Annotated in this window: 139 protein-coding genes and 1 pseudogene; 70 read left to right on the top strand and 70 right to left on the bottom strand. The window is 71.3% G+C overall.

The window, feature by feature from the left end; genetic code table 11:
• Positions 1–167: 167 nt before the first annotated feature.
• Together ACWC2B_RS02260 and ACWC2B_RS02255 are read right to left on the bottom strand one after the other, a co-directional pair.
• Positions 168–1,727, bottom strand: coding sequence for a ferredoxin (locus ACWC2B_RS02260; RefSeq protein WP_450714523.1), 1,560 nt, complete (start codon positions 1,725–1,727; stop codon positions 168–170).
• A 28-nt stretch (positions 1,728–1,755) separates the two neighbouring features.
• Positions 1,756–2,934 (bottom strand): hypothetical protein, encoded by a 1,179-nt coding sequence (locus tag ACWC2B_RS02255; protein WP_450714522.1) that lies wholly within the window; start codon positions 2,932–2,934, stop codon positions 1,756–1,758.
• A gap of 395 nt (positions 2,935–3,329) precedes the next feature.
• Here ACWC2B_RS02255 and leuS point away from each other — a divergent pair, with 395 nt between their 5' ends.
• The 6 genes from leuS (at position 3,330) to ACWC2B_RS02225 (ending at position 13,579) form a co-directional block, all read left to right on the top strand.
• Entirely contained in the window at positions 3,330–6,203 is a 2,874-nt protein-coding gene (leuS, locus tag ACWC2B_RS02250; protein WP_450714521.1) for a leucine--tRNA ligase, read from the top strand.
• Between the two features lie 121 nt (positions 6,204–6,324).
• A complete protein-coding gene (locus ACWC2B_RS02245) occupies positions 6,325–7,119 on the top strand; it encodes a hypothetical protein (RefSeq protein ID WP_450714520.1) in 795 nt (264 codons plus the stop codon).
• A gap of 114 nt (positions 7,120–7,233) precedes the next feature.
• Positions 7,234–8,079 (top strand): DegV family protein, encoded by an 846-nt coding sequence (locus ACWC2B_RS02240; RefSeq protein ID WP_450714519.1) that lies wholly within the window; start codon positions 7,234–7,236, stop codon positions 8,077–8,079.
• A gap of 786 nt (positions 8,080–8,865) precedes the next feature.
• Positions 8,866–9,582 carry a helix-hairpin-helix domain-containing protein gene (locus ACWC2B_RS02235; protein ID WP_450714518.1) on the top strand — a complete coding sequence of 239 codons (717 nt, stop codon included), beginning with the start codon at positions 8,866–8,868 and terminating at the stop codon, positions 9,580–9,582.
• A 539-nt stretch (positions 9,583–10,121) separates the two neighbouring features.
• A complete protein-coding gene (locus ACWC2B_RS02230) occupies positions 10,122–12,278 on the top strand; it encodes a ComEC/Rec2 family competence protein (protein WP_450714517.1) in 2,157 nt (718 codons plus the stop codon).
• Positions 12,279–12,691: 413 nt separating this feature from the next.
• The gene (locus ACWC2B_RS02225) at positions 12,692–13,579 is read left to right on the top strand and encodes a YceI family protein (RefSeq protein WP_450714516.1); all 888 of its coding nucleotides are present in this window, start codon (positions 12,692–12,694) and stop codon (positions 13,577–13,579) included.
• Between the two features lie 63 nt (positions 13,580–13,642).
• On the opposite strand, the gene ACWC2B_RS02220 is transcribed toward ACWC2B_RS02225, so the two are convergent.
• Positions 13,643–13,891, bottom strand: a complete 249-nt coding sequence (locus ACWC2B_RS02220; protein WP_450714515.1) for a hypothetical protein — start codon at positions 13,889–13,891, stop codon at positions 13,643–13,645.
• Positions 13,892–13,982: 91 nt separating this feature from the next.
• Here ACWC2B_RS02220 and holA point away from each other — a divergent pair, with 91 nt between their 5' ends.
• A complete protein-coding gene (holA, locus tag ACWC2B_RS02215; protein ID WP_450714514.1) occupies positions 13,983–14,969 on the top strand; it encodes a DNA polymerase III subunit delta in 987 nt (328 codons plus the stop codon).
• A 252-nt stretch (positions 14,970–15,221) separates the two neighbouring features.
• Here holA and ACWC2B_RS02210 read toward each other — a convergent pair whose 3' ends face one another.
• The 6 genes from ACWC2B_RS02210 to ACWC2B_RS02185 all read right to left on the bottom strand — a co-directional run bounded on the left by ACWC2B_RS02210 (position 15,222) and on the right by ACWC2B_RS02185 (position 22,029).
• Positions 15,222–15,434, bottom strand: coding sequence for an acyl-CoA carboxylase subunit epsilon (locus tag ACWC2B_RS02210; RefSeq protein WP_450714513.1), 213 nt, complete (start codon positions 15,432–15,434; stop codon positions 15,222–15,224).
• A gap of 9 nt (positions 15,435–15,443) precedes the next feature.
• Positions 15,444–17,024 (bottom strand): acyl-CoA carboxylase subunit beta, encoded by a 1,581-nt coding sequence (locus ACWC2B_RS02205; RefSeq protein ID WP_450714512.1) that lies wholly within the window; start codon positions 17,022–17,024, stop codon positions 15,444–15,446.
• Between the two features lie 111 nt (positions 17,025–17,135).
• Positions 17,136–18,122 carry a Gfo/Idh/MocA family protein gene (locus ACWC2B_RS02200; RefSeq protein WP_450714511.1) on the bottom strand — a complete coding sequence of 329 codons (987 nt, stop codon included), beginning with the start codon at positions 18,120–18,122 and terminating at the stop codon, positions 17,136–17,138.
• On the bottom strand, positions 18,115–19,572 hold the full coding sequence (locus ACWC2B_RS02195) for an NDP-hexose 2,3-dehydratase family protein (RefSeq protein WP_450714510.1): 1,458 nt from the start codon (positions 19,570–19,572) through the stop codon (positions 18,115–18,117). Before ACWC2B_RS02195 ends, ACWC2B_RS02200 begins: the two co-directional genes overlap by 8 nt.
• Positions 19,573–19,623: 51 nt before the next feature.
• Positions 19,624–20,925 (bottom strand): lipopolysaccharide biosynthesis protein RfbH, encoded by a 1,302-nt coding sequence (gene rfbH / locus ACWC2B_RS02190; RefSeq protein WP_450714509.1) that lies wholly within the window; start codon positions 20,923–20,925, stop codon positions 19,624–19,626.
• A gap of 39 nt (positions 20,926–20,964) precedes the next feature.
• Positions 20,965–22,029 (bottom strand): NAD-dependent epimerase/dehydratase family protein, encoded by a 1,065-nt coding sequence (locus ACWC2B_RS02185; protein ID WP_450714508.1) that lies wholly within the window; start codon positions 22,027–22,029, stop codon positions 20,965–20,967.
• Between the two features lie 139 nt (positions 22,030–22,168).
• On the opposite strand from ACWC2B_RS02185, the gene ACWC2B_RS02180 reads away from it, so the two are divergent.
• Positions 22,169–22,792: a dTDP-4-dehydrorhamnose 3,5-epimerase family protein gene (locus tag ACWC2B_RS02180; protein WP_450714507.1), complete on the top strand. Its 624-nt coding sequence runs from the start codon at positions 22,169–22,171 to the stop codon at positions 22,790–22,792.
• Between the two features lie 212 nt (positions 22,793–23,004).
• On the opposite strand, the gene ACWC2B_RS02175 is transcribed toward ACWC2B_RS02180, so the two are convergent.
• The 5 genes from ACWC2B_RS02175 to ACWC2B_RS02155 form a co-directional block, all read right to left on the bottom strand.
• A complete protein-coding gene (locus ACWC2B_RS02175) occupies positions 23,005–24,609 on the bottom strand; it encodes an FAD-dependent oxidoreductase (RefSeq protein ID WP_450714506.1) in 1,605 nt (534 codons plus the stop codon).
• Positions 24,606–25,634 (bottom strand): dTDP-glucose 4,6-dehydratase, encoded by a 1,029-nt coding sequence (gene rfbB, locus ACWC2B_RS02170; RefSeq protein ID WP_450714505.1) that lies wholly within the window; start codon positions 25,632–25,634, stop codon positions 24,606–24,608. Before rfbB ends, ACWC2B_RS02175 begins: the two co-directional genes overlap by 4 nt.
• Positions 25,631–26,698, bottom strand: coding sequence for a glucose-1-phosphate thymidylyltransferase (locus ACWC2B_RS02165; RefSeq protein WP_450714504.1), 1,068 nt, complete (start codon positions 26,696–26,698; stop codon positions 25,631–25,633). Before ACWC2B_RS02165 ends, rfbB begins: the two co-directional genes overlap by 4 nt.
• A gap of 125 nt (positions 26,699–26,823) precedes the next feature.
• Positions 26,824–27,399: an NADPH-dependent FMN reductase gene (gene ssuE, locus ACWC2B_RS02160; RefSeq protein ID WP_450714503.1), complete on the bottom strand. Its 576-nt coding sequence runs from the start codon at positions 27,397–27,399 to the stop codon at positions 26,824–26,826.
• Positions 27,400–27,496: 97 nt separating this feature from the next.
• Positions 27,497–28,639 (bottom strand): MupA/Atu3671 family FMN-dependent luciferase-like monooxygenase, encoded by a 1,143-nt coding sequence (locus ACWC2B_RS02155; protein WP_450714502.1) that lies wholly within the window; start codon positions 28,637–28,639, stop codon positions 27,497–27,499.
• Between the two features lie 386 nt (positions 28,640–29,025).
• Between ACWC2B_RS02155 and ACWC2B_RS02150 the strand changes: the two genes are divergently transcribed.
• Together ACWC2B_RS02150 and ACWC2B_RS02145 are read left to right on the top strand one after the other, a co-directional pair.
• A complete protein-coding gene (locus ACWC2B_RS02150) occupies positions 29,026–30,549 on the top strand; it encodes a class I adenylate-forming enzyme family protein (RefSeq protein WP_450714501.1) in 1,524 nt (507 codons plus the stop codon).
• 48 nt (positions 30,550–30,597) lie between these two features.
• Positions 30,598–30,861, top strand: a complete 264-nt coding sequence (locus tag ACWC2B_RS02145; protein WP_450714500.1) for a phosphopantetheine-binding protein — start codon at positions 30,598–30,600, stop codon at positions 30,859–30,861.
• 366 nt (positions 30,862–31,227) lie between these two features.
• Here ACWC2B_RS02145 and ACWC2B_RS02140 read toward each other — a convergent pair whose 3' ends face one another.
• The 10 genes from ACWC2B_RS02140 to ACWC2B_RS02095 all read right to left on the bottom strand — a co-directional run bounded on the left by ACWC2B_RS02140 (position 31,228) and on the right by ACWC2B_RS02095 (position 44,850).
• Positions 31,228–32,394: a nucleotide disphospho-sugar-binding domain-containing protein gene (locus ACWC2B_RS02140; protein WP_450714499.1), complete on the bottom strand. Its 1,167-nt coding sequence runs from the start codon at positions 32,392–32,394 to the stop codon at positions 31,228–31,230.
• On the bottom strand, positions 32,282–34,003 hold the full coding sequence (locus ACWC2B_RS02135) for an MFS transporter (RefSeq protein ID WP_450714498.1): 1,722 nt from the start codon (positions 34,001–34,003) through the stop codon (positions 32,282–32,284). Before ACWC2B_RS02135 ends, ACWC2B_RS02140 begins: the two co-directional genes overlap by 113 nt.
• Complete coding sequence (locus ACWC2B_RS02130; protein ID WP_450714497.1) at positions 34,000–35,169, bottom strand: glycosyltransferase; 1,170 nt, start codon at positions 35,167–35,169, stop codon at positions 34,000–34,002. Before ACWC2B_RS02130 ends, ACWC2B_RS02135 begins: the two co-directional genes overlap by 4 nt.
• Positions 35,157–36,323 (bottom strand): nucleotide disphospho-sugar-binding domain-containing protein, encoded by a 1,167-nt coding sequence (locus tag ACWC2B_RS02125; protein WP_450714496.1) that lies wholly within the window; start codon positions 36,321–36,323, stop codon positions 35,157–35,159. The genes ACWC2B_RS02130 and ACWC2B_RS02125 overlap by 13 nt, the downstream gene beginning before the upstream one ends.
• Entirely contained in the window at positions 36,311–39,469 is a 3,159-nt protein-coding gene (locus ACWC2B_RS02120) for an AMP-binding protein (protein ID WP_450714495.1), read from the bottom strand. Before ACWC2B_RS02120 ends, ACWC2B_RS02125 begins: the two co-directional genes overlap by 13 nt.
• A complete protein-coding gene (locus ACWC2B_RS02115) occupies positions 39,466–40,668 on the bottom strand; it encodes a nucleotide disphospho-sugar-binding domain-containing protein (RefSeq protein ID WP_450714494.1) in 1,203 nt (400 codons plus the stop codon). Before ACWC2B_RS02115 ends, ACWC2B_RS02120 begins: the two co-directional genes overlap by 4 nt.
• 139 nt (positions 40,669–40,807) lie before the next feature.
• Positions 40,808–41,521: an ABC transporter permease gene (locus ACWC2B_RS02110; protein ID WP_161254873.1), complete on the bottom strand. Its 714-nt coding sequence runs from the start codon at positions 41,519–41,521 to the stop codon at positions 40,808–40,810.
• Positions 41,521–42,450 (bottom strand): ABC transporter ATP-binding protein, encoded by a 930-nt coding sequence (locus ACWC2B_RS02105; protein ID WP_450714493.1) that lies wholly within the window; start codon positions 42,448–42,450, stop codon positions 41,521–41,523. Before ACWC2B_RS02105 ends, ACWC2B_RS02110 begins: the two co-directional genes overlap by 1 nt.
• Before the next feature lie 43 nt (positions 42,451–42,493).
• Positions 42,494–43,660: a nucleotide disphospho-sugar-binding domain-containing protein gene (locus tag ACWC2B_RS02100; protein ID WP_450714492.1), complete on the bottom strand. Its 1,167-nt coding sequence runs from the start codon at positions 43,658–43,660 to the stop codon at positions 42,494–42,496.
• Complete coding sequence (locus tag ACWC2B_RS02095; RefSeq protein WP_450714491.1) at positions 43,648–44,850, bottom strand: glycosyltransferase; 1,203 nt, start codon at positions 44,848–44,850, stop codon at positions 43,648–43,650. The genes ACWC2B_RS02100 and ACWC2B_RS02095 overlap by 13 nt, the downstream gene beginning before the upstream one ends.
• A 216-nt stretch (positions 44,851–45,066) precedes the next feature.
• Between ACWC2B_RS02095 and ACWC2B_RS02090 the strand changes: the two genes are divergently transcribed.
• Genes ACWC2B_RS02090 through ACWC2B_RS02080 form a run of 3 tightly spaced genes read left to right on the top strand, consistent with a single transcriptional unit; the run spans position 45,067 to position 47,632 of the window.
• Positions 45,067–46,131 (top strand): ketoacyl-ACP synthase III family protein, encoded by a 1,065-nt coding sequence (locus tag ACWC2B_RS02090; RefSeq protein WP_450714490.1) that lies wholly within the window; start codon positions 45,067–45,069, stop codon positions 46,129–46,131.
• A gap of 33 nt (positions 46,132–46,164) precedes the next feature.
• Entirely contained in the window at positions 46,165–46,926 is a 762-nt protein-coding gene (locus ACWC2B_RS02085; protein WP_450714489.1) for an NAD-dependent epimerase/dehydratase family protein, read from the top strand.
• Between the two features lie 34 nt (positions 46,927–46,960).
• Positions 46,961–47,632: an antibiotic biosynthesis monooxygenase gene (locus ACWC2B_RS02080; RefSeq protein ID WP_450714488.1), complete on the top strand. Its 672-nt coding sequence runs from the start codon at positions 46,961–46,963 to the stop codon at positions 47,630–47,632.
• Positions 47,633–47,706: 74 nt separating this feature from the next.
• On the opposite strand, the gene ACWC2B_RS02075 is transcribed toward ACWC2B_RS02080, so the two are convergent.
• The 6 genes from ACWC2B_RS02075 to fabG all read right to left on the bottom strand — a co-directional run bounded on the left by ACWC2B_RS02075 (position 47,707) and on the right by fabG (position 54,255).
• On the bottom strand, positions 47,707–48,966 hold the full coding sequence (locus ACWC2B_RS02075; protein WP_450714487.1) for an FAD-dependent monooxygenase: 1,260 nt from the start codon (positions 48,964–48,966) through the stop codon (positions 47,707–47,709).
• A complete protein-coding gene (locus ACWC2B_RS02070; protein WP_450714486.1) occupies positions 48,963–49,793 on the bottom strand; it encodes an SRPBCC family protein in 831 nt (276 codons plus the stop codon). The genes ACWC2B_RS02075 and ACWC2B_RS02070 overlap by 4 nt, the downstream gene beginning before the upstream one ends.
• Before the next feature lie 11 nt (positions 49,794–49,804).
• A complete protein-coding gene (locus tag ACWC2B_RS02065) occupies positions 49,805–50,836 on the bottom strand; it encodes an aldo/keto reductase (protein WP_450714485.1) in 1,032 nt (343 codons plus the stop codon).
• Between the two features lie 57 nt (positions 50,837–50,893).
• Positions 50,894–52,447, bottom strand: coding sequence for an AMP-binding protein (locus tag ACWC2B_RS02060; RefSeq protein WP_450714484.1), 1,554 nt, complete (start codon positions 52,445–52,447; stop codon positions 50,894–50,896).
• Positions 52,440–53,390, bottom strand: coding sequence for an aromatase/cyclase (locus ACWC2B_RS02055; RefSeq protein WP_450714483.1), 951 nt, complete (start codon positions 53,388–53,390; stop codon positions 52,440–52,442). The genes ACWC2B_RS02060 and ACWC2B_RS02055 overlap by 8 nt, the downstream gene beginning before the upstream one ends.
• A 67-nt stretch (positions 53,391–53,457) precedes the next feature.
• The gene (gene fabG / locus ACWC2B_RS02050) at positions 53,458–54,255 is read right to left on the bottom strand and encodes a 3-oxoacyl-ACP reductase FabG (RefSeq protein ID WP_450714482.1); all 798 of its coding nucleotides are present in this window, start codon (positions 54,253–54,255) and stop codon (positions 53,458–53,460) included.
• A 459-nt stretch (positions 54,256–54,714) separates the two neighbouring features.
• Between fabG and ACWC2B_RS02045 the strand changes: the two genes are divergently transcribed.
• Complete coding sequence (locus ACWC2B_RS02045) at positions 54,715–55,158, top strand: nuclear transport factor 2 family protein (RefSeq protein ID WP_450714481.1); 444 nt, start codon at positions 54,715–54,717, stop codon at positions 55,156–55,158.
• Between the two features lie 622 nt (positions 55,159–55,780).
• On the opposite strand, the gene ACWC2B_RS02040 is transcribed toward ACWC2B_RS02045, so the two are convergent.
• The 6 genes from ACWC2B_RS02040 to ACWC2B_RS02015 all read right to left on the bottom strand — a co-directional run bounded on the left by ACWC2B_RS02040 (position 55,781) and on the right by ACWC2B_RS02015 (position 61,247).
• Entirely contained in the window at positions 55,781–56,038 is a 258-nt protein-coding gene (locus tag ACWC2B_RS02040) for an acyl carrier protein (RefSeq protein WP_450714480.1), read from the bottom strand.
• A 49-nt stretch (positions 56,039–56,087) separates the two neighbouring features.
• A complete protein-coding gene (locus tag ACWC2B_RS02035; protein WP_450714479.1) occupies positions 56,088–57,335 on the bottom strand; it encodes a ketosynthase chain-length factor in 1,248 nt (415 codons plus the stop codon).
• Positions 57,332–58,603, bottom strand: a complete 1,272-nt coding sequence (locus tag ACWC2B_RS02030; protein WP_450714478.1) for a beta-ketoacyl-[acyl-carrier-protein] synthase family protein — start codon at positions 58,601–58,603, stop codon at positions 57,332–57,334. The genes ACWC2B_RS02035 and ACWC2B_RS02030 overlap by 4 nt, the downstream gene beginning before the upstream one ends.
• 60 nt (positions 58,604–58,663) lie before the next feature.
• Positions 58,664–59,503 (bottom strand): thioesterase II family protein, encoded by an 840-nt coding sequence (locus tag ACWC2B_RS02025; RefSeq protein ID WP_450714477.1) that lies wholly within the window; start codon positions 59,501–59,503, stop codon positions 58,664–58,666.
• The gene (locus ACWC2B_RS02020) at positions 59,500–60,270 is read right to left on the bottom strand and encodes a cyclase family protein (protein WP_161244449.1); all 771 of its coding nucleotides are present in this window, start codon (positions 60,268–60,270) and stop codon (positions 59,500–59,502) included. The genes ACWC2B_RS02025 and ACWC2B_RS02020 overlap by 4 nt, the downstream gene beginning before the upstream one ends.
• 158 nt (positions 60,271–60,428) lie before the next feature.
• Entirely contained in the window at positions 60,429–61,247 is an 819-nt protein-coding gene (locus tag ACWC2B_RS02015; RefSeq protein WP_053726113.1) for an AfsR/SARP family transcriptional regulator, read from the bottom strand.
• Between the two features lie 298 nt (positions 61,248–61,545).
• On the opposite strand from ACWC2B_RS02015, the gene ACWC2B_RS02010 reads away from it, so the two are divergent.
• The 5 genes from ACWC2B_RS02010 to ACWC2B_RS01990 all read left to right on the top strand — a co-directional run bounded on the left by ACWC2B_RS02010 (position 61,546) and on the right by ACWC2B_RS01990 (position 69,639).
• Complete coding sequence (locus ACWC2B_RS02010; protein ID WP_450714476.1) at positions 61,546–61,710, top strand: hypothetical protein; 165 nt, start codon at positions 61,546–61,548, stop codon at positions 61,708–61,710.
• A complete protein-coding gene (locus tag ACWC2B_RS02005) occupies positions 61,710–63,992 on the top strand; it encodes a TOMM precursor leader peptide-binding protein (protein ID WP_450714475.1) in 2,283 nt (760 codons plus the stop codon). Before ACWC2B_RS02010 ends, ACWC2B_RS02005 begins: the two co-directional genes overlap by 1 nt.
• 53 nt (positions 63,993–64,045) lie before the next feature.
• Positions 64,046–64,690 (top strand): hypothetical protein, encoded by a 645-nt coding sequence (locus ACWC2B_RS02000; protein WP_450714474.1) that lies wholly within the window; start codon positions 64,046–64,048, stop codon positions 64,688–64,690.
• A gap of 208 nt (positions 64,691–64,898) precedes the next feature.
• Complete coding sequence (locus tag ACWC2B_RS01995; protein ID WP_450714473.1) at positions 64,899–67,148, top strand: sensor histidine kinase; 2,250 nt, start codon at positions 64,899–64,901, stop codon at positions 67,146–67,148.
• 136 nt (positions 67,149–67,284) lie between these two features.
• Positions 67,285–69,639 carry a sensor histidine kinase gene (locus tag ACWC2B_RS01990; protein ID WP_450714472.1) on the top strand — a complete coding sequence of 785 codons (2,355 nt, stop codon included), beginning with the start codon at positions 67,285–67,287 and terminating at the stop codon, positions 69,637–69,639.
• Positions 69,640–69,722: 83 nt separating this feature from the next.
• On the opposite strand, the gene ACWC2B_RS01985 is transcribed toward ACWC2B_RS01990, so the two are convergent.
• Entirely contained in the window at positions 69,723–70,337 is a 615-nt protein-coding gene (locus ACWC2B_RS01985) for a response regulator transcription factor (protein ID WP_406508694.1), read from the bottom strand.
• Positions 70,338–70,710: 373 nt separating this feature from the next.
• On the opposite strand from ACWC2B_RS01985, the gene ACWC2B_RS01980 reads away from it, so the two are divergent.
• The 4 genes from ACWC2B_RS01980 to ACWC2B_RS01965 all read left to right on the top strand — a co-directional run bounded on the left by ACWC2B_RS01980 (position 70,711) and on the right by ACWC2B_RS01965 (position 75,441).
• The gene (locus ACWC2B_RS01980; protein ID WP_450714471.1) at positions 70,711–71,049 is read left to right on the top strand and encodes a DUF6059 family protein; all 339 of its coding nucleotides are present in this window, start codon (positions 70,711–70,713) and stop codon (positions 71,047–71,049) included.
• Between the two features lie 102 nt (positions 71,050–71,151).
• Positions 71,152–72,867 carry a fatty acyl-AMP ligase gene (locus ACWC2B_RS01975; RefSeq protein WP_450714470.1) on the top strand — a complete coding sequence of 572 codons (1,716 nt, stop codon included), beginning with the start codon at positions 71,152–71,154 and terminating at the stop codon, positions 72,865–72,867.
• A gap of 4 nt (positions 72,868–72,871) precedes the next feature.
• A complete protein-coding gene (locus tag ACWC2B_RS01970) occupies positions 72,872–74,608 on the top strand; it encodes an acyl-CoA dehydrogenase (protein WP_450714469.1) in 1,737 nt (578 codons plus the stop codon).
• The gene (locus ACWC2B_RS01965; protein ID WP_450714468.1) at positions 74,605–75,441 is read left to right on the top strand and encodes a 4'-phosphopantetheinyl transferase family protein; all 837 of its coding nucleotides are present in this window, start codon (positions 74,605–74,607) and stop codon (positions 75,439–75,441) included. Before ACWC2B_RS01970 ends, ACWC2B_RS01965 begins: the two co-directional genes overlap by 4 nt.
• A gap of 189 nt (positions 75,442–75,630) precedes the next feature.
• Here ACWC2B_RS01965 and rpsT read toward each other — a convergent pair whose 3' ends face one another.
• Positions 75,631–75,897 carry a 30S ribosomal protein S20 gene (rpsT, locus tag ACWC2B_RS01960; protein ID WP_450714467.1) on the bottom strand — a complete coding sequence of 89 codons (267 nt, stop codon included), beginning with the start codon at positions 75,895–75,897 and terminating at the stop codon, positions 75,631–75,633.
• Between the two features lie 226 nt (positions 75,898–76,123).
• Here rpsT and lepA point away from each other — a divergent pair, with 226 nt between their 5' ends.
• Positions 76,124–77,989: a translation elongation factor 4 gene (gene lepA / locus ACWC2B_RS01955; protein WP_450714466.1), complete on the top strand. Its 1,866-nt coding sequence runs from the start codon at positions 76,124–76,126 to the stop codon at positions 77,987–77,989.
• Between the two features lie 235 nt (positions 77,990–78,224).
• Positions 78,225–80,108, top strand: a complete 1,884-nt coding sequence (locus ACWC2B_RS01950) for an AMP-dependent synthetase/ligase (protein WP_450714465.1) — start codon at positions 78,225–78,227, stop codon at positions 80,106–80,108.
• 6 nt (positions 80,109–80,114) lie between these two features.
• Here ACWC2B_RS01950 and ACWC2B_RS01945 read toward each other — a convergent pair whose 3' ends face one another.
• Together ACWC2B_RS01945 and ACWC2B_RS01940 are read right to left on the bottom strand one after the other, a co-directional pair.
• Positions 80,115–80,699 carry a response regulator gene (locus ACWC2B_RS01945; protein WP_450714464.1) on the bottom strand — a complete coding sequence of 195 codons (585 nt, stop codon included), beginning with the start codon at positions 80,697–80,699 and terminating at the stop codon, positions 80,115–80,117.
• An 11-nt stretch (positions 80,700–80,710) separates the two neighbouring features.
• Complete coding sequence (locus ACWC2B_RS01940; RefSeq protein WP_450714546.1) at positions 80,711–84,787, bottom strand: HAMP domain-containing protein; 4,077 nt, start codon at positions 84,785–84,787, stop codon at positions 80,711–80,713.
• Positions 84,788–84,967: 180 nt separating this feature from the next.
• Here ACWC2B_RS01940 and ACWC2B_RS01935 point away from each other — a divergent pair, with 180 nt between their 5' ends.
• Entirely contained in the window at positions 84,968–86,938 is a 1,971-nt protein-coding gene (locus ACWC2B_RS01935; RefSeq protein WP_450714463.1) for a SpoIIE family protein phosphatase, read from the top strand.
• 57 nt (positions 86,939–86,995) lie between these two features.
• Positions 86,996–88,228, top strand: a complete 1,233-nt coding sequence (hemW, locus tag ACWC2B_RS01930) for a radical SAM family heme chaperone HemW (RefSeq protein WP_450714462.1) — start codon at positions 86,996–86,998, stop codon at positions 88,226–88,228.
• Between the two features lie 320 nt (positions 88,229–88,548).
• Here hemW and ACWC2B_RS01925 read toward each other — a convergent pair whose 3' ends face one another.
• Both ACWC2B_RS01925 and ACWC2B_RS01920 read right to left on the bottom strand, forming a co-directional pair.
• Positions 88,549–89,367, bottom strand: coding sequence for a DUF3097 domain-containing protein (locus ACWC2B_RS01925; protein WP_450714461.1), 819 nt, complete (start codon positions 89,365–89,367; stop codon positions 88,549–88,551).
• An 85-nt stretch (positions 89,368–89,452) separates the two neighbouring features.
• On the bottom strand, positions 89,453–90,175 hold the full coding sequence (locus ACWC2B_RS01920) for an MBL fold metallo-hydrolase (RefSeq protein ID WP_450714460.1): 723 nt from the start codon (positions 90,173–90,175) through the stop codon (positions 89,453–89,455).
• A gap of 155 nt (positions 90,176–90,330) precedes the next feature.
• Between ACWC2B_RS01920 and hrcA the strand changes: the two genes are divergently transcribed.
• From hrcA to ACWC2B_RS01880, 8 genes are all read left to right on the top strand, one after another.
• The gene (hrcA, locus tag ACWC2B_RS01915) at positions 90,331–91,350 is read left to right on the top strand and encodes a heat-inducible transcriptional repressor HrcA (RefSeq protein ID WP_053726096.1); all 1,020 of its coding nucleotides are present in this window, start codon (positions 90,331–90,333) and stop codon (positions 91,348–91,350) included.
• Positions 91,351–92,490 (top strand): molecular chaperone DnaJ, encoded by a 1,140-nt coding sequence (gene dnaJ, locus ACWC2B_RS01910; protein ID WP_450714459.1) that lies wholly within the window; start codon positions 91,351–91,353, stop codon positions 92,488–92,490.
• Between the two features lie 131 nt (positions 92,491–92,621).
• Positions 92,622–93,713: a nitronate monooxygenase gene (locus tag ACWC2B_RS01905; protein WP_450714458.1), complete on the top strand. Its 1,092-nt coding sequence runs from the start codon at positions 92,622–92,624 to the stop codon at positions 93,711–93,713.
• Positions 93,710–94,453, top strand: coding sequence for a 16S rRNA (uracil(1498)-N(3))-methyltransferase (locus ACWC2B_RS01900; protein ID WP_450714457.1), 744 nt, complete (start codon positions 93,710–93,712; stop codon positions 94,451–94,453). Before ACWC2B_RS01905 ends, ACWC2B_RS01900 begins: the two co-directional genes overlap by 4 nt.
• Positions 94,454–94,567: 114 nt before the next feature.
• Positions 94,568–95,107, top strand: coding sequence for a hypothetical protein (locus ACWC2B_RS01895; protein WP_450714456.1), 540 nt, complete (start codon positions 94,568–94,570; stop codon positions 95,105–95,107).
• A 114-nt stretch (positions 95,108–95,221) separates the two neighbouring features.
• Positions 95,222–95,581 (top strand): histidine triad nucleotide-binding protein, encoded by a 360-nt coding sequence (locus tag ACWC2B_RS01890; RefSeq protein WP_450714455.1) that lies wholly within the window; start codon positions 95,222–95,224, stop codon positions 95,579–95,581.
• Positions 95,582–95,643: 62 nt separating this feature from the next.
• Positions 95,644–96,555, top strand: coding sequence for a ribonuclease Z (locus ACWC2B_RS01885; protein ID WP_450714454.1), 912 nt, complete (start codon positions 95,644–95,646; stop codon positions 96,553–96,555).
• Positions 96,556–96,643: 88 nt separating this feature from the next.
• Positions 96,644–97,648 carry an adenosine deaminase gene (locus ACWC2B_RS01880; RefSeq protein WP_450714453.1) on the top strand — a complete coding sequence of 335 codons (1,005 nt, stop codon included), beginning with the start codon at positions 96,644–96,646 and terminating at the stop codon, positions 97,646–97,648.
• Positions 97,649–97,711: 63 nt separating this feature from the next.
• On the opposite strand, the gene ACWC2B_RS01875 is transcribed toward ACWC2B_RS01880, so the two are convergent.
• The gene (locus tag ACWC2B_RS01875) at positions 97,712–99,019 is read right to left on the bottom strand and encodes an MFS transporter (protein WP_450714452.1); all 1,308 of its coding nucleotides are present in this window, start codon (positions 99,017–99,019) and stop codon (positions 97,712–97,714) included.
• A gap of 320 nt (positions 99,020–99,339) precedes the next feature.
• Here ACWC2B_RS01875 and ACWC2B_RS01870 point away from each other — a divergent pair, with 320 nt between their 5' ends.
• The 6 genes from ACWC2B_RS01870 to ACWC2B_RS01845 all read left to right on the top strand — a co-directional run bounded on the left by ACWC2B_RS01870 (position 99,340) and on the right by ACWC2B_RS01845 (position 106,350).
• A complete protein-coding gene (locus tag ACWC2B_RS01870; RefSeq protein ID WP_450714451.1) occupies positions 99,340–100,635 on the top strand; it encodes a glucarate dehydratase family protein in 1,296 nt (431 codons plus the stop codon).
• Positions 100,636–100,887: 252 nt separating this feature from the next.
• Positions 100,888–101,937, top strand: coding sequence for a carbohydrate kinase family protein (locus ACWC2B_RS01865; protein ID WP_450714545.1), 1,050 nt, complete (start codon positions 100,888–100,890; stop codon positions 101,935–101,937).
• Positions 101,938–102,067: 130 nt separating this feature from the next.
• Positions 102,068–104,188, top strand: a complete 2,121-nt coding sequence (locus tag ACWC2B_RS01860; protein WP_450714450.1) for a PhoH family protein — start codon at positions 102,068–102,070, stop codon at positions 104,186–104,188.
• Positions 104,189–104,201: 13 nt separating this feature from the next.
• The gene (gene ybeY, locus ACWC2B_RS01855) at positions 104,202–104,705 is read left to right on the top strand and encodes an rRNA maturation RNase YbeY (RefSeq protein WP_189964126.1); all 504 of its coding nucleotides are present in this window, start codon (positions 104,202–104,204) and stop codon (positions 104,703–104,705) included.
• Positions 104,702–106,000, top strand: coding sequence for a hemolysin family protein (locus tag ACWC2B_RS01850; protein WP_450714449.1), 1,299 nt, complete (start codon positions 104,702–104,704; stop codon positions 105,998–106,000). Before ybeY ends, ACWC2B_RS01850 begins: the two co-directional genes overlap by 4 nt.
• Entirely contained in the window at positions 105,997–106,350 is a 354-nt protein-coding gene (locus ACWC2B_RS01845) for an MmcQ/YjbR family DNA-binding protein (RefSeq protein ID WP_450714448.1), read from the top strand. Before ACWC2B_RS01850 ends, ACWC2B_RS01845 begins: the two co-directional genes overlap by 4 nt.
• A gap of 4 nt (positions 106,351–106,354) precedes the next feature.
• On the opposite strand, the gene ACWC2B_RS01840 is transcribed toward ACWC2B_RS01845, so the two are convergent.
• Positions 106,355–107,770, bottom strand: coding sequence for an MFS transporter (locus ACWC2B_RS01840; RefSeq protein WP_450714447.1), 1,416 nt, complete (start codon positions 107,768–107,770; stop codon positions 106,355–106,357).
• A 140-nt stretch (positions 107,771–107,910) separates the two neighbouring features.
• On the opposite strand from ACWC2B_RS01840, the gene ACWC2B_RS01835 reads away from it, so the two are divergent.
• From ACWC2B_RS01835 to era, 8 genes are all read left to right on the top strand, one after another.
• On the top strand, positions 107,911–108,732 hold the full coding sequence (locus ACWC2B_RS01835) for a helix-turn-helix transcriptional regulator (RefSeq protein ID WP_450714544.1): 822 nt from the start codon (positions 107,911–107,913) through the stop codon (positions 108,730–108,732).
• Positions 108,733–108,814: 82 nt separating this feature from the next.
• Positions 108,815–109,534, top strand: a complete 720-nt coding sequence (locus ACWC2B_RS01830; RefSeq protein ID WP_450714446.1) for a hypothetical protein — start codon at positions 108,815–108,817, stop codon at positions 109,532–109,534.
• 42 nt (positions 109,535–109,576) lie between these two features.
• On the top strand, positions 109,577–109,921 hold the full coding sequence (locus tag ACWC2B_RS01825) for a cytidine deaminase (protein WP_344377341.1): 345 nt from the start codon (positions 109,577–109,579) through the stop codon (positions 109,919–109,921).
• Positions 109,922–110,481: 560 nt separating this feature from the next.
• Entirely contained in the window at positions 110,482–110,964 is a 483-nt protein-coding gene (locus tag ACWC2B_RS01820) for a hypothetical protein (RefSeq protein WP_450714445.1), read from the top strand.
• 247 nt (positions 110,965–111,211) lie between these two features.
• Positions 111,212–112,531, top strand: a complete 1,320-nt coding sequence (locus tag ACWC2B_RS01815) for a beta-xylosidase (RefSeq protein ID WP_450714444.1) — start codon at positions 111,212–111,214, stop codon at positions 112,529–112,531.
• A 235-nt stretch (positions 112,532–112,766) separates the two neighbouring features.
• A complete protein-coding gene (locus ACWC2B_RS01810) occupies positions 112,767–113,714 on the top strand; it encodes a WxL protein peptidoglycan domain-containing protein (RefSeq protein WP_450714443.1) in 948 nt (315 codons plus the stop codon).
• Between the two features lie 28 nt (positions 113,715–113,742).
• Entirely contained in the window at positions 113,743–114,528 is a 786-nt protein-coding gene (locus ACWC2B_RS01805) for a hypothetical protein (protein ID WP_450714442.1), read from the top strand.
• Positions 114,529–114,623: 95 nt separating this feature from the next.
• Entirely contained in the window at positions 114,624–115,577 is a 954-nt protein-coding gene (era, locus tag ACWC2B_RS01800) for a GTPase Era (RefSeq protein WP_450714441.1), read from the top strand.
• Between the two features lie 70 nt (positions 115,578–115,647).
• On the opposite strand, the gene ACWC2B_RS01795 is transcribed toward era, so the two are convergent.
• The 4 genes from ACWC2B_RS01795 to ACWC2B_RS01780 form a co-directional block, all read right to left on the bottom strand.
• Entirely contained in the window at positions 115,648–117,102 is a 1,455-nt protein-coding gene (locus ACWC2B_RS01795; RefSeq protein ID WP_450714440.1) for a serine hydrolase domain-containing protein, read from the bottom strand.
• Between the two features lie 379 nt (positions 117,103–117,481).
• Positions 117,482–118,300, bottom strand: coding sequence for a GNAT family N-acetyltransferase (locus ACWC2B_RS01790; protein ID WP_450714439.1), 819 nt, complete (start codon positions 118,298–118,300; stop codon positions 117,482–117,484).
• Between the two features lie 53 nt (positions 118,301–118,353).
• Entirely contained in the window at positions 118,354–118,620 is a 267-nt protein-coding gene (locus ACWC2B_RS01785) for a protealysin inhibitor emfourin (RefSeq protein ID WP_450714438.1), read from the bottom strand.
• Positions 118,621–118,665: 45 nt separating this feature from the next.
• A complete protein-coding gene (locus tag ACWC2B_RS01780) occupies positions 118,666–119,727 on the bottom strand; it encodes a M4 family metallopeptidase (protein WP_450714437.1) in 1,062 nt (353 codons plus the stop codon).
• 350 nt (positions 119,728–120,077) lie between these two features.
• Here ACWC2B_RS01780 and leuA point away from each other — a divergent pair, with 350 nt between their 5' ends.
• From leuA to ACWC2B_RS01750, 6 genes are all read left to right on the top strand, one after another.
• Positions 120,078–121,835 (top strand): 2-isopropylmalate synthase, encoded by a 1,758-nt coding sequence (leuA, locus tag ACWC2B_RS01775; protein ID WP_450714436.1) that lies wholly within the window; start codon positions 120,078–120,080, stop codon positions 121,833–121,835.
• A 617-nt stretch (positions 121,836–122,452) separates the two neighbouring features.
• Positions 122,453–123,187, top strand: a complete 735-nt coding sequence (locus tag ACWC2B_RS01770; RefSeq protein WP_450714435.1) for a TerB family tellurite resistance protein — start codon at positions 122,453–122,455, stop codon at positions 123,185–123,187.
• 643 nt (positions 123,188–123,830) lie between these two features.
• Positions 123,831–124,052 (top strand): hypothetical protein, encoded by a 222-nt coding sequence (locus ACWC2B_RS01765; protein ID WP_450714434.1) that lies wholly within the window; start codon positions 123,831–123,833, stop codon positions 124,050–124,052.
• A 181-nt stretch (positions 124,053–124,233) separates the two neighbouring features.
• On the top strand, positions 124,234–126,429 hold the full coding sequence (locus tag ACWC2B_RS01760) for an MMPL family transporter (protein WP_450714433.1): 2,196 nt from the start codon (positions 124,234–124,236) through the stop codon (positions 126,427–126,429).
• 25 nt (positions 126,430–126,454) lie between these two features.
• Complete coding sequence (locus ACWC2B_RS01755; RefSeq protein ID WP_450714432.1) at positions 126,455–127,627, top strand: sensor histidine kinase; 1,173 nt, start codon at positions 126,455–126,457, stop codon at positions 127,625–127,627.
• A gap of 67 nt (positions 127,628–127,694) precedes the next feature.
• Entirely contained in the window at positions 127,695–128,381 is a 687-nt protein-coding gene (locus ACWC2B_RS01750; RefSeq protein ID WP_450714431.1) for a response regulator, read from the top strand.
• 51 nt (positions 128,382–128,432) lie between these two features.
• On the opposite strand, the gene ACWC2B_RS01745 is transcribed toward ACWC2B_RS01750, so the two are convergent.
• The gene (locus ACWC2B_RS01745) at positions 128,433–129,140 is read right to left on the bottom strand and encodes a hypothetical protein (protein WP_450714430.1); all 708 of its coding nucleotides are present in this window, start codon (positions 129,138–129,140) and stop codon (positions 128,433–128,435) included.
• A 297-nt stretch (positions 129,141–129,437) separates the two neighbouring features.
• Here ACWC2B_RS01745 and recO point away from each other — a divergent pair, with 297 nt between their 5' ends.
• Positions 129,438–130,187, top strand: a complete 750-nt coding sequence (gene recO, locus ACWC2B_RS01740; protein WP_450714429.1) for a DNA repair protein RecO — start codon at positions 129,438–129,440, stop codon at positions 130,185–130,187.
• A 43-nt stretch (positions 130,188–130,230) separates the two neighbouring features.
• Positions 130,231–131,079 (top strand): isoprenyl transferase, encoded by an 849-nt coding sequence (locus tag ACWC2B_RS01735; protein WP_450714428.1) that lies wholly within the window; start codon positions 130,231–130,233, stop codon positions 131,077–131,079.
• 512 nt (positions 131,080–131,591) lie between these two features.
• Here the strand turns inward: ACWC2B_RS01735 and ACWC2B_RS01730 are convergent.
• Genes ACWC2B_RS01730 through ACWC2B_RS01715 form a run of 4 tightly spaced genes read right to left on the bottom strand, consistent with a single transcriptional unit; the run spans position 131,592 to position 134,786 of the window.
• Positions 131,592–132,029, bottom strand: a complete 438-nt coding sequence (locus ACWC2B_RS01730) for a Fur family transcriptional regulator (protein ID WP_450714427.1) — start codon at positions 132,027–132,029, stop codon at positions 131,592–131,594.
• Positions 132,030–132,088: 59 nt separating this feature from the next.
• Positions 132,089–132,991: a metal ABC transporter permease gene (locus ACWC2B_RS01725; RefSeq protein ID WP_450714543.1), complete on the bottom strand. Its 903-nt coding sequence runs from the start codon at positions 132,989–132,991 to the stop codon at positions 132,089–132,091.
• A 5-nt stretch (positions 132,992–132,996) separates the two neighbouring features.
• A complete protein-coding gene (locus tag ACWC2B_RS01720) occupies positions 132,997–133,755 on the bottom strand; it encodes a metal ABC transporter ATP-binding protein (RefSeq protein ID WP_450714426.1) in 759 nt (252 codons plus the stop codon).
• A gap of 32 nt (positions 133,756–133,787) precedes the next feature.
• Positions 133,788–134,786, bottom strand: a complete 999-nt coding sequence (locus ACWC2B_RS01715; RefSeq protein WP_450714425.1) for a metal ABC transporter substrate-binding protein — start codon at positions 134,784–134,786, stop codon at positions 133,788–133,790.
• A gap of 177 nt (positions 134,787–134,963) precedes the next feature.
• Between ACWC2B_RS01715 and ACWC2B_RS01710 the strand changes: the two genes are divergently transcribed.
• Positions 134,964–136,346 carry a glycine--tRNA ligase gene (locus ACWC2B_RS01710; protein WP_450714424.1) on the top strand — a complete coding sequence of 461 codons (1,383 nt, stop codon included), beginning with the start codon at positions 134,964–134,966 and terminating at the stop codon, positions 136,344–136,346.
• 161 nt (positions 136,347–136,507) lie between these two features.
• Here the strand turns inward: ACWC2B_RS01710 and ACWC2B_RS01705 are convergent, their stop codons facing one another.
• Entirely contained in the window at positions 136,508–136,939 is a 432-nt protein-coding gene (locus tag ACWC2B_RS01705) for a hypothetical protein (protein WP_450714423.1), read from the bottom strand.
• 177 nt (positions 136,940–137,116) lie between these two features.
• Here ACWC2B_RS01705 and ACWC2B_RS01700 point away from each other — a divergent pair, with 177 nt between their 5' ends.
• From ACWC2B_RS01700 to ACWC2B_RS01690, 3 genes are read left to right on the top strand one after another with little or no spacing between them, the layout of a single operon-like run.
• Positions 137,117–138,364, top strand: coding sequence for a histidine kinase (locus ACWC2B_RS01700; RefSeq protein WP_450714422.1), 1,248 nt, complete (start codon positions 137,117–137,119; stop codon positions 138,362–138,364).
• Positions 138,352–139,008, top strand: coding sequence for a response regulator (locus tag ACWC2B_RS01695; RefSeq protein ID WP_450714421.1), 657 nt, complete (start codon positions 138,352–138,354; stop codon positions 139,006–139,008). The genes ACWC2B_RS01700 and ACWC2B_RS01695 overlap by 13 nt, the downstream gene beginning before the upstream one ends.
• Positions 139,005–139,838: a DUF4097 family beta strand repeat-containing protein gene (locus tag ACWC2B_RS01690; RefSeq protein ID WP_450714420.1), complete on the top strand. Its 834-nt coding sequence runs from the start codon at positions 139,005–139,007 to the stop codon at positions 139,836–139,838. The genes ACWC2B_RS01695 and ACWC2B_RS01690 overlap by 4 nt, the downstream gene beginning before the upstream one ends.
• Positions 139,839–139,906: 68 nt before the next feature.
• On the opposite strand, the gene ACWC2B_RS01685 is transcribed toward ACWC2B_RS01690, so the two are convergent.
• Positions 139,907–140,503: a TetR family transcriptional regulator gene (locus ACWC2B_RS01685; protein ID WP_450714419.1), complete on the bottom strand. Its 597-nt coding sequence runs from the start codon at positions 140,501–140,503 to the stop codon at positions 139,907–139,909.
• 160 nt (positions 140,504–140,663) lie between these two features.
• On the bottom strand, positions 140,664–141,680 hold the full coding sequence (locus tag ACWC2B_RS01680) for an aldo/keto reductase (protein ID WP_450714418.1): 1,017 nt from the start codon (positions 141,678–141,680) through the stop codon (positions 140,664–140,666).
• A gap of 245 nt (positions 141,681–141,925) precedes the next feature.
• Here ACWC2B_RS01680 and ACWC2B_RS01675 point away from each other — a divergent pair, with 245 nt between their 5' ends.
• Positions 141,926–142,114 (top strand): DUF6243 family protein, encoded by a 189-nt coding sequence (locus ACWC2B_RS01675; protein ID WP_053727546.1) that lies wholly within the window; start codon positions 141,926–141,928, stop codon positions 142,112–142,114.
• 168 nt (positions 142,115–142,282) lie between these two features.
• Here ACWC2B_RS01675 and ACWC2B_RS01670 read toward each other — a convergent pair whose 3' ends face one another.
• Complete coding sequence (locus tag ACWC2B_RS01670; RefSeq protein WP_450714417.1) at positions 142,283–143,746, bottom strand: MFS transporter; 1,464 nt, start codon at positions 143,744–143,746, stop codon at positions 142,283–142,285.
• Positions 143,747–143,857: 111 nt separating this feature from the next.
• On the opposite strand from ACWC2B_RS01670, the gene ACWC2B_RS01665 reads away from it, so the two are divergent.
• Positions 143,858–144,733 (top strand): MmyB family transcriptional regulator, encoded by an 876-nt coding sequence (locus ACWC2B_RS01665; protein ID WP_450714416.1) that lies wholly within the window; start codon positions 143,858–143,860, stop codon positions 144,731–144,733.
• On the opposite strand, the gene ACWC2B_RS01660 is transcribed toward ACWC2B_RS01665, so the two are convergent.
• The gene (locus ACWC2B_RS01660) at positions 144,706–146,166 is read right to left on the bottom strand and encodes an MFS transporter (protein WP_450714415.1); all 1,461 of its coding nucleotides are present in this window, start codon (positions 146,164–146,166) and stop codon (positions 144,706–144,708) included. The two genes, ACWC2B_RS01665 and ACWC2B_RS01660, sit on opposite strands and share 28 nt — an antisense overlap.
• A 154-nt stretch (positions 146,167–146,320) precedes the next feature.
• On the opposite strand from ACWC2B_RS01660, the gene dusB reads away from it, so the two are divergent.
• The 3 genes from dusB to ACWC2B_RS01645 all read left to right on the top strand — a co-directional run bounded on the left by dusB (position 146,321) and on the right by ACWC2B_RS01645 (position 152,208).
• A complete protein-coding gene (gene dusB, locus ACWC2B_RS01655) occupies positions 146,321–147,466 on the top strand; it encodes a tRNA dihydrouridine synthase DusB (RefSeq protein ID WP_450714414.1) in 1,146 nt (381 codons plus the stop codon).
• Between the two features lie 430 nt (positions 147,467–147,896).
• A complete protein-coding gene (gene ppdK / locus ACWC2B_RS01650; protein WP_450714413.1) occupies positions 147,897–150,620 on the top strand; it encodes a pyruvate, phosphate dikinase in 2,724 nt (907 codons plus the stop codon).
• A gap of 556 nt (positions 150,621–151,176) precedes the next feature.
• The gene (locus ACWC2B_RS01645) at positions 151,177–152,208 is read left to right on the top strand and encodes an ArsR/SmtB family transcription factor (RefSeq protein ID WP_450714412.1); all 1,032 of its coding nucleotides are present in this window, start codon (positions 151,177–151,179) and stop codon (positions 152,206–152,208) included.
• Here the strand turns inward: ACWC2B_RS01645 and ACWC2B_RS01640 are convergent.
• The 4 genes from ACWC2B_RS01640 to ACWC2B_RS01625 all read right to left on the bottom strand — a co-directional run bounded on the left by ACWC2B_RS01640 (position 152,166) and on the right by ACWC2B_RS01625 (position 157,289).
• Positions 152,166–153,044 (bottom strand): carbohydrate ABC transporter permease, encoded by an 879-nt coding sequence (locus tag ACWC2B_RS01640; RefSeq protein WP_450714411.1) that lies wholly within the window; start codon positions 153,042–153,044, stop codon positions 152,166–152,168. The genes ACWC2B_RS01645 and ACWC2B_RS01640 overlap by 43 nt on opposite strands.
• Positions 153,044–153,952: a carbohydrate ABC transporter permease gene (locus ACWC2B_RS01635; protein ID WP_450714410.1), complete on the bottom strand. Its 909-nt coding sequence runs from the start codon at positions 153,950–153,952 to the stop codon at positions 153,044–153,046. Before ACWC2B_RS01635 ends, ACWC2B_RS01640 begins: the two co-directional genes overlap by 1 nt.
• Before the next feature lie 37 nt (positions 153,953–153,989).
• Positions 153,990–155,243: an ABC transporter substrate-binding protein gene (locus tag ACWC2B_RS01630; RefSeq protein ID WP_450714409.1), complete on the bottom strand. Its 1,254-nt coding sequence runs from the start codon at positions 155,241–155,243 to the stop codon at positions 153,990–153,992.
• Between the two features lie 180 nt (positions 155,244–155,423).
• Positions 155,424–157,289 carry an APC family permease gene (locus ACWC2B_RS01625; protein WP_450714408.1) on the bottom strand — a complete coding sequence of 622 codons (1,866 nt, stop codon included), beginning with the start codon at positions 157,287–157,289 and terminating at the stop codon, positions 155,424–155,426.
• Between the two features lie 247 nt (positions 157,290–157,536).
• Between ACWC2B_RS01625 and ACWC2B_RS01620 the strand changes: the two genes are divergently transcribed.
• Positions 157,537–157,941, top strand: a complete 405-nt coding sequence (locus ACWC2B_RS01620; RefSeq protein ID WP_053727554.1) for a VOC family protein — start codon at positions 157,537–157,539, stop codon at positions 157,939–157,941.
• Positions 157,942–157,962: 21 nt separating this feature from the next.
• On the opposite strand, the gene ACWC2B_RS01615 is transcribed toward ACWC2B_RS01620, so the two are convergent.
• The 6 genes from ACWC2B_RS01615 to ACWC2B_RS01590 all read right to left on the bottom strand — a co-directional run bounded on the left by ACWC2B_RS01615 (position 157,963) and on the right by ACWC2B_RS01590 (position 164,490).
• Entirely contained in the window at positions 157,963–158,886 is a 924-nt protein-coding gene (locus ACWC2B_RS01615) for an oxidoreductase (RefSeq protein ID WP_450714407.1), read from the bottom strand.
• 60 nt (positions 158,887–158,946) lie between these two features.
• Positions 158,947–159,711 (bottom strand): SDR family NAD(P)-dependent oxidoreductase, encoded by a 765-nt coding sequence (locus ACWC2B_RS01610; protein WP_450714406.1) that lies wholly within the window; start codon positions 159,709–159,711, stop codon positions 158,947–158,949.
• A 162-nt stretch (positions 159,712–159,873) separates the two neighbouring features.
• Complete coding sequence (locus ACWC2B_RS01605) at positions 159,874–160,458, bottom strand: TetR/AcrR family transcriptional regulator (protein ID WP_450714405.1); 585 nt, start codon at positions 160,456–160,458, stop codon at positions 159,874–159,876.
• Between the two features lie 15 nt (positions 160,459–160,473).
• Complete coding sequence (gene nirD, locus ACWC2B_RS01600) at positions 160,474–160,806, bottom strand: nitrite reductase small subunit NirD (protein ID WP_450714404.1); 333 nt, start codon at positions 160,804–160,806, stop codon at positions 160,474–160,476.
• Positions 160,803–163,271 (bottom strand): nitrite reductase large subunit NirB, encoded by a 2,469-nt coding sequence (gene nirB, locus ACWC2B_RS01595; RefSeq protein WP_450714542.1) that lies wholly within the window; start codon positions 163,269–163,271, stop codon positions 160,803–160,805. The genes nirD and nirB overlap by 4 nt, the downstream gene beginning before the upstream one ends.
• A gap of 46 nt (positions 163,272–163,317) precedes the next feature.
• Positions 163,318–164,490 carry an NAD(P)/FAD-dependent oxidoreductase gene (locus ACWC2B_RS01590; RefSeq protein WP_450714403.1) on the bottom strand — a complete coding sequence of 391 codons (1,173 nt, stop codon included), beginning with the start codon at positions 164,488–164,490 and terminating at the stop codon, positions 163,318–163,320.
• Positions 164,491–164,785: 295 nt separating this feature from the next.
• On the opposite strand from ACWC2B_RS01590, the gene ACWC2B_RS01585 reads away from it, so the two are divergent.
• From ACWC2B_RS01585 to ACWC2B_RS01575, 3 genes are all read left to right on the top strand, one after another.
• Positions 164,786–166,084, top strand: coding sequence for a sensor histidine kinase (locus tag ACWC2B_RS01585; RefSeq protein ID WP_450714402.1), 1,299 nt, complete (start codon positions 164,786–164,788; stop codon positions 166,082–166,084).
• 109 nt (positions 166,085–166,193) lie between these two features.
• Complete coding sequence (locus ACWC2B_RS01580; RefSeq protein WP_450714401.1) at positions 166,194–166,847, top strand: response regulator; 654 nt, start codon at positions 166,194–166,196, stop codon at positions 166,845–166,847.
• Between the two features lie 296 nt (positions 166,848–167,143).
• Positions 167,144–167,923: a sulfite exporter TauE/SafE family protein gene (locus ACWC2B_RS01575; protein WP_450714400.1), complete on the top strand. Its 780-nt coding sequence runs from the start codon at positions 167,144–167,146 to the stop codon at positions 167,921–167,923.
• 272 nt (positions 167,924–168,195) lie between these two features.
• On the opposite strand, the gene ACWC2B_RS01570 is transcribed toward ACWC2B_RS01575, so the two are convergent.
• Together ACWC2B_RS01570 and ACWC2B_RS01565 are read right to left on the bottom strand one after the other, a co-directional pair.
• Positions 168,196–168,864 (bottom strand): class F sortase, encoded by a 669-nt coding sequence (locus tag ACWC2B_RS01570; protein WP_450714541.1) that lies wholly within the window; start codon positions 168,862–168,864, stop codon positions 168,196–168,198.
• A 45-nt stretch (positions 168,865–168,909) separates the two neighbouring features.
• Positions 168,910–169,134 (bottom strand): annotated as a pseudogene (locus tag ACWC2B_RS01565) (hypothetical protein); the annotation flags it as partial.

The raw sequence follows: 169,134 nt of genomic DNA, 5'->3' as shown, positions 1-169,134 counted from the left end.
ATGTTGTTTGAGCGCTTGATTGCCATGATGGAGGACTGGATTAAAATACTCCTTAGCTCCACAGTAAAGAAGGCGGGCCATCCGAATCGGATGGCCCGCCTTCTTGTTGTGTCCCCTGCCTGATCGTTACGCCACCCCGTAGGGGGCGACGTAACGATCAGAAACGCTCAACTCCGTCCGCTGCCCAGGGCCTTGCGGGGGATCTGAGGGAGTGGGGCCGGGGCCTGCTCGATCCGGAGCGCGAGTGCCGGGCAGCGGCGCACGGCCCGTTGGGCGCGCCCCCGCAGATGCATCGGCACGGTGGCGTCGGCGACGAGCGGGTAGCCGTCGGGGCCCAGCCGGATCAACTCCGGCACGATGTCCGCGCAGAGCCCGTGGCCCTCGCACAGCGTCCAGTCGACCAGCACCTTCTCGCCGCTCGGCACGCCCTCCTCCTGATAGCCGGGAGAGGGCAGCGGCAGCACGCCTACCGTCGGCCGGCCGCAGCCCCCGGCCAGCACATGGGCCGCCAGGTCGTCCGTGAACGCCGCGAGCGTCGAGGCGAGGAAGCGGGCCGAGCCGTCCGGATGCTTGCAGGCGCCACGGCCCTTCACGGCCCCCGTCACCTCGCGCAGCGCCTCCAGGGCGGCCGGGCCGCCACCGTTCAGCACATCGGCGAGACCTCCCGCGGCGGCCGGCAGGCCCAGCCTGCACGGGCCGCACTGGCCCGCCGTCTCGGCCGCCAGCCAGTTGACGACCCGCAGCGCCTCGCCGAGCGCACAGGTCTCCGCGCCGATCGGCAGGATCGCGCCCGCCCCCAGAGCGCCGCCGAGCGCCGAGAGCGAGGCCCGCGAGACGGCCGCGTCATGGGCGGCCACCGAGTTCAGCCAACTGCCGTGATAGCCGCCGGTCAGTACCCCCTGGGGAAGCGAGGGCGCCCCGGCCAACTGGAGGACGTAGCGCAGCGGCACCCCGGTGGGGACCTCGACGACCATCGGGCGGGCGACCGCCCCGGACAGCGTGAGTAGGACGGTGCCGGGCTCGGTCGGCTCCCCGGTGTTGCAGAAGCGGCGCGGGCCGAGCCGGGCGGCCACCGCGAGCTGGGCGTACGTCTCCGCGTTGGACAGCAGCGTCGGGGCGCCGCCCACGCCCGATTCGGCGGCCCGCTCGCGGCGGCCCGGCGGCAGGGCGGGCCCGCCGTCCACCGCCCGGATCACCGCGGAGGCCTCGCCGGACACCATGCGCTCGGGGGTGCGGACCACCCGGGCGCGCAAGGGAGAGCTGCGCTTGTCGGCGAGGCCGCGCTCGGCGAGGGCGGCGCGCACGGAGGCCTCCGTGGAATCGCGCGTCACGGCGACGACCAGGGTGCGTGCACCGAGCGCCTCCGCGGCCAGCAGGGCGCCGTCCAGGACGAGATGGGGAGCCCGGCACACCAGGACGGTGTCCTTGCGGCAGGCGGGCTCGCCCTCGCTCGCGTTGACGACGACGACCGGGCGTATCCCGCGCCGGATCGCGGCGGAGGCGACCGCGCGGAGTTTGCGGCCGAAGGGGAAGCCCGCGCCGCCGCGGCCGTTGAGGGCGATGTCGTCGGCGAGTTGGGCCAGGCGCTCGCCGTCGACCGGCTTCAGCGGGCCGTGCACCTTGAGGTGCATCGGCAGGGCGAGGCGCTCGACGAGATCGAAACCCGCGGTCAGATGGGGCAGGCCAACGACGCGGACCTCGGGAACATCGGGGAGAGGGGTGTTCATGGTCGTACTCCTGCTGTTGCGGGCACCGTCACGGGCGTTCTCCAGAGGCGGAGCCCGGCTGGGAGTGCCAGGGCTCGCCGGCGGCCGGCGGCTGATAGGGCGTGGACGGTGCGGGGGCGGGCAGCGGCTCGGGAGGGCGCGGCGAGGGCGCAGGCCAGCGGGCGGCCGGGGGAGCGGACGGAGCCAGGGAGACCGCGCGGTAGGCCGCGGAGATGCCCGTCCCGGCATCGCCGCGGACCTCCTGCCCGGCGGCGGGACGGAAGCGGGGCAGCGCCTCGTACAGGGCGTGCGCCTCCTGGAACCGCGGTGCCTCCTCAAGGGCTTCGTGCGGAGGCTGCGCTCCACGTAGTGGTCGCGTCGGCTGCGCCTCATAAGAGGTCTCGTAAGAGGTCTCATAGGAGGGCGGCTCATTCGGCGGCGTCTCGTAGGCCTCATAAGAGGGCGGTGCGGAAGGCCGAGGGGGTACGGCCGGTTCGGGGGGCTCGCTCTCCGGGCGAGGCCGGAAGGGGGCGAGCCGGTCGGCGATCCGGCGCTTCACCGGGCGGGGAAGCGCGCGTACGGCCAGCGCGCTCGCCACTCCCGCCAGGGACAGGCCGTACATCACGACCACCCAGGAGGCCGGCGGGCGTCCCGCGTACAGGCCGTGCACCAGGGCGAAGCACCACGCCGGATAGGCCAGCATGTGCACCGCGCGCCAACGGGCCGCGATGCGCCCCGGGGTGGCGAAGGCGCTGCGCATGGCGCCCGTGACGGCCGTGAGGACCATCAGGATCCCGGCGAGTGATCCGAAGCCGATCAGGCCCGACGCGCCGGTGATGCCGAGCCCGAACGGGACCACCGCGCCGAGCAGCCCGACATGGCTGAGCGCGATCTTGACGGTGACGTGCAGCAGGAGAAAGCCGATGGAGGCGACGGCGGTCGCCCGGTGGACGGCCTGCGCCATGAGGCGGTCACGTGGAGTGAGGAGCAGCCGGTCGGTGGCGAGCAGCCCCCAGGCGACGGAGGCGGTCAGCGAGACCAGCGACAGGACGCCGGCGGTGAAGTCCAGGGCGGCGCGCAGTCCGTCCGATGAGAACAGGGCCAGCGGCGGTATGAGCAGGGCTACGACGCCCAGTGCGGCCGCGGAAAGCCCGCCCCTGCGGGCCGGGCGGCCCCGTGCGGGGTTCTGGCGCGGGCGGTGCGGGTCGAGCGGATTGCGAGGTTTCATGGTGGGGCGACTCCGAATGGTTCGGCAAAGCGGTCCCGTGGCGGCATGCTAGGTCGCCCCATACCGGCCGGTACGGGGTTTGTGCGGTTGCCCCAGAAGAGGGCGGTACGCGGAGTAACCTCGCCCCTCGGCACCCCCCAGGGGTAACTCCGGGCACCCCCCACGGGTACTCCGTGCGGGGCTTGCGGGGCCTGCGGTACCCTGACGCCATGCGTGCCGTACGCCTTCTGCTTAGCGAGCCGCGCTGAACACTCCCGACCGATGAAGAGATCCGGTCGGACTCGGCGCGGCGCCCCCTCCTGTGCGAGGGGTTTTTTCGTTTGGCGATTCGATGGCGGATCGTCGGACGAACGCTCGTAACCGCTGGCAGAGACGATCGATGGAGCTTTGAGGACATGAGCGAGACGAACACCGCTGCCGCCGCAGAGACGGCCGCGCCGCACCGCTACACGGCAGCCATGGCTGCCGACATCGAGGCACGCTGGCAGGACTTCTGGGACGCCGAGGGCACCTACGCGGCGCCGAACCCGACCGGCGACCTCGCCGGGGACCCGGCGGTCGTCGCCCGGCCCAAGAAGTTCATCATGGACATGTTCCCGTACCCCTCGGGCACGGGCCTGCACGTCGGCCACCCGCTGGGCTACATCGCCACCGACGTCTACGCCCGCCACCAGCGCATGACCGGCCACAACGTCCTGCACACGCTGGGCTTCGACGCCTTCGGCCTGCCCGCCGAGCAGCACGCGGTCGCCACCGGCACGCACCCCCGGGTCTCCACCGAGGCCGCTATGGACAACATGAAGCGGCAGCTGCGCCGGCTGGGTCTGGGCCACGACAAGCGCCGGTCGATCGCGACGATCGACCCGGAGTACTACAAGTGGACCCAGTGGATCTTCCTGCAGATCTTCAACTCCTGGTACGACGCCGACGCGAAGCGGGCCCGTCCGATCGCCGAGCTGGTCGCCGCGTTCGAGAACGGCACCCGCGAGGTCCCCGGAGGCCGTGACTGGGCCGCGCTGAGCGCCGCCGAGCGCTCCGACGTCCTGGGCGAGTACCGCCTGGCGTACGCCTCCGACGCGCCCGTCAACTGGTGCCCCGGCCTGGGCACCGTCCTGGCCAACGAGGAAGTCACCGCCGACGGCCGTTCCGAGCGCGGCAACTTCCCCGTCTTCAAGTCCAAGCTGCGCCAGTGGAACATGCGCATCACCGCCTACGCGGACCGCCTGATCGACGACCTGGACGCGCTGGACTGGCCTGAGGCCATCAAGCTGCAGCAGCGCAACTGGATCGGCCGCTCCGAGGGCGCCCGCGTCGACTTCAAGGTCACCGACACCGACGCGATCACCGTCTTCACGACTCGCCAGGACACCCTGTTCGGCGCCACCTACATGGTGCTGGCCCCCGAGCACGAGCTGGTTGACACCATCGTCCCGGCCGCCTGGCCCGAGGGCACCCACGACGTGTGGACCGGCGGCCATGCGAGCCCGGCCGAGGCCGTCGCCAAGTACCGTGCGTTCGCCGCCTCCAAGTCGGACGTGGAGCGCCAGGCCGACGCCAAGGAGAAGACCGGCGTCTTCACCGGCGCGTTCGCCGTCAATCCCGTCAGCGGCGAAAAAGTTCCCGTCTTCATCGCCGACTATGTGCTGATGGGCTACGGCACCGGCGCGATCATGGCCGTACCGGCGCACGACACCCGCGACTTCGCCTTCGCGCGCGCCTTCGAGCTGCCCATGCGCTGCGTCGTGCAGCCTTCCGACGACCGTGGCACGGACGCCTCGACGTGGGACGACGCGTTCGCCTCTTATGAGGCGAAGCTGGTCAACTCCGCCAACGACGAGATCTCCCTGGACGGCCTGGGCGTCGTCGAAGCCAAGGCCAAGATGACCGACTGGCTGTCCGAGCGCGGCATCGGCGAGGGCACCGTCAACTTCCGGCTGCGCGACTGGCTGTTCAGCCGCCAGCGCTACTGGGGCGAGCCCTTCCCGATCGTCTACGACGAGGACGGCGTCGCCCACCCGCTGCCCGAGTCGATGCTCCCCCTGGAGCTGCCGGAGGTCGACGACTACTCGCCGCGCACCTTCGACGCGGACGACGCCGACACCTCTCCGGAGACCCCGCTGTCCCGCAACGAGGACTGGGTCAACGTCGAGCTGGACCTGGGCGACGGCGTGAAGAAGTACCGCCGCGAGACCAACACCATGCCCAACTGGGCCGGTTCCTGCTGGTACGAGCTGCGCTACCTGGACCCGCACAACAGCGACCAGCTGGTCGACCCGGCCATCGAGCAGTACTGGATGGGCCCCCGCGAGGGCATGCCGACCGGCGGCGTCGACCTGTACGTCGGCGGCGCCGAGCACGCCGTGCTGCACCTGCTGTACGCGCGCTTCTGGTCCAAGGTGCTGTTCGACCTGGGCCACATCTCCTCGGCCGAGCCGTTCCACAAGCTGTACAACCAGGGCATGATCCAGGCGTACGTCTACCGGGACGGCCGCGGCTTCCCGGTGCCGGCCGCCGAGGTCGAGGAGCGCGACGGCAAGTTCTTCTTCGAGGGCGAGCCGGTCAAGCGCGAGCTGGGCAAGATGGGCAAGTCCCTGAAGAACGCGGTCACTCCGGACGAGATCTGCACCGAGTACGGCGCCGACACCCTGCGCCTGTACGAGATGGCGATGGGTCCGCTGGACGTCTCGCGGCCCTGGGACACCCGCGCCGTGGTCGGCCAGTACCGGCTGCTGCAGCGGCTGTGGCGCAACATCGTCGACGAGACGACCGGTGAGGTCACCGTCACCGACGCCGAGCCCGACGAGGCGACGCTGCGCGCCCTGCACAAGGCGATCGACGGCGCCGGCGGCGACCTGGCGGGGCTGCGCTTCAACACCGCCATCGCCAAGATCACCGAGCTGAACAACCACCTGACGAAGGCGGGCGGCCCGCTGGCGCGGCCGGTCGCCGAGCAGCTGGTGCTGCTGATCGCGCCGCTGGCCCCGCACATCGCCGAGGAGCTGTGGCGCAAGCTGGGCCACACCGACTCCGTGGTCCACCGCGACTTCCCGGTCGCGGACCCGGCGTACGTCGTGGACGAGGCCGTGACCTGCGTCGTGCAGATCAAGGGCAAGGTCAAGGCACGCCTGGAAGTACCGCCGGCGATCTCCGACGACGAGCTGGAGAAGCTGGCGCTGGCCGATGAGGCCGTCGTCGCGGCACTGGCCGGCGCGGGCATCCGCAAGGTCATCGTGCGTGCGCCGAAGCTGGTGAACATCGTCCCCGCGTAAGGGCCGGAGCGGTACTGGGGGCTTTCCCCTACGGGCAGGTTGGGGGTTCCACGGGAACCCACGGCCTGCCCGTTCCGTTTACGGTGGAGGGGACGATGCCGACCGACCGAGGGGGACGTTCATGGAAGCCGCGATCCTGATCCTGGCGCTGCTGTTCGTCGCCTTCGTGGCGCTCGGCGTGTATGTGACGGTCAAGGTGGTCGGCGCCGCCAAGCGCGGAGTGGAGCGTACGGTCACGCAGGCCCGCAGGACCGTCGAGGACACCACGCTGCGCGCGAAGAGCGTGGGCCAGCCGGGCGTCGCGGGCCAGCTCGCCCAACTGCGCCTCTCGCTGCGAACGTCGATGCGGGCGACGCAGGAAGCGCTGCACGCGCGCCTCGCCGAGGACGAGTCCCTCAAGGAGTCCCTTGCCCTGTTCGAGCGGCTCAGCGGGCACGGCCACGAACTGGACGACGAGCTCAGGCGCCTGGAGCGGGAGCCGGACAAGCGCAACATAGCGGCCCGAATGCCGGAGCTCCGCGAGCGCACCGAGCGGATCACGCACTCCGCGGACTCGCTGCGCTGGGCCGCGCTGGACCGGGCCCGGCAGTTCGCCGACGACGACCTCGCCTCGCTCAGCGACCAGATCGAGATGGAGTCGGGGGCGCTGCGGGACTGGTCGACCAAGGGCCCGACGACGGGCGAGTCCGCTTCCTGGAGCGGCCTTTCGGACAACCCCGCGCCTGCGCAGAGTGCGCCGTCGCAGAGTGCGCCATCACAGAGTGACCCGTCACAGAGCGAGCCGTCGCCGTCGCCGGAGCGGGGCGCAGGGGCCCGGCCGAAGTCATCGGCCCAGGCTCCTCAGGCGATAGGCGCCGCCGAGCCGCCGGTGGCGTACCCGTGGCAGAAGGCCCCTCGCCCCGAAACCACGAGCTGAGTCGGCGAACACCAGGTCAAGGCGCTGGAACAAGACGCCCGACGCTGACCCGAACTGATCATTCCATCGGGGCCGGACTGCCGCCGGGCGCCCTCGGCGGGTAACCTCCCGCTCATGTCCCGCCATGTCGCTATCGTCACCGATTCAACGGCCTATCTGCCGCCGCAGACGATGGAGCGGCACAGCATCACCGCAGTGCCGCTGACCGTTGTCCTGGGGGACCAGGCGCTGGAGGAGGGCACCGAGATCTCGGCCCGCTCGCTGGCCCTCGCCCTGCAGAAACGACGTCCCGTCACCACTTCCCGGCCCAGCCCCGAGGTATTCGCGGCCACCTACCGCAAGGTCGCCGAAGCCGGGGCGAGCGGAATCGTCTCGCTGCACCTCTCGGCCGAGTTCTCCGGCACCTACGACGCTGCCGTGCTCGCCGCCAAGGACGCCCCGGTGCCGGTGCGGGTGGTCGACACCGGGATGGTCGCGATGGCGCTCGGCTTCTGCGCGCTGGCCTCTGCCCAGGTCGCGGATGCGGGCGGCACACTGGACGAGGCGGTGGCCGCCGCGGAGAAGCGTGCCGGTGAGACCTCCGCGTTCTTCTACGTCGACACCCTGGACTATCTGCGCCGCGGCGGCCGCATCGGAGCCGCGCAGGCGCTGCTCGGCTCGGCCTTGGCAGTCAAGCCACTGCTCCAGCTCGACGGCGGCCGGATCGACATGCTGGAGAAGGTACGCACCGCCTCCAAGGCCATTGCCCGGCTGGAGGAGATCGTGGTCGACCGGGCAGGGAGCAGCCCGGTCGACATCGCGGTGCACCATCTCGCGGCACCGGAACGCGCCGCCGCCCTCGCCGACCGGCTACGGGCGCGGGTGCCGGGCCTGGTCGACCTGTACACGAGCGAAGTCGGAGCGGTGATCGGCGCGCACACGGGGCCGGGGCTGCTGGGGGCGATCGTCTCGCCGCGCTGAAGCGGACGGGGGTCGGCGGTGCGGGGGCATCGGGCCGACCGTGCTGAGGGGCGCGTCGGCCTGCTGTGGCCCGACCTGGTGAGCGGTCTGGCCCGCCCTGGTGAGCGGCCTGACTCGGCCTGGTGAGCAGCCTGGCCCGGCTGGACTCCCTCGTAAGGGTGGCCGAGTTATCCACAACTGGCTTGTTGTCCACCGGAATTGGGCCTGCTCAGCGGGTTCGGGCTCAGGTGCCTAACGTCTCGTGACATGGCACTCCGATCACCACGCACCGCCACGAGCGGACCGGGCCGGGCCCCCGGCTCGGACGGCCGGGCCCGCCCGGGCCACGGCCGCCGAAGCCGCGCCGTCCACGCCGACGTCTCTGCCCTGACCGCACGCAGGCGCGCGGACGCGCTGTTCCTCCCACCTCCACCGGGCACGGGGGCTCCGCCGCACGAACCCGCTGCCCCGACCGCGCGCACCCTCGGGGAGTCGACGCTGGCGCCTCCGCCCGTACCTGAGCAGGAAGCTTGGCGCGGGGGCGCTCGGCAGAGGGAAGACGCGACGCCCTCTGCTCGCGTCACGCCAGCCGTTCCGGTCACGCCAGCCGTTCCGGTCACGCCAGCCGTTCCGGTCACGCCAGCTGTTCCGGTCGCGCAGGCCGTGCCGGTTACGCAGGCCGTTCCGGTCACGCCGGCCGGTCCTGCCAGGCAGGCCGTTCCTGGTGCATCGGTTGCTCCTCCCACATTGATCGATTCGGCCCCACAGGCCGACCCCGCTGGCCCCGGTGTACGGGAGCGGGTCTGGGTGGCGGTGCGGGAAAGGCTGCCGGTGTGGGCCCAGTTGAGGTTCGGTCTCGCGCCGCGCAGCCTGGCCGCGCTTTCCGTGGTCCTGGTGATCGCGGCGGGATTCGCCGTGCACCACTTCTGGGCCGGGCGACCACAGTCCGTACGTGCCCCGGACGTGGTCGACGGGCCGGCGCCGACGCCGCCCGGGGCGAAGAGTGCGTCCGGCAGCGGATCGGAACGGGGTGCGAGCGCCCAGGCCACCACGCCCCGGCCGGTCGCCAACGCGGTGCCGTCGCCCGCCGGAGTGCTCGTGGTGGACGTCGCTGGAAAAGTGCTGCGGCCGGGGATCTACCGGCTGCCCATCGGATCGCGGGTCGCCGATGCGCTGACCGCCGCGGGCGGGTCGCGGGAAGGCGCGGATCTGACCGGCCTCAACCGGGCGCGGCTGCTCACGGACGGCGAGCAGGTGCTGGCCGGGGTGCCGGGCGCGGCGCCCGCCGGGCCAGGTGCCGGTACCAGCGGTGGCGCCGGCAGCGGATCGAGCGGGCCGGTCAGTCTCAACTCCGCCTCGGTGGAGCAGTTGGACGGGCTGCCCGGAGTCGGTCCGGTACTCGCGCAGCACATCGTGGACTACCGCGCCCAGCACGGTGGCTTCCGCTCGGTCGACGAACTGCGGGAGGTCAACGGGATCGGCGAGCGCAGGTTCAACGACCTGCAACCCCTGGTGCGGCTGTGAACCGCCTGGCTGCCCACGGCGGACCAAGCCACCGCCTGGGTGCCCATGCCGAGTCGGGCCGCCGCCTGGGTGTCCAGGCCGAGTCGGGCCGCCGCTTGGATGCCCAAGCCCGGTCGGGCCGCCGCCCGGATGCCCACGCCGAGCCAGACCACCGCCTCGATGTCCACGGCGACTCGGGCCACCGCCTGGGCGCCGCCAATCCGTACCGGGAAGGGCCGGCGGACCTGCGTCTGATCGGCCCGGCGTTGGGGGCTTGGGGTGGAGTGGCTGTCGCGATCAACTCGTCGTCTACTGCGGCGAGTTGGGGTGTGATCGTGTGTCTCGCCGTGGCGGGGGCGCTCGTGGCGCCGGTCGTTCGGCGGGCCCTGCCGGGGTGGGTCTCGGGCGCAGGGGTACGGGGACACCGCGAGCGGGGTCGGGAGGAGGGGGGCCATCGCGGCAGTGTCGTAGGCAAGCGTGATGAGGCAACGGGGGCCAGCGGGGTTTGGAGGTACAGGGGCGCCGTCGCAGGGGTGTTGGTCTGTGCGGCGGCCGGGATCGTGGCCGGCGGACTGCACGCCGCCGAGGCGCGGAGGGGGCCGCTGCCAGGGCTGGCGCGGGAGTTCCGGCAGGCCACCGTGGAGTTGGTGGTCCGGGCGGACCCGAGACCGACCCGGTCCGCGGGGTGGGGCGGCGCCTCGGTCGCGGTGGATGCCGAGGTGGAGCGGGTCCTCGGGCCGGGCGGCAGGGCCGAGCGGGTCCGTACGCCGGTCCTCGTGATCGCACCCGCGAGCTGGCAGGGGCTGCTGCCGTCCACCCGGGTGGGGGTGACCGCGCGGCTCGCGCCGGGCGACGGGAAGATCGCCGCCCTGCTCAAGGCTCCGAACGGGCCGCCCCGCATCACCGGACCGCCAACTGCCATGCAGCGCCTGGCCGGTGGGCTGCGGGACGGGCTGCGCGAGGCGGCCGACGGACTTGCGCCGGATGCGCGGGCGCTGCTGCCCGGCCTGGTCGTCGGCGACACCTCCCGGGTCACACCCGAGCTGCGCGCCGCCTTCGAGTCGACCGATCTCATGCACGTCATGGCGGTATCCGGAAGCAACTTCGCGATCATGCTTGCCCTGTTGATCGGATCGCCGGGGAAAGCCCTGCTGGCCGAGCGGGGAGGCCTCGCGCCGCGGCTCGGGATCTCCTTGCGGGTGACCGCGCTACTGGGTGGGGCGCTCACGCTCGTCTTCGTCGTGGTGTGCCGGCCGGAGCCGAGCGTGCTGCGAGCCGCCGCCTGCGGCCTGGTCACGCTGCTGGCCATCGGGACGGGCCGGCGCAGATCGCTGATCCCCGCGCTGGCCGCCGCCGTCCTGCTCCTGGTGCTGTACGCGCCCGAACTGGCCCGGAGCTACGGGTTTCTGCTTTCGGTGCTCGCGACCGGGGCGCTGCTCACCATCGCGCCGGGATGGGGTGCGGCGCTGCGGCGGCGCGGGGTGCCGCCCCGGCTCGCCGAGGTGCTGGGCGCGGCGGCCGCGGCGCAGGCGGTGTGTGCTCCGGTGGTGGCCGTGTTCGCGGCGCGGGTCAGCCTGGTCGCGGTGCCCTGCAATCTGCTGGCCGAGCCGGCGGTGGCGCTGGCGACGGTCGCCGGATTCGCCGCACTCGCCGCCGCGCCGATCGCGATGCCGGTCGCCAAATGCCTTGCCTGGTGCGCGGGTTGGCCCACGGGCTGGATCGCGTCGGTGGCCCGCACCGGAGCGGCCCTGCCCGGCGCGGAGTCGGGGTGGCCGGGTGGCTGGCGCGGGGGAGCGCTGCTCGCCGTCGCCACCGGGGCGGCGGTACTCGTGGTGCGGCGGCTGCCCCGATACCCCTGGGCGGCCGCGGCGCTGGCGCTCATCCTGCTCCTCGCCGTGGTACGGCCCGCCCCGCTGACCAGGATCGTCACCGGCTGGCCGCCGCCCGGCTGGTCGTACGCCATGTGCGATGTGGGGCAGGGCGATGCCACCGTGCTGGCCGCCGGGGCAGGGACGGCGGTGGTGATCGACACCGGGCCCGAGGCCCTGCCGGTCGACCGCTGTCTGCACGAGCTCGGGGTGAACCGCATTCCGCTGCTCCTGCTCACCCACTTCCACGCCGACCATGTGGGCGGCCTGGCCGGGGTGTTGCGGGGCCGGTCCGTCGGGCTGATCGAGACGACGGGGTTCGCGGAGCCGCCCGACCAGGCTGCGTTCGTGCGGCGCACCGCCGCCGCTGAGGGAGTGCCGCTGGCGTCGGCCGCGTACGGAGAACGGCGGGCGTTGGGCGGGCTGTCCTGGGAGGTGCTGTGGCCACCGCCCGAGCCCGGGTCGGTGCCTGACGGGCCGAACGACGCCAGTGTCACCCTGCTCGTCCGCACCGCCGCCGGGCTGACCCTGCTGCTGCCCGGGGACCTCGAACCCCCTTCCCAGCGAGGGTTGTTGAGGCTGAACCCGGGGCTCGCGCGGGTGGACGTCCTCAAGGTCGCCCACCACGGCTCGGCCCACCAGGACCCCGCGCTGCTCGGAGCCGTACGCCCGAGGCTGGCACTGATCTCCGTCGGCCGGGGCAACCGGTACGGCCACCCCGCGCCCGGCACCGTCGCCGTACTGCGCGCGTGGGGCGCCGCCGTGCTGCGCACGGACACGGACGGGGCGATCGCGGTCACGGGGGTGGGCGACGGGCTGCGGGCCGTACCTCGGGGGCGCGATCCGTGACGGGGCTCATGACGCGGCTCGTGACGGTGGGGCCCCCGGTGGACGCGGTGGTCGGCCAGGAACTTGCGCTGTTCGTGGCCGCGCGCCGACTCGCGTGTCGTCATGTCCCGTTACATCAGCGGGAGTTGGGGCCTGAGGGTCTCGGGCGCCGGGCCCAGGGCCGGCGGCGAAGAGCGAGGCGCGGAGCGGGTGGGGCGGGGCCCGTTCGGCCCGGGCAAGCGGAATGGCCAATTCGGGCCTCTGGTGACAGGTGCCTCAACAGTGCGCAGGCGCCGCGTTTGCCTCGAACGGCACAACAGTGATCGAATGCATCTTCGTCAAGGGGCCGCAGTCCTGCTGTGGCGAGGATGGACGAGGATGTCCGCCCCCTGCGCGGCCCGGCAGATACTTCTTCGCACGGGGGTGCGTGCACAGTGTTCAGCCGCTGGTTCGGCAAGAGCTCGACCAGTTCTCCGCTCCGTACCGGGCCTCTGGCAGGCCTGGCCGTCCCGTCGACCGCGGGCGTGCTCAGCTGTCGGGTGCTCGATCCGGTCAGCGAGCCGGTGCAGCGGGCCGAGTTCGTGGTCAGCGACGCGTCGGGCCGCAGGGTCGTGGGTGGGGAGACCGACCCGTTCGGGACGGTGGTCACGACGGTTCCGGCGGGTGAGTACCGGCTGGCCGTCACGGCCGAGGGCTATACGCCCTTCCACGGCAACGCCACCGTCGCCGCCGGCGGGCACGCCGCGCTCGGCGACGTCACGCTCCAGGTCGCCGCCCCTCCCTCGCTGCCCGACCCCGGCGAGTGGGAGCTCGACCCGACGCACTCCCAGATCGGCTTCACCGCGAGCCATATCGGCCTTGCCCGCATACACGGCCGGTTCAACACCTTCGCCGGGGCCATCCGGATCGGGGAGCGCATGGAGGGGTCCGCCATGCACGTCATCATCGACACCGCCTCCATAGACACGGGCGTCAAGATGCGCGACGACCACCTGCGGTCGGGCGACTTCCTGGACGTCGGGAGCTATCCGACGATGGAGTTCTACAGCGACCGGTTCGTGCACCGGGGCGGCGGCAGGTGGGCGATCATCGGCGGGCTCACGCTGCACGGCGTGAGCCGGACGGTGACACTCGACACGCAGTACCTCGGGCTCGGCACCGGGCTCGGCGGCGAGACCCGGGGCGCCTGCCGGGCCAGCACCGAACTGCACCGGGAGGACTTCACGCTCACCTGGCAGACCATGCTGGCGCGGGGCATCGCGGCGATCGGGTCCTCGATCACGGTCGACCTCGACATCCAGGTCGTACCGAAGACGGGCTGACCCGGCCGGGGGAGGCCGTACCGGGTGCGGCCCCTCGGCCTCGTGCCGGAACGGCCGGGCGGGTCAGGGGGATTCGAGCCAGCCGTCGTGTTCGGCGGCCAGGGTGTCCAGGGCCTTCGGGTCCAGGCGGGCGCCGGGGTCCTCCACGACGACGAGCCACTGGGCGTCCTCGGCGTCGTCCTCGCCGGCCAGGGCGTCGCGGACGAGCTGGGGTTCCTCGGCGAGGCCGAAGCGGTCGGTCAGCTCGGTGGCCACGTCCTCGGCGGCGTCGCGGTCCGGGAGCACCAGTACGTGTCGGGTCACATCGTTCACCTGGCCATTCTCCGGTATGGGGGCGGCGGGGAAAGGAGCGGGCCGGGGAGCGGGCCGGGACTGTCAGTGGCCCGTGGGATGCTGGAAGGCGATGGCCACCAGGAAGAACTCCACCGACGATCCGCTCGCCCCCGTCACGCTCGCCGTGGGCCAGGAGGACCTGCTGCTCGACCGCGCCGTGCAGCAGGTGGTGGCGGCCGCCCGGGCCGCCGACTCCGACACCGATGTGCGTGACCTGACCTCCGACCAGTTGCAGCCCGGCACGCTGGCCGAGCTGACCAGCCCGTCGCTCTTCGCCGAGCGGAAGGTCGTGGTCGTACGCAACGCGCAGGACCTGTCCGCGGACACGGTCAAGGACGTGAAGGCGTACCTCGACGCGCCCGCCGAAGAGATCACCCTGGTGCTCCTTCACGCGGGCGGAGCCAAGGGCAAGGGGCTGCTCGACGCGGCCCGCAAGGCGGGAGCGCGGGAGGTCGCGTGCCCCAAGACCACGAAGCCGGCCGAGCGGCTGACGTTCGTACGGCAGGAGTTCCGGGCACTGGGGCGTTCGGCCACGCCCGAGGCCTGCCAGGCGCTGGTCGACTCCATCGGCAGCGATCTGCGCGAGCTGGCCTCCGCGGTGTCGCAGCTCTGCGCGGACGTCGAGGGGACCATCGACGAGGAGGTCGTCGGGCGCTACTACACGGGGCGGGCCGAGGCCTCCAGCTTCACCGTCGCCGACCGGGCGGTGGAGGGGCGGGCGGCGGAGGCGCTCGAAGCGCTGCGCTGGTCGCTGTCCACCGGGGTCGCGCCGGTGATGATCACCAGTGCGCTCGCACAGGGGGTGCGGGCCATCGGGAAGCTGTCCTCCGCGCGGGGGGGCCGGCCGGCGGATCTTGCGCGGGAGTTGGGCATGCCGCCCTGGAAGATCGACCGGGTGCGGCAGCAGATGCGGGGGTGGACGCCGGAGGGGGTTTCCGTGGCCCTGCGGGCCGTGGCTGAGGCGGATGCGGGGGTCAAGGGCGGGGGAGATGATCCTGAGTACGCCCTGGAGAAGGCCGTCGTCACGATTGCCCGGGCGGCGCGGTCGGGGCGGTAGCACCCTGGGCTGCACCCTGGCCCGCCCCGGGCCCCGCTCTTCGTCGGGTGCGGGCCGTCTTTGGCTGGTCGCGCCCGCGCGGCGGAGCCGCATGAGTGTCACAGCCCTGTGCCCCTGGTGGGCCTGGGCTGTGCCCGGCCCTCAACCTCCGTACCCGTGCCCCTGATGGGCCGGGGTTGCCCCCGGCCCGGCCTCCGGGCCCCGCGCCGAGGTGGCCAGGGCCGGGGCGCGGGGGGTTTGGTGGAGGTGGGGTTATGCCGCCCTTCGCCAGCTGACCGGCGGCTCGTACGGCTGGCGGCGCCAGGCGGCCAGGGGGATTACCGGGGCCAGGGTCGGCTCGGGGTCTCCGGTCAGGGAGAGGAGGACCACCGTCAGTGCGGCCAGTTCGGCTTCCGTCGGGGTGCCTCTCAGTACCCGGAACAGGGGGTCGGCCGGCTCGGTCGGTGCATTCGAATCGTTGGGCACGCTCACTCCTTACTGCGGGGGATTTCCGTGCTTACGGGACGGCAGGTCTGCGTGCTTCGTGCGGAGCATCGCCAGGGCGGCGGCCAGGACCTTCCTTGTTTCGGCGGGGTCGATCACGTCGTCCACCAGGCCCCGCTCGGCCGCGTAGTACGGGTGCATCAGTTCTGATTTGTACGCCGCGATCTTCGAGGCGCGGACCGCCTCGGGGTCGTCCGAACTCGCGATCTCCCGGCGGAAGATGACGTTGGCAGCGCCCTCCGCGCCCATCACCGCGATCTCGTTGGTGGGCCAGGCGTAGGTCAGGTCGGCGCCGATGGACTGCGAGTCCATCACGATGTACGCGCCGCCGTACGCCTTGCGCAGGATCAGGGAGATGCGGGGGACCGTCGCGTTGCAGTACGCGTACAGGAGCTTCGCGCCGTGGCGGATGATCCCGCCGTGCTCCTGCGAGACGCCCGGCAGGAACCCCGGTACGTCGACCATGGTCAGCAGTGGGATGTTGAACGCGTCGCAGAGCTGGACGAAGCGGGCCGCCTTCTCCGACGCCTCGATGTCCAGGACACCCGCCAGGAACTGCGGCTGGTTCGCCAGGATGCCCACCACGCGGCCGTCGATCCGGGCCAGCGCGCAGATGATGTTGCGGGCCCAGTGTTCGTGGACCTCAAGCAGGTCGCCGTGGTCGACGATCTCCTCCAGGACCTTGCGCATGTCGTACGGGCGGTTGCCGTCCGAGGGCACCAGGTCGAGCAGCACGTCGTTGCGGCGGTCCGCCGGGTCGTCGCCCGGGGGCAGGGGAGGGGGCATCTCCCTGTTGTTCGACGGCAGCAGAGAGATCAGGTACCGGACCTCGGCCAGGCACGTCTCCTCGTCGTCGTGGACGAAGTGGGCCACGCCCGAGACCCCGGCGTGCACGTCCGCGCCGCCGAGGCCGTTCTGGGTGATCTCCTCGCCGGTCACCGCCTGCACCACGTCCGGGCCGGTGATGAACATCTGCGACGTCTCTCGGACCATGAAGACGAAGTCGGTCAGGGCGGGCGAGTAGGCGGCGCCGCCGGCGCACGGGCCCAGCATCACCGAGATTTGCGGGATCACCCCCGACGCCTTCGTGTTCCGCTGGAAGATCCCGCCGTACCCGGCCAGGGCGGAGACGCCCTCCTGGATGCGGGCTCCCGCGCCGTCGTTCAGCGAGACCAGCGGAGCACCCGCCGCGATCGCCATGTCCATGATCTTGTGGATCTTCGTGGCGTGGGCCTCTCCCAGGGCGCCGCCGAAGATCCGGAAGTCATGGGCGTACACGAACACCGTGCGGCCCTCCACCGTCCCCCACCCGGTGACCACACCGTCGGTGTACGGCTTCTTCGCCTCCAGGCCGAAACCGACCGCACGGTGTCGGCGCAGCTGCTCGACCTCCTGGAAGCTGCCCGGGTCCAGGAGCAGGTCGATGCGCTCGCGCGCGGTCAGCTTTCCCTTGGCACGCTGGGCCTCGGTCGCCTTCTCGCTGGGGCCGAGCCTGGCCTGCTCGCGCAGGACGTGCAGTTCGGCGACCCGCACGGACGCGGTCTGCGGCGGCGGCTGATCAGTCACGGTCATGTTCGGTCCCCCTCTTGTCGCGCGTTCCCTTGGTACGCGTTCTCTTGTTACGCGTTGTCATCGTGAGTCGCCTGTTGTGCGTTGTGATCGTGAGTGATCGCGAGTCGCCCGTTACGCGTTGTCATGGTGCGTCGCCCGCACCCGGACCGCGTCCAGCAGGATCGCCTGCTCCAGGCACTCCCCGGCGTCCGGCGACTCGACGGCGCCGGAGCGCACCGCGCGCACGAACGCCCTTACGGTGGCGGCGACTTGGTCGTGCGGGGCCAGGGTCAACTCGCGCGGGCCGTGCGCGTCGGTGATCCACACCGTCGGCTTGTGGTCGGCGGGCGGAGTGAACGCCGGCTCGACGCGAATCCGCCCCTCGCTGCCCCACAGCTCGTACGCCGAGCGGTACGCGTGCTCCATGCCGAAGGCCAGCTGCCCGAGCACCCCGGAAGGGGAGCGCACGAGCACCGCGCCCGAGGTCTCCACCGCCGAGCCGCCCCCGTGCTCAAGGGCGGCGCCGACGATCTCCAGGCCCGCGCCGAGGAAGTACAGCGCGGCCCGCACCGGGTAGTAGCCGACGTCGAGCAGGGCGCCGCCGCCGAGTTCCGGGCGGTGCCTGATGTTCCCGGCGGGCAGCGCCGGGATCGCGAACGCGGCGCTGAACGCCCGGAGTTGACCGATCGCGCCGCTCGTCACCAGCTCCCGAACGACCGAGTGCTGGGGATGCTGGACGAACATGACGTTCTCCATGAGCACCAGGCCCGAGGCGCGCGCGAGATCGAGCAGCGCCTCGGTGGTCGGCCGATCGGCGGTGAGCGGCTTCTCCGCCAGGACGTGCTTGCCCGCGCGCAGCGCCCGGCCCGCCCACTCGGCGTGCAGCGAGATGGGCAGCGGCACGTACACGGCGTCCACGTCGTCCCGGGTGAGGACCGCGTCGTACGACTCGACCGGGGCGCAGCCGAACTGGTCCGCGACCTCCTTGGCGCGCCCGCCGTCCCGGCTCGCCACCGCGGTCAGCTCCACCTCCGGGTCCGCCGCCATGGCGGGCAGCACCCGGCGGCGGGCGATGTCTGCGGTGCCGAGGACGGCGATGCGCAGGGGTCGATCAGTCATCCGTCAGATGTCCCATGGCGTTGAGGCAGGCGAGGAGCGTCCTGGCCTGCACATTGACGTAGTGTCCGTGCTTGATCAGCGCTGTCAGCTGACCGATCGTCACCCACTGATAGCCGGCCGGTGGCTCGATAGGGGCGTCCTGCTCGTCGGCCTCGATGACCAGGTAGCGGTTCTCCGCGTACAGGAACCGGCCGCCCTCCTCCGAGTGGATGGCGTCGTAGCGGATGCGTTCGGGCGCCGCTTCCAGGACGAGATCCAGGAACGGCGGGCGGACCTGGAGGCCCTCGAAGTTGTCCGGCGAGCACTGCACGGTGGGGGCGAGTTCGACCGTGTCGAGGAAGCCGCCCTCGACCTTGGCGTTGGCCAGGACGTGCAGCACGCCGTCGAACGAACGGGCCAGGAAGGCCGCGATACCGCGGCTGCACGGCTCGATCAGGGGCTGCGTCCAGCTCGTCACCTCGCGGTTGCCGGCCTGCACCTCGACCGCGACGACGTTGAACCAGCGGCCGTCGTCCTTGCCGATGCGCGCCTCGTCCCGGGTCCAGCCCGGCACGTCGTCCAGCGGGATCCGCTCGGCCTGCACGTCGTAGCGCGAACGCTCCGAGGTGAACCACGAAAGGAGGTCGACGTCCGTGAGCAGCGCGCCCGCCCGGGGGTCGCGCGAGCGGGCCAGGGACTGGCTGAAAGCGTCCCCCCGCACGGCGCCCGCGCGGTGGGCGGGCAGGCAGGCGAGGACGGTGCGCGAGTCCATGTTCACCAGGTTGTCCTGGTGCAGGAGTTCGGAGATCTGACCCAGCGTCAGCCAGCAGAAGTCCTCGTCGAGCGGGACGTCGCCGTCCACCTCGACGATCATGTTGCGGTTGCTCTTGTGGTAGAACCACGAGCCGTGCTCGGACTGGAGCACGTCGGCGAGGATGCGGCCCCGCCCGCTGCCCGTGAAGTACTCGATGTACTTCACGTCCGTGCCCTGGTGGACCTTGGTGTAGTTGCTGCGGGTGGCCTGCACGGTCGGGGAGAGCTGGAGCAGATTGCGGTTGCCCGGCTCCATCTTGGCCTGCATCAGGAAGTGCAGGACGCCGTCGAACTCCTTCACCAGGATGCCGAGGATGCCGACCTCGGGCTGCTTGATGATCGGCTGGTACCACTCCTTGTGGGGGCCGTCGTCGGTCGTGACGTGCAGCCCTTCCACGCTGAAGAAACGGCCGCTGGAGTGCACCAGGTTCCCGGTGTCCGGCTCGAAGGACCAGCCGCGCAGCTTGGAGAACGGGATGCGCTCGATGTGGAAGCGGCCCGCCTTCCTGCGCTCGGCGAACCAGTGGTGGAACTCCCCGGTGGTCAGGAGTCCGCCGGTGGTGGCCGCGGACGCCGCGATCCGGTCGGCGACCGACACCGGCTCACGGGGCTGGACCACCGGCTGAAGCTCAGTCAGCTCCGCAAGTGTCGACGACATGTACGCTCTCTCCTCGTCAAGGGTGCTGGGGTGGAGGGGTGTCGGGGGCCGTCACCAGCCGGCGACGAAGTCCCGGATCGAGGACGTCATGAAGTCGGTGTGCTCGTCGGTGAGCCCCGGATAGACGCCGATCCAGAAGGTCTGCTCGGTGATGATGTCGGAGTTGGTGAGGTCGCCCACGATCCGGTGCGGGGCGTCCACATAGGCGGGCTGGCGGGTCAGGTTGCCGGCGAACAGGTTGCGGGTGCCGATCTTCCGCTCTTCGAGGAAGTTCACCAACTCCTTGCGCTTGAACGGCGCGTCGGGGTCGACGGTGATGACGAAACCGAACCAGCTGGGCTCACTGCCGAGCGTCGCCTCGGGCAGGATCAGGTGCGGTACACCCTCCAGGCCCTCGCGCAGGCGCTGCCAGTTGCGGCGGCGGGCGGCGGTGAAGTCGTCCACCTTGTCGAGCTGGGTCAGACCGAGCGCGGCCTGCAGGTCGGTGGCCTTCAGGTTGTAGCCGATGTGCGAGTAGATGTACTTGTGGTCGTACCCGGCCGGCAGGGTGCCCAGCTGGTATTGGAAGCGCTTGAAGCAGCGGTCGCTCTCGCCCGGCTCGCACCAGCAGTCCCGGCCCCAGTCGCGCAGCGACTCCACGATGCGGGCAAGAGCCAGGTTCGAGGTCAGCACACAGCCGCCCTCGCCCATCGTCAGGTGGTGCGCCGGGTAGAAGCTGACCGTCGTCAAGTCGCCGAAGGTGCCGGTGAGTTGACCGTTGTAGAGGGAGCCCACCGCGTCGCAGTTGTCCTCGATGAGGAAGAGGTCGTTCTCCTCGGCGATCTGCGCGACCTCGGCGACCTCGAACGGGTTGCCAAGGGCGTGCGCGACCATGATGGCCCGCGTCTTGGGACCGACGGCGGCCTTGATGCGCTCGGCGGTCGTGTTGTACGTCTTCAGCTCGACGTCCACGAAGACCGGGATGAGACCGTTCTGCAGGATCGGGTTGACGGTGGTCGGGAAGCCCGCGGCCACCGTGATGACCTCGTCGCCCGGCTTGAGCGCGCGGTCCTCCAGGTGCGGCGAGGTGAGCGCCGACATGGCGAGCAGGTTGGCCGAGGAGCCGGAGTTCACCAGGTGGGCCTTGCGTCGCTTCATGTAACGGGCGAACCGGGACTCGAACTTGCGCGAGCTGGTGCCGGCGGCTATCCGCATGTCGAGCGCCGCCTCCACCAGCGCCACTCTGTCCGCCGGCTCCAGGACCGCACCGGACGGCCAGATCTCGCTGACTCCCGGCACGAACTCGCGGGACGGCTCCTTCTCCAGGTGGTACTCCCGCACCTGATCGAGAATCCGTGCCTTGGTGTCACTCATTTTGGCTGCCTCCATGGTCGTCAGTTCGGCACGAAGCCCTCAGCGGTGATCCGACAGGGCCATCGTCGAGGGGGCGACTTGAAGGGCACTGGACAACGACTCGCGATGGGCGGCGGCCCCGGAGCTCGGGGCACCCGGCGGCGGCTCGGAGCCGACGGCGGCGCGGGCGTGGGCCAGCAGATCGCGCAGCGAATCGTCCAGGCCGCGCCGCGGTGACCAGCCCAGAAGCCGCTTCGCGCGCCCGATGTCCATGCGCTGCCACTCGGCCTCGGGCGGCCGTCCGCCCGCGCTCGGCGCCTCGACGATCTCGGCGGCCTCACCGGCGAGCTCCGTCAGCCTCGCCACCAGGCTGCGCACCGAAGTAGCTTGCCCGCCACCGATGTTGAGGACCTGCCCGGTCGCCTCGGAGCAGGCTGCGGCAAGGGCCGCATCCGCCACATCCCGTACGTCCACGAAGTCGCGGTGGGCGAGCAGCGGGGCGAGGCGCAGCGGTTCGGGGGCGGACGTCGCGAGATGGTGCGCCACCATGCCGAGAAGGCTCGCCCGGTGGGTGCCGGGACCCGACACGTTCGACACGCGAAGCACCAGGCCCTCCGCCTCGCCCGACGCCGTCGCCTCAAGCAGCGCGCGGGCACCCGCCAGCTTGGAGCGGCCGTACGGGGTGACCGGCACGGTCGGGGTGTCCTCCGTGATCCCCGTACGCGGCACCGGCCCGTACTCGTGCACCGAGCCCAGCTGGATCAGCCGGGGCCGGCCTTCGAGCCGGGCGGTCGCGGCCACCAGGTGCTCCACCAGCGCGGCGTTGGCCCGGGTCATGTCGTCCTCGGTGGCCTGCCACACCGCGCCGGCCGCGTTCACCACCGCCCCCGCGCCACGCTCGGCGAGCAGCCCGGCGATACGTCCCGGCGCCGCGCCCACCACGTCAAGTGGAAGGATTTCATAGGGAGTTGACGCGTTCCGTACGTCGCGGGCGATGCCCGTCACCGTCCAGCCCGCCGCACCGAACACCTCGCAGATGTGCCGGCCCACGAACCCCGTGGCGCCGAGCACCACCACCGATCCGGCTTCGCCGCCACCCCTGCCGCCTGCTCTTCGGTCGCTCACCGACACCGTGCTACCTCCTGTAAGCGCTCCTGTATGCGCGGTTTGAGCGGCACTGTGGCGCGTCGCGCTCGGGGACCGCTGGACAGGTGGTCATGCGGCGCTACCGGAACTTGAGTCGGGGCGCCTACCGTCCGGGACCATGAGGATCGAAGAGACCGCCGTACCGGACGCGTACCGCATCATGCCGCAGCTGCTGACGGACCCCCGCGGCAGTTTCCACGAGTCGTACAGATACGACCTGCTCGCCGCCGAGACCGGGCACGAGTTCGTGCCGCGCCAGGTCAACTACTCGGCGTCCTCCCGCAATACGGTGCGCGGGCTGCACGGCGTGGCCATCCCGCCGGGCCAGGCGAAACTGGTGAGCTGCGTGCGCGGGGCGCTGCTCGACGTGGTCGTGGACGTACGCGTGGGGTCCCCCACCTTCGGCGAGCACGTGACCACGGTGCTCGACGCGCGGGACGGGCGGGGCATGTTCGTGGCGGAGGGGCTCGCGCACGGGTTCGTGGCGCTGACCGACGACACGTGCATCAGCTATCTCTGCTCCACGGAGTACGTGCCGGGTACGCAGCTCGACCTGCGGGCGTTCGACCCGGAGCTGGGGCTTCCGTGGGCCCGGTGGCTCACGGGGGACCCCGTACTGTCCGAGAAGGACGCGGGGGCTCCTACCGTCGCGGAGGCCTTGGAGCTCGGGTTGCTTCCTACGTATGCGCAGTGTGTCTCCCTGTACGGGAGGAGTTCCGAGCGCTCGCGGCACGCTGCCTAGGCGCTCCGCTGGTATCGCGTTCGGCTGCGGGCAGTCCCTGGCTGGGCGCGCAGTTCCCCGCGCCCCTGTAGGCGGACCGGAACCTCGCCGTCGCGCCCGTCGTGGCGGAGCCGCGCAATGGCACAGCCCCGCGCCCCTTCGGGCGCTCCCCGCACACCACATTGGGCCCGCCCCCCGGATGCTGCTTCCGGTGGCGGGCCCAATCAGCTTGGTCAGCTGGCCAGTTGATGGGATTCGACGGGGTGGATTCCCAAAGAGGTCAGTGCGGTCGACGGGGACTCCTTTGCTGTGCCTCTCGCGGCCAGATAGCCGTCGGGGCGGATCAGGAGCCAGGTGCCCTCCGGGGCGCCCAAGGCCGTGGACAGATGGCCGGCCGGGTCGGACAGGGTGTCCGGGCCGGGGGTGTTCACCGTGCGGATGCGTACCGACGGGCCGTAGCGGTCCTCGGGGGCCTCGCCGAAGGTGAGCAACAGCCATTGCGGGTGCTGGAGTTCGGCGATCACCTCTTGCCAGCCCGGGCTGGTGGCGAGGTCGGGTGTCGTGACGCGGGCGACCCTTTCGCCGGGGCGGACGCCTTCCGAAGGCGCCGACGGGTGGGCCAGGGGGCCCGCCGCGTAGCCGAGGCCCAGGGCCGACATGCCGCCCATGATCTTGCGCTGGATGCGGCCCTTGACGGGCGGCAGCGAGCGCAGCACCGTGAACGCGGCGCGCAGCGCGGCCGCCGCCTTGCGGCTCTTGAGCTGCACCAGCATCGTCGCCATCTTGGTGGTGCGCAGCAACTCCGCGCCCACCGGGACGCGTTCGTCGCTGTAGCTGTCCAGGAGCGATTCCGGGGCCTCGCCGCGCAGGACCGTGGCGAGCTTCCAGGACAGGTTGACCGCGTCCTGGACACCGGTGTTCATGCCCTGCCCGGAGGCCGGGCTGTGGACGTGCGCCGCGTCACCGGCGAGCAGTACCCGGCCGTTGCGCATCTGGCCGATCATGCGCTGCTGGATGGTGAACACCGAGACCCAGGACGGCGATTCGACCACCGCGGGCTTGCCCGTGCCGGTGCTGATCTTCGCCGAGAAGCGCCGGGCCACCATCGCGTCGTCGCCGCCGTAGGACGTCTCCGCGGTGTCGAGCAGGCGCCACTTGCCGGGCTCGGGGAACGGCACCATCATCACGGTGCCGGTGGGCGTGCGCATCCAGTGGATGCTGTCCTTGGGCAGGTCGCAGTGGACGGTCGCGTCCGCGATGAGCCAGGTCTCGCTCGACTCGCCTTCGAGTTTGAGGCCGAGCTGCTTGCGGATGGTGCTGTGGCCGCCGTCCGTGCCGACCAGCCAGTCGGCTGCGACGGTTTCCGTGCGGCCGTCGGTGTGGACGAGGTGGGCCCGTACGCCCTCGGCGCCCAGGTCCTCGAACTCCGTGAGGCGTACGCCCCACTCGACCTCGACGCCCCGGCGGGCGGTCGCGGTGCGCAGCACCTCCTCGGTGATGACCTGGTCGACCATCAGCGTGAACGGGAAGCGGGTGGGAAGCCGGCTGTAGTCCGTGTCGAAGCGGATCAGGCGGCGGCCGTTCTGGTGCAGCGTGAAGTGCTCCACCCGCTGGCCGCGCGGAAGCAGCTCGTCCAGGATGCCCATCTGGTCGTACGTCTCAAGGGTGCGGGCGTGGGTGGCGAGCGCCCGGCTGGTGGTGGCCGGGCCGGCCGCCGCGTCCACGAGCCGGACCCGCACGCCGTGCCGGGCCAGCTCGTGGGCGGCGCTCAGCCCGACCGGCCCGGCGCCCACGACAAGCACCTGGGGTGCGGGCGCCGTATCGTTGAGCAGCGTCACTTCTGGCCCTCCTGCGGCGCGTGCTTGACCGCCTTCCACCAGCCCGGGTTGTCGCGGTACCAGGCGGCGGTCTCGGCGAGGCCGTCCTCGAAGGAGATGCGCGGCGTGTAGCCGAGCTCCTCGGCGATCTTCGCCTCGCTGAGCGAGTAGCGCAGGTCGTGGCCCTTGCGGTCGGCGACCCGGACCACCTTCGACCAGTCGTTGCCGGTCAACTCCAGGAGGCGCTCGGTGATCTGACGGTTCGTCTGCTCGTTGCCGCCGCCCACGTTGTAGATCTCGCCGGCCCGGCCCCTGGTGAGGACGAGCTGGATCGCGCGGCAGTGGTCGTCGACGTGCAGCCACTCGCGGATGTTGGCGCCCTCGCCGTACAGCGGGACCGTCTCGCCTTCGAGCAGGTTGGTGACGAAGCGCGGGATCAGCTTCTCGGGGTGCTGGTAGGGCCCGTAGTTGTTGGAGCAGCGGGTGATCGACACGTTCAGGCCGTGGGTGCGCCAGTAGGCGCGGGTGATGAGGTCCGAGCCCGCCTTGGAGGCGGCGTACGGGGAGTTGGGCAGGAGCGGCCACTCCTCGGTCCAGGAGCCCTCGTCGATGGAGCCGTACACCTCGTCGGTGGAGACGTGCACGACACGCTGGACGCCGGCGCGCAGCGCGGCCTCCATGACGTTCTGGGTGCCGCCGACGTTGGTCGCGATGAACTCGGCGGCCGACTCCAGGGAGCGGTCCACGTGGGACTCGGCCGCGAAGTGGACGACCGCGTCATGTCCGGGGAACAGCTCCAGGAGCAGCGGCAGGTCGCAGATGTCGCCCTCGACGAAGGTCAGGCGGGGGTGCTCGGCGGGCAGGTTCTCGCGGTTGCCCGCGTAGGTGAGCTTGTCGAGGACGGTGACCTCGGCGTTCTCGTACCCTTCGTAGCCGCCCTCCAGGAGCGTGCGCACGTAGTGCGAGCCGATGAAGCCCGCGCCGCCGGTGACCAGGATCTTGTTCATGCCGCTCTTCTCCGCGCTCTCCGTGTCCGTGTTCGTCATGCCGCGACCTCCACGCGGGTGTGGTCGCCGACCACCAGGCGGTGGTGGCGGCTTGCCAGGTCGATGCCCGTGACCGCGGCGGACCTGCCGAGCAGGGAGCCGTGCAGGCCCCGCACCGCGGAGATCGTCGCGCCGTCCAGGGCGATCGAGTAGTCGAGATGGGTGCCGGACAGGACGCAGTCCCGGCCGATGGACGTGTGCGGTCCGACGTGGCTGTCCTCCAGGACCGTGCCCGCGCCGATCACGACGGGGCCCTCCACGAAGGAGCGGGTGATCTTCGCGCCGGGCTCGACGACCACGGCACCGATCAGCACGCTCTGGTCGTCGACCTCGCCCTCCACACGGCGCTCGATGCCGTCGAGGAGCATCTGGTTGCACTCCAGGACGTCCTCGACGCGGCCGGTGTCCTTCCAGTACCCGCGGTACTCCTGGGCCCGGACGGTCTGGCCGTTGGTCACCAGCCACTGGATGGCGTCGGTGATCTCCAGCTCGCCGCGCGCGCTCGGCACGATCGAGTCGACGGCCTCGTGGATGGCCGGGGTGAAGAAGTACACGCCGATGAGCGCCAGGTTGGAGCGCGGCACCGGGGGCTTCTCGACGAGCCGCTCCACGACGCCGGTCGCGTCCACTTCGGCCACACCGAACGCGCGCGGGTCCTCGACCTGGGCGACGAGCACCTGGGCGGCCGGGCGCAGCGCGTGGAACTCGGCGGCGGCCTCGGTGATGCCCTCGGGGAGCATGTTGTCGCCGAGGTACATCACGAAGTCGTCGTCGCCGAGGAAGTCCTGGGCGAGCTGCACGCACTGGGCGAGGCCCTTGGGGCTCTCCTGCGGGATGTACGTGATCTCGACGCCGAGCCGGGACCCGTCGCCGAGCGCCTCGGCTATCTCCTCGACGTGGTTGCCGACGATGATCCCGATCTCGGTGACACCGAGGTCGCGGATGTTGTCGAGCACCCGCTCAAGGACGGGCTTGTTGGCGATCGGGATGAGCTGCTTGGGCATGGAGTAGCTGAACGGGCGCAGTCGGCTTCCCGTACCGCCGCTCAGAACCAGAGCCTTCATGGAGTCCTCTTCTGTCGTGGTTGCGTCGTGGTCGACACATCAACAGGCACATGAATGGGGTGAGTTGCACAGCGATTCTTGGCACAGCGATTCGTTGTACGGCGATGGGCCGTACGGCGATTCGGTCAGGCGGCGGGCACCAGCCGGACGGTCGGGGTGGCGGCCTCGGTGAGGCTCTCCACCAGGTCGGCGAACTTGTCGGTGGCCTCGTGCAGCAGGGTCTCGGTGTCGGGCTCAAGGCCCGCGAAGCCGCCCGGGCCCTTGCGGATGCCGCCGGCGTGCACGAAGAAGCTCTCCGAGACCGCTCGCGGCTTCATCGACATCAGCACGGGGCGCAGCCCGTAATCGAGGGCGAGCACATGGGCGAGCGAGCCGCCGGTGGCCAGCGGCAGCACGACCTTGCCTTCGAGGGCGAACTGCGGCAGTACGTCCAGGAAGGACTTGAGCAGTCCCGAGTAGCCCGCCTTGTACACCGGGGTGGCCAGGACGACGGCGTCGGCCCTCGCGAACTGCTCGGCCGCGTCGGCGAGTTGGGGATGGTTCACCTCGGCCCGCAGGAGTTCGGCCGCGGGCAGGGTGCGCACGGCGAGCGGCTCCACCCGGTGCCCGCGGCGGGCCAGCCGGTCCGCCGCGAGGGTGAGTACCTGGTGGGTGCTGGAGACCGGCGACGGACTGCCGGAGACGGCGAGGATCGTCGGCATGGACAACCTCCTGATAACGGATCCTGGTCAAGGATGAGGAGAGGCTCTTGCGTGGGTCGGGGGCGGGCGCGCCGCCCGGGGATCGGGTGGCCGGGGTTCAGGCAGCCAGGACCGGCTCGGCGGGGGCGGCGGCCTCGCGGCGGACCGCGGCGACGCGCTCCAGGGAGGCGAGCACGAGTCCCGGGTCGGCGACGAAGTCCACCAGGCAGGCGATCTCGTCGACGCCGGCCGCGCGCACCCGGCGGGCGGTCCCGGCGCACTCCTCGACCGAGCCGATCAGCGAGTTCCCGGACAGATAGCGGTTGACGCCGAGCTCGGCGAGCTTGCGCTGGGCCTTCACGGCGGACAGCACCTCGCGGCCCTGCTTGTTGCCGCTCATCCGGCCGCCGGCCTCGACCGCGAGGGCCTCCAGGTCGATGGCGGAGAGCAGGTAGTCGCGCAGGGCCCCACCGCCCACCCGGCGGGCCTCGTCCGCGTCGTCGGCGACATAGGTGTGCATCATGACGGTGACCTTGCCCGGGCCCTCCCAGCCCGCCTCCGCGCGAGCCGTCCGGTACAGGGCGATCTTGTCGGAGAGCGACTCGACGTCCTGGTTCTCCAGGTGGGTCAGGATGTTGCAGCCGAGCCGCCCCGCCTCGCGGAACGTGCCCTCGCTGCGCGACGCCGTCACCCACACCGACAGGTCGTCCTGCACCGGGCGCGGGAAGACGGGCAGCGTGGTCTCGGCGCCCAGCGGGTTGGGGCCGGTCCAGTGACCGGTGCGCCAGGCGGTCCTGATGTCCGTGACATCCTTGATCATCTGCTCGCGCCGGGTCTCGTACTTCTCCGGCGCGATCACGAAATCGTTGACGTTCCAGCCGGAACCCACCGAGATCGCGACCCGGCCGCCCGAGATGCCGTCCACCATCGCGAAGTCCTCGACGATGCGGGCGGCCGGGTGCAGCGGCGTCACGACGCTGCCGGCCCGGATCTGGATCCGGCTGGTCACCGCGGCGATGGCCGCCGAGGTCACCGCCGGGTTGGGGAAGGCACCGCCGAACCGGTGGAAGTGCCGCTCGGGCGTCGATACGAAACCGAAGCCCAGCTCGTCGGCGCGGCGGGCCGCGTCCAGCATCAGACGGTAGGTCTCCTCAGCCCGGTCGCCGACCGCGGCGAAGAAGAAGACACCGAAGTCCAGCGGCCGCTCACCTGCCGAGCCGTCCGCACCCTGGCTGCCGGTCTGCCGGGAATCCGCGTTCATTTAGCGCTGCCTCCTTCCCCGTCGGACGTCGTCGCGGCGGGGTCGTCACCATGGGGGCTTGCTGCCCGGCGACACCATGGGGCGGCCTCCTCGCACCGGACTTGAGTCCCGGGCAGGCCCCGATCGCTCCAGCGCGGCTCAAGTGCAGTGCGAGCTAGGCCAGTTGTGATGGATTCGAGCAAGATCCGAGGGAGGCTAGATGAACCCCCCTAGGGGCGCGGGGAACTGCGCGACCAGCCACGAAGGAGCCGCACCCAAAGAACGACCCGCAGGGTGCAGGGCGCCGGCCCGCAGGGCCAGGGTCCACCGCCGCTCGACCCGGGGGCGAGGCACCCCCCTCACGCTCGGGTGACCAACAAACGTTCCGATGACCACGAGGTTGCTGGATGACGACTCAGACGCTGGTTGCCGCGGACACCGGCACCGATACCGTCCACGGACTGCTCGCGGCGGCCGTGGCCGCCCGGCCCGACGCCCCCGCGGTGCGCGACGCCTCGGGTGTGTGGACCTATGCGGAACTGGACGCCTGGTCACGGGCGTACGCCGACTGGCTCACCGCCCAGGGTGTGGGACACGTGGACCGGATCCTGGTCCGCGTCGGCAACACCCGCGAATTCACCGCCCTGATGTTCGGCGCGCTGCGCCGCGGCATCGCCTTCGTCCCGGTCAACCCGGCGATGAAGCGCTTCCACCTGAACACCGTGGTGCCGGACTGCGACCCGGTCCTGGTCATCGGCCAGGACGCCCAGGACACCGCGATCCTGCGGGAGTTGACGGAGCGTCCGGTCTTCGAACTCGACGAGGTGCGGCGCGGTGCCGAGGCGCTGTACGACGCCGTGCCCGCCGCTGTCGACGAGTCGCCGGTCGCCCCGGACGACCTGGGCCTGCTCATCTACACCTCCGGCTCCACCTCGGCGCCCAAGGCCGTGGTGAGCACGCACGCCCCGATCGTCTTCGCCGCCCGCGCCATCCAGGCCCGGCTGAACTACCGCGAGGACGACGTCGTCCTGGTCGCGGTGCCGGTCTCCTTCGACTACGGGCTCTACCAGATCCTGCTTTCCGTGATCGCGGGCGCCCAGGTGGTGCTCACCTCGCCGGACCGCCACGTACGGCTGCTCGGCACCCTGCACGAGCACGGGGTCACCGTCGTTCCGCTGGTGCCCTCGCTCGGCGAGATGCTGCTCACGCTGTCCAGGCGGGACCGCCGCGAGGCGCCCCCGGTACGGCTGTTCACCAACACCGGGGCCGCGCTCACCGGGCCCGTCATCGCGCAGCTGCGTGCCGCGTTCCCGGGGGCCCAGGTGTCGCCGATGTTCGGCACCACCGAGTGCAAGCGCATCACCGTCCTCGAACCGGACGGCGACCTCGAACGCCCCGGCTCGGTCGGCCGCGCCCTGGACGGCACCGAGGTGCTGATCCTGGACGACGACGGCCGGCTCCTGCCGCCCGGCACGGTCGGCGAGATCTGCGTACGCGGACCGCACATCATGACCGGCTACTGGCAGGCCCCGGAGCAGACCGCGCTGCGGTTCCGCCCCGACCCGGTGACCGGCGAGGTCACCCTGCACACCGGCGACTACGGCCACCTCGACGAGGACGGCCACCTCTACTTCGAGGGCCGCCGCGACGACCTCTTCAAGCGCAAGGGCGTCCGCATGGGCACCCTGGAGATCGAGACGGCCGCCCTGGACATCGAGGGCGTCACGGCCGCCGCCGCCCTGGCCCCGGCCGAGGGCCACGACCTCACGCTGTACGCCGTCACCGAGCTGACGGCCGACGAGGTGCTCGCCGAGCTGACGGAGCGCCTGGAGGCCGCCAAGGTCCCGGCCGCCTGCCACCTGCTCGACGAGCTCCCGCTCACCCCGAACGGCAAGACCGACAAGCAGCGGCTGCGCCGCGAACAGAAGTGACCGACTCCCCGAGTCCCCATCCCCGTAATCCCGTAAGGAGATTGAGCCATGACCACCACTGACGTCTCGTGGGACGCCGGCTTCGAGCAGCTGCTGACCTCGGTCCTGCCGCGTGTCACGGGCCCGCTGGACCCCGCGCTCGACCTCAAGGCCGTCGGCCTCGACTCGATGGCCACCATCGAGCTCCTGGTCCGCCTGGAGAACCAGTACGACGTGGAGATCCCCGAGGACAAGCTCACGGCCGCGACCTTCGCGACCCCGGGCGCGCTGTGGGCGGTCCTCAGCGCCCAGCGCACCGCCGCGCACGCCTGACCGGCACCACGAGTTTCCGCCGCACCATCCAACCCCCCACCCGCAACCGTCCTTTGGAGGACACCATGAGCCACCTCATCATCGGCCTCGCCGTCACCGTCGTCGTCTGCCTCGTCGTCAAGTTCGGCGGCGACGCCCTCAAGAAGCGCCGCGGCTGAGCCGTACGGACGCCGGGACCCGAAGGGGCCCTCCGACCACTCCGGTCGGCGGGCCCTTTCCGCATGCGCGGGGCTGGTGGGGGCGCTCGTCCTCAATCGCCGGACGGGCTGAAGATGCCGATGCGGGCCCGCACTGGCCCGGCGCACGCCGAGGGGCCCTTACCCGGAGTGCTCCGGGCAAGGGCCCCTCTACGCCAGGAAGTTGAGGTCAGGCGGCGGCCAGGCGCTCCAGGTCCTCCACCACCCGGGCCGGGCTCGGCATGTCGGTCATGTCGGCGCGCAGCTCCTGGGCGCACTTGAGGTAACGGGGGTCGTCAAGGACGTCCCGGATCGCCTCGCGGATCTGGCCGGGGTCGTTCTGCGGGGCCGCCTCGCCGAGTACCCGGGCGGCGTCGGCCGCGGCGAGCAGCTCGGCCGAGGCGAACTGGTCGACGATCTGGGGGAGTACGACCTGGGGGAGGCCGAACGAGCAGGAGGTGAGCGTGGTGTTCGCGCCGCCGTGGTGGATCACGGCGGCGCAGTCGCGCAGGAAGAGGTTGAGCGGGACCGGCTCGACGACCTTCACGTTGTCCGGCACCGCGCCGAAGCCCTCGTGGAAGGCGGCGTCCGCCGTCACCACCGCCTCGACGTTCTCCAGGCCCTCGAACGCCGCGATGATCGAGCGGTACAGGCCGGTGCCGTTGAGCACCAGCGTCTGGCGGCCCAGGCACACCACGACGCGGCGCACCCCGTCGGCGGCAGGCCGGTGCAGCCAGTCCGGCACGGTGCCGGTCCCGTTGAACGGCACGTAGCCGATCGGCGCGCCCGGCGCCGCGCTCGGGTGGCGCAGCGCGGGCGGGCACGGGTCGAGCAGCAGGGTCGGGTCGGGCAGGCCGTCCAGGCCGAGCCGCTCGGCGGTCCCGTACAGGAAGTTGCGGGCCGAGGCGCGCGAGGGGCCGCTCAGCGGGTCCACGCCCCAGCGGTGCTGCACGCTCGGGATGCCGAGCGCGCCCGCGACGAGCTGGCCGGCCAGCTCCATCTGCTCCGAGACGATCAGGTCGGGCCCCCACTCCCGGGCGAACTCCAGGTAGGAGCTCAGCAGATAGCGGGCGTGGGTCTCCCACAGCTTGGTCGTGCCCGCCATCTTCTCCGGCGGGGTCGGGCCCATCAGCTCCAACGGGCGTACGCCGTCCGGGAGATGGCGCTGCAGGACGTCGAGGCCGTGGAAGCGGTCGCCGATGTCGACGGCCGAGATCCCGGCGGCGCGGGCCGCGTCGGTGACGTCAGGCTGCGCGGCGACGATCACCTCGTGGCCCGCTCCCATCAGTGCCCAGGCCAGCGGCACCATGGGGGTGAAGTGGGTGGGGAAGGGGGTGCTCAGCATCAGTACGCGCATCTTCGTCGTCCTCCTCGGACAGTCGGGCGGCCTCTTCGGCGGGTTCTTGGGTGGCGGTGTCGGAGGGTGCCTCCGCGGACGTGTCCGCCACCGTGTTCACGTCGACGTCCGTCATGAGCAGCGCGGTCACGAGCGCGAGCAGCAGCAGCCCGGCCGCGGTCAGGAGCAGGGTGCCGGTGGCGTGCGCGAAGGCGTCCGTCACCAGGTGGCGGCGGGCCGGGTCGAGCCCGGCGAGCTGGGCGGCCGCGGCGTCGGGGTCCTTGATGCCCGAGGCTCCGGCGGCCGAGGCGAAGCGGTCGCTCAGGACCGCGCCGAGCACGGTGCCGCCGATGGTGGTGCCCATCATGGTGGCGAACCGCGAGGTGGTGGTGACCACGCCCAACTGGTCGGCGGGGGCGGCCGACTGGGTCATGAAGAGCGCGATCTGGGTCACGCCGCCCAGGCCCACGCCGAGCAGCAGGAGCAGGACGTCGAACTCCCAGACCGGGCCGTCGGCCACGGTGAGGCCGAGGCCGGCGACCGAGACGGTCGCCGTCGCCGTGGTGGCGACCAGGACGGCCTTGCACTTGCCGGTCCGGGCGATGATCTTGCCCCATCCGATGAACACCAGGGTCACGCCGACCGCGAGCGGGATCAGGTGCAGCCCGACCGCGTCCAGGCTCACGCCCCGCACGATGTTCAGGTAGTTGATGAGGAACACCGGCAGCGAGAGCAGTGCGAAGCCGCCCGCGAACTGGAGGATCGCGGCGGGCCGGAACACCTTGTCCTTGAACAGGGCGAGCGGCATCAAAGGGTCGGTCGCCTTCAGCTGGCGGGCCACGAAGGCACCGGCCATCAGGAAGCCGCCGTAGAAGTAGGGCAGCACCGGGCCCGAGAAAGAGTTCTGGTCGCCGTACTCCTTCACACCGAGCAGCAGCGCGCAGGTGGCCGCCGCGATCAGGACCGAGCCGAGGATGTCGACCTTCTGCCGCGTGCCCTTCACGGGCAGCCGCAGCGCCCAGGCCACCCCGGCGAGGGCGAGTCCGGCGAGCGGCACGTTGAGCAGGAAGATCCAGCGCCACGACAGGTTCTCGCTGAGCGGGCCGCCGATCATGGGCCCGGCGATCAGGCCGGCGGCGATGAGGGCGCCGCCCGCATTCGAGCGACCGGCCCGGGACTTGGGCGGGTACAGGGTGGCGATCACGATCAGCGTCATGCTCATCAGGCCGCCGCCGCCGAGCCCCTGGACCGCGCGGAAGACGATCAGCTGGGTGAGCGACTGCGCGGTGGCGCACAGGGCCGAGCCGGCCAGGAACGCCGCCAGCGCGCCGAGGTAGACCCGGCGCGGCCCGTAGCTGTCGCTGAGCCTGCCGTACAGCGGCTGCGCGGCCGTGGCGGCAAGCAGGTACGCGGTGATCAGCCAGGGGAAGCGGTCGATGCCGTGGGCCGGGTCGAGGTCGCGCACGATGGGCAGGACGGCCGAGGAGATGATCGAGCCGTCGAGCAGGGCCAGCACCATGGTGGCCATCGCGCAGACGATGAACACCAGGACCTGGATGTCGGTCATCCCGTGCGGATTGGGCTTCTTCTCTTCCTTCGCGGCTTCGGCCACGGTTGTCTGTGCACTCACGCGGACACCCCCTGACGCAGCGTCAACTGTTCTAGATGAAGGGCGACTTCACTCGCCGCCGGCATGGCTTCGATCTGTTTCCGCACCAGCGCGGCGCCCGCGCGGTACTCCGGCTCCACCAGGAGCGCCCGGACGGCCGAGATGAGACGGGCCGGGTCGTTCTGCCGCTCCGCCGTGTCCAGCGTGATTCCGGCGCCCGCCGTGGCGACCTTGTCGCCCGCGAGGAACGTCTCGTCGAGCTGGGGGAGTACGAGCTGGGGTATGCCGAGCGCGGCCGCGGCGAGCGTGGAGCCGGGCCCGCCGTGGTGGACCACGAGGTCGGCGCCGGGGAAGAGCAGGCCGGGGGCGGTCTCGTCGGAGTACGCCATGCCTTCGGGCAGGGTGCCGATCGCGGCCCGGTGTTCGGGTGCCGCGGAGACGACCGCCTCCACACCGCCCGCCGAGGCCAGCGCGTCGACGATCCGGCGCACCAGCGGGGCGCCGTCGAGGTCGAGGGTGTAGCCGCCGAGCGCCACCGCGACCCGGCGTCCGGGCGGGGCCGCGTACCTCCAGGGCGTGCCGTCGCCGGTGTGCGGCACGGGGCGGATCGGCCGGGCGGCCGGGGCTTCGGTGCTCGCGAGCGCGGGCGGCGCCGGGTCCAGGATCAGGTCCGGCTCCGGGACGGAGTCGAGGCCGAGCCGCTCGCACAGCGGGCCGAGCCACATCCGGGTCTGGCCGAGCATGAACGCGGTGGTGGGGGCCACCCCCCAGCGGTGCCAGACGCTCGGGACGCCGAGCACCTTGGCGACGACCGGGCCCGCGAACTCCATGTGGTCGCAGATCACCAGGTCGGCCCGCCACTCGCGGGCGAGCTCCAGGTAGTCGTACAGGAAGTACGGGGCGTGGTTGCGCCACATCTGGGCGGCGCCGTCGATCTGCTGGGCCGGCGGGCGGCCCACCACCTCGATGGGGCGCAGGCCCTCGGGCCGCCTGCCCCGGCGCAGGTCCTTGTAGTGGAAGGCCTCGCCGAACGTGGCGGTGGCCAGGCCCGCGGCCTCGGCGGGCCCGGTGATGTCGGGCTGCCCCGTGACGAGCACCTCGTGGCCCGCCTCCGTGAGCGCCCGGATCAGCGGCAGCATGGGCAGGAAGTGCGTGTCGACGGGGGTGCTGATGATCAGTGCGCGCATCGGAGGTTCTCCAGGTCACGGACGACGGCGGCGGGGCTGGGCATGTCGGCCATGGTCTCGGCGAGGACGGTCGAGCCCTTGGCGATCCGCTCCGAGGCCAGCAGGGTGCGCACGGCCTCGGCCACCTGGGCCGGGTCGTTCTGCGCCTCGGCCGTGCGCAGGGTCATGCCCGCGTCGGCGGCGGCCAGCAGATCGCCGCCCTCGAACTGGTCGACCAGCTGCGGCATGATCAGCTGCGGGACGCCGAAACTGGCCACGGCGAGCAGGGTGTTGGCGCCGCCGTGGGTGACGACCGCGTCCGTCGTGTCGAGGAAGCCGTTGAGCGGCGTCGGCGGGACGATGGTGACGTTGGACGGGATGGTGCCGAGCTCGTCGACGAACTCCTCCTGCACCGTCATCACCGCGTCGGTCTCCGGCAGGTCGCCGAAGGCCTGGACGATGCCGCGGAACATCGGGAGCCCGCCGAGCGAGATGGTCTGGCGGCCCATGGTCACGCAGACCCGGGGCTTGTCGCCCCGCCGGCGCAGCCAACTCGGCACATGGCCCGTGCCGTTGAACGGGATGTGCCGGATCGGCGCGCCGGCCGGTGCGCCCTCCACCAGGAGCTGCGGCGGTGCCGGGTCGAGCAGCAGGTCGGGCTTCGGGAGGCCGCCCTCGATGCCGAGGCGCTCGCAGGTGCCCTGGAGCAGGTCCTCGGCGGTGGCCCGCATCAGGTGGCTCATCGGGTCGACACCCCAGCGGTGCGTGACCACCGGGATCTTGTGTACGCCGCCGATCAGACAGGCGACCCAGTCGAAGATCTCCGAGATCACCAGGTCCGGCTTGAACGCCTCGGCGACCTCCAGGTACTTGGGCGCCATGTAGCGGGTGTGCAGCACCCACACCCGGGAGCCGATCATGGTCATCTTCGGGGTGAGCGGCCCGACGATCTCGATGGGCCGCTTGTTCGGCGGCAGCGGCGGGCTGAGCAGGTCCTTGCCGTAGAACTGCCGCCCCACGGTGACCGTGTTGAGGCCCGCCGAACGGGCCATCGGGATGATGTCGGGCTGCCCGGCGACCAGGACCTCGTGCCCGGCGCCGCGCAGCGCCCAGGCCAGCGGCACCATGCAGGTGAAGTGGGTGGACTCGGGGCTGCTCAGGATCAGTACACGCATGAGGTGTCCTCGGATGTGATGGGAGCGGCAGGGGCTTCGGCCCGTGCGTCGGGGCCGCGGCGCAGGCCCTCGGTGTACGCGGTCACCACCCGGTCCGCGATCTCGGCCGGGATGCGGTCGGTGCGTACCGAGGCGGTGATCAGGGCGCCGTCCGGGGTGGTGCGGACGTCCAGCTCCAGCTCGGTGAACATGGTGGGCGCGCCGATGCGGGACAACTCGGCGGTGCAGTCGGCGAATTCGAGCCTGGGATCCGGGTCGTCCTGCATCAGGAAGCTCGGCATCGGGCGGAGCGACTCGCCGCCGCCGGTCAGGACCACGGTGCGGGCCAGCTGGGCGCCGCCGGTCTCCTGGGCGGCAAGCGCCTCGTCGACATGGGTCACCGCCTGCTCCAGAAGCCCGGAGCCGTCGCCCTTGTGCGGCGGCCAGAAGCGCAGGAACAGCAGGTCGACCCGGCAGCTGACGGCGGAGGCGAGGACCTCGCTGCCCCGCCGGGCCACCGGCACCTTGACCGCGATGTCCGCCTGACCGGTCAACTCCCGCAGGACCAGGCCGAATTGGGCCGCCAGCATCGCGAAGCGGGTGGTCCCGAGGGCGCGGGCCCGCTCGTCCCAGCGGGCGAGCTCGGCGTTGGTCACGGTGCGCGAGGGGGAGTGGCCGGGCCCGGCGTTGAGGTCGTTGTCGACCCGGCCGGGCAGCTCCAGGGGCTCCTGGAGCTCCAGGTGGTCCTCCCAGTACTCCGCCTGCGCCGCCAGATCCACCCGGGAGATCACCCTGCGGTGGTCGGCGGACACCTCGGCAAGGGTCGCGGCCGGCGCGGGGAAGGCGGGGGCGCGGCCCGCGAGCCGGGCGGCGTAGGCCAGCGACAGGTCGGCGGCGAGCACTGTCTCGGAGGCCCCGTCGAACGCCACATGGTGGGCGACCAGGCCGAACAGGGTGCGTGCGGTGTCCTCGGCGCGTACGACCGCGCACCGCCACACCTTCGCCTCCCGCACGGCGAGCGGGGTGAGCGCGGCGGCCAGCCACGCGGCGGCGGCGGCCTCCTCGTCGGCGGCGTCGGGCAGCCGGATCACCTCGGCGTCGGCCGGGATCTCCGGCACCACCGCGTACCCGATCTCGTTGTTGCGGATCAAGTACCGGGCGTGCAGGGCCTGGTGGCGCAGATGGACATCGCCGACGGCGGCCGTGAGGGCGTCGACGTCGACCGGTCCCTCGATCCACCAGGTCATCCGGCACAGACCGCCGAGGCCGTCCTTGTCGTGGGCGGCGGCGAACAGGAAGCCGGACTGCTCGGGCGGCAGCGGGATCTCGCCGGGCTCCAGGCCCGGCACCGGGGCGTCGGCGGCCTCGGCGGAGCGCGCGGTGGCGTCCAGCCAGGCCGCGAGCCGGCGCACGGTCGGCGTGCGGAAGATCTGCGAGGGCTGGACGGCCGCGCCGAGCACCACGTCGAGGTGCTGGCACAGCCCCGCCGCTTCGAGCGAGCTGCCGCCGAGCTCGAAGAACGAGACGTCGCCCGGCACCCGCTCCGTGCCGAGGACCGACCGGAACCCGTCGGCGACCAGCGCCGCCGTGCCCTCGAACGACTCGGCGGGCGGCTCGGCGCGCTCCTGGTCGGGGCGGACCCGTGCGGCCAGCTCACGCCGGTCGATCTTTCCGTTAGCCAACTGGGGGAACTGGTCGAGGAGTTGGACGCGGCGCGGCACCAGGTACTCGGGCAGCAGCTCGGCGAGCCGTTCGCGCAGCTCCTCCGGTCCCGTCCCGCCCTCGCCGCGCGTGTAGAACAGGGCGAGCCCGTGGTAGGAGCCGTCGGGCTTGGGCATCGGCACCACCGCGGCGCCGGTCACCGTGGCCACCCGCTCCACGGTGCGCTCCACCTCGGCGGGCTCGATCCGGTGGCCCCGGATCTTGATCTGCCGGTCGCCGCGGCCGGTGTAGTGGAACACGCCCTCGGCCGACCGGTTCCCCAAGTCGCCCGTGCGGTAGAGGCGTTGGATCCGCCCGCCGATCTCGGCCTCGACGAAGACCGCCCCGGTCAGCTCGGGGTTGCCGAGGTAGCCGAGGGCCAGGCCCGGGCCGCCCAGGCACAGCTCGCCGGTCTCGCCCGGCGCGCACACCCGGGTGCCGTCCAGGACGTACACGTCGGTGTGCGCCAGCGCGCGGCCGAGCGGGATGCCGGCCGGGTCGTCGCAGTCCTCGGGCCGCACCTCGTGCCCGGTGACGACGGCCCCGCACTCCACGGGCCCGTACACATTGAGCAGCCGGATGCCGGGGTGCTCGGCCAGGAAGGCGCGCACCCGGGTCGGGGCGGCCCGCTCGCCGCCGATCGAGAGCCACTTCATCCCGGCGAAGGCGCCCACATCGGTGGTGACCAGCATGTTGAACAACTGCGTCGTCATGAACGCGGCGTTCACGCCCTCCTCGGCGATCAGCGCGCGCAGGGTGCGCGGCACCAGGACCGTCTCGTCGAGCAGGACGGTCTTGCCGCCGGTGAGCAGCATGCTCCAGCAGTCCAGGGTGAAGCCGTCCCAGGTCGGGGGAGCGGTCTGCGGCATCACGGTGCCGGGGCCGAGCTCGGCGTAGAAGTCGCCGTCGAACAGGCGCACCGCGTTCTCGTGGCTGGACACCACGCCCTTGGGGGTGCCGGTCGAGCCGGAGGTGAAGAACACCGAGCAGGCGTCGGTGCCGGTCACCGCGACCGGCGCGGGGGTCAGCCCGCGCGCCGCGGTGAGGGCCAGGTCCTCGGCCGGCGGCGCCCAGGTGGGCACGGACCAGTCGCCCCGCACGGTGGTCACCAGGAGCGGCGCGCCCAGCTGGTCGATCACTCCTTCGAGCCGGTCGACGGGCCACCGGGCGTCCAGGACCGAATAGGCGGCCCCGCACTTGAACAGCGCGAGCAGCACCGCGATCAGCGGGGTGCCGCGCTCCATGAGCACCGGCACCAGGTGCCCGCGGCGCACGCCGTGGGCCTGCAGCAGTGCCGCGTACCCGTCGGATGCGGCGTCGAGGTCGCGGTAGGAGATGCCAACTCCCCGATGGGAGACGGCGGTTGCCCCGGGGAAGCGGCGGGCCGCGTCCTGGAACAGGCCGTGCATCGTGACGCCCCGCACGAAGCGGTTCGTGCCCGTCGTGGGCTCAAGGAGTACGGTCATCGTCTTCCTGTCTCCTCAGGTGTGGGAACGTCCGTGTGACCGGCTCTGACGCACTCCTCCAGGAAGCCCACGAGCTGGTCGGGGGTGGGCATCCGGTCGGTCTCGGCCCGCAGCGCCTTCGACCGCTCCCGGTACGAGGGCCGCTTCAGGAGGTCCTGGACGGCCGCGCCGACCGCGCCCTCCTCGGCGTCCGCGGGCAGCGCGGTGCCCGCGCCGGACGCGCGCACCAGATGGGACCAGTGCTCCTGGAAGGCGTTGCGCGGAAGGAGCAGCTGGGGCAGTCCGTGGGTTATGGCGATGAGACCGCTGCCGACGCCGCCGTGGTGGACGAGCGCGTCGCAGTGCGCGAGCAGCACGTCGAGCGGAAACGACTGCACCATCCGTACGCCGTCCGGGAGTTGGCCGGAATCGGCCGCCTGTTCGGGGGTGACCGCGAGGACGACGTCGGTGTCCAGGTCGAGGAGGGAGCGGACCACGTGGTCGCGGACCTCGTCCAGGGCGGTGGTGGTGACGCCCCCGGTGGCGCACACCAGCGGCCGGCCCGAGGGGCGCTCGGAGCGCAGCCACGCGGGCAGCGCGGCCGGGCCCGCGAACGGGATGTAGCGCATGTTGGCGCGGCGTACCCCGTGCGGCGGGCGCAGGCCCGGCGGGCACGGGTCGATCCACACCGAGGTGCCGACCACCGGGTCCACGCCGAAGCGCTCGAAGAGCCTCGCGTACGAGGGCCGCAGCTCCGCCTCGCTCTCGCAGTGCACGCCGAGCGAGACACCCCAGGTGTGGCCGACCGCCGGAACCTTGATTGCGGCGGCGGCCACCAGGCCCGCGGCCGCCGCTGTGTCGTGCACCACGATGTCCGGGCGCCAGAAGCGGGCGAAGTCCACGAGGTCGTCGGTGAGGGTGTCGGCGACGGCGATCATCTTCTCGACGAGCGCCTCGCTCAGATCGGCGTCGAGCACGGCCACCGACTCGGCGGCCGCCTTCAACCGCCCCGGCCCCAGGCCGAGTTGCTTCGCCGCGGCGGCGCCCGCCACGGCTTCGTCGCCGATGGGCACGGCCACCAGACCGGCCCGGGTGACGGGGGCCACGCACTGGGGTCGCACCGCCACCCGCACCTCGTGGCCCGCAAGGCGGCAGGCCCAGGCGAGCGGGATGATCCAGGGGACATGGGCCGGGCCGTGCCCCACGAACAACACGCGCATTCAGTTGCCTCACTCCATCGCGTACGGTCAGTGGCAGGGCAAGGGTGGGGGCACCCGCTCGAATGCGACTCGCGTCCGGTACGAACACGAAAGTGCCCGCAGGGAGTCGACCCCGCGGGCACTTCGGTGGCGGTACGGATCAGGCGCGGCGGCCGCCCCTGCGGTAGGCGAAGGCGGCGAAGGCCGCGAGCAGCGCCGTCCACAGGGCGAGCACACCGAGCCCGGTGCCGCTCGGCGCGGAATTGGCGGCCGCGTCCCAGGAGAGCTGGGCGTAGCGGTAGACCGGAGTCTCCTTCGACAGCGGCTGCAGCCAGCTGGGCAGGGTGTCGGTCGGCATCATCAAGCCGCCGAGCAGCGTGAGCGTCAGGTACGAGACGGTGCCGGCGATCTGCGCGAGCTGCGCCTTGAAGAGGTAGCCGATGCCGATGCCGAGCATCGCGAGCGGGGCGATGCCGACCCAGAGCAGCAGGAAGATCTCCAGCCAGGTGCCGGGCGAGAGGTCGACACCCCGGTAGAACTTGCCGATCAGTCCGATGACCACGATCGGCAGGATGCCGAGGCAGGTGGCGACGGCGCCGCGGGCGATGACGACCTGGACCGGCGAGAGCGGGGTGAGCCGCAGCTGGCGCAGCCAGCCGAGCGCCCGGTCCTCGGCGATGCCGGTGCCGTTGGTGATGACCACGCCGAGCGCGCCGAACGCCGCCGCGCCGACCATGGCCCGCACCAGGGACTCCTGGTCGGGGCCGCCGCCCGCGAGGGTGACGTACAGGCCGACCGGCATGATGAGGCTCATCATGAGGTAGCCGCCGTTGCGGACGAGCCGCAGGATTTCGAGGCGGATGTAACCGAGCATCAGTTGGTCCGTCCTTCCGGAGCGGCGGCCGCGTGGCGGGACTGGTGGGTGAGCGCGATGAAGGCCTCCTCCAGGCCCACGCCCGAGACCTCCAGGTCGGTGAAGGCGTCGGCGCGCGACAGTGCGTGCACCGTCGAGTCGGAGTCGCTGGTGCGCAGGTGGACGCGGCCGCCGCGGAACTCCACGGAGCTGACGCCCGGCAGCAGGTCGAAGCCGTTCTGGGCGCCGCGCGGCACGAAGCTGACCGTGCGGCCCTCGATCATGGACTTGATCTGCGAGGTGGTGCCGTCGGCGACGACGCGGCCCGAGGCGATGACGATGACACGGTCGGCGCTGTCGTCGGCCTCTTCGAGGTAGTGCGTCGAGAAGAGGACGGTGTTGCCGCGCTCGGCGTACCGCTGCATCGCGGCCCACAGCTCGCGCCGCGACTCCACGTCGAGGGCGGCGGTCGGCTCGTCGAGGACGACCAGGTCCGGGTCGCCGGCCAGGGCGAGCGCGAACCGCACCCGCTGGGCCTGGCCGCCGGAGAGCCGGTCCACGTTACGGTTCGCGATCTTGGTGAGCTCGGCGAGCTCCAGGACCTCCTGGAGCGGCAGCGGCTTGCGGTAGGTCTGGCGCACGAAGTCGACCAGCTCGCGCACCGAGACCCGGGGAATCATCTTCCCCTCCTGGAGCATGGCCCCCAAGTGCCCGGCGCGCATGGCGAGTTCGGGCTTCTTGCCGAAGACCTCGATGGTGCCCTGGTCCGGCGGGAAGAGCCCGAGGAGCATGTTGATGGTGGTGGACTTGCCGGCGCCGTTGGGGCCGAGGAGGGCGACCGTCTCTCCGCGGCTGATCGTCAGATCGATCCCGTCGACGGCGCGGACGCTGCCGTACTCCTTGACGACACCCTTGAAGACGACCGCGGGCGGGCCGTGCTGTTCTGCCATGGGGGGTGGCACCTGTTCCCTTTCCTGTGTGAGTGAGCGCATGTCAGATCAGCCCTTCCAAGGTGTGGACCAGTTCCGTGGGGCCTGGCAGGCATTCGATCTCCGCGCGTACGTCGAGCGCGGCCTTGCGGTGACGCTCGTCCTCAAGCAGGCCCGCGAGGGCCTCCCGGACGAGATGCGGGTCGTGCTGCTCGGCCTCGGTGGTGAGGCTGAGCCCGGATCCGGACTCCTGGACGAGCCGGCCGGTGGTCTGGAGGAACGGCTTGTCGCCGGGCAGCACCAGCTGCGGGACGGCCGAGGCGAACGACGTCATGCTGGTCCCGCTGCCGCCGTGGTGGACGGCGAGCGCCGTGTGGCGCATCACCGGCCCGATCGGGAAGCGGTCGACGACCTTGACGGAGGACGGGATCCCGGCGAGCGCCGCGTGGTACTGGGCGTCGATCGGGAACAGCACGTCCAGGCCCTGCTCGGTGCAGGCGTCCAGGACGTGCCGGAAGCCCAGCGGCAGTTCGCCCGTCTCGGCGAGCACCCGGCCGTGCCACATGCCCAGGCACAGCAGGGCTCTGGGCCGCTCCGGCCGCTGGACCGCCCAGTCGGGCAGTTCGGCGGTGCCGCAGTACGGGACGTACCGCGAGAGCAGGCCCGGGGTGTTGTCGCCCTCGGGGAGCAGCGAGGCCGGGCTCGGGTCGATGATGAGGGCCGGGTCGGGGAAGCCGTCGGCCCCGAACTCGGCGCACAGGTCGTGGAGTTGGACCTTGGCCTGGCGAAGCAGCGGGCTGGTGAAGTCGTCGGGGCCCCAGCGGTGGATGACGCCGGGCACGCCGAGGGCGGCCGCGACGACGAGCCCGCCGAACTCCACCGGGTCGGTCACCACCAGGTCGGGCTCCCAGGCCCGGCCGAGGGTGACCAGGTCGTCGACGTAGCCGCCGAGCCGGGTGCGCCAGCGTTCGCCGACCGCGTCCCACTCGGAGTCCGCGCGGCGGTCCATGCCCGCGCGGTCGGGCATCGCCACGGCGCCGGGCCGGGTCAGGCGCTGGCGGGTCTCGCCGCCGCCGACCAGGCGGGTGTCGAGGCCGGCCGCGGACGCGAACTTCACGAGCTCGGCGTCGCCCGCCACCAGCACCTGGTGTCCGGCCGCCCGCAGCGCCCAGGTCAGCGGCACCATCGGCACGATGTGGCTGGGCACCAGGGCGGTCACTAGGACGCGCATGTCTCCTCCTGGGCCGCGTACGCGGCGACGAGTTCTTCGAGGTCGGTGACCAACTGCTCCACCGGCGGGCAGGCGAGGATCGAGCGCCGGACGGCGGCCGCCCTGCGCCGGAAGGAGGGCTCGGTGAGCAGCCGGCCGAGGGCTTCGCCGACCGTCTCGCCGGTCGCCCAGTAGGCGGGCAGGCTGATGCCGCTGCCGACCTCGGCGACGTGCTCGGCCGAGTTGGGCTGGTCGTCGTACATCGGCGTGACGAGCATCGGCGTACCGCTGCGCAGGCCCTCGCGGATGCTGCTGTGGCCGCCGTGCGTGATGAACACGTCCGCGGCCTCCAGGAGCACGTCCTGCGGAACCCACTCGGTGATCAGCCGCACATGCTCCGGCACCTCGCCGAACTCCTCGGGGTCGCGGCCCACGCCTATCGAGACGAGCGCCGTGCAGTCCAGGTCCGAGACCGCCTCGATCACCGCGTGCAGTACTTCGTCGGACTTCCACGGCATGTTCGGAGCCATGGTCCCGATCGACGCGTACACCACCGGCCTGTCCTCGGGCAGTTCGGCGAGCCAGGGCAGGGCCTTGTCGTCGCTGCGGTAGGGGGCGGTCTGGCGGTAGTGGCGCAGGGTGCGCGGGTCCAGGTCGTCGCCGGTGCACTCGGCCGGCAGCCAGCTGACCAGCAGGTGCCGGTAGGCGGAGTTGTCCTCGGGGGCGGTGGGCAGGCCGAGTTCGGCCCGCAGCCTGTTCAGCGGTTCGTGCGTGACCGCGGGAAGCAGCAGGTGGGTCGAGCCGCCGGCCACCGCGATGTGCGGGATGCCGAGCGCCTCGGCGGCGAGCAGGCCGCCCATCTCCTCGCCCTCGCGGACGATCAGGTCGGGCTTCCAGTCGGCGGCGACGGCCAGGATGTCGCGGGCCGCGGCCAGGGCGGGCGGCCCGAGCACACACTCCACGAGCCCCTCCTCGTACGCCTCCTGGTCGGCCCGGAACAGCGGAAGCGCGATCGCCTCGATGCAGAAGGGGTCCTTGGCCCAGTCGAACCCGGCCGGGAAGAAGTCGAGCCCGTAGCTCTCGCTCTCCTCGCGCATGGACTCGTCGTCGGCCACGGCGACGGTGTGTCCGGCCCGGACGGCGGCCTGGGCCAGAGGGATCAGCAGGCGCAGATGCGACTTGCCCGCATGGGCGGTGAACAGGATGCGCACGGCGGGTCTCCGATTGGGGGGTGGGGGCGGCCCTTCAGGGCCGTCCGTCGGTCATGCCCAGGAGCGTGACCGAGCCCACTCGAATGGGACTTGAGCGCCCCTCGGCCCGGCTCTCCCCTGCCGTACTCAAGTCCGATTCGAGAGGCGGTGGCGACCTTGGGCGCATGCCGTATGCCCGAAGGAATCGACCGAACCGCCGAACAGGGGAGTAGCTGGATGCGTTGGAACGAGATCTATGTCGCCTCGCTCGGCAGCTGGCTGCCCGAGCCCGTCCCGGTGGCCGAGGCCGTCGCGGCCGGGGAGTGCGGCCAGGAGTGGATCGACGACTTCGGGTACGAGTCGGTGCGGATCGCCCGCGAGAGCGAGGAGGAGGGCTGGACGGCTCCGCCGGACATGGCCGTCGCCGCCGGCCGCACCGCGCACGAGCGCTCAGGACTGAACAAGTCCGCGTACTCCCTGCTCCTGCACGGCAGCACCTGGTTCCAGGGCCTGGACATCTGGCCGGCCGCGTCCTACATCGCCAAGCGGACCGTCGGCTCAGCCGTGCCCGGCCTCGACGTGCAGCAGCGCTGCAACATCGGCATCAGCGGGCTCGACCTGGCCGCCGCCCACCTCAAGGCCGGCTACGGCAAGGGCAGCGCCGTCATGCTCACCACCGCCGACCGCTTCGGCGGCCCCGGCGCCAACCGCTGGCAGCTGCGGCACGGCAACGCCTACGCCGACGGCGCGACCGCGACGATCCTGTCCACCGAGGGCGGATTCGCGCGCCTGGTGGCCACGGCGACGGTCGCCGACAACTCCCTGGAGCCGATGGCCCGCGGCGACGAGGAGTTCGGGCCGGTCTCGCGGGCTGCCGAGCGGCAGATCGACCTCACCGCACGCGGCGACGCCCAGAAGGCCGTCAGCGACGAGACGATGACCAACATCCGCTTCGGCAAGGTGATGCAGGAGGCCAAGCAGGCCGTCCTCGACGACGCCGGAATCGAGATGGACGACATCGCGTACGTCATCATCCCCTCCACCGGCCGGATCAAGGGCCCCTTCCAGATCCACCACCTCCTCGGCGTCGACGAGTCCGAGACCACCTGGGAGTTCGCCCGCAGGAGCGGCCACATCGGCGCCGGCGACTGGGCCGCGGGCCTCGAAGACCTGCTGCTCACCGGCCAGTTGAAGCCCGGCGACCACGTGATGCTCTACGGCGGCGGAGCGGGCTACACCATCACCACCGCCGTGCTCGAAATCCTGGAGATCCCGGCCTGGGCCGAACCCGCAGCGGCCTGAACAAGCCCTCACCACAAGGAGTTGGCACACCCCATGGAGATAGTCGGCAGGGGCTTCCTGGCCGGACACCTGGCAGGCATCGCCGGACACCACCCCGACGTGGTGGCGCTGGCCGCCGGGGTCTCGGCCGCGGGCGACATCCCGCCCGAGCAGTACACCCGGGAGTCCAAGCGCCTGTACGAGGTGCTGCGGCACTGCGAGAAGACCGGCAAACGCCTGGTGTTCTTCTCCACGGCGTCCGCCGGGATGTACTCGGTGCCCGACGCCTCGCCCGGCCGCGAGGACGGCCCCGTCTACCCGGCGACCCCGTACGGACGCCACAAGCTCTCCCTCGAAGCGGTCGTCAAGTCCTCGGACGTCGAGTACCTGATCCTGCGCCTGTCGCACGTCGTCGGCTTCAACCAGCCCGCCCACCAGCTACTGCCCGCCCTTGTGCGGCAGTTGGTGAGCGGCGAGATCCAGGTCTACCGCGGCGCGCAGCGCGACCTGATCGACGTCGAGGACGTCATCAAGATCGTGCACACGCTGCTCGTCGACGGCCGCACCCGTGACGTCGTCAACGTCGCCTCGGGCCACGCCCCGCACATCGAGGACGTCGTCACGCACATGGAGCACCTGCTCGGCACCAGCGCCGAGAAGACCTACGTCGAGGCGTCGGGCGCCCAGCCGGTCTCCATCGACAAGCTCTGCCGTCTCGTGCCGCCGGTGTACGGGCTCGGCTTCGGGCCCGACTACTACCGGGGCGTCCTCGACAAGTACGTCCACGCCTATGCGCACCAGCCGGTCACCGCGTAACCCCATCCACCCGAAAATTCGGAAGGTCCACACCATGAGCGAGAACAGCCCCGTCGTCGCGGTCGCCCACTTCGTCCTCAAGGAGAAGCACAAGGCGAAGGGCGCCGAGTTCGAGAAGGCCTACCTCAAGTACAAGGAGGCCGTCGCCGCCAAGGACGGTCTGCTGCGCACCGCGCTGCTGCGCGGCATCAAGGAGCCCGACAACTTCGTCATCCTCACCTGGTGGCGGGACGCCGACGCGCACCGCACGGTCGTCGGCGACTGGCAGTTCTTCACCGCCGTCAGCAGCCGCTTCGTCTACCTCGCCGCCATCACCAGCGTGCACGGCCCGGTCCTGGCCGGCCAGAGCGCGGCCGACGGCCTCGGCGAGCTCGCGGTGCCGTCCGCGGACGCGGCGGTCGCGCTGACCACGTTCACCCTGCGCGAGGGCGCCGACCAGCAGGCCTTCGAGGGCTCGTTCCTCGGCCACCTGTCGTTCGTCAAGAGCCACGAGGGCTTCCTCGGCCACCAGCTGGTGCACTCCAACCGCGAGACCGGTGCCTACGTCAACATCGGCTGGTGGAGCGGCCCGCAGGCCTACCTGCCGGTCCTGCAGAGCCCGGAGATGGCCGCCGACGCCAAGACGATGGCCGTGCACGCCGAGGTCAAGGGCGGCCTGTACAAGGCGGTCGTCGACTCGGCCCGCACCGAGGTCGCCAGCGTCTGAGCACGCTGAACCACCGCACACAGAAAGGCGGGCCGGGTCTTCAAGACCCGGCCCGCCTTTCGCGTCACCGGTGATCAGTGGCTGAACAGCCCCTCGGCCACCTCGATCGACGGGTTGCCGAACGCGATCGTGCGCAGCACCTTGCGGTAGATCGGGGTGTGCTTGACGACGGCCGCCAGCTTCGGACGCACCCGCGTCGCGAACGTGCCCGTCGACAGCATCGCCTTGGACTGCATGCCCTGGAGCCGCATCATCGTCGCGATGTCGGGCGCCCGGCGCTCCTCGAAGCGCGACAGGAACGCGGCGCTCGCATCACCCCGGCCCACCGACTCGACGAGCAGCGGGTGCAGGACCACCGCGTCCTGCACCGACAGGTTGATGCCCTGCGCGCCGATCGGGCTGTGGGTGTGCGCGGCATCTCCCATCAGGACCAGGCCGTCGGTCGCCCAGCGCTCGGCGCGCCCGGAGAACACGTCGAGGAGGCTGAGGTCGCGCAGCGAGGTGATCTGCTCGGCGATCAGGTCCGCGTACGCCGGCACCGCCTTCGACAGCTGCGCCTTGACGTGGTCGAGGCCCTCGGCGACGACGTTCTTGTAGCCGCCGTGCGGCAGCGTCCAGCCGACCTGGACGCGGTCGGGCCAGGAGCCGTACGCGAGCACCGGGCTGGTGCCCGCGCTCCGGAACACCCGCACGTCATGGCCGGCTTCGGGCTCGTTCTTCGTCAGCTTGAACCACAGCACGTCCTGGTCGAAGGCCTCGCTGCGGCCCGCCTCGATGCCGGCGAGGCGGCGCACCTTGGAGAACCGCCCGTCGGCGCCGACCACGACCTTGCTGTGGAAGACGTGCCCGTCGGCGGCGGCCCCGGTGATCCGGCCCCGCTCGTCGCGCAGGAGCGCGTTGACGCGGCAGCCGTCCACGTACTCGAAATCCGTGAACTCGGCGCAGTGCAGCAGGAGTTCGGTCAGCAGGTGGGACTGCGGGATGGACAGCAGGTGGTCGTACGGGGCCGGAAGGGCGCGGTAGTCGATGTCGAGCAGGACCCGGTCCTGCTCCACCAGGCGGAAGCGGTCGTGCTCGTGGCAGCCGCGCTCGCGGGCCCCGGCGAGCACGCCGAGCCGGTCAAGGACCGTCATCGCGCCGGGCTGGAGGATCTCGCCGCGGAACTCCCGCTGGTGCGAGCGCGAACGCTCCACCACGGTCACCCGCACCCCGGACTTCAGCAGCAGCAGTGCGAGGGTCAGACCGGCGGGGCCCGCCCCGACGATGCACACGTCACTGCGGTGCTCCTCGTCGGTGCGGGCCCCCGCGCGGACCTCCTCGGCGGCCGCGGTCATCGCTGCCCGGCCAGCGCGAGCGCGGAGCGTACGTCGGTGGTGGCCATCTCAAGCACCCGGTCGCGGCCGGCCGAGGCCACCGCGAGCACGTCCGCCGTCACCAGGACCCCGCCGGGCGCCTCCACCAGACGCCAGCGCCGCCGGTAGAGCTCGGCCGGCGCGGGCGGCGTGAGCAGCTTCTGTACGAGGGTGTGGCCGCCGTGCTCGATCTGCACGGTCGGCACGTCGTCCTGGGTGCCGAACCAGGCGCTCTCGTCGCCGTCCCGCCACGGCAGCGCGTCCAGGAGGCGGGCGTGCACCGAGGCGACCGAGCCGGACAGGACCGCGCGGTCCTCGACCCGGATCACGTCCGACGTCAGCGAACTCGGCTGCTCCGTCTTGGACTTGAGGGTGCGCATCTGGAGCCCGCCGTGCCGGTCGAGCTCGCCCGCCGTCTCCTCGGGGTCCGCGTCCGTGGTGAACCAGTGCCCGGACACCACCCGGCAGCCGCCGTCGGGGCGGGGCAGGAAGTCCCAGGTGCCGCCGAGCTCCTTGATCGGGCCCACCGAGCCCTGCTGCGCGAAGTCCATGCGCAGCGCCACCGGGTCCAGGGTGCGCCTGGAGGTCCAGATGCGCAGGCCGCCCTCGGGGCCCGGGCGCACCGCCCAGAACTTCACCTCGTCGTCCTGGCCCTGTTGGCTCAGGGTCTCGGTGTGCGCGATCCAGGGGTAGAGCAGCGGCCAGTCGGCCACATCGGTCAGCGCCCGGTAGACGGTGTCCGCCGAGGCGTCGATCTCGATGCCGGCACGCGTCCGGTGGATCTCCCTGTCGGTCGTGGAAGTGCTCATCGCAGTACCTCTCAGAGGGTGGCGGGGGAGGGGGTGGCGGCGGTCTTCGCCCGGAGCATGCGGCTCAGGGTCAACCCGGGGTCGGTGACCACGACGGGCCCCAGGGCCGCGTCGATGCGGCCGAGCAGCTCCGGGTCGAGCACGGCCTCGGCGGCCGCCAGGTTGCGGCCGATCTGCTCGGGCGCGGAGGCGCCGATGACGGCCGTGGCGACCTGGGCGTTCCGCAGCACCCAGGCCAGGGCGAGTTGAGGCATCGTCAGATTCGTGTCCTCGGCCAGCTCGGCCACGCGGGCCACGGCGGTGAGGACCTCGTCCGACAGGAAGCGGTAGCGCTGGATGGAGACGTCGCCGCCCTTGGCGGCCACCGCCCGGGAACCCGCGGGCGCCTGCTGCCCCGGCTTGTACTTTCCGGTCAGTACGCCGCCGGCCAGCGGCGACCAGACCATCTGCCCGATGCCGAGCGGCGCGCACGCCGGGACGACCTCGGCCTCGATGACCCGCCACAGCATCGAGTACTGCGGCTGGTTCGAGACCAGCTCGATGCCCAGCTCGCGGGCGAGTTCCGCGGCCCGCTCGATCTCGTCGGCGGCCCACTCCGAGACGCCGACGTAACGGATCTTGCCCGCGGCCACGGCGTCCGCGAAGGCGCCCATCGTCTCTTCCAGCGGCGTCGAGTCGTCGTACAGGTGCGCCTGGTACAGGTCGATGTGCCCGGTGCCGAGGCGGCGCAGCGAGGCGTCCAGGCTCTCGGCGACACGGGCCCGCGACAGTGCGCCGGGACCGGGCCCGCCGCCCCTGCCGACCTTGGTGCAGATCACGACGGTGTCCCGGTCGACGCCCGCGAGGGCCCGGCCGAGGTGTTCCTCGGCCCGGCCCTCGGCGTACGCGTCGGCGGTGTCGAACGTGGTGATCCCCGCATCCAGCGCGGCCCGCACACAGGCGGAGGCGGCCCGGTCGTCCAACTGGTTGCCCGCGGTCAGCGAGTTCCCGAACGCGACCCGGCTGACCACCGGTCCCGAGGCACCGAGACGGCGGTACTCCATGGTGAATCCCTTCTGTTTCTGGGCGCTCTTTCCGGGCGGGGCCCGCCTTCCGAGCCGTCAGGCCCCGGCTCGGGCGAGCTCGGCGCGGTCGCCGGAGACGGGCTGACGGCTCGTCAACTGCTCTGCCAGAACCCGACGTTGGATCTTTCCGTTGCCCGAGCGCGGGATCGCGTCGAGCGTCATGGCGTCGCGTACGTGCTGGTAGTACGGCAGGGTGTCGTTGGCCTGCGCGATGACATCGGCGAGGTCGTCCGGGTGAGCGCCGGCGAGCACCACGAGGGCGCCCGCGACCGCGCCGTGCTCGGCATCGGCCAGCTCGACCACGACGACGTCGGCGACCCGCGGATCGCGGCGCAGCACGCGCTCCACGTCCGAGGGCGCGACCAGGAAGTTGTCGCACTTGAAGACGTCTTTCAGCCGGTCCACCAGGAACAGCCGGCCGTCCTCGTCGACGCGGCCGACGTCGCCGGTGCTCAGCCAGCCGTCCGGATCGAGGCCGGTGCCGTCGGGCCCGCCCGCGTACCCCTGCATCACCTGCGGGCCGCGCAGCTGCACCTCGCCGACGCCGCCCGGCGCGAGCACCGCTCGCGAGTCGATGTCGACGACGCGGCACTCGGTCCCGGCGACCGGGGTGCCGACCGAGCCGTGCACCGGGTGGTCCGGGTCGTCGCTGTGGGTCAGCGGGGAGGTCTCGGCGAGCCCGTACCCCTGGAAGACCGGGACGCCGAACCGCTTGGACAGGCGGCGCGCGGCGGGCACCGGGAGGCCGGAGCCGCCGGACGCGATCCGCCGCACCGACGTCATCGAGACGGAGTCGAGGTCCGGGTCGGCCGCGAGCCGGGCGAGCCGCACCGGCAGGCTGTACAGGATCGTCGCCCGGTGCCGGTTCGCCGTCATCAGCGCGGCGTACGGCTCCGGCGAGGCGCACAGGACCTGCGTCGCACCCGCGGCGATCGCCGAGTTGAGGTGCATCGGGTGATAGGTCGGCAGATGGTTCAGGCTGACGGTGTCGCCGTCGAGCCGGTGCGCCTGTGCGATCTGCGCCGCGTTGACGGTCACGTTGCGGTGGCTGAGCCGAACGGCCTTGGGGCGCCCGGTGGTTCCGCTGGTGAACTGGAGGGCGGCGGTGTCCGCGGGCCCCTTGGCGTGGGCGGCGAGCGGCTGGTCGGAGGCGAGCGCGTCGAGACCATCCGTACCGGCGCCGATCAGCACCACCTCGCGCAGCTCGGGCAGCCGGTCGCGGACCTGCTCCAGGCGCGCGGCCAGACCGGTGTCGAGCAGGGCCACGCGGGCCCCGCCGAGGCCGAGCACATGGAGCAGGTCGTCCTCGCGAAGCAGCGGGTTGACCACGGCCACGGTGTGCCCGGCCCGCACGGCCGCGTAGTACGCGACGGCGACGTCCGGGTGAAGCACGGTGCCCACCGCCACGACCGTGGGCTCGGGCGCCAGCGCCTGGAGCCCGGCGGCGACCGCGGTGACCTTGGCGTCGAAGGCGGCGTAGTCCATCTCGAAGTCGTCGGTGACGACGGCGCGCCGCGCGGGGTGCGCGGCGGCGGCCCGCGAAAGCAACTGGTCGAGCCGGTCCGGCACCTCGGGCAGGGTGTCAGCCACGGAGCGCCTCCGCGTAAGTGCGCGCCAGCTTCAGGGTGTTGGTGGAGTTGGTGGACAGCGCGCGGTGCACATAGGCACGGGCGTCGGCGACGGTCTTGCCCTCGCCGAGGTACTTCTCGATGGTGTCGGTCCGCAGCGTGACGGTGTGCCGGGACGTGACATCGATACCGTCCGCCGTCTCGACGATCGTCCAGCGGCCGGTGTGGGCGGTCATCAGGCCGGGCACGGTGGTCTGCTTGTAGACGATGCGGTCCGGCGCGAAGACGACACGGATCGACTCGGTGGTGTGCACCGAACCGTCGGCGGTGCTGGTGTCCATCGCCATGACCTGCACACCCGGCTCGTCCTCGGTCAGGTCGAGACGCGCGACGTGCGGCAGGCGCTCGGGCCACAGGTCGGCCCGGTTCAGGAAGTCGAAGACGTCAGAGGCTTCCGCGTCCATGTGGACGGTGTCGTCGAAGGTGAAGACAAGCTCGTCCAACTGGGCGTGCTGCTCCGCGAGTTCCTTGATGTTGTTCAGTTCGGCCGCGCTGTTGCGGTCCACCGCCGAGTTGATCCACTCCACGGCGTCCGGGGCGTCGTCGACGGCCTCGAAGTCGTGGTGGAGTTCGAGCAGTGACGTCTCGCCGTCCACGGGCGAGACCACCCAGGCGCCGCCCATGCCGGCCACCGGCGGCGTCGAGACCTCCTGGCGGAAGTCGACCCGCAGACGCTCGGGGTCGAAGGTGCGGCGCGAGATCCAGTTCTTGACGGCGCCGTTGGCGGTCGCCCAGATGTGGATGCGCTCGGAGCGGTCGTCCTGCTCCAGGTGCTCGACGTGCACGTTGGGGCCGAAGTACTGCGGCCACTTGGTGACATCGGCGACGATCCCGTACACGACCTCGGCGGGGGCGGCGACGGCGACGCTGTGGAGGGTGTGGTGCTTCGTTCCGGTCACGGACACGGGAAATTCCTTCTGTGGTCGGGGAGTTGAGGGAGCCGTCGGGCTCGCCGGATTCATCGGCTCGGGGTCAGAAGTTGCCGAGGCCGCCGCAGACGTTGAGGGCCTGCGCGGTGATGGAGGCGGCGGTGTCGGTGGCCAGGTAGCCGACCAGGCCGGCGACCTCCTCCGGCGTGGAGTAGCGGCCGAGCGGGATCTTCGAGGTGAACTTGGCGAGGATCGCGTCCTCGGAGGTGTCGTACGCCTCGGCGTAGCCCTGCCGCACGCGCTGCGCCATCGGCGTCTCGACGTAGCCGGGGCAGACCGCGTTGACGGTGATGCCGGTCGGGGCGAGCTCGTTGCCGAGCGCCTTGGTGAAGCCGACCACGCCGTGCTTGGACGCGGAGTACGGGGCGCCGAGCACCACACCCTGCTTGCCGGCGGTGGAGGCGATGTTGATGATCCGGCCCCAGCCGCGCTCGCGCATGCCGCCGGCGTTGAGCACCTCGCGGGTCACCCGGAACACGCTGTTCAGGTTGGTGTCGATGACGTCGTCCCACACCTCGTCCGACACGTCGGCGGTCACGCCGCCGCCACTGCGCCCGGCGTTGTTGACGACGACGTCCACGCGGCCGTACGCGGTGACCGCGGCGGCCACGAGGTCCTTGACGGACTCGGGGCTGCGCACGTCGGCGGTCGCGCCCGAAACCTCCAGGCCCTCCTCGCGGAGCTCCTTCACGGTCAGCTCGACGGACTCGGCGCTGCGCGCGCAGATGAACACCGCGAGACCGGCCGCGCCCAGCGCCCGCGCCGACGCCAGACCGATCCCGCTGGTCGCCCCGGTGATGAGCGCGACCCGGCGCTCGCTGGTGGCCTTGGGCTGAGTCATACGAATCTCCTCCGGAGGGGTTGGGGTACGGGGGCCAAAGTGCGCCGGGGCACTTGAAGGGGTATCGAGCGGGGCTGGACTCGTGAGCGCCCCCGCCTCCCGGGGCTCCGCCCCCGGACCCCGGGGGTGAGTGGTCGGCTGCGGGCCGTCTGCGGCTGGTCGCGCAGTTCCCCGCGCCCCTGGCAGGGTCGGTGCTGGCCCGCACCGGGGCATTTCAGCCTGTCATGGGGGTCCCCCCTGGCCCTTAAGGCCTTGGGGGAGTTCGAGGACGAGCGCCCTTAAGGCGCGAACGGGGTCTGGGGCGGAGCCCCAGGAGCTCCTTCACCCCCGGAGGGTCTAGGGAAGGGGCGGGGTGGGGGACTCCGGGGTCTGGGGCGGAGCCCCAGCGGGGCACCAGTACGGGTCGAGCGGGGGACGGCACTCTCCTGGGGCAGGAAGATCCAGGAGGAGAGGACCCCCATGAGCGTCACCGAGCTGCCGCAGGCCGCCACCACCGCCGGGCTGTACACGGAGATCCAGCAGTTCTACGCGCAGCAGATGCATCTGCTCGACGACGGCAAGGTCGAGGAGTGGGCCCACACCTTCACCACCGACGGTGTGTTCGCCGCCAACGCGCAGCCGGTCCCGGCGGTGGGCCGTGAGGCCATCACCGCGGCCGCGGCCGCCGCCACCGAGGGGTACGCCAGTGCCGGCGTCCAGCGCCGGCACTGGCTGGGCATGGTCTCGGTCGAGGGCGTCACCGACGGTGCGGTGAACGCGCGTTGCTACGCGCTGGTCATCGAGACGCCGCGGGGTGGGCGCCCCGAGATCAAGGCGAGCACGCTGTGCGAGGACCGGATCGTGCGGGTGGAGGGTGCCTGGCAGATCCAGGACCGCCAGATCACCCGGGACGACCTGATCTGACCCTCCCCCCAGAGCGAGTGCCCGCACGCAATCCCCCGGCGTGCGGGCACTTCTGCGTGCGCGGCGGGCGGGGTTCGGGTGTGGCCCGGGTCGTTCCCCGGGGCTCCGCCCCAGACCCCGGAGGGCCCCTCCCCGCCCCTTCCCGCTGTGACACTCTGCGGCTCCGCCGCGTGGCCTCCGGGGGTGGGGTGGTTCGGCTGCGGACCGTGGGTGGCTGGTCGCTCCCCCAAGTTCTCGGCTTCTCCCCCAAGTTCTCGGCTTCGCTCGAACAGGGGGGACCCCCATGAACAGGGGGGACCCCCATCGCGGCGGAGCCGCACAATTTCACAGCCCCGCGCCCCTGGCGGCGTTGGTGCTGGCCCGGGCTGGGGCATTTCAGCCTGTCATGGGGGTCCCCCCTGGCCCTTAAGGCCTTGGGGGAGTTTGAGGACGAGCGCCTTTCAGGCGCGAACGGGGTCTGGGGCGGAGCCCCAGGAGACCCGGGCTTCACCCTTTCCAACCCCCGGCGGGTTTAGGGAAGGGGCGGGGTGGGGCATCCCAGGGAAGGCGGACCCAGGGCAACGCGAACGGCCGCCGCACCCCGTAAAGGGTGGGCAGCCGTTGCAAGGGGCATCCCGCAGGGCTAAGCCGCGGTCGCGGTAGACGACAGGCACTCGTTGATGAACTCCAGCAGCACCCGAGGCGTGGACGCCTCCGCCACCGTGTCGTCGGACAGCTGTATCTGGTAGTCCCGCTCGATGACCCCCGTCACCTGAAGGATCGCGAGGGAGTCGTAGCCCAGGTCGTCGAACGGCACGTCCAGGACGTCGCCGTCCAGGTCGATCCCCTCGCCGACACCCGCGCACTCGCGCAGCAGCGTGGTCAGTTCCTTGAGATTCATGAAGCTCGCCCTTCTCAATGACAACAGCTCAATGACAACAGTTGGGAGTTCAGTTCACCGCGGTCACGACGGCCGCGGCGTTGAAGCCGCCGGTCCCGCGGGCCAGGACGAGTGCGGTACGGACCGGGCCGCGCCGGGCCTCGGTGACCAGGTCGAGCGCGTCGGCCGCGACCGGGTTCGTGACGTTGACGGTCGGCGGGATCACCGCGTCCCGGATGGAGAGCAGCGCCGCCGCCAGGTCGAGCGAGGCGCCACCGGCCGACAGGCGGCCCGTCATGGTCTTGGGAGCCGTCACCGGTACGCCGCGGGGGCCGAAGAGCGCGGTCAGCGCCGTCTCCTCCTGGCGGTCGAGTTCGGGCACTCCGGACGCGTCGGCGAAGACGACGTCCACGTCGGCGGCCGTCAACCCGGCTTCCGCGAGGGCGAGTTCGGCCGCTCGGCGCAGGCCCGGCTCGCCGCCCCGGCCCGGTGCCGGGTCGAAGGTGGCGGCGTAACCGGAGAGCTGTCCGTAGATGCGGGCGCCGCGTTCGCGGGCCGCCTCGGCGTCCTCCAGGACGAGGATGGCGCCGCCCTCTCCGGCGACGTAACCGCTGGCCTCGCTGTCGAACGGCAGGAACGCGCGCTCCGGGTCGGCGACCGGGCTCATCCGGCCGCCGGCGAGCTGCGCCGTCCAGCCCCAGGGGCAGACCGCGCCGTCCACGCCGCCGGTGACGATGAGCTTGCTGCCCTTGCGCAACTGGCGCCGGGCCTGGGCGACCGCGTCGAGGCCGCCCGCCTGCTCGGTGACCAGGACCCCGCTGGGCCCGCGAAGGCCGTGCCGGATGGAGATCTGGCCGGTGTTGACGGCGTAGAACCAGGCGTACGACTGGTACGCGGAGACGTACTGGCCGCCCTTGCTCCACAGCGCCTGGAGTTCGCGCTGGCCGAACTCGAAGCCGCCCGCGGAGGCGGCGGTGACCGCGCCCGCCGAGTACTGCGGCATCTCGGCCGGGTCGGCGCCCGAGTCCTCCAGGGCCTCCTTGGCGGCGGTCAGCGCGAGGCGCGTCATGTGGTCGGTCTGCGGAAGCAGCCGGCTCGGGATGTGCTCCTCGGCGTCGAAGCCGGGCACCTCGCCCGCGAGGGTGGCCGGGTAGCCGGAGGCGTCGAAGCGGGAGACCGGGCGGATGCCGCTCTTGCCGGCCACGGTGGCTTCCCACCATGCCTGCGTACCCAGGCCGTTGGGGGCGGTGACGCCGATTCCGGTGAACACCGCGGTGGCGGAGCGCACCGCCGTACGTTCGAGCAGCTCGCTCGTCATGCCGTCTTCCTCCGCTCGGGCTTGGTGAGCACGATCGCGCTCTGGAATCCGCCGAAGCCGCTGCCCACGCTGAGCACCGTGTTGATGTCCCGCTCGCGGGCGTGGATCGGCGTGTAGTCGAGGTCGCACTTGGGGTCGGCCTCGTGCAGATTCGCGGTGGGCGGCACCATGCCGTGCTCGATGGCCAGCGCGGACGCGGCGATCTCCAGGGAGCCGATGGCGCCGAGCGAGTGCCCGATCATCGACTTGATGGAGGAGACGGGCGTGGCGTACGCGTGGTCGCCGAGGCTCTTCTTGAACGCGGCCGTCTCGTGGCGGTCGTTCTGCAGGGTGCCCGAGCCGTGCGCGTTGATGTAGTCGATGTCGGTGCCCGGGATGCCGGCCTCGTCGAGCGCCGCGCCGATGGCCTCGGCCATCTCCGCGCCGTCGGCCCGCAGACCCGTCATGTTGTACGCGTTGGAGCGCGAGGCGAACCCGGCGATCTCGGCGTAGATGTGCGCGCCGCGCGCCACGGCCTGCTCGTACTCCTCCAGGACGAACACCGCGCTGCCCTCGCCGAGGACGAAGCCGTTGCGGGACTTGTCGAAGGGGCGCGAGGCCGTCTCCGGCTCGTCGTTGCGGTTGGAGGTGGCCTTGATGGCGTCGAAGCAGGCGACCGAGATCGGCGAGATCGGCGCCTCGGTGGCCCCGGCGATCATGACATCGGCGCTGCCCTCACGGATCAGCTCGACAGCGTGCCCGACCGAGTCCAGGCCCGAGGTGCAGCCCGTGGAGACCACGGCCGTGGGACCCTGCGCGCCGAACTCCCAGGCCACCTCGGCCGCGAACGAGCTGGGCACGAAGTAGTCGTACAGGTGCGGCACGGCCCGCTCGTGGTCGACGAGCCACTCGGCGCCGTTGTTGCTGACCGCCGCGTACTCGTAGTCGAGCCCGGTGGTCGCGCCGACCGCGCTGCCGATGGTGACGCCGGTACGGAACGGGTCGATGCCGGCCATGTCCAGACCGCTGTCGGAGACCGCCTCACGGGCGCCGACCAGGGCGAACTGGGCGGCCCTGTCGAGGCGTCCGGCCTGTTCCTCGGTCAGGCCCTGGGCGATCGGGTCGAAGTCGACCTCCGCGGCGATCTTCGACCGGAAGGCCGAGGCGTCGAAGAGGGTCACGGCCCTGGTCGCGGTGCGACCCGCGGTCAGCAGGGACCAGTACTCCTTGGTGCCGACGCCCCCGGGGGCGACCACACCGATTCCGGTGATGACTACGCGTCGGCTCACCTGTCCCCCTCGTTGGGCTGGGCCTGGGGGTGCGCCCCGGGAATGTGCAGCACGGCTGCGTCACCTCTCTGATAGGTCCGCTGTGAGATCCGCTGTTGGAAGGAGTCTCGTCCCGCCCTCTTGACGCCCGCTCGACTCGCCGTCGTACTTCCCCTTGAGCGACTCCCGCAGCTCAAGGGCCACTTCGCGAAGGAGTTCGGGCACCCCGCGCTCGCGCACGAAGAAGTGGTCACCGGGCAGGGTCTGGAGCCGGAACCGGGTCACCGAGTAGTCGGCCCACTCGGCCACCTCCCACAGCGGCGCGATCGGATCGTCGCGCCCGGCAAGCGCCATCAGCGGCGTACCGACCGCCTTGTCCGTGTTGACCTGGCAGAGTGCCTCGCCCAGGCGCAGGTCGTCGCGGAGCGCCGGGATGACCTGGCGCTGCCACAGCGAACGGTCCCGCCCGGCGGCCTCCGGCGGAGCCGCCTCCAAGTCGACCAGCAGGTCGATGAGTTCGTGGTCGGGCAGGCGCGCCCCGCGCAGCAGCGTGTTGCGCAGATGCGGCGGCGGTACGGCGCCGATCACCAGGCGGGCCGGCGGCAGAAGGCCGTCGTCCTCCAGGGTCCGGGTCAGCGCGTGCGCCACCAGACCGCCGAGGCTGTGCCCGTACAGAAGGTAGGGCCGGTCGAGGAGCGGGGTGATCAACTCCCGCAATTCATCCATCAGTTCAGTGGCGTCGGTGATCCGCGCCTCCTTGGCGCGCGGCCCGCGGCCCGGAAGCAGGACCGGCACCACCTCGGCCGTGTCGCCGAGGATCTGCTGCCACTTGGCGAAGGAGGAGATCCCGGCGCCCGCGTGGTGGAAGCAGAACAGCCAGGGCGTCACGGTGTCCTCCCGTGTGGCGCTCTCGGTTCTCATTCGTCGATCAGGGCGACGGCCCGGGTCCAGCCCGCCCCCGCTCCGGCGATCTTCACGGGGAAGCAGGACACCCGGAAGCCGTGCGTGGGCAGCGTGTCGAGCTGGGCGAGCCGCTCGACCTGGCAGTACTCGCGGCGCCGCCCGGCGAAGTGCGCGGGCCACAGCACCGACTTGTCGCCGGTCTCCTGGAAGGTGCGGATCATGTGCCCGAAGGGCGCGTCCAGGCTCCAGGCGTCGGTGCCGATGACGCGCACGCCGAGGTCGAGCAGGAAGTCGGTGGCCGGGCCGTCGAGCCCGGCGAAATCGGTGAAGTACCGCGGTGTGCCGGAGTGTTGTGAGGCCCCCGTGTGCAGCATGACGATGTCGAGCGGCTGAGGCGTGTACCCGATCTCGGCGATCTGCTTCTCGATGCGCTCCACGCCGATGGCGCCGATGCCGACATCGCTCACGTCGAGCACGACGGCCGGCCGCAGGAACCAGTCGAGCGGCATCTCGTCGATGTGCCGGGGGCGCCCGTAGTCACCGACCGAGCCGTAGTGCGAGGGCGCGTCCACATGCGTACCGGTGTGGCTGGTCAGGGTGAGGGTGTCCAGGGACAGGAGTTCGCCCCCGGGCAGGTCGGCCGGATCGAAGTCGAGCCCGAAGTGCTCCTTCATCTCCGCCGCCATGTGCGCGGCGCCCTCGGCGGGCGTCATGATCTCGTGGACGATCGGGTCCGGCTCCCAGCCGGCCGCGTCCACGGGTGACGACAGATCGATGACTCGCAAGGTAACCCCCAGTGTCGTTGGCGACGTTCGGGGGCACTGTGCGTCGATCGCCTAGAGGCCGGATCGAGCCGCGCACGCGTCGGACCCCGCCCTGTGGGGGGAGAGGGCGGGGTCCGGACGCGTTGCTGCCGGGCGGTCGGGCCGCCCGCGCGCCGCTCTTAGGCGGCGAAGAGGTCGAGCACCGGGCGGCGCCCGGCCAGGTGCGAGTCGAGCGCCGGGTCGCCGGCGAGCACCGCGCGGTGCAGCTGCTGGAGCCGCGCCGAGGGGTCGAGCCCCAGCTCGTCGGCGAGCCCGCGGCGCAGGTTCTGGAACACGTCCAGCGCCTGCCACTGCCGGCCGGACCGGTAGAGCGCCACCATGCACTGGGCGTGCAGGCCCTCGTGCAGGGGGTGACGGGCCGTCAGAGAGGTGAGTTCGGCGAGCAGTTGCATGTGCCGCCCGAGCCGCAGATCGGAGTCGATCCGCTGCTCCAGCACACCGAGCCGGCTCTCTTCGAGCCGGACCAGCTCGATCTCCAGAAGCGGCCCGAGCCGCACATCGACCAGGGCCGGACCGCGCCACATGCCGAGCGCCTCGCGGTAGAGCGCCGCGGCGCTCTCGTCGTCACCGCGCTCGGCGGCACCGCGACCGGTCGCCACCAGACGGTCGTACTCGTGCACGTCCACCGCACCCGGCGTCACTTCGAGGAGGTAGCCACCGTGCCGGGTGGCGAGCACCTCGCGTGCGGTGTAGGGGCTGTCCGGGCCGAGCGCTCCCGCGATCAGCCGGCGCAGCTGAAGGATGTACGTCTGCAGCGTGGTCAGCGCGCTGCGGGGCATGTCGGCGCCCCAGATCTCCTCCATCAGCGTCGGAACGGGCATGACCTGGTTGGCGTACACCGAAAGCAGCGCCAGTATCTGCCGGGGCTTGCCGGCGCTCGGGACGACCGACGTGCCGCCCGACTCGGCCATGAGCGGACCGAGAACCTTGATCTCCATGGGATTCCTCCGGGGTCGGATCTGCCGGATGACCCGATGGTTTTCGGACCCGGCTCCAAGCACCCTCAAAAGCTGTCACCCAGCCCCGACTTGCGGCAGTGCCGGGCTCCTGAACCCGGCATGTGAGTGTCCTGGGGACGGGTATGAAAGTTTCATGTGCATCCCGTGACCGCGGCACTGGGGCGGATTCGGCCGACCCGGCAGAGTTCTGGACGTCGGCCCGACCAGGAGTCGAGAGCCGACGGCTAGGGGGTCAGGTCCCCCGGCCTTCGTCAGCTGTCTGCCAGGGGGAAGAAACATGAACGCGAACGTCGGCCTCGCAGTGTCCGTCCTTGATGACCTCGTGATCGAGGAGTTCGGGCGGCAGTCGGTCCTCAGCCAGATTCCCGTCGGGACCTGGGGCTCCGGTGTAGCCCAGACACCGGCTTCCTCCGCCGCCGAGACCGCCCGGCGCTTCGCCTGATGGCGGCCGTCCAGACCGCCGCCCCGCTCCTGGGGTTCAAGCCGCACCTGCGGGTCGAGCAGGTGCCCGGTGAAGCGGTGTACCTGATCTCCGACCAGCGTGTCACCGCACTGCACGGCGAGCAGATCGCCCGGCTCGCCCCCTTCCTCGACGGCACCCGGCCCCTGGAGCGCATCGCCCAGGACACCGCGGACGCGCTTCCCTCCGGGCAGGCCGCCCGGCTGGTGTCGCGGCTGACCGGCGCCGGGCTGCTGTGCGGCCGCGAGCGCCAGATGACCGCGCGGGAGGCCGCCGAGCAGGCGTACTGGGAAGCGGCGGGACTGGACGGAACAGGGGCGGCGACCGCCCTGGCCCGTGGCGCGGTAGCTGTCGCCTCGGTCGGCAGCACGGACGCGGACGAGCTGTCCGCGAGCCTCGCCGCCGCAGGACTCACCCTCACCGTCGACGACCCCGCCGACCTCACGGTCGTCCTCTGCGACGACTACCTCGACCCCGAACTCGCCGTCGTCGACGCGGAGTTCCGCGCCGCCGGACGGCGCTGGCTGCCGGTGAAGACCGAGGGCACCGAGATGTGGATCGGCCCCTTCTTCGGAGACCCCGACGGACCGTGCTGGTCCTGCCTGGCCGAGCGCCTGTGGCGGACCCGCCCGGTGGAGGCCCACGTCCAGCGCATGCTGGGCCGCTCGGGCCCGGTGCCCCGGCCCTCCTGCACGCTGCCCGCCGCCCGGCTCGCAGCCCTTCAGCTGGCCGGCCTCGAAGCCGCCAAATGGCTGGCCGGATACCGCGATGCGAGCCAGCAGGCGCTGCGTACGCTCGACGGGCTCACCCTGGCCGGGGAGCTCCACCCGGTCGTACGCCGCCCGCAGTGCCCGAGCTGCGGCGAGCCCGCGATGACCACCGTCCAGGTGCAGGCACCGGTCGTGCTGCGCTCGCGCATCAAGCGGGACACCAACGGAAACGGCCACCGCAGTCTTACGCCCCAGCAACTCCTCGACCGTTTCGGCCACTTGGTCGATCCGGTCACCGGCCTGGTGCGCGGGATCGACCGCCACGAGTGCGGCCCCCACTTCTTCAACTCCTTCTCCGCGGGCCTCAACCCGGCCGCGGGCACGCAGGGCCTCGGCGCGATACGCGGCGGATTGCGCGCCTCCTGCGGAGGCAAGGGCGCCACCGAGATCCAGGCCAGGGTCAGCGCCCTCGCCGAGGCCTTGGAGCGCCACTCCGGACACTTCGAGGGCGGAGAGTCGACGGTCCGCGGCAGCTACCGCGAGCTGGCCGCCGATGCCATCCACCCCGACTCCGTCCAGCTCTACGACGAGCGGCAGTTCACCGGTCGCGACGCGTGGAACGAGGTCCACGGCCCCTTCCAGTACGTCGCCGACCCCTTCGGGGAGGACACGCCCACCGACTGGACGCCGCTGTGGTCGGTGACCGAGCAGCGCCACAAGCTGCTCCCGACCGCGCTGCTCTACTACGGCGTGCCCCAGCCGCCCGGTGCGTTCTCCTGCCTGGCCACCTCCAACGGCACGGCCGCCGGGGGGACCGTGGAGGACGCCGTGCTCCAGGGCTTCCTCGAACTCGTCGAGCGCGACGCGCTGGCCCTGTGGTGGTACAACCGCACCCGCCAACCCGCCGTGGATCTCGACGCCTTCGACGACCCGTGGATCAGTGAACTCCAGCGCGTGCACGCCTCGTTGGACCGCGAGGTGTGGGTGCTCGACCTGACCGCGGACCTCGGCATTCCGGTCATGGCCGCGCTGTCGAGGATTGTCGGCGCCGAACCCGGGCAGCGGCAGGACATCATGTTCGGCTTCGGTGCCCACTTCGATCCCGCGATCGCGCTGCGCCGCGCCCTGACCGAGCTGAACCAGATGATGCCGCACGTGGTGGCACCCGACGGCAGCGTCTCCCGCGCGGCCGCCGAGGACCCCGACGTACGCGAATGGCTGCGTACGGCGACCGTGCAGGACCACCCCTATCTGCTCCCCGCGGACTGCGCTCCGACGGGCCCCGACACGCACCCCTACACTCCGAACGACGACCTGTACGAGGACATCGAGGCGGTCGTGGGGCTGCTGCGCGGCAAGGGGATGGAACTCCTCGTACTCGACCAGACGCGGCCCGATGTAGGCCTGCCGGTGGTCAAGGTGGTGGTGCCCGGACTCAGACCCCACTGGGCCCGCTTCGCCCCCGGACGCCTCTTCGACGTCCCGGTGCAGCTCGGCAGACGGGCCACGCCGACCCCGTACGAGGACCTCAACCCGGTCCCGCTCTTCCTCTGAACCCGCACGTCGCACGCGAACACCACACCCTGCCGGTGGAAGGACCCCCTCTCATGCGTATCGACCGCCTCGCGGCCCGTGAACTCGGTGAGTTCTGGTCGCTGCGCGAGGACGTCACGGTGCTGTCCGGCTGCAGCACCGTGCTGCGCACGCCGTGGGGGGAGCTGCACCTGGAGCGGCCGGGGCCGCTGCTGTGCGAGGCGCTGCGCCGGATGCAGCTGGGCCCGGTGTCGCTCGCCAATGTGGTGCCCGGCTTTCCCGGCTACGACGTGCCCGAGGACGAGTGGAACGAGGCTTCGCGGGAACTGCTCGCCGCCCTGGCCCCGCTCCAGCACGTGATCGTGCGCCACCTCGCGATCGGCGCCTCGCCGCTGCTGAGCGTGGTCCCGCTCTCGCCCCGCGCGTCGTTCCACCCGCCGTCGGTCGCGCCCGGTGGCGAACTCCGGGTGCCGAAGGAAGTGGTGCTGCACGGGCTGGGGAGCGATCCCGTGCTCTCGTACGAGGGCGGCGACCACCGCGTCGAACTGCACGGACCCGACGCTCCGAGCCTCCTGCTCCACCTTCAGGCAGGAAGGGACGATTTTCAGTCACCGCTCGGCGTGCCGCTGCCAGGGACCGTCGTCCGGGCCGCCCGCGCCTACGCGGTCGCCGCCGGGGTGCTTTCCGCAGTGGATCTCAAAGGTGCCGCCCGGCTGTGAAACCGGTCGAGCACTACAGATTCGGCCCCCGGATTACCTATGATCCGGACCGGAGAGGTGCTTCTGACCGGGCACCACGAACCATGGGGGACAGTTGAAAGCAGAATCAGTCGACCACCCGGAAGGAATATCCGCTGACGTAGGCAGCGTGGTACTTCCACCGCGTAAGGCAATAGCCGTTACCGCGGCCGCGCTCCTCGGGTTTTTCGTGATCGACGCCGTTTTCATCTGGGCCGAGAATCCGCCATGGTGGGAACGCGTCGCCGCCCTGTTCGGCTTCGTGGCGATCATGGGGCTGCAACTCGTCCACTCCTTTCCGCAGCTCCTGCCGGGTCTTTATCGCTACCGGTACGCGACCTGGAGCCTCCAGGCAGTCCTGGCCTACGCACCCCTCGGACTGTTCGGCTTCGCGTGGGGCGGGATGACGGAGTTCCTGACCGCTTCCTCCGTCCTGGTTTTCCCGGCCGTGATCGGCTGGCCGCTCTTCGGCGCCGGAGTGCTCACCTGCTGGGGCTTGTACAGCGGGCGCGATACCAACACCGTTCTCTACAACGTTGTCGAAGGTGCGCTGATCCCGCTGATCATCATCGGGCTCTCCCGGATGTCCGACATGATCGTCAAGCTGCACCGTTCCCGCGAGGAGCTGTCCCGTCTCGCGGTGGCGGGTGAACGGCTGCGGTTCGCCCGCGACTTGCACGACGTCCTCGGCTTCAGCCTGTCAGCGATCTCCCTCAAGTGTGAGCTCGCCTACCGGCTGCTCGTGGATGCTCCGGCCAAGGCGCACGAGGAACTCGGCGAAGTGCTGAGCACTTCGCGCAAGGCGCTCGCCGATGTGCGTTCGGTCAGCCGGGGCTACCGGGAGATGTCGCTGTCCGGCGAGGCCAAGGCGGCAGTGTCGATGCTGTCCGCCGCGGGCATTCGTACGACGCTGAAGTTCGAGGTCGGCCAACTGCCCGCAGTGGTGGACACGGTCCTCGCGACCACGCTGCGTGAGGGACTGACCAACATGCTGCGGCACAGCAAGGTCGAGAACTGCGAGATCCGGGCCGAGCGCGTGGGCGCCGGCGCCGTCCTGACTCTGGCCAACGACGGCATCGGCCGTGTGCGGCTCCCCAAGGGCGGCACGGACGGCGGCCTCGCCGCGATCGACTGTCGCATCAAGAAGCTCGGCGGCACCCTCGACCACGGCTCCGACGGCCAGGGATGGTTCCGCCTCGAAGCGGTCGTGCCGCTGCCGGACCAGGCCGGGGAGGATCGGGCGGACCTCATTGCCGCCTCCGACACGGACGACGCCGAACGGTCGTCGGTGCGGCCCCACGGCCACCGGGACATGGTGCCCCGAGCCGCCGCAGCGATCACCCTCGCGGTCCTGGTGGGTTACTTCCTCGCGTATTCCCTGATCGCCATGTCCTACCAGCCGCCGTTCGGCAAGGCGGTGGCGGCGGAACTCTGCATGTTCGCCACGCTGGTGATCCAGCTCGCCGTCTCCTTCCAGTGGCGATTCGCCTGGTCGGCCCGCCACCCGCGCCTGCTGAGCCATGGCGCCCTCGCCGGAATGCTGCTCCTTCAGTGCGTGCCCTGGTCCTTCCTCGGCCCGAGCTGGCTGGGGATGCCCGGCTTCGTCGCAGGCACGGCGTTGCTTGTGCTGCCGGCGGCCGCGGCCTGGCCTGTGGTCGCCGCCGTCACGGTGCTCACCGACCTCGTCCTCAGCCAGGTGAGCGGGGCTCTCACGGACGTCATCTACGTATCGGCGTACACCGTCATCTGCGCCCTCGTGGTCTTCGGCCTCTCCCGCATGGCCCAGCTGGCCTCCGAACTCCACTGGTCCCGTACGGAGATCGCCCGCCTGGCCGTGACGACCGAACGCCTGCGTTTCGCCCGTGACCTGCACGATCTGCTCGGGTTCAGCCTCTCCGCGATCACACTCAAGTGTGAGCTGGTGCGGCGGCTCGCGCAGAGTCGGCCGGTGCAGGCGCAGGCGGAGCTGACCGAGGTGCTCCAGATCGCGCGCCAGGCCCTGGCCGACGTGCGGACGGTGGCCGACGGGCGCCAGCGCATGAGTCTGACCGCCGAGGCCGAGAGCGCGACCGCGATGCTGGCCGGGGTCGGTATCCGGGCGACCGTCGACACCGACTGCGGTGAGCTGCCCGGCGAAGTGGAGACGGTGCTCGCGACGATGCTGCGCGAGGGTCTGACCAACATGCTGCGGCACAGCAAGGCCGCGCACTGTGAGATCACGGCGGAGCGCACCGCGGCCGGGGTGCGACTCACGCTCGTCAACGACGGGGTGGACGGATGTGCCGCGCCGGGCCTTGACTCGAAGGTCAACGGCGGTAGCGGGATCGGGAACCTGACCACCCGGGTCAACGCGGTGAACGGCCGCCTGGAAGCCGGGGCGCGGCCGGACGGGCGGTTCGAGCTGAAGGCCGAAGTCGAACTCCTCGCCGCAGCCGCCTGACGCGTCGAGACGCCGGGCCCGCCGGACGGCGTACGCACGCCTCGCCGCAGCCGCAGCCGCAGCCGCCTGACGCGGTCTGCGCGCGATGCGGCGCTCGCAACTCACAACCGAAGAAACGCAAGCTCATGGGGGAGACTTGACGACCGAAGCGGTCGGCCACGCGGCCGGGGAACCGGCAGGCGGGGACGGGCGGGCGCTGCCGCGGCGTACGGCGATCGCCATCACCGCGGGGGTGCTGCTCGGCTTCTTCGTGATCGACGGCAGTCACGTCTGGGCCGAGCACCCCCAGGTGTGGCACGCCGTGGCCGCCGTGCTCGGGTTCGCCGCGATCATGGGGCTCCAACTGGTCCATTCCTTCCCGGGGTTCATCGTGCGGCTCGGCCGCTACCGGTATGCGACCTGGCTGCTGCTGGGACTGCTCGCCTATGTGCCGATCGGCGTGTTCGGGGCCGCGTGGGGCGGGATGACGGAGTTCTTCGCGGCCTCCGCGGTGCTCGTCTTCCCGGCGGCCCTCGGCTGGCCGCTCTTCGCCTGCTCGGTCGCGGGGGAACTCGCCCTGTTCGACCACTTCGGCTTCGACGCCGGGGACTTCGTGTACGGGGGCGTCGAGGCGGTGCTGATTCCGCTGGTCGTCATCGGGCTCTCGCGGATGTCCGACATGATCGACCGGCTGCACGCCTCGCGTGAGGAGCTGTCCCGGCTTGCGGTGGCGGGGGAGCGGCTACGGTTCGCCCGCGATCTGCACGACGTACTCGGGCTCAGCCTCTCGGCGATCTCCCTCAAGTGCGAACTCGCCTACCGGCTGCTCGCGGACGCGCCCGCCAAGGCGTGCGAGGAGGTCGGTGAGGTGCTGCGCACTTCGCGCAAAGCGCTCGCCGATGTGCGTTCGGTCAGCCGCGGCTACCGCCAGATGTCCCTGTCGGACGAGGCGAACGCCGCGGTCTCGATGCTCTCGGCCGCGGGCATCGACACCACCGTGCGCCACCGCTGCGGCGAGCTGCCCGGGCCCGTGGACACGGTGCTCGCCACCGTGCTCGGCGAGGGCCTGACCAACATGCTGCGGCACAGCAAGGCCGAGCGCTGCGTGATCACCACCGAGTGCGGCGGAGGCGCCGCCGTCCTGGTGCTCGGCAACGACGGCGTGGGCCGCGGTCGTACGGCCGGGCCGGAGCCGGGCAGTGGCCTCGCCGCGCTCGACTCCCGCCTGCGCGAACTCGGCGGCACCCTCACCCACGGCGCCGACGGCCGGGGCTGGTTCCGGCTGCGTGCGGTCGTCCCGCTCCGCCAGGGTGGTGAGGCGCCGAGTCCGCGTCGGCGTACCTCGGCCACGGGCGACCGGAGCAGGGCGGCCCGGCCCGGCCGCACCGACATGATGCCGCGCGCCGCGGGTGCGATCACCCTCGCCGTCCTGGTCGGCTACTTCCTCTCCTACTCGGCCGAGGGCTGGTCGTACGCCCCGTACGCGCACGGCCTCGCCACCGTCGAACTCTGTCTGCTCGGCTGCCTCGCGCTCCAGCTCGCCGAGTCCTTCCACCGGCGTTTCTCCTGGGGGCCGCGCTGGCGGGGACGCCTGCGGTACGGGGCGCTGGGGGCGCAGGCGCTGCTCCAGTTCGTGCCGTTCCTGGTGTTCGGCAAGGCGTGGGCGGGCGTCCCCGGCTTCCTGGCCGGATCGGCGCTCCTCGCCCTGCCCGCGCTCGCCGCCTGGCCGGTCCTGGTCCTGGTCACCGTGGCGAGCGACGCCGCGCAGTACGCGGTGGGCGTCCCGGTCCAGGACGTGATCTACGAGACCGCGTACACGCCGATCTGTGCCGTGGTCGTCTTCGGGCTGACCAGGATGGCCCAGCTCGCCAGCGAACTCCACCGCTCCCGCGCCGAGATCGCCCGCCTCGCGGTGACCACCGAACGCCTGCGTTTCGCCCGTGACCTGCACGATCTGCTCGGGTTCAGCCTCTCCGCGATCACGCTCAAGTGCGAGCTGGTACGCCGGCTCGCGCCGACCCGGCCGATGCAGGCGCGCCGCGAGCTGACCGAGGTGCTCGGCATCGTCCGCGAGGCGCTCGCCGATGTGCGCACCGTGGCGGGCGGGAGCCGGCCGATGTGTCTGACCGCCGAGGCCGAACACGCCATGGCCATGCTCGCCGGAGCCGGCATCCACGCCACCGTCCGGCTCGACTGCGGTGAACTCCCCGGCGACGTGGAGACCGTGCTCGCCACCCTCGTACGCGAGGGCCTGACCAACATGCTGCGGCACAGCAGACCGGAGTGCTGCGAGATCACCGCGGAGCGGACGGCCGGCGCGGTGCGGCTGACCCTCGTCAACGACGGGGCGGACCGGAGCGGCGATCCCCTGCTCGCCTCACGCCTTGGCGGTGGCAGCGGGATCGGGAATCTGACGACGCGCGTCGAGGCGGTCAATGGGCGGCTCACGGCGGGGCCGCGGCCCGACGGCCGGTTCGAGCTCAGGGCCGAGGTCGAACTCCTCGCGGCCTGAGGCGACGCGACGGCGCGAACAGCAGGAGGGTGAACAGCAGGAAGGTTTCGGCCGGGGCTGATGCGGCAGCTCCGGCCCGGCCCTCAGACCGAGTGCAGCCAGCCCGCCTCGCGGGCGATACGGATGGCATCGACCCGGTTACGCGCGTTGAGTTTGCTGACGGCCGAGGTCAGATAGTTGCGTACGGTGCCGGACGACAGGTGGAGCCGGGACGCGATCTGGCCGGCCTCCATGCCCTCCGAGGCGAGCTGGAGCACCTCCCGCTCGCGGTCGGTGAGCGGGGAGGGGCCGGAGTCGAGCGTGGCGAGCGCCAGTTGCGGGTCGATGACGCGCTCGCCCGCCGCCACCTGGCGGATCGCGGCGCAGAGGCTGTCGGGGTCGGAGTCCTTGGGAAGGAAACCGGAGACGTGGGCGGCCAGCGCCCGTCTGAGGTTTCCGGGTCTGCCGAGGCTGGTCAGGATGAGCGTGCGGCACTCCGGTACCGCGGTGTGCAGTCCGGCGGCGGCGGTGATTCCGTCGGTGCCGGGCAGGTCGATGTCGAGGACGGCGACATCCGGCCGCATGGCCATCGCGGTCGGCACGATGTCCGTACCGGACGACAACTCGGCGACCACTTCCAGGTCGGACTCCAGTTCAATGAGCGACACCAATGCCTTGCGCAGCATATGCATGTCTTCGGCAATCAGAACTCGCACCATGGTGCCCCCCGTTGTGCTGGATCATGGGTCGGTTGCTCAGAGCCTGTGTATGAACCCCGCCCGGGCCCGCGGCGCCTGGCCGCACGCTCGCACGCACCAGACATCGCGGCCTGATCCGGACGGGGTTCAGCCACAGGCTCTAAGGATTATGCAATAGGCCGTGGCCGGGACCCGGGGCTGAGACCAATCCGGCACATGCCGTTTCAGGACCGGTACGAGAGGTTCCGCACCCGCGCCTTTCAGCCAGGACCCCACCACGGCTCAAGTGGTCGCTCCCATCCTCCCTCCACCCAGGCGCCGTCCGGCGGCCAGGAGGAAGGGAGAGGTGACGTGAACATGAACGGACACCCCAGCTCGGAAGGTGTTCTCTGACATGGCCCGCCGGAAGAACCCGGACGTTCCGGACGGACCGGAAGGCTCCGCCCGCCGCCGTCCCAAGGGCACGTGGCGCCGCCTCGTCGGCCGCTTCCTGCGACCCGTGGGCGAAGCCCTCATGGTCCACGGCGGCGTCGACATGTATCTGACCGCCGCCGACGGGAACAGGGCCCGGCTGCGCTCGCTCGACAGCGGGTTCCGCCTGATGCTGCGCACCGACGACGACGGCCCGCCGCCGGGCCACCCCGAACGGCTGCGCCCCGACGTCCCGCTCACCCGTCAGGAACTCCTGCTCCTGCAGGACCTGCTGAACGAGGTGCCCGGACGCAGAGGATGAACGGCCAAGCCACCGCAGAACAGTTGATCTTCAAGTGCCCGTCTAGGGCCGAGGAACACAGTAGGAGGACGAAGCATCCGTCCGAGCACCAGGGAGCAGAGGATGACCCCAGCGAAGAGCTTCACGCGGGCACTGGCGGCGCGGTTCGCCGACCGGGCCGCACGGACCGCTCTGCTCTGCCTGGACGGTGAGGGCAACGCCGACCACCGCACCTACCGGGAACTCGACGTACGGGCCAGGTCCGTCGCGGCCGCGCTGCTGCGCCGCCGCGCGGCCGGCGCGCCCGTGCTGATCCCGATGGACGGCGGCCCGCACACCGTGGCCGCCCTCGTCGGCTGCCTGTACGCGGGCGCCGTCCCCGTGCCCGTGCCGCCGCCGGACACCTCGCGGGCCGCCGCCGAACGTACCGCCGCGATCGCCGCCGAGACCGACGCCGCCGTCATGCTCACCGAGTCCGCGCACGCCCCCGAACTCTCCCGGCGCCTCGCGGAGGCGGGGCGCTCCTCCGTGGTGTGCCTGGCCGTCGACTGCCTGCCCGACGACGGCGCCGACTGGCAGCCGCCCGCCCGAGGCGGCACCGACACCGCGCTGCTCCAGTACACCTCCGGGTCCACCGCCGCCCCGCGCGGCGTCCAGGTCACCCACGCCAACCTCCTCGCCACCATGGAGAGCCTGCGCAGCGCGCTCGGCACCGACGAGGACGCCCGCATCGGCGGCTGGCTCCCGCTCCACCACGACCTCGGCCTGATCGGCCAGTTGCTGCACCCGCTCTGGCTCGGCGCCACCGCCGTCCTGATGCCCCAACGGCTGTTCGCGGCCGACCCGTTGAGCTGGCTGCGCGAAGTGGCCCGGCACCGCGTCACCGTCACCGCCGCCCCCGACTCCGCGTACGCCCGCTGCCTCGCCGACGTCACCGACGACGACCTCGCGGGCCTGGACCTGAGCGCTCTGAGGACCGCAGTCAACGCCTCCGAGCCGGTCTCCGCCGTCACCCTCAGTGCCTTCGCCCACCGCTTCGCCGCCGCCGGCCTTCGCCCCGGCGCGCTCGCCGCCGGATACGGGCTCGCCGAGGCCACCCTCCTGGTCAGCCTCGCCGACGGGCTGCCGCCCGCCCCGGCCACCGTGTCCGCCGAAGGCCTCGAACAAGGCGAGCTGAGACCGCCGGAGCCGGGCCACCCGGTGCGCACCCTGGCCGGCTGCGGACCCGCGCGCGGCGTCACCGTACGCATCGTCGACCCGGACAGCTCGGCCGTGGTGCCCGAAGGGTCGGTCGGCGAGATCTGGGTGCGCGGCGAGGCCGTCGCCGACGGCTACTGGCGCCGCCCCCTGGAGACCGCCGCCGTCTTCGGCCACGCCACCGCCTCGGGCGAGTACGGCTTCCTGCGCACCGGCGACCTCGGCGCGCTGCGCGACGGCGAGCTGTACCTCACCGGCCGCATCAAGGACGCCCTCCTCGTCGACGGCCGCACCCTGCACCCGCAGGAGGCGGAGCGTCAACTCGCTCAGTCCGGCGCCCCGTTCGGCTCCGCCGTGGTCCTGTCCGCGCCCGCCGAACACGAGGAGATCGTCGCCATCCAGGAGATCCGCGGCGCCGGGTGGAGCCGCGGCCAGCTCGCCGACCTCGCCGAACGGGTCCGCGGCTGCCTGCGCGACGAGTTCGGCGCATCGCTCGGCGGCGTCGTCCTGGTCCGCCCCGGCACCGTCCGCCGCACCACCAGCGGCAAGGTCCGCCGCTCGCTCATGCGCGAGCTCTACCTGCGCGGCGAACTGCGCCCGCTGTACGCATCGGCGCCGCCGTACGCCGCAGAAGGAGGCTGAGACCATGCCCACCGTCGCCGTCCGGGCCGCCGCGGACCCGGACGTACGCCGCCGCGCCGAGCGGCTCGAATTCCGCTTCGGCGACCCCTGCGACCCGGCCAACCCGCTGGGATTCCGCGCCCTGCTCGCCGCCGACGGCGACAGTCAACTCCTGGACGCGGCAGGGGAGTTGCTGGACGAGGAGGGCTTCGGTGCCGAACTGGTGCCCCTCGCGCTCGGCGGTCGGCTGCGCGACGCCGACCAGCTGATGCGGATGCTGCGCCCGGTCTTCCGCCGCGACGTCGCACTCGCCTTCGGCTACGGCATCACCTCGCTGTTCGCGGCCGCCCCGGTGTTCGCCGCCGGGTCGCACCAGCAGCGCGAGAGGGTGGCCGACCTGCTCGTGTCGGGCGGCCGCGCGGCCATCGTGCACCGCTCGCTCGCCCACGGCACCGCGATGCTGCGCGGCGAACTCACCGCCATGGAGCACTCCGGCGGCTTCGTCCTGGACGGCCGCAAGGACGTCGTCATCAACGCCGAACGCGCGGGCGCCGTCGTCGCCTATGTCCGCACCGACCCCGCGCCGGGCCCCGCATCGCACTCGGTGTTCCTGCTCGACCCGGCCCAACTCCCGCCCAAAGGCGTCCAGTTGCTGAAGCGACAGCCGACCACGGGCATGCGCGGCTGCCGCTTCGCCGGGTACGAGTTCGACGAGTGCGAGGTGCCGCGCGACGCCCTGGTCGGCGAACTCGGCGCGGGCGTACGCCTGTCCCTGCGTACGTTCCAGCTCAACCGCACCCTCATCACCGGCGCCGTCATCGCCTCCGTCGACACGGTGCTGCGTGCCGCGGTGCGGGCCGCGCTCGCCGGGGAGACCCTCGGCAGGCGCCAACGCGGTGTCCTGGCCGGGGTGTTCGCCGATCTGCTCGCGGGCGATGCCATGGCCACCGCCGTACTGCGCGCCCTGTCCCTGCTGCCGGGAGCCGCCCATCTGGCCGCCGCCGAACTCAAGTACCTCGTACCGGACCTGCTCAGGGACGACCTGGAGGAGCTGGCCACCGTGCTCGGGGCAGGCGGCTACAGCCGCGACACCGACCAGGGCATGCTCAGCAAACTCCTGCGCGACCTGCCCGCCGCGGGTCTCGGCCACGCCGGGACCGCCTCCTGCCAGGCCGTGGTCATCCCCCAACTCCCCGTCCTGGCACGGCACTTCTGGGACCGCGAGGCCGAACCGCCCGCCGCGCTGTTCCGGGGCGGCGAACCCGTACCGCACCTCGACATCGGCGGCCTCGAAGTCGCGGGCGGCGGCGATTTCCTGGCCGCATCGCTGACCGCGTCCGCCGCCCGTCTCACAGAATCGGCGGCGGAGGGACCGTACGGCGAAGTGCTCCGTACGGTGGCCGCCGCCTTCCGCGCCGACCTGCTCGCCGTGCGCGAGGCCTGCCTCCTCATCGAGCCCGGCGACCGGGCCGCGCTCGCGAGCCCCGCGACCGCGGCCCTCGCCGACCGGCACTCCGTCCTGGTCGCGGCCGGCGCGGCCCTCGCCGTGTGGGAGCGCCACCGGCACACCACCGGTTTCCTCGCCGACCCCGCCTGGCTGGTGCTCGCCCTGCACCGCTACGGCCGCAGGCTCGGCCTCACCCTTCCTCCGCTGCCGCCGGACTGCGTCGACCGCGTCGCGGAGGAGCTGCTGGCGCGCTTTCGGGCCGGCCGCAGTTTCGATCTTCACGACGCGCCTCTGGCGGAAGCAGGTACCCCATGAGCCCCCTCACGAGGACGGGCATCGCCGAACCCCTTCTGATGCCGGGGCCGGACAGCCCATGGAGCCGGGTGCGGCAGTCCATGGCCTGGCACGGCCATGTCGTCGTCCACGCGAACTGGCGCGACTGGCTGCCCGCCGCCATCGCCGACCCCCAGCTGCGGCCGCTGCTCGGCGCCCGCGACTGGCAGCGCCTCAACAACCTCCAGGAACCGGAGGCCCGCGACCGCTTCGCCGCCTCCCGGCTCCTGGTGAAATACACCGCGGGCGCCGCCCTGCAGACCCCGCCCGAGACCGTCGAACTCGCCTCCAAGGCGGGCGGGCGCCCCTATCTGCGCGGCTGCGACCAGATCGAGGTCAGCCTCAGCCACACCCGGGACCTCCTGGTGGTGGGCCTGAACCGACGCGGCCGGGTCGGCGTCGACACCGAACTCGCCGACCGCCGCATCCAGTACTCCGCCGTCCAGCGCCACCTGTGCACCCCCGCCGAGCGCCGCTGGCTCGGCGCCCTCGACGAGGCCGAGCAGCAGCGCCGCCTGGTGCGCACCTGGACGCTGAAGGAGGCGTACACCAAGGCGCTCGGCCAGGGCATGCGGATGGGCTTCACCCAGTTCGGCTTCGACGCGGAGGCCGCCACCCTGCTCACCCCGCAGGGCGAGCCCGCCTCGCACGGCGAGTGGGCGTTCGCCACCTTCGAGCTCGACGGCGGCTATCTGGTGGGCGTGGCCTGCCACGACGCGGGGCTGCGCGACGAGGGCGACACCGCGGTCTCCACCATGCTCGACGAGGGCTTCCTCGGCGAGGTCGTCGACCTGGTGGGCCGCGCCCACCACTGAACGTGTCCGGACAGCACGAAGGCCCCGTTCCTCCTGGGGAAGGAGGAACGGGGCCTTCATGTCACTTCTGGTTGCGCCGCACCCGCGTGGCGAACGCGTCCGCGTGCGGCACTCAAGCTGCCGTACGGGAGCGGTAGAGAGGGTCCGCTGGGTCCCGTAAGGCGGGTCGATCAGATGAAGCGGTGAGTCTTAGCCCTGGAGAGCGGCAACCTTGTGCGCCAGCGCCGACTTCTTGTTGGCGGCGGCGTTCTTGTGGATGACACCCTTGCTGACGGCCTTGTCGAGCTTCTTGGAGGCCTCGCGGACAGCCACGGTGGCCTTCTCGACGTCGCCGGCCACGACGGCCTCGCGAGCCTTGCGGACCGCGGTCTTGAGCTGAGACTTGACGGCCTTGTTGCGCAGGCGCGCCTTCTCGTTCGTCTTGTTCCGCTTGATCTGGGACTTGATGTTCGCCACGAAAGAGCCTTTGCAGGTTCGATGATTCGATCTTCGGTGGTGTCCCGCCGCCGCAAGGGTGACGAGACACAGCTGTCCACGGTACCAGCCGCCCCCGGACCAGCCCAAACCGAGCACAGGCCCGCAGGCGTGGGACGATAGAGGCTGTTCCTTATGTATCGAACCGTCGTCGACCCGAGACGAGGCGCCGCGATTAGACCGCGGGCCTCAAGAATCAGGACCCTGCGTGCCCGCGACTCCTCCCAACGTGCCCGAGCCGAGCCGTACCGACCCGGCGCTGATCCGCAACTTCTGCATCATCGCGCACATCGACCACGGCAAGTCGACCCTTGCCGACCGGATGCTCCAGCTGACCGGCGTGGTCGACCAGCGGCAGATGCGCTCCCAGTACCTCGACCGCATGGACATCGAGCGCGAGCGCGGCATCACGATCAAGAGCCAGGCGGTCCGGCTGCCGTGGGCTCCCACCGAGGGCCCCGACCAGGGCCGCGCCCACATCCTGAACATGATCGACACCCCGGGCCACGTGGACTTCACGTACGAGGTGTCGCGCTCGCTCGCCGCCTGCGAGGGCACCGTCCTCCTGGTCGACGCCGCCCAGGGCATCGAGGCGCAGACGCTGGCCAACCTGTACCTGGCCATGGAGAACGACCTCACCATCGTTCCCGTCCTCAACAAGATCGACCTGCCGGCCGCCCAGCCCGAGAAGTTCTCCGAGGAGCTGGCGAACCTCATCGGCTGCCAGCCGGAGGACGTGCTCAAGGTCTCGGCGAAGACCGGCATCGGCGTGGACGCGCTCCTGGACCGCGTGGTCCGCGACGTGCCCGCCCCGGTCGGCGTCGCCGACGCGCCCGCCCGCGCGATGATCTTCGACTCGGTGTACGACTCCTACCGCGGCGTCGTCACCTATGTCCGTGTCGTGGACGGCCAGCTCAACAAGCGCGAGCGCATCCGCATGATGTCGACCGGCGCCACCCACGAGCTGCTTGAGATCGGCGTCTCGTCCCCCGAGATGACCCCGGCCGACGGCATCGGCGTCGGCGAGGTGGGTTACATCATCACCGGCGTGAAGGACGTCCGTCAGTCCAAGGTCGGTGACACCATCACCAGCCTGCACAACGGCGCCACCGAAGCGCTCGGCGGTTACAAGGACCCGAAGCCGATGGTCTTCTCCGGTCTGTATCCGCTGGACGGCTCGGACTACCCGGACCTGCGCGAGGCCCTCGACAAGCTCCAGCTCAACGACGCCGCCCTGGTGTACGAGCCCGAGACGTCGGCGGCGCTCGGCTTCGGCTTCCGCGTCGGCTTCCTCGGCCTGCTGCACCTCGACGTGATCCGCGAGCGCCTGGAGCGCGAGTTCAACCTCGACCTCATCGCGACCGCGCCGAACGTGGTCTACCGCGTCGTCCTGGAGGACGGCAAGGAGGTCACGGTCACCAACCCGAGCGAGTTCCCCGAGGGCAAGATCTCGGACGTGTACGAGCCGGTCGTGCGGGCCACCATCCTGGCGCCCAGCGAGTTCATCGGCGCGATCATGGAGCTCTGCCAGACGCGGCGCGGCACCCTGCTCGGCATGGACTACCTCTCCGAGGACCGCGTCGAGATCCGCTACACGCTGCCGCTCGCGGAGATCGTCTTCGACTTCTTCGACCAGCTGAAGTCCAAGACGCGCGGCTACGCCTCGCTCGACTACGAGCCCACCGGCGAGCAGGCCGCGAGCCTGGTCAAGGTCGACATCCTGCTGCACGGCGACAAGGTCGACGCCTTCTCCGCCGTCTGCCACAAGGACGCGGCCTACGCCTACGGCGTGCGCCTGGTCGCCAAGCTGCGCGAACTCATCCCGCGCCAGGCCTTCGAGGTGCCCGTCCAGGCCGCGATCGGGTCCCGGGTCATCGCCCGCGAGACGATCCGCGCCATCCGCAAGGACGTCCTCGCCAAGTGCTACGGCGGCGACATCTCCCGTAAGCGGAAGCTCCTTGAGAAGCAGAAGGAGGGCAAGAAGCGGATGAAGATGGTGGGCTCCGTTGAGGTCCCCCAGGAGGCATTCATCGCGGTGCTCTCCAGCGACGAGTCGGGCGGCAAGAAGAAGTAGCACGCCCTCGATCACCGGCTCTTCGCACCACCGCCACAACGGACCCCCGCGCCTTCGCACGGGGGTCCGTTCGTTATGAAACCACTCTCCGTTGCCTCTTACGCGCCGGGCGGCGGCGCTCTACTCTGATCACGGCCCGATGGTTACTCGCCAGTTAAACAAGCGTCGGACAGCCAGAGCACTCGGACAACCAGCCAGTCGCGCAGCCTTGCCGCAGGCCAGCCCGGAGGACGTCGTGAGCGACACACAGACCTTGATCGAGAATCGGCCGCCGTCCGTGGCGACCCTCTTCGTCCAGCGCGTGGACGCCACGCCCGACGCGGAGGCCTACCGCTACCCCGTGCCGGGCGCCGGGCAGGCCCCCGACGAGTGGAAGTCGCTCAGCTGGGCCCAGGCCGCCGACCGGGTCTACGCGATCGCCGCGGGCCTGGCCGACCTCGGGGTGCGGGCCGAGGAGCGGGTCGCGCTCGCCGCCTCCACCCGCGTCGAGTGGATCCTGGCCGACCTCGGGGTGATGTGCGCGGGCGCCGCCACCACCACGATCTACCCCTCCACCAACGCCGAGGAGTCGGCGTTCATCCTGGCCGACTCCGAGAGCGTCGTCCTGATCGCCGAGGACGCGGCCCAGCTGGCCAAGGCCCGCGAGCGCCGCGCCGAGCTGCCGAACCTGAAGCACGTCGTGGTCGTCGACCCGGCCGGCGCCGAGGCGGCCGAGGGCGACCCGGAGGGCTGGGTGCTCAGCCTCGCCGACCTGGAGGCACGCGGCGCCGCCCACCTGGAGAAGAACCCCGAGGCCGTCAAGGAGCGCATCGCGGCCATCACCGCCGACCAGCTCGCCACCCTCATCTACACCTCCGGCACGACCGGCAAGCCCAAGGGCGTACGGCTGCCGCACGACAACTGGTCGTACATGGCCAAGGCGATCGCGGCGACCGGCCTGGTCACCGGCGACGACGTGCAGTACCTGTGGCTGCCGCTCGCGCACGTCTTCGGCAAGGTGCTCACCTCGGGCCAGATCGAGGTCGGGCACGTGACGGCCGTCGACGGCCGCATCGACAAGATCATCGAGAATCTGCCGGTGGTCCAGCCGACCTACATGGCCGCGGTGCCCCGCATCTTCGAGAAGGTCTACAACGGCGTCGCGGGCAAGGCACGCGAGGGCGGCGGGGCCAAGTACAAGATCTTCCAGTGGGCGGCCGAGGTGGCCCGCGAGTACGCGAAGGCCAGCCAGGACACCTTCCGCCGCACCGGCCGGCCCGGCGCCCCCTTCGCGCTCTCGGCCAAGCACAAGGTCGCCGACGCGCTGGTCTACAGCAAGATCCGCGAGGCGTTCGGCGGGCGGCTGCGGGCCTGCGTCTCCGGCTCGGCGGCGCTCGCGCCCGAGATCGGCTTCTTCTTCGCCGGCGCCGGCATCCACATCCTGGAGGGCTACGGCCTCACCGAGTCCTCGGCCGCCTCCTTCGTCAACCCGGGCGAGGCCTACCGCACCGGCACCGTCGGCAAGCCGCTGCCCGGCACCGAGGTGCGGATCGCCGACGACGGCGAGATCCTGCTGCGCGGCCCCGGCATCATGCAGGGCTACCACGGGCTGCCCGAGAAGACCGCCGAGGTCCTGGAGTCCGACGGCTGGTTCCACACCGGCGACATCGGCGAGCTGTCCGCCGACGGCTATCTGCGCATCACCGACCGCAAGAAGGACCTCATCAAGACCTCGGGCGGCAAGTACATCGCGCCCGCCGAGGTCGAGGGCCAGTTCAAGGCGGTCTGCCCGTTCGTCTCCAACATCCTGGTGCACGGCGCCGACCGGAACTTCTGCACCGCGCTGATCTCCCTCGACGAGCCCACCATCCTCGGCTGGGCCAAGGAACAGGGCATCGAGGGCGCGTACGCCGAGGTCGTGGCGGACCCGAAGACCGTGGAGCTGGTCGACGGCTACGTCAAGCGCCTCAACGAGGGCCTCCAGCGCTGGCAGACGATCAAGAAGTTCCGGCTGCTGCCGCGCGATCTCGACGTGGAGCACGGCGAGCTGACGCCCAGCCTCAAGCTGAAGCGTCCGGTCGTCGAGCGGCAGTACCGGGCCCTCATCGACGAGATGTACGCGGGCTCCCGCGAGGCGTGAGCCTGGTCAATTGCTGCGGGCCCGTCTGAGGGCCCGCAGGGCGTCCTCCAGGCGGGCCATCTGGTGGCGCAGCTCCGGCACCTCGGCGAGTTCGCCCCGGGCCAGCTCGTCCTCGATCGCGCCGAACCGCTCGGCGATCAGGTCGAGCTGCTTCTGCTCGTCCGCCAGCATCCGCTCCAACTGCCGGTTCTTGCGGTGCAGTTCGAGGAACACGTTCACCTTGGCGCGCAGCACCCAGGGGTCGAACGGCTTGGTCAGGAAGTCCGCCGCGCCCGTGGCGTACCCGCGGAAGGCGTAGCCGTCGTCGGCGTCCGTGCCGGTCAGGAAGATGATCGGCACGTCCTTCGTCTGGTCGAGCCGCTTGATGTTGGACGCCGTCTCGAAGCCGTCCATGCCGGGCATCCGCACGTCGAGCAGCACCACCGCGAACTTCCGCCGCAGCAGCGCCTTCATCGCCTCCTCGCCCGAACGCGCCCTGATCAGCGGCTCGTTGAGGGAGCCGAGAACGGCCTCCAGGGCGATGAGATTGTCCTCCATGTCGTCGACGAGGAGGATGCTCGCCCTCTCTCCAGGTGGTGCCTCTGTGCTCATGCCAGGTCGCCTTATGCGCTCGGTGGTACGGCCGCGGACTCCCCGGAGCCGCTCGGCTGCTCCGGGACGGACGGGGTGATGCCGTCAGCCTCCTCCACCCGGCCCTCCGGGTCCAGCAGGGTGCACACGACACCGAGGAGCAGATCCACGTCCACGGGCTTGGGTACGTATTCGTTGGCGCCCTGGGCGATCGACTTCTCCCGGTCGCCGGGCATCGCCTTCGCGGTGAGCGCGACGATCGGCAGATCGGTCCAGAGCGGGCTGCGCCGGATCGCCTCGATCGTCTCGTAGCCGTCCATCTCCGGCATCATGATGTCCATCAGGACGAGCTCGATGTCGGGGTTGCGCTCCAGGGTCTCGATCCCCTCCCGCCCGTTCTCCGCGTACAGGACCGGCATACCGACCCGGCCGAGCACATGGGTGAGCGCGAACACGTTGCGGATGTCGTCGTCGACGATCAACACCCTTCGCCCGGGCAGGACTTGACCGGCCCGGCCCCGCTTCCACTCCTCCAGCTTGTTGGCGGTGGGCCAGCCGTCGTCCTGGTCGGGCAGCAGCAGGTGCTCGTCGGAGAGCCGGTCGGAGGTGTTCAGGGTGAGCTCGGCGCCCTGCTGGTCGGCCTCGCTGGGCACGTGTCCCGGGTAGAGGACGGGAACGTACAGGGTGAAGGTGGAGCCCTGGCCCGGCTCGCTCTCGGCGATGATGCGGCCGCCGAGCAGCCCGGCGATCTCGCGGCTGATGGACAGGCCGAGGCCGGTGCCGCCGTACTTGCGGTTGGTGGTGCCGTCGGCCTGCTGGAACGCCTCGAAGATCACCGGGAGCTTCTCGGGCGCGATGCCGATGCCCGTGTCCCGTACGGCGAAGGCGATCAGATCGTCGGCGCCGTGCAGCACCCCGTTCTCCGGGTCCTTGACGCGGGTGACGCGCAGCTCGACACGGCCCGACGAGGTGAACTTGATGGCGTTGGACAGCAGGTTGCGCAGGATCTGCTGGAGGCGCTGCTCGTCGGAGTACATCTCGCGCGGCACGTCCTCGCCCACCGCCACCTCGAAGGCGAGGCCGCGGTCGAGGGTGATGGGGCGGAAGGTGGCGTGGACGTAGTCCAGGACCTTGATGAGGGGGAGCTTCTTGGGGCGTACGTCCATGCGGCCCGCCTCGATCTTCGACAGGTCCAGGATGTCGTTGATCAGCTGGAGCAGGTCGGAGCCGGAGCGGTGGATCGTGGTGGCGAACTGCACCTCCTGGTCGGACAGATGGGCGTCCGGGTTGTCGGAGAGCAGCCGGGCGAGGATCAGCAGCGAGTTGAGCGGTGTGCGCAGCTCGTGCGACATGTTCGCCAGGAACTCCGACTTGTACTGCGAGCTGGTCGCCAACAGGGCGGCCTTCTCCTCCAGTTCGGCGTTCGAGCGCTGCAACTCGGCCTGCTGGCGCTGGAGTTCGTCCGAGCGCTCCTGGAGCTGGACGGCGAGCCGCTGGGACTCGCTCAGGAGCGACTCCGTACGGGAGTTGGCGATGATGGTGTTGATCGCGACGCCGATGGTGTTCACGAACTGGTCGAAGAAGGCCAGGTGGACGTCGGAGAAGCGGGAGAAGGACGCCAGCTCGATCACGCCGAGCAGCTTGTCCTCGAAGAGGATCGGGATGATGACGACACTGGCGGGGGATGCCTCGCCGAGCCCCGAGTTGATCTTGATGTAGTCCGGTGGCGCCTCCTCCAGGAGGATCCGCTTCTTCTCCAGGGCCGCCTGGCGGACCAGGCCGTGCCCCGGCATGCCGGTCGTGTCCACGGTCGCGCCCTGCGCCGAGCCGTACCCGGCGATGAAGGCGAGCCCCTTGGTGGCGCTGGTGGTGCGGGACGGGGTGCCGTCGCCGTCCGGGTCCGCCAGGAAGAACGCGCCGTACTGGGCGTTCACCAGCGGGGTCAGCTCGCGCAGGATCAGGTCCGCGACCTCCATCAGGTCCCGGTGGCCCTGCATGAGCCCGGCCAGACGGGCCAGATTGGACTCCAGCCAGTCCTTGGCGCGGGTCGTCTCGCGCAGGTTGGACACCATCAGGTTGATGTTGTCCTTCAGCTCGGAGACCTCGCCCCGCGTCTCCACGGTGATCGAGCGCGACATGTCGCCCTGGGCGACGGCCGAGGCGACCTCGGCGATCGCGCGGACCTGGGTGGTGAGGTTCAGGGCGAGTTCGTTGACGTTGGTCGTCAGGCGCTTCCACGTCCCGTACACGCCCTCGACCCTTGCCTGGCCGCCGAGCTGGCCCTCGGAGCCCACCTCGCGGGCCACCCGGGTGACCTCGGAGGAGAACGAGGACAGCGTGTCCACCATGGTGTTGATGGTGGTCTTCAGCTCCAGGATCTCGCCGCGCGCGTCCACGTCGATCTTCTTCGACAGGTCGCCCTGGGCGACGGCCGTCGCGACCTGGGCGATGTTGCGGACCTGTGAAGTCAGGTTGTCCGCCATGTAGTTGACGTTGTCGGTGAGGTCCTTCCACACGCCGGACACGCCCAGCACCTGGGCCCGCCCGCCGAGCCGGCCGTCCGTGCCGACTTCGCGGGCCACCCGGGTGACCTCGTCGGCGAAGGCGCGCAACTGCTCGACCATCGTGTTGACGGTGTCCTTCAGCTCCAGGATCTCACCCCGGGCGTCCACAGTGATCTTCTTCGACAGGTCGCCGTTGGCGACGGCGGTGGTGACCTGGGCGATGTTGCGGACCTGGGACGTCAGGTTGGACGCCATGAAGTTGACGTTCTCGGTCAGGTCGTTCCAGACCCCGGCCACGCCCCGCACCTGGGCCTGGCCACCGAGGTTGCCCTCGGTGCCGACCTCGCGGGCGACCCTCGTGACCTCGTCGGCGAAGGCGGAGAGCTGGTCGACCATGGTGTTGATCGTCGACTTCAGCTCCAGGATCTCGCCCTTCGCCTCCACCGTGATCTTCTTGCCGAGGTCGCCCTGGGCGACGGCGGTCGACACGAGGGCGATGTTGCGGACCTGGGACGTCAGGTTGTCCGCCATGAAGTTGACGTTCTCGGTGAGGTCCTTCCACACCCCGGACACCCCGCGCACCTGGGCGCGCCCCCCGAGGTTTCCTTCCGTACCCACTTCGCGGGCGACCCTCGTCACTTCGTCGGCGAAGGCGGAGAGCTGGTCGACCATGGTGTTGATCGTCGACTTGAGCTCCAGGATCTCGCCCTGCGCGTCGACGGTGATCTTCTGGGACAGGTCGCCGTTGGCGACGGCGGTGGTGACCTGGGCGATGTTGCGGACCTGTGAAGTCAGGTTGGAGGCCATGAAGTTGACGTTGTCGGTGAGGTCCTTCCAGACCCCGGACACGCCCCGCACCTGCGCCCGGCCGCCCAGCTGCCCCTCGGTGCCGACTTCGCGGGCCACGCGGGTGACCTCGTCGGCGAAGGCGGACAGCTGGTCGACCATCGTGTTCACGGTCAGCTTCAGTTCGAGCAGCTCGCCGGTCGCCTCGACCGTGACCGTACGGGTCAGATCGCCACGGGCCACCGCTGTGGTCACCGCCGCGATGTCGCGGACCTGCGCGGTCAGGCGCGAGGCCATGGTGTTCACGGCCTCGGTGACATCGCGCCAACTCCCGCTCAGGCCCTGGACCTTGGCCCGCCCGCCGAGCCGCCCCTCGGTGCCGACCTCTCTCGCGACCCGGGTCACCTCGCCGGTGAACAGCGACAGCTGGTCGACCATCTTGTTGACCGCCCGGCCGAGCCGGCGCAGATCGCCGCGCAGCTGCCGGTTGCCGTCGTGCAGATCGACGCGCTGGGTCAGATCGCCGCCCGCCACCGCGTCCAGAACCCGTGTCGCGTTCGCCGCCGGGACCACAAGGGCGTCGAGCAGGGTGTTCGCATGGCTGATGCCGGCGGTCCAGGCGCCCTGCCCGGGGCTGGCCGAAAGCCGCTCGTCGAGCCGCCCGTGCCGGACCACCTCCCGGCGCACCCGCATCAGCTCGTCGGTGAAGTGCTGGTTGCGCACGGCCATCTGGTTGAAGAGTGCGGCCAGCTCGGCCGGTATTCCCTCGTGGACTTCTTGGAGCCGTACCCGGAAGTCGCCGTCGCGCAGAGCGGTCATGGCGGCGAGCAGGGGGCGGAGTTCCGAGGTGCGGACCCAGCCGTCCTCGTCAGGTGGCATACCACTGTCTTTGTTCATGCGGGCCCACTTCGGTGACTCGGTGCTTATGGGCCCGCTCAGTCTGTCACTCTGTCGGTGTCGTGAGCGGCGCATTCGCGAGAACCGGTCAGGAGCCGCACCGTGGGACCCTTGCCAGCGCAGCGGGAGAGCATGAACCACCTGCATCCCCCGAACTCATACGACCCGTCCGAACGAGCACAGGCGCGGTCCGGCGCCCTCGCCGGGCCGAAACCGCCGGCGGCGCCCGGCGCGTGCCCGACCGCCCGCACCAGCCTCCCCGGCAACCCGCTCGCCCCGGCGGCCGCCCGGCGCTTCATACGAGCCGCCCTTGCCGACTGGGCCGGGACCGGCCCGGTCGCCTGCGCCCAAGTGCCGGAATTCACCGACCAGTTCGCCTACGACGCGGCGATCCTCGTGAACGAGCTGGTCACCAACGCGGTCGTCCACGCGGGCACGACCGTCGACCTGCTGTGCCGTCTGGAGACAGGAGACGGGCCGGAACCCGCCGCCCTCGTCATCGAGGTCTCCGACCGCCATCCCTCCCGTGCGGTACGCAGCGAACCGCGCCGGGCCCGGGACGAGCACGCGGCGTACGAGTACGGCCGCGGCCTCCATGTCGTCGCCGCCCTCGCCGAATGCTGGGGCATCACCTACCGCACCGGGCTGAAGACCGTCTGGGCCCGCCTCACCGTGGACCCCGGCGAGCCCACCGCGCCGCCCCCCGCCCACCGCGACGAACTCCTCCAACGCGGCCTGCGCGCCGCCGAGATCCTCGCCCCGACACCCCACCGCACCCCGCGGCGACACGACCACGACTGGATCAACCGGGGCGCCCTCTCCTTCCTCGCCGAGGCCTCCGACCTCCTCGCCGGGCAGTTCGACGAGGACATGATCGCCGCCCTGGCCGGACAGCTCCTGGTGCCCCGGCTCGCCGACTGGTGCGCGATCTGGCTCGACGAGGACGCGGGCGGCCCGCTCGCCGCGCCCCGCCTGGCCCGCGTCTGGCACGCGAAGGAGGCCGCCATCGAACCGCTGCGGGCCGCCGTCGAGAAGGAGCCGCCCCGGCTGCCCGCCTCCGCCCGCGGCGGCCCGGTGCCGATGCCCTGGCCCCGGACGGCCGAACTCGGCGCGGACGGCGCCGCACTGGCGTACCGGCTCGTCACGGGCGGCCGCGAAGTGGGCGTACTGCTGCTCGGCCGGGCCGGCCTGGCGCGCCTGCCCGACGAGGTCACCGGCCTGATCGAGGACTTCCTGCGCCGGGTGGCCCTCGCGATCGGCGCGGCCCGCCAGTACACCCGGCAGGCCACCATCAGCAGGGTGCTCCAACGCGGCCTGCTGCCCGCCCGGGTCGCCGAGATCCCCGGCATCGACAGCGCCTTCGTCTACGAGCCGAGCAACCAGGCCCTGGCGGGCGGCGACTTCTACGACGTCTTCCCCGGCGCCGACGGACGCTGGTGCTTCGCACTCGGCGACGTCCAGGGCAGCGGCCCCGAAGCCGCCGTGGTGACCGGCCTCGCCCGGCCCTGGCTGCGCCTGCTCGCCCGCGAGGGGTACGAGGTGCACGAAGTCCTCGACCGCCTCAACCAGCTGCTCGTCGACGACGCCACCGAAGCGGCCGAGGCATCGGTCCGCCTCGCGACGGCGGACCCCGCGGGGGAAGCCGACGGCCCGCAGATCCGCTTCCTCTCCCTCCTTTACGGAGAGCTCGTACCGGACCCCGACGGCGCCTCGTTCCGCTGCACCCTGGCCAGCGCCGGACACCCGCTGCCCCTGCTCCTCCGGCCCGACGGCTCGGTCCGGGCGGCCGCCGTCCCGCAGGTCCTGCTCGGCGTGGTCGAGGGCGCCCGCTACGAGAGCGAGAGCCTGCGCCTGACCTCGGGCGACACCCTGCTGTGCGTCACCGACGGGGTGACCGAGCGCCGCTCGGGCCCGCGCATGTTCGACGACGCCGACGGGCTCGCCACGGAACTGGCCGGCTGCGTCGGCCTGACCGCGTCCGGCGTGGCCGGCCGGATCAAGCAGGCGGTGTACGACTTCGCCGAGGTCCCGCCCGCGGACGATCTCGCGCTGCTCGTCCTGCGAGCGAGCTGAACCGACCCGCCCGCCGGGCCGGTCGAGGCAGGGGTGGGCGTGCCGGACAATGGGGGCATGCCTTCCGTACTGCCCGATGGTGAGCCCATGCCCGAGGACGGGTCGCTGCCCCGCCACGCCCTGGAAGGCGCAGGGGACCGGCCACTCGGCTTCTACCTGCATGTTCCGTACTGCGCCACACGCTGCGGCTACTGCGATTTCAACACGTACACGGCGAGCGAGCTGGTGGGCAGGGGCGGCGTCCTGGCCTCCCGCGACAACTACGCGGACATGGTCGTCGAGGAGATCCGCCTGGCCCGGAAGGTCCTTGCCGAGGACCCCCGCCCGGTGCGGACGGTGTTCGTCGGCGGCGGCACCCCCACGCTGCTCGCGGCAGCCGACCTCGTACGCATGCTGGCGGCGGTACGGGACGAGTTCGGCCTGGCCGAGGACGCGGAGATCACGACCGAGGCGAACCCGGAGTCGGTGGACCCGGCCTATCTCGCTGAGCTGCGGGCCGGCGGCTTCAACCGGATCTCCTTCGGCATGCAGAGCGCCCGCCAGCACGTCCTGAAGGTCCTCGACCGCACGCACACCCCGGGCCGGCCCGAGGCATGCGTCGCGGAGGCCCGCGCGGCGGGCTTCGACCACGTCAACCTGGACCTGATCTACGGCACCCCGGGCGAGAGCGACGAGGACTGGCGGGCCTCGCTCGCCGCGGCCGTCGGCGCCGGGCCCGACCACATCAGCGCGTACGCCCTGATCGTCGAGGAAGGCACCCAGCTCGCCCGCCGGATCCGGCGCGGCGAGGTCCCGATGACGGACGACGACGAGCACGCCGACCGCTACCTCATCGCGGACGAGGTGCTGGGCTCCGCGGGCTACTCCTGGTACGAGGTCTCGAACTGGTCCACCACACCCGCCGGGCGCTGCCTGCACAACGAGCTGTACTGGCGCGGGGCGGACTGGTGGGGAGCCGGTCCCGGCGCGCACAGCCATGTGGGCGGGGTGCGCTGGTGGAACGTGAAGCACCCGGGCGCGTACGCGGCGGCCCTGGCGGCTGGGCGCTCGCCCGGCGCGGGACGCGAGATCCTGGCGGGGGAGGACCGCAGGGTGGAACGCATCCTCCTGGAACTCCGCCTGCGTGAGGGCTGCCCGCTGACCCTGCTGCGCCCGGCGGGCCTGGCGGCGGCGTCCCGCGCGGCGGAGGAGGGCCTGCTGGACGCGGAGTCCTTCGCGTCCGGGCGGGCTGTTCTGACCCTGCGGGGTCGGCTGCTGGCGGATGCGGTGGTTCGGGACCTGGTGGACTGAGCGCGGGGTGCCGGTCTGCGCAGTTCCCCGCGCTCCTTAAGGGGCCGCCTTTCGGGCGCGGACCGTGCCGGGTTGCTCGCGCAGTTCCCCGCGCCCCTTAAACCCGTCTTCGGCCTCGGGCCGTGGGTGGCTGGTCGCGCAGTTCCCCGCGCCCCTGACAGCACCGGGTACGGGCACCTCCAGCCTGTCACGGGGGTCCCCCCTGGCCCTTAAGGCCTTGGGGGAGTTTGAGGACGAGCGCCCTTCAGGCGCGACGGGGTCTGGGGCGGAGCCCCGGTGCATCCTGCCCAGCCCCGGTACCCAGCACCCCCCCCGGAGGGCTACGGCGCAGTCACGAAGTCGATCAGGCGCTCCACCGACCCCAGCAGCGACGGATCCAGGTCCTTGTACGACCGCACCCCCGACAGGATCCGCTGCCAAGCGGCCCCCGTGTTCTCGGGCCACCCCAACGCCCGGCACACCCCCGTCTTCCAGTCCTGCCCACGCGGCACGACCGGCCACTCCCCGATCCCCACGGACGCCGGTTTCACGGCCTCCCACACGTCGATGTACGGATGCCCCACCACCAGCACATCCGGATGCGTCACGGACGCCGCGATGCGGGACTCCTTCGAGCCCGGGACCAGGTGGTCCACCAGAACCCCCAGCCGTGCGTCCGGCCCGGGTGCGAACTCGGCGACGATCGCCGGCAGGTCGTCGATGCCCTCCAGGTACTCGACGACCACGCCCTCGATCCGGAGGTCGTCCCCCCAGACCCGTTCCACGAGCTCCGCGTCGTGGCGCCCCTCGACATAGATCCGCCCGGTCCGGGCGACCCGGGCCCGCGCCCCCGGCACGGCCAGCGATCCGGAAGCGGTACGGGCCGGGCGTACGGGGGCGGACGCGGAGGGGCGTACGAGGGTGACGACCTTGCCCTCCAGGAGGAAGCCGCGGGGTGCGAGCGGGAAGACGCGGTGCTTGCCGAAGCGGTCCTCCAGGGTGACCGTCGGCCCCTCGGCCGTCTTCTCGCAGCGGATCACGGCTCCGCAGAATCCGGTGGAGGCCTCCTCGACGACGAGGTCGGTCTCGGCAGGCACCTCGGGCACGGGCGCCTGCTTCTTCTTCCAGGGCGGGGTGAGATCGGGGCTGTAGCTACGCATGGGGCCATTATTCGGGGTGGTCGGGGGCGGAGGGGGCGGCCCCCGCAGATGTGGCGTGGCGGGGGCCGGATCAGGGCGGCCCGGCCTACAACACCCCGAACCGCACCGCGAGTTGATCCCGCTGGGCCCGTACGAACGCCGCGTCCACCACCGCCCCGTGCCCCGGCACGTACACCGCGTCCTCGCCGCCCAGCGAGAGCAGCCGGTCCAGGGCGGCCGGCCAGCGTGAGGTCACCGCGTCGTCGCCCGCCTGCGGCTCGCCCGACTCCTCGACCAGGTCGCCGCAGAAGACGATCTCCGGCGAGTCGCCGGTCGCGGGGACGAGGACAGCGAGGTCGTGGCCGCTGTGACCCGGGCCGACGTTGGCGAGCAGCACCTGGCGGCCGCCCAGGTCCAGCGTCCACTCGCCGCACACCGCGTGGTGCGGCACGACAAGCAGGTCGGCCGCCTCGGCGGCGTCCTCGGCGGACACGCCCTGTTGGGCGGCGGAGTCGCGCACCTCCTCGCGGACCAGGGCACGCTCGATGCCGACCGCGCCGTACACCTCGGCGCCGGAGAACGCGGCCGTGCCCAGAACGTGGTCGAAGTGGGGGTGGCTGAGCGCGATGTGGGTCACACGGCGGCCGAAGAGGGCCTCCGCCTGCGCCCGGAGTTCGGCGCCCTCGCGGAGCGTCGCACCGGTGTCGTACAAGAGGAGCGAGCTCTCCCCGGCGATCAGCCCGGCCGTGGCGTCCCAGACCGGCAGGCGCCTGCGCCCGACCCCGTCACCAAGGCGCTCCCAGCCGAACTCTTCCCAACTGACGTCCATGACGCGACGCTATCCGCAATCGACCGGCGACGCCGCACGGTAGCGTGGTCGGCCGCCCTTGCTAGGGGCGTACCGGTCGGCCGTACACTGGCCGGGGGATTGCTGGCACTCGAACACAGTGAGTGCCAAACGGACGAGAGCTGGAGGTGTGCGCGATGCTCAGTGAACGCAGGCTTGAAGTGCTGCGCGCCATCGTCCAGGACTATGTCGGCACCGAGGAGCCGGTGGGGTCCAAGGCCCTGACCGAGCGGCATGCCCTTGGCGTGTCCCCGGCGACCGTGCGCAACGACATGGCCGTCCTGGAGGAGGAGGGGTTCATCGCCCAGCCCCACACCAGCGCCGGCCGGATCCCGACCGACAAGGGATACCGGCTCTTCGTCGACCGGCTCGCGGGCGTCAAGCCCCTGTCGTCGCCGGAGCGCCGCGCGATCCAGAACTTCCTGGACAGCGCGGTCGACCTGGACGACGTCGTGGCCCGTACGGTGCGGCTGCTCGCGCAGCTGACCCGGCAGGTGGCGGTCGTCCAGTACCCGTCGCTGACCCGGTCCACGGTGCGGCATGTGGAGCTTCTCTCACTCGCCGCGGCCCGGCTGATGCTGGTGCTGATCACCGACACCGGGCGCGTCGAGCAGCGCATGGTCGACTGCCCGGCGCCGTTCGGCGAGGCCTCCCTCGCGGACCTGCGGGCCCGGCTCAACGCACGGGTGGTGGGGCGCCGCTTCGCGGACGTGCCGCAGCTGGTGCAGGACCTGCCGGAGTCCTTTGAACCGGAGGACCGAGGAACCGTTTCGACGGTCCTCGCCACCCTCCTCGAAACCCTGGTCGAAGAGACCGAGGAGCGGCTGATGATCGGCGGAACCGCCAATCTCACCCGCTTCGGACACGACTTCCCGCTGACCATCAGGCCGGTGCTGGAGGCGCTGGAGGAGCAGGTCGTGCTCCTCAAGCTGCTCGGCGAGGCCAAGGAATCGGGCATGACCGTACGCATCGGGCACGAGAACAACGCCCATGAGGGACTGAACTCCACGTCCGTCGTATCGGTCGGCTACGGTTCCGGCGGCGAGGCGGTCGCCAAACTCGGCGTGGTCGGACCGACCCGCATGGATTACCCCGGAACGATGGGAGCGGTACGCGCAGTGGCACGTTACGTCGGACAGATCCTGGCGGAGTCGTAAGTGGCCACGGACTACTACGCCGTACTCGGCGTGCGCCGCGACGCATCACAGGACGAGATCAAGAAGGCGTTCCGGCGCCTCGCACGCGAACTCCACCCGGATGTGAATCCGGACCCGAAGACGCAGGAGCGCTTCAAGGAGATCAACGCCGCGTACGAGGTGTTGTCGGACCCGCAGAAGAAGCAGGTGTACGACCTCGGCGGGGACCCGCTGTCGTCGTCGGGCGGCGGAGGCGGGGCCGGCGGCTTCGGCGCGGGCGGCTTCGGCAACTTCTCGGACATCATGGACGCCTTCTTCGGCACGGCCTCGCAGCGCGGCCCGCGCTCGCGGACCCGCCGTGGCCAGGACGCCATGATCCGCCTGGAGATCGACCTCAACGAGGCGGCCTTCGGCACCACCAAGGAGATCCAGGTCGACACCGCCGTGGTGTGTACGACCTGTTCGGGCGAGGGCGCGGCCCCCGGCACCTCCGCGCAGACCTGTGACATGTGCCGCGGCCGCGGCGAGGTGTCCCAGGTCACCCGGTCCTTCCTGGGCCAGGTCATGACGTCGCGGCCCTGCCCCCAGTGCCAGGGCTTCGGCACCGTGGTCCCCACCCCGTGCCCGGAGTGCGCGGGCGACGGGCGCATCCGCTCGCGGCGCACCCTCACGGTGAAGATCCCGGCCGGTGTCGACAACGGCACCCGGATCCAGCTCGCGGGCGAGGGCGAGGTCGGCCCCGGCGGCGGCCCCGCCGGCGACCTGTACGTGGAGATCCACGAGCTGGCGCACGACGTGTTCCAGCGCCGCGGCGACGATCTGCACTGCACGGTCACCATCCCCATGACGGCGGCGTCGCTCGGCACGAAGGTGCCGCTCCAGACGCTCGACGGCATGGAGGAGGTGGACATCCGCCCGGGCACCCAGTCCGGCCAGTCCATCCCGCTGCACGGCCGCGGCATCACGCATCTGCGCGGCGGCGGCCGCGGTGACCTCATCGTGCACGTCGAGGTCCTGACCCCGAGCAAGCTGGACCCCGCGCAGGAGGACCTGCTGCGCCAGCTGGCCAAACTCCGCGGAGAGGAACGCCCCACGGGCCAGTTCCAGCCGGGCCAGCAGGGCCTGTTCTCCCGCCTGAAGGACGCGTTCAACGGGCGCTGAGTTCTGGGAGGGGGCTACGGGTTGACCCGTAGCCCCCTTTTTTCTGTTCTGGGAGCAGGGTGGCCAGGGTCACCCACCCCGGGAGGAACAGGCGATTCGGTGCGAGAGCAACAGCGTGGCACGATGCGGGCATGGCTTTGACCGATCTCTGCCGGTATCCGATCGTGCAGGCGCCCATGGCGGGCGGCGCCTCCGGTCCGGCGCTGGCCGCGGCCGTCTCCGAGGCCGGAGGGCTCGGGTTCCTGGCCGCCGGGTACAAGACCGCCGACGGCATGTACCAGGAGATCAAGCAGCTGCGGGGGCTGACGAACCAGCCCTTCGGAGTCAACCTGTTCCTGCCGCAGGACCCGCACACCGACCCCGCCGCCATCGAGGTCTACCGCCACCAACTGGCCGGCGAGGCGTCCTGGTACGAGACCGCGCTCGGCGACGCCGACGGCGGGGGCGACGACAACTACGAGGCCAAGCTGGCGATCCTGCGCGAGGACCCGGTGCCCGTGGTCTCGTTCACCTTCGGCTGCCCCGAGCGCCCGGTGTTCGACGCCTTCGCGAAGGTCGGTACGTACACGATTGTCACCGTGACCACCCCCCAGGAGGCACAGGCCGCGCAGTGGGCGGGGGCCGACGCGGTGTGTGTGCAGGGCGTCGAGGCGGGCGGCCATCAGGGCACCCACCGGGACGATCCGCAGGCCGGCGGGGACGGCATCGGGCTGCTCACGCTGATCGGGCTCGTCCGGGAGACGGTCCAGCTGCCGATCGTCGCGGCGGGCGGCCTGATGCGCGGCGCGCAGATCGCGGCGGTGCTCGCGGCGGGCGCGGACGCGGCACAGCTGGGCACGGCGTTCCTGGTGTGCCCGGAGTCGGGCGCGAACGTGCTGCACAAGCAGGCCCTGACCAACCCGCTCTTCGTGCGTACGGAGTTGACGCGGGCGTTCTCCGGGCGGCCCGCGCGGGGCCTGGTGAACCGTTTCATGCGGGAGCACGGGCCGTACGCCCCCGCCGCCTACCCCCAGGTGCACCAGCTCACCGCGGGCCTGCGCAAGGCCGCGGCCGGGGCCGGTGACCCCCAGGGCATGGCGCTCTGGGCGGGCCAGGGCCACCGCCTCGCCCGGGAGCTCCCGGCGGGGCGGCTCGTCGAAGTCCTGGCGGCCGAACTCGACGACGCGGCAGCGGAGTTGACCCAGACACTGCAGAACCTGAGAAACATGAGGAGTGAGTCATGACCGCCCCGGTCTTCGTTGTCGACAAGGTGCCGGTCGGCGGCGAGTTCGTCCTGGACGGGGCGGAGGGCCGGCACGCCGTCTCCGTCAAACGGCTGCACGCGGACGAGGAAGTGACCCTGACCGACGGCGCCGGGAACCGGGCGGACGCCGTGGTCGTCGCGGCCGAGGGCAAGGACCGCCTGGTCGTACGCGTCACGGCGTACGCGACCGAGGAGGAGCCCGCGGTACGGATCACCGTGGTGCAGGCGCTGCCCAAGGGCGACCGGGGCGAGGTCGCCGTGGAGACGATGACCGAGACCGGCGTCGACGCGATCGTGCCGTGGCAGGCCGGGCGCTGCATCACCCAGTGGAAGGGCGAGCGCGGCCTCAAGTCCCTTGCGAAATGGCGCAGTACGGCCCGGGAGGCGGGCAAGCAGTCCCGCCGGGTGCGCTTCCCGGACGTCCGGGAGGCGATGACGACGAAGCAGGTCGCGGCGCTCCTCGCGGAGGCGGACCTGGCGATGGTCCTGCACGAGGACAGGGCCGCCGCCTCGGCCGCCCTGGCCACGGCCGACCTCCCCACCCGGGGCGAGATCGTCCTGGTGGTCGGCCCGGAGGGCGGCGTCTCGCCCGAGGAACTGGTCACGTTCGCCGCGGCGGGCGCGAAGCCGTACCGGCTGGGAAGCAGCGTGCTGCGCACGTCGACGGCGGGGACGGTGGCGGCGGCGGTGCTGATGGCCCGGACCGGGCGCTGGTCCTGACCGGCCCGCGTCCGGCGGCGGGTGACTCGATCCCTGGCCGGGACACACCAAAAGGCGAGCGGATGGCCGCAAGGGGTCTACCGAACCCGGGGCCGCGGTGGCACCCTGGCGCTCATGGGGGCCAAGAGGTCGCACCGCACGGAACCGCACACCGCCCGCCGCAGGGTGTACCGCACCCTGCTGGCGCCGGCCATGGCCGCGCTGGCGGTCGGCGGGGTCGCCGCCTGCGATCCCGTCGGCGGACTCAACTCCGCCGCCGTCGCGGTCACCACGGACCAGACGGCGACAGCCGCCCTGCAGCGCGCGCACGTCGACATCAAGTGGCTGACCTGTACGGCCAACCTCAAGGGCGGCCCCAGCGCGACCCCCTCGGCCGGCAGCACCACGAAGCAGGTCGCCGACGTGAACTGCCAGGGCGAGACCAAGGACGGCAAGCCGATCACCGTCAAGGGAACGGTCACCCAGGAGGTCGAAGGCCGCTGCGTCAAGGGCGACCTGACCGCCAAGGTCGCCGACAAGACCGTCTTCCACGTCAGCGTGCTCGGCAACTGCAACGCCCCCGCCCCGACGACGGGCCCCGGCACCCCCGCCCCCGGCGGCCGGCCCACGGTCACGGTGACCGTAACCGTCACGGAGTCCTTCCGGGGCAAGTAGCACGCGGCGCACGAGCCGAGCAACGCCCCCCCCGTGAGCTCCGTGAGCCGGAACCCCAGAACGCGTTGAGTAGCATGCGGTTACCTGATCAACGCGACCAAGGAGGACCGGACCGTGGCCGGAGAACCGCAGGCCGACTGCCTGTTCTGCAAAATCGTCTCGGGCGATGTCCCGGCGACCATCGTGCGGGAGACCGGGACGACCGTGGCCTTCCGCGACATAAACCCCCAGGCGCCCACCCACGTCCTGGTCATCCCGAAGGTCCACCACCCCGACGCCGCGGCCCTCGCCGCCGCCGAACCGACGATCCTCGCGGACGTGGTGCGCGAGGCCGGGGAGGTCGCCCGCGAGGAGAAGATCGACGGCACCGGCTACCGGATCGTCTTCAACACCGGCAGCGGCGCCGGCCAGACCGTCTTCCACGCGCACGCGCACGTCCTGGGCGGCCGCGGCCTCCAGTGGCCGCCCGGATAAAGAGCCTGTTCGGACACTTACTCCAACCACCCCGCACAGTCCGCACAGCAAGGCAACCCACCGTGTCCGTACGTGAATTGGTGGTGCTCGGCACCGCCAGCCAGGTCCCCACCCGGCACCGCAACCACAACGGCTATCTGCTGCGCTGGGACGGCGAGGGCATCCTCTTCGACCCCGGCGAGGGCACTCAGCGGCAGATGCTGCGGGCCGGGGTCGCCGCCCACGACATCAACCGGATCTGCGTCACGCACTTCCACGGCGACCACTCGCTGGGCCTGGCCGGGGTGATCCAGCGGATCAACCTCGACCGGGTCCCGCACCCGGTCACCGCGCACTACCCGCTCAGCGGCGAGCACTTCTTCGAACGGCTGCGGTACGCCACCGCCTACCGCGAATCCGTGCCGCTTCGCCAGGCGCCGGTCGCGGGGGAGGGCGCGATGCTGGCCGCGACGGCCTCGTACAGCCTTCAGGCGCGCCGCCTTTCGCACCCCGTCGAGTCGTACGGCTACCGGATCGTCGAGCCGGACGGCCGCCGGATACTGCCCGAGCTGCTCGCCGAGCACGGCATCAAGGGCCCCGACGTGGGACGCCTCCAGCGCGAGGGCGAGCTGAACGGCGTCACCCTCGACGACGTCAGCGAGGTCCGGCGGGGACAGCGGTTCGCCTTCGTCATGGACACCCGCCTGTGCGAGGGCGTGAGCGCGCTGGCCGACGGCTGCGACATGCTGGTCATCGAGTCGACGTTCCTCGACGGAGACTTCCAACTGGCCCTGGACCACGGCCACTTGACGGTGGGTCAGGCGGCGGCGGTGGCCCGTGACGCGGGCGTACGCCACTTGGTCCTCACGCACTTCTCGCAGCGGTACTCGGACCCGGACGAATTCGAGCGCCAGGCACGGGCCGCCGGGTACGACGGCGAACTGACCGTGGCCGCCGACCTGATCAGGGTCCCGGTCCCCAAACGCGCGCCCTGAGCGCCATCACCTGAAGCCGCCACCAGCCGCCGCCATCTGAAGCACCCGCCGAAGCCCCTGAAGCACCACCCCCCCTGGAAAGTCCCCCATGCCCCTCCCCATCCCCAAGGCCGAACTCCACCTCCACATCGAAGGCACCCTCGAACCCGAGCTGGCCTTCGAACTCGCCGCCCGCAACGGCGTCGAGCTGCCGTACGCCGACACCGAGGAGCTGCGCAAGGCGTACCTCTTCGACGACCTGCAGTCCTTCCTGAACCTGTACTACTCGCTGATGACGGTGCTCCGGACGGAGGACGACTTCGCCTCGCTGGCCGACGCGTACCTGACCCGGGCCGCCGCCCAGGGCGTGCGCCACGCCGAGATCTTCTTCGACCCGCAGGCGCACATCGCGCGGGGCGTGCCCATCGGCACGGTGGTGGAGGGCCTGTGGCGCGCCCTGTCCGTGAGCGAGGAGCAGCACGGGATCTCGACCCGCCTCATCCTCTGCTTCCTGCGGGACGAGTCGGCCGAGTCGGCGCTGCTCACACTGGAGGCGGCCCGGCCCTACCTGGACCGGATCACGGGCGTCGGGCTCGACTCGGCGGAGGTCGGCCACCCCCCGGCCAAGTTCCGCGAGGTGTACGAGCTGGCCGCCGCGCTCGGGCTGCGCAGGGTGGCGCACGCGGGGGAGGAGGGGCCGCCGGAGTACATCACCGAGGCGCTCGACGTGCTGGGCGTGGAGCGCATCGACCACGGCCTGCGCGCGCTGGAATCCCCGGAACTGGTGGCCCGCCTGGCCCGGGACCGCATCCCCCTCACCCTGTGCCCCCTCTCGAACGTACGGCTGCGCGCGATCGACACCCTGGAGGACCACCCGCTGCCCGCGATGATGGACGCGGGGCTGCTGTGCACGGTCAACTCCGACGACCCGGCGTACTTCGGGGGGTACGTGGACGACACGTTCCACGCGGTGCGGGAGGCGCTCGGGGTGTCCCGCGAGCGCCTTCGGGAGTTGGCGCGGAACTCGTTCGAGGCGGCGTTCCTGGACGACGAGGAGGCGCGGCGGGAGCGGTACCTGGCCGAGGTGGAGGCGTACGACTTCGACACGGAGTAGCCCCCACCCCGCCCCGCCCCTTCCCGAGGAGTGTCACAGCGGGAAGCGGTGGGGCGGGGAAGGCTAGGACGCCAGGACCTTGCGGCGGCGCCTCGCTCGCGAGGTGATCGGGATCTCCGCGACCTCCTGCTCCGGCACCCCGATCTGCGGAAGCAGCGCGGACGAGGCCCCCGCCCGGCCCGCGGCCACGGCCGCCGCCGCACCGCCCCGGCGCCGGATGGAGCCCGGGACGAGCGGCCGCCCGGCCGTGTGCAGTGCGACCGCCGTCATCGGCGCGGCGATCAGCAGGAGCAGCGTGCACAGCACGAACCCCATGACCCGGTACCCCGCGTACTCCGAGAGCAGGCTGCCCGTGAGCGGCCCGCAGGCCACCCCGAGCGAGGAGGCCGAGCCGGCGAGTACCGCCCAGCGGCCGCGCGGGTCGAGCGACGCGGACAGGCCGATCAGGTACGAGAGGACCACGGGGTAGAAGACGTTCCAGAGGATCTCGCCGGACGCGAAGGACACCAGGCCCCGCGCCGACGAACTCGCCACGATGCAGCACGCGATGATCGCCGTACCCGCCCCGATCGGCACCGCCCGCCCGAGCCGCGCGCCGAGCGCACCCGCACCGAGTACGCCGAGCAGCCCCGCGCCGAGCCCCGCCGCGAACACCATGCCGACGGTGACCTCGGTCAGCCCGGCCTGGGTGAGGCCGATCCGCCCGCTCACCCCCCACAGCGCGTTCTGCGCGAGGGACCAGCAGAGCATGGTCGCGGCCAGGACCGTACCGGAGCGGCGGTGGGGGAGCCGTACGCCCATGGGCTCGACGGTGTCCACCGGCCGGCCCGGTCCGTAGCTGTCCGGAAGCCGCCGCGTCGCGGGCCACACCAGCGCCGCCACCACCGCGATCGCGGCCAGCGGCGTCGCGTGCCCGCCGCCGAGGTGAGGGATCGTCAGATAGAGCGCGCCCGCCGTCGCGGAGACCGAGAGCAGGCCCAGCGTGGAGGCCCGGTGGGGGTCGCGCTGGGCGGCGATACCGGCGGCGGCCACCGCCGTGGCCGTACCGGAGCCGAGGCCGCCGACCACCGCGCCCGCCACCACGAGCGGGACCAGGGTGGTCAGGGCGGCGCCGCCGTACCCCGTGATCGCGAGGAGCAGGCCGAGCCTGGCGAGGCGGCGCGGGCCGTGCCGCTCGACTCGTGAGGCCAGGGTGAAACCGGCCGTCGCCGAGCTCAGCAGCAGGGTGGAGCCGACCAGTCCGGCCTCTGCGGGCGAGAGCCCGAGCCCGGCTGAGAGGCGGCCGACGACGGTGGGAAGGAGGTACGCGGCGAGGTAACCGGCGGTGAAGACGGCGACCAGGGGCCAGGCGGCACGAGAGCGTGCGGACATGGGCGTTCCAAGGAACAGTGCCCGTGGGGCAGGGAGGTCAAAGAGGGGGGATGCGCCCGGTGTTGTACGGGAACGCGGGCCCAATTTGTATCAAGCGTCCGGAGTGCGCGAAAAGCCGAGAGTCAGTGATCTGGGTCACATGTTGTTTGGCCTGGGGTTGGTCGGGTAAATGAGCGAATTTCTCTCCGGGGGAGGGGAGTTGGGGCGGTCGCCGGAGGACGGCACCCTTGACGTCGAGAAGTTCACATACCTAGTCTCAATTCTTATTGATGGACGAGATCTTTATTGATTTCTCTTGATCGCATGAGGAGTGATGGGTCGTGCGCGGACAGCGGATCGCCGAGGTGCGGCTCACCCCCGTCCTCATCTCCGACCCCCCGCTCCTCAACGTCCAGGGTGTGCACCAGCCCTATACGCCCCGCCTGGTCGTCGAGGTCGTCACGGCCGACGGGATCACCGGGCTCGGCGAGACGTACGGCGACACCGCATACCTCGAACTGGCCCGCCCGTTCGCCGAGGCGCTGATCGGGCACGACCTCGCCGACCTCAATGAGATGTTCACGTTGATGAACAAGATCGGGGTGGCTGACTCCCTGGTGGACGACTCGGTCGACGTCGGCGGGCTGCGCGGCGCCCGGACCGCCGACAAGCTGCGCCTGTCCGTCGTCTCCGCGTTCGAGGTGGCCTGCCTGGACGCGCTCGGCAAGGTCCAGGGCGTGCCCGTCCACACCCTGCTCGGCGGCAGGATCCGCGACAGCGTGGAGTACAGCGCCTACCTCTTCTACCGCTGGGCCGAACACCCGGGCGGCGCGGGCGAGAAGGATTCCTGGGGTGCGGCCCTCGACCCCGCCGGGATCGTCGAGCAGGCCCGCCGCTTCGTCCGCGAGCACGGCTTCACCTCCTTCAAGCTCAAGGGCGGTGTCTTCCCGCCCGAGCAGGAGATCGCCGCGATCCGCGCCCTGGCCGCCGCCTTCCCCGGCCACCCGCTCCGGCTCGACCCCAACGGCGGCTGGACGCCCCGGACCTCGCTCGGGGTCGCCGCCGAACTCGCGGACGTACTCGAATACCTGGAGGACCCGGCGCCGGGCACGGCCGCGATGGCCGAGGTGTCCCGGGGCACGGGCGTGCCGCTCGCCACCAACATGTGCGTGACGACGTTCCCCGAGATCCGGCAGGCGTTCCTGACCGACGCCGTCCAGGTGGTCCTGTCCGACCACCACTACTGGGGCGGCCTTCGCAACACACGCGAACTGGCCGCGATCTGCCGGGCGTTCGGGGTGGGCATGTCCATGCACTCCAACACCCACATGGGGATCAGCCTCGCCGCCATGACCCACGTCGCGGCGACCGTCCCCAACCTCGACTACGCCTGCGACACCCACTACCCGTGGCAGACCGAAGACGTGATCACCACCCGGCACGTGTTCCGCGACGGGCGCCTGAAGGTTTCCGACGCCCCCGGACTCGGCGTCGAACTCGACCCCGTCGAACTCGCCCGCCTCCACCGGCGCTGGCTCGACGACGACGGCACCCTGCGCGACCGCGACGACGCGGCCGCGATGCGCCGGGCACCGGAGCACGCGGACTGGACGACTCCGGTGCTGCCGCGCTGGTAGCGGCCCCCGGCGGGCGTACATCGGGCAGACTTGCCAGATCTGTACGCGAACGGAGAGCCCGCCGTGACGACACGATCCAGCAGAGAGCAGCCGCCCCACGAGCCCCAGCGGCCCGGCCCGCAGTCCCCGCCCGAGCGCGGTCACGCGCCCGCCGAATGGCACCGTCCAGCCGGCGCCGACTCCCCGCCCGAGCACCGTCACGCCCCGGGCGCCGAGCCGCGCCGGTCCGCCCGGCTCGACCCGCTCGACGGGCTGCGGGACCCGCGCGATCCGCCCTGCGACGTCTTCCTCACCGGCACGGTCTTCCTCGACATCATCTTCACCGGGCTCGACTCCGCCCCCGTCCGCGGCACCGAGTCCTGGGCGCGCGGCATGGGTTCGAGCCCCGGCGGCGTCGCCAACATGGCCACCGCGCTCGCCCGCCTCGGCCTGCGCACCTCGCTGGCCGCGGCCTTCGGCGACGACCACTACGGCGAGTACTGCTGGGACGCGCTCGAACAGGGCGAGGGCATCGACCTGTCGCTGTCGCGCACCGTGCCCGGCTGGCACTCCCCGGTCACCGTCTCCATGGCGTACGAGGGCGAACGCACGATGGTCAGCCACGGCCACGAGGCGCCCCACGAACTGTCCGCGCCCAACTGCCCGCCCCGCGCCCGGGCCGCCGTCGCCTCCCTGGCGCCGGGACGGCGCGAGGGCTGGATCGCGGACGCGGCACGCTCCGGCGCCCGGGTCTTCGCGGACGTCGGCTGGGACGACACCGGCCGCTGGGACCTGGCGGAGCTCCCCGACCTCGAACACTGCGAGGCGTTCCTGCCCAACGCGGCCGAGGCGATGGCCTACACCCGCACCGACTGCCCGCGCGCGGCGGCCCGCGCCCTGGCCGACAAGGTGCCGCTCGCGGTGGTGACGATGGGGTCCGAGGGCGCGTACGCGGTGGACGGCGCGACGGGCGAGACGGCGGACGTACCGGCCATCGAGGTGGAGGCTCTGGACCCGACCGGAGCGGGTGACGTCTTCGTGGCGGGCTTCGTCACCGGCACCCTGGCCGGGTGGCCCCTCGCGGACCGGCTCGCCTTCGCGGGGCTCACGGCGGCGCTGTCGGTCCAGGAATTCGGGGGCTCGCTGTCGGCGCCGGGATGGGCGGAGATCGCGGGCTGGTGGCAGAAGGTCCGCACCCTGGCCCACCAGGACCCCTCGGCCCTGCGCCGCTACACCTTCCTGACCGACCTCCTCCCGGGCGCCGCCCGCACCTGGCCCCTGAGAAGAGCCGTCCCCACCCTGGGCTTCCGCCACCCGGTCTGACCTCCGGCCAGGAGCAGGGTGGAAAACCCCTCGGACGCCCGCGCGGCAAGTCGTACGCTTGGTAATCCAGAGGCTCTCGATCAGCGAGAACCCTGCAACGGGAGGTATGCGCAGGCCACAGAGCCGGCCCATGACTCACACACCCACACACCCGCAGGCGCACGCCCAGATCACCATCCCGGCCAAGCACCCCATGGTGACCATCCTGGGTTCGAGCGACTCCCTGCTGCGCGTGATCGAGAAGGCCTTCCCGTCGGCCGACATACACGTACGGGGCAATGTGATCAGCGCCGTGGGGGACGCGACGGAAGTCGCCCTCATTCAGCGGCTGTTCGACGAGATGATGCTGGTGCTCCGCACCGGACAGTCGATGACGGAGGACGCAGTGGAACGCTCGATCGCCATGCTCCGGGCCAATGGCAGTGCCAACGGCAACGGAGCCAATGGGGACGGACACCGCGAGACACCCGCCGAGGTGCTCACGCAGAACATCCTCTCCAGCCGCGGCCGCACCATCCGCCCCAAGACCCTCAACCAGAAGCGGTACGTCGACGCGATCGACAAGCACACGATCGTCTTCGGCATCGGCCCCGCCGGTACCGGCAAGACCTATCTCGCCATGGCCAAGGCGGTCCAGGCCCTGCAGTCCAAGCAGGTCACCCGGATCATCCTGACCAGACCGGCCGTGGAGGCCGGAGAGCGCCTGGGCTTCCTGCCCGGCACGCTCTACGAGAAGATCGACCCGTACCTGCGCCCGCTGTACGACGCCCTGCACGACATGCTCGACCCGGACTCGATCCCGCGCCTGATGGCGGCGGGCACGATCGAGGTGGCGCCGCTGGCGTACATGCGGGGTCGTGCGCACCCGACGTTCACGAACGTCCTCACGCCGGACGGCTGGCGCCCCATCGGGGACCTTCAGGTGGGCGACCTGGTCATGGGCTCGAACGGTGAGCCGACCCCGGTACTCGGTGTCTACCCGCAGGGTGAGAAGGACATCTATCGCGTCTCGGCCCAGGACGGTTCGTGGACGCTGTGCTGCGGCGAGCACCTGTGGACGGTCAGGACACGCGACGACAAGCGCCGCGACAAGCCGTGGCGGGTCCTGGAGACCCAGGAGATGATCGGCAACCTGCGGGCGGCCCACGCCCGACGGTTCGAGTTGCCGATGCTCACCGCTCCGGTCAGCTTCCCGGAGCGCGAAGTACCCATGGACCCCTATGCGCTGGGTCTGCTCCTCGGTGACGGTTGCCTGACGGGATCCACCACCCCGTCCTTCGCCACCGAGGACGCCGAACTCGCTCAGGCGTTGGAGGCTGCCCTCCCGGGAGTCTCCGTCCGGCACAAGGGCGGCCCCGACTACGTTCTCAACAGGGTGAAGTCGCCCGGCGACGTGGTGACCCTGGAGAACCCGGTGACCGGCATGCTGCGAGAGCTGGACCTCGTCGGCACGCGCTCGCACTCCAAGTTCGTGCCGAACGACTACCTGTACAACACGGCAGAGGTCCGCCTTGCTGTGCTCCAGGGCCTCCTCGACTCCGACGGCGGTCCGGTCAGGCAGAACGACCGCACCTGCCGCATCCAGTACTCGACCGCGTCGATCATCCTGCGGGACGACGTCATCGCGCTTGTCCAGTCGCTGGGCGGTGTCGCCTACACCCGGCGCCGACCGGCCGAGGGGCGGAAGCGGGGCAGCGCCCCGGCCGCCCACCGATACGACTCCCACGTCGTCGACATCCGTCTCCCTGAAGGCATCGAGCCCTTCCGCCTCACCCGCAAGCGCGACACGTACCACGCGGCGGGAGGCGGCGGACGCCCCATGCGTTTCATCGACAGCATCGAGCCCGCAGGCCGCGAGGAGGCGGTCTGCATCCAGGTGGCCGCCGAGGACTCGCTGTACGTGACGCAGGACTACCTGCTGACGCACAACACGCTCAACGACGCGTTCATCATCCTCGACGAGGCGCAGAACACCAGCGCCGAGCAGATGAAGATGTTCCTGACCAGGCTCGGCTTCGACTCGAAGATCGTCATCACGGGTGACATCACCCAGGTCGACCTTCCGGGCGGCACGAAGAGCGGTCTGCGTCAGGTCCAGGACATCCTGGACGGCGTCGACGACGTGCACTTCTCCCGGCTCACCTCGCAGGATGTCGTACGGCACAAGCTCGTCGGCCGTATCGTCGACGCGTACGAGCAGTACGACAGCCGGCAGGACCAGAACGGTCACGGCGGCCGAAACGGGAAGTAGAGCAGAGCGCACCATGTCGATCGACGTCAACAACGAGTCCGGAACCGAGGTCGACGAGCAGGCGATCCTCGACATCGCCCGCTACGCCCTCACGCGGATGCGGATCCACCCGCTCTCCGAGCTGTCGGTGATCGTCGTGGACGCCGAGGCCATGGAGCAGCTGCACATCCAGTGGATGGACCTGCCGGGCCCGACCGATGTCATGTCCTTCCCGATGGACGAGCTGCGGCCGCCGGCGAAGGACGATGACGCGGCGGAGCCCCCGCAGGGCCTCCTCGGTGACATCGTGCTGTGCCCCGAGGTCGCCAAGAAGCAGGGCGAGGACGCCGAGACGCAGCACTCCATGGACGAGGAGCTCCAGCTCCTCACCGTCCACGGGGTGCTGCACCTGCTCGGCTACGACCACGAGGAGCCGGACGAGAAGGCCGAGATGTTCGGCCTCCAGGCGGCGATCGTGGACGGCTGGCGCGCGGAGAAGGGCCTGACCGGCCCCTCCCCGGCGCCGACCGTCTCATGACCGGCCAACTGATCGCGGGCGCCGTCGCGCTGGTCGTCGTCGCCTGGCTGGCGGCCTGCGCCGAGGCCGGCATCGCCCGTACGTCCTCCTTCCGCGCGGAGGAGGCCGTACGAACCGGCCGGCGCGGCAGCGCCAAGCTCGCCCAGATCGCCTCCGACCCGACGCGCTACCTGAACGTGGCGCTGCTCGTGCGGGTCGCCTGCGAGATGGCCGCCGGGGTCCTCGTCACCTACGTCTGCCTCGACGAGTTCGGCGAGACCTGGGCCGCGCTGCTCGTCGCCATCGGCGTGATGGTGCTCGTCTCCTACGTCGCCGTCGGCGTCTCGCCCCGCACCATCGGCCGCCAGCACCCGCTGAACACCGCGACGGCAGCGGCGTACGTGCTGCTGCCGCTGGCCAGGGTCATGGGGCCGATCCCGCAGCTCCTGATCCTGCTCGGCAACGCGCTCACTCCCGGAAAGGGCTTCCGCAAGGGGCCGTTCGCGTCCGAGGCCGAGCTGCGGGCGATGGTCGACCTCGCCGAGCAGGAGTCGCTGATCGAGGACGACGAGCGCCGGATGGTGCACTCGGTGTTCGAACTGGGCGACACCCTGGTGCGCGAGGTCATGGTGCCGCGCACCGACCTCGTCTGCATCGAGCGGTACAAGACGATCCGCCAGGCGCTCACCCTCGCCCTGCGCTCGGGTTTCTCGCGGATCCCGGTGACCGGCGAGAACGAGGACGACATCGTCGGGATCGTGTACCTGAAGGACCTGGTGCGCAAGACGCACATCAACCGGGACTCCGAGGCCGATCTCGTCTCCACCGCCATGCGGCCCGCGGCCTTCGTGCCCGACACCAAGAACGCCGGTGACCTGCTGCGCGAGATGCAGCAGCAGCGCAGCCACGTCGCGGTCGTCATCGACGAGTACGGCGGCACCGCGGGCATCGTCACCATCGAGGACATCCTGGAGGAGATCGTCGGTGAGATCACCGACGAGTACGACCGCGAACTCCCGCCGGTCACCGAGCTCGCGGACGGCTGCTTCCGGGTGACCGCCCGGCTCGACATCGGCGACCTGGGCGAGCTGTTCGGCTTCGACGAGTTCGACGACGAGGACGTGGAGACGGTGGGCGGGCTGCTCGCCAAGTCGCTCGGCCGGGTGCCGATCGCGGGCGCCTCCGCCGTGGTGGAACTGCCCGACGCACGAAGGCTGCGGCTCACCGCCGAGTCCCCGGCCGGCCGCCGCAACAAGATCGTCACCGTGCTCGTGGAGCCGACCGGGAACGACGACAAGAAGGGGAGCGCGGAGTGACACCGAAGCAACTGAGGGCGTTCTGCCTGGAGTTCAACGCCGTGACGGAGGAGTTCCCGTTCAACCCGGAGACCTCCGTCTTCAAGGTGCTCGGCAAGGTGTTCGCGCTCACCGCGCTCGACGGGAAGCCGCTCACCGTCAACCTCAAGTGCGACCCGGACGACGCGGTCCGGCTGCGCGAGGAGTACACCGCGATCGTGCCGGGCTGGCACATGAACAAGCGGCACTGGAACACCGTGAACGTGGCCGAGCTCCCGGACCGGCTGGTCCGGGAGCTCATCGAGGACTCGTACGACCTGGTGGTCGCCGGTCTGCCGAAGGCCGAGCGGCTCCGGCTCGACCGGGCCTGACCACTCAAGCCCGCGCGCGGGCGCGCAGGCCGAGGCCGATCAGGGTGGCCGCCGCGATCACGATCACCGCGTCGATCGCGAGCACGGTGCGCACCCCGTCGAACAGGGAGGCCTGCGTGGTGGCGAGCACGCCGAGCAGCGGGATGCCGACGGTCAGGCCGACCTGCTGGGTGGTGGTGACCAGGCCGGTCGCCAGGCCCTGCTCCTCGTCGGGGACGCCGCTGGTCACGGTCACGCCGTACGAGATGATCGCGCCGAGGTGGCACATGCTGGCCAGCGAGACGGCGACGGTCGCGAGCAGGGCGCCCGACCCGCTGCCGAGGCCCAGCAGGGCGGCGATGAAGACGCCCTGGCCGAGCAGCGAGCCGACCAGGACCCGCCGGGCGCCGAAGCGGCCGATGAACCGGGCGGCGTACGCACCGGCGACGGCCGAGGCGACGCCCTGGATGCCGAAGATCAGGCCGGTCTCGAAGGACGAGAGCCCCAGGGTCTCCTGGAGGTAGAGGGTCAGTACGAAGACGACCGCGGACATCATCGAGAAGGTGACCAGGCCGCCCAGGTTGCCCCAGGCCACCGTGCGGCGCTTCAGCATCGGCAGGGAGACCAGCGGGGCCGAGGCCTTCGACTCGACGATCACGAAGCCGACAAGCAGCGCGAGGCCCACGATCAGGGTGCCCCACACGTCCGCGCCGCCGAAGCCGCGCTGGGCCGCCGTCGACAGGGCGTAGATCACCGCGAGCAGACCGCCGGTGACGGTGACGGCGCCGGGCACGTCCAGGCGCGGCCGCTCCGGGGTACGGGACTCGGGCAGCAGACCGGGGGCGAGGGCCAGCACGATCGCCGCGAACGCCACGAGCAGACCCATCGTCGAGCGCCAGCCCAGGGTGTCGGTCATGACGCCGCCGAGCACCATGCCGGTGGTGTAGCCGAGCGACAGCAGGGTGCCGGAGATCCCCAGCGCCTTGTCGCGCAGCGGGCCCTCGGGGAACGTCGTGGTCAGCAGGGACATGCCGGTCGGCACGATGACGGCCGCCCCCAGGCCCTGCAGCGCACGCCCGGCCAGGAAGGCCGCCGGGTTCCAGGCGAGGGTGGCGAGCAGCGAGGCCGCGCCGAACAGGGCGAGTCCGGCCAGGAACAGCTTCTTGCGGCCGAAGAGGTCGGCGATACGGCCGAACAGGAGCAGGAAGCCGCCCGAGGGCAGGGCGAACGCGGTGACCGCCCACTGCAGCGCGGACTGGCTCAGGCCCAGGTCCTTGCCGAGCGCGGGCAGCGCCACGTTCAGTACGGAGAAGTCGAGCGCCACCATGAACTGGGCGGCGCAGAGCACGAAAAGGACCAGCTTGGCCCGGCCGGTCAGCCGGTCCTCTACGGGGGCCGCCGTGTGCGGCCCGGTGATTGTCGTCTGTGTATCGATCGCCATGGCCACTACCTTCGCGGCCCGGGAATGCCCGTGGAGAGTGGGAACTTATCCTGTTGGTGGCACCACCAGGCAGCCGACAGGGGGAGTTCGTGGCTACACCGATCGACAAGCACCGACGCAGCGAGCTGCGCGAGTTCCTGATGAGCAGGCGGGCCAGGATCACCCCCACGCAGGCCGGGCTGCCCGACGGCGGGGCCCGCCGCCGCACCCCCGGCCTTCGCCGCGAGGAGGTCGCCGTGCTCGCCGGGGTCGGGGTGTCCTGGTACCAGTGGCTTGAGCAGGGCCGCGACATCACGGTGTCCCCGCAGGTGCTCGACTCGGTGGGCCGGGTCCTCCAGCTGACCAGCGCCGAGCGCCGCCACCTGTACGTCCTGGCCGGGCTCAACCCGCCGGCGCCCGAGGTCGACCCGGCGAACGTCGACATGTGCCACGGGCTTCAGCGCCTGATCGACGCCTGGATGCCGTTCCCCGCGCACATCATGGACGCGTACTGGAACACGGTGATGTACAACGACGCGGCCGCGCTGGTGCTCGGGATGCGCCCGGAGATCGTGCAGAACTGTCTGCTCGCCTTCTTCACCGACCCCATCTACCGGGCCCGCGCCAAGCGTTGGGACGAGATCGCCTGCACCGTCGTCGCCCAGTTCCGGGCGGCCTGCTCGGAGCGGCCCGACGACGAGGGGTTCCAGGCGGTCGTCGAACAGGCCAAGGAGCTGAGCCCGGAGTTCGTGGAGCTGTGGGAGCGGCGCGACGTCCAGCCCGGCGGGCTGCTCCGCAAGGAGATGGAGCACCCGGTCGTCGGCGCGCTGCACGTCGAGTCGACCCAGCTGCGCGTCCCGGCCCGCCCGGACCTGGTCATCGTGCTGCACACCCCGCTTCCGAACACGGACACCGCGGAGAAGCTGGAGTGGCTGACGTCGCCGGAGGGGCGGCGGGGGTCGATGTATCCGATCGCGGGGTGAGGCCCTGGGGAAGGGGGGCGGCGCGCCGTCGCATAAGGTCGGCGCGCACCTACACCTTTCGTTTCCCGTGGGGGGATCACACATGTCCGTCTCCATCTCTGTCAGACGCACCGCCGCCGTGGCCCTGGCCGCCTCGTCCCTGCTGTTCGCCGCCGCGTGCGGGGGGTCGGACAGCAAGAGCGACAAGCCCGCCGAGAAGGACACCACCGCGTCCGTTGCACCCTCGGCGGCCGCCCGGGCCGGCGCGGCGAAGTCCGTCACCGAGGCCCAGCTGAAGGCGGCCCTGCTGGCCGCGAACGAGGTCCCGGCGGGCTGGAAGACCGACCCGGGGGCAGGCGACAGCGTGGGCAAGGCCGAGGACCGTGACTGCCAGAAGTTCCTGGACCTCATGCAGAGCCAGCCCGCCGCGCTGGGTGCGACCGCCCGGCAGACCAGCAACTTCGACCACGGCGGTCAGCAGGTCTTCGGCTTCGGTGCGGACAAGGCCGCCGGATACCTCAACGGTTTCGACGCGACCGTCGCCAAGTGCGCGTCCTTCACTGTCAACATGGACGGTGAGAAGGCGCCCGCCACCGTCAAGCCGCTCACCGTGGACAAGGCTGGTGACGAGGCCCACGGCTACGAGCTGGTCATCGACACCGGTGCGGTGAAGATGAGCTTCGACACCTACGTGGTCCGCAAGGGCGCCGCGCTGAGCACGTTCTCGGCGACGACCAAGCAGCCGGGCGCCGCCCCGTCGGCCGACTTCAAGACCGTCACCGCCACCGTCGCCAAGAAGCTGGACCAGGCGATCAAGGGCTGAGCCCCCGCGGCCTCGGGGCCCGGCACTCCTTATGCTCGGGGCATGACTCAGAGCACCGAACTCGACCCCGAGGACCGCAAGATCATCACGCTCGCGCGCAGCGCCCGGGCCCGCAACGGCGTGGCCGAGGGCGCTGCCGTGCGCGACGAGACCGGCCGGACCTACGTCGCCGGAACGGTCGAGCTCGCCTCCCTGAAGCTGTCCGCCCTCCAGACGGCCGTCGCGATGGCCGTGGCCAGCGGAGCGAAGTCCCTGGAGGCGGCGGCCGTGGTGACGGAGGCGTCCCGCCCTGCGGAGGCGGACCTGTCAGCGGTACGAGACCTGGGCGGCCCCGAGACCCCCGTACTGCTGGCGGGCCCCGACGGGGAAGTACGGGCGAGAGCCTGACGGAGCTGGTTCGCGCAGTTCCCCGCGCCCCAAAAACCCGCGTTCGGCCGAGGGCCGGTGGGGGCTGGTCGCGCGGTTCCCCGCGCCCCTGAAGGACCCGCTTTCGGCCGCGGCCGGGTGGGGGTTGCTCGCGCGGTTCCCCGCGCCCCTTCGGGGCGCTGAACAGCCCAGGACTGACCGTCCTCAACTCCGGCGTGCCGGGCCACCTACAGGGGTGCGGGGCTGTGACATGTGCGGCTCCGCCGCGTGGCGCAAACTCCCCCGCCCCACCCACCCCGACAAGAATCAAGGCGATGCCCCTTGCAATCCCACGCGCCCCGCGCATCAATGGACGACAGTCGATCCGACGGTCCGTCAGATTCGCGGGCGGTCGGCACGGGGTGCAGAGCCGCAGCCCCGGGCCGGAGTCGGATGCGCTCCCTCCGCGCAGTTGCCGCAGCCCCCGCAGAGCCATGCCCGCACGCCCGCGCATCCGTGCGCGCGGGCCGGCGGGGGCCGCTGCGCGGTCGTGTGCCGATGACGCGGCAGACGATCAACTCCCTGTAACGGGAAGGGGAATCATGCGTAAGAGCACCAGACCGGTCGCGCGGGCCGCACTCGCGCTGGGGGCGGTGGCCGTGGCGGGCCTCGCCTTCGCGCCGAGCGCGGCCGCCGTCTCACCGGGCTCGGCGACCGCCACGTACGACTGCGGGACCTGGGGCGGTGGCGGTGCCACGCTCACCGCGACCCAGAGCGGTACGGCCGCGACCATCACGCTGACCTCGGCCGTCACCACGCCGGTCGCCGTCGGCGCCAACCAGATCAGCGCGAACCTGACCCTCGCCAAGGGCGCCGGCGGTACCACGGTGTTCAGCGGCCAGGCCAACCCCGCCCTGAACGCGGGCGACCCGGTCACGATCGGCCCGCTGAACGGAACCGTCGCCTCCGGTGACGGCCTCGACTCGTACTTCGCCGGCACCGCCCTGTCGATGACGATCTTCGGGATCTCGGTGAACTGCGACGCGACGACCTCGCAGGCGCCGGGCCCGTTCGTCTTCGACTGATCCGCGCACCAGAAGTAAGGCGCACCACGCACCCCGCAGAACGAGCCGGTGCCGTCCCGGGCGGCGCCGGCTTTCGTGTGGTCCGACATGCTCAAGTGGCGTGAAATGCCGGGATCTTGACAGTATCTGATGGGTCATCAGTTGATGCGGCGGGATGGCATTGACTTCTTTTCGCCCCCAGCCGTCAATGGCCCCCTGCAGGCGCAGCCGAGCCGCGCTGTGCCACTTCAGGAAGGGGGGCACGCCCATGTCGGAACGTCGAAGACGGCGTCTGGCCGCCGTATTGGGGGCGGTCGCACTCGCCGCGGGAACCGGCGCGCTCGCCGCACCCGCGAGCGCCCTGGCCGCGACGCCCGTCGACTTCGCCACGCACTGCATCCCGCCGGCCATCGCCGGAATCCCGCCGATCGACGGCACCACGAACGCGACCGTCACCGTCGACAACGCGGCACCCAAGGTCGGCGACAAGGTCACCGTCACCTACACGGTGAACAAGCCCGCCGCCAGCAACCCGGTCGACATCGCCCTGCCCGCCGACATCATGACCCCGACCGGAAAGGTCGTCCTCGCGGGCGCCCAGACCGGCACCGTGGACGTGGCGGGCCCGAAGAAGAACGACCCGGTGCCCGGCAAGGGCGCGTTCCCGGCGTTCTCCATGAGCGGCAGCTTCACCGCCACCAAGGCCGGCGCGATCACCCTGTCGCCCGGCGACTACAACATCCACACCAGCTACGTCATGGAGCTGGACACACCCTGCACCGTCACCAACCCGCCCGCCCCCGTCTCCGGGACGGTCAACGCCACGGACGGCGGCGGACAGGTCAACCAGCGCGCGATCACGGCCGACCCGGCCTCGGGCAACGCCGGTGACCGCACGACGGTGACCGGGTCCAAGTTCACCCCCGACGCGGACATCACCGTCGCGGGCTGGAACGGCACCGCCACCACCGCCGACAAGATCACCTTCAAGTCGGACGCCAACGGCGGCTTCACCGCCCGGCCGGCGATCAAGGACCCGGCGACCACCGGGATCGTGGCCTACGAAGGAGCGGCCTGGGACCCGGCGAAGGGCGCGGGCCCCGTGGCGTACAAGGTCAACGGCGGACCCCCGCCGACCGGACCGGGCCAGAAGCTCAACGCGGCCGTGACCGCGGGCACGCTCGCGATGTCCCAGGCCGGCGACAGCGTCGACCTCAAGGCGGTCGACTTCGGCAAGGGCGGCGCCTCCACCGGCGATCTCAAGACGGTGACGGTCCAGGACTTCCGCGGCGGCCCCGCGGGCTGGTCCCTGACCGGCAAGGTCACCAACTTCACCGGCCCCGGCGGCTCCATCGACGCGGGCAAGCTCAGCTGGACCCCGGCCTGCGCCACCAAGCCCGGCTCCCCGTCCGTGTGCGCCGCGGGCTCGGCCGGCAGCGTGGGCAGCGCGGGCGCGACCCTCGCCTCCACCCCGAACGCGGCGCTCACCGGCGGCGAGTTCACCGTGGACGCGAAGCTCTCGCTGGACGTGCCGGCGTTCACCGCGCCCGGCGCCTACAGCGGCGTACTGACCCTCACCCTCACCTGAGCGCTCCGCGGGAAGTGGAGTGCGTCGTCCGCAGGCCGGCGGGGGCTGGGCGCGCAGTTCCCCGCGCCCCTTCAGGGCGGTGCAACGCACCCGACTTCCACAAGACCGCTTAGACCCTGCCCGGCGGATCCGGTCGCCCGCGACCCGGACGAGATCCGCCGCACAGGCCCTGAACGTCCATCCGTGGGCCGGGCGCGCACCCGGCCGGCCCACCCGTCCCCGGGGGTCCCGCACCGTGCGCAAGCTGTCCGCACTCCTTCTGGCTACCGTGCTCGCCCTGCTCGCCGCGCCCGCGGCCCGCGCCGCCGACAACGGCGACTGGTCCGTCTTCCCCGCCTCGTCCGGCGCCGCCCAGCGCCCGTACTTCTACCTCTCCGCCGACCCCGGCACCACCCTCGACGACAAGGTGACCGTCACCAACAAGACCGCGGCGCCGCTGACCTTCCGGCTGTACGGGGCCGACGCCTACAACACCGAGCGCGACGGCGGGTTCGCCGTGCGCACCGAGAAGGAGCGGCAGACCGGGGTGGGGGCCTGGGCCAAGCCCGCCCAGAGCGTGATCACCGTCCCGGCCCGGTCCTCGCTCACCGTGCCCTTCACGCTCGCCGTGCCGCCCGACGCCGAACCCGGCGACCACGTCGGCGCCCTGGTCGCCCTCGACGACCGCGTCGCGCCGGGGCGGGCCGCCGACGGCAAGGTCGCCGTCGGCATCCAGCAGGCCGTGGGCGCCCGGGTCTACCTCCGCGTCGGCGGCCCCACCGTCCCCGCCCTCGCCGTCGAGCACGTCTCGCTCGCCCAGCACCGGCCGCTGGTCCCCGGCACCGGGGAGAGCCGCACCGACATCACGTACACCCTGCACAACCGCGGCAACGTGACCCTGAACCCGAAGGTCGACCTGAGCGCGACCGGACTCTTCGGCCGTACGCTGCTCAGCCGCGGGCTGACCAAGGTCCCCTCCGAACTGCTCCCGGGACAGCAGGTCACGCTCACCGAGGCATGGCACGGGGCGCCCCAACTCGACTGGGGCGACGTCGAGTTGACCGCCAGCGCGAAGGACGCGCGGGGCTCGGCGGCGGCCTCCTTCCTGGCCCTGCCCTGGCTCGCCGCGGGGGTCCTCGCCGCCGCCGCCCTCGCCTTGGTCGCCCAGCGGATGGTGCGCCGTCGTATCGTGGCCCGGTCATGACACGTACGGCAGGTGAGGGGCAACCGTCATGCGGACGGGGCGCAGGGAAAAGCTGACGGGGTACGCGGCGGTGCTGGCGGCGCTGGTCACGGTCGCGGGATGCGGCGGCTCGGACGACGCGGCGTCGGACAAGGCCGCGCCCGCCCGGAGCGACGCCAAGCCCGCCGTCGGGGGCAAGCCGTTCACCCAGGCCCAGACCGAGGCGGCACTGCTCACCGCGCAGGACGTCGGCGCGGGCTGGGCCGAGGACGCGGAACCGGCGGACAGCCCCTCCGAGGACGTCGGCGGGGGCGACAACTCGGACGTGGGCGCCGAGGGGGGCACCCAGAGCACCAACAACGCGCAGTGCGACACGTACATGGAGACGTGGAACGGGCCCAAGGAGGGGCAGGACGCGGCGAGCTCTACCCGCGACTACGCGAAGGCGTCCGGCACCGAGCACCTCACTTTCCGGGTCGTCGCCTATCCCTCCGCCGAGGAGGCCGCCAAGGCGGTCGCGGCCGCCCGCGCCCTGCCCGCCGCCTGCGACGGGGGCTCGCTCGACTTCAACTGGGGCGGGCCCGAGAAGAGCGAGGTCAAGCCGGAGAGCGTGGCGAAGCTGGGGGACGAGTCGGTGGGGATGCGGGTGACGGCGCCGCTCGCGTCGGTGCCGGGCACCGAGCTCCATATGCAGGTCCTCTCGGTTCGCGAGGGAGCGAACGTCTCGACGGTCACCTTCGCCGCCCAGAACCCGGCGGACCCGGCCCTGCTCCCCGCCCTCCTGACGAAGGCCGCGACCCGCCTCCACACGGTGGCCCAGGGCGCGACGCCCTAGCCGGACAGGGCCCGGGACGCGGTTCCGGGCCCCGCGCGGGGCCCGTTTCCGGCGGGCTGGGCGGCGGGGGTCCCGGGATCGGGGAGAATGGCGGCATGAGCGCTCGTACCCCTGCCGCTGACACCGCCGCCGAACCCACCCACCGGGCCGGCTTCGCCTGCTTCGTCGGCCGCCCCAACGCGGGCAAGTCCACCCTCACGAACGCTCTGGTCGGGCAGAAGGTGGCCATCACCTCCAACCGCCCGCAGACCACCCGGCACACCGTGCGCGGCATCGTGCACCGCCCGGACGCCCAGCTGATCCTGGTGGACACCCCCGGCCTCCACAAGCCGCGCACCCTGCTCGGCGAGCGCCTCAACGACGTGGTCCGCACCACGTGGGCCGAGGTCGACGTGATCGGCTTCTGCCTGCCCGCCGACCAGAAGCTCGGCCCCGGCGACAAGTTCATCGCCAAGGAACTCGCCGGGATCAAGAAGACCCCCAAGATCGCGATCATCACCAAGACCGACCTGGTCGACTCCAAGACGCTCGCCGAACAGCTCATCGCCGTCGACCAGCTCTCCAAGGAGCTCGGCTTCGAGTGGGCGCAGATCGTGCCCGTCTCGGCGGTCGGCGACAAGCAGGTCCAGCTCGTGGCCGACCTGCTCATCCCGATGCTGCCCAAGAGCCCGCCGCTCTACCCCGAGGGCGACCTCACCGACGAGCCCGAGCAGGTCATGGTCGCCGAGCTGATCCGCGAGGCCGCCCTCGAAGGCGTACGGGACGAGCTGCCGCACTCCATCGCCGTCGTCGTGGAGGAAATGATTCCGCGCGAGGACCGGCCCGCGGACAAGCCGCTCCTGGACATCCACGCCAACGTCTACATCGAGCGCCCCAGCCAGAAGGGCATCATCATCGGCCCCAAGGGCAAGCGCCTGAAGGAGGTCGGCATGAAGTCCCGCAAGCACATCGAGGCACTGCTGGGCACCCCGGTCTTCCTCGACCTCCACGTCAAGGTCGCCAAGGACTGGCAGCGCGACCCCAAGCAGCTCCGCAAGCTGGGGTTCTGAGACATATCGACGTACACGACGACCCCCGCCGAGGCCCTGCCCGGCGGGGGTCGTCGCGCAGCGGCGGGGGTTACGACACCTTCGGCGCGCAGCGCATGCCGATGTAGCAGACGCCCGTACCGTCCTGGAGCTCGGAAAAGACCACCGGCATCCAGTCCGCGCTGTACGCGCCGGAGCCCGCGCCCGCGAACACCTTGTCCGTGACGGCGACGAGGTCCATCTCCAGCGGCGGCGAGAAGTCCTTCATGCCGCCGACGAACTCGTACACCAGGTGCGGCTTGCCGTCCTCCTTCTCGGAGACGGTGATGAGGACGCCCTCGCGCTCGTACGTGCCGGTGAGCGGCGCGAAGTCCACCGCGACCGGCTGGGCGGGCGGCTCGAACGGCGCGGGCATCCGCACGCCTGCCAGCTCGCCGAGGAGGTCGGCGAAGAGCTCCTCGTAGAGGCGGCGCGCGTCGCCGCCGTTGGTCAGGAGCACCACCGCGACCCCGGCGCTCGGCACCACGCGCAGGAAGCCGTACTGGCCGATGGAGGCGCCGTCGTGGCCGAAGCCCGTGATGCCGTTCCAGTCGTAGAGGGTCCAGCCCAGGCCCCAGCCGTCCGCGTGGACCGTCCACTTGTCGGGGGAGTCGACCTCGCGGGTCTGCATCGCGGTGACGCTGCCCGGGGCCAGCAGCCGGGTCCCGTCGGGGGCGGTGCCGCCCGCCAGGTGCATCCGGGCGAGCCGGGCGACGTCGCCGGCGCTGGCGATCACCCGGCCGTAGGGGCCCGCCGAGCGCGGCATCATGTCCCAGGCCGGTGCCGGGGCGGGGTCCTCGCCGTACTCGCCGAGGTGTCCCATCGCGGCCCGGAACGCGAGCGCCTCCTCGGGCAGCGTCATCGTGTGGGTCACGCCGAGCGGGGTGAGCAGCAGGTCCTTGAGCGCCTGGTCCCAGGTCGTGCCGGTGAGCACCTCGATGATGCGGCCGAGCACGTTGAAGCCGAGGCTGCTGTACGAGCAGGCACTGCCGGGCGGGCAGTCCAGGGCGACCCCCTTGGCGGCGTCGACGTACAGCTCAAGGCAGTCGTCACCGCGGCCGGAGTCGAAGGTGAAGTCGCAGGTGAGGCCGCTGGTGTGGGAAAGGAGCTGCCGGGGGGTGATGGTCCGGCTCGCCTCCTCGTCGGCGACGGTGAAGCCCGGCAGCACCTCGCGGACGGGCGCGTCCAGGTCCAGCTTGCCGGCGTCGACGAGCTGCATGACCAAGGTCGCGGTGTACGTCTTCGCCAGGGAGCCGAGCTGGAAGACCGAGTCGGTGGTGGCCTCCACGCCGGTGCCGGTGTGCAGTATCCCGCTCGCCAGCTCGTGGACCTTGTCGTGGGCGAGCACGGCGAGGGAGGCGCCGGGCACGTGGTGGGTCTGGCGCAGCCGGTCGAGCTTGGCCTGCCACTGGTCGAGATGGAGGCGCTCGCCGCCGGAGCCGGTGGTGCCCCACTCGCCCTCGGCCCGCCAGTTCCCCCGCTCGTCCCAGCTCACGTTCTTCGACATCGTTTTCCCTCCCAGAACGCGTACGACGTGCTCCCGCTGCGACGCCGTACGCAGATGATCATGTGTGCGCAAGGGTGCACGCTGCATGCACCCCGCGTGAAGCCCGCCCCCGGCGGGGCATGACGGGGCGGGCGGCCCGGACGGCCCGGTGAAAGCGGGTGGTCCTCCCGTTTTCGATCCCATCAAGATCAAACTCAATCATGCCAAGTCGCTTCCGCCGAAGGCGGGTTGAGCAGGTGAACACCCGATGGCCGGAATCTTCCCTTCCGCGGCGGCCGCCCCCCCCGGAGTGTTCGGGTCATCCGCCGTGCATGGCGATGTCCCGGCGCGCGGGGCGGCCGGAATCGGCCGAACGGCTTTCAGCGGCCCCCACCTGCCGTCACGCGTCGGCCGGTTCGGCGATCAGGGCCGTGCCCGCCGGGCGGAACCCCAAGGTCGCGTACATCCGGGCCACGTCGGCGTCGCCCGCCGACAGGAACACCGTCGCCGCCCCCCGTCCCCGCGCGTCGGCGACCAGCGCCGCGGTGACCGCGCGACCGAGGCCCCTGCGCCGTGCGGCGGGCAGGGTGCCCACCCCGACGATCTCGGTGACCGGGCCCACCGGGTTGTGCATCCCGGAGCAGAGCGGCAGCCCGTCCTCGATCGCCGCCGCCATCGCGCTGAGGCCCGCCCGGATCCGCTCGGCGACCTGTCCGGCCCGGCCGTCACCCGCGCGGGCGGTGATCTCGGCGGCCAGCTCGGCCGGGCCCGCCGGGCCGACTCCCGTGCCGGGCGCGGAGAAGGCGAGGTGGGGTACGACCAGGGCCGCGTGCAGCAGCGGATCGGCCGGGCCGAGGACCCGCACCAGAGGGTGCGGCTCGGCGGCGGGCGCCTCGGGGGCCAGCACCATCAGCGGGTGCTCGTGCACCGCGAGGCCCGACTCCTCGACCGCCGCGCGCAGCCCGGGGCTCACCTCGGCGACCCACTCGAAGGCCTCAGGGGCACCCAGCTCGCGCTGGCGGGCCCGTACCTTGTCGACATCGGCGGCCGTCACGGGCCCGGCGTGGCCGAGGGTGGGCCGTGCGTAGTAGTGCCATCCCGCGCCCTCGCGGACGAAGAGGGTCAGCGGACCGAAGTCCTCCGCGCGGGCCGAACTCCTGGGCGCCGCATCGTAGTAGCGCTCAAGGTCATCCAGCTGGGTGCGGGCAGGCAGGCTCATGGTGTGCATCAAAGCAGCCGTCCAGCCGCCCCGCACCCGGGTTTTGACGCCGCTTACGCGCCTTCCTTCAACACCCTTGAGACCAGGGCCCGTTGGGCCTCGGTCAGGCCTGGGTCGGCGCAGTGCACCGTGCGGCCGTCCACGGTGATCTCGTAGTGGAAGCCGTCCGGCACGCCGATCGACGGCTGGGCGTGGCCCTCGTCGAGCGCCGCCTTCGCCAGGCGGTGCCATTCGGCGGCATCGGGCCGGCCCGAGGTGTCGATCTCGGCCCGGCGCTCGATGCCGGCGAATCCTCCTGTGCGGGAAACCTGGATACGCATGGCCCCTGTCTAGCAGCCCCTGTCCACTACGTCGGCCAGTACGGGTCAGGTGGTCGGGACCCCCACCTGCGACCAGGCCTTCAGTACCGCCTGGTACTCCGCGCCGTCGCCGTAGCGCGCCTTGGCCGCAGCCACCGTCAGCTTGGCGAAGTCCTTGAACATCGCCTGCTTGCCGAGGTGCCCGCCGGTGAGCACGTCGTACCAGATCTGCCCGGCCCGCTCCCACGCCTTGCCGCCGAGCGCGTCGGCGAGCAGGTAGAAGGCGTGGTTGGGGATGCCGGAGTTGATGTGCACGCCGCCGTTGTCGCGGCCCGTGGTCACGTAGTGGTCCATCGTGGCGGGCTGCGGGTCCTTGCCGAGCACGACGTCGTCGTACGCCGTCCCCGGAGCCTTCATCGAGCGGAGCGCGTCCCCGTGGACGCCCGGTGCGAGGAGCCCGGCGCCGATGAGCCAGTCGGCCTGGTGGGCGTCCTGGCCGAGGGAGTACTGCTTGACGAGCGAGCCGAAGACGTCCGACATGGACTCGTTCAGGGCGCCCGGCTGGCCGAAGTAGGTGAGGTTCGCGGTGTGCTGGGTGACACCGTGGGTGAGCTCGTGGCCGATCACGTCCACGGGCAGCGTGAAGTCCAGGAAGATCTGGCCGTCACCGTCGCCGAACACCATCTGGGTGCCGTTCCAGAAGGCGTTGTTGTAGCCGTGGTCGAAGTGGACCGTCGCGTTCAGGGGCATCCCGCTGCCGTCGATCGAGCGGCGCCGGTACGCCTTCAGGTACAGCTCGAAGGTCGCGCCGAGCCCCGAGTACGCGCGGTTCACGGTCGCGTCCTGGACGGGCTGGTCGCCCTCGCCGCGGACCTTGTGGCCGGGCAGGGTGGTGGTGTGCTGGGCGTCGTAGACGGTGCGCTGCGGCTGGTCGGCGGCCGCGCCCGCGGGCGGTGCGAGCGGCTCGGCGCCGAGGACGGTGGTCAGCCGGCGTTCGGTGCGCTGGGCGGCGTCCGCGACGAGGGTCCTGCGGGCGATGCGCACGAGCGCGGGGTCCTCGGCCTCGATGAGCCGGTCGAAGACGTGGGGCGGAATGATGGTGCAGAAAACCGGGTTGGTGGCGTCCATGCCGGGCAATCTGGCACCGGGTCATGGGCCTGTCACTAGTCGTCACCATGATTGTGAAGCGTGATTTCTCTACGACAGTTCCCGGCCATTCCCGCCGCGAGGACCCCGAGCACCCCGAGGGTGAGGTATACGTCACCATTTGTCCGAATCGATTGAGGTGTCCCGCATACTGATACGGGACCGGCGCTCCCGCCGCCCCTCGGCTAGGCTGCGGCATCATGCGTATCGGGCTGCTTCTCCTTAGCTGCCGCGGCGAGGGCCTGTAGTCGTAGGCCGACCCCCTCCCCGCGGGATCTGGTGTTGCGCTCGACAGTCGGCCGTCCCTCTCAAAAACCGAGGAGCCGCACGCCATGTCCCAGCCCGTTGGCCGCCCGACCCCCGTCACCAACGCCACCCAGAGGCAGAAGCCGTCCGGGATGCCGATCCACAAGTACGGTCAGTACGACGCCGTGGACATCCCCGACCGCACCTGGCCGGACGGCCGCATCACCAAGGCCCCGCGCTGGCTGTCGACCGACCTGCGCGACGGCAACCAGGCGCTGATCGACCCGATGAGCCCCGCCCGCAAGCGCGAGATGTTCGACCTGCTGGTACGCATGGGCTACAAGGAGATCGAGGTCGGCTTCCCCTCCTCCGGCGAGACCGACTTCAACTTCGTACGCTCCATCATCGAAGAGGGCGCGATCCCCGAGGACGTGACGATCTCCGTCCTGACCCAGGCCCGCGAAGAGCTGATCGAGCGCACCGTGGAGTCCCTGCGCGGCGCCCACCGCGCCACCGTGCACCTGTACAACGCGACCGCCCCCACCTTCCGCCGGGTCGTATTCCGCGGCACGAAGGAGCAGGTCAAGCAGATCGCGGTGGACGGCACGCGGCTGGTCATGGAGTACGCGGACAAGATCCTGGGCGACGAGACGATCTTCGGCTACCAGTACTCGCCGGAGATCTTCACGGACACCGAGCTGGACTTCGCGCTGGAGGTCTGCGAGGCGGTGTGCGACGTCTGGCGGCCCGAGGAGGGCCGCGAGATCATCCTCAACCTGCCCGCCACGGTGGAGCGTTCGACGCCCTCGACGCACGCGGACCGCTTCGAGTGGATGAGCCGCAACCTGTCGCGCCGTGAGTACGTGTGCCTGTCCGTGCACCCCCACAACGACCGCGGTACGGCGGTGGCGGCGGCCGAGCTGGCGATCATGGCCGGCGCCGACCGCATCGAGGGCTGCCTGTTCGGCCAGGGCGAGCGCACCGGCAACGTCGACCTGGTGACCCTGGGCATGAACCTGTTCAGCCAGGGCGTGGACCCGCAGATCGACTTCTCCCAGATCGACGAGATCCGCCGGACGAGCGAGTACTGCAACCAGATGGAGATCCACCCCCGCCACCCCTACGCGGGCGACCTGGTCTACACCGCCTTCTCCGGCTCCCACCAGGACGCCATCAAGAAGGGCTTCGACGCCATGGAGGCGGACGCGGCAGCGGCGGGCAAGACGGTGGACGAGATCGAATGGGCGGTCCCGTACCTGCCCATCGACCCCAAGGACGTCGGCCGCTCCTACGAGGCCGTCATCCGGGTCAACTCGCAGTCCGGCAAGGGCGGAATCGCCTACGTCCTGAAGAACGACCACAAGCTGGACCTGCCGCGCCGGATGCAGATCGAGTTCTCGAAGATCATCCAGCAGAAGACGGACGCCGAGGGCGGCGAGGTCACCCCGACCGCGATCTGGTCGGTCTTCCAGGACGAGTACCTGCCCAACCCCGACAACCCGTGGGGCCGCATCCAACTGCGCTCGGGCCAGACGACGACGGACAAGGACGGCCGCGACACCCTGACCGTCGAGGCGGTCGTCGACGGCCAGGACACGGTCCTGACCGGCACCGGCAACGGCCCGATCTCGGCCTTCTTCGAGGCGCTGGCCGCGACGGGCGTGGACGCGCGGCTGCTGGACTACCAGGAGCACACGATGAGCGAAGGTGCGTCCGCGCAGGCCGCGTCGTACATCGAGTGCGCCATCGACGGGGCCGTGCTGTGGGGGATCGGCATCGACGCCAACACGACTCGGGCGTCGCTGAAGGCGGTCATCTCGGCGGTCAACCGAGCGGCCCGCTGACCCGAGCGGGTCGAGGCGTGGGGGCTCTGCCCCACGCCCGCCCCCGCCGGAGCTCCGCCCCAGACCCCGGGAGGACCCCTCCCCGCCCCTTCCCGCTGTGACACTCTGCGGCTCCGCCGCGTGGCCTCCGGGGGTGGGTGGGGTCGGCTGCGGGCCGTGCGTGGTTGCTCGCGCCCGCGCGGCGGAGCCGCAAAATGTCACAGCCCCGCGCCCCTAGCGGGGTTGATCCTGGCAGGTTCGAGCATTTCAGCCCGTCATAGGTGTCCCCCTGGCCCTTAAGGCCTTGGGGGAGATCGAGGACGAGCGCCCTCAAGGCGCGAACGGGGGCGCAGGGGGCGGAGCCCCCGCCGGGAGCCGGGGCGGAGCCCCGGGGGGCGGGCCTTTTCCACCCCCGCCCCCCGGAGGGTTTCGGGAAGGGGCGGGGTGGGGGAGAGCCGCCCGCAGGGCAGCTGAGCTGAGGGTTTGGGGTGCCCCACCCCACCCGCTCCCGCCCGGCCGACGACGGGATCTCGCCATCCGCCGCCCTCTCCTCCTTCCGAGGTGCTGACGCCACATCACGGCTGTGGCTAACATCACGTCAACGCGGCAACGTTGCCGGAGCGTTACGGAGGTGCGCGGTGCGGCCAGTACGGGGACAGAACGGCACGAACCCGACCGGGGCGCCCGGTCCCCGCCTCCGGCCCGTCCTCTGGTCCGTCCGCACCCAGTGGCACACCGTCGGCGACGGCGAGTTCTTCTGCCCCGACTGCGGCGGCGACCGGAACTACCAGCGCCGCACCGGCCGCAGACGCCTCACCGTCCTGGGCATCCCGCTCGTCGCCCGAGGCACCGCGGGCCCGGTCGTCGAATGCGCCGCCTGCCAGGGCCGCTTCGGGACGGAAGTCCTGGACCACCCCACCACGACCCGCTTCTCCGCGATGCTGCGCGACGCCGTGCACACCGTCGCCCTCGCCGTCCTCGCAGCCGGCGGAACCTCGTCCCGTACGGTCACCGGCACCGCCGTCGCCACCGTCCGGGCGGCCGGGTTCGAGGACTGCACCGAGGACCAGCTCGTCGCCCTCATCGAGGCCCTGGCCGCCGACACCGGCCGGTTCCTCACCGACCCGGTCGACGACACCGACCCCTGCGGTGCGGCGCTGGCCATCGAACTCCACGAGGCCCTCGAACCGCTGGCTCCGCACCTCGCCCCCGCCGGCCGCGAGTCCATCCTGCTCCAGGGGGCCCGGATCGCGCTCGCGGACGGCCCGTACAGCCCGGCCGAACGCGAGGTGCTCAGCACGGTCGGCGGCGCGCTCTCGCTCTGCGCGGACGACACCGCCCGGCTGCTCGCGGCCGCCCGTACCCCGTCCTGAGAGACGATCTGGTGCGCCACGCCCTTCCGGTCCGGCGCCGAGCCCTTCCCTTTGTCGCCCGTCGAGGCGCTCGGCTTCGCGTCGCCCGCCTTGGCCGCGCCGCCGTCCTTCTTCCCGCTCCCGCACCCGGTGAGCAGTGCGGCCGCCTGGTTCCCGTAAGTCCCCGCACCGCAATGCATTACCGGGCATCCGGAACATCGTGAACATTCGCTCGAAGAAACCTCTCTTTACGAGCCGCGCGATCGATCCGGAGCGGAAACTTCCAACCGCCGCTTGAGAATTACCTGTTCGAAATCTCGGATGCGGCGATCGGATATCCGGATATCCCGATGGCGATGGATGGGGGCGGGTGGTGATGGGCGGGGGATGGAAAGGGGGGCATGCCCAGCCGTCACCGCCTTCCTGGCTCCGGCCTGGTCCGACCCCCTGTGCGGCAGGTCCGCACGGGCATAAAGCACGGCCGGGGGAAATCGGTCGCAGGTGAATTGCAGGATGCGCGCGCCCGGTCCGGAATTACCCGGCCATCGCTCCGGGTCGGTCCGATGTGGTACCCGAACCAAAAAATTGGGACCATGGAGCGACCGGCGCCGCTGGACACCCGATACTGCCCGTGGACCCTGTTCCGTACTGCCGGAGGCAAGCCATGACCGCAGTCCCTGCCGTGGGTTCGTACGTCGTCGACACCGGGAGCGGACGACTGGGCCAGGTGATGGGACGGGAGGGGCCCTACCTCCAACTGCGGCCGCTCGGTGGCGGGCGCGAATGGGACTGCCCGCCGGAGGCGGCCCGGGCCGCGACCACCACGGAGCGGCTCAGGGCGGCCACGGCGTACGCGAACGCGCGCAGCCGGGGCGAGGTGCCGTGAGCAGCACCCACCCAGGGGTCGCGTTACTCCCTGGGGAGTAACGGAGGCGATCCGGACGCCCCCGGAAGTACGGATGATCTCGGTCGTCGGCGTGACGAAAGAGCCCCCCGCGGCCCGGACGCTGGAAACACCCGGGCAGGCCACGAGGGCCTCCCGGATTCCAGCCGGAGGGGGACCCGCCATGGGGTCGACGAGATCAGCACCGACGAGGCCGGTATCAGCGGGGTCGACGCCGGACAGAGGATCAACTGCCGGGAAACGGCGGGCGGTTCCCTGGGGCGTGCTCGCGCTGTGGGTGATCGTGCTCGCCGTCGCCGGGTCGTTCGCGGGCAGGCTCGGGGACGTACAGCGCGACCAGAACGCCGACTACCTGCCGGCCGGCGCCGACTCGACACAGGTCGCCACCCTCCAGGACAAGCTGCCCGGCGGCGAGATCACCAGCCTGGTGCTCGTCTACCACCGCGACGGCGGGCTGACGGCCGCCGACCGGGCCACCGCTGCGGCACAGCTCGCCGAGATCACCGTCCCGCCGGGCACGAAGGCCCACAAGTCGCCCGCCGAACTGGGAGCCGCCAAGGACCCCAAGGACTTCGCGGCCGTCCAGCACGGCCCCGGCGTGACGTCCAAGGACGGCGCCACCCTCATGTACGCGGTGTCCACGGCCGCACCCGCCAAGAACGACGACGCCAAGAAGGCCCTCGTCGACGACGTACGCGCCCGGGCCGCCGAGGCGGACGGCATGACCGTCCGGGTCGGCGGGGACGGCGCCCTGGAAGTCGACGCGCGCGGCGTGTTCGGCTCCCTCGACGGGACGCTGATGCTGGCCACCGGCCTGGTGGTCGCCCTGCTCCTGATCCTCACCTACCGCAGCCCCGTGCTGTGGCTGGTGCCGCTGGTGGTGGTCGGCGCCGGGGCGGTCTGCGCGCGGGCCGCCGTGTACGGGCTCGCCACCTGGTCCGGGATCACCGTGACCAGCCAGAGCGCCGGAATCATGACCGTCCTCGTATTCGGCGCGGGCACCGACTATGCCCTCCTTCTCGTCGCCCGCTACCGCGACGAACTGCGTCGCACCCCCCTCCCGTACGACGCGATGCGCGCCGCCCTGCGCGGCTGCGGGCCCGCCCTGCTCGCCTCCTCGGGCACCGTCGTCGCCGGCCTGGTCTGCCTGCTCGCCGCCGACCTCAACAACATCAGGGGACTCGGCCCGGTCGGCGCGATCGGAGTGCTGTGCGCGCTCGCCGCGATGCTCACCCTGCTCCCCGCGATCCTCGTGCTGCTCGGCCGCCGGGTGTTCTGGCCCCTGGTCCCGGCGTACGGCAGTGAACCACGGCGCCGCCGCCGCGACCTGTTCGCCGCGATGGGCAGCTCGGCGGGCAAGCGCCCAACTGCCGTACTGCTGACGGGAGTTGTACTCCTGGGCGCCCTCGCGCTCGGCGTGTTCAACCTGCCCGGCGCCCTCAAGCAGGAGGACAGCTTCACCACCAAGCCCGAGTCGACCATGGCCATGAGTACGCTCGCCGCCGCCTTCCCGGACCGCAGCAGCCGGCCCATCGAGGTCATGACCCCGACCGGCCAGGCGGACCGTACGCTCGCCGACGCCCGGTCCGTCGAAGGCGTCGCGAGCGCCGAACGGGGCCGCAGCGGCGGAGGCTGGACCGAGATCGCCGTCACCGCGAAAGCCGCACCCGAATCGGCGGACGAGAGCGCCACCATCGGACGGCTGCGGGCCGGCCTCACCGGCGCACACGTCGGCGGGGCCAGCGCCCAGGCCCTCGACCTCGCCGACACCAACTCCCACGACCGGCTGATCGTCATCCCCCTCGTCCTCGCCTCCGTCCTGCTGGTCCTCGCCCTCCTGCTGCGCAGCCTCGTCGCCCCGCTGCTGCTCGTCGCCGCCGTCGTCGCGGTGTGGGGAGCGGCCTTGGGCATCGGCGGCCTCGTCTTCGGGCCGGTCCTCGGCTTCTCCGGCCTCGACCCCGGCCTTCCCCTGCTGACCTTCGTCTTCCTGGTCGCCCTCGGCGTCGACTACGGCATCTTCCTGATGCACCGCACCCGGGAGGAGACCCTGCGCGGAGCCGGGCCGCGCGAGGCCGCGCTGACCGCCCTGCGCACCACCGGCGGCGTGATCGCCTCGGCGGGCACGGTGCTCGCCGCGACGTTCGCCGTACTCGCCTCGCTGCCGCTGGTGATGTTCGTCGAACTCGGCACGATCATCGCGGTCGGCGTCCTCCTGGACACCTTCCTCGTCCGCACCTACCTGGTGACCAGCGCCAACCTCCTGCTCGGCCACAAGGTCTGGTGGCCCGGCCGCCTGTCCCGCACCACCCGGAAGCCCGCCGCCGGATCCCCCTCGGCACTGGCCGCTACTCCGCGTTGAGGCCGAGGATGGCAGGGTGGCTGACGTGAACACACCGACGGGACCGAGCCTCGGGGAGCGGGTGACGGCGCTGCTGCACCGCGACCCCCGCGACTCCGCGCACCCGCTGCGCGCCGACGCGGCACTCGCCGCCGGGGCCGGACTGCTCGGCGCGGCCATCGCCTACGCCGACACCGCGATGCGGCCGGACGCCCTCGGCTGGGCCCTGCTCGCCGGGGCCGCCCTCACCCTGGCCGGGCGGCGCAGGCACCCCATGGCGGCACTCGCCGTGATCGTGGCCTGCATCGCCCCGTACCAACTGCTCGACAACGCGCACATGGGGCCCATGCCGATCGCGATGACCGCCATGTACACGGTCGCCTCGACCGGCACGGTCCGCCGGACCGTGACCGTCGGCGCCTGCGTCGTGGGTTTCGCGATCACCGGCATGTCGTTCAACGGCGTCCACCACGCCTTCGACGTGATCCGGACCTCCGGCTGGCTGGTGGCCGCGCTCGTCTTCGGCGTCGCCCTGCGCAACTCCCGCGCGTACGTGGCCGAACAGCGGGCCATCGCCGCCCGCGAGACCGAGCGCAAACTCACCGAGGAACGCCTGCGCATCGCCCGCGACCTGCACGACCTCCTCGCCCACAGCATCACCCTGATCGGGGTGCGCACCTCGGTCGCCGCCCACGTCCTGACCGCGTCCCCCGAGCGGCTCGACCGGGCGGCGGTCGCGGCCGCCCTCGACTCCATCGCCGACACCTGCCGCGAGGCCCGCGCCGAACTGCGCACCACCCTGACCGTGCTGCGCGCCGACGAACACGGCCCGCTGCCCGACCTCACAGGCCTGCCCGACCTGGCCCGCAGCGCCAAGGCCGAGCTGACCGTGGACACCGACGGCGCGCACGTGCCGCCCGCCGTCGGCGCGGCCGCCTACCGCATCGTCCAGGAGTCGCTGACCAACGCGGTACGGCACGCGGGCCCCGACGCCACCGCACGCGTACGCGTCGAGACGGCGGGCGAGGTGCTCCGGGTCACCGTCAGCGACGACGGCCGGGGCGGCGCCGCCGAGGGCACCGGCTTCGGCATCGTCGGAATGCGCGAGCGGGCCCGCAGCGTGGGCGGCACCCTGAAAGCGGGCCCGCACCCCGACGGAGGCTTCCGCGTCACGGCGAACCTTCCGCTCGTACCGCGCCCGCTGGAGGCGCACGCATGAGCTTCCAGATCACACAGATCACGGCGAACCGTCCCCTCCTACCCCACCCGCCCCTGGAGGCAACCGCATGACCGCTGTGCCGGAGGGCCACATCCGGGTGCTGCTCGCCGACGACCAGACCCTCGTCCGGTCGGCCTTCGCGATGCTCGTCGAGTCGGCTCCCGACATGGCCGTCGTCGGCCAGGCCGGCACCGGCGCGGAAGCCGTCGAACTGGCCCACTCGGCGCGGGCCGACGTCGTCGTCATGGATCTGCGGATGCCGGGTACCGACGGCATCGAGGCGACCCGCCTGATCGCCGCCGCCGAGGACCTCGCCGGAGTGAGGGTGCTCGTTCTGACGACGTACGACACCGACGAGAACGTCCTGGAGGCGCTGCGGGCCGGCGCCTCCGGATTCCTGGTGAAGGACACCCGCCCCGCCGAACTCCTGGACGCCATCCGCACGGTGGCCGCCGGCGACGCGCTCCTCTCACCGGGCCCGACGGCAAGCCTGATAGCCCGCGTACTGCGCGCCCCGCAGCCCGTCGCGGGCGGCGGCCCCGGCGCCCTGGCCTCCCTCTCCGACAGGGAACGCGAGGTTCTCACCCTGGTCGCCCGGGGCCTCAACAACACGGAGATCGCCGACGCGCTCGCGCTGAGCCCGCTGACCGCGAAGACCCATGTGAGCCGGATCATGGGGAAGTCGGGGGTACGGGACCGGGCCCAGCTGGTGATCCTGGCGTACGAGTCCGGACTGGTCGTGCCGGGCGGGTGAGAGGCCGGGGGCTGAGCCCTGACCGGGGCGGCGCCCGGGCCTGCGCGGGGCTCAGCCCTGCCCGGGTGCGTCGGTGCCGTCGACCGGTTTGATCAGGGAGTCCTCGGAGGGCCGGGACCTGGAGGCGCCCTTGGCGGGATCCGAGGCGGCCGGGAGCGGGGCGAGCTCGGTACCGTTCCAGCGCAGGGTGGTGTCGGACTCACGGTTGCGGCCGCCCGCGGGCTCGGTGACGACCAGATCGCCGCCGAGCGTCGCGGCGCTCGTGCCGGGCCGCCCCGCGTACTCCAGAACGGCGTGGGCCTGCTCGCCCACCGCGGTGTAGACCCAGAGGATGGTGCGGCCCAAGTCGTCGTAGGCGAGGACGAGTTCACGCTGCCCGTCACCCGTGAGATCGGCGTACGCGGGTGGCCGCAGCCGGCACGAGGAGCCGTCCGGGCACTCCTTGAGGCCGGTCTGCACCGCACGGTCGGTCGCCGGGTCCGCGGCGAGCAGCCGCACCCCGGCGACCCGCGTGAGATCCCCGTCGGGCACGGTCACCCCCGGCACGGGCCCGCGCGCGTGGAAGCCCTGGCCCGGCTTGGTGGGCGTGACGGGGGCGGTGTGGTCGGGCCACAGCGGGGACGCGCTCACCGAAGCGGAGGGCGAAGCAGCCGGCCCGTCGTCCCGCACACCCTCGCCCGCCGAACACCCCGCGAGCGCCAGCACGGCGAACGCGCAGACCGCCGTGCGGGCACGGCGACCGGTCGTGGGCAGCGGCATTCCGGTCCGTCCAGGGGAGGCGAAGGGTTCAGTCACAGGAGAAGAGGGCCCTGCTCGCGCAATGGTGCCCCATCCCTCTGTGGAATCCCCGTGAACCGGCCCACAGGTGGGCACCCGGAATGCCCGGACCGCTTGAGCGGCAAGGGAAGGGCCTGCCTGGGGTGATCCGTGCCACTGACCGGTGACCGGGTGCTCCACCGACCAGAAATCGGACCGCACCCGCGGCGTGAGTACCGCTACTCGTGCCGATCCGGGCCCGCACGCCGCACAAGGCACCCCGTGCAGGACAATGGCCGCATGAGTCTGTTCCGTGATGACGGCATCGTGCTGCGCACCCAGAAGCTGGGGGAAGCCGACCGCATCATCACGCTGCTCACCCGCAACCACGGCAGGGTGCGGGCGGTCGCCCGCGGTGTGCGGCGGACCAAGTCGAAGTTCGGGGCCCGGCTCGAACCGTTCAGCCACGTCGACGTGCAGTTCTTCGCCCGCGGCAGCGAACTCGTCGGCCGCGGGCTCCCCTTGTGCACCCAGAGTGAGACCATCGCTCCCTACGGTGGCGGCATCGTCACCGACTACGCCCGGTACACCGCGGGCACCGCCATGCTGGAGACGGCCGAACGGTTCACCGACCACGAGGGCGAGCCGGCCGTCCAGCAGTACCTGCTCCTGGTGGGCGGGCTGCGCACGCTCGCCCGCGGCGAGCACGCCCCGCACCTCATCCTCGACGCCTTCCTGCTGCGCTCGCTCGCCGTGAACGGATACGCCCCGAGTTTCGAGGATTGCGCGAAATGCGGCATCCACGGCCCGAACCGGTTCTTCTCCGTCGCGGGCGGCGGCGTCATATGCGGTGACTGCCGCGTACCCGGCAGCGTCGTACCCTCTGCGGAGGCCATCGGACTGCTCAGCGCGCTGCTCACGGGGGACTGGGAGACGGCGGACGCGAGTGAGCCGAGGCATGTGCGGGAGGGCAGCGGGCTCGTATCGGCCTATCTGCACTGGCACTTGGAGCGCGGCCTGCGCTCCTTGCGGTACGTAGAGAAGAACTGAGCAGCACCGAGCAGCATCAGAGCATCTAGGGAGAGAGCTCCACATGGCAGTACGCGGAATCCTGGGCGGGCGGTCGCGGCGTGATTACAAGACCCCCGAGCCGCACCCCTCGGGCGCGGTGCCGCCGAAGATCCCGGCCGAGCTGGTGCCCAACCACGTCGCCTGCGTCATGGACGGCAACGGCCGCTGGGCCAAGGAGCGCGGCCTGCCCCGCACCGAGGGCCACAAGGTCGGCGAGGGCGTCGTCCTCGACGTGCTCAAGGGCTGCCTGGAGATGGGCGTCAAGAACCTCTCCCTGTACGCCTTCTCGACCGAGAACTGGAAGCGCTCGCCCGAAGAGGTCCGCTTCCTGATGAACTTCAACCGCGACGTCATCCGGCGCCGCCGCGACGAGATGAACGAGCTCGGCATCCGCATCCGCTGGGTCGGCCGCATGCCCAAGATGTGGAAGTCCGTCGTCCAGGAGCTCCAGGTCGCCCAGGAGCAGACCGTCGACAACGACGCCATGACGCTGTACTTCTGCGTCAACTACGGCGGCCGGGCGGAGGTCGCGGACGCCGCGCAGGCCATCGCACGCGATGTCGCCGCCGGGAAGCTCGACCCGTCGAAGGTCAACGAGAAGACCTTCGCCAAGTACCTGTACTACCCCGACATGCCGGACGTCGACCTGTTCCTGCGGCCCAGCGGCGAGCAGCGCACCTCCAACTACCTGATCTGGCAGTCCAGTTACGCCGAGATGGTCTTCCAGGACGTGCTGTGGCCCGACTTCGACCGGCGCGACCTGTGGCGGGCCTGCCTGGAGTTCGCCTCCCGCGACCGCCGTTTCGGGGGAGCCATCCCGAACGAGGCGCTGGCCGCGCTCGACAAGAGCGGCGACGCGCCCCGGGGGTGACCCCGGGCCCTTCCCCCACCCCGCCCCTTCCCTAGACCCTCCGGGGGGTGGGGAGGGGGAAGGTTCGTTTCCTGGGGCTCCGCCCCAGACCCCGTATCGCGCCTAAAGGGCGCTCGTCCTCAAACGCCGGACAGGCTGGGTATGCCTGCATGGGCACCCTGCCAAGGATCAACCCCGCCAGAGGCGCGGGGAACTGCGCAATCACGTACCGGCGGCCCGCAGTCGAACCGCCACGCTCAGAGCCTGTGTCTAAACCCCGCCCGGGCCCGCGGTGTCTGGCACGCACTCCCCCAAGGCCTTAAGGGCCAGGGGGGACCCCCATGCCGCGTTGCCGAAACGCCCTAGTAGCTCCTCCCCCAAGGTCTTGAAGACCAGGGGGTACCCCCATCGAGGACCTTCCGGCGCCTTGCGATCGCACGCACCAGACACCGCGGCCTGATCCGGACGGGGTTTAGACACAGGCTCTCAGGGGGCCGGGGGCGGAGCCCCGAGGGGGTGGAAGGGGAGGCCCCTTACGAGTTCCCCGGGTTGGCGCACGCCTCGCACGTGCCGAAGATCTCCACCGTATGCGCCACGTTCACATACCCGTGCGCCGACGCGATCGACTCCGCCCACTTCTCCACCGCCGGGCCCTCGACCTCGACCGCCTTGCCGCACACCCGGCACACGAGGTGATGGTGGTGGTCTTCCGAGGAGCAGCGCCGGTACACCGACTCCCCGTCGCTGGTGCGCAGCACGTCCACCTCGCCCGCGTCCGCGAGGGACTGCAGGGTGCGGTAGACGGTGGTCAGGCCCACCGAGTCGCCCCGGTGCTTGAGCATGTCGTGCAGTTCCTGTGCGCTGCGGAACTCGTCCACCTCGTCCAGCGCCGCCGCCACCGCGGCACGCTGCCGGGTCGACCGGCCTCGTACGGGGGCGGTATTCGACCCGCCGAGTGGCGCTGTCGTCACAGGTGCCTCCAAGCCTTGACCCGTACAAACTCTCCTGGGGCCATTGTGCCAGCTCCGGCTCAGGCCGTGACCTCGCCGGCCTGAGGCTTTGCCGGGGCGGGCACGTCGAGCCCGCACTCGCCCTCGGTCGGTGCGGCCGCCCCGGCCCGGGCCCGCCGCTTGGCGAGCGGCGTCGCGAGCGCCGTCAGGACGATGAAGATCGCGATCGTGAACAGGACGATGACCGCGCCCGGCGGCACGTCCTCGTAGTACGTGACCACCGTGCCGCTCAGCGTCACCGTCACCCCGATCGCCACCGCGATCGCGAAGGTCAGGGCGAAGCTGCGGGACAGCTGCTGGGCGGCCGCGACCGGCACCACCATCAGGGCGGAGACCAGGAGCAGGCCGACCACACGCATGGCCACCGTCACCGTGACCGCCGCCGTGACCGCCGTCAGGAGGTTCAGGGCGCGTACCGGAAGACCCGTCACACGTGCGAACTCCTCGTCCTGGCTGACCGCGAAGAGCTGGCGGCGCAGGCCGACGGTCACCGCGAGGACGAACGCCGCCAGGAGGCCGATGGCCCACACGTCGGACTGGGAGACCGTCGACAGGGAGCCGAAGAGGTAGGAGTTCAGGTTGGCCGTCGAGCCGCCCGGCGCGAGGTTGATGAAGAGCACGCCGCCCGCCATGCCGCCGTAGAACAGCATCGCGAGCGCGATGTCGCCGCGCGTCTTGCCGTACCAGCGGATCAGTTCCATGGTGACCGCGCCGAGTACGGAGATCAGCGTCGCCATCCACACGGGGGAGGTGGAGAGGAGGAAACCCAGGCCGACGCCGGTCATCGCCACGTGGCCGATGCCGTCGCCCATCAGCGCCTGGCGGCGCTGGACCAGGTAGATCCCGACGGCGGGCGCGGTGATCCCGACGAGCACGGCGGCGATCAACGCCCGTTGCATGAAGGGTGAGTTGAGGAGTTCCATCATGGTCAGGTCAGCAGTCCCGTGCGTACCGGCTCGGCGGCCGTGTGCGGATGTACGTGGTCGTGGCCGGGCAGCGCGTGCTGGCCGACCGCCCTCGGCGGCGGGCCGTCGTGCGCGACGCATCCGTCGCGCAGCACGACCGCCCGGTCGATCAGCGGCTCAAGGGGGCCCAGTTCGTGCAGCACGAGGAGGACCGAGGCGCCCGCGGCGACCTGCTCGCGCAGGGTCGCCGCGAGGATCTCCTGGCTCTCGATGTCGACGCCCGCCATCGGCTCGTCCATGATCAGGAGTTCCGGTTCGGCCGCCAACGCCCTTGCTATCAGGACGCGTTGGTGCTGGCCGCCGGAGAGCGCGTCCACGGAGTCCTTCGCCCGGTCGGCGAGGCCGACGGCCGCGATCGCCCGGTCGACGGCCTCGCGGTCCGCCCTGCGCAGGATCCCGAAGCGGGTGCGCGAAAGGCGCCCGGAGGAGACGACCTCGCGGATCGTGGCGGGCACCCCGCCCGCCGCGGTCGTGCGCTGCGGTACGTAGCCGACCCGCCCCCAGTCGCGGAAGCGCCGGCGCGGGGTGCCGAAGATCTCCACCGAGCCGCCGCTGAGCGGCACCTGCCCGATGATCGTCCGGATCGCGGTGGACTTGCCCGAGCCGTTCGCGCCGAGCAGGGCCACGACCTCGCCGCGGTGCACGGCCAGGTCGATGCCGCGCAGCACGGGGCGCGAGCCGAGCTCGGCCGTCACCTTGGTGAGCGATATGACGGGCTCCATGGCGGGTGCCTCCAAAGCGGGTGGGCGGATGGTCACTTGGCGCCGAGCGCCGTCGTCAGGGCGGTCAGGTTGGACCGCATCACCGAGAAGTAGTCGGTGCCCTTCGACTTGTCGGTGATGCCCTCAAGAGGGTCGAGTACATCAGTCTTCAGTGAGGCGTCCGACGCCAGGGTCTTGGCGGTCTTGTCGCTGACCAGCGTCTCGTAGAAGACGGTCGTGACCCCGTCGGCCTTCGCCATCTTCTGGAGGTCCTTGATCCGCGCCGGGCTGGGCTCGGAGTCCGGGTCGAGGCCGTTGATGGCCTCCTCGGTCAGCCCGTAGCGCTCGGCGAGGTAGCCGAAGGCGGCGTGGGTGGTGATGAAGACCCGCGACTTCAGGGTCTTGCTGTTCTTCAGCGCGGCCGCGTACTCCTTGTCGAGGCCGTCGAGCTTGCCCACCAGGGTGTCGGTGTTCTTCCGGTAGTCCGCCGCGTGGGCCGGGTCGGCCTTCGCCAGGGCCGCGCCGACGCCCTTGGCGACCTCGGCGTATTTCACCGGGTCCAGCCAGATGTGCGGGTCGTCGCCGCTCTCGGAGTGGCTGTGGCCGTGGTCGGCGTGCTCCTCCTCGCCGGCCGCGTGGTCGTGCTCGGCGGCGTGCCCGCCCACCTCGTTGCCGTGCTTCTCCATCGCGGTGAGCGTGGAGGCGTCCACCTTGGTCTTGACGTCGGCCTGCTTGACGGCCGCGTCCACGGCGGGCTGCAGGCCCTTGAGGTAGACCACCGCGTCGGCGTCGTTGAGCTTCGCGGTCTGCTTGGCGCTGATCTCCAGGTCGTGCGGCTCCACGCCCGGCTTCGTCAGCGTGGAGACCGAGACGTGGTCGCCGCCTATCTGCTCGGTCAGGAACTGCAACGGGTAGAACGACGCCACCACGTCCAGCTTGCCGCCCTTCCCGCCCGCGGCGGCCGAACCCGATCCGCAGGCGGTGAGGGCCGTGAGACCGAGGGCGGCGGCGCAGGAGAGGGCGGCCGCGGGTATGAGGCGTCGTACGTTCATGACATCCATTTTCAACAAAAATGGAAACGGTTGTCAATAATCGGGACCGGTGGCCTTCCGCGAGGGGCCGTGCGCGGGCCCCGCGCGGTAACCGATTTGATAGAGGGGGTGCGGCCGCCGCTAATCTGAGGCATTCGCCGTTCCCCCGTTCACGTCGTCGTTAATGAAGAGAGCACCGTGGCCGCCGACAAGATCGACACCATCGTCAACCTGAGCAAGCGCCGTGGCTTCGTCTACCCGTGCAGCGAGATCTACGGTGGTCAGCGTGCCGCCTGGGACTACGGGCCGCTGGGTGTCGAGCTGAAGGAGAACCTGAAGCGCCAGTGGTGGCGCTACATGGTCACCTCGCGCGAGGACGTCGTCGGCATCGACTCGTCGGTGATCCTGGCCTCCGAGGTCTGGGAGGCCTCCGGCCACGTCGCGACCTTCACCGACCCGCTCACCGAGTGCACCTCCTGCCACAAGCGCTTCCGCGCGGACCACCTCGAAGAGGCGTACGAGGAGAAGCACGGCAAGGCCCCCGCCAACGGCCTCGCCGACCTCAACTGCCCCAACTGCGGCAACAAGGGCACCTTCACCGAGCCCAAGAGCTTCTCGGGCCTGCTCTCCACCCACCTCGGCCCGACCCAGGACACCGGCTCGGTCGCCTACCTGCGCCCCGAGACCGCCCAGGGCATCTTCACCAACTTCGGCCAGGTCCAGCAGACTTCCCGCAAGAAGCCGCCGTTCGGCATCGCGCAGATGGGCAAGTCCTTCCGCAACGAGATCACGCCGGGCAACTTCATCTTCCGCACCCGCGAGTTCGAGCAGATGGAGATGGAGTTCTTCGTCAAGCCCGGCGAGGACGAGCAGTGGCAGGAATACTGGATGGAGCAGCGCTGGAACTGGTACACGGGCCTCGGCCTGCGTGAAGAGAACATGCGCTGGTACGAGCACCCCGCGGAGAAGCTCTCCCACTACTCCAAGCGCACCGCCGACATCGAGTACCGCTTCAGCTTCGGCGGCAGCGAGTGGGGCGAGCTGGAGGGCGTCGCCAACCGCACCGACTACGACCTGAGCGCCCACTCCAAGGCATCCGGCCACGACCTCTCCTACTTCGACCAGGAGGCCGGCGAGCGCTGGACGCCGTACGTCATCGAGCCCGCGGCCGGTGTCGGCCGCGCGATGCTGGCGTTCCTGCTCGACGCCTACAACGAGGACGAGGCGCCCAACGCCAAGGGCGTCATGGAGAAGCGCGCCGTGATGCGCCTCGACCCGCGCCTGGCTCCCGTCAAGGTCGCCGTCCTGCCGCTGTCCCGCAACCCGCAGCTCTCCCCGAAGGCCAAGGGCCTCGCGGCGGACCTGCGGCAGAACTGGAACATCGAGTTCGACGACGCGGGCGCGATCGGCCGCCGCTACCGCCGCCAGGACGAGATCGGCACCCCGTTCTGCGTGACCGTCGACTTCGACACCCTCGACGACAACGCGGTCACCGTTCGCGAGCGGGACACCATGGCCCAGGAGCGGGTCTCCCTGGACCAGATCCAGCAGTACCTCGGCAGCAGGCTGCTGGGCTGCTAGGCAGGGGGCTTACTCCTGGGGGCTCCGCCCCCAGCCCCCTGTTTGTCGCCTGCGGACCGTGCGTGGCTGGTCGCGCAGTTCCCCGCGCCCCTTGGCGGCATGACGAAGCCCCGGGTTCCTCCGCCAGGAACCCGGGGCTTCCGCCTTGCCCAGTACGGGAGTCACGGCTTGCGCAGTGCGACCACCCCGCACGCCACCGCCATCGGCAGCTCCGCCGCCAACGCCAGGGTCAGGGACGTCGCAAGGTCGCCGGGGGCCGCCGTCGTCACGTCGAACCAGGCGTCCATCACCAGCAGCGCCGCCGTCGCCGCGGCGAGCTGGGAGGCCCGGGGGTCCTTCCGCTTCAGGAGGACCCCGGTACCGGTCAGGCCCGCCGCCAGCACGGCGTCCAGGCCGATCCACGCCGTCGACCAGTTGGAGACCTCCGTGGTCTGCGGCAGCGTCTTGGCGAGCACCACCATCCACGGCACCAGCGCCATCCCCGCCCCCGTCAGGACGGTCGCCAGACGCGGCCGACGGCCCAGAACTCCCGCAGCGCCCACGACAGTACGGGGCGTACGGCTCGTACGGACCTGAGGGGCGACGAGAGTCATGGCGGCGGGCTCCTTCCGGCCCGGCGGTCCCTCCGCCCGAGCACAGCAACAAGACTCGCGTCCCGAGCCCCTCCGGTCAGTAACGCGGCTGTCCGAACCGGGGGTGGTGCTGGCTACACCCCCGACCGGGCAGCAGCGTGATGGAAAGCCCGTGACCAGCCCAACTACGCTGTGGACATGGCAACTCCCGGCCCGCTGCGGCGTGCGTACGACTGGACCGCCGCGCACGCGCCGTGGTCGGCGTGGGCCTGGCGCAACACCGCCCTCGTGGTGGCATCCGTACCGGTGGCGGTCCCCGCGGTGTTCGCCCTCGCGTACACGTTCTCCAACCCCGGGCACATCCTCAAGACGCTCGGCTTCGTGCTGCTCCTGAACCCGCTGCTCACCCGGCTCCAGCGCAGCCGCTTCTGGTCGCTGACGGGCCTCGACATCCCGCCGATCCAGTGGGCCCGCCCCTGGTACCGCTGGGGCGGCCTCCTCCCGCGGCTGCGCGCCGAATCGACCTGGCGGCAGTACGGCTACCACCTGCTGGTCTCCCCGCTCACCGCGGTCGGCGGCACCCTGGTCGTGCTCGGCTGGGCCTCGGCGGCCGCCTGCACCTTCGTCTACTCCTGGGTGTGGGCACTGCCCGTCAACGACCAGCCCACCGGCTGGACCGAGGCCTATGTCGCTATCACTGTCCTCGGCGTCCTGCTGCTCATCGCCATGCCCTGGTTCGCCGCCCTCGTCGCCGGACTCGACAGCCGCGCGGCGACCGTCCTGCTCGGCCCCAACCGGGCCAAGGAACTCGAACGCCGCGTCGAGGACCTCGCCGAGAGCCGGGCCGACATCCTGGACGCCGCCGACCTGGAGCGCCGCCGCATCGAACGCGACCTGCACGACGGTGCCCAACAGCGCCTGGTCTCCCTCGCCATGAACCTCGGCATCGCCCGCGCCACCCTCACCGACCTGCCGCCCGAAGCGAGGGCTGTCATCGACGAGGCCCACCGCGAGGCCAAGGAAGCCATCGAGGAACTCAGCAACCTCGTACGGGGCCTGCACCCGGCCGTCCTGGAGGACCGCGGCCTGGACGCCGCGATCTCCGGCATCGCCGCCCGCGCCCCCTTCCCCGTCGAACTCACCGTGGACCTCGCCGAACGCCCCTCGCCCACGGTCGAGGCCGTCGCCTACTTCGTCGTCTCCGAAACCCTCGCCAACGTCGCCAAGCACGCCCGTGCGACGCGCTGCTCCGTCCAGGTCCGCCGCCGCGCCCAACTCCTGACGATCACCGTCAGCGACAACGGCGTGGGCGGCGCCGACCCGGCGGGCGGCACCGGACTGCTGGGCCTGCGCAAGCGCGTAGGGTCGGTCGACGGAACCATCAGGATCAACAGCCCCCACGGGGGCCCGACCGTCATCACTGTGGAGCTGCCGTGCGGGCTGTGATCGCCGAGGATTCGGTGCTGCTGCGGATAGGACTCGTCAAGGTCCTGGAAATGGCCGGATTCGAAGTCGCCGCCGAGGCCGGAGACGCCGAGGGCCTGCTGCGGGCCGTCGAGGAACACCGGCCGAAACTGGCACTCGTCGACGTCCGGATGCCACCCGGCTTCACCGACGAGGGCGTACGCGCCGCCCTGATGATCCGTCAGCAGTGGCCGGACACCGCCGTGTTGCTGCTCTCGCAGTACGTCGAGGAGCGGTACGCCGCCGACCTGCTCGCCACCCAGACCGGCGGCATCGGCTACCTCCTCAAGCAACGGGTCGCCGACGTCGAGGAGTTCGTCGACGCCCTCAAACGCGTCGCGTCCGGCGGCACCGCGCTCGACCCGCAGGTCGTCGCCCAGCTCCTGCTGCGCCGCGGCGGCGGGCCCGACCCGCTGGAACGGCTCACCCCGCGCGAACGCGACGTCCTCGCGCTCATGGCGGAAGGCCGCTCCAACGCCGGGATCGCCGCCGAACTCGTCGTCAGCGAGAGCGCGGTGGCCAAACACATCAACAACATCTTCGCCAAGCTCGACCTGCCCGTCGCCGACGGCGACCACCGCCGGGTCCTCGCGGTCCTGCGGTTCCTGGACGGCGGACCGGCATGACCGCCACCGAGCAGCGCGAGGCGCCCAGGAGCGCCAAGGAGCGCCCCCGCCACCGCACCGCCTGGATCATCGTCGCGATCATCGGCGCTCTGGGCGTCGTGGCCCCGTTCACCTTCTCGCTCGTCGCCGACGCCATCAGCCGGACCGACAAGTACGAGAGCCCCGACAACGGCCGCCCCCATGCCGTCTCGGCCGTCGAACTGGACGCCGGATCCGCCCAGATCACCGTCATGACCGGCGCCGCCGGACAGGTGACGATGAACGGCAGCCTCACCTGGTCCATGAAACGGCCGAAAATCGAGCGGACCTGGGACGGCGACACCCTCAAGGTGCGCACCCGCTGCGACGGCTTCGTCGACGAGTTCCTCCAGAACTGCCAGGTCGACCTCAAACTGGCCGTCCCCGCCGGCGTCAGCCTCAAGGTGAAGAGCGGATCCGGCCCGATCAAGGTCCGCGATCTGACCGGCCCGGTCGACGTCCAGGGCGGCTCCGGCAGCATGAAACTGCACGGGCTCAAGGGCACGGTCAAAGCCAAGGTCGGCTCCGGCGAGATCAAAGCGGACCAACTCTCCTCGTCCGAGGCCGACTTGCGGTCCGGCTCCGGCACCGTGGACGCCGAATTCACCGCCGCGCCATGGCGGGTCAAGGCCTCCGCCGGATCGGGCAGCGTCTCGGTCACCGTGCCGCAGGGCGCCCGCTACCGGGTCGCCGGAGGGTCGAGATCGGGCGGCCGCAGCATCCAGAAGGAACTGAGCGATGCCAACTCCGACCGGGTCCTGGACGTCTCCAGCGGCTCAGGATCGGTCACGGTCGGCTACCCCGGCTACTGACCTGCGGGGCCCGCTGTTGATGCTGTCGGCCAGGGCCGCACGCCTCGGACGAGATCCGCCGGCAGGCCCTAACGCTTCAGCCCCAGCAGCAGCAGGTCCACCACAGCGCCGAAGTCGTCCACGATGGAGGGACGCGACCACTCCGCCGCGTACACCGGATCGTGGAAGCGGCCCGTCGCGTCGAACACGGCTCGCGCCGAGACCGCCGCCGACTCGTACGGGACCCTGAACTCGCCCCGCTCCAGGCCGAATTGGATGATCGCGGTGAGCTGGCCCACCAGCTCCGCGATGTGCTCCTCCACGACGCTGCTGTTCTCGCGGAGCAGCACCTCGTACGTCTGGAACAGCTCCGGGTCATCGCCCGCCTTGTGCATCTTGGCCTGGAACAGCTCGCTCAGCCAGAGCCTCAGGACGACACCCGACTCCAGGTCCTCGCGGGCCGCGATGTCCCGCAACAGGTCCGTCGAACGGTTCAGCCACCGCTCGGTGACCGCCTCGCGCAACGCGGCCTTCGTACGGAAGTGGCGGTACACACTGCCGTGACTCACCCCGAGCTGGCGCGCGACATCGACGACCGTCGCCTTCGCCGGGCCGTGGCGGCGCAGCACCTCCTCGGTCGCGACGAGGATGCGCTCGGCGGTCAGCGGTTCCGTACTCATGCCCATGACGTTACCTGCCGCTCGGAAGGACCCACGGAGCCTGTGGACAACCCCGGTCACGGACTTGTCCACAGGTCACAGGCCGCGGGCCACAGGCCACGGGCGCGGGGTGTGGCGTGGGGTGCGGGGTGTGGGGGCGCGGCCCGGGCTCAGCGCCCACTGCGACTCAGTGCTCACTGTCCAGGTGCGCCATCTGGGCCTGGGGGTAGCGGTCGCCCGCGGCCGCGCCGGCCGGGATCGCGGCCTCGATCGCGGCGAGGTCGGCGGCGGTGAGCTCCACGTCCAGCGCGCCGAGCGCCTCGGTCAGCCGGTCCCGGCGGCGCGCGCCGACCAGCGGCACGATGTCCGCCTCGTGCCGGGGCCCCTGCGCGAGGACCCAGGCGATGGCGGTCTGCGCGACCGAGACGCCCTTCTGCTCGGCGATCTTCCGCAGCGCCTCGACGAGGTCCAGGTTGTGCTGGAGGTTCTCGCCCTGGAAGCGCGGGCTCATGCCCCGGAAGTCGCCCGCGGCCAACTGCCGGTCGCGCGAGAAGTGCCCGCTGATCAGACCGCGCGAGAGTACTCCGTACGCCGTGATGCCGATGCCCAGCTCGCTCGCGGCCGGCAGGATCTCGTCCTCGATGCCGCGCGAGATCAGCGAGTACTCGATCTGGAGGTCCGAGATCGGAGCCACGGCGGCGGCCCGGCGCAGAGTGGCCGCGCCGACCTCGGAAAGCCCGATGTGCCGTACGTGTCCGGCCTGGACCAGCTCGGCGATGGCGCCGACGGTCTCCTCGATCGGCACGTTCTCGTCGACCCGGGCGATCCGGTAGATGTCGATGTGGTCGACGCCGAGGCGCTGCAGCGAGTAGGCGGCGAAGTTCTTGACCGCGGCCGGCCGTCCGTCGTACCCGAACCAGGCGCCGTCCGGGCCGCGGAGCGCGCCGAACTTCACGCTGGTCAGCGCCTGTTCGCGGGCCGCGGCGGGGGCGGAACGCAGCGCCTCGCCGATCAGCATCTCGTTGTGGCCCATGGCGTAGAAGTCGCCGGTGTCCAGAAGCGTGACGCCGGCGTCGAGCGCGGCATGGATGGTGGCGATCGACTCGTCCCGGTCGGCTTCTCCGTACAGCGCCGACATGCCCATGCAGCCGAGGCCGAGCACGGAGGTACGGGGGCCGGTGGTGCCGAGGGTGCGGGTTCGCATGAGAGGGGCTCCTTGGTGGTGGGGTGTGCGTCCATCATGACATGACAGCTGACAGATTTCAATATCTGTCAGCTGTCATGCGTCAGATATCAGGCGTCAGGTGGCGCCAGGTGTCAGACGTCGGCCATGGGCTCGGCATCCGGCATGGTCCGACATCTGCCATGGGCGCTTGTCGCCTGTCGCCTGTCGCCCCGCCCCCAATAACTGGTACGACCCACCCCCGGGACCCAGGTACCGTCGCCCTCATGGCTAAGAGTCGTAACAACCTGCTCGGTGTCGGTGGACAGCGAAAGAAGGTGTCCCGCAACGGGGACCAGGGCTCCGTCCAAGGGAGCGCGGCCGACCGGAAGGCGGCCGTGGACAAGAAGGAGGAGCTGCTGCGCAAGATGCGTGAGCGCGCCAACCCCGCGACGACGGAGTCGAGCGAGAGCTGATCCGGGGATCCCGGGGATCCCGGGGATCCCGGGGATCCCGGGGATCCCGGGGTATCCGGGAGGCCCGGGGTATCCAAGGAACCCGGGGCATCCGGAACATCCGTGAATGGCGAAGGGCCCGGAACGTGTCGGACGTTCCGGGCCCTTCGCCGTCGGCGGCTCACCCGCTCACCGCATGGCGCGCGGAAGTCGCAGGCTCAGCAGAGTCGTCAGGACGATCAGGCCGAGCTGGACGAGGAGCGTGACGACGAGCGCGTCGCGCATGCCCATCGAGGGGGCGAGGGCGAGGAAGAGGCTGCCCAGGACGGCGACGCCGAGGGCGATCGCGGACTGTTGGGTGGTGACCACCACGCCGCTGCCCACCCCGGCCCGGTCGGCCGGTATGTCGGAGATCATCAGCCGGATGAGGACCGGGAGTTGGAGGCCCTGGCCGAGTCCGGCGAGAGCCACACCCGGGGCGAGTTCGAGGACACTGAGGCCCGACCAGCCGCGCCACACGGTCAGCACGATCAGGGCGATGCCGACCGCCTGGATCACTCCGCCGGCGGTCACCACGCGGGTGCCGAAGCGGCCGATGAGCCGGGGCCCGGCGAGCGAGGCGGCGAAGAAGGCGAGCGCCATCGGGACGAGGGCCAGACCTGCCGCGACCGGGCCCATCCGCAGTCCCTGCTGCAGCACCACGGCGACCACGAACATGAAGCCGCTGAAGCCGATCGAGAACGGCACCACCATCGCCAGACCGCGCCGCAGCGAGTCCGTTTCGAGCAGGCTCGGCGGCACGAGCGGCGTCCGGCCGAGCCTGTCCGCGCGCCGCTCCACCAGGAAGAACGCGACGGCGGCGAAGGGGAAGGCACCGAGCGAGACCCACGTCCACAGCGGCCAGCCCGCGGCTCGCCCCTCGGTCAGGGGGAGCAGCAGCGACATCAGGGACAGCGCGAGGAGCAGGGTGCCCGCCACGTCGATCGTGGTCGGCCGGTCCGAGCGGGTCTCCGGCATGGTGCGGGCCGTCAGGAGCAGGCCCAGTACGACGACCGGCACGTTCACCAGGAACACCGAGCGCCAGCCGGACCCGGCGATGTCGGCCGCGACCAGGACGCCGCCGAGGATCTGCCCGGCCACCATGGAGAGGCCGGCGGTCGCTCCGTACAGGCTCATGGCCTTGGCGCGGCGCGGGCCCTGGGTGGTGGCCTGGATGGTGGCGAGCACCTGCGGCATCATCAGCGCGGCCGCGGCACCCTGTGCCACCCGTGCGCCGACCAGGGTCCAGGCGCTCGGCGCGAGGCCGCAGGCGAGCGAGGTGAGGCCGAAGGCCGCCATGCCGATCAGGAAGAGCCTGCGCCGGCCGGCCATGTCGCCGAGGCGACCGCCGAGGACGAGCAGGACGGCGTAGGCGACGCCGTATCCGGCGACGACGAGCTCCAGCAGGGCCGGGCCCGCGGCCAGATCGCTGTCCATGGACGGCAGGGCGACGTTGACGATAAAGAAGTCGATCATGGGCAGTGCCGCGCCGAGCAGTACCGTGAACAGCCCGAGCGGCCCGATGACTGCCCCGTGGCGGGTAACCGGGACAGCAGCGGAAGAAGCGGAAGAGGTGGAAGGGTTGGAGGTCGTCCGTACCGTTGTTTCACTCACGGGGAAGACGATCCTCCTCCCGTGAGCCTGGTACCAGAGTCTTCTTATCCTGGTACAAGCACTACCTGCCAACCGGCTGACAAGCATCGCCGGGTACGGCACCCTGAAGCCATGAGCACTGTGGCCCCGGCGAGCGATGTCCGCCGTCATGAGCTGGCCGAATTCCTGCGCAGCCGCCGCGAGCGCATCACCCCCGAGCAGGTGGGACTGCCGCCCGGCCGGCGCCGGCGCACCCCGGGGCTGCGCCGCGAGGAGGTCGCGCAGCTCTCCGCTGTCGGTGTCACCTGGTACACCTGGCTGGAGCAGGCCCGCGACATCCAGGTCTCCCCGCAGGTCCTGGACGCCCTCGCGCGGGCCCTGCTGCTCGACGCCAGCGAGCGCAGCCACCTGTTCTCGCTGGCCGGCGCCCTCGACCCGGCGCCGAACGCGGCATGCCCGAACGTGACCCCCGCGCTGCGCGCCATGCTCGACCAGCTGGGGCCGATCCCGGCCTGCATCCAGAACAGCCGGTACGACATCCTCGCGTACAACAGCACCTACGGACGGCTGCTCTGCGACCTCGACGCCCTGGCGCCCGAGGAGCGCAACTGCCTGTGGCTGGCCTTCACCAACGCCGACTGGCGGGCCTCGGTGGTCGATGTCGCCGAGGTGAACCGGGTGATGGCCGCCAAGTTCCGCGCCTCGATGGCCGAGCACCTGACCGAGCCCGCCTGGAAGGCGCTGCTGGCCCGGCTGACGGGCGCCTCGGAGGAGTTCCGCGAGGTGTGGGCCCGGCACGAGGTGGTCAACCAGGGCGGCAAGACCAAGTACCTCCGCAACGCCCAGGTCGGCCTGCTGTCCGTCGAGCACACCAACCTGTGGCTCGGGCCGTCGGCCGGTCCGCGGATGGTGATGTACGTGCCGACGGATGACGAAACCCGCGAACGCCTTGAGAAACTCAAGGAGTTGGCGGACGCCGATCAGGCATTGGCGTCCGCCGGGGCCTGAACGGCCGGCGCCTCCAGACGTTCCGCGGTCCGCCGTGCCGACTCCCGCGCCCACCGCCCGCTGGTCGCGAGCCCCACGCACAGCACGCTCAGACCGCAGCCCGTGATGATCCACCAGGCGGGCCGGGCGGCCCCGGGGAAGCTGTCGGCGTACGCGCCGGACGCGACGCCCGCCATGCCGCCCGCGAGCACCGCGCCGATCACGGCCACGCCCAGCGTCTGGCCGATCTGGCGGCTGGTGGAGGCGACCGCGGCGGCCACGCCTGCCTGGGAGCGGGGCATTCCGGAGACCGCGGTGTTGGTGATGGGTGCGTTCACCATGCCGAAGCCGAGGCCGAACAGGACGTACCCGGCGAACAGCAGCGCCGTGGTCCGCTCGGCGTCGAAGACCGCGAAGAGCAGCCCGCTCGCGGCCATCGCGATGCCCGCGACCAGCAGAGACAGGCGCGGCCCGCGGCTGCCGACGAGGCGGCCCGACAGGGGCGCGCAGACGAAGGTGAGCGCGGCCATGGGCAGCATGTAGAGCCCGGCGTTCAGGGCGCTCAGACCGCGGGCGTTCTGCAGGTACAGCGTGTTGAGGAAGAGGAACCCGCCGAGCGCGGCGAACGCCGAGACGGCTATGACGGTGGCGCCGCTGAACGGGGCGCTGCGAAAGAAGCGCAGGTCGATGAGGGCCTCGGCGCGCCGAGGCTCGTACACCAGGAGGGCGGTGAGCGCGGCGACGGCGATGGCGGCGAACGCCAGGATCTGCGGCGCGTCCCAGCCGGCGCTGGGCACCTCGATGATCGCGTACGTCAGCGAGCCGAGCAGCGCGATGACCAGCATCTGGCCGACCGGGTCGGGGCGGCGCGGCTTGGGGGCGCGCGACTCGGGGACGTAGCGCCAGGTCAGGAAGAGGGCGAGCAGCCCTACCGGCAGGTTGAGCCAGAAGATCGATCGCCAGCCGACCGACTCGACGAGCACACCGCCGATGATCGGGCCCGCGGCCATCGAGATGCCGACGACACCGCCCCAGACGCCTATGGCGCGGGCGCGTTCGCGCGGGTCGGTGAACGTGTTGGTGATGATCGACATCGCGACGGGGTTGAGCATCGAGCCGCCGACCGCCTGCACCATCCGGAAGGCCACCAGGGATCCCAGATCGGGCGCGAGCGAGCAGAGCACCGAACCGATGGTGAACAGGACAAGGCCCGCCTTGAAGACCTTGCGGCGCCCGATGCGGTCGGCGGTCGAGCCCGCCAGCATCAGGAGCGAGGCGAGGACCAGGGTGTATGCGTCGATCGTCCACTGCAGGCCGGAGACACCGGCGTGGAAGTCCTTCTGCATGGAGGGGAGGGCGACATTGAGGACGGTGTTGTCGAGGCTGACGATCAGCAGGCTCATGCAGCAGATCGCCAGGATGAGCATCCGTCGGCGGTGGTTCGGCTCGGACATGACATCGATAGTACGCCTAACTAATGAACCTCTGTCGACGCGACCCCGGTGGCGGCGGTCCCGGTACCGCCGATGCCGGTACCAGCGGCCCCGGTACCGGCGCTACCGGCCTGCGCGCCCCCGTCGTCCACAGCCTCGAAGAGCCGCCGCCGGCATGCGCGACAATGAACAGATGACCCCGCTCTCCATCGGCCCGCACACCGTGCAGCCGCCCGTGGTGCTCGCACCCATGGCCGGCATCACCAACGCTCCGTTCCGCACCCTGTGCCGCGAGTTCAGCGGCGGCAAGGGGCTGTTCGTCAGCGAGATGATCACGACGCGAGCGCTGGTCGAGCGCAACGAGAAGACCATGCAGCTCATCCACTTCGACGAGACCGAGACCCCGCGCTCGATCCAGTTGTACGGAGTGGACCCGGTCACCGTCGGCAAGGCCGTCCGCATGATCGTGGACGAGGACCTCGCCGACCACATCGACCTCAACTTCGGCTGCCCGGTCCCCAAGGTGACCCGCAAGGGCGGCGGCTCGGCGCTGCCCTACAAGCGGCCGCTGCTGCGCGCGATCCTGCACGAGGCCGTCACGGGCGCAGGGGACCTGCCGGTCACCATGAAGATGCGCAAGGGCATCGACGACGACCACATCACCTTCCTCGACGCCGGCCGGATCGCCGCCGAGGAGGGCGTCACCGCGATAGCGCTGCACGGCCGCACCGCCGCCCAGCACTACGGCGGCACCGCCGACTGGGACGCCATCGCCCGCCTCAAGGAGCACGTCCCCGAGATCCCGGTGCTCGGCAACGGCGACATCTGGTCCGCCGAGGACGCCCTGCGCATGGTCAAGGAGACCGGCTGCGACGGCGTCGTGGTCGGCCGCGGCTGCCTCGGGCGGCCCTGGCTCTTCGGTGACCTGGTCGCCGCGTTCGAGGGCACGGATTCCTTCGCGCGGCCCACGCTGCGCACGGTCTCCGAGGTGATGCTGCGGCACGCGACGCTGCTCGGCGAGTGGATCGGCGACGAGACGCGCGGCGTGATCGACTTCCGCAAGCACGTCGCCTGGTACCTCAAGGGCTTCGCGGTCGGTTCGCAGCTGCGCAAGAGCCTGGCCGTCACCTCGTCCCTGGACGAGCTGGCTGCTCAGTTGAGCGAGCTGGACCTGGACCAGCCGTGGCCGGACGGCGCCGACGGCCCCCGCGGCAGAACGTCCGGAAACAACCGGGTCGTCCTGCCGGACGGCTGGCTGAAGGACCCGTACGACTGCTCCGGCATCAGCATGGAAGCCGAGCTGGACACCTCCGGCGGCTGATCCGGGCCGGTTCGGGTCAGCCGGACCGGCCAAGGCGGCGTCCAAAGAGCCGTCCGAAGAGTGGAATTCCGCTCGATCGAGCGCGTGATTCTCGCCACCCCTGATAGGGGTTGCGCTCAGATGAGCGCTTTACATGTGGCTGCATCTCTGAAAGGGGTGGCACTCAGTGCCACCCCTTCAGTGTTCAAGTACTGAACTCACTTGGCGTGGAGTCCGCTCAAGTGAGCGCATATTGGCCCGTTCTTGACCTACTCCCTTCAACTGATGAAGGGAAGGCTCCCTCGTTCGTTACGCGCCAGTCACTTTCGATCTGGTGGCGGACGAGTGGTTACGCCCCCGTGACGCGCAAGTGGACGTACCCAGACACCTTCGATCTGGGTATGTTCCTCGCCGTCAGGGCAGCCACCGCGGATTCGAGGAGTCGAGACCCGTGTCGGAAGACAAAGACCTCCAGCACACCCAGAAGTTCGTCTACGACTTCACCGAGGGGAACAGGGACCTCAAGGACCTCCTCGGAGGCAAGGGCGCGAACCTCGCCGAGATGACCAATCTCGGTCTCCCGGTCCCTCCCGGGTTCACCATCACCACCGAGGCGTGCAAGGTCTACCTCGACAGCGGTGACGAGCCCGCCGAGCTGCGCGACGAGGTCAGCGCACACCTCGACGCCCTCCAGCAGACGATGGGCAAGAAGCTCGGCCAGGCCGACGACCCGCTGCTCGTCTCCGTCCGCTCCGGCGCCAAGTTCTCCATGCCCGGCATGATGGACACCGTCCTCAACATCGGGCTCTCCGACGAGTCGGTGGCCGGCCTCGCCAAGCAGTCCGGCGACGAGCGCTTCGCGTGGGACTCCTACCGCCGCCTGATCCAGATGTTCGGCAAGACCGTGCTCGGCGTGGACGGCGAGCTCTTCGAGGAGGCCCTGGAGGACACCAAGGCCGCCAAGAAGGTCACCGTCGACACCGACCTCGACGCGGGCGACCTGAAGAAGCTGGTCAAGCAGTTCAAGAAGATCGTCAAGTCCGAAGCCGGGCGCGACTTCCCGCAGGACCCGCGCGAGCAGATGGACCTCGCGATCCGCTCGGTCTTCGAATCCTGGAACACCGACCGCGCCAAGCTCTACCGCCGCCAGGAGCGCATCCCGGGCGACCTCGGCACCGCGGTCAACATCTGCTCCATGGTCTTCGGCAACCTCGGCCCCGACTCGGGCACCGGCGTCGCCTTCACCCGCGACCCCGCCTCGGGCCACCAGGGCGTGTACGGCGACTACCTGCAGAACGCCCAGGGCGAGGACGTCGTCGCGGGCATCCGCAACACCGTGCCGCTCGCCGAGCTGGAGTCCATCGACAAGAAGTCGTACGACCAGCTCATGCAGATCATGGAAACGCTTGAGACCCACTACAAGGATCTCTGCGACATCGAGTTCACCATCGAGCGCGGCCAGCTCTGGATGCTCCAGACCCGGGTCGGCAAGCGCACCGCCGGTGCCGCCTTCCGGATCGCCACCCAGCTGGTGGACCAGGGCCTCATCGACGAGGCCGAGGCCCTCCAGCGCGTCAACGGCGCCCAGCTCGCCCAGCTGATGTTCCCCCGCTTCGACGAGGCGGCCAAGAGCGACCTCATCGGCCGGGGCATCGCCGCCTCGCCCGGCGCGGCGGTCGGCAAGGCGGTCTTCGACTCGTACACCGCCGTCAAGTGGTCCCGCTCCGGCGAGAAGGTCATCCTGATCCGCCGCGAGACCAACCCCGACGACCTGGACGGCATGATCGCCTCCGAGGGCATCCTGACCTCGCGCGGCGGCAAGACCTCGCACGCCGCCGTCGTCGCCCGCGGCATGGGCAAGACCTGTGTCTGCGGCGCCGAGGAGCTGGAGGTCGACACCAAGCGCCGCCGCATGACCACCCAGGCGGGCACCGTCATCGAAGAGGGAGACCTCGTCTCCATCGACGGCTCCACCGGCAAGGTCTACCTCGGCGAGGTCCCCGTCGTGCCCTCGCCCGTCGTCGAGTACTTCGAGGGCCGCATGCACGCGGGCGCCGACGACGCCGACGAACTGGTCCAGGCCGTCCACCGGATCATGGCCTACGCGGACCGGGTGCGCCGGCTGCGCGTACGGGCCAACGCCGACAACGCCGAGGACGCCCTGCGGGCCCGGCGGTTCGGCGCCCAGGGCATCGGCCTGTGCCGCACCGAGCACATGTTCCTCGGCGAGCGGCGCGAGATGGTCGAGCGGCTCATCCTCGCCGACACCGACGACGAGCGCGAAGGGGCACTCAGTGCCCTGCTGCCGCTCCAGAAGAAGGACTTCGTCGAGCTGTTCGAGGCGATGGACGGCCTCCCCGTCACCGTCCGCCTCCTCGACCCGCCGCTGCACGAATTCCTGCCCGACATCACCGAGCTGTCGGTCCGCGTCGCGCTCGCCGAGTCCCGCAAGGACGCCAACGAGAACGACCTGCGCCTGCTCCAGGCCGTGCACAAGCTGCACGAGCAGAACCCCATGCTGGGCCTGCGCGGCGTACGCCTTGGCCTCGTCATCCCCGGCCTGTTCGCCATGCAGGTACGGGCGATCGCCGAGGCGGCCGCCGAGCGCAAGAACGCCAAGGGCGACCCCCGCGCCGAGATCATGATCCCGCTCGTCGGCACCGTCCAGGAGCTGGAGATCGTCCGCGAGGAGGCCGACGCCGTCATCGCCGAGGTCGAGGCCGCCACCGGCACCGCACTCAAGCTGACCATCGGCACCATGATCGAACTGCCCCGCGCCGCCCTGACGGCCGGTCAGATCGCCGAAGCCGCCCAGTTCTTCAGCTTCGGCACCAACGACCTCACCCAGACGGTCTGGGGCTTCTCCCGCGACGACGTCGAGGCCAGCTTCTTCACCGCGTACCTGGAGAAGGGCATCTTCGGGGTCTCGCCCTTCGAGACCATCGACAAGGACGGCGTCGGCTCCCTCGTGCGCTCCGCCGTCGAGGCCGGCCGGGCCACCCGCCCCGACCTGAAGCTCGGCGTCTGCGGCGAGCACGGCGGCGACCCCGAGTCGGTGCACTTCTTCCACGAGGTGGGCCTGGACTACGTGTCCTGCTCGCCGTTCCGCATCCCCGTGGCCCGCCTCGAAGCCGGCCGCGCGGCAGCCGAGTCGAAGGGCAGCGACTCCCGCTGAGACCCCGGAGCCGCCGCCGGGTCCCCGACCCTCAACACCGATCCGGCGGCGGCTCCGGAACACAAGAAGGGGCAGCAACCCTGTGCGGGGGTGCTGCCCCTTTTGCCTTCCCGCCCCCACCGGGACGCGGTAAGCGTTTGCCGTACGGTGCACGCCCCTACAGCGCCGAGGTGTGCGAGCGCTTAATTCCTGTTGAATGGCGGACATTTAACGGCGTGGTGGCCGGAAATGCAGAGTGCGGTTCACGGATCCCCACCCGTGAACCGCACTCTGTCAACCGCGCCGAGCACGGAGCCGCCACCTACGCCCACCGCCGCCAGAACCTGTGAAGCCCCCCACGGTCTTCGCAGAATCTTTCCGGTTGGCCCGGTGTCGTGCCCGACGAGGTACAGCTTTTCGTCCCCGGCACCCCTGGCGCGAGGCCTTTCAACTGTGGCTGAAAGGCCCGTGGTCACGGGCAGTGACGGGAGGCATACTCAGTCGAGTCGGTCGGGGGATCAATTGCGGATGCAACACAACGCAACAGGTTGCAACACAGTGGACAGGTGGGGTTTCGGTGCTGCGCATTCATTTCACCGGCGAGGATCTGGCTCGGCTCCGTATGGCGCCGGGTCCCGACACGCTGTGGGAAACGATTCTCAGCTTTCACCGCTTAAGGGACCGGCGGGGTGCCTCCGTATTCGGTGAATGGCGACAGGAAACTCGCGGCCGGTTGAGCGGAGAAACGCGATTGCTCTCCGCAATCGTTCCGTGTCGGGGATATTTCCCCGACTTTCTCACGCCGCCCCGGGGCCCGCATTCCCTGGAGAGCGGTCTCGAACGAATTCGCGAGACCGGACCCGAACGGCTGCACGCCGAACTCTCCCGGCTCCCCGCCGGCCGCCCGACCGCCGGCTGGGCGGCCACGCTCGCGGACGGCTGCACCACCCAACTCGGCCGCCTCGCCGACGCGTTGGCCGCCTACCACCAGGCGGCCGTCTCCCCGTACTGGGCGCACATACAGACCCGCGTCGACGCCGACCGGGCGGCCCGCGGCCGGGCCCTGCTCGACGGCGGAGCCGACGAACTCCTCGCCTCGCTGCCGCCGATGCTGCGCTGGCGCGCACCCGTCCTGGAGGCCGACTACCCGGTCGACCGCGAACTCCACCTGGACGGGCGGGGGCTGCTCCTGCAGCCCTCCTTCTTCTGCCGCCGCACCCCGGTCGCCCTCCAGGACCCCAAGCTGCCGCCCGTGCTGGTCTACCCGGTCACGCACACCCAGGCGCCGTACGAGTCCCCGCCGGGCCCCGACCGCGGCACCTCGCTCGGCCGGCTCGTCGGCCACACCCGCTCCAGCGTGCTCCACTCCATCGGCAACGGCTGCACCACCAGCGAACTCGCCCGCAGGGCAGGCGTTTCGCTCGCCTCCGCCAGCCAGCACGCCGGGGTCCTGCGCGACGCCGGACTCCTGGTCACGCTGCGGCACGGCAACTCCGTATTGCATACGCTGACCCCGCTCGGCTCCGCGCTGCTGTGCGGCGGGACCCCGCGCGTGCCGCGGCCGCGTCAGTCGTCGATCCCCGAGCGCTCCACGCCCGCCACGATGTAGCGCTGGAGCAGCAGGAAGACCAGGACCAGCGGGACGATGGAGACGGCCGCCGCCACGAACAGCTCGTGCAGATGGACCACCTGGGCGGTGGTGAACGTGGAGAGCGCCACCTGCACCGTCCAGGCATCCCGGTCCTGGCCGATGACCAGCGGCCACAGAAAGGAATTCCAGGCACCGATGAACACAATGGTGCCGACGGCCGCGAAGACCGGGCGCGCATTGGGCACGACGATCCTCCAGTACGTACGCCAATATCCAAGTCCGTCGACGCGGGCCGCATCCTCCAACTCCCGTGGAAATCCGGTGAAGAACTGGCGAAAGACGAAGCACGCGAACCCGGAGAACAGGGTGGGGATGATCAGGCCGCGCAAGCTCGACACCCAGCCGAGGGACGAAACAAGAACGAAACTTGGTACGAACGTGACCGCCGCCGGAACCATCAGCGTGCCGATCACCGCGTAGAAGACCTGGTTGGCGAAGCGGTACGGGATCCGCGCGAGGCCATACCCCGCGAGAGAGGCGAACAGCAGGGTGCCCACCGTCGTGGCGACCGCGATCAGCGCCGAGTTGAGCAGCGAGCGGGCCATCGGGACCGCCGGGTCGTCGAAGAGCTCGCGCACGTTCGACCAGTGCAGGGTGGACGGGAAGAACGTCCACTCCGGCGAGGTGATGTCCTGCTCCGCCGCCAGCCCGTTGCGGACCAGGAGGTAGAAGGGAACCAGGAACAGCACGGCGAGCGCGGCCAGGATCACCCAGCGCAGGGCGCGCCCGACCCGAACGAGAGCCTCGTCGGGGCCGTTGTGCCTTCGTGCGCCGGGCCGGCGGGGCGCGGTCATCAGTCGGCCTCCTTCCTGCCCAGGCCGAACCAGCGGGCCTGGAACACCGTCACCACCGCGATGATCAGCGCGAGGATCACCGCGCCCGCGCTGCCCATCCCCAGGTTCTGCCCCTGGCCGAGGGCGGTGTAGTAGAGATAGACCAGTGGCGGGCGGGCGTAGGGCGGATAGCCGCGGGCGTCGGAGAGCAGGTTGTAGAACTCGTCGAACGCCTGGAACGCGTTGATCACCAGAAGCAGCACCACCGCGATCGACGTGGTGCGCAACTGGGGAAAGGTGATGTGCCGGAACACCTGCCAGCCGGGCCGGGCGCCGTCGACCGCGGCCGCCTCGTACAGGCGCGGGCTGATCCGCTGGAGCCCCGCCAGGAACAGGATCATGTAGAACCCGGCCTGAAGCCACAGCCGTACGGTCACGATCACCAGCCAGTACCAGGGCGGATGCGTCGTCGAGAGCCAGGCCGTCTGATCGGCGCCGAACCAGCCGAGCACGGTGTTCGCGAGCCCGAACCGCACCCCGTTGAAGATAGACATCTTCCAGATCAGCGCGGCGACCACGTAGGAGCAGGCCGCGGGCAGGAAGAACACCGAGCGGAAGAACGCCTGGAAGCGGCGGATCCGGTTCACCATCAGCGCGAGGCCGAGCGCGAGCGCGTACGTCGCGGGGACGATGAACAGCGAGAACACCGCGAACGTCCCCAGGCTGGACGTGAACGCGCCGTCCCTCAGCATCGCCGTGTAGTTGTCGAACCCCACGAAGTCGGTGGGCGAGACCGTGTTGTGGGCGTCGAAGAAGCTGAGGTAGACGCTCCACAGGAGCGGGACGTAGGTGAAGAGGGCGAGCCCGGCGGCGAAGGGGCCGACGAAGATCCAGAACCACAAGGTGTTGTCTGAAATACGTCTACGCATGACTGTCATCCGTCCTCTGTCAGCGCTTCTCCGCCTCTCAGTGCTTCTTCACCCTCTGAAGTTCGTCGTTGGCCTTTCGGATGACAGATTTCAACTCGCTGTCAGGACTGGCCCCGTCCTTGATGATCCGGCTCAGCGCGTCCTGGTAGGCGCTCTGCAGCGTCGGCGTCCACAGCAGGGGCTGGGCGTAGCCGTGGTCCGTCGCGTACCTCACCGCGTCGGCCGCCGGGCCCTGCCGCAGCTTGGCCGCCTTCTTCGCGAGGGAGAGCCGGGCCGGGATGTGGAAGCCGTAGGAGAGCGCGAAGTCCTCCTGGAAATCGGTGCGTTCCACCCACAGCCACTTCACATACGCCTTCGCCTCGGCCTGGTGCTTCGAGCGGGTGGACACCGCGGCGGCGTACGCCCCGACCGGCACCGAGGGCTTCCCGTTCGGGCCGTCCTCGGGGAAGGGCAGCACCCCGAAGTCGTCCCCGAGCGCCTTCTGCACGGCGGGCAGCGCCCACAGCCCCGACCACTGCATCGCGGTCAGGCCCTGGAGGAACGCGGAGGGGTCCGACCAGTCGGTGGGCGCCCCCAGCAGCAGCGACTTGTCGGCGTACAACTGGTGCAGCTTGCCGAGCGTGCGGGAGGCGGCCGGGTCGTCGAAGCCCGCTCTGCCGTCGGCGGTGACCAGGCTCAGCCCGGCCGCGTACAGCGGCGTACCGCCGAGGACGCCCGCTCCGCCGTCATTGCCGAGGAAGAGCCCCTTGACCTTGTTCCGCGTCAACGCCTTCGCCGCGTCGACGAGTTGATCAAGAGTCTCCGGCGGCTGAACACCCGCATCCTTGAGAAGGCTCTTGCGGTAGTAGAGGAACTGCGTGTCGACGACCTGCGGGATGCCCCAGATCTTCCCGTCGTACGTCTTGGGCGCGAGCACGGCCGGGTTGAAATCGTCCTTCACCCCGTCGAGCAGGGCGGTGAGATCGGCGACCTGGCCACCCTGGATCTGGCCCAGGGTCGGCCCGTTGACCTCGAAGACGTCCGGACCCGAATCGGTGAGCAGCGCGGCTGCGGTCTGCTGGTCGTAGGCGCCGGGCCGCCACTGGACGGTGACCTTCACCTTGCCGTACGCGGCCGCATAACGGCGGACGGCGGCCTCGGTCCCGGCCTCACCGTACTGGTGGTACCAGTGGTCGAGCGTGCCCTTCCCGTCCGGTGAACTCCCTTTGTCACGGCCGGTGTTGGACCCGCATGCGCTGAGCAGACCGAGTGCGGCCCCGGTGCCGAGCAGTGTCCGGCGGCTGATCGTCATGGCGTACGCCCCCTGTTCGTCATCCCGCTGTACGCCTCAACGATCAACCATGCAGGGGGATTACGACAGCGTTATTGCGGCGATGTGTCAGCCCGGCCGGATGCGGCCGGCCGGGCGCGCCGGGGGCGGGGCGGTCGGGCCTTGGCGCGGGCGGTCGTCAGGTATCGACGCGGCCGGCCGTCAGGCCTCGGCGCGGCACGCGGTCGGGCCGAGCCGGAAGCGGAGCCGGCAGATCACCGCGTCGGTGTCCTTGCGGACGGCGTGGGCGAGGACGGCGCCGCGCTGGTTCTGCAGCACCCGCTGCCAGATGTGCGCGGGCTCCACCTCCGGTATCAGCACGGTGACCCGCGTGTGCGGGTGGTAGGCGTGGACACGGCTCACATAGGCGGCGACCGGACGGCCCAGGCTCCGGTGCTGGGAGGTCAGCTCGACCAGCTCCACGCCCGGATTCCACAGCTCCCAGTCCCGGCGCAGCGCCTCCGTGTCGCGCCGGTCCTCCTCGTCGGGATGGCTCACCGTCACGGCCCGTACCTCGTCGCCCAGGGACACGGCGGCGTTCAGGGCCTCGCGGGTCAGCCGCGACAGGTGGGAGACCGGCACGATCACCAACGACCGGTCACGGCGCGGCGGTTCGGGCACCCGGCCCAGGCCCAGACGGTCCGCGATCCGCCCGTACGCCCGGTGCACCGCCTCGAAGGCGAGCACCAGGAGCGGCAGCGCGATGACGATCAGCCAGGCACCCTCGGCGAACTTGATGGCGGTGACCACGACCGCGGAGACGCCGGTGAGGACGGCGCCGAAGCCGTTGAGAAGGGCCTTCCACAGCCAGCCGGGGGAGCGCTCCCCACGCCAGTGGATCACCATGCCGGTCTGGCAGATGGTGAAGCCGACGAACACGCCGATCGCGAACAGCGGGACCAGGGTGTTGGTGTCGCCGCCCGAGAAGACCAGGAGCGCGGCGGACACGGCGGCAAGGGCGAGCACGCCGTGCCGGTGCACCTGACGGTCGGCCTTGAGGCCGAAGACGTGCGGCAGATAGTTGTCGCGGGCCAGCAGCGACATCAGCACGGGCAGCCCTCCGAAGGAGGTGTTCGCGGCGAGCGCCAGAAGAACGACGGTCGCGAACTGTACGACGTAGAAAGCCCAGTTGTGGCCGAGGGACGCGTCCGCGAGCTGGGCGAGGACGGTGACGCCCTCGACCGGCTGGAGATGGAAGCGGCCGATGAGGACCGAGAGACCCACCAGCATGACCCCGAGCAGCGCGCCGAGCGCCACCTCCGTGCGCTGGGCGCGCCGGGCGGCCGGGGCGCGGAACGACGGCACGGCATTCGCGACGGCCTCGACGCCGGTCAGCGCGGAACAGCCGGACGCGAACGCCTTGAGCAGCAGCAGCGCGCCGACGCCGGTGGCGTTCCCGGCGAGGACGGAGGCGTGGCCGTCGGCGGTGTACGTCGAGGCGGGCGCGGAGCGGAAGAGGCCGACGACGACGATCGCGAGGATGGAGGCGATGAACACCGCGGTCGGAACGATGAAGGCCTTCGCCGAGTCGACGATGCCGCGCAGGTTGACGGCGGTGACCAGGACGAGCACGCCGAGGCAGATGACGAGCCGGTCACCGTAGAGACCCGGGAAGGCCGAGGTCAGCGCGGCCACGCCCGCCGTGACGGACACGGCCACGTTCAGGACGTAGTCGAGGATCAGCGAGGCGGCGGCCACCAGGCCGGTGCGGGCGCCCAGATGGCGGCGGGCCACCGCGTAGGAGCCGCCGCCGCTGGGGAAGGCCGCGATGACCTGCCGGTAGGAGGCGACGAGCACCGCGAGCAGCCCGGCGATGGCCAGCGTCACGGGAAGCGTGAAGCCGAGCCCGTACGCACCGGCCCCGGCAAGGACCAGGACGACCGCCTCCGGGCCGTACGCCACGGAGGCCATCGCGTCGAGGGAGAGAGCGGCGAGACCCTGCGTGGCGGTGAGCCGGTGCCGGTCGACCGCTCCGGGAGGTTCTTCGGGGGCCGCGTCGCTGACGACGGCCTTCGACGTGGTGAGCATGCGCCCAGCGTGCGACCCGGGCAGGCGCCTCCCACACACCCTTGGCGCCCCCTTGTCGGGACGCGCCCGCATCCGTACGCGGTCTTGACGGGGCGGGCCTGCGGCTGTCAGGGGCTGGCGCCTTCGGGCGGCGGTTCCGCGCGGCTCTGCCGGCGGCCGGAAAATAAACGCGGCGCGGCGATTAGTTTTCGCGGGAGGCGCCGTCTACCCCTCGTAAGCAACGCCACCACCCACGAGGGAGCACGACATGCCCACCATGATCTTCGTCAATCTGCCGGTGAAGGACCTCGACCGCTCGAAGGACTTCTTCGGCAAACTGGGCTACTCCTTCAACCCCCAGTTCACCGACGAGAACGCCGGTTGCCTGGTCATCAGCGACACGATCTACGCCATGCTGCTCACCGAGCCGTTCTTCAAGGGCTTCACGAAGCGGCAGATCGCCGACACCGCGACGACCGTCGAGTCCATCGTCTGCCTGAGCGCGGACAGCCGCGAGGAGGTCGACCGGCTCGTCGACACCGCGCTGGCCTCCGGCGGCTCGCCCGCCCAGGAGACCATGGAGCAGGGGCCCATGTACGGCCGCTCCTTCCTGGACCCGGACGGGCACCACTGGGAGGTCATGTACATGGACCCGGCCGCGATCAACGCCTGAGCCGGGCCCCGCCGAGGGTCGTCACAGCGCTTCGTACGTCACGCCGGTGAGCTGCTCCGAGGCCGCCCAGAGACGTTCACCGGCGACGTCGTTCAAGGTCCACCTGGCCCGCCAGGACTTGGCGGGCGCGCCGCGCCACATCATCAGGGACGGGCCCGTGAACGAGTCGGGCCGCACCCCGGGCGCGGTCGCCGCGTACAGCGTGGGCAGCGCGCCGGCCTCGGCGGGCTGGGCCACGATGCGGTTGCCCAGCTCGACGATCCGCTCGGCGGCCCTGCGGCCCTCCATCCGTACGGCCCGCGTCTGGAGGTTGGTCGCGGCGTACCCGGGGTGCGCGGCCGCCGCGACGATGTCCGAGCCCGCCGCCCGCAGCCGTCGGGCGAGCTCGTGGATGAAGAGCAGGTTGGCTGACTTGGACCGCCCGTAGACGATCCAACGCCGGTAGTGGCGCTCGCTGTTGAGATCACCGATGTCGATATTGGCCAGGGCGTGCATCCCGCTGGACACGCTCACCACCCGCGCCGCCCCGGCCGCCCGCAGCCGGGGCAGCAGCAGTCCGGTGAGCGCGAAGTGCCCGAGGTGGTTGACGCCGAACTGCGTCTCGAACCCGTCGGCGGTCCTCCCCTGGGGGAGCGCCATCACGCCCGCGTTGTTGACGAGCAGATCGAGCCGCTCGTACGGGAACTTCGCGGCGAACTCCCGCACTGAGGCGAGGTCGGCCAGGTCGAGCTGCCTGAACTCGCCCTCCGCGCCCGGGACTTCGCTTCTGATGTGGTCCTCGGCCTCCCGGCCGCGCGTCTCGCTGCGGCAGGCGAGCACCACCCGCGCGCCACGACGGGCCAGCTCCCGCGCCGTGACCAGACCGATGCCGCTGTTCGCCCCGGTCACGACGGCCGTGCGACCGCTCTGATCGGGGATGTCCTGAGCACTCCAGCCCTGAGTCATACGCCCACCGTACCGGTGGGTATGTCGGGCGAGCGGGGCGGGGACGCGGGGGCGTACGGATCAGGCGGAGGCGCCGCCGTCGATGACGAGGTCCGCGCCGACGACCGAGGCGGCGCCGTCGGAGGCCAGGTACAGCACGGCCGCCGCGGCCTCGGCCGTGGTCGAGACCCGGCCGAGCGGCTGCACCTCCTTCATGCGGGTCGCCCGTTCGGCCTCGGTCTCGCCGGGGCGCAGCGACATGGCGGTGTCGAGGGGGCCGGGGCTCACCGCGTTGATCCGTATCCCGTCCTGGATGTGGTCCAGGGCGGCGCCCCTGGTCAGCGCACTGACGGCGGCCTTGGACGCGGCGTAGGCGGCAAGGCCGGGGCGGCGGCTGTGGGCGCCCAGGTTGGAGGCGACGTTGACGATCGCGCCGCCCGACTCCTGGGTGCGCATGTACGCGATCTCCGCCTGGAGCGCGTAGAGGACGCCGGTGACATTGACAGATATCAGCGTCTGCCAGTCACTCTCCGACAGCTCGGCGACGGGAGCGCCGCCGCGGAAGACCCCGGCGTTGTTGACCGCGACGTCGAGGGAGCCGAACCGTTCGACCACATCGGCCACCAGGCCGTGCACGGCAGGGGAGTCGGAGACATCGGCGGTGAACGCGGCCGCCGTGCCGCCCGCCTCCGCGATCAGGGCGACCGTCTCGTCGAGGGTCGCGGCCGTACGCCCGGCGACGGCGACCCGGGCCCCCTCGGCGGCGAAGGCGAGCGCGACGGCCCGGCCGAGCCCGGAACCGGCGCCGGTGACGAGAACGGTCTTGTGCGCGAAACGAGCAGACATATTCTTGACCAATCGTTCTGTTATGAGGGTATGGGTGAGAGTGCTGGAGGCCGGGGAGGGGAAAGGAGAAGGGGGGAAATGTCGGCGCGATGACGCTTGTCGGCTGACAGATTTCAGCCGTCAGCCGTCAGCCGTCAGCCGACAACCGTCAGCCCACGGATTTCAGTCGAGCACTGTCAGAATCTGTTCGGCCGCGTCTCGTACCCGCCCGGGGTCGCCCGACGCCTTGCCGACGACCCGTACCCCCTGGAGGAAGACGAGCAGCATGCGGGCGAGCCCGCGCGGGTCGCGGTCCGCCGCCAGTTCGCCCTGCGCCTGGGCCCGTACGAGCGCGGAGTGCAGCAGGGTCTCGACGTGCTCCCAGCTGAGTTCGACCCGGCGGGCGGCGGCGCTGTCGTGCGGCGCCAGTTCGGCGGCGGTGTTGGTGATGAAACAGCCGGTCAGGCGGGATGTGCCGGTTGTCGACTCGGCGGCGAAGCGGCGCACCACGCCGCGTACGGCGGGCAGCGCGGGGCCGGGCCCCGACAGTTCGGCGAGCAGCGCGGGGTCGCGGTGCTCGGCGTACCGGTCCAGCGCCTTCAGATACAGCTCGTGTTTGTTGCCGAACGTCGCGTAGATGCTGGCGCGGCCGATGCCGAGGTGCTCGACGAGATCCGCCATCGACGTCGCCTCGTAGCCGCGCCGCCAGAACAGCTCAAGGGCTGACTGGAGCGCGGCGTCGGGGTCGAATTCCTTGGTCCTGGCCACCCGGCCACAGTAGAACTAATTGGAACGGTCGGTCAAGTAAGTCTGGACGGCCTGCGCCTCGTCGTCGAGGCAGGTTCCTGTCTCCAGGTCGAAGCGGTGTTTCAGGAGCGGGGACGCGACATAGGGGCGGCCCTCCGGGGTCGAGCCGAGCAGTCCGCGGGAGAGGACGTAGGCGCCGGTGAAGGGGTCGCGGTTGTCGATCGCGTACGTACGGCCGCGGCGGTCGGTGAAGACGGCGGCCTGGCGGCCGTCGGGGAGCAGGGCCGCGACACCGCGCCCGGGGGTGAGGCGGGCGGCCTCGCAGATCTCGAACCAGCCGTCGTCCAGCTTGAGTTGGACCATCGTCATCGCGTCGCTCCCAGGGTGAGGAGGGGAAGTTCGGGCTTGATCTGGTCGCGCTCGGGGACGAACCGGACCGACGGGTCGGGCGCGCCGGGCGCGTTCACGAAGGACACGAAGCGGGCGAGCCGCTCGGGGTCGTCGAGGGTCTCGGCCCACTCGTCGCGGTAGCCCGCCACGTGCTCGGCCATCAGGGCCTCCAGCTCGGCGCAGATGCCGAGCGAGTCGTTCACCACCACGTCCTTGATGTGGTCAAGGCCGCCCTCGATCCGCTCCAGCCAGACCGACGTGCGCTCCAGGCGGTCGGCGGTGCGGATGTAGAACATCAGGAATCTGTCGATCAGACGGACAAGTTCGTCATCTGTCAGGTCCTGGGCCAGCAGATCGGCGTGCCGGGGGCTGGCGCCGCCGTTGCCGCCGACGTACAGGTTCCAGCCGTTGGCCGTGGCGATCACGCCGAAGTCCTTCGACTGGGCCTCGGCGCACTCGCGGGCGCAGCCGGACACCGCCGACTTCAGCTTGTGCGGCGAGCGCAGGCCCCGGTAGCGCAGCTCCAGGTCGATCGCCATCCGCACCGAGTCCTGCACCCCGTAACGGCACCAGGTCTGCCCCACGCACGACTTGACCGTGCGCAGCGACTTCCCGTACGCGTGCCCGGACTCGAACCCGGCGTCCACCAACCGGGTCCAGATGGAGGGGAGTTGGTCGACGCGCGCGCCGAAGAGGTCGATGCGCTGACCGCCGGTGATCTTCGTGTAGAGACCGAAGTCCCGTGCCACCTCGCCGATCACGATGAGCTTGTCCGGGGTGATCTCGCCGCCCGGGATGCGCGGCACGATCGAATAGGAGCCGTTGCGTTGCAGGTTGGCGAGGAAATGATCGTTGGTGTCCTGAAGCGAGGCCTGCTCGCCGTCCAGGATGTGCCCGTTTCCGAGGCTCGCCAGGATGGAGGCGATGGCCGGCTTGCAGATCTCGCAGCCCTCTCCGCCCCGCGCCTGCTCGCGCCCGTGCCCGTCGAGAAGCTCGGTGAAGGAGTTCAGGCGCAGCGCGAGCGCGATCTCGTACAGCTCCTGGCGGGTCTGTGCGAAGCAGCCGCACAGACCGCCGTCGCCGGACTTCGGGAGCAGCATGCCGATGGTCTTGACGCAACTGCCGCAGCCCGTACCGGCCTTGGTGCACTTCTTGACCTCGGGCAGCGAGGAGCAGGCGGTGATCGCGCCCTTGGTGACGTTGTGGCAGGAGCAGATGACCGCGTCGTCGGGCAGCGACTCCGGGCCGAGCGCGGCCGGTGCGCCGAGCCCGGCCGGCAGGACCAGCTGCTCGGGGGCGACCGGCGGCACGTGCCCGGTGAGCGGGCGCAGCATGCCGTACGCGTCCGCGTCGCCGACCAGGACGCCGCCGAGCAGCACGCCCTCGGACGACACGACGAGCTTCTTGTAGACGCCGGAACGCGAGTCCGAGTAGACGACGTCCAGACAGCCCTCGGCCGTGCCGTGCGCGTCGCCGAACGACGCCACGTCGACACCGAGCAGCTTCAGCTTCGTCGACAAGTCGGCCCCGGTGAAGGCGCGTCCGGTGTCGGCGGCGATCGCGTCGGCGGCCGTCTCCGCCATGTCGTACCCGGGCGCGACGAGTCCGTACACCCGGCCGTCCGAGGCCAGCGCGCACTCACCGATCGCGAACACCGAGGGGTCACTGGTGCGGCACTGTTCGTCGACGACGATGCCGCCGCGCTCGCCGACCGTGAGGCCGCAGTCGCGGGCCAGCTGGTCGCGGGGGCGGACACCGGCGGAGAAGACCACCAGGTCGGTCGACAGATGTGAGCTGTCAGAAAGTGTCATTCCACTGACGCGGCCCTCTTCCCCGGCCGTGATCTCCTGCGTGCCGACACCCGTGTGCACGGTGAGGCCCATGTTCTCGATGGTGCGAAGCAGCGCGGCGCCGCCGCCCTCGTCGACCTGCACCGGCATCAGCCGGGGCGCGAACTCCACGATGTGCGTGTCAAGGCCGAGCCCGCGCAGCGCGCCGGCCGCCTCCAGACCCAGCAGCCCGCCGCCCACCACCGCGCCGGTCGTCGCGGTCTTCGCGTACTCCTCGATGGCGAGCAGGTCCTCGATCGTCCGGTAGACGAAACAGCCGGGAGTGTCCTTACCGGGCACCGGCGGCACGAACGGGTACGAGCCGGTGGCCAGGACGAGCGTGTCGTACGCGAAGGTCCGCCCCGAGCGGGCGGTGACCGTGCGCGCGGCCCGGTCGACCGACTCGGCGGGATCGTCCACGTACAGCTCTATGTCGTGCCGCCGCATGAAGTCGTCGGGCACGAGGGTGAGTTCGTCGGGGGTCCTCCCCTCGAAGTACGAGGTGAGGTGGACGCGGTCGTAGGCCGGGCGGGGCTCCTCGCACAGCACGACCACCCGGGTCCGCCCGGTCGCGCCGCGCTCGGCGAGCGCCTCCAGGAAGCGCTGGCCGACCATGCCGTGGCCGACGACCACGATCGTGGAAAGGTGTTCGGTGGACACGTCAGGAACCTCCGTCGTGGGTGAGCAGGTGGAGCAGGGGCGCGTCCGGTACGGGCTCGTCGCCCTCCCAGGTCCGGGCGAGCGCCCCGACCGCCCCGAGATCGCCGAGGAGCACGCCCCCGACCAGCCGGTCGCCGCGCACGACGACCTTGCGGTAGGCGCCCCGGGTCGCGTCCGCGAGATGGGCCACGTCGTCGCCGGGGCGAGGCGTGGGCTCGCCGAACGCGGCGAGGTCCAAGGGGCGCGGGCCGCCCAGCGTGAGCCGGGTCAGACCGCGCGTACCCGCGTAGGAACCGCTCCCGGTCGCGAGCAACGCGCCGAGCGCGTCAGCCTGTTCGAGCGCCGGTCCCGCGAGCCCGTACACCGTGCCGCGATGCTCGGCACAGTCGCCGACGGCATGGATGTACGGGTCCGAGGTGCGCAGCTCGTCGTCGACGACGACACCCTGGCGGACGTCGAGCCCGGCGGTCAGCGCGAGGCTGGTGCGGGGGCGGACCCCGGTGGCGAGGACGACGAGTTCCGCGCCGAGCACGAATCCGTCCGCGAGCTCGACATCGGTGCCGGCCGGACCGGTGAGACCGCGCACCCGGCACTCGGTGTGCACCTCCACACCGAGAAGTTCGAGATGGGCGCGGACCAACGCCGAGGCGGCCGCATCCAATTGACGCTCCATCAGACGCTCACCCTGCTGGGCGAGGACGACCTGGGCGCCGCACTCGGCGAGCGCCCGCGCGGCCATCACGCCGAGCAGCCCCCCGCCGATGACCACCGCACGCGTCCCCTCGCGGGCCTTCTCGCGCAGCGCGAGCGCGTCGTCGAGGGTGCGGAAGGGGTGGACGCCATCGGGGAGCCGGCCCTCGCGCAGGCCCCTGAGCGGCGGCAGCACCGGGTTCGAGCCGGTCGCGAGCACGAGGCGCCCGTACGGGACGGCGCTGCCGTCGTCGCAGTGCACCACGCGGTCCGCGCGGTCGATCCGCACCGCCCGCACGCCGCGCCGCACCGGGACCGGAGGCAGCGAGATCACCTCGGGCCCGTACCGCCCGGCGAGCACCTCCGCGAGGAGCACCCGGTTGTACGGTGCGTGGGTCTCCTCGCCGATGACGGTCACCGGGACATGCCGGGCCAGGCGGGCACCCGCTGTGCCGCCGCCGATCACCACGATGTCCGTACTCATGTGCCCAGCGTGCGCGGCGGCTGTTACCCGCCCGCATCCCGCCTATTTCCACGGGGGAACCTTGCGCTCAGCGGGGCGGGGGGTGGGGTGTGAGGGGGCGGGGCGGGGGTGGGGGAGGCCGAACCTCAGGGGTTCGGGGCCACGGCCCTGGGGGTGGGGTAAACCGAACCATGAAGTTCCGTGCTGGCACGATCGAATCGAGGGGCCGGGGGCGGGAGCCTTGACGCATGGACCTCACACAGCGGCACTCGGCATCCACACACGCTCCTGACCAGCGGCTCTAGGGTGATTCCTCATGCACCGCCTGCGCCTTCCGGGCTCCTTGGAGTTCCCCTACCGGCGAGACCGGCTCGGCTCGATCGGCCGCTCCTCGCTCTACTCGCTCATCGCTCTGCCGATCGCCCTGACCGGGCTTGCCCTGGTCGTCGCGGTCCTGCTGATCGGGGCGGTGCTGTCGTGGACGGCGCTGGGGCTCTGGCTCATCGCCGCGGCCGTCCGCGGGGCCCTGGCCCTCGGGGACCTCCAACGAGCCCTGGCCCGCGGCCTGTTGGGGCTTGAGATAGACCCGCCGGCGCGGGCGGAGACGAGCGGCGTGTTCGACTGGCGGCGCTCGGTGCTGGGCGGGCGGCCCGGCTGGCGGGCGGTGGGCTGCGCGCTGGCGGCCCCGCTGACGGCCCTGCCGGCCCTCGGCTCCGTATGCATCGGCTTTGTGTACGGGGTGCTGCTGACCCTGCACCCGGTGCTCAAGCGCTGGAACTACTTCACGATCCGGGAGCCCGACGGTTCCGTACGGCAGGTGGGAATGGAGGTGGGCGGAGTGGAGCTCGACAGCTGGCCGCGGTGGCTGCTGCCCTTCGCCGTCGGCCTCCTGCTCCTGTACGCGGCACCGTGGCTGGTCCGCCACGCCCTCACCCCGCACCGGCTGCTGCTCACCGTGCTGCTCGGGCCGGACCGGGCGGACCAGCGCATCCGCACCCTGGAGGAGACCCGCGCCCAGGCCGTCGACGACGCGGCGGCCACCCTGCGCCGCATCGAGCGCGACCTCCACGACGGCACCCAGGCCCGCCTGGTGGGCCTGGGCATGCACCTCACGATGATCCGCGAACTGGTGGCGGGCGGCGCCGAGCAGGATCGCATCCTGCGCGTCGTCGAGACCGCGCAGGGCAACGCCAAGCAGGCCGTCGCCGATCTGCGCCACCTGGTCAAGGGCATCCACCCGCCCGTGCTCGACCAGGGGCTCGACACCGCGCTGGCCACCCTTGCCGCCGACAGCGCCCTGCCCGTCCGGGTGAGCTGCGGCATCGAGGGCAGACCGAGCCCGGCGGTCGAGTCCATCGCCTACTTCTGCACGGCGGAGCTCCTTGCCAACGCGGCCAAGCACAGCGGAGCTTCGGAGGTGACGGTCACGGTGCACGGCGCGGCGAAGATCCTGCTGCTCACCGTCGAGGACAACGGGCGCGGGGGAGCGGTGGTCGGCGCGGGCAGCGGACTGGCCGGTCTGCGAGCCCGGGTCCGTACCGTCGACGGCTCCCTGACCTGCGACAGCCCACCCGGAGGCCCTACGGTGGTGAGCGTGCTGATGCCCTTCAGATGAGCAGCGGCATCTGAACACGAGCGTTTGAACACGAGTACGTGAGCACGAGCGCGTGAGCACGAGCACCTGAACAGCACTGTCTGAACACCGAGAACAGGGCGGGTCATTCATGCGGGTCGTCATCGCCGAGGACTCCTCGATTCTGCGCGACGGGCTCGTCCAGCTCCTGGAGATGCGTGGGGTGGAGGTCGCGGCCGCCGTGGGGGACGCGCAGGCGCTGCTCGCCGCGGTCGCCGAGCACGGGCCGGACGCCGCGGTGGTGGACATTCGGCTGCCGCCGACGCAGACCGACGAAGGGCTGCGGGCGGCCGTGCAGATCCGCCGCACGGCGCCCGGTACCGGGGTGCTGATCTTCTCGCAGTACGTGGAGACCAAGTACGCGGCGCAGCTCGTCGGGGACGGCGGGGCCGGGGTCGGCTATCTGCTCAAGGAACGGGTCGTGGACATCGGCGAGTTCGTGAACGCCCTGGAGCGGGTGGCGGCGGGCGGCACCGCGCTCGATCCGGAGGTGGTGGCCCAACTGTTCGGCGCGAGCCGACGGGCCGCAGCGCTCGACGCGCTCACCCCGCGCGAGCGGGAGGTGCTCGGGCTGATGGCGGAGGGCCGCACCAACCATGCCATCGCCGGGTCGTTCGGGGTGTCGGAGCGGGCGGTGGAGAAACACATCGCGAACATCTTCGCCAAGCTGGACCTGCCGCCCTCCGAGTCGGGCCACCGGCGGGTGCTCGCCGTACTACGCTACCTGGACCGGCAAGGAGGCTGAAGGCGACCGGCACCCGGTTCGGAAGCGGGCGGGAAGCGGGCTGGAGGTGGGCCGGAGGTGGGTCGGAAGTAGGTCGGCTCAATCGGCGGTCAGCCCATCCTCAAGGGCTCCTTAAGGATCTCGGATCAGCCTCTGACCAGGCCTTTTCGCTCGCCGCACCGACCTAGGCTGCCGGGCGTGACGATCGATCGAGGCCACCGACCCGCAGCTCGCCGCGTACCCAGCCCGCTCAGATCTCGCTCAGGCATCCGGAAAGTAATAGACGCACCGGCCCACCGCTCCTTAAAGTCGCGATCATGCCCGACATATCGCTGACCATGATCATCGTGCTGTGCCTCGCCGCGGGTGCGGCCGGCTGGATCGACGCGGTGGTCGGCGGCGGCGGACTGCTCATGCTGCCCGCCCTGCTCCTCGGCCTGCCGCACGTCCCGGCCGCGCACATCCTCGGCACCAACAAGGCCGTCGCCATCGTGGGCACCTCCGGCGCCGCCGTGACGTATGTGCGCAAGGCGCCGGTGAACGTGAAGACGGCGGTACGGATCGGCCTCGCGGCGCTCGCGGGCTCCATGACCGGCGCGTTCTTCGCGGCCGGCATCAGCAGCGCGGTGCTGCGCCCGGTCATCCTGGTCGTGCTGCTCGGCGTCGCCGCGTTCGTCATGTTCAAGCCCGCGTTCGGCACCGGGGCCGGCGGGCAGCCGGTCACCCGGGCCCGTACCGTCACCGCGATCGTGCTCGTCGGCGGCGGCATCGGCCTCTACGACGGCCTCTTCGGCCCCGGCACCGGCACGTTCCTGGTCCTCGCCCTCACCGCCGTGCTCCACCTCGACCTGGTGACCGCGAGCGCCACCGCCAAGATCGTGAACGTCTGCACCAACATCGGCGCGCTCGCCATGTTCGCCTACCAGGGCAACGTCATGTGGCAACTGGCCGCGATCATGGCCGTGTTCAACCTCGCGGGCGGCCTGCTCGGCGCGCGCATGGCACTGCGAAAGGGCAGCGAGTTCGTGCGCGGAGTGCTGCTCGTGGTCGTCTTCTCGCTGGTCGCGAAGCTGGCCTTCGACCAGTGGAACGCGTAGGCGCTCCGCTTCGGGGAGGGGGCGGTCGTCGTTCTGCTGCGGGCGCAGGTGGTTGCTCGCGCAGTTCCCCGCGCCCCTGAACCCGTTTTCGGCCTCGGGCTGTGCGTGGTTGCTCGCGCAGTTCCCCGCGCCCCTGAACCCGTCTTCGGCCTCGGGCTGTGCGTGGTTGCTCGCGTAGCTCCCCGCGCCCCTGGACCCCCTTGGCCTCGGGTCGTGCGTGGGGGCTCGCGCTTCGGCGGCGGAGGCGCACCGCGGCACAGTCCGCGCCCCCTTCACGGCGCTCTGCCCGGTGTCCTCTGGGCCACCCCCGTCAGGTGGGCGAAGGCGACCACGTTGCCTCGGTAGCCGGTCTTCTCCGAGAAGCCCCCGCCGCACGTGATCAGTCGCAGCTCCGGCCGGGCGGCGGCCCCGTACACCTTGGCGTCCGGGAACGAGTCGTTCTCGTAGACCTCGACCGCGTCGACCTCGAACACCGCCGTCCGGCCGTCCTCGCGAGTCACTTCGACCTGGCTGCCCTTCTTCAGGGCGCCGAGCGCGTAGAAGACGGCGGGGCCGCGGGAGTCGTCGACGTGGCCCGCCATCACAGCCGTGCCCCGGGCGCCGGGCGCGGTGCCGCCCCTGTACCAGCCGGCCATGTTCGTGTTCCCCGGCGGCGGCACGTCCAGGCTGCGGTCGGGGCCGAGCCCGAGCCCCATCACGGGCGCGTCGACACGGATCGAGGGGATCTTGATCCGTACGGGTTCGGAGGGCGGCAGGCTCTCGACGGGCGGGAGTTCGGTCACGGCCCGCCCGGCGGACCCGGAGGGGGCGGAGCCCGCGATTCCGCCGCGCTGCGACGCCGGGCCCGCCGCGAACCTCTCCGCCGCCGTCGGCTGCGGCGGCTCCACGGACTCCAGGCCCCGCTCGATCAGCCACAGACCTACGAACGCGGTGACCACCATCAGCCAGCTCGCGTTGCGCCGCGCGGTCCGGTCCGACAAGGGCGGTCAGCCCCGGCCCTGCGCGCCGCTCGCCCGGCGACGCAGCAGCCAGGTGCCGCCCACGGCGGCCGCGGCCAGTACCGCCGCGCCCACCGCGATCTCGGTGGTGTCGGGGCTGATGCTGCCGCCGACCCCGGTCTTCACATGACCCCGCGGGTCGCCGTTGTCCAAGGGCTTGTCCTTGCCGCGCTGGTCGTTCCCGTCCCCGGGTTTGTCCTTGCCGCGCTGGTC

This window comes from Streptomyces sp. NPDC001415 (genome assembly GCF_053597395.1).
Note: the sequence above shows the minus strand (reverse complement) of the source record. Positions and strands in the feature narration are given on the sequence as shown.

What these genes read in the sequence shown, in the direction of transcription:
- ACWC2B_RS01860 (WP_450714450.1), top strand. Translation starts at nt 102,068, where the DNA reads ATGACTCACACACCCACACACCCGCAGGCGCACGCCCAGATCACCATC.
- hemW (WP_450714462.1), top strand. Translation starts at nt 86,996, where the DNA reads ATGCCTTCCGTACTGCCCGATGGTGAGCCCATGCCCGAGGACGGGTCG.
- ACWC2B_RS02075 (WP_450714487.1), bottom strand. Translation starts at nt 48,966, where the DNA reads ATGACCGCGGCCGCCGAGGAGGTCCGCGCGGGGGCCCGCACCGACGAG.
- ACWC2B_RS02200 (WP_450714511.1), bottom strand. Translation starts at nt 18,122, where the DNA reads ATGACTGATCGACCCCTGCGCATCGCCGTCCTCGGCACCGCAGACATC.
- ACWC2B_RS01640 (WP_450714411.1), bottom strand. Translation starts at nt 153,044, where the DNA reads ATGACCGCGCCCCGCCGGCCCGGCGCACGAAGGCACAACGGCCCCGAC.
- dusB (WP_450714414.1), top strand. Translation starts at nt 146,321, where the DNA reads ATGCGCGACAATGAACAGATGACCCCGCTCTCCATCGGCCCGCACACC.
- ACWC2B_RS01660 (WP_450714415.1), bottom strand. Translation starts at nt 146,166, where the DNA reads ATGTCCGAGCCGAACCACCGCCGACGGATGCTCATCCTGGCGATCTGC.
- ACWC2B_RS02105 (WP_450714493.1), bottom strand. Translation starts at nt 42,450, where the DNA reads ATGGCAGAACAGCACGGCCCGCCCGCGGTCGTCTTCAAGGGTGTCGTC.
- ACWC2B_RS02010 (WP_450714476.1), top strand. Translation starts at nt 61,546, where the DNA reads ATGAACGCGAACGTCGGCCTCGCAGTGTCCGTCCTTGATGACCTCGTG.
- ACWC2B_RS02005 (WP_450714475.1), top strand. Translation starts at nt 61,710, where the DNA reads ATGGCGGCCGTCCAGACCGCCGCCCCGCTCCTGGGGTTCAAGCCGCAC.
- ACWC2B_RS01665 (WP_450714416.1), top strand. Translation starts at nt 143,858, where the DNA reads ATGAGCACTGTGGCCCCGGCGAGCGATGTCCGCCGTCATGAGCTGGCC.
- ACWC2B_RS02165 (WP_450714504.1), bottom strand. Translation starts at nt 26,698, where the DNA reads ATGAAGGCTCTGGTTCTGAGCGGCGGTACGGGAAGCCGACTGCGCCCG.
- ACWC2B_RS01575 (WP_450714400.1), top strand. Translation starts at nt 167,144, where the DNA reads ATGCCCGACATATCGCTGACCATGATCATCGTGCTGTGCCTCGCCGCG.
- ACWC2B_RS01685 (WP_450714419.1), bottom strand. Translation starts at nt 140,503, where the DNA reads ATGGGCATGAGTACGGAACCGCTGACCGCCGAGCGCATCCTCGTCGCG.
- ACWC2B_RS01615 (WP_450714407.1), bottom strand. Translation starts at nt 158,886, where the DNA reads ATGACTCAGGGCTGGAGTGCTCAGGACATCCCCGATCAGAGCGGTCGC.
- ACWC2B_RS02180 (WP_450714507.1), top strand. Translation starts at nt 22,169, where the DNA reads ATGAGGATCGAAGAGACCGCCGTACCGGACGCGTACCGCATCATGCCG.
- leuA (WP_450714436.1), top strand. Translation starts at nt 120,078, where the DNA reads ATGTCCCAGCCCGTTGGCCGCCCGACCCCCGTCACCAACGCCACCCAG.
- ACWC2B_RS01825 (WP_344377341.1), top strand. Translation starts at nt 109,577, where the DNA reads ATGACTCAGAGCACCGAACTCGACCCCGAGGACCGCAAGATCATCACG.
- ACWC2B_RS01760 (WP_450714433.1), top strand. Translation starts at nt 124,234, where the DNA reads ATGGGGTCGACGAGATCAGCACCGACGAGGCCGGTATCAGCGGGGTCG.
- ACWC2B_RS01975 (WP_450714470.1), top strand. Translation starts at nt 71,152, where the DNA reads ATGACCCCAGCGAAGAGCTTCACGCGGGCACTGGCGGCGCGGTTCGCC.
- era (WP_450714441.1), top strand. Translation starts at nt 114,624, where the DNA reads ATGAGCGCTCGTACCCCTGCCGCTGACACCGCCGCCGAACCCACCCAC.
- ACWC2B_RS01985 (WP_406508694.1), bottom strand. Translation starts at nt 70,337, where the DNA reads ATGGTGCGAGTTCTGATTGCCGAAGACATGCATATGCTGCGCAAGGCA.
- ACWC2B_RS01620 (WP_053727554.1), top strand. Translation starts at nt 157,537, where the DNA reads ATGCCCACCATGATCTTCGTCAATCTGCCGGTGAAGGACCTCGACCGC.
- ACWC2B_RS02065 (WP_450714485.1), bottom strand. Translation starts at nt 50,836, where the DNA reads ATGGAGTACCGCCGTCTCGGTGCCTCGGGACCGGTGGTCAGCCGGGTC.
- ACWC2B_RS01900 (WP_450714457.1), top strand. Translation starts at nt 93,710, where the DNA reads ATGACCGCCCCGGTCTTCGTTGTCGACAAGGTGCCGGTCGGCGGCGAG.
- ACWC2B_RS01880 (WP_450714453.1), top strand. Translation starts at nt 96,644, where the DNA reads ATGCCCCTCCCCATCCCCAAGGCCGAACTCCACCTCCACATCGAAGGC.
- ybeY (WP_189964126.1), top strand. Translation starts at nt 104,202, where the DNA reads ATGTCGATCGACGTCAACAACGAGTCCGGAACCGAGGTCGACGAGCAG.
- ACWC2B_RS01965 (WP_450714468.1), top strand. Translation starts at nt 74,605, where the DNA reads ATGAGCCCCCTCACGAGGACGGGCATCGCCGAACCCCTTCTGATGCCG.
- ACWC2B_RS02155 (WP_450714502.1), bottom strand. Translation starts at nt 28,639, where the DNA reads ATGAACGCGGATTCCCGGCAGACCGGCAGCCAGGGTGCGGACGGCTCG.
- ACWC2B_RS01925 (WP_450714461.1), bottom strand. Translation starts at nt 89,367, where the DNA reads ATGCGTAGCTACAGCCCCGATCTCACCCCGCCCTGGAAGAAGAAGCAG.
- ACWC2B_RS02015 (WP_053726113.1), bottom strand. Translation starts at nt 61,247, where the DNA reads ATGGAGATCAAGGTTCTCGGTCCGCTCATGGCCGAGTCGGGCGGCACG.
- ACWC2B_RS01940 (WP_450714546.1), bottom strand. Translation starts at nt 84,787, where the DNA reads ATGACCGCTCTGCGCGACGGCGACTTCCGGGTACGGCTCCAAGAAGTC.
- ACWC2B_RS02045 (WP_450714481.1), top strand. Translation starts at nt 54,715, where the DNA reads ATGAGCGTCACCGAGCTGCCGCAGGCCGCCACCACCGCCGGGCTGTAC.
- ACWC2B_RS02205 (WP_450714512.1), bottom strand. Translation starts at nt 17,024, where the DNA reads ATGACCGTGACTGATCAGCCGCCGCCGCAGACCGCGTCCGTGCGGGTC.
- ACWC2B_RS01625 (WP_450714408.1), bottom strand. Translation starts at nt 157,289, where the DNA reads ATGCTCACCACGTCGAAGGCCGTCGTCAGCGACGCGGCCCCCGAAGAA.
- ACWC2B_RS02245 (WP_450714520.1), top strand. Translation starts at nt 6,325, where the DNA reads ATGGAAGCCGCGATCCTGATCCTGGCGCTGCTGTTCGTCGCCTTCGTG.
- ACWC2B_RS02260 (WP_450714523.1), bottom strand. Translation starts at nt 1,727, where the DNA reads ATGAACACCCCTCTCCCCGATGTTCCCGAGGTCCGCGTCGTTGGCCTG.
- ACWC2B_RS01835 (WP_450714544.1), top strand. Translation starts at nt 107,911, where the DNA reads ATGAGCAGGCGGGCCAGGATCACCCCCACGCAGGCCGGGCTGCCCGAC.
- ACWC2B_RS01780 (WP_450714437.1), bottom strand. Translation starts at nt 119,727, where the DNA reads ATGGACGCCACCAACCCGGTTTTCTGCACCATCATTCCGCCCCACGTC.
- ACWC2B_RS02000 (WP_450714474.1), top strand. Translation starts at nt 64,046, where the DNA reads ATGCGTATCGACCGCCTCGCGGCCCGTGAACTCGGTGAGTTCTGGTCG.
- ACWC2B_RS02040 (WP_450714480.1), bottom strand. Translation starts at nt 56,038, where the DNA reads ATGAATCTCAAGGAACTGACCACGCTGCTGCGCGAGTGCGCGGGTGTC.
- ACWC2B_RS02130 (WP_450714497.1), bottom strand. Translation starts at nt 35,169, where the DNA reads ATGCGCGCACTGATCATCAGCACCCCCGTCGACACGCACTTCCTGCCC.
- ACWC2B_RS02120 (WP_450714495.1), bottom strand. Translation starts at nt 39,469, where the DNA reads ATGACCGTACTCCTTGAGCCCACGACGGGCACGAACCGCTTCGTGCGG.
- rfbB (WP_450714505.1), bottom strand. Translation starts at nt 25,634, where the DNA reads ATGACGAACACGGACACGGAGAGCGCGGAGAAGAGCGGCATGAACAAG.
- ACWC2B_RS01720 (WP_450714426.1), bottom strand. Translation starts at nt 133,755, where the DNA reads ATGGAGCCCGTCATATCGCTCACCAAGGTGACGGCCGAGCTCGGCTCG.
- ACWC2B_RS01580 (WP_450714401.1), top strand. Translation starts at nt 166,194, where the DNA reads ATGCGGGTCGTCATCGCCGAGGACTCCTCGATTCTGCGCGACGGGCTC.
- ACWC2B_RS01970 (WP_450714469.1), top strand. Translation starts at nt 72,872, where the DNA reads ATGCCCACCGTCGCCGTCCGGGCCGCCGCGGACCCGGACGTACGCCGC.
- ACWC2B_RS01715 (WP_450714425.1), bottom strand. Translation starts at nt 134,786, where the DNA reads ATGAACGTACGACGCCTCATACCCGCGGCCGCCCTCTCCTGCGCCGCC.
- ACWC2B_RS01875 (WP_450714452.1), bottom strand. Translation starts at nt 99,019, where the DNA reads ATGTCCGCACGCTCTCGTGCCGCCTGGCCCCTGGTCGCCGTCTTCACC.
- ACWC2B_RS01675 (WP_053727546.1), top strand. Translation starts at nt 141,926, where the DNA reads ATGGCTAAGAGTCGTAACAACCTGCTCGGTGTCGGTGGACAGCGAAAG.
- ACWC2B_RS01805 (WP_450714442.1), top strand. Translation starts at nt 113,743, where the DNA reads ATGCGGACGGGGCGCAGGGAAAAGCTGACGGGGTACGCGGCGGTGCTG.
- leuS (WP_450714521.1), top strand. Translation starts at nt 3,330, where the DNA reads ATGAGCGAGACGAACACCGCTGCCGCCGCAGAGACGGCCGCGCCGCAC.
- ACWC2B_RS01790 (WP_450714439.1), bottom strand. Translation starts at nt 118,300, where the DNA reads ATGAGCCTGCCTGCCCGCACCCAGCTGGATGACCTTGAGCGCTACTAC.
- ACWC2B_RS01585 (WP_450714402.1), top strand. Translation starts at nt 164,786, where the DNA reads ATGCACCGCCTGCGCCTTCCGGGCTCCTTGGAGTTCCCCTACCGGCGA.
- ACWC2B_RS01690 (WP_450714420.1), top strand. Translation starts at nt 139,005, where the DNA reads ATGACCGCCACCGAGCAGCGCGAGGCGCCCAGGAGCGCCAAGGAGCGC.
- ACWC2B_RS01750 (WP_450714431.1), top strand. Translation starts at nt 127,695, where the DNA reads ATGACCGCTGTGCCGGAGGGCCACATCCGGGTGCTGCTCGCCGACGAC.
- ACWC2B_RS02115 (WP_450714494.1), bottom strand. Translation starts at nt 40,668, where the DNA reads ATGCGCGTGTTGTTCGTGGGGCACGGCCCGGCCCATGTCCCCTGGATC.
- ACWC2B_RS02085 (WP_450714489.1), top strand. Translation starts at nt 46,165, where the DNA reads ATGGAGATAGTCGGCAGGGGCTTCCTGGCCGGACACCTGGCAGGCATC.
- ACWC2B_RS01920 (WP_450714460.1), bottom strand. Translation starts at nt 90,175, where the DNA reads ATGGACGTCAGTTGGGAAGAGTTCGGCTGGGAGCGCCTTGGTGACGGG.
- ACWC2B_RS01725 (WP_450714543.1), bottom strand. Translation starts at nt 132,991, where the DNA reads ATGGAACTCCTCAACTCACCCTTCATGCAACGGGCGTTGATCGCCGCC.
- rfbH (WP_450714509.1), bottom strand. Translation starts at nt 20,925, where the DNA reads ATGAGTGACACCAAGGCACGGATTCTCGATCAGGTGCGGGAGTACCAC.
- ACWC2B_RS01850 (WP_450714449.1), top strand. Translation starts at nt 104,702, where the DNA reads ATGACCGGCCAACTGATCGCGGGCGCCGTCGCGCTGGTCGTCGTCGCC.
- ACWC2B_RS01590 (WP_450714403.1), bottom strand. Translation starts at nt 164,490, where the DNA reads ATGAGTACGGACATCGTGGTGATCGGCGGCGGCACAGCGGGTGCCCGC.
- ACWC2B_RS01700 (WP_450714422.1), top strand. Translation starts at nt 137,117, where the DNA reads ATGGCAACTCCCGGCCCGCTGCGGCGTGCGTACGACTGGACCGCCGCG.
- ACWC2B_RS01820 (WP_450714445.1), top strand. Translation starts at nt 110,482, where the DNA reads ATGCGTAAGAGCACCAGACCGGTCGCGCGGGCCGCACTCGCGCTGGGG.
- ACWC2B_RS02025 (WP_450714477.1), bottom strand. Translation starts at nt 59,503, where the DNA reads ATGAGAACCGAGAGCGCCACACGGGAGGACACCGTGACGCCCTGGCTG.
- ACWC2B_RS01570 (WP_450714541.1), bottom strand. Translation starts at nt 168,864, where the DNA reads ATGGTGGTCACCGCGTTCGTAGGTCTGTGGCTGATCGAGCGGGGCCTG.
- ACWC2B_RS01765 (WP_450714434.1), top strand. Translation starts at nt 123,831, where the DNA reads ATGACCGCAGTCCCTGCCGTGGGTTCGTACGTCGTCGACACCGGGAGC.
- ACWC2B_RS01840 (WP_450714447.1), bottom strand. Translation starts at nt 107,770, where the DNA reads ATGGCGATCGATACACAGACGACAATCACCGGGCCGCACACGGCGGCC.
- ssuE (WP_450714503.1), bottom strand. Translation starts at nt 27,399, where the DNA reads ATGCCGACGATCCTCGCCGTCTCCGGCAGTCCGTCGCCGGTCTCCAGC.
- ACWC2B_RS01680 (WP_450714418.1), bottom strand. Translation starts at nt 141,680, where the DNA reads ATGCGAACCCGCACCCTCGGCACCACCGGCCCCCGTACCTCCGTGCTC.
- recO (WP_450714429.1), top strand. Translation starts at nt 129,438, where the DNA reads ATGAGTCTGTTCCGTGATGACGGCATCGTGCTGCGCACCCAGAAGCTG.
- ACWC2B_RS02145 (WP_450714500.1), top strand. Translation starts at nt 30,598, where the DNA reads ATGACCACCACTGACGTCTCGTGGGACGCCGGCTTCGAGCAGCTGCTG.
- ACWC2B_RS01785 (WP_450714438.1), bottom strand. Translation starts at nt 118,620, where the DNA reads ATGCGTATCCAGGTTTCCCGCACAGGAGGATTCGCCGGCATCGAGCGC.
- ACWC2B_RS01830 (WP_450714446.1), top strand. Translation starts at nt 108,815, where the DNA reads ATGTCCGTCTCCATCTCTGTCAGACGCACCGCCGCCGTGGCCCTGGCC.
- ACWC2B_RS02090 (WP_450714490.1), top strand. Translation starts at nt 45,067, where the DNA reads ATGCGTTGGAACGAGATCTATGTCGCCTCGCTCGGCAGCTGGCTGCCC.
- ACWC2B_RS02255 (WP_450714522.1), bottom strand. Translation starts at nt 2,934, where the DNA reads ATGAAACCTCGCAATCCGCTCGACCCGCACCGCCCGCGCCAGAACCCC.
- ACWC2B_RS02070 (WP_450714486.1), bottom strand. Translation starts at nt 49,793, where the DNA reads ATGAGCACTTCCACGACCGACAGGGAGATCCACCGGACGCGTGCCGGC.
- ACWC2B_RS01945 (WP_450714464.1), bottom strand. Translation starts at nt 80,699, where the DNA reads ATGAGCACAGAGGCACCACCTGGAGAGAGGGCGAGCATCCTCCTCGTC.
- ACWC2B_RS01895 (WP_450714456.1), top strand. Translation starts at nt 94,568, where the DNA reads ATGGGGGCCAAGAGGTCGCACCGCACGGAACCGCACACCGCCCGCCGC.
- holA (WP_450714514.1), top strand. Translation starts at nt 13,983, where the DNA reads ATGGCCACCAGGAAGAACTCCACCGACGATCCGCTCGCCCCCGTCACG.
- ACWC2B_RS01610 (WP_450714406.1), bottom strand. Translation starts at nt 159,711, where the DNA reads ATGTCTGCTCGTTTCGCGCACAAGACCGTTCTCGTCACCGGCGCCGGT.
- ACWC2B_RS01635 (WP_450714410.1), bottom strand. Translation starts at nt 153,952, where the DNA reads ATGCGTAGACGTATTTCAGACAACACCTTGTGGTTCTGGATCTTCGTC.
- ACWC2B_RS01745 (WP_450714430.1), bottom strand. Translation starts at nt 129,140, where the DNA reads ATGCCGCTGCCCACGACCGGTCGCCGTGCCCGCACGGCGGTCTGCGCG.
- ACWC2B_RS02080 (WP_450714488.1), top strand. Translation starts at nt 46,961, where the DNA reads ATGAGCGAGAACAGCCCCGTCGTCGCGGTCGCCCACTTCGTCCTCAAG.
- fabG (WP_450714482.1), bottom strand. Translation starts at nt 54,255, where the DNA reads ATGACTCAGCCCAAGGCCACCAGCGAGCGCCGGGTCGCGCTCATCACC.
- ACWC2B_RS01630 (WP_450714409.1), bottom strand. Translation starts at nt 155,243, where the DNA reads ATGACGATCAGCCGCCGGACACTGCTCGGCACCGGGGCCGCACTCGGT.
- ACWC2B_RS01980 (WP_450714471.1), top strand. Translation starts at nt 70,711, where the DNA reads ATGGCCCGCCGGAAGAACCCGGACGTTCCGGACGGACCGGAAGGCTCC.
- nirB (WP_450714542.1), bottom strand. Translation starts at nt 163,271, where the DNA reads ATGGTCGGCCAGCGCTTCCTGGAGGCGCTCGCCGAGCGCGGCGCGACC.
- ACWC2B_RS02140 (WP_450714499.1), bottom strand. Translation starts at nt 32,394, where the DNA reads ATGCGCGTACTGATGCTGAGCACCCCCTTCCCCACCCACTTCACCCCC.
- hrcA (WP_053726096.1), top strand. Translation starts at nt 90,331, where the DNA reads ATGCTCAGTGAACGCAGGCTTGAAGTGCTGCGCGCCATCGTCCAGGAC.
- nirD (WP_450714404.1), bottom strand. Translation starts at nt 160,806, where the DNA reads ATGACGATGGTCCAACTCAAGCTGGACGACGGCTGGTTCGAGATCTGC.
- ACWC2B_RS01795 (WP_450714440.1), bottom strand. Translation starts at nt 117,102, where the DNA reads ATGTCGAAGAACGTGAGCTGGGACGAGCGGGGGAACTGGCGGGCCGAG.
- ACWC2B_RS01815 (WP_450714444.1), top strand. Translation starts at nt 111,212, where the DNA reads ATGTCGGAACGTCGAAGACGGCGTCTGGCCGCCGTATTGGGGGCGGTC.
- ACWC2B_RS01905 (WP_450714458.1), top strand. Translation starts at nt 92,622, where the DNA reads ATGGCTTTGACCGATCTCTGCCGGTATCCGATCGTGCAGGCGCCCATG.
- ACWC2B_RS02150 (WP_450714501.1), top strand. Translation starts at nt 29,026, where the DNA reads ATGACGACTCAGACGCTGGTTGCCGCGGACACCGGCACCGATACCGTC.
- ACWC2B_RS02240 (WP_450714519.1), top strand. Translation starts at nt 7,234, where the DNA reads ATGTCCCGCCATGTCGCTATCGTCACCGATTCAACGGCCTATCTGCCG.
- ACWC2B_RS02125 (WP_450714496.1), bottom strand. Translation starts at nt 36,323, where the DNA reads ATGCGTGTACTGATCCTGAGCAGCCCCGAGTCCACCCACTTCACCTGC.
- ACWC2B_RS02110 (WP_161254873.1), bottom strand. Translation starts at nt 41,521, where the DNA reads ATGCTCGGTTACATCCGCCTCGAAATCCTGCGGCTCGTCCGCAACGGC.
- ACWC2B_RS01735 (WP_450714428.1), top strand. Translation starts at nt 130,231, where the DNA reads ATGGCAGTACGCGGAATCCTGGGCGGGCGGTCGCGGCGTGATTACAAG.
- ACWC2B_RS02195 (WP_450714510.1), bottom strand. Translation starts at nt 19,572, where the DNA reads ATGTCGTCGACACTTGCGGAGCTGACTGAGCTTCAGCCGGTGGTCCAG.
- ACWC2B_RS01705 (WP_450714423.1), bottom strand. Translation starts at nt 136,939, where the DNA reads ATGACTCTCGTCGCCCCTCAGGTCCGTACGAGCCGTACGCCCCGTACT.
- ACWC2B_RS02100 (WP_450714492.1), bottom strand. Translation starts at nt 43,660, where the DNA reads ATGCGCGTCCTAGTGACCGCCCTGGTGCCCAGCCACATCGTGCCGATG.
- ACWC2B_RS02035 (WP_450714479.1), bottom strand. Translation starts at nt 57,335, where the DNA reads ATGACGAGCGAGCTGCTCGAACGTACGGCGGTGCGCTCCGCCACCGCG.